Here is a 230,686-nt window from a genome sequence, read left to right as displayed (position 1 = left end):
GGCCTTGTCGACGTGCCCGCCGTACCGGCCCGCGAGAAGCGACCCACCGACGGCGGTCACGCTGAACACCGCCACCAGCGCCCAGTCCAGGCGCAGATGACCGAGGTAGGCGAAAAGCCCCGCCCCGGAGTTCACGGCGACGATCAACAGTGAGGTCCCCACCGCGACGGCCATCTGCACCCCGAGCAGCAGGACCAGGGCGGGGATGATGAGGAAACCACCGCCCACCCCGAACAGCCCGGTCAGAAAGCCGACACCGAGGCCCGCCGGGACGGAGCGGGACGTGCACCGGCGCCAGTCGATGGCCGAGGCGCCGTCCGCGCGGCAGGCGGTCCCGACGCTCTCGGTGCTCGACAGCATCCGGATCGCGGAGGCGATCATCACCACCGCGAACCCTCCCATCGTGACCGCGGGCGGCAGCAGCCGGTTCACCGCACTGCCCGCGAAGGCGGCCGCGACACCGGTGACCGCGAAGACCGCCATGACCCGCCACTGGATCTGCCCCGCCCGGATCTTCGGCACGGCCCCGAACAGCGAGGCGACGCCGATCACGAGCAGCGACATCGGCACCGCCTGCTCGAGCGGAATCCCGAGCCCGTACACCAGGCCCGGGACGGCAAGGATCGACCCACCGCCACCGAGGAGCCCGAGCAGGATCCCGATCACGGCCCCGAGCGTCAGGGCCAGCAGAATCGTCACCGGATCCCCCTCGGACCTCGGACCGGCATCTCGTGCGCTCGCCGCCGGTCGGTGCGGGGCGGGTTCGCCGGGGTCAGCGGCGGAAGAGGGAGCCGAAGAACCCGGACCGCGGCGCGGGCTCGGACACCGGCGCACACGAGCAGGACTCGGATGCCGGCACCGACTTCATGACGTCGTCGACATGCCGGCCGCAGCCGCCCCAGGTCGTTTTTCCGCACCGGCGGCACGCGACGGGATAACACATGATCAGTCCTCCTGGTAATCAAAGGTGTTGGTGTAACCCCGGCGGTGACCGGGGAAATTCTGTGCGGCGCAGCCGCTTCCGACACCGCGGCAGCCGCCGCCGGGTTCGGGCGCCGGGCACATCGGGTGTGCGGGAGAGCGGAGACGGTCAGGCCGGCATCGACTGGTCGGCCCAGGCGTTGTAGCCGCCGACGAGGTCGCTGACCTGCTCGATCCCCTGGGCGCGCAGCAGGGACGCGGCGACGCTCGACCGCCAGCCGCCGGCGCAGTGCACCACAATCGGCTTGTCGCCCGGCAGGTCGCCGACGCGGGAGCGCAGCTGCGGCAACGGGATCGGCACCGATCCCGGAATCACACCGAAGTCGCGTTCGCCGGGATTGCGGATGTCGATCAACGTGATCGCGCCGTCGGCCAGCAGGCTGTCGAGTTCGGTGACGGTGGTCCGCGGCGCTGTCCGGACGAGATCGGCCAGCCCACCCGGGAACGTCCCGTCGGCGGCGGTGTTGAAGTAGCCGATCACCGCGTCGGAGCCGATGCGGGCCAGCCGCATGGCCGCATCCTGCTCCTGCCCGGGGTAGGTGATCAGCACGATGTCCTCACCGATGTCGGCGACCATCCCACCGGTTTCGGCGAACCGGCCGTCGAACCCGACGTTCACCGATCCGCGCAGGTGCGCGGCGGTGAAATCGGCGACGCTGCGGGCATCAAGCACCCGGACCCCGGCCGTGAGCGCGGCACGCAGCTTGGCCGCGGTCACCGCGGGAACCCGGCGGTGCTGATCGAGGACCGGGCGGGCGACCTTGTTCAGGGCGGCATCGACCGCGAAGTACGCCGGCGCCGCCGGTTGGCCGTCGGTGATCAGGGCGACGAAATCCGCTTCGCTCATCGACTGCACCGACGGATTGGTGCGGCGCTGCTCCCCGATGGTCGAGGTCAGCTCCGCCGACAGATTCTTCCCGCAGGACGACCCGGCGCCGTGCGCGGGCAGCACCGTCACCGCATCCGGCAGCGGTAACAGCACCCGATGAATGGTGCGGTACATCGCCCGGGCCAGGTCGGTGGTGCTGCCGCCCCCGAGATTGGCCAGGTCCGGGCGGCCGACATCGCCGATGAACAGCGAATCCCCGGTCAGCACCGCGGTCGGGACCGCGCCCGGGGTCTCGCGCACCAGCAGGCTGATCGACTCCCAGGTATGCCCCGGGGTGGCCAGGACCTCGAGCTCGACCTCGCCCAGCGAAAGATGCCCGCCGTGCGCCAACCGGCGGATCGGATACTCGGTCTGCGCCGCCTCCCCGAAGCCGATCCAGCCGCCGGTCGCCTCCAGCAACTCCAGGTGGCCGGAGACGAAGTCCGCGTGGAAGTGGGTGTTGATCACGCCCTCGATGGTCAACCCGTACCGGCGCGCGTCGTCGAGGTACTCGGTGACGTCCCGGCGTGGATCGACCACGACCGCCCGACCCGTCGCTTCGTCGCCGATCAGGTACGACGCGTGCGAAAGGCATTCGATGTAGTACTGCTCGAGAATCATCCGGTCTCCTCCTGCCAGGGAATTTCACCTGCGATACGACCAGGTTGCCTGATACCCCCTGGGGTATGCAAGTACCCCGTGGGGTATCTAACAGGCGTGGGTGCCGCGGCGACTTCCGCGGCAGACTGGATAGGCAACCGCGGGCAAGGAGGTCGCCATGGCCGATCAGGGGCCGGTCGATCGTCCAGAGATCGCCGCCGATCTCGAACGCGCCCGGCGGTCGCTGCACGAACTCCTGGGCAGCGCCTCACCGGGGGATTTCGATCGCCGTTCGAACGGCACCCGCTGGACCAACGAACAGCTGCTGTTCCACATGGTGTTCGGCTACATGGTGGTGCGCCGGCTGCTGGTGCTGGTCCGGGTGTTCTCCCGGCTGCCCGACCGGGTCGGCCGCGGGTTCGCGCGCGTTCTGGACGCCGGGACACCGCTGTTCCATCAGGTCAACTACCTCGGCTCGTGCGCGGCGGCGACCGTGTTCAACCGCCGCCGGATGGGCCGCCAGTGTGACCGCGTCATCGCCGCGCTGCAACGCTCCCTGGCCCGCGAAACGGATGCGAACCTGCGGCGCAGCATGGCATTCCCGGTGCGCTGGGATCCGTTCTTCACCGAGACCATGACCCTCGAACAGGTGTACCGGTACCCGGGCAAACACTTCGACTTCCACCGCCACCAGCTCACCCTCGGCTGAGACGCCTCCTTCACCCCGGGGGTCAGGTGGTGAGCGTCCCGCCGAAGATCGTCGCCCCGAGCCGGGTGGCGTCTGCCAGGTCGACGACGATGCCGCCGACCTGCGGATGCTCGTCGGCCCACGACCGGGCGGTGGCGTGGTCGGTGAAGAAGTTCAAGCTGGTGCAGCAGGTCTCCGCGGAGGGGCCGTGGCCGGCCTCGGCGCCGACGAACACCACCACGGTGGCCGGGGTCGCCACGGCGCTCTCGCCGTGCACGGTCACGGTGATGCGCCCACCGGTCACCGGATCGGCCGATTCGATCACCACCCCTACGCCGAGCATCGCGGACATCCCCAGCGCATCCACCGCGCACATCGCGTACACGACCGCCCCGCCCCCGATGCGCACCCGGTGCGGCGTCGGCGAGGGGGAGAACGGATACGCCGAGGCGATCCGCCCGGCCGGATCGAGCCGGATCACGTCCGCAGCGTGCAACCGGTCCAGGACCCGCCGACCTGGCTCACCGAATTCAGCTGCCACCGAGTCCAGTTCAGCTTCCTCGGCCGCTTCGCCGCGATTGGCGAACGCCCGCAGAATGGCGTGATGGACCGCCCGCTCGGCCGGAGTCTGCGGCCGCGCCGCATCGCGCCACTCGCCCAACCCGGCCAGCGGCGATTCCGCCGCAGTACCCGCCGAGCAGCAGTTGCCTCGGCCATCGGCGGGCTCGTCCACCGTGTCGGCCGCCGCCGTGTGCAGCGCCTGCCGCAACGCCGCGACCGACGGGGCGCCCCCGACCCCGCCACCCTCGGCGGGATAGAGCCGACAGGACACACTCGGCACCAGCCCGGGTACTGCGAAGGGGTCCGCGCCGTCGACGAGCAGGGTGGGTGAGCCGGTCATGCCGGCGTCGGCGGCGTCCGCCGGGTCATCGATCACCCGATGCGAGATTCTTACCTCGAGCCGCCGATCGGCCAGAACATTCTCGAGCCGATGCTCGAGCAACGCCACGTGGGGGCAACCCGGAACCTGCAGGATTTCCAGCCTCATCGGTCCTCTCCTTCGGTGTGCAGGGTGTGCAGCAGGGGGCAGCACCGGTCGGTGCGTGGCCGCTCGCAGGTGGCGACGAGATCGGTGAGGGACCGCTGCATGCGCTGCAGGTCGGCGATCTTCTCGGCCAGCTGCACCAGCTTGGCCTCGGCGAGTTCTCGCGCCGTGTCGCAGTCCTCCGGTCCGCCCTCGGCCAGATGCAACAGGTCCTCGATCTCGTCGAGGCTGAACCCGTGCCCCTGAGCCCGTTTGACGAATCGGACCACCGCCACGGCGTCGGCCGGATACGCCCGATACCCGGCCGGCGACCGCGGCGGCGGCGCCAACAGGCCGCGGCGCTCGTAGTACCGCAGCGTCTGCACATTCACCCCGGTGACAGCGGCGACCTCACTGCTACGCATGCCGCCATTCTCAACCCCGTACCCCACTACCGAGTCAAGTCCGCACACAGGCCTGACGTCGGCCTCGCCGTTCACCGGATGTTCGTTTGCACCCTGATTTGAAGTCTGTCAATATCGACATATGTCGAAACAAGACGAGGCGGAGAGCGGTGCCTGCTGCTCACCCCTGGCACGCGAACCCCTGACCGAGGACTGGGCCGGGGATCTCGCCCGGATGTTCAAGGCACTCGGTGACCCGGTCCGCCTGCGCCTGCTGTCGCTGATCGCCTCCCACGCCGGCGGCGAGGCCTGCGTGTGCGACATCTCCGCCACGATCGACCTGTCCCAGCCGACGATCTCCCATCACCTGAAGGTGCTGCGTCAGGCCGGGCTGCTCGACTGCGAACGCCGCGGCACCTGGGTCTACTACTGGGTCATCCCGTCGGCGCTGCAACAACTGTCCGCCGTCCTCCTCGTCGAAGGCACCCCGACGCTGACCGCGAGCGCAGCCTGCGCCGAGACGGAGGTCCCGGCATGAGCGAGACCACCACCGAACACCCAGCGGTTGTCGGCAAGCTCTCCACCCTCGACCGGTTCCTGCCGGTGTGGATCGGCGTCGCCATGGTCGCCGGCCTGCTCCTCGGCCGGATGATCTCCGGGCTCGGCGACACCCTGTCCGCCGTCGAGATCGACGGCATCTCACTGCCGATCGCCCTCGGCCTGCTGATCATGATGTACCCGGTGCTGGCGAAGGTCCGCTACGACCGGCTCGACACCGTCACCGGTGATCGCACACTCCTCATCGGCTCACTGGTGTTGAACTGGGTGCTCGGTCCGGCGCTGATGTTCGCCCTGGCCTGGCTGCTGCTGCCGGATCTGCCCGAGTACCGCACCGGGCTGATCATCGTCGGCCTCGCCCGGTGCATCGCCATGGTGATCATCTGGAACGACCTCGCCTGCGGCGACCGGGAGGCCGCGGCCGTGCTGGTCGCGATCAACTCGGTGTTCCAGGTGATCATGTTCGCCGTCCTCGGCTGGTTCTACCTCTCGGTTCTGCCCGGGTGGCTCGGTCTCGAGCAGACCACGATCGACACCTCGCCGTGGCAGATCGCGAAGTCGGTGCTGATCTTCCTCGGCATCCCGCTGCTCGCCGGCTACCTGACTCGTCGCTTCGGCGAAAAGGCCAGGGGGCGCGCCTGGTACGAGACGAAGTTCATTCCCCGGATCGGGCCCTGGGCGCTCTATGGGCTGCTGTTCACCATCGTGATCCTGTTCGCGCTGCAGGGTGAGCAGATCACCTCCCGGCCGCTCGACGTTGTCCGCATCGCGATCCCGTTGCTGGCGTACTTCGCGATCATGTGGGGCGGCGGCTACCTCCTCGGCGCCGTCATGGGTCTGGGTTACGAGCGCACCACCACGTTGGCGTTCACCGCCGCGGGCAACAACTTCGAACTCGCCATCGCCGTCGCGATCGCTACCTACGGCGCCACGTCCGGGCAGGCGTTGGCCGGTGTCGTCGGCCCGCTGATCGAGGTCCCCGTCCTCGTCGGGCTGGTCTACGTGTCCCTGGCGCTGCGCACACGGTTCACCCATTCCGCTGGTTTCACTGACACCCCCGCATCCGCATCTGTGACGAAGGAGTCCTGATGTCCGAGAACCCGCTCGATGAGGAACTGCGCTCCCAGGTCCATCGGGCGCAGCCGGAACTGTTGATGCCGCAGGCGGTCCTGTCCCGCACCGCGGAGGAACTGGCCGGGAAGTACACCGGGGTGTTCTCCCCGCAGACGGTGGAGCGGTACGTCTTCGAGTCCTACACCGCGCTGCGGCGCACCGCGAGGGTGCACACGCACCTGACCACCTTGGCGGGCCGGTTCGCCGCCGACCGGCTCACCGCCCTGGCCCAATCCCGCGGTGCGGCACCGAAGGATGTGCCCGAGGTGCTGTTCGTCTGTGTCCACAACGCCGGCCGCTCCCAGATGGCCGCCGCCCTGCTCGATCACCACGCGCAGGGGCGGGTGCACGTCCGTTCCGCGGGCTCGGCGCCGATCCACGCGATCAACCCGACCGTGGCCGAGGCGATGACCGAGATTGGCCTGGACCTGGGCGCCGAGTACCCCAAGCCGCTGACCGACGACGTCGTCGCCGCCGCGGACGTGGTGGTGTCGATGGGCTGCGGCGACGCCTGCGCGGTCTACCCCGGCAAGCGGTACCTGGACTGGGCCCTCGACGACCCCGAAGGCCAACCGATCGAGGCGGTGCGGGTGATCCGCGACGATCTCGACGCCCGGGTGCGGGCGCTGCTGCGCGAGCTCACCACCGTCCCGGCCTGACCGAACCGGCCGGACCCCACCGCTTCCGTTCTCGTTCCCCCGAAAGGACCTCCGTTCATGTCCACCACCCTGAGCGTGTTGTTCGTCTGCGTCCATAACGCCGGCCGCTCCCAGATGGCCGCCGGATTCCTCACCCACCTCGCCGGTGATCGGATCGAGGTCCGCTCCGCCGGATCCGCCCCGGCCGATCAGGTGAACCCGGCCGCCGTCGAGGCGATGGCCGAGATCGGCATCGACATCAGCGCCGAGTCCCCGAAGATTCTCACCGTCGACGCGGTGCAGGCCTCCGACGTGGTCATCACCATGGGTTGCGGTGACACCTGCCCGGTCTTCCCCGGCAAGAGCTACCGGGATTGGGTCCTCGAGGATCCGGCCGGTCAGGGCGTCGACGCGGTGCGCCCGATCCGTGACGAGATCAAGGCCAAGGTCGAGGCGCTGATCGCCGAACTCGTCCCCGCCACCGCCTGAACCGGGTGACCACCATGAGTAAGCCCTCCGTGTTGTTCGTGTGCGTGAAGAACGGCGGCAAGTCCCAAATGGCCGCCGGGCTGATGCGCAAAGCAGCCGGCGAATCCGTCGATGTGTACTCCGCCGGCACCAAACCAGGCACCGCCGTCAACGCCCTCTCCGCCGAATCGCTGCTCGAGGTCGGGGTCGACATCACCGGGCAGACCCCGACGCTGATCGACCCGCAACTGGTCCGCGACGTCGACCTGGTGGTCACCCTCGGCCGCGAAGCGCACGTCGACCCGGTGGACGGCACCCGGTTCGAGAACTGGGACACCGATGAGCCGTCCGAGCGCGGCATCGACGGCATCGAGCGGATGCGGCTGGTCCGCGACGACATCGCCGCCCGCGTCACCCGGCTCGCCGACCAGCTGACCACCACCGAATCCTGAACCGCCCGAGGAGCAACCGTGTCCACCATTGAAGTTTTCGAACCCGCCCTGTGCTGCAACACCGGCGTCTGCGGTGACGACGTCGACCAGGCGTTGGTCACCTTCTCCGCCGACATGGACTGGGTCCGCGGTCAGGGCGGGGACATCGCCCGATTCAACCTGGCCAGCGAACCGCTCGCGTTCGCCGAGCGCGAACCGGTCACGGCGTTCCTTCAGGTCTCCGGATCCGAAGGCCTCCCGCTGGTGCTGGTGGACGGGGTGACCGCGCAGACCGGCCGTTACCCGGACCGCGCCCAGCTCGCCAAGTGGGCCGGACTTACCGAGGCCCCTGCCACAGTCGCACCGGCCGGGATCCAGATGCTCGGACTCACCGACACCACCGACGCCGGATCCTGCTGCACCCCCACCGACACCAGCGGCACCAGCTGCTGCTGAAAGGCTTTGCCTGTTATGAAGTTTCTTTTCGCCCCGCCCCGCTTCCTGTTCTTCACCGGTAAGGGCGGGGCCGGGAAGACCTCCATCGCCTGCGCCACCGCGATCCACCTCGCCCGCGCCGGGAGACAGGTGCTGCTGGTGAGCACCGACCCGGCCTCCAACGTCGGGCAGGTGTTCGGGCTGACCATCGGCAACACCATCACCGACGTCCTCACCGTTCCGGGCCTGTCGGCCTTGGAGATCGACCCCGAGCAGGCCGCCGACACCTACCGGGAACGGATCATCGGACCGGTGCGGGGGCTGTTGCCGGAGAAGGAACTGGCGTCGATCACCGAGCAGCTGTCCGGGTCCTGCACCACCGAGATCGCCTCGTTCAACGAGTTCACCGCCCTGCTCACCGACCACGACACCGTCGCCGGGTTCGACCACGTGCTCTTCGACACCGCCCCCACCGGGCACACCATCCGGCTGCTGCAACTGCCCGGATCGTGGACCGACTTCCTCAACGACGGCAAGGGCGACGCCTCCTGCCTGGGCCCGATGTCCGGGCTCGAGAAGCAGCGCAGCATCTACGCGGACGCGGTCGCGGCCCTCGCCGACCCGCAGCGGACCCGCCTGGTGCTGGTCGCTCGGGCGCAGCGGTCCCCGCTCGCCGAGATCGCCCGCACCCACACCGAACTCGCCGACATCGGGCTCACCCGCCAACACGTGGTGATCAACGGTGTCTTGCCCACCCCTGAGCCCGGGGACGAGCTGGCCGCCGCCATTTACCAGCGGGAGCAGGCCGCGCTCGCCGCCCTTCCCGCCGACCTGGCCGGGCTGCCGCTCGACCTGGTCGAGCTCAAGGCCACCAACATGGTCGGCATCGCCGCCCTCGACACCCTGCTCACCCCGAACAGCGCAGCCGCACCGACGGTTCCGGCTCCCGAGGTGACCGTGCCGGCGGCGCCGCTGTCCGCTCTGGTTGACGAACTCGCCGACGACGGGCACGGGTTGATCATGTGTATGGGTAAGGGTGGGGTCGGCAAGACCACCCTCGCCGCCGCGATCGCTGTCGCCCTCGCGAAGCGCGGGTATGAGGTGCATCTGACCACCACCGACCCCGCCGCCCACCTGACCGACACCCTCGACGGGCACCTCGCGGGCCTGCAGGTCTCGCGGATCGACCCGGCCGAGGCCACCGACGCGTACCGGCAGCGGGTGCTGGCCACCAAGGGCGCCGCCCTCGACGAGCAGGGCCGCGCCACCCTCGCCGAGGACCTGGCTTCCCCGTGCACCGAGGAGGTCGCCGTCTTCCAGGCGTTCTCCCGGATCATCCACGAATCACGGAGGAAGTTCGTGGTCGTCGACACCGCCCCCACCGGCCACACCCTGCTCCTCCTGGATGCCACCGGGTCGTATCACCGGGAGATCGCCCGGCAGATGGGCGACAGCACGAATTTCACGACTCCGTTGATGCGGTTGCAGAACCCGGAGGAGACGAAGGTTCTGCTGGTCACCCTCGCCGAAACCACCCCCCGCCTCGAAGCCGAAGGGTTGCAGGCCGATCTGCAGCGCGCCGGCATAGCGCCGTGGGCATGGGTAATCAACAATTCCCTCTCGGCTGCCCACCCGACCTCCGACCTGCTCCGTCAGCGGGCCGGTGCGGAGCAACCGGAAATCGACACCGTCATCGCCGCGCATCCGCGGGTCACGGTCGTTCCGATGCAGCCCACCGAGCCGGTCGGCGCAGCGGCGCTGACCGCGTTAGTCGATGCTGAGGAATTCTTGCCGACGGCGACCTGACCCGCCTGCGATGTCGGCCGACTCGTGCCGACACTCTTGTTGTCAGGCTGCCTCCTGATGACGCTCTTCACTATCCCCGCTACCGCGGCTACTGGGATTCCTGCTCTGGTGGGCCTTTCCTCGTGTCCGAGATCGATCGATATCTTCAGTCGCTGCGGCGGTGGCATCACTGACCTGGATATCTGCGTCATGGATTGTGTCCACGACCGGTCGAGTCCGGGGGTCGAGTGGAGGCTGTCCCGGCGGCTCACATGCGCCTCTCGCGCGCCGGGCCGCACGGCGAACAGCGCTGTGAGCCAAATTGATCCGTATCTGCAGATGGCGTGTCAGTTGTGAGACCAGGAAGTGTCAGTGGCATCGGTCGCGGCGTCTGCGTCGTGGATCTCGGTGACCGTAACCTGTCCACCACGCAGTATCCACCCGTGAATCGCCCCGTCGTCTACATGACGGATGGCGGGAGAGGGACTGAAGATATCGATCGTTACTGGGACGTCGGACTCGGAGACACCGTCAGGGGTGTGGTCAGAGTCGGCGCATACACCTGTTCGCCGTCGCTGAGAATGCAGATGGCGTCACGTTGATGATCTCCGGCGGACCGCAGAGGGCGTCCTGGCCCCGACACCGTCTTCGCCGCCGTCATGATCACCCTCAACGACATCGCCGGACGGGTGGCCGCCAGCACCTGCCTCCCGGAACACACGGAGCAGCCGTGACTTGACGTGTACGACTGTCGATCACGGCCTCCCACGGGTGCCCAGCCTTCAGGCACTTCAAAATGGGACTTCTTGTTGCTTCCGGGCGAGGCCTGATCCGTTGTCAGAGAACCGTTCTCCTCGTCATCCCATTCCGCTGCGATCTCCGGGAAGCTGGAGGGCCGCCCACCCACCAGCTGACCGACCAGGTCCGACCCTCATCGGCGGGCCGTCGGCGCCCCCACGCGCCGCACCTCGCGTGCACGCAACGCACCGTGCGCTCGGCCGCACGCGGTAGTGGGAGGGCGCGTGCACCCGAACCAACGCCGGTTCGGCCGGCGGACGGAAATACTCGACCGTACCTTCCCGCCGATGCACTGGCCGCCGGTGCCACTCGAGCCGCCGACCGACATCCGTGATGTGATTCGGTCGACGGTGCCGGCGATTTACGGCCCCGCCAGCACGCAATGGAGGACCGAGATGACCGAAGTCGACTACATCGACGTGGTCGGGGCGCAGTCCGTGCTCGGTGGCCGAAGTGGTCGCCGCGGTGCTCGGAGCCCGGATGGAGATGGGCGGCGAACCCGGCCGCATCGTCGTCACCGGAGCGCCCGATCTCGAACTTCGGGTGGCCATCGGGCTGTCGATCAACGACCGCGGGATACCCGAAAGGTGGACCAGGCGAATCACGATCACCCACGAACACAGTAGCGACGAACGCCGCCACTGGACACAGCACCTACACCGCGCCCTCACCGAACGCCGCGACTGAACACTCACCGTGATCCCCGGGGCCCACCGAATCCACACACCCCACCCTCGTCGAACGCCGGGAACATGATCCGCTCCGCGGAAGACACACGCAGGCACCCAGACGCCGCAGCCTCGCGCACTCAGGAAGCGAGCACGGCCAGGTGCAGGGCAGCCCACCGACGGATCGGGACATCGGGCGCTTCGGCGTGAGGTACACGTCGAGGTCGTTCAGATAGCCGAAGCGGCAGCACCCGCCAACATGGGCACACCGAGTCACAAGGATGTGTTGCGGCGCCCCGACTCTGGTTGAGTCTTCCATTCCACGGAAGGAAAGTCATGGTTGCACCGAAGAAGGTGGTGGCGGTACGCCGAGCCAGTACCGCGGCTCGGTGTCCCCGGACGAGTTGCAGGAACGGCGACGAGGACGGCGATCGAGTCGCGGCAGGACCCGGCAGCCAGTGCGCGATCAAGCGGATCGCCGACCAGTCGGACGTGCACCCCGAAGGGCAGCGCACTTGGATGCGCCAGGGGTGAGATCGACGACGGCCACGCCGCGGGGTGCGCACCGATGAGGCCGCGCGGATCGCTGCACTCAACCGAGAGAACCGCGAGCTACGCAGGGCCAAATCAATTTTGAAGAGCGCGTCGGCTTTCTTCGCGGCCGAAATCGACCGTCCACACCCGCGATCGTGGACCACATCGACAATCATAAGTCCCACTACGGTGACTAACCGATCATCGAGGTCCTCCGGCAGGCAGGCATCGCATGCTGGGTCTCGGGTACTACGCAGCGAAGAAACGGCCGCCGTCCCACCGCACGATCCGTGACGCCGAGCTCACCGAACGGATCGTCCGTACTCACCGCGACAACTACTGGGTCTACGGCGTTCGCAAGGTGCACGCGACCCCACAGCGAGAGGGTGTGCCGGTGGCTCGGTGCACCGTCGAACGGTTGATGCGCTCAGCTGGTCAGCGCGGGATCTCCCGCCGGCCGGGGCCTCTTAACACCCGGCTGGCACCGCCGCAGCACCAACCCGGCGACCTGGTCAGCCGATGTTCCGCGCCGATCGACCGAACAGGTCGTGGGTCGCCGACATCACGTACTGACGAACGCTCTCCGGGTTCGTTGATGCGGCCGGCGGCCGTGCTCGATGTGTTTTCTCGACGGGTCATCGGCTGGCAAATTCAAATTGCCGACGATGGGAATCTGGCCCCGCATCCACAGCTACCAGGATCTTTCGGCACTGGTGCACCATTGCGGAACGCGGGGCGCAAACCACGTTCAACCGGTCCTCGCGCCGCCCGGGCGCATTTCGCGGGGTGGTCTCGGTCGACATATCCGAATGAGATGGAACACACCACTTTCCGACTCTCAGGCGACCACAGAACTCGCGCACGTACGGCGCGCTGCCGGCGACCGCGGCCACGTGCGGGCGCCGAAGAGGTCGAGGTTCCGCATCTCTGCTGGCGGAGGCCGCGCGGTCACCCCCGATGCCCATGGTGGGGTAGAGCTGCAACGCGCACTCGAGCCCGCGGCGCGATACACACCCCGAACTCGACGGGGAAAGGCAGATCGGGCTCGCGCGGTGGGACCGGACGTAGGCGGCCAGGCCTCCCGGAACCGATCCGATCGGTGGCGCCGGCGCCCTCGGTGATCGCGACCTGCCACGGCTGGATGTTGCACCAGGACCGTGTCCACTGGGCGAGCTCGAGGATCGTTTCGATCACCGCGTGCGACACCAGCTCGGGCAGGAACACCGGCAGCTGCTTGCGGACCCTTGCAGCAGGCGCAGCGTCGGCTCCGCGGCGGGAAGGATCGTGTCGGTCGCGCGTCGGCTCCCGTTGTCACGGACCCGCAGGCCGGAACCGCATGCGGGACGCCGCCTGCCGTGCCCCGCATCGTATGGATCTGGCTACCGCCAGGACGAGTTCTAGTCGGCTCCCCAGGTCGCCGAGACGCCGCGGTCGCGCAGCCACTGACTCGGGTTGAGCTGGTTGCCGCCTGCGTCCGACACCTCGAAGTGCAGGTGCGGACCGGTCGACTGACCCCGGTTGCCGACGGTGGCGATCTGCTGACCCGCCGCGACCCGCTGGCCGACGTTGACGATGAACTCGTTGATGTGGCCGTAGACGCTGACGGCGCCGTCGTCGTGACGCACCCGCACCCACAGCCCGAACCCGGAGGCCGGGCCCGCGGAGATGACCTCACCGTCGGCCGCGGACTGGATCGGGGTGCCGATCGGGGCCGCGATGTCGATGCCGCCGTGGCGTGCGCCCCAGCGGGGGCCGTAGCCGGAGGACAGCGTGCCGGACACCGGCTGCACGGTGCGGGCCTTGAGCGGAGCGGGGGTGCCCGGGTTGACCGGCCCGGCGCCGGGCGCGGGCGGCGCGGCCGGCATGTCGGGCAGCTCGATCGCCGGCAGCTGAACACCGGCGGGCAGTAGGCCCGGCGGGATCTCGAGCGGGCGGGCGCCCGCGGTCGCGGCGCCGAACTGCGCGCCGCCGATCAGGATGGCCCCGGTTGCCGCGGCAACGGTCGCGATCTTCAGTCGGCCGGTGATGGAATGAGAACGATTTACCGTCCTGCGGTGTTTCGCCACAGTGTCTTACCTCGTCTGTGTTGGCTAGGCCCGCGCTCGTGAGATTCGCGGTGTCGGACCCCCGTCGAGAAGGAAAGTAACAAAACGGTATCGACTTCGCCATCGTGACCCAATCGATATACAAACATGATCTTGCTCGCATACGCCCACGTCAGGGGCCTAATACTCCAATACAGACAGGTAACGACGCCGGGATCACCGCCCCAGGCGGCCCATCGAGCGGCACCGCGCAAAGACCAAGGAAAGCGGCAGTGACCTCGTCATTTGCGGGGCCGGCGAGCGCGTGCGGGGGCCGACGCGACGACATCCCGCGACACGGCTCCGACCGCCTCACGGCCCGCCGCAAGCGGACGCGCCGCCGACCTCGGCGAATGTGACGGACGCCACAAACTTCTGTCCCGTCCAGCTGGATACTCGGACGGGAGAAAGCCCGGCGCGACGATCGGTCACCACGGCCCCGGCGCACCGCGCGTAGCCGCTGTTCAGCGCTGGTGACGGAAAACGAATTTCCGTCACGCCTCAGCCCTGGGCGCTGTTACCGGGGCGGGAGGGTCGTCGAGTTGCCGGGTGGGTAGGTAGCGCGGCGGCGTTCTCGAAAGCGTGCCCGGTGGTGCTCCATCACGACTTCGGATTCGGTGTGGATGCTACTCGGGTGGCGGGCGATCGCGTCTCGGAAGGCGGCGCTGCGTCGACGGAGGAAGGGGGCACGGACCGCCGCCGTGTCGTCGGCGGTCAGGTATGCCGCGGCACCGTCGCAGGCGCGGAGGAACTGCCCGTACGCCCGCCGCACCGGCACCTGCTCGTCGAAGATCACCGGCAGCACCACGTCGTCGACCAGGTGGAACGGGAAACGCACGAGCCGGTAGGCGGCCCGTATCAGCGTTCGCGCCACGGCGCCCGGTCCCATGGTCCGATCGTAACGCCGGCACGGGCCGTGGTGACGCTGTTCACGGGGCCCGGCCCCGAAGGGGCGGCCTCACCACGGTGGGAGCAGTGCCGAGGACCCGCAGCGGGTCCGGGCGCTCGGGTGGCGCCCGAGGCAGAGGCCCCTATTCGGGACTCGCGCCGCTGGCACGTGCCGCGTCAAGGATCCGGTCTCGCATCCACGTGTCGATAGGTTGGCCGGCCTTGGCGGCCGCGGCCACGCACAACGCATGTTCTGCGTCGGTCAACCTGACGGTGGTGACGTGTGTCGGCCCCAACCCCAGCTCTGCGGTGAGGCGGTGCTCGGTGACTTGCCGGAGGATGTGCTGACGCAGTTGGTCGAAGTCCACCGGTAGGACGTCGCCGAGCAACCGTGCGCCGGTGGATTCGCGGTCGTCGTCGATGAGGGCGAGGAGGATCTGTTCGGTGCCGATGCGCTCGTGGCCGAGCAGCGAAGTTTCGCGCATGCTCTGTTCGAGGATCTGCTTGGCGTGCCGGGTGAACGGGATGTGCCCGGATCGGGCTTGCGCGCCTTGACCGGTGGTGAGTCGGCCGCCGAGGACGGCCGCCGACACGCCGAACGATTCCAGTGATCTCGCCGCTGCGCCGTCACGTTCGCGGATCAGGCCCAGCAGGATGTGCTCGGTTCCGAGATGGTCGTGGTTGTGGGCCCGGGCCGCCTCGGAAGCCAGGACGACGGTGCGCCGCGCCTGGTCGGTAAACCTCTCGAACACCTTTGCTTCCATCGGGTTTGGCCGCAGCATGCGGTACCCCATGTACCCGTTGTCTACACCAACTGCAGGCTCGAGCGTGCCGGAACCCGAGGTGGGCAGGAGCAAATTCGAACCGGGTCTTTCGGCCTGAGGTCTTCGGCCCGGGAGTTGCAGGGAGTTGTCGGCACCGCGCGGAGCGTCGTGAAGTGGTTCAACGGCGAGAAGCGCTTCGGATTCATCAAGCCCGATGACGGCGGCGCCGACCTCTTCGTCCACTGGACACCCAGCCTCGTCGTCGGCTCTGTCGATGTCGACCATCTCGCAATCGTGGTGCACAGCCGCTCGCATCCTGAGGCCACGGACTACTGGGATGGAAACTGGGTTCGCTCGATCCTCAGGGTGCGCGCCGGCGGCTTCACGGCCCACGTCAACAGCGGAGCCGCGCACCGACGAGATCCACAGATTCGGTGAGGGATTGAAATTCATCGATGACAACCCTCTTCGGTGCAGCTGTCCTTCAGAGCATCGAGGACTGGATCACCTTGTCGATCAATGCAACCCGAACGGGGGACGCGCCGGTGGACGCCGATCAGTTAGTGGTGGGGATGACGAAGTGCCCTCCTGCGTCGTTGCATTGGCTGACCGGTCTTCCGCTCCCGCCGTTCGCCCCCCTCGCACCGGGCGGCTGTCAGCCCTCGTCTGTCTCGGCGCCGAGTCGGAAGCTGAAGATCCTCGAGCACGCCGGGCGATTTGGTTGATGGCGGGGCCATTTTTTTGCGGGTACTGCGGAGATGCACCCAGGCCGACGTAAGAGACGAACACAACCGCGCCCCGTAATATGAGGCGCGTCACGTTCCAGAACTTCCGTGGGCCTCTCCGGCCCTGAACAACCGTTCGGAAAGGGCAGCAGCATGTCTGTCGTAGTTCGTCACCACGCACCGGGTATGACCGCAGATCAGTACTCGGCGATCGCCGACGTCACCTTGGGTGATCTCCGATCAGCCAAGGGATTCATCGCGCACTACGCATTTCTCGAAGGAGACGGCCTCACCGTCTCCGAGATCTGGGAAACCCAGGCGGATCACGACGCCTTCTTCGACGAGAACATTCGTCCGAAGCTCCCTCAGGAGATACCCACGCCCGCGGTGTTCGAGGTCATCAACGCCACCACCTCGTAAATCGACCTCAACACCTCAAAGGGTGGCAACGCTCCGTCAGGAGTTGGCCGCTCGCAGTTCAGTTTGGCGGAGCTGCTGGGCTGACTTGGGGCGGTCCGCTGACGGCCGTTGGCGGGTGCGCCGAGTGGGACGGTGTCGGCGTCGGAAGCTGGCCGGGGACGTTGCCTTCGCCCCCGCCGGAAGTCGTCCGCGCTGCCCGGGCGCGCTTGTCACCGATTCGGCACCACGCCAGGCGGCCGCGGGAAGTAGCGCTCGAGGAGTTTCTTCACCACGGGCCCGGACGTCGCCGATCCGAACCCACCGCCACGGACCAACACCGACACCACAATCTCGGGCGCTTCGAAGGGCGCGATCGCGGAGAACCAGGCATTGAGACCCTCCCCGGGCGCCGACGGATCCTCCGCCGTGCCCGTCTTGGCGGCGGCGGGCACCGGCAGGTCGGCGAGTTGCCCGGCGGTGCCGGCCGAAGCGGACGCCCGCATCCCCGCGCGGACGGGGTCGAGTCGGTCCGCGAAGGGCAGCCGAAGCGGTTGTGCGGTGGGAATTGGGATCTCGGCCGTCGGCCCGTACGCCGCCGCGAGCTGGGGGGTGACCATCGCGCCGGTGGCGATACCCGCGGTCCAGCGCGCCACCTGCAGAGGGGTCGCGCTGACGGTGCCCTGCCCGATGCCCATCAGCAGGGTGGAGCCCGGATACCAGGTGGCCCCGATGCTTCCGACGTTCGCCGGGGTGCCCAGGAATCCCTCGGCCTCACCGGGCAGGTCGATCCCCGATCGTCGGCCGGCGCCGAGTTGGTCCGCGACGTCCGCCATCTTCTCCGGGCCCAGGAGTTCACCGAGCTTGTAGAAGTAGACGTTGTCGGACCGCTGGATCGCCTGGAGCAGATTGTGTGGTCCCATCGGCTGCCAGTTCCGGAAGGTGTGCCCACCGTAGGTGTAAGCCGCGCCGGTTTCGATCACTGCGTCCGGCGCCAGGACCGGATATTCGGCGTTCGCGGCGGCGACGACGATCTTGAAGGTCGACCCGGGCGGCACGGCGGTCTGGGTGACGTTGTTGACCAACGGACTCGGACCGGGTGTCTGGGCCTGCGCCGCCAGCGCGACGACGTCGGCCGGGGGCCCGTAGACGTTGTTGTCGGCTCCCGGGACACTGGCGAGGGCCAGCACCGCCCCGGTGCGCGCGTCCATCACGATCGCAGCGCCCAGGTCGCCCCGGCTGGTCCGGATCGCTTCGGTCAGCGCGGTGGTGGCCAGGTCTTGCAGGCCGATGTCGAGGTTCAACCGCAGGTCGTGGCCGCGCAGCGGGTCCACCCGCTCACCGGTGGCGACCAGACGTCCGGCCGGATCGACGTACAGGCACTGCTTGCCGTCGCTGCCCCGTAACAACGCGTCGTACTGCTTCTCGAGCCCCGCCTTACCGACGCGGGATCCCAGCGCCAGGTGCGGCCACCGTTCCATGTCCTGCTGGTCGGCGACCCCGACGTGGCCGAGCACCGACGCGAGCATCGCGCCGTACGGATAACTCCGGCGACCGGACGGAACGACGAGCATCCCGGGGAGCCGGGCATCCACGATCCGCCGAGCCTGGTCGGGCGTGACCCTGCCGACAGCGATCTGCGGCTCCCCCTCACCACGCCCACGCAACACCTCGGTCAGCTCGTCCGGTGAGCTACCCAGCAACGCGGCAAGTCGACCGCGCGAGGCCGCGTCGTTCTCGTCGAATATCCCGGACACCACCGCAACGGCGTACTCGGCGGCGTTCACCGCGAGCGGCACGCCGTTGCGGTCGAGGATGAGACCGCGCTCTGCGGGCAGCCGGATACAGCGCGTCATCTGTGCCTCGCCCATCGTGCGGAGCTCCGGGCCGCGGTCGTGCTGCAGCTGCCAGGTGACCACCGACATCACCATGAGTGAGGCGGTGACCGTCATGGCGCCGGCCGAGACTGCTCTGGGTCGGTGGTGACGGCGCCGTTTCGGCTCCGGAGCCCACAGCGGTCGCGCGACACCGTCACGACGCACCGCGAGCACCAGTCCGACACCGACGAACCCGGCGAGGGCGGCGGTACCCCCGTAGCTGAACAGCGGAATCGGCATCCCGGTATGCGGCAAGAGGGACAGACTCGCACCGACCGATACCAGAGCGTGAATCCCGAACAACCCGCCGATACCCGCCGCGACGAGGGCCGCCTCCCGGGTCCTGGCCGTGCGGGCGGCGAGAACCGCCCGCCACACGATCACCGAGGTGGCCACCACCACCGCCAGGCCGGCGAACAGCCCCCACCCGTAGACCAGGCTGGCAAACGCGAGATCGTGCTCCGCTTCGGGAAGGTAGTCGGCTCGCACGTCGTAGAGCGGGTCCCGTGCCAGACCCCACCACCCGCCGCTGCCGATCGCGATGTCCGCCTGCCGCGCCGCCCATCCCGCCCCGCTCGGGTCGGCACTGCTGGACAAGAACACCTGTACGCGTTCGAGTTGATAGGGGCGGAGGAAGAGAACGGCGAGGGGCAACGACGCGATACCCACCGCGAGCAACGGAAGCAGGGGCAGCAGCGGCACCCTGGCCAGGATGAGCATGACCATGACGGTCGCGACGAGTACCACGGCAGTCGACAGGTCCGGTTGCAGCGCGACCAGCGCGATCGGCACGCCCGCCGCCGCCAGGGCTGCCACGAACCGGCCGAAGGTGAATCCGCCGGCCAGGATGCCGGCCGGAACCAGGATCAGACCGAGCTTGGCGAGTTCGGACGGCTGGACGGTGAACACGCCGAAGTCCAACCAGCGCTGGGCGCCTTTGGTTGCGACCCCGGCGAGCGGCACCGCCGCCAACATCACGGTGGCCACCGTGAACACCACCCACCCGAAGGCGCGGAGGTCACCCATTCGCAGGCGAGAGACCCACCACATCAGGGCGAGACCGGCTGCCGCGAACAGCACGTGTCGAACGGCATTCGTCGTCATCCCGATAGCGAGCAAGTTGAGCACGCCGAGAACCACAAGAGTGATAGCCGCGGTGACGATCCACGGATCCGATTCCCGCCCACGTTCGGCCATGCGTTTCCCTCCCCGACGCCTCACCAGACCGCGTTCTGGACCGGCACCAACAGCGGCTCCGACTCGGGCGTCGCCGGGGAACCGGTGACCGCAGCGACGGCAAGTGCGGAAACGGGCGGCAGATCCGCCCGGCTGATGCCGTACACCTCTTTCCCGCCCGGCTGAAGAGGCAGCGAAGCGCCAATACCCGTACCGACTATTCGGACGACATCTGTTGCAGCGGACACTGATTCGGTCAACCGGCCGGCGCATGCCGAACAGGGACAGTTCGGCGCGCTACTGCGAAGCAGGCGCGCCACCGAGGCGGTGTCCTCGTGCCGGGGTGTCGCACTGCCGGTGCCCTCGATCGGGAACTGCGCGGTTTCGGAGACGGCCACACGGTCCTGGTCGCGGTATCGCCCCGCTAGCGGATCGGGTGACGGCCCTCGCTGCGCGCCCTGTCGAGCTGATCGATTCCCTCGGTGACGGGCAGCGCCGCCTGCGCTGGTGTCCACGTCGTCACCGTGAGCGGGCTCCGGAGCGTGACACCGCCGCCATCTGCCTCGGGCTCGACGCGTTCGGACGGGCCCGGTCGGGCCTCGACGCGCTCGCTTCTTCCTCGAGTGGAGCCCTGTCACTGCGTCGATCATCGCGCACCCGATACGCTATGCCGTCCGCGCGGGTCACGACTGGACCGGAGCGGGTGGCGGCGGACCCTGAGTTGGGCTTACTCGCTGTCGAAATCCACTACGCCTGCGACTTCATTTAACTCCGATCCGCGCTCCGCGGGAGCGGATCCGGGGTTACCAACACCGAACCGGCACGCAACACCGCACCCACCCGAGGAGCACGACGCACGTCCGAGAGACCCCAGTCGGTCCCCTCCGATCGGTTCCGAACCTCTTTTCGCACCCGACGACTCTGGAGCGGCGGATCCGCTGATCGAGCGTGGCGGCGAATACCGCACCCGCATTCGAAGGGGTCGGTGACCTGGCGCAAGATCTCGCGCACCAGACGGGCCGGAAGTCATCATCGATAACCCCGTATCGAGCGCCGGGCAGATCAACGGGTAGCGGGACATCCCGACCGCAGGACCTGGACGAATACTAGATCCCCGAGCCGGTTCGTCACGGGCTGCGTGCGGTCGTGGATCCTGCCGAGCAGACCGTGCACCGATCGGCTCGGGTGAGGACCACAAGATGTCCACCACCTCGGCGTCGAGACCACCGAGTCCCTTCATGGCTCTCCTCGTCACCTTCCGAAACCTCATCCGATTTCCTCAATCGAACGAGGTCATGCCCGCGCGCTTTCAGCCATACCATCGGATCCTGGATCCGTGAGAGCCCTTGCCGCGGAACCGCACCGAGCGGACGGCGTTGCCGAGCTCTGGTCGGGTCGTACCGCGGCCGCAGGCCACCATCTCCACAGTTGACTATTGACAGCTGAGTCAAGTCACAGCCAGAGCGCGATCGAAACTACCGAGAACAATCAGCTATCTCCGGCTCGAATGCTCCGTCCGCAACTCCTCGGCTCGCCGGGGAGCGGGTTGGTGGCGCGTTCGCGTCCGATGGCGCTGGTGCGATCCGCACCGGGTCGGGCCGAGCAGAAGGAGGCGGCCACGACTGATCCCAAACCGCCATCTGGACCTCAGGGGGTTTGGTCCGGCGCTCCGGCATCGGTTCCGGATCCACGCCCCCGCTGAGCGACCAACGGTATAGTTCCCCTGCTCTAGCTGTCCCACCGGGCGTGTTAGGTACGGCATGCCTTATAGACTCGGTCGGTGTCCAGCTCGTCCGTCCATGTAGAGCGCCCCGCGGTGGGCTTCGTGCGTGAGCTGGGAAGATTCGGTGACTTTCCGGCGCTGATTACTCCGGGCGAGACGGTGACCTACCGTGAACTGGCAGAACGCGTCGAGCGGGGCGCTTCACGGCTCGGCGGGACCCGACGTCTGGTGTTGGTCGCCGGCACCAACGAGATCGATCTGATCGTCACCTATCTCTCGGCCCTGTTCGCCGGGCATCCGGTGTTGCTGGCACCGGGCGACAATCCCGACAGTCTCGAGGCCCTGATCGCCGCGTACCGACCCGACGTCGTGGTGCGCAGCGCCGACGGGCGCACGGTGGTCGAGGAGGTCCGTGAGTGTTCCGCGCACCTGCTGCACCCCGACCTCGCGCTGCTGCTGAGCACCTCCGGATCAACCGGATCACCGAAACTCGTCCGCCTCTCGCACCGCAACGTGCAGGCCAACGCCGAGTCGATCGCGGAATACCTCGACATCCAGGGCACCGACCGTGCGGTGACGACGCTGCCCATGCACTACTGCTACGGGTTATCGGTCATCCACAGCCACCTCCTCCGCGGCGCCGCCCTGATCCTCACGCCCCACTCGGTCACCGACCCCGGGTTCTGGGACCTCTTCAAGGCCCACCGCGGCACCAGCTTCGCGGGTGTGCCCTACACCTTCGATCTCCTCGACCGGATCGGGTTCGACGAACTGGATCTGCCCGACCTGCGGTACATCACGCAGGCCGGCGGGCGGCTGGCACCGGACCGGGTGCGGGCCTTTGCGGATCTGGGTCGACGGCGGGGCTGGGATTTGTTCGTCATGTACGGGCAGACGGAGGCGACCGCCCGGATGGCGTACCTACCACCGGAACTCGCCGCCACCGACCCGCAGTCGATCGGCCGGCCGATTCCCGGCGGATCCTTCCGGCTCGAACCGGTCGCCGACGCCCCGGACGGCGCCGGTGAGCTGATCTACGCGGGCCCGAACGTGATGCTCGGCTACGCCCACACCCCCGACGACCTGCGCCTCGGTGACACCCTGGGCGGCGAACTGCGGACCGGTGACCTCGCCCGGCAGACGGGTGACGGGTTGTACGAGGTGGTCGGTCGCCGCAGCCGATTCGCCAAGGTCTTCGGACTGCGGATCGACCTGCAGCACGTCGAGTCGGCACTCGCGCAGCACGGGCTGACGGCCTGCTGCGCGGGCGGAACGGACGAGTTGATCGTGGCCGTCCAGAACTGCGGCGATGTGGACACGGTCCGGCACGCGACCGCCCGGGCCTCGGGTCTTCCCGCCGCAGCCATCCGGGTGTGCCCCGTCGACGAGCTTCCGCGGACCTCCACGGGCAAACCCGACCTCCGCGCCGTCGCCGAGCTGGCACACGCGTCCGAACCCCCGCCGGCCGCGCAATCGACCACAGACCCCGACACCGACGCCGTACGGGCGTTGTATGCCGACATCCTCCGCTGCACGCACGTCACCGACGACAGCACGTTCGTGAGCCTGGGCGGCGACTCGCTGTCCTACGTGCGGATGTCCCTGCGACTCGAGGAGATGCTCGGCTACCTCCCCGAGAACTGGCACACCACCCGTGTCGGGGACTTCGCACCGGCTCCGCGGCCGCGACGTCGGTGGCGGACTGTGGAAACCAACGTTCTGCTCCGCGCGGTGGCGATCGTGCTGATCGCGGGCTCGCACATTCACCTGTTCACGGTGCTCGGCGGAGCGCACGTGCTCCTCGGGATCGCGGGCTACAACTTCGCACGCTTCCACCTCGGCGCAGCCGAGCGGACCGACCGTGTCCGCCACACACTCGGGAGCGTCGCCCGGATCGCCGTTCCCAGCATGGTGTGGATCGGGTCCGTCATCGCCCTCACCGGGGACTACCGGATCACCAGTGCGTTCCTGCTCAACGGAATCCTCGGTCCGGACGGGTGGTCCGCCGAGTGGAGATACTGGTTCGTCGAAGCGATCGTGTACATCGTGCTCGCCGCCGCCGCGGTGCTCTCCATACCGCTCGTCGACCGCATCGAGCGCAGGCACCCGTTCTGGTTCGCGATGGGGTTCGTGGCCCTCGGCCTGCTCACCCGGTACGGGCTGGTCGATGTCGACGACAGCCGCAATCGCATCCTGAGCGCGTCGGTGGTCTTCTGGTTGTTCGCCCTCGGCTGGGCAGCCGCCAAGTCGACGACCATTTGGCATCGACTCTGCGTCACCGCGGTGGTCGTGGCCACGGTACCCGGGTTCTTCTTCGGCGAGACCCGGCGGGAAATCATCGTCGTCGGTGGGCTCTGCCTGCTGGTCTGGTTCCGGTCCGTCCCCTGCCCCACGATGCTGAGCCGAGTGGCAGGGGTGTTGGCGAGTGCGTCCCTCTACATCTACCTGACACATTTCCAGGTGTATCTGCCGCTGCGCGACGACCATCCCTGGTTGGCGCTGGTGCTGTCGATTCTCGTCGGCGTCCTCTACTGGCAAGCGGTGACATTCGTACTCGGCCTGCGCCGACGGCCCGGTGCCGTGCGGACGAAATCGGACCGGAACCCGATCGCATCGATGTTTGGTTCGAACCAGGCCGTCGCCGCAGGGAAACAATTGCCCGCCCGCCGACATACGCATTGATTACAGGCGTGTCGGAAGCGCGACGATCAGGGGACGATCCCATGGTCGGAACCGATCGTTGCCCACACACGCCGTATCCAGCACCTCTGGCCTCGAGGCCAAGTCCACACCATGCCCTCGATGAACTTCCGGGGTATGCCACGCCTGCCATCGGGCAAGCATGGATCCACACCGACCGGGCGCTGATTGGGTGACTCTCGCGGTGCACCGTCGACGGTCTATGCCGGGGTTCGGTTTCGGGCATTGATCGGCTGTCACGGTGTGGTGATCGCTCGACCCATTCCCACTTACACAGGGACGTCCACCAGCTCCGCATCCGGTCCTTCCTCCTCCCCACCCGGACGGGCCGACGCTTCCCGCCTGTTGCGCACCAGATTCCGGATGGTTAGGTTTGCCAATCCTGTGGGTAGCATCATTTTCCTAATGACGGCTGGGAGAGTTCCCGCTGCGAGGAGGACGGACGATGAGGATGCGGATCGGACTGATGTCGGGGGTGGCGCTCGCCACCGCCGCGGTGCTGACGGTGGCGGGGTGCTCGGATTCCGGTTCGGACAACGCGACCGACTCGGGCGCCGCCAACCAGATCACCGTGTACAACGCGCAGCACGAATCGTTGACCCAGGAGTGGGCCGACGCCTTCACCGCGGAGACCGGCATCGAGGTGGAACTGCGCAACGGCAGCGACACCGAACTCGGCAACCAGCTCGTGGCCGAGGGCGACCAGTCGCCGGCCGACGTGTTCCTCACCGAGAACTCCCCGGCCATGACGCTGGTGGAGAACGCCGGGCTCTTCACCGACGTGAACCAGGACGTCCTCGACCAGGTCCCGAGCCAGTACCGGCCGTCGAGCGGCAAGTGGACCGGCATCGCGGCCCGCTCCACCGTATTCGCGTACAACAAGGACCAGCTGCCCCAGGACCAGCTGCCGAAGTCGCTGCTCGACCTGCAGGATCCGGCCTGGAAGGACCGCTGGGCGGCGTCCCCGTCGGGCGCCGACTTCCAGGCCATCGTCAGTGCACTGCTCGAACTGAAGGGCGAGGACGCCACCCGGCAGTGGTTGGCCGGGATGAAGGACAACGTCCGCACCTACAAGGGCAACGGCGCCGTGATGAAGGCTGTCAACGCCGGTGAGATCCCGGGCGGTGTCATCTACCACTACTACTGGTTCGGTGATCAAGCCAAGACCGGTGAGAACAGCAACAATGTGGCGCTCCACTACTTCAAGAACGAGGACCCCGGTGCGTTCGTCAGCGTCTCCGGTGGTGGTGTCCTGAAGTCCAGCACGAAGCAGGATGCGGCGCAGCAGTTCCTGAAGTTCGTCACCGGCCAGAAGGGGCAGGACGTTCTGCAGACGGGGACGTCGTTCGAGTACACGGTGGGCAACGGCGTGCCCGCGAATCCGAAGCTGGTTCCCCTCGCTGAACTGCAGGCCCCGCAGGTCGACCCCGCGAAGCTCAACAGCCCGCAGGTCACCGAGCTCATGACGGAAGCCGGTTTGCTCTGAATCTCACACTGATCGGCCGAGCGCGGTCGGGAGACGCGGCCACGACGCGTCGCCCGACCGCCGGGCCGGGTCTGCCCCTGCCCCTGGCGGTCGCCGCGGTGATCGTGGTGGCCGCGTCGTTCATTCCGCTCGGCTACGTGATCGCGGCGAGCATCGCCACGGGCTGGGACACCGCGTCGGCGTTGCTGTTCCGGCCCCGGGTACGCCAATTGCTGTCGAATACCGTGCTGTTGGTCGTGGTCACGGTGCCGATCTGCGTCATCGTCGGCGTCCTCGCCGCCTGGCTCGTCGAGCGCACCCGGGCGCCGGGGGCGAAGGTGTGGGCGGTGCTTCTCGCGGCGCCGCTGGCTGTTCCGGCGTTCGTGAACAGTTATTCCTGGGTGACGGCGATTCCCTCCCTCGGCGGGCTGTCGGGCGGTGTCCTCATCGCGACCCTCTCGTACTTCCCCCTCGTCTACATTCCGGCGGCCGCGACACTGCGCCGGCTGGATCCGGCCGTCGAGGAATCGGCGCGAGCACTCGGACTCGGGCCGTGGGCGGTGTTCTTCCGCGTCGTGGTGCCGCAGCTGCGCCTGGCCATCGCCGGCGGGGCGCTGCTGGTGTCGCTGCACCTTCTCGCCGAATACGGCGCCTTCGTCTTCATCCGGTTCGACACGTTCACGACGGCGATCTTCGAGCAGTACCAGTCGACGTTCAACGGAACCGCGGCGACCATGCTCGCCGGTGTCCTGGTGCTGCTGTGCCTGACCCTGCTGGTGATCGAATCGGTCGTCCGCGGCAGCGCCCGGTACGCCCGGATCGGGTCGGGTGCGGCCCGCCGGGTCGTGCCCGCCGAACTCGGCTGGCGGTACTCGCCGATCGTGCTGGCGTTCCTCGGGGTGCTGATCGCGGCGTCCGTCGGTGTCCCGGTCGTCAGCGTCCTGCGGTGGCTCGTCATCGGCGGGAGCGCGGTCTGGGAATGGGACGCCGTCGCGTCCGCGCTCGTACAGACTCTCGGGTTCGGCATCGCCGGTGCCGTCGTGACATGTGTGCTCGCCTTCCCGATCGCCTGGATCTCGATCCGCCACACCGGTCGGTTCAGCCGCTTCCTCGAGGGCGGCACCTACATCTCGAGTTCGCTGCCCGGCATCGTGGTGGCACTGGCATTGGTCACCGTCTCCATCCGCTACCTCCACCCGCTCTATCAGAGCGTGGCCGTCGTGATCGCGGGCTACGCGCTGCTCTTCCTACCGCGTGCCCTGGTGAACCTCCGGGCCGGACTCGCGCAGGCGCCTGTCGGGCTCGAAGAGACGGCGCAGTCGCTGGGGCTCTCGCCGCTGTCGGCCTTCTTCCGGGTCACGCTGCGGCTGGCGGCCCCGGCCACGGCGGCGGGCGGGGCGCTGGTGTTCCTGGGGGTCGTCAACGAGCTGACCGCCACCCTCCTGCTCGCGCCCACCGGTACCCGCACCCTGTCCATGCGGTTCTGGTCGCTGAGCAGCGAGATCGACTACGCCGGCGCCGCACCGTACGCGCTGATCATGATCGTGTTGTCGTTGCCCATGACCTACGTGCTCTTCTCCCAGTCGAAAAAGGTAGCGGGACTATGACATACGCACTCGAAGTGGACGGACTCGACAAGTCGTTCGGCGCCGCGGCGATCCTCCGGCGCGTCGCGTTCGCCGTCGAGGCGGGATCCACCACGGCGATCGTGGGGCCATCGGGTTGCGGCAAGACCACGTTGCTCCGCCTGATCGCGGGCTTCGAGAAGCCCGATGCCGGCACCATCGCACTGGCCGGCCGGGTCGTCGCGGGCGGCGGTTGGACGCCCGCGCACCGGCGGTCGGTGGGGTACGTCGCCCAGGACGGCGCGCTGTTCCCGCACGCCACTGTCGGCGCGAATGTCGGGTTCGGTCTGCCCCGCCGGGCCCGCACCGCGTCGACGATCGCCGAGCTCCTCGAGATGGTGTCGCTGGACCCGTCGTACGCGGCCCGCCGACCCGACCAACTGTCGGGCGGGCAGCAACAGCGAGTGGCACTCGCGCGGGCGCTGGCCCGCGAACCCGAACTCATGCTGCTCGACGAGCCGTTCTCCGCACTGGACGCCGGGCTGCGGACGAACACCCGCAGGATCGTCGCCGACGTCCTCGCGAAGGCCGGGATCACCACCATCCTCGTCACCCACGACCAGCCCGAGGCGCTGTCGTTCGCCGACCGGGTCGCGGTGATGAGTGCCGGCCGGCTCGCCCAGATCGGCACCCCGCGCGAAATCTATTCCACCCCGATCGACGTCCCCACCGCACAGTTCATCGGTGACGCCGTCGTGTTGTCGGCGCACGTCGACGGCGGCCGGGCCCGCTGCGCCCTCGGCGACGTGGCCGTGGCCCCGAACGGCGTCCGCGGGAGCGCCCGAGTGATGTTGCGGCCGGAGCAAATCGAGGTGACCACGGACGGCGCCGGCGTAACCGGGACGGTCGTCGACGTCGAATACCTCGGGTCGGAAATGCTGCTCGGCATACGCCTCGACAACGCGGACGGCGTCGTCACCGAACGGGTCACCGTCCGCCGCTTCGGTGCCACCGCCCTCACCCCCGGCGACCGCGTCGGCATCCGCGTCCTCGGCAACGCCGTGGCATACGAACTGTGAGAATTTCCCCAAGAGTCACTTGTGCACCTTCGGATCTGCGGGCTGGAAACTCAGCATGGAATGCCAACCAAATTTGTGTGCGCCTCTGTGAACCGGGATCGAGCGCGAGGCCACTCACCGTCGGGGGTTCGGGCCCAGGTGTGCCGAAGTCCGCCGGGCGGCCGTGTGGCAAATGTTCCTCAAGTCCGACCGGGTGATCACACGCTGGCTGGTCGCAGGGCGCCGAAGAGCCCCTCGGTTCCGCCTGATCCTTGCTGTCTAACATTCCATGGCGGGTCCGTCCTGCCGCACCAGCTCTCCCGCGGGGTTCAGCTCGGTCCAGGCCGAGATCGACCGCTGTCGGTGGCGAAGATGAACCGGGCCTACCTGGTGAGCAGCTGCTCGGCGTCGTCGGTCTGGACGGGTTGGTTCCTGACCACGAAGACGTCTGAACGGATGTCGTTGTCGTTGAAGATGACTCCGGTGATCTTGCCGGATGCTCGCATCTGTGGTGTCGGCGTCCACCTCGGGGACCACGACCTCCTCGAGTGGGTCTTGGAACAACTTCTGCAGATCGGGGACGTCGGAGCGGGTGACGTCGCCGACGTATTCGTAGGACGCGTCCCACCGGCGCGCCCACCCAGAAGTGCCCACCCGCGCCGGAGGGACGGATTGCCAATCCCAGGCGTTAACGAAGTTCTGCTGGGTGAATTGGGCGATCCTGAGCCGTTGCCCTGACCGTCCGATCCCGCCCGCACATGACGGACCCACTGCGCAATCGGCGCGCCCGCCGAAAAGTCTCAACCTCAGATTGAATGTTGTGCGTGCTGTGACTAGTGTGATCAGAGTGATTAGGACCGGCGGTGCGTCGGTTACAGCGGGCGCGAGCTGACCGCTTCCGAAGAGGGTGTCGATCGGACATTGAGGTCCTTCGTCCAGCTTCACGTGAGCATCGCACGGTCCGATGTCCGGGAAACTGCAACTGAGGAGAGTCCCCCTTGCCGCACCGTCGACCGAAGCCCTCGATCGTCCTCGGGGCTGTCGCCGCTCTGGCTGTCGCAAGTCCCGTCGCGGTCTACGGCATCAGTAGCGCACCCTCCGACGTCAAATCCACGAACGAAACCTCCAACTCCGCAGTGTCCACCGAGATCGCGCAGGTCGTGCTGTCGCAGATCCCCGACATCGTGATCCCGCTGAAGGAACTGACCGGGCTGAACCTGCCCGACGTCAACATCGGCGACCTCCGGAACCTGAAGATCCCGCCGTACCTCCACATCCCCAGCAACGTGCAACTTCCCGGCGGAATCCAGATCCCGAACCTGCAGATCCCACTGAAGCTCCCCGCCCCGGGCGACGTCTCCGACCCCGCGATCCTGCCCCCGGCCGATCAGCAGCCCGGCACGATCGTCAAGGAACTGACCCGCGACACCCCGTTCAGCATGGTGGCACTCACCTCCGAGACCCTCGCATCCGCGGAGTCCAAGGTCCGCGCGCTGCAGGCCGACGGAACGTGGGGACAGTGGGTCTCCCCCGACATGATCGACACCCGTCGCACCGACAAGACCGCGTCCGACGGCAAGGTCGCCACCGAACCCGTCTACGTCGGGCTCACGAAAGCGATCCAGATCCTGACCCCCACCTCGGTGCCCGCACCCGCCGGCGCGCCCGCGCCCGAAGCGGCACCGGCACCCGTGCCGGCTCCGGCGGCCCCCGCTCCCGCACCGGCGCCCGCCGCGGACGGGGCCGCGCCGCTCGGCTACACCCCCGCCGCCGTCAACACACCGTTGCGTCAGCAGCCGGCACGCGCGGGCGCCGACGACGTCACGGCCGTCCTCATCGAACCGGGCAGCGGCCCCGGCGACGCGACGCTCGGCGACATCGCGAGCCCCCTCGACAGCGGCGGTCCCAAGGTCATCAGCCGCCAGCAGTGGGGTGCCGACGAGTCCATCCGGTGCCAGGACCCCGACTACGACGACTTCATCGGCGGTGCCACCGTGCACCACACCGCGGGAGCCAACGACTACTCGAAGGCCGAATCGGCCGAGATCGTCCGCGCGATCTACGCCTACCACGCGCAGACGCTGGGCTGGTGCGACATCGGATACAACGCACTGGTCGACAAGTACGGCCAGATCTTCGAGGGCCGCGCAGGCGGTCTCGACCGTCCGGTCCAGGGCGCGCACGCCGGCGGGTTCAACGAGAACACCACCGGAGTCGCGATGATGGGCGACTTCTCGTCCGAGGATCCGCCGCAGGCCACCCTCGACGCCGTCGGCAAGTTCCTCGGCTGGAAGCTCGGCAAGGCCGGACTCGACCCACTCGGTGAGACGACGATGTACTCCGAGGGCACCGAATTCACTCCCTACGCGGAGGGTGAGGCCGTCGATCTCCCGGTGATCTTCGCGCACCGCGACGTCGGCAACACATCCTGCCCGGGAGACGCGGCGTACTCACACATGGACGAGATCCGGCAGATCGCGGCCGCCAGCCTCGGCGGCGGCAACGCCTCGCTGGCCGCGGACGCACCCTCGGGTGAGGCTCCGGCGCCGTCCGGCGGTCCCGGCACGGACGCCAGCTCCAGCCTCGGCGCCGGGATCCCCGCCCTGGTCAACGAACTGCTGCGGCTCACCGACCCGTCGCCGGTCGCCCAGAAGTGGGTGGCGGAAGGCGGCGACACCGGCCGGCTCGGCCAGGCCATCACCGGACTGCTGCAGGCCAAGGCCGGGAACTCGGGCGCACAGTTCGCCAACGGCGCCATCTTCACCTCGCCCAACGGCGGTGTGTGGGCGGTCCTCGGCCAGATCTTCAAGACGTGGCAGAACCTCGGAGCCGACAACGGCGAACTGGGCCTGCCGACCAGTGACGAGTACCCGATCCCGGGCGGTCTGCGCACCGACTTCGAGAACGGTTCGCTGATCTTCAACGAGATCACCGGCATCGTCACCAAGGTCCTGAAGACCTACAACGACACCTACGCGGAGGCATACAAGAACGGTGCCCCGGTCGATGCCGCGGCGCCCGTCGCACCGCCCGCGGACCCGGCACAGGTTCCGCCGGCACCGGCCGAACCCGCACCGGCTCCCGCTCCGGCACCCGCTCCCGCGGGCTGACCAGCCGTTACCTCACCGGGACTGCGGGTCAGCGCAGCGTAAGCACCTCGACCAGGACGACACCGGCCTCCGCCAAGATCAGGACGGCGAACCACCGTTGCAAACGGGCCCTGTCGACGTATCCGCCGTACAGCGGCCCGCGACAAGCGATCCACCGACTGTGGTCACGGTGAAGGCCGCAACCAGCGCCCAGTCCAGGCTGAGATGGCCGAGGGTGGCGATAAGCCCGGACCCGGAGTTCACGGCGACGATCAGCAATGACGTGCCCACCGCGACGGCCATCTCCACCCCTGGTAGCAGGACGAGGGCGGGGATGATGAGGAAGGGGATGATGAGGAAACCGCCGCCCACTCCGAACAGCCCGGTCAAAATGCCGACACCGAGGCTCGCCGGGACGGAACGAGAGGTGCAGCGGCGCCAGGTCGATGGCCGAGGCGCCGTCCGCGCGGCAGGCGGTCCCGACGCTCTCGGTGCTCGACAGCATCCGGATCGCGGAGGCGATCATCGCCACCGCGAAACCGCACATCGTGACCGCCGGGAGGCAGCAGCCGATTGACCGCGCTGCCGGCGAACGCGGCCACGGACACCGGCGCCGTGCGCGGGCAGCACCGTCACCGCATCCGGCAGCGGGAGCAGCACCTGATGGAGGGTGCGGTACATCGCGCGGGCGTTGTGCAGAGGTCTTCGCCTCGACGAGCGTAGGACGACGGTGCCTGCGGTACTGGATGGACACGGGCGGTGCTGGGGTGCTCCGGCTTTGGTGTGGCGAATCAGCCCCTGGTCCTCTTGGATTCTTGCCGAGGGCTCGATCTGATCGCGCCGTCAGTGGCGGTGTTCGGTGGCGGGGCGCAGCAGTCGCACCCGTCGGCCTCGGCGTCTGTCGGCACGGCTGCGGCGAAAGGTGTCAGGTTCAACAGGTTCGGTCCGGCCGCCGTTGTGGGTGCAGGCGCAGCGGCGCCGCGGGTGGGGGCTGGTGCGCAGCACAGGTCGTCGGATGTGTGCTGTGAGGGTGCCACGCTCACATGCAGCGGTCCGGTGGTGGTGGGTGCGGATGTCAGCCCGGGCAGGGCGGTGGCCTTGGCGGCGCGGATGGCGTTGCCGATGACCAGGACCTCGGCGAATTCGTGGATGAACACCACGGTCGCCAGCCCGAGGATACCGGTCGCGGCCAGCGGGATCAGCACCCCGATGATGGCCAGGGACAGCCCGATGTTCTGCAGCATGATCGTGCGGGCGCGGCGGGCGTGCGCGAGGACCTGCGGCAAATGGCGCAGGTCCTCGCCCATCAGCGCCACGTCGGCGGTTTCGATGGCCACGTCGGTGCCCATGGCGCCCATTGCGATCCCGATGTCGGCGGTGGCCAGGGCGGGGGCGTCGTTGACGCCGTCGCCGACCATGGCGATCTTCCGGCCCCCGGAGAGACTGGGCAGCAGGGCGGCCTTGTCTTCGGGCAGCAGTTCGGCGTGCACCGCGGTGATCCCGGCCTGGTCGGCGAGTGCCTGCGCGGTGCGGCGATTATCGCCGGTCAGCATGGCCACGTCGATGCCCAGTCCGCGGAGCCGGTGAACCGCCTCGGGGGTCTCGGGGCGCAGTTCGTCGCGAACCGCGATCGCCGCGATGACGGCGGTGTCCCGTTCGACAAGCACCACGGTGGCGCCCTCCCCCTGCAGGCGCGCGACGTCGTCGGCGAGATCGCCCGGGTCGACCCAGCCGGGTTTACCGAGCCGCAGCGGGGTTCCGTCCACGGTGCCGTGCAGCCCGTGCCCGGGCACGGCGGTGACATCGTCGGCGGCGGTGACGTTGTCCCCGGCGGCGGCGAGAATGGCCTGCGCAAGCGGGTGCTCGCTGCGGGCCTCGAGCGCGGCCGCCGCGGCCAGGGCATCCCGCTCGGGCAGCCCGTTTCGGGTGATCACCGCGATGACCTGCGGGGTGTTGCGGGTCAGGGTGCCGGTCTTGTCCAGGGCGATGACCCGGATGCGGCCGAGTTCCTCGAGCGCGGCTCCGCCCTTGACGAGGGCGCCGTGCCGGCTGGAGGCCCCGATCGCGGCGACCACGGTCAGCGGCACCGCGATCGCCAACGCGCACGGGGAGGCGGCGACGAGCACCACCAGGGCCCGTTCGATCCATACCATCGGATCGCCGAACAGCGAGCCGAGGGCGGCGACCAGGGCGGCGAGGATCATGATCGCCGGTACCAGCGGTTTGGCGACCTTGTCGGCGAGGCGTTGGCCGGCGCCCTTGCGGTCCTGGGCTTCCTCGACGATGTGCACGATTCGGGCCAGTGAGCTGTCGGCGGCCGGCGCGGTGACCTGCACCTCGATGGCGCCGCCGCCGTTGATCGCCCCCGCGTAGACCTCGTCGTCGGGCCCGGCCTCGACGGGGACGGATTCGCCGGTGATCGCGGACAGGTCCAGGCTGGTGCGCCCGGAGAGGATCACCCCGTCGGTGGCGGCCCGCTCCCCGGGGCGCAGCACCATGACGTCCCCGAGGGCCAGTTCGTCCGGGGCCACGGTGATTTCGGTGCCGCCGCGCAGGACGGACGCGGTGGGCGGCACCAGCGAGAGCAGGGCGCGCAGCCCGCGGCGGGTGCGGGTGACCGCGTAATCTTCGAGGCCTTCGGCGATGGAGAACAAGATGCCGAGCATCGCCGCTTCGGGGATCTGCCCGAGTGCGACCGCGCCGATGGCGGCGATCGTCATCAGGGTGCCGACCCCGATCCGGCGGTGCCGCAGATTCCGCACCGCCCCCGGGACGAAGGAGACGGCGGCGACCACGGCGGCGAGCAGTTCGAGCAGTGTCGCCACCTGACCGGATCCGGCCGTACCGATCAGCCATCCGGCGCCGAGCAGGACCGCGGCGAGGGCCGCGTACTGCAGTTCGCGGACCTGCCACCACCGTTCCGGACCGTGATCGGGGGGGGTTTCGCCGTCGGGGTTCGACTTCGCGGGTGCGGGCCCGCAGCATGCGTCAGCCACGACCGACCTCCGAGATGTCGATGCTGCCCTCGGGCCGGGCGGTTGCCGAAGCGAGGCCGTCACCGAGGACCGCGCGGACCAGACCCCGGCCGCGGTCGGTCAGCGCATACATCACCAACCGACCCTGCCTCCTCGACGAGACGAGGTCGGCAATCTTCAGTTGCCGCAGATGGTGCGAGACCAGGTTCTGCGCCTGCCCGACCACCCACGCCATGTCGCACACGCACAGCTCCCCGCCGGAGTGCAGGGCGGTGGCGATGGTCAACCGGGTGGGATCGGCCAGCGCCCGGGCCGCAGCGGCGGCCGACTCGACCTGCCGCAGGTGCGGCAACGTGGCACGGATCTGCTCGGCGTGTGGAAGGTCCAGACACAGCAGGTCGCAGGTATCTACGCGTTCCTCAGTCATATCAATATACTAACGGATGTTGATATAGAAGGATGGCCCGCTCGGGCGGGTGATCTCAATGCTGGTCAGGCACGGCCGCGCCAATGTGTTTCGCCGCTTTCGTCCGCGTGCTCCGGTCACCGATCGGCGCGGGCCATCGCCTGCGCCAGATCCTCCGGTATCGGCATCGGCGTCATCAGTCCGGCCGCGGTGCGCCCGGTGTTGCCCTCCGGGTATCGAACGGCCAGTGATCCCGGAGCAGCGACCGCGATCCGGATCGCCTGCCCCAACGCCTCCCGCCGGTCCTGCTGGGCCAGAGCCAGAGTGAACATCGCGACGTGATTGCGGGTGTGCAACCACGGGTGCGGTTGCGAGACGATGTGTGCTCGCTCGAGATGCGCCCAGCGCAACTCCGTGTCGGGAGCCTTTCGCGCAGAGGTCATTTCGCGCTCGTAGAGGTCCCGCACGGCGGGGGTGAGCTTGTGCATGTCGGTCTCCTTCGATGTCGCGTCCGCAGCGATCAGCAGCAGTTGTCGACGTCGGCGTCCGGGCAGGTGGCCGGGTCGACCGCGAGAACCAGGCCGATCAAGTCGTCGAGGGCCTGGCCGATCCGCGGATCGGCCAGCTCGTACCTGGCCCGGCGGCCTTCGGGGACGGCGACGACGAGGCCGCAGCCACGCAGGCAGGACAGGTGGTTGGACAGGATCTGCCGGGATACTCCGATCTTCTCGGCCAGATCCGATGGGTACCCGGGACCGCTGCGCAGGCTCAGCAGGATCTGTGTACGGGTCGAATCCGACAACGCGTAGCCGAATCGGGAGAGTGCGTCGCTGTGCATAAGGGTGTCCACGAACCGATATTACAGAAAGTTCTGTATTCAGGTCAATATGTATGGTTGAGGGAAGGTCGGACCGAAAAGACGACGGGAGGCTTCCATGCGTCAACCCGGAAATGCGAAGGTCGAGAAAGTTTTCGATGCGATGTCGCGGCGCTATGACACGCAGATGGGATTCTTCGAGCGGTTCGTGCTCGGACGGGCACGGCAGTGGGCGGTCGCGCAGGCCAGCGGCCGAGTGCTCGAGATCGCGGTCGGCACAGGCCTCAATTTGCCCCTGTACGGGCCGCAGGTCGAGAAGGTGGTCGGTATCGACTTGTCCGAGGGAATGCTCGGTGTCGCGCGCCGACGCATCGCGCAGGAGCGCCTCGACCGGGTCGAGGTGCGCCGCGGCGATGTTCAGGAACTCGACCTGCCGGATGACTCGGTCGACACGGTGGTCTCGACATTCACGTTCTGCACGATCCCCAACCCGCTCGAGGCCAGCAAGCAAGCCCTGCGGGTACTGGTTCCCGGAGGGCGGATCGTCCTGGCGGAGCACGGGCCGGCGACCAACAAGGTCGGCCGGGCTCTGATGCGCGCGGTCGAACCGCTGTTCGTCCGGTTCGGCGCCGACCACCTGACCCGAGATCCTGCGCCCTATCTCGAACGGGCCGGGTTCACCATCGACACCGTGCACCGCAGCGGCCGGGGCGGCATCGGATTCCGCATCATCGCCCACAAACCTGCCTGACACTCAGGCCATCCGCGAGTACGTCGCCACGGCGCGAGGGACTGCGCGTACGCGCCGGTGAGCGCCCTTGCCATCACCGCACCAGCGCAGCTGGGTACCCGGGGGTCCCGCCGACTTCTCTGTTTCCGCCGCCGGTGATCCGTCGGGCGCATCCTCGTACCAGTGGCGAACGGCGGGGTGGTGTCGGTGACCATTCCGTCCCGCGCCGTCCGATCCCCCGCGGCTGCCTGGGGGTCAGCTGATCATCGGATGAAATAGATCGTGGCGAACAGGGCGATCCACACGATGTCGACGAAGTGCCAGTAGTACGAGACGACGATGGCGGCGGTGGCCTGGGCGGGCGTGAACTTGCTGACCTTGGTGCGGGCGATCAGGAAGACGAACGCGATGAGGCCGCCGATCACGTGCATGCCGTGGAAGCCGGTGGTCATGTAGAACACCGAGCCGTACACGCTGCTGGAGATGGTGGTGCCTTCTTCGACGAGACTGATGTACTCGTAGCCCTGTCCGAGGACGAAGAAGGTGCCCATCGCCAACGTCAGCAGGTACCACCGGCGGAGACCGAAGACGTCCCCGCGCTCGGCCGCGAACACACCCATCTGGCAGGTGAACGACGAGGCGATCAGCACCAGCGTCACCGGCACGGCGAGGAACAGATTCAGCTCGGTCGGCTCCGGCGGCCAGTTCCCATTCGCCTGAGCCCGCGCCACGAAGTACATGGCGAACAGCCCGGCGAAGAACATGAGCTCACTCGACAACCACACGATGGTGCCAACGCTGACCATGTTTGGTCGGTTCAGCGAGTGCACGCGTTGGGCTATTGCTGATCCTGAGGTCCCTACTGCGCTCGTCACAGCCACAAGTATGACGTCGTGCCGTAAGAGTTGACCACCCGCGAGCCCCAAGGCCGTCGGGTTCTGCGCCTTGACGTGCAATCCGTGGGTCGATTCCGGTGCAGTCGACGCATCGGCATGCCCTAGTCGGTCGAGTATGCGGAACTTCGGTGATGATCGCGCCGCTCAGCGCAGCAAGCCGACCGCGCGAGCCCGCGTCGTTCTCGTCGAACATCCCGGACACCGCAACAGCATCGTCGCAGTACCGCTCAGACCTGACCGCCCCGAACCTCTGTTAGCGTTCGGCCATGCCCTTGAAGGTCATCGTTTCCGGCGCGGGAGTCGCCGGTTTGTCGCTGGCTCATTGGCTGGCCCGCATCGGTGCGACGCCCATCGTTGTGGAGCGCGCACCGCATGTCCAGACGCTCGGCCATTACATCTCACTCAAAGGCAACGGCGTCGAGATGGTCCGTCGGATGGGGATATTCGACGCGTGCGAGGCTCGCTCAGCACAACTGGAAGAGGTGCGCCTCTACTGCGCAGCGAGTGGACGGTTACTGCGCAGCGAACATACCGCGACGCTGGCCAAAACGCTCGGCGGTTACATCCTGTTCCGCCGGGCGGATCTTCAGGCCGCACTCTATGACCTATCGGCCGAACACACCGACATCCGCTTCGGTGTCCAGATCGTCGAAGCCCACGCAGACACGGGCCACGTCGAGGTAACCCTCAGCGACGGCACCACCGAGCGAGCCGATCTTCTTGTCGGGGCGGACGGCATCCACTCCGCGGTCCGCGGCCTGGCCTTCGGCCCGGATTTCGAACGGCCGCTCGGCGGCTACTACATCACGATCACCCAAACACTGCACCACGGTCTGGCCCCAGTGGTGCACTCCTACCTGAGCACTGGGCGGATGGTGAATCTGTTACCGGTCACGCCCGACACGGCATCAGCTGTGGTGTATCTCGGCGCGGACGTGGACGCTCCGCCACGCAACGACGCTGTGGCGATGCGTGACTACCTGCTGGCAACCTGTGCGGATTTTCCCGACGACGTGCACAACGTTCTGGGCAGTGTGGGTGCCGACGACTTCGTCTTCTCCGACGCTATCGCCCAGATCGACATGCCGCGCATCACCCGGGGACGTGTCGCGCTCATCGGCGACGCCGCCCACTGCCCGACGTTTCTCTCGGGGATGGGCAGCTCGCTGGCTCTGCAGGACGCGCACATGCTAGCCGGCAGTATCGCCCGCAGTCCGGACGATCTGGACACCTCGCTCGCGCGTTACGAGGAGGTGATGGCGCCTATCGCCTGCCGCTACCGTGACAGCGGGGTCAGGGCGCACGCCGCATTTCTCACCTCCAGCCGCGTCAAGGCACGCATCCGTGATCTCGCGCTGCGCCTGACCCCCGAGCGCGTCTTCGAACGCGGCGTGCGTCGCTTCTTCGATTCCGAGCGCCCGCTGGCCGACCTTCCCAGCACGTGACCCAGTTCGCCCGCCACCGACAGTCAAATACTTGTACAACTGCCCCATACTCCGGCCCATGTCCAGTACCGGGCCGGTCGAGCCGATGTCGGCGGACATGAAAAACTGCCCATAGGCGGACACGAAAACGCCCACAGGCGGACATGAAACTGCCCACTGGCGGACACGGGTTTCTGCCCACTGGCGGACACGAAACTGCCCACCCGGGTCTGTCCGCCTGATACGGCACGTTCGATTTTCTTCCCGATCGCCTCCCCGGATCGGGGCCTCTCCTCGGGTTCGCTCGACGGTGCTACCACGCCGAGAATGCGAGCCACCGAGGAGAGGCCACCGTGAAGTCTGCCAAGGAAGTCATGGAAATTCTTGCTGCCTACGACCTGACGAAGTCCTACCGTGCCGCCGCCGCACTGGCGGGATGCTCACATCACACCGTCGCCCGCCTCGTCGCCGAACGCGACACCGCCGATGCGCCGACCCCACCGCGGGAGAAGAGACCGATGCTGATCGACGAGTACCTACCGAAAATCGAAGAATGGGTCGAACATTCGAAGGGCCGGGTCCGCGCCGACATCGCCCACGACAAACTGCTCGCCCTCGGATTCACCGGCACCGAACGCACCACCCGCCGCGCCGTCGCCCGGATCAAACGCGCCTACCGGCTCGGCCACACCAGGGTGCACAGGCCGTGGATCACCGAACCCGGCCTCTGGTTGCAGTACGACTTCGGCGACGGCCCGGTCGTCGACGGCACCAAGACGGTGCTGCTGTGCGCGTGGCTGGCCTGGTGCCGGCACCGGGTGGTGATCCCGTTGCGCGACCGCACCGCCCCGTCCGTCTATGCGGGCCTGGACCGGACCTTCCGCCGGATCGGCGGTGTCCCGACGTATCTGCTCACCGACAACGAGAAGATGGTCACCACCGAACACGTCGCCTCAGTCGCCGTCCGCAACCCCGGCGTGGTCTCCTTCGCCCGGTTCTACGGCCTGGTCGTCAAGACCTGCCTGCCCGCGGACCCGGCCACCAAGGGCGGGGTGGAGAACACCGTCAAGCTCGCCAAGGCCGACCTGGTGCCCACCGACCACAACCTCGCCGCCGAGTACGACAGTTTCGATGACCTCGAGGCCGCCTGCACCGCCTTCTGCGAGCAGGTCAACACCCGCATCCACCGCACCACCCGCCGCGTCCCGGCCGAGATGCTCGCCGAAGAACGCCTCCACCTGCATCCGGTCCCCGCCGCCGCACACACCGTCACCTGGGGAGTGACGCGCATCGTGCCCGACAACACACCGATGGTCGCGTTCGAGAACGGCCAGTACTCGGTGCCGCACACCCTGCGCGGGCAGACGGTGTTCGTCCGCGCACACGGCGCCGGAGCCTCCGAACGGGTCGTCTTCGTCCACCACGGCGACACCGGTCCGGTCGAGGTCGCCCGGCACCGGCGGGCCCGCCCCGGCTCCCCGCAGATCTGCGACGAGCACTTCCCGCCGCCCCCGGCCGGGGTGCTGGGCCGGCAGCCGATCCCGCGGACCGACGCCGAACACGCGTTCTGCGACATCGGTGCCGGTGCCCGGCTGTGGTTGTGTGAGGCCGCCGAGGCCGGCACCGGGAAGATCCGCGTGAAGATGGACCACGCGGTCACCCTGGCGAAGCTGCTCGGCGCCGAACGGGTCGACTGGGCGCTCGGGCACGCCGCCGCGTACGGGCGCTTCGCCGAGGGCGACCTCATGGCGATCCTCGATGCCCACCCCGCCGGCGTCGCCTCGGATCGCACCCACCGGGCCGACGAATCCCGGTCCCTGGCCCAGGGCACCAGCGGCTGGGCCGCCCTGGGTGACGGGGTTCCCGCCGACGAGGCCACCGAACTCTAGAGACACCACCCGCATGAACACGAAAAGCTCTGCACCACCAACTAATCGAGTTCACAGTCCGATTCAACCGGCACCCGAAGGAGACCCTCGTGACCACCGCACCACCGGCGGCGCCGCCGCTGCCGACCGACCTGGAAACCCTGCTGCACCGGCTGCGGCTGCCGCACATCCGCCGCGCCGCCCCCGACGTGCTGGCCACCGCCCGCGCCCAACGGTGGGAACCCGCCGAGGTCCTCAAGGCGCTGCTCACCGAGGAGGCCGCCGGGCGGGAACGCTCGGCACTGGCCACCCGCCGCGCCGCCGCCGCGTTTCCCACCGGCAAGACCTTCGACGCCTGGAAACCGGAACTGTCGTCCATCCCGGCGCCGACGCAGCAGGCGCTGCGCACCCTGGAATGGATCGAGCGGCGCGAGAACCTGGTGGTCTGCGGCCCGTCCGGCACGGGCAAGACATTCTTCCTCGAGGCCCTCGGCCAGCACGCCGTCGAACAGGGACGGAAGGTGTTGTGGTTCACCCTCGAAGACCTCGGCGCCCTGATCCGCCGGCACCGCGCCGACGACTCGGTCTCGGGGGCTCTGACCAAGCTGCTGCGCGCCGATCTCGTGGTCATTGATGACATCGGCCTGTTGCCGGTGGCCGCCGACGCCGCCGAGGGCCTCTACCGGCTGGTCGACGCCGCATATGAGAAACGCGCCCTGGCGCTGTCGTCGAATCTTCATCCGGCTGGATTCGACGAGCTGATGCCCAAGACCCTGGCCACCGCCACCGTCGATCGGCTCATGCACCACGCCCACCTGTGTCAGACCAGCGGTAAATCGATCCGGATGAGCCAAGCCCTCGCCGGCACCGGCGTCGACCCACTCACCTGACCACAACACAACACCGTGGGCAGTTTCGTGTCCGCCAGTGGGCAGAAACGGATGTCCGCCAGTGGGCAGAAACGTGTCCGCCTATGGGCAGGTTTCGTGTCCGCCAGTGGGCGGGAACGAATGTCCGTTGACAAGCCGATCCCGGCAGACCTGTTGCAGGAGGTCGCGAGTACGTTCGGGATGCTCTCCGTGAGGCATCGCCCGCCAGCTGCGCCCCGGCATGCTCTCTGCGTCGAAGGTTGGCGTCCGTCCGGATCGCGCTGGACAGGTCAGTCCCGGCGACGGCCAACACGGGCAACGATTGGCTCCGAACAGATCCATGCACATGATCGGCGGAATCGGCAGTGACGCACTCTGTCGTCCGGCACGCCGATCGGGGGCTGGATATACCGTGGTGTATGCCCCTGTCCCGTCGGCAGTTGTTGCGAGTAGGTGTGGCCGGATCGGCTGCGGTGCTCGTGGGGATGTCGGCGGTGAGCAGCGCGCGGTTGCCGTCGCCGCGGTGGCGAGGAGACGACCCGTTCGGCCTCGGTGTGGCATCGGGTGATCCGACACCCGATGGTGTCGTCCTCTGGACCCGCCTGGCACCGGATCCCCTGGCCCCCGGCGGGCGCGGCGGTATGGGGTGGGATCCGGTGACCGTCGAATACGAGGTCGCCCGCGACGAGAGCTTCCGGCAGGTGGTGACCCGCGGTACGGCTGTCGCGACCCGCGAACTCGCCCACAGTGTGCACCCGGAGATCCGGGGTTTGGAGCCCGCTCGCTGGTACTTCTACCGATTCCGTGCCGGCTCGGCGATCTCCCCGGTCGGCCGGACCCGCACCGCCCCGGCTCCAGGGCAGCCCACCACGCGGATGCGCTTCGCGTTCGCCTCCTGTCAATCGTGGAGTTCAGGCTTCTACACCGCCTACGAGCACATGAGCGACGAGGACCTCGATCTGGTCGTCCATCTGGGCGACTACATCTACGAGCGCGGGTGGCGGCGCGGCCGCGAGGGAGTGTCGATGGGAGTGGACCGCGGCGAAGCCGTCGATCTGCCCGGCTACCGGCTGCGCTACGCACAGTACAAAGCCGACCAGCCGCTGCGCGACGCACACGCGGCGTTTCCCTGGATCGTGACCATGGACGATCACGAGGTGGACAACAACTGGGCCGCCGATTCGCCGGGACTGGGCATCGACATCTACCGAATTCCCATGCTGTTCCGCCGCCGCCGAGCTTCGGCGTTCCAGGCGATGTACGAGCACCAGCCGCTGCGGATCGGGCAGCTGCCCTCCGGGCCCGATATGCGCCTGCACCGCCGCTATCGCTTCGGCGATCTCGCGGAGATCACCATGCTCGACACACGGCAATACCGGGACCCGCAGGCCTGCGGGGGTGACGTCACCGCGCACTGCGCCGAGCGGCTCGACACCGACCGCACGATCCTGGGTGCACAGCAACGGGACTGGCTGCTCGACGGATTCACCGACTCCCCCGCCCGCTGGCAGATCCTCGGCAACCAGGTGGCGATGAGCCAGACCGACAACGACCCCGGCCCAGACCTCGTCGTGTCCTCCGACTCGTGGGACGGATACGTCGCCGACCGCAACACCGTCCTCGGCGCCGCCGCGGACCGCGGTGTCCCCAATCTGGTGGTGATCACCGGCGATCGTCACCAGAACACCGCCGCCGACCTGCGCCGGGACTACGCCGACCCCGAATCGCCGGTCGTCGCGTCGGAATTCGCGGGAACGTCGATCACCTCGGCTGGCGACGGCACCGACATGAACGACACCGGGCGCCGCCTGCTGGCCGCCAATCCCGACATGAAGTTCTTCAACGCGCAGCGCGGGTACGTGCGCGTCGACCTGGACCATCAGTTGTGGCGCAACGACTTCCGCGTCGTACCCTATATCCGGCGCCCCGGCGCGCCGATCCACACCCGCGCCGGCTTCGTTGTCCAAGATCAGGTACCCGGGGTCACCGAGGCGTGGCGACCCGCCACCGCCACGGACACCGCGGCAAGCTCCGACACCATCCCGGGCCCACGCGCCGGTCCCCGCTGAGCGGTGGCGCCGGCCGCCGAGCCGCATCGTCCAGAGTGCGCCTGCAAGGAATACACTGCGCGCGATCATTCCCGCATCGACCACAATTCCGCGATGCTGAGGTAAGAGCCGCCTGTTCGCCGACGCGTAACCGATTGTGTCAGTGCCGCTCATCGAGAGGCATGCAGCGTGTGGCGGTGAAGCCGGCAGGCTGACCGTGGCAATGGAGCCGAGAACTTTATTGGCTGCCCGCACGTCGGTCTCGGAGCCGGCTGCGAGACGAACCCGGTTGCCGTAGGCGGCCAGCCGCCTGCCTACGCGGGGGCATGGCCGAATCGAGGTCGATGGCGTCCACGGTCGCGGCACCGAGACTGGCGCCGCAGCGGTGCCACGTAGAACCGTTGCAGCCCTGCGATCCTCCACGCCCGATACCAGACGGATGAGGAACCACTTCACCGAATTCGCGACCGAGTCCGCCGTCCTTCGCGGACAGAGGCTCCCAGTGGCTCGCGATCAGACACCTCCCCCTCATCTTCGGTCCCATCTTGTCTGGACGAAGCCCCGCCTCAGCACCGCGTCGGCGCGGGCTCCCCCCGGAATCGCGCCGCGATGAACTCGTACGCATCCGGGAAACCCACCACCGCAGTGGTCATGTGCTCGGAGATGTCGTACGGCACGAACGTCAGCTTCGCCCCCGCTGCGCAGTATCGACGCGCCACCTCCGCCACCGAATCGAATGGCGTGAGCCCATCGAGCGTGCCGTGCCACATGTACACCGGCGCCGTCGGCACCCCCTCGAAATACCGGAGACTGTTCTCCCGCAACACCTGCCGCGCCGCCGAACTCGCCATCAGACTGGTCGACGCCGCCAGCTGCCCGGCGTTGCGGAAAGCACCGTGGAACAGCAGGAACCGCCGGCACTCGTTGCTCATCCAGTCCCGCAACCACAGACCGGTCTCGTTGAGCTGCGAGGACACCGGCAACCGGGTCGGGTACTCACGCTCGAGCCCGATGGCCGCCGCGAAGGCGAGCCCGAATCCCGGGTGCGGGTTGAAACCCAACCCCTCGGCCATCTGCTCGAGATCCGCCGGAACCCCGCCCTGCACCACCGCGGCGAGCTTCAGCTCGGGGGCATAGGTCGGCGCGAGCGCCGCCGCCCAGGCGCTGGCCATCCCCCCACCGGAGTAACCCGCCAGGGCAACGGGACTATTCGCCAGGCCCAGTTCGGATGCCCGCTGCACCGCGCGAACACTGTCCAGCGTGATCATGCCGCCGAGCCTGGCCGCTCCGTACGCACCGGTCGGGCCGAGGTGATCGGGCACCGAGACGGCCCACCCCCGCTGCAATCCCAGATACATTCCGGGCGATTCCTGCATCTCCAGGTTGAACAACGCTCGTGAGGGCGCGCATTTGGTTCCCAACGAGTTGACGATCGCCTGATACGACACCAACGGTGGATTCGCGACGCCCCGGGGAAGGAGCACGGTCGTGACCGCCAGAATGGGATTGCCGGCCGAATTCGTCGACCGGAACGCGATCTGCCAACCGTCGGAGTTGGCGTACATCCAGGTGTCGATTCGCCGGGTACGGACCACATCGCCCGGCTGCTTGGCGCCGAGATCGGCGGGGGCAAGGTAGAACGGATCCGGATCGGGCCACGGATAGAGCGGTTCGGCGCTCGCCGGCACCGGAACCGTGATTGCGAGGAAGATGACGCCGAGCACCGCCGCCAGCAACCCCCTGAAGCGTCGCCGCATGAGCCCGCCCCCTCTGCGCCGTCTCGTCAGGACGCTGTGACTTTATCCGAGCGGACAGACGCTCCGTTACGGGTTCGATCCCGGCGAGATCATCCAACAGTCCCCGCGGGCGAACCCCCAGGGCGGCACCGGCGCGCGGGTGAGCGAATCACTGGAAAGTCTGCCCAGTGTGGCCGGGGAGTTCCTGGCCCCGGACTGCGCCGGCGATCAGACGGGCCGGCCCGACCCATGTCCGTGGCTCGTACAGCACATTCTCCGGTTCCTCGTCCGGGAGACCGCTTCCGGGTGCACCACCGGGGCTATGGGCCCAGCCGCCGACCTCGAGGTCTGACCATGTGTCGGCACGCAAGAGGTCCGTGCGACCAGGCCACGATGCCCAACCGTATGCGGGGGGGCACTCGAACCGGGAGAGATGTCTGCGTAGGGAAATGTCCTGCATACACGGTTGTTGTCCAATCCCCGTCCCAGTTGAAGGTGATCTCGTTCGCGACTGGTCGCCCCATCACCGAGTACAAGCATCTGGTCGCCCATCACCGAGGACAAAGCGTAAACGTAAACGTGAACTTCCCTGGCTCGATTTCGTCCGGGAGGCCGATGGTCGGCGACATTTCATCGCCTGCCTCGGCGATGGCACGCTTCAGCGCCGGTGTGCGGCAGTCGCTCGCCGTATCGTCGGACCACGTGTTATCTGACCTGCAAACACACCTCCATGCAGGAAAAGTCGAGTGCAGATGGTGGCGCCATCCGCCCCGCTGCACCCACTCATTCCAGGATGGCGCGGAAGAAGCGCTGGGGTGCCGAGGTTCGGGGTGGCGCTCACCCGCTGCGCCACCGTTTCGCCGCGACCCGTCAGCCTGGTGATTCCGTTACCGCCGCCGTCAGAAGTTCTCGGTGAGGATCATCTCGAGTATCCCGGTACCCGCGGGCACCGCGGTGCAGGGCGGCGCCGGCGGCATTGTGGGATCGAGGACACCCATCACGAGTTGGAGGGTGTACTCGTCGTAGGGCATTCGGAAATGGCCCGACTGGTTGATCGGACAGAGGTCCTGGATCATCAGGTTCGTCGCCGACCGATCGTGCAACGCGATGTTGGTCGCCGGTTGAATGACCTCGTCGAGCCGCGAGCCGATCGTCGTGTACCGGGTTCCCGGGACGGTGTCTGCCCCACCGTTGAGGTCGTCGAGGAACGGTGAGCCCTGGGCCTGCTGCTCCAACGCCGGCGAGACCAGTTCCGGGGGAAGCGCCGCGGTCGCCAACTCCATGCCGCCGGGAGTCTGCTCGAGGACCGGAACGAGGCCGAACATGGTGCCCCCATAGGTGGGTGAGGCGAGGCCGACCCACTGATCGACCGCCGCCGCACCACCGAGCCGGTTGACGTAATAGCGGGCCACCGTCGATCCTTGCGAGTAGCCGACGATGTCGACTTCATCCGCCCCGGTCGCGCCGCGGACCTCGGCCACGAACTGCGCCAGCTGGCCGGCGCTGACCGCCATGTCCTCGGTTCCGTAGTTGTCGCCTCCGGGTTTGCCGCCGTAGTTCAGCGCGAACACGCAGTACCCCGCCCCGGCCAGTCGCGGACCGAGCGCCGCCCAGTCCGAGTACGCGTTCGAGTCCGTGCCGTGCACCAGCACCACCGGCCGCGGGTGCCCGCCGGTCGGGGTGCAGGTGAAATCGTTGATACCCGGCGGCACCGATCCCGGGTGTTGCCGCGCGTACCGGGCGGCATCGGGATGCGCGGCCTGGGCGGGACCGCCACGGTCCGGGACCTGCCACACCGAGCTCACCCCGGGCACATCCGGAACCTCCTCCGCCGCCGCGACCGGTGCCAAAACAATGCTCGCGGCCAACCCCACCCCCGCTGCCGCGGCCACCCACCTCATCTGTCGATGTACCCGCATGCTGCCGCTCCCTGCCTACCTCCGCGGCCCGAACATTCGTGCCGACATCACAACGCCGAGCATCCCGGATCCGAGGCAGCTCCGGAGACAGTGTGGAATACATTGAGCGCACGCGCTATCCGGTCAATCGTCCAGCTACACAGGGCCGCCTACCATACGGGCCACCACTCGAACGGTACGACCGCCGGCGCATCCGACTGGGGTCATCCTGCGGGTTCGACCACTACCGCCCAGTAATATGATGGAGGACACAGCTCTTATCTCAGAGCAGCTTTACCCTGTACCAACGCCACCCAACCAACCCCCTCTTCTCCCCGCGTGAGATCGCGGCACGGCCGCGGTCGTGGCGCGCCTCCCCGGTCGCTGTTCGACGCGCTCCTCGCCGACTCCGACGACATGACCAGGCGCTACGAGATCGTCTGGGACTCGCTCGACGAGGCCGACTCACTCGAATCCGCCTGACAGTTCCCGCCACATCAGGGCAACCACGGCCCGCCGAGAACGGGAAGCCATGCTTGAGTCGGTCGTTTCCCCGGGTATGCATTCCCATTGAACTGGCGGTGCCGGGATCGATTCGGACGGGTATCCGTCGACAGTTGCGAGTGGCGTCGTTTGCTCATTCTGGATCCGGTCGGGGCGGCGAGCTGAGCGCCGTTATGCGGTCACCAGGGTCCCGTTTCGGCCATCCCTATACCGGCCCCATACCGGCACACCCGAGAACGGCGCTCCACGCCGAATGTCAATTTCAGAAGTCGACTGCACGGTTTCCTGGGAGTTTGCGGGGAGTGCTTTGCGGGGAGTGCCGAGGTCTTCTGATATCCCTGCGGTCAGAAATTCTATGCACAACGTCTGTCGCCCACCGTGTAGTGCAGCGCCTCACGCTACAGCGCAACATGATCGCGAGTTCTCGTCGAGTGCCGACAGTGGTTTCGGCTGATGGGCGCGCCAGGATCATCTGGATCGGGATGCACCCACCGGCCGGCGCCTCGGACCAGCTGATCAGCGCGGAGGGTGCCGCGTGACCGCGACGGCAACCGGAGGCAGAAGGAGAAGCGCATGCAAGACCTACTGATGAACCTGCAGACATGGTGGAATTGCCAGATGATGATGGCAAGCGGAATGTGCGACATGTGCGCAGGAATGATGTGCTGCTAGCTTAGCTAGACGCAGATCGGTCCGCCCGAAGACCCCGTCCCGCCGATCTGCGTGCGGAATCTGTTGATCGTGTGCGGACGGGTTCGGCCCGCCCAATGTACCGCCAAGCCTTCGTCGGAGCTGCATGTCGGGCGGGCTGCGTTCGTCTGGTAAGAAACCGGACATGACAGTCACGCCGGACAGTTCCCCCGCGACGAAGGAGCAGAAGAGGTGTCCGCCATGGTTGGTAACCCTGCTGGGATTGTTTGTTTTTCTCGCAACTCTCACGCTGCTGGGCGTTCTAATCAAATCTGAAGACAGCGGCGACCACATGAATTCGGGCGCTGCGGTCTCGTTCACGCACTTGCCGGAGACCGGCCCTTCGGCCTGGTAGAGCACTCTCAGCGAGGTCTCAGCCAGGTACGTCAAACTGGCCTGATGCCGGCCTGTCCTTCCCGCTCAATCGGATCTGCGCGCGATCGGGCTGTCCGCCGATGATGGTAGTGCATAAGGAATCACGCACGTCGCTGCGTGTGCGGGTGAATATGCTGACGGCCGCTCTGGCTGCGATCGCCGTTTTCGTGTCCGTGGTGGCGATCTATCTGGTCACCGAGCATTCCCTGCGTACTCAAGTCAACGATCGTCTCAGCCGCAAGGTCGACGTATTCGTTGCCAGCTCAGCATCCGGTGCACCCCTGTCATTCTTCGGGGTCGGCGGCGGACAGACCCTCAAAGTCGCGTTGATTACCCGGTCTGGTGACGTGATCGCGGCCGATCACAGCAACTCGCCCTTTGCCGAAGAGGACGCACTACGGGACGGGCCGGAGATGGACGTGGCCCAGGGCCGAGCGCCTGTGTCCGTCCGCGAACTCGGCGGATATCAGGTCCTTGCGAAACGGGCACCCACCGGCGAGACCATCGTCGTCGCCGAGTCCCTGCAGCCGACCAGAACTATGCTGAACAAGCTACTGCTGGCGTTGACATCTCTCGGCGCTCTCGTCATCGTGCTGTCGGTCCTGGCAGGATCCGTCGCGATCCGTACCGGGCTCAGACCGGTGCGCCGTCTCATGCTCTCGACCGAGAGCATTGCACAGACACAGGACCTGCAACCGATCCCGGTCCGAGGGGAGGACGAACTCGCCCAGTTCGCACGTCGTTTCAACGTGATGCTCGAGAGCCTGCGCCGCTCTCGCGATCATCAACGGGCTTTGATCGTCGATGCCGGCCGCGAACTCCTGACTCCCCTAACGGCGTTGCGCACCAATCTGGAGTTTCTGATCATGGTCAGCAATGGACTCGGGCCGAGTCTGAGCGATGCTGAACGCAATGCGCTGTCTACTGATGTCGTCGAGCAGATCGAAGAGATCTCCCGCCGAGTCGGCGCACTGGTAGACCGCGCGAGGGAGAGCGACGCCGCGGCGGCCACCTGACCACCTGACTACCGGTCGTGCTTCGAAACAGCGGGAATGCGCAGATCCCCGGGTCACGTGCACGGCGCCCCGTGGTGGTGGGTGCGGCGGTCAGACCCAGCAGTGATGGTTGCGGGCGGCGCCGACCGGCGTTGCCGATGACGAGAACTTCGGCGAGTGACGGTCGTGTCCCGTTCGACCACAACCACGGTAGCGCCCTTGCTGTAGGCGGGCGACGCGATCGGTAAGCGGGCCGGGGGCGTTGTCCGGGGGACGAGGGGCCTCGAATCGTTCGTCGCGTCGGGATGAGCGAGTGCCGCCTCCAGACCCCGCACCACGACCGCCAACTACTATGCGCAATAGTAGTTGGTGGTCGTGGTGCGACCGACCATTGAAGAAAGGGAAACAACACGTGCGGTCTGGGAGTCGATGGCTGATTTTTTTCCTGGCCGTGATCGTGGTGTTGATCGTGGCGATCTGGCCGCGTTCGGAGTCGGCTGACACGCCGTCCGCGAGGAGAGAGGGGGCGCGGGCCTCCGACTCTGCGATCGACGGGCCCGAGTTGGTTGAGGCTGCCGAGGGGGCGCGCCTGCGGCCGTGTCCGGAACCTGCAACCTCACCACCGACCGATGCGCAATTACTTGGCGTGATGGTGCGGTGTCTGGGTTCCACGGACACGGTCGACCTCGGGGCAGCGGTGAGTGGTGAACCAACCCTGGTCAATTTATGGGCGTCCTGGTGCGGGCCGTGCAGGGAGGAGATTCCCGTGCTCGACGCGTATGCAAACGAGCCCGGATCCATTCCTGTCGTGGGGATCAATGTGCAAGATGACCCCGCCGCTGCTCTGGGGTTTCTGGCCGAGGTGGGTGCCCATTACCCGTCATTCCAAGATTCCGGTGCAGCGCAGAAGGCATTGTCCGCGCCTCCCGTGCTGCCGTTGAATTTCGTTGTCAAGCAAGATGGTTCGGTCGAACGGATCACCACACCAGCGGTCTTCGGTGACCCGGCCGAGATTCGTTCCACGGTAAGTGAGGTGATCCGATGATGCGGCAGCGCGCGCGAGTGGGCGAGTCGTCCAATCGGCGGTCGCGAACGGTCGCAGTGCTCGCACTGTGCGCGGCGGTGGTGATCGCGTTGACCGGCTGCGCGTCCGGCTCCGACGCGGTGGCCCAGGGCGGAACCTTCGATTTCGTTTCCCCGGGCGGGCAAACCGACATCCTCTACGACCCACCGGAGGGCCGGGGGAAGATCGGTCCCCTCTCCGGCCCCGATCTGATGACCGATGACAAGTCGGTGTCGCTGGCGGATTACGCCGGACAGGTAGTGGTGATCAACCTCTGGGGTCAGTGGTGCGCGCCGTGCCGGTCCGAGGCCGACGATCTCGAACGCGCTTACGCCGCAACCAAAGACCTCGGGGTTCAGTTCCTCGGAATCAATGTTCGCGACCCTCAGCGGGACAAGGCCCAGGACTTCGTCATCGACAATCAAGTGACATACCCCTCGATCTACGACCCACCCATGCGCACCCTCATAGCCTTGGGCGGGAGTTATCCCACCAGCGTCATTCCCTCCACCTTGGTACTCGACCGGAACCATCGTGTGGCCGCGGTGTTCTTGCGGGCATTGTTGGCCGAAGACCTGCAGCCGGTGATCGAACGAGTGGCGGCCGAGCAATGACAATCCTGGCGGAGGGAATCGGGGCGAGCTTCCAGACCGCGGCCGCGACCGGACCGCTACTGCTCGCGTTCGCCGCCTGCGTGTTGGCAGGTCTGGTGTCCTTCGCCTCTCCGTGTGTCGTACCGCTGGTACCGGGATATCTGTCCTACCTCGCCGGGATTTCCGGCGCCGAGACCCCCGCGGTCACCGCAGGCGACGCCCGCACCCCAAGTGCGGACCGGTGGCGCATAGCCGGGGCCGCAGCACTGTTCGTGGCCGGATTCACCGTGGTGTTCGTCCTGGCGACCGCGTCGGTGTTCGGTGTGATCGGGGCCCTTCGGATCAACCAGGAACTGCTCCAACGCGGCGGCGGAGTGATCACCATCGTCATGGGACTGGCGTTCCTCGGGCTCATTCCCACCCTCCAGAAGGACACCCGATTCAGTCCGCGCCGCATCTCCTCGTTGGCCGGCGCACCGTTGCTGGGCGGGGTGTTCGCGTTGGGCTGGACACCGTGCCTCGGTCCTACCCTGGCCGGGGTGCTCTCGGTCGCCGCCGGAACCGAGGGTGCCACCGCCGCACGCGGGGTGGGATTGATCATCGCGTACTGCCTCGGCCTCGGATTGCCGTTCGTGGTGCTCGCATTCGGGTCCGCGAAGGCGCTGCGGGGAATCGGTTGGCTACGCCGCCATGCCCGCACGATCCAGATCGTCGGCGGCGTCCTGCTCGTCGCGGTAGGGCTGGCGTTGCTCAGCGGGGCGTGGGAGCTGTTCGTCGGCTGGCTGCGCAACGAATTCGTCACCGCCGTCGTGTTGCCGATATGACCGGCCTTCACACGACGGTCGATACGCCGGACCGAGAAGGCCGACCGTCGCCGATCCGGCGCAGCCTGGAGACCGGGCGCAACCTCTGGCGCCGGCTGACCTCGATGAGCACCGCCCTCGTGCTGCTGTTCCTCCTGGCACTGGCCGCTCTGCCGGGTGCGATGCTGCCTCAACGAAGCCTCAACGCGCAGAAGGTCGACCAATACATCGCCGACCGACCCACCCTTGGCCCCGTGATGGACAAGATCGAACTCTTCGACGTCTTCGCCAGCTTCTGGTTCACCGCTATCTACGTGCTGTTGTTCGTCTCCCTCATCGGCTGCCTGTTGCCGCGGCTCGCGGACCACCTCCGGGCGCTGCGCAGCGAACCCGTGCGGGCACCGCGCAACTTGTCCCGGCTACCGCACCACGACCTCGGAACACTGCACACCTCGATCGATCAGGCGACCGGGCAGGTGCGCGCCGCTCTGCGCGGGTGGCGTGTCGTCGTTCGACCCGAAAATGCTGCAACGGTGTCGATTTCCGCGGAGAAAGGCTATCTTCGGGAAGCCGGAAACCTGATCTTCCACTTCTCGCTCATCGGCTTGCTGGCAGCCGTTGCACTCGGACGACTGTTCGGATACGAGGGCTCGGTCATCGTGATTGCGGACGGTGGGCCCGGCTTCTGCAACACCTCCCCCGCGGTATACGACTCGTTTCGCGCCGGAAACTCCACGGATGGAACAGGACTCGAACCGTTTTGCGTCAAGGTCAACGACTTCACCGCGGACTACCTCGACAACGGTCAAGCGGAGATGTTCACCTCCAACATCTCGTACCAAACGGGCGAGCAGATCGGTGCGAGCGCCTGGCAGGACTACCGGTTGCGGGTCAACGAACCGCTCCGGGTCGGTAGCGCCCGGGTCTACCTCACCGGTCACGGGTACGCCCCGACCTTCACGGTGACCTTTCCGGACGGCCAGACCCGCACCGAGACGATGCAGTTCCGCCCCGATGACGCCACCACCTTCCTCAGCAGCGGTGCATTGCGATTCGACCCTCCCGGTGGCACGTATGCCGACCCGGAGGAGCGGCGCAAGAATCAGATCGCGATCGAGGGCCTCTTTGCTCCCACTGCCTATTTCAATGGCACCCTTTTGACCTCGGTGTTTCCCGATCTTCTGGATCCGGCTGTGGCGGTGGACATCTACCGAGGCGACAGCGGGCTCGACACGGGGATCCCCCAGTCGATCTTTTCCCTCAACTCCGAGTTGATCAACCAAGGTCGACTCGTCAAAGAGGACCGAGTCAACCTCCGGCCCGGGGAATCCACCGCCTTGCCGGACGGCACCCAGGTGCGGTTCGACGGCGCCGAGGAGTTCGCCAACCTCCAGGTCTCTCACGATCCCGCACAGCAATGGGTGCTGGTCTTCGCGATCACGATGATGATCGGATTGCTGATCTCGCTACTGATCAAGCGCCGCCGAATCTGGGTGCGGCTGCGCCCCGGCGCAACGGAACACGAGACCCGCATCGAACTCGGTGGCCTCGCCCGCACCGATCACGCCGGCTGGGGTGCGGAGTTCACCACCATCAGTGCGCGTCTGGTGACCGGCTCGCGCGATCGACCGACCCCGTGATGCCCCGGCGGACGTGTGACCGGCCTCCTGCGCGCAAGGATGTGATCCGGTGACCACTGACCAGGATGTTGCCGGGATACCGGGAGGTGACCTGCGCCGCCCACCCGGGCGCGAGGTCATCCGCCTCCGGCGCCTCACCACAGGGCACCGGATGGCCGGCGCCCTGTTCCGATGTGCTGCCGCCACCGGGTCCGGCGCATTGCTCTTCCTCAGCTTTCCCCCACTCACGATGTGGTTCCTGGCGCCGGTAGGTATTGCGGTGCTGACTCTGGTTCTTCGAGGTCGGTCGCTTCGCGCCGGATTCGGGTACGGCTACCTCGCCGGGCTTGCCTTCTTCGTGCCGCTGCTGCCCTGGGTGGGGGTGTACGTGGGCGCGGTCCCCTGGCTGATTCTCGCCGCGATCGAAGCGGTCGCGGTCGCGCTGTTCGGACTGATCACCGCTGCGGTCGGCCGGTTGCCGGGGGCGGCGATGTGGGTGTCCGGTGCGTGGGTCGTCACGGAAGCTATCCGGTCCCGAGTTCCGTTCGGCGGTTTCCCTTGGGGCCGAATCGCGTTCGGGCAAGCCGACGGTCCCCTGCTACCGCTGGCGGGGATCGTTGGGGCTCCTGGCCTGTCGTTCGCCGCCGCCTTGGTGGGTGCGGGACTCGCCGGGTGCGTGGTCGGGCTTCGTTCGCACCGTTGGCGCTCCGCCGTTGTCGCCGGCACCATTCCGGTCGGCGTCCCACTTCTCGTCGCCCTTGTCCTCTCGGCCGGGAGCAGCAGCACCGATGCCGGAACCACCGCCACTGCTGCGGTTGTGCAAGGAAATGTGCCGCGCCTGGGCCTCGACTTCAATGCACAGCGCCGGGCGGTGCTCGACAATCATCTCGCCCGCACCGAACAGCTCGCCGCGGATGTCGCCGCCGGGCGTGCACCAAGACCCAGTCTGGTCATCTGGCCGGAGAACGCCTCGGACATCGATCCCCTCCGCAATCGCGACGCCGCCGCCCGCCTCGACGCCGCCGCCCGATCGATGGGGACTCCCATCCTCGTTGGCGCCGTGCTCGTGGGAGAGGGCGGCACCACCGTCAACAGCGTGATGGTGTGGGATCCGGCCCGCGGCCCGGGTGAGCAGCACATCAAGCGTCAGCTCGTTCCGTTCGGCGAATACCTTCCGCTGCGCCCGGTGATGACCGCACTGTCCCCGTACGCGAAGCAAGCGGGGAACTTCGTGGCCGGGACCGGCGATGGCGTCGTCGATCTCAACGGCGTTCGTCTGGCCGTCGCCACCTGCTACGAGGTCGCCTTCGACGACCTGGTGACCGAGTCGGTACGGGCAGGCGCCCAGGTCATTACGGTGCCGACCAATAACGCCACCTTTGGGCGCACCGATATGACCTACCAGCAGCTGGCGATGTCACGTATTCGTGCCGTCGAACATGGGCGGAGTGTGCTCATCGCCGCCACCAGCGGTGTCAGTGCCATCATTGCCCCCGACGGGACGGTGCAGCAGCAAACCGCACTCTTCACCGCCGATGCACTCGTGGGCGAGATCGCGCTCGGTACGGATCTCACATGGGCTACCCGTCTCGGCTCCGTACCCGAAGTTGCCCTGTCCTTTCTGCTCGTCCCCGTCTTCGTCACGGGGCTGCGTAGGTCCGGGAGAGGAAGGCCCGGCGGTGGGCCGGTCACCTCGGTCACCGCTCGACAGCAACTACTATGATGCATAGTAATTGAGGGGTGTTCGGGGCAGGCAAGAAGGACGGTATCTGACAGATGACGAAAAACCGGGGCAACGGCGCCAAGTCCCGCTCCACCGCCGGCGGTGTTCCGGGGGGCGGTCTCCGCATCCCCTGGCTGTTGATCGGCGCGGTAGTGGTCATTGTGGGGTTGATCGGTGTCATCGCCTACAACATGGTGCCCCGGGCTCTCGAGAGGGCGGAGGCGCAGCGGTACGCGCCGAGCGCGGACAACCCGGACCCTTCGACGGGTATCGACGGGGTAGTCAAGGTCGAGTACCCGGCCGGCAACCATATCCAAGCACCTCAGCGGGTTGCCTACGACCAGAATCCGCCGTTCGGCGGCGCGCACGATCAGTACTGGGCGACCTGCACCGGGGTGGTCTATCCCGAACCGATCCGCACCGAAAACGCCGTACATTCCCTCGAACACGGCGCCGTCTGGGTTGCCTACAACCCGGACAGGCTGAGCTCGGACGACATCGCTACGCTGGCATCGAAGGTCGACGGCGAACCGTACACCCTGATGTCGCCCTACCCGGGCCTCGACTCCGCTGTGTCGCTGCAGTCGTGGGGTCGTCAGCTCAAACTCGACGGCGCCACGGACGAGCGGATCCCCCAGTTCGTTTCTGCGTTGAGCCAGAACCCGAATACGTATCCGGAGGCGGGGGCGAGTTGTTCGACGGTGCCCGGAGGTTTCGACCCGGCGGACCCGCCGCCGTTCGACTCCTCACCGCCGGGTCCGGATGCGGCCCCGATGACCGACGAGCAGACCGACCCGGCCCAGCCGGGTGGCGGCGGCGCCCCGGTACCGGCGGCGCCGGGCATGCCCACCGGGGGCGGCAATGGCTGAGCCGAATCCCGTTCAGGCTTCCACCGAACCCGGGCACGACGACCCCCGACGACGGTACCGAGCAGTGACGACCGGATTGATCGTCGTCATCGCACTGCTGGCCGGAATCCTCGCCGGGTTCTGGATCAAGGGGTGGCTCGACGGCGACAACCCGCCGCCACCGTCCGCCGATTCCGTCGACGTCGGGTTCGCGCAGGATATGTCGGTCCATCACAGTCAAGCGGTGGAAATGTCGGCGATGGCACTGGCCAACGCCGCCGATCCCGCCGTCCGCACCCTCGCGTACGACGTCGTCACCACCCAGCAAAGTCAGGTCGGCACCATGCAGGGCTGGTTGAACTTGTGGGACCGCCCCCCACTGGGGTCCGGTCCGTACATGCAGTGGATGCCCACCGACAGCGCAACCGGATCGATGCAACACTCGATGCCCGGCATGGAAGGTGACATGTCCACCACAGGCAGCGGTCCACGACAACCGATGCCGGGAATGGCAACGACGACCGAACTCGACGAGCTACGCAAGATGACCGGTCCGGCGTTCGACGTGCGCTACCTGCAACTGCTCTTGCGGCACCACCAAGGCGGAATCCCGATGGCGCAGTACGCCGCCGACAACGCCTCCGTCCCCGCCGTTGCCGCACTGGCACGGCAGATCGTCAACACTCAGGAGGCCGAGTCCACCGCGATTCGTCAGCTACTCGAAACCAAAGGTGCGCAACCACTTCCCATGAACTGATTCCAGAATCGAGGATTTTTCCACGTCGGGAAGGGGGTGAGCGCTCCTCATCGGCCGCGGATTGCAGCCCTTCTAGGTGTCCTCGTCGGCGGCACGGTCTGTTCCGGGGTCGCCTTCGTCGCCGACGGTCAGCGGCCCGTGCCTCTCCTCCTCGAGCACGGCGCTGGCCTGCCTGCCCCCGTGGCCCGGTCCGACGTGCGCCTCGGCCTTCATCCGCTCGACCATGTGCGGGTAGTGCAGCTCGAACGCGGGACGCTCGGAGCGGATGCGCGGCAGCTCGGTGAAGTTGTGCCGCGGCGGCGGGCAGCTCGTCGCCCACTCGAGCGAGTTGCCGAAACCCCACGGGTCATCGACGGTGACCACCTCGCCGTACCGGTAGCTCTTGAAGACGTTCCAGACGAACGGCAGCGTCGACGCGCCCAGGACGAACGCGAAGATCGTGGACACCGAGTTCAGGACCGTGAAGCCGTCCGACGGCAGATAGTCCGCGTAGCGGCGCGGCATACCCTCGGCGCCGAGCCAGTGCTGGACCAGGAACGTGCCGTGGAAGCCGATGAACGTGGTCCAGAAGTGCCACTTGCCCAGGCGCTCGTCCATCATCCGGCCGGTCATCTTCGGGAACCAGAAATAGATGCCGGCGTAGGTGGCGAACACGACGGTGCCGAAGACCACGTAGTGGAAGTGCGCGACCACGAAGTAGGAATCGGTGACCTGCCAGTCCAGCGGCGGGCTCGCGAGGATGACACCGGACAGACCGCCGAAGAGGAACGTGATCAGGAAGCCGATCGAGAACAGCATCGGCGACTCGAACGTCAGATGCCCCTTCCACATGGTGCCGATCCAGTTGAAGATCTTCACCCCCGTCGGGACGGCGATCAGGAACGTCATGAACGAGAAGTACGGCAGCAGCACCGCGCCGGTGGCGTACATGTGGTGCGCCCACACCGCGATCGACAGGGCCGCGATCGCCAGCGTCGCATAGATCAGGCCGCTGTAACCGAACACCGGCTTACGGGAGAAGACCGGGAAGATCTCCGAGACGATGCCGAAGAACGGCAGCGCGATGATGTACACCTCGGGGTGACCGAAGAACCAGAACAGGTGCTGCCACAAAAGGACACCGCCGGTGGCCGGGTCGAAGATGTGGGCGCCGAGCTGCCGGTCGGCGAGCAGCCCCATCAGCGCCGCGGTCAGCAGCGGGAACGCCAGCAGAATCAGGATGCTGGTGATGAAGATGTTCCACGTGAAGATCGGCATCCGAAACATCGTCATGCCCGGGGCGCGCAGGCAGATCACGGTGGTGATCATGTTGACCCCGCCGAGGATGGTGCCGAGGCCGGACAGTGCCAGGCCCGTGATCCACAGGTCCGCACCCATGCCCGGCGAATGCAGGGCGCTGGAGAGTGGGGTGTACGCGGTCCAGCCGAAGTCCGCGGCACCGCCCGGGGTGATGAACCCCGCGGTCGCGATGATCGCCCCGAACAGATACAGCCAGTAGCTGAACGCGTTGAGGCGGGGGAACGCCACGTCGGGGGCACCGATCTGCAGCGGCAGGATGTAGTTGGCGAACCCGAACACGATCGGCGTCGCGTACAGCAGCAGCATGATCGTGCCGTGCATGGTGAACAGCTGGTTGTACTGCTCGTTCGACAGGAACTGCATACCGGGCACCGCGAGTTCGCTGCGGATCAGCATGGCCATCAGGCCGCCGACGAGGAAGAACACGAACGAGGTCGTCAGGTACATGATCCCGAGCATCTTGGGGTCGGTGGTCGTGACCATTTTGTAGATGAACGAGCCTTTGAGTCCCCGACGCGGCGGGTACGGGCGGGCGGCAACGATCTCGGTGGTCTGCTCACCCGGTACTAGTGTCGCCACTGCTCCTCCTCCACGCTCCTGCAACGCCGTCACAGGCACATGTCGAATGCCGTTACTCCCCTACCGCCCCGTGCAAGTGGAGTTCACCCTTACTACTAAGCTGCATAGTATTTCGGACGCTACGCTCTTGCCTCGGGTATTGCTACAACTGGCTGGTGCATCACCGGGCGGAGCGGCACATCCGGGATGCAGCGATGAGAGGTAGCGGTGGAAAGATTTCTGTTCGTCGTCGGCTTTGTGGCGTTCTGGACGCTCGCGCTCATGCTCATGTACATAGGGTGGCGAGGCCGAGCACGCCGCCAGGCCCACCAGATCGGACAACTGCCCGCGACTCCCGTGGACCTCGGTGAGCAGATCGTTGCGCCGACCACCGGACTTTACGTGGGCAGCACGATCGCGCCCAGCTGGCAGGACCGTATCGCGGTCGGCGATCTAGGATTCCGAGCCACCGGCGAGCTGTCCCAATACGATGCGGGCATTCTCCTCGAGCGGGACGGGGCCTCGACGCTGTGGATTCCTCAAGAATCCGTACGGGCGGTCCGGACCGAACGCGGGCTCGCAGGGAAGGTCATGAGCAAGGATGGTGTCCTGGTGATCCGGTGGCGGCTGCCGTCGGGCACCGAGATCGACACCGGATTCCGCGGCGATGACAAGTCCGTCTACCCCGTCTGGGTGCAAGGGCTGGCTGACGCAACGAACGGTGGAGATTCACTGAATGCGGCGAGCTCTGGTGAGGTCGAGCGAGTTACAAAGAACGCCTGAGCGCCAACGAACCGCAGTCCAAGTCCCCGACGATCGAAAGTGCCATCCGCGCGTCGAGGAAGGAACTCTCGGTATCCATGCAGGTGAAAAGCCCCAAGCCCCAGGCCAACACGACAGATTCTGCCGGTCGCCCCACCACTGTCCCATTCCTGTGCTCGCCGCCGATCAGTCTCCAAACGACCGCGCGTGCGCGCTCGGCTGACTGACATCGGCGCGGCCAACTTCGGATACCGGAGCGACCGGCACGCACCTCTCGAACGGGGATTGCAGAACAGCGAAATGCCCCGTGCTGCTCGGGATGTGGGCGAACACAATGGATCCCTCAGCCACGGATTCTCGACAGTCTCCCAGGCGCGAGACCTCAACTCCTTGAGCTACTCGAAGCCCACGCATGTACTATGCATCATAGTATTAAAGTTTCAGCACGGGAGTTGGCGCATGTCAGAAGAACTGATGCAGATCACCCAGGACCTCGCCCACCATCTTGACGAGGTTGCCATGTCGCTGAGCGAACTCTTTCAGGCGTTGATCGCCTGACCGAACCTCCCCCGGAACAGCGGCTTCCCGATCGCCCGCAACACCTTCAGGTGCACTGACCCCGCAGCCCGACCAGCTGAAACACCGCAACGAGAAATGCAAGAAGACCGGACTGCGTAGGGACCGGTGCACGCACCAGGGCTGCATCGTGAGCGAGTGCGCAACGGCACAATCGGCTGCCCATGCCACGGCAGCCGCTTCTCCGCCGCGGACGGCTCCGGCAGAGATAGCGAACGGTCAGTTCAGACCGGCGTAGGAGTGCAGCCCGGACACAACCATGTTGACGATGAATAGATTGAACAGCATCGCGACAAATCCGGCAATATTGATCCAAGCGGCCTTGGTGTCGCGCCACCCTGTGGTGGCTCGGGCGTGGAGGTAGGCGGCGTAGATCACCCAGGCGATGAACGACATCGTCTCCTTGGGATCCCAGCCCCAGAACCGGCCCCAGGCTGCCTCCGCCCAGATCGCGCCGAGGATGACCCCGGTGCCAAAGAGTGGGAAGCCGATGATGACTGTTTTGTAAGCCAACCGGTCGAGTGTGTGGGCGTCGGGCAACCGGCGAGCCAGCGCGCCTACCGGCCCGGGGCGCTCGGCTCCGGCGGGCTGGCGGATCCGCAGTAGGAACGCGAGGCTGGCCACGCCGGAAACCAGGAAGATGCCGCTGCCGATGCTGACGATCGTGACGTGGATCGGAAGCCAGTAGGACTGCAGGGCCGGAACCACGGGTGCGGCGTCGGCGTAGAGCAGGGTTGCCGCAACGAACATGAGGATCAGGATCGGCGCCAGAAGAAACACCCACATCGGACGGTATGTCTGTCCGCGCAGGAACACGATGCCAGCCGCCGCTGCGGCCGCGGTGGCCATGGTGACGAACTCGTACATGTTGCCCAACGGGAAACGTCCGGTTGCGAGGCCCCGCAACACGATCGACCCAAGGTGCAGTCCCAGGCCGACGACGAGAACCGCGGCACCCATGTTGCCGAGTCGCTCGGACACTGGTTTCGGCGGAGCCGAAACGATCCGCCCCGGCGCTCCCGGCGACGGCGCAGAGACTCCCCCTGCCGCGGCCAGTTCCCGGTCCCCCAACTCGCGTCGGTGGACGTGCTCGGTGCGTGTCGCGGCGTAGTGCCAGATCAGCAGCACGAGGGCCAACAGATACACGGCGAATGCCGACTGGAACGACAGGTCACTCAGCCGGGCAATGGTTTGGTTGATCGGCACGACGGTTCTCTCCTGAGCCATCCGGATTCTCGGATCAGATGCGGCCGCACCCGTCCAGCGAGTTCTACTACTCGTACGTCGTTTCGTCGTACGTCGTTTCGTGGTCCCTTCAATACGTGCCGCAGGCTTCGGCGAAATTGCACAACTTACAAATCTTTCTGGTATGCGGCGGACCCGCAGTGGGCGTTGTTGCCCACCTCGGCGGCCCGCGCAACCGATCCGTCGTTCGGTCAGATCAGTGTGCTCCGTAGGTAAGTGAGCGCGGCACACACTAACTACTATGTCCGATAGTAGTTAGTGTTGGCGGGGCCCGGACGATCAGGTCGCGTGGAAAGGGCATCCATGCAGGCCGTGAGGGTTTCGTTGAACCGCCCGCCACAATACGAACTACTAAAATGCATAGTATTTCGGACTGCTACGCCGTCCGTGCCCATATGGTTTACGGATTCGGGCGATGTCTCCAGCCGGGTAGGTAACCGCGGCGCCAACCGACGGTGTTCCGACGCATCGCCCCGTTGCGGCCCGTTCTGCACGCGAGGACGCGAGGACGTGAGGACGCGAAATGAAAGAACCCGACGCTCGGCATCGCAGAACACCGTTCAGCGATATACCAGTGTCCGCACCAGCTGAAACCCCTCCCTGCCAGACAGCTTGGGAAGGTACGCTCGCGCGATGGCGCGGCCGATGCTCGGTAGTGCCGCAGGGTCGGCATAGGTCATGAACATCGGTTCGTACCGAGGTTGGAACTTCCCTTTGAACGCGAGCAATGAGCGAAAGCCATAGACCGGTTCCAACACCTGCGCAAGGACGTCGAGGAGTTTGCCGAGTGCAGCCGTCATGGCGCCGACGTCCTCGACAGGGTTGATCTTCGCCAGTGGCGCTCCGGAAAGGCTGAGGAACTGCGCCCCCTCTTCCTGCAGCAGCAGGGCTGCAGAGGCGATGAGGAACTCCATCGTCGGCCGAAACCCCTCAGATGATCGCCGACGCATGAAATCCAATGTCCATCCCACTATCTCGCCGTCACGATGGACCGGTAGCCAGGACGTCACTCCGTGTACGGTGCGGTGCTCGTCTACCGCGATCAGGCACCGAACTTCCGAGTCGTCGAGCTCGCCGAGACCTCCGAGGGTGAATCCCATCTCGGGCGCATCCTTGTCGGACACCCATTCCTGGGAGATGGCGGCAATCTGGTCGGTGATGACCCATGGCGCGCTCGGGTAGCTCATCCATTCGGCCGTGATGCCACACTTTCGGGCACGGTTCAATGCGGTGCGGACATCCTGGAAGGACTTGCCGGTGAAGGCCAGTTCACCCAACGGAAGCACGGATTCCTCTGCGACCTGAACACTGCCCCACCCGAGAGTGTCGGTCACCGCTCGCACCTCTGCGGTCACCGAATAGAAGCACGGTATCCAGCCGTTGTCGGTGCAGTACTCGGCGAAGGCGATCACCGTGTGGCGGAGACTTCCGGCGGGTCCAACTGGATCGCCGGTGGTCAACGCGACGCCCGAGATGACCCGGTAGGCGACGAAACTCTCGCCGTCCTCACCGAACCAATAGTGGTTGCCGCGCCAGGTGGTCATCCATGACAAGGAACTTCCACCGGTGCCGCGTACGAGCTCTCTGGCTCGCTCGGCGGCCCCGGGACGGCTTCCGACGGCCGATGTGACGAACACCTTCAGTAGCCCGACCCCCGCCGCAGCCCAGAACACGACCCCGGTCCATTCGAACAACAGTGTGGTGATCGTGTCAGTGGGGAGGAAGCCGGGATCGAGCCATTGGAGGTACACCGGGGGTACCAGCCGCTCGGGAACGTCCGCCAACAGAGCCGGCACGGTGGGAGTGCGGTCGAAACCCTGGCGCGCCGCGACCCCGAGAGCGACATATGCGATGGCCAGTCCTGTAGCGGTGGCGAGCACCGTGGTGGTGACGCGACGACAGGTGTCGACACATATCGACACGGTGAAGTGCCGGCGCATCGAGAGGAGGACGGCGACGATGGCGACGGGGAGCAGAAGCGGAACTACAGCTTCGTGCAGACCAGGCATCTCAGCCGACCCATAGAAGACCGAGCCGACGTCTGCGGCATGCACGTAGCGCAGGACGATGTTCAACACCGACACCACGATCAGCACCAGATAGGCCACGATCGCGGCGCACCACGCGGCCCTACGCCCTCGACGCAAACCCTCCGCGATGACAAGTAGCAGCAGTGTGGGCATGACGCTCAGGAGCGTGGGTCCGATTCCGGACAACCGCAGACGCAACAATCCCTGCCGGCACTCACGGGGATCGATCCCACTCGCGCAGATATCTCGAACCTGGGCGGCGGTCCACTCGGTACCGGCGAACAGATCACGTAACACCGCCAGCGGGCCGACGGCGTGAAGGTCCAGCGCGACAAACATCTGACCCAAGGCGCTCGCGGCGACAATCAGCGCAATCAGAACGCGCCCTTCTCGTCGCGTGCCGGTCAAACGGGCTCCGCCGGCGGATCTTCCGACCATCCACGGGCCCAACACCAAACCTGTCAGTGCCGCACCGAGCAGGACTACGTCCTGAGACAGCCCCCGGAACAGCGCCATCGTCACCAACAGAACCAGCACACCGACACGGATTCGGCGTCTCCACAGGGTGCGCATCGACGCGCTGCCCATCATCAGAACACCCAGAATCCACGCGTATCCCCCGATCACGCCACCGGTTCCGAGGCCGCCGTCCCACCCCAGTCCGAACGCACCAACCAAAGCCGCGAAGGACATCCCGAGGGCTACAGCGCTGACCTGAGCGGCGATCGCCCCTACAGCGAACCGGAGCGAACCGACTCGCCGCTCCACCGGTGCGCCCACCAGAAACACCAGCACGGTCGTGACGAGATAATTGGGGAGGTTGTAGGCGGCGCCATCGGTGAGGACACCGCTCAGCCAGATGGCGGCCAGGAGTAATACGCACACCGGCGCGGCAGACACCGACGGGGCGAGCTGGTTCGTCACCCTGACGACTCGGATACGCGTCCGCGTTCCCAGCCCTCTCATCCGAACCCACATCCTCACGACCTCATGAGTTTCACTCGACCGGCGCCGACATCATCCGAAAAGCATCTCCCTGGTTCGGTGGAGCTACATCCCCACCACCAACAACTATGTCGGATAGTAGTTAGCGGTCAAGGTCATACGACCGTGACCTGTTCCGCGATGTCCGGATCGTGTGCCGACAGGGTGCGCGCCGGGAATGGATGGGAGACGGTGACCGGGTGAGCTGTCGCCGCGCCTCAATGGCGGGGAAGGGATTTGAGGAATTCGTTGTAGGAGTCGAGTTCGCCGTCGCCTTCCCGTGTCGTCCGTTTGTCGGCAACAGCGTTGGCGCGCCCCTCGTCGCGATTCCAGCGCATCGCGAAGATCACCACCACGATGAGAGCTACAGGTTCGCCGTAGGACCAGGCCAGCCCGCCCGCGAGCTGCTGATCGCCCATCAGATCGACGCCCCAGGCGGCAGGGGGGTCGGTGAACGTCGACAGCAGAGGCGAGGTCGCCATCATCAAGATCACGCCGATGAAGACGTGCAGCGGCATCTCGACAAACAGGTCGAAGCACCGTCCCAGGTAGCTCTGCTTGACCGGCAGTGGCCCCGAGGACAGCACGGGGACGATGAACAACACCCCGGTGGCGAGGAAGACAAGCTCGAGTGCGGTGTGGCCGGCCCAGGACGATGCCACCAGGTCGAACACCGGTGACAGATAGATGCCGTAGTAACTGAACAAAAATAGTGGGATGGTGACACCCGGGTTCAGCAGAATGCGCGCCGACCGACTCCGTAGCGAACCCAGCGCTGCACGGAGAACCGGCTTCCCCCACCCCGAGTGAGGGGTCGAGCGCAACAGCAGGATCCCCGGGCAGCCCAGCACGAGCAGCGGCGGCACGGCCATCGACAACGTCAGGTGCTGGAACATCCACACACTGAACAGTTCGAACCCGTAGCCCTCGATGCCCAAGCCGGTGACGAGAATCAGCAGCAGGCAACCACCGAGGAAACTGGCCGTGCGCGACCACGGCCACACTCGGCCGCCCGCCCGTACCCGCCGTACCCCCCAGCAATACCAGGCGGCGAGGGCGAGCCCGAGCATCGGCAGGATCGGCAGCGGCTGCGGGTTCCACGACAGCATGGCACCGAATGAGGGAGGGGCTTCGGGAAGATCGACCCACTCCATCGCGATCACCATTTCGCTCCTCGATCCTCGACTTTCACCCCACATCGATCGTGGTACGGGTCAATCTTTCTTGCGGCGCTCACCGCGCAGGACGATCACGATTCCGAGGACGAACAGCAGCGCGACGATACCGCCGAGGATGGGCAAGACCATCGATGAACCCGTGCCGGCATCGTCGGAAGCATCGGCGGCGACGGGGACGATCGGTGTCGTCGATGCTGCGCCAGCGACCGGCGCAGGGGTTTCGGTCAGCGCCAGGGTAAAGGAAAAGGACCCGGTGATGGGGTGCCCGTCTTCGGAGATGACGCGATAGCCGACGGTGTACTGCCCGGAGGGGATTCCGTCCTGGATGGGTAGTAGTGCGCGTTCGCCCTCGACGGTCGGCTTGGGATCGCCGACCTGTGTCCCGTCAGGCGCTGTCACCGTCACGTTTGCGAACTGGTCTGAGATTTTCTGGTTGAACACCAACTCGACGCCGGCGGGTGCGTAGTCCATGACCGAATCCGCGGCCGGATTGGAGCTCTCCAGCTCGCTGTGCGCCTGCGCCGGGCTCATGCCCAGCAACAACAAGGCTCCCATGGCTACCACAATGGTGACGACTCGCCTCATGGCGCTTCCTCCTTCTGCCCTGCTGCCGACCCGCAACAGACTTCGACGTGTGTGCGCGGCCCGGGCCGCATCGGGCAGGGACTGGCTTATCTGCACGGCACGATACCCCTACTACTATGTTGCATAGTAGTAGGGCGGTCGGCGCCCGGACGTGGGCATCGCGAGCCCGCAACGAACTGGATGGACGGGTTTATGAAGTTGACGACCAACCTCAAGCTTTCGATCGGCCTGGTGGTGATGTTCGCTGTGGTGATCGCGACGGTGGTGCTGTCCAATCGAGGCGAGTCGTCGTCGGCACCGGTGACCGGTCCTGCGACGGCGGACGCGAGCGTGCTCAGGACCAACACCCACCTGCTGTCCACGGCGACGGACAACAAGGTCGAGCTCGTGGAGTTCCTCGACTTCGAATGCGAATCGTGCCTGGCGATGTATCCCATCATGGAACGCATCCGCGCCGAGTACGCCGACCGCATCACGTTCGGGGTGCGGTACTTCCCCATTCCCAGCCACACCAACAGCAAACTCGCGGCCCGGGTGGTCGAATCAGCTGCCCGGCAGGACAAATTCGTCGAGATGTATCAACGGATGTACGAGACACAGCAGCAGTGGGGTGAGTCGGGCCAGTCGCAGGAACCACTGTTCAGGTCGTTCGCCCAAGACCTCGGCTTGGACATGGGCCGGTTCGATAGTGACCTGGGCAATCCCGCCCTCGCGGAACGGGTGGATCAGGATTTCAATGAAGGGATCGAACTGGGGGTGCAGGGCACGCCGACGTTGTTCCTCAACGGCACGCAACTGCCGGCAATGCCGACGTACGAGGAGCTCACCTCGCGGATAGAGTGGGCCCTGGCTCAATGAGGACCGGGCATCCGGAATTGGGTTCCTCTTCCAGCCTTCTCCGGGCGCCTTCCGACGGGCAGTCGAGTGTTGCCCGTCACTGAAGATGCAGATGATCGCGTCGCTGTAAATGCAGACGGCTTCGGACTGTTTTCGAGGTTTTCGTCGGCATGGTGACGGCGTCGTCGTCACGTTGAAGGCGCGGTCTGCATATTGACGGCTGGATGCGGGCATGCGGATACCCCGCGGGACCGGTTTTCAGCCGCCGCGGGGTGGTGCGAGGAGCCGTCCACGGGTGTACATCCCCATCAGAGTCCATGGCGGGTCCTCGAACCCGAACCGTTCACGGGCGTGGAACGCCGCGGCGGCCAGCATTGTCAGTGTGTGATGCAGCGGATTGCGGGTGTTGCGGATGCGACTGAACGCGTCGGCCGCGTACGTGGCGAGGCGCTCACAGCCTTGGGTGTACATCCAGTGCAGGTGCTCGGGCGGGACTCGACGCAACCACCGGCGCACTGTCGATACAGGCCGGTCCAGACGTTCCGCGATGCGCCGGTACCCGAGCCCATTGGCCTTGTGCACCAATGCCGTTCCGATCACTTCGGTGGTGTCGGCACGGCGCACCTGCAGGGCGGTCGGCAACAGCACCTGAGTCTTGCTGCAGCCGGCGCAACGAACACGGGCGGGTCGCACGGTCACCCTGTCGGCGCCGAGCCCGCGCACCGTACGGGTACGGCCGAATCCCCATTTGCGCAGTCCGCCGCCGCATGCCGGGCACGCCATCGCACCCGAGGCCAGGTGCTCGGCGGCGCCCTCGGCGGACAGGATCACGATCACAGGCGGCGGCTCCACTCATAGCTGTTCAGTCTTGACTAGCACACGCCCGCCGCGCCAGGGGCCACCTGGTGTTGAACGGAGGGGCTTTCACCGCCGCCGTCACCCATCGATGCCAATGAACGACCGCACCGTCACTCTGCCGACCAACGATCCCGCGTCATCGTCGTCATCTCGGGCACCCGCCATCGTCGGCACGTTGGTGATGCAGACGAACGGCCCTCGACCCGGCCACTCATCCGCATCGGGAGTGACGATCACGGGCCCAGTGGTCGTCATTCGAAGCGACGCTCAACAGTCGAGGCCCCGGATCGGTGAACCGAGCGTGGTGGGGTGGATCCTCACCGTCGCGGGTGCCCTGGGTTTGTCCGCGTCGCTGGTCTTGACGATCGAGAAGTTCAGTCTGCTCGCCGACCCCTCGTATCAACCCTCCTGCAGCATCAACCCGGTCATCAGTTGCGGTTCCATCATGAGCTCACCGCAGGCCGAGGCCTTCGGATTCCCCAACCCCCTGCTGGGAGTTATCGGATTCAGCGTTGCCCTGACGACCGGGATCGTGTCGGTGGCCGGTGTCGTTCTTCCGCGGTGGTACTGGATGGGGCTCTGCGCCGGGCTGGGCGCGGCGACAGTGTTCGTGCATTGGCTGATCTTTCAGAGCCTCTATCGCATTCAGGCGCTGTGCCCGTACTGCATGTTGGTGTGGGTCGTCACGGTCGTCTCGCTGTGGTACGCGCTTCTTCATCTGGCGAGCCGTGACCTTCCGGCCCGTCAGCGCCGGCGCAGGTGGGCGGTGGCGGGACGCAATCACACCCTGGTATTGACTGTTTGGTTGCTCACCGTCGCCGCGCTGATCTTCGAGGCGTTCTGGGTGTACTGGCAGACGCTCGTCTGAGCATCCGCCGTCTCCTCGGTCGGTCGGCGGGGCCTTTCCGCGGGCGGAACACGGGTTGTGCCCGGGAGGGCTCGGCATTCTGCGTGCCGCGGCCACTCGCTTCTGCGTGTGGCTTCACACTCTTGCCTTCAATATTCGGCTGGGCTAACTTTAAGTGTGGCCATGCCAAACTATTTGATACGTACACCCTCCGCTTGTTGCGGGTGCACACTCACCGACGCCGTCGAGGACTATCTCAAAGCGGTCTTCTGCCTCACGGCGCGCGGCGAAGCCACCTCGACGTCGGCGCTCGCCCGCTACCTCGACGTGGCTGCCCCTACCGTCTCCGGGTTGCACAAGCGCCTGACCGGGTCCGGCCTGGCCAGACGATCCGGAATCCATCAGGTGACGTTGACGGCACACGGTGAACTCCATGCTCTGGACGTCATCCGCCGAAACCGGTTGGCGAAGGTGTTCCTGACCGAGTTCCTGAGCATGTCCTGGGACGAGAGCGCCGTCGAGGCGGATGTGCTCGAGCACGCGATCAGCCCGCGGCTCCAGTCCCGGCTGAGCGCCGCACTCGGCTACCCGACACACGACCCGTACGGCAATCCGATTCCGCCGGTAGCCGGCGAGTATGTCGAGGCGTGGCCGGGCACCCTGTGCGCGGCGGCCCCGTGCCGGAATTTCACGGTCGAACGGGTGACGGACCACGACAGCCACGCATTGCGCCTGCTCGCGGACCTCGAGATCTACCCCGGCCGGGTCATCGCACGGGTCGACGCAATCCCCGACGGGGGGCCGTTGCGGGTCGAAATCACGGGCCGCCGACACGAGATGCCGCTCGCGTTGGCTGACCAAATCTATGGCAGGGCAGCCTGATGGCCGAATCACGGCGGCAGTTCCTCCTCGGCTCCGCGCTGCTCGGCACCGCCGGCGCCGCCGCCCTCGGCGCCCGAGCGGCGAGCGCCGCTCCCTCCGCGGCGCCCCCAGCCACGGAAACCGGGGGCGTGCATTCCGGCGGGCACGGCGGCGGGGTCGCCGGGCCGACGTTCCGCAAGGGCGCCGTCGTCGACCACGCCGCGAACGGCTTCGACCCCACCGCCCTGCTGCGCGATTTCGACTACGGCCGGGTCTCCCGGCTGCCGGACGGGCGGGTGCTGCGGGAGTGGGTCGTCGCCGCCGCGGACCTCGACCTCGAGATCGCCCCCGGGGTCCGGTACCCGGCCTGGACGTTCAACGGCCGGATCCCCGGACCGACGCTGCGCTGCCAGGAAGGTGACCTGCTCCGGGTCCAGTTCGTCAACACCTCCGCGCACCCCCACACGATGCACTTCCACGGCATCCACCCCGCCGAGATGGACGGAATCCCCGACACGGGGCCCGGGGTGATCCCCTCCGGCGGCAGCTTCGTCTACGAGTTCGACGCGCAACCGTTCGGGGTGCACCTGTATCACTGCCACGTCGGCCCGCTCGCCGAGCACATCGCCCGCGGCCTGTACGGGACCTTCATCGTCGACCCACCCGCACCGCGTCCGCCCGCCGACGAGATGGTCATGGTGATGCACGGCTATAACACCACCTTCGACGGGGAGGGCAACCAGCTCTACGCCGTCAACGGCATCCCGTTCCACTACATGCATGAACCCGTTCGGGTGAAACGCGGCGAACTGGTGCGGATCTACCTGGTCAACGCCCTCGAATACGACCCGATCAACACCTTCCACCTGCACGGGAACTTCTTCGACTACTACCCCACCGGCACCCGGCTCGAGCCCTCCGAGTACACCGACACCATCATGCAGGCCCAGGGCCAGCGCGGGATCTGCGAAGTCCGCTTCCCCTACCCCGGCCGGTACATGTTCCACGCCCACAAGACCGAATTCGCCGAACTCGGCTGGATGGGATTCTTCGAGGTGACCGACTAGATGGACGGCCGAACAACCAGAAACCGCGCGTGGATGTCTGCGGTGGGCGCGACCCTGCTGCTCGGCGCCGCCCTGCTCCTGCTCGCCCTGGTCGGCGGAAAGACCCTGCCCGAACGAGCGGGGCCCCCGATCGAGCAGCTCGCCGTCGAACGCACCGAACTGGTCCCGGGATATATCGACGTCACCGTTCGCAACACCGGCCCCGATCCGGTTCAGGTCGCGCAGGTATTCGTCAACGACGCCTACGTCGATCTGACCGGCGGGGAGCAGCCGATCCCGCGCCTGGGCACGGCGATGCTGCGACTCGACTACCCGTGGCAGGAGGGGCAACCTTACCTGCTCTCGCTGCTCACCTCGACCGGCCTGGTGATCGAACACGAGATCCCGGTCGCCGCCACCACACCACAGGCAGATGCCGGCTTCTTCTCACTGATGGCACTGATCGGCACCTACGTCGGAATCATCCCCGTCGTGCTGGGAATGATGTTCCTACCGGTACTGCGCCGGATCGGTTCCCGCGGGATCCGGGTGCTGCTGGGGCTCACGGTCGGGTTGCTGGCATTCCTCGCAATCGACGCGAGCATCGAGGGCGTCGAAGTATCCGAAAGCGGCGGCGGCGCCTTCGGCGGCCCAGCCCTCGTCGTCCTCGGCGCGGTTCTGGCCTTCCTCGCCTTGACAGCACTCGATCGCTATCTCGGATCCCGCCGCACAGTCAACGACGCTCAGGGGTCGAGTGGCATCCGTCTCGCGGTGATGATCGCCATCGGGATCGGACTGCACAACCTCGGCGAGGGGCTGGCGATCGGTGCCGCCTACGCCGTCGGCGAACTCGCCCTCGGGACGGCGCTCGTCGTGGGGTTCACAATCCAGAACACCACGGAGGGGCTGGCAGTCGTGGCGCCACTGACCGAACGCCGTCCGCCGCTACTCCAACTGTTGGGACTGGGCCTACTCGCGGGGGCACCCGCCATCCTCGGCGCCCTCATCGGCGCCAGCGTGAACAACGCCGAACTCTCCGCCTTCCTCCTCGGCATCGGAGTCGGTGCGATCGCGCAGGTCATCATTCAGATCGCACCCTCCCTGCGCGACGGTGCCGAGAGATTCCTCAGCCCCGCCACCATCGGCGGGATCGCGGCCGGCCTGCTCACGATGTACGTGACCGGTTTACTGGTGACGGCCTGACGACCGGCCCGGCGCGTGAACGACGGTCTTTCCCGGCAAAGTCATCGCTGGTTTGGGGCCTGACTTCCTCAGCATCTGACGTGAGTTCGCGGATCTGTGCGGCCCGAGCGGCATCGGTCAGGATGCAGCCGACGATGAGGGTGGCGAGTGTCGATGTCACAAGCGGTGACCGGGTGTTCCGACCGATGATTCGCTCGATGCGGGTCGACTGGGCGAAGAGGCGTAACGAGCCGGAAGTCTTCCTCGGTGATACCGGCGGTAACGGAGATCTTGGTTCGTTCCCGGACCACGCACCTCACCACGAATTACTATGTTTGTTAGTAGCTCGAGCAGACACCCGGTTCAGTCCCGCCTGCCTGGAATCAGGCGCGCCGGAAGCGTCGCCCGCAAACCGACTCGCGGGTATCACTCGATACTCGAAAACTGAAGAGGGTCCACCGATCCCGTGCCCAAGGGTTACCATTCGCGTGTTCCCGGGAAGGGATTGTCCACGCGCGCAGCAGACATTCGACGCGCCCAGCGAACTCGATGTGCAATGACAAGAGGAAACGGGTCGGGCAGAGACGGATCGGCCGCTGGATCGGACTCTGCCGAACGGACCGTCGGAGCCCCGAACTCTGACCACGAGAGCAGCGAGACGGCGGTCGCGGCCGGACCGTCGACAGTGACGACTGAGCAAACGGCGACGGCCGAGCAGGCCGCGTCTGCTCCGACGATGCGGCCGGAGAATACGAGCACGGACAGTGCCACGGTGACGGCCCGGCAACCGGACACGCTCATCACCAGGCCGCCGAGCAACGCGGCTCTCGACGACGTGGAGGTCGGGCAGCAGGTCGACGATTTCGATCTGCTGATGGGTCTGGGCAGCGGCGCGTTCGGCCGCGTGTTCCTGGCGCGCCAGCGGTCGATGCAGCGGCTCGTCGCGGTGAAAATCTCGCACGACAAGGGCAACGAGCCGCAGACCCTCGCGCAGCTCGACCACAACTACATCGTGCGGGTGTTCGACCAGCGGTTGCTCGAGGACCGCCAGCTGCGCCTGCTCTACATGCAGTACCTGCCGGGCGGCACCCTGCTGCGGGTGCTGCGCCGCGTCCGCGTCACGCCGGAACGGGACCGCACGGGCAGCCTCCTGCTGGACGTGGTCGACGAGGAGATGCGGGAGAAGGGCGAGATCAGGCCCACCGACTCCAGCGTGCGGGACGAGATCGCATCGCTCACCTGGCCGGAGACGATCGCATGGTTGGGGCGTCGACTGGCCGACGCCCTCGACTACGCCGGCAAGCGCGGCGTCCTGCACCGCGACATCAAGCCTGCCAACATCCTGCTGACGGCGGAGGGTGTGCCGAAGCTGGCGGATTTCAACATCAGTTTCAGCGACAGCGTCACCGGGGCATCCCCGCTCGCCTACTTCGGCGGGTCTCTGGCCTACATGTCCCCCGAACAACTCGAGGCGTGCCACCGCGAAATGCCGGGGACGGCAGCGGACCTCGACACCCGGAGCGACATCTTCGCGCTGGGCGTGATGCTGTGGGAGCTGATGTGCGGGCGGCGCCCGTTCGAGGACGAGGAAGTCTCGAGCGAGTCGCTCGTGGCACTCGAAGCGATGATGGACCGTCGCAGCCGCGACATCGACCCGGAATTTCTCGACCAGTTGCCCCACGACTGTCCCCCGTCGCTGCGCCGGGTGCTCCTGACATGCTTGGCTCCGAAGCCTGAGGACCGGTGGTCGTCGGGTGCCGAACTGGCCCAGCAGTTCGACCTGTGCCTCAATCCCCGGGCCCGCGACCTCGTCGATCCGCCGCCGAACAGTTGGCGCATGCGGCTGCGGCGCTTCGCGCTCCCGATTCTGGTGGCATCGCGGTGCCGAATGCTCTCGCCGGTGCCTACAACTACCACCACAACAAGATGCTGATCATCAGCAACCTGACGCCGGAGGCCCAGCACTCGTTCGAGGGAATCCAGTTGGTGATCAATTCGATCGCGTTCCCGTTGGGCGCGATCATGCTGCTCTACTGGTGCCGATACCCGCTGCTCGTGCCGCGGGGTCTGCGGAAGGGGAAGTCGTACGACCGCCAGACTCTGGCCCGGGCCCGCACCGACACGTTGCTGCTCGGCGACCGGGTCGTGCTCGTGGTGTTCGGGTTGTGGGTCATCGCGGGCATCGCCTATCCGATTTCCCTGCAGCTCGCGGCGGGGAACGTGCCGCCGGGGGCGTACGTGCACTTCATCGCGTCACTCATCGTGTGCGGTGCCGTGTCGGTGGCGTACCCGTTCTTCGTGGTCGCGTTCTTCGCGGTGCGCTGCATCTACCCCACCCTGCTGCCGCAGGACATCGCCAGCAGCGCCGACGCGCACAAGCTGCGGGGTCTCGACCGCCGGAGCACGCTGTACCTGGCCGTGGCGGCGTCGGTTCCGCTGGCCGGTGTGGCCGGGGTGACGTTCCTGTCACCCGACGAGATCACGCTGGTGATCATCGCGGTCCGCATCCTGTGCGTCGGCGGCATCTTCGCGTTCGTCGGCGTGTACTGGCTGTTCCGGCAGTTGGAGCAGGACCTGCGGGCGCTGGAGCTCGCCGTGTCCCACTGATCCGACCCGCGCGAGACCGTCACCTCGACACCTGTTGTGGGCGAACCGCCGCGCCGCCAACAACAAAGACGTCGAGCTGATCAAAACGCAGAGACCCGGCACCGAGATCGCTCCGACCGCATTCCGTGCCGCGCGACCAGTCATTGTCCGCGTCCGGTCGCGGAAACGCCACATCATGAGCCGTTCCAGTGAGCGGCCCTACACAGATTCTCGAGTGACCCCGCGGGAGACGCAGGTACTATGCATCATAGTATTTTGTTTCCGGACGGGAGAGCGGACGCAGATCCGGGAGCTCACCCACCCTGCATAATCGCTGTACCGTCCGGGGTGCAACTGAGCTCCGGCGGACCAGTCGACGGCGCCGGCACGAAATCCACAAAGGAGACTGGACCACGTATGTACGCCAGCCGCAGGGTCCTCCCCGCATGAGCATCACCTCCGCGCAGGTGCCGCGCCGAGCCTTCCTCGCGACCGCCTGCGCGACCGGCTGCCTTGCCGCCGCCGGGTGCAGCGCCCAAGGTGCTACGACCCCCCGCCGCGACGACGACGGGCCGACCGAAGTGCCCGTCGCCGAGATTCCAGTGGGGGAGGCAATCATCCTCAGTGAGGCGCAAGTCGTCGTTACCCAGCCGGAACCCGGCGTATTTCGGGCGTTCTCGGCAGTCTGCACCCACCAGGGATGCATCGTGACAGACGTGAGCAATGGCACGGTCGGCTGCCCCTGCCACGGCAGCCGCTTCTCCACCGTCGACGGTTCCGTGGTTCGCAACCCGGCCCAACAGCCCCTCGCGCCGCGCAATGTCACTCGCAGCGGAGACACGCTCATCGTCGGCTGACCGGCACCGGGTGTGTGCTCCTCGCCGAGCGGCCAAGGAGCGCGGCCCGACCACGTCGGCATTGAGCGCGTTCAGGTTTCCCGAAGCGCATCAGGTTTCCCTTCCGGTCGGACGGGCACGGCATGAACTGTGTGTCGGAGCGTCACACCGTGCCCGTCCATCCCGGGACGGGGCCTATTCGGCCGGCACGGCGGCCGGGTCGAGCTCGGAGATCGTGGTGGTCGATACCGCGAGTACTCGTGCGGTGGGGATGTCGAAGAACAGGCCCGCGATGTGGATCCGTCCCTCCGCCATCGCCGCGCCGATCAGCGGATGCCGCTGCAGGGTCTGCAGTTGCAGGGCGACGTTGACCATGGCGAGTTGATCGGCCGCGCCGAAGCCCGACTCGGCCGCGGCGCGCGCCACCGGGTGCCCGGCTAGGTATGCACGCTTGCTGGGTTGGGCATGCTCGAGCCACTGCTGTAAGGCGATGCTGCCGCTGGACTGGGGATGTGGACGATCGGGGTCGGCCAGCAGAGCGTTCATGGCGCCGCACCCGGAGTGGCCGCACACGAGCACGGAGCTGACCCCGAGTTCATCGAGTGCGAAGGCCAGTGCCGCCTCGACGGAGTCGTCCCGCTGGCCGGCGGGAACCAGGTTGCCGATGTTGCGGACGGTGAACAGGTCCCCGGGGCCGCTGCTGGTGATGATGTTCGGGACGATCCGCGAATCCGAGCAGGTCAGAAACAGGGAGTCGGGTTTCTGACCGTCGTGCAGGTCGTCCATGTGTGGCCGCAGGTGCGGCGCGTGCGTGCGGTGGTAGTCGGAGATCCCGGCCAGCACCGATCGCAGGGCTCGCGGGTTCGGATGCTGCGCTTCGTCCTCGTGGTGGTGGTGGGGTAAGAACTTCTGCCACACCCGCCACGGAGCGAAGCCGCCACGTCGGCTGAGCTGCGCCGTGCCGTCGGTGGTGCGCGACGGCGGCCCGGCCGCGGCATCGGCCATCTCGGCCGTTCCGCGCTCGTCGATCAACACCGTTCCGCCGGTGCTCTCGTGCTGACGGGACCACTCCTCGATGACCTCGAAGGCGGCGTGGTCGAGGAAGTCGACCGTGAGCTCGACGGTGACATGACTTCCCGGCGGCACCGAGGCGAGGACCCCGGTGAGCCGCGGCAGAGCCAGGAAGCTGCACGAACCTTCCACCACCACCCGCCACTGCCGCGATTGCGGGGTGCCCATGGGCTCGGCATGGATCGACGCACGAACCACCCGCCACACCACCAGCGCGATCGCCAGGGCCAGCCCGATCAGCACACCCTCGAGCAAATTGAGGAACACCACCGCGGCAACGGTGACCCCGTACACCCACAGGTCCCCGGTGCGGTGCGCGATCCGCAGATGCGCAAGCTTGATGAGCTGGATACCGATCACGATCAGCAGCCCGGCGAGAACGGACTTCGGGATCTGCTGGACCAGACCGGCGAGCAGCGCCGAGAACACCAGCACCCAGACCCCGTGCAGGACCGCGGAGGCGCGGGTGCGGGCGCCGGCGGCGACGTTGGTGGAACTGCGGACGATGACCCCGGTGACCGGCAGGCCGCCGAGGATGCCGGAGGTGATGTTCGCGGCCCCTTGGCCGAGCAGTTCCCGGTTGAGGTCCGCACGCGGGCCGGTGTGCATCTTGTCCACCGACACCGCCGAGAGCAGGCTCTCGACGCTGGCGATCAATGCCACGGTGAGCACTGCGGTGGCGACCCCGAGCCATTGCCCGTCGGGCAGGGCGGGAAGGGCGATCGCGTCGAACAGCGACCCGTCGAGGACGATGCGTTCGACGTCGAGCGGGAAGACCAGCGACAGCGCGGTCGCGGCGACGACGGCCACCAGGGGTCCGGGTACCCGCCGCACGGTGGCGGGTAGGTACTTCCAGGACAACAGGATGGCGATCACGATGGCGCCGACGAGGACGTCGTCGAGGTGGGCGGTGCCGATCTGGGTGGGCAGTGCGGTGAGATTCTCGAATGCCGAGCTCTGAGAGCTGCCGCCGAGGAGGACGTGGACCTGCTGCAGGGCGATGGTGATGCCGATTCCCGCCAGCATGGCATGGACCACCATCGGGGAGATCGCCAGAGCGGCGCGCGCCACCCGGCTCAGCCCGAACAGGATCTGCAGAACACCTGCGGCCACGGTGATCGCACAGGTGACCTTCCACCCGAAGGTGTTGACCAACTCGGCGACCACCACGGTCAAACCCGCCGCCGGACCACTGACCTGCAGGGGTGACCCACCCAGCAAACCCGCGACGACCCCGCCGACCACCGCGGCGATCAGGCCGGCCATGATCGGGGCGCCCGAGGCGATCGCGATGCCCAACGACAAGGGCAACGCCACCAGGAACACCACCAACGACGCGGGCAGGTCGTGCCGGAGAATGCGAGATAGCGACGAATCTGGCTTCGGACCGTCACCGGCAATGGTTGGCGGATCGTCGGGCTCCGTGGTCCTGGTCGGTGGCATAGTGCTGCTCCTTCACCCCGGTCTTGTGCTGCCGGCGCTCTCGTGTTGGATGGCTTCCCTGCGCGGAGACGAAGACACTTGCCACGATGCATAAGCGTTGCGGTGCTCGTCATCTCGCCCGCTGGCCCGTCCGGGCCGGAGGGAACTGTGCTCGCTGTACGCTACTGACGAACCCTTAGAGCACGCTGAGATCCGGCGCCTCATGCGGCGAGGGTCACATTTTGAAAAGTCTTGTTAGCCAAGGTAATTAGATCCTCCAGGCGCGCGCCGACCGCGCGGCGGAAGTGCGGTTGCGTACCGTACCCGGATCCCCCATGCCCCGGCCGGACGCGAAAGCACATGCCGTCGTCGGCAAAAGCGTCGAAGTCGACTAAGTACTATGTGTCATAGTACTTCAGATATCGGCTCTGTCGAGGCCGATGCATGCGCACATCCAAGACACGTGATGAACTGTCTGAACACCGGTGGTATCCGAGCGAATAATCAAGCGCCGAAACATACTTCAGGTTCGGAACAGTCTCTGGAATCGCACGGGTTCGACGAACCCGCAGCGCCGGCATCGCCTCCGATCGGCATCGCCTCGTACGCCACCTTCGAGGGTGAACTCCCAATCTCCTACGACAGCCGGTCGGGCACGGGATCGGCAGCGGGCCCTGCCGTTATTCCTTGGCCGGAGTGTCCGGCGGAGCGAGGAGCAGCGATGCGATGAACAGAACGACTCCGCCCACGATGTAGGTGTCGGCCAGATTGAAGGTGGGCCACCATCCGGTGTGGAAGTAGTCGGTGACCCTGCCGTCGATGCTGCGGTCGATGACATTGGCCAGAGCCCCGGCGAAGATCCCGGCCAGTCCGACGACCGCGATCGGGGAGCTCTCCGGAAGTGTGCGCCACGCGTAGTACCCGACGGCGGCGGTTATCGCTGCGGTCACGGCCAGCACGAATTCCGCAGGAAGGCCGCCCCCCACGCTGAACGCGACTCCGCTGTTGAATGCCAACTTCAGCTGAAGAACGCCCAGGTCGATTGTGCGGCCGTCCAGTTCGCGGCGCGCGAGGGGATCGCCGACCAGCGCGGTGAGCGCCAGGACGCCGGCGAGGGCCACGAAGACTCGACGGACGTGGACGGTCCGTTTCGGTTGGCTGTCGAGACTCAGTAGTTCACTTCTTCCTCTTACGCGCTGCCCGGGCGGTGAACGACCAGAGGCATCGTTGTCAACAGGCGCACTTGATGTTCCTAAAAACTATGTCACATAGTAGTTGCTTCGTGCCATCATCGCCGCCCGGGCGACGGCAGCGCCGAATGCGATGCGGCCGCGGGCGTGCGGGGATGGACGGCTACTGCCTTTGTTGCGAGTGGTGCAACAGCTGTGTTCGAGCGTCATCGCGACGGCCCAATTTCCCGTTCAGGGGTTGCTTTTTGCGGAGCCGAAGCGCAAACATAGTCACATGCGCATATATGAATTGTATGCTCGGTCGGTCGGCGTCGATTCCGGGATGCGAGACCGCCTGCCCCTCCTTTTCGTCTGGGGAGTCGCGATGGCACGGCACCGGAGGGTCGTGCTGGCCGTCTGGGCGGCGCTGCTCGTCGGCTGCGCGGCGGCCTACCCGATGTTGGAGAACCGGCTTGGTGCACCGGATTTCAGAGTCAAGGGATCCGAATCGACCGAGGTGGACCGATTGCTCACTACCTATTTCCCACAATTCGGCGTGGAGCAAGATGTCATCGTGTTCCAGTCGCCGACACGAACAGCCGACAGCCCCGAGTTCAAGACGGTGGTCGACCGGACTCTCGAGGCTGCGCAGCAGGTACCGGGGGTGCGCCGTGTCATCGGCCCCTACACCGGAGACCCCGGTGCGCAGATCTCTGACGATCGCCGCGTAGCGATCGCTGTTGTCGGGTTGGACGGCGACACGCCTCAGCGGGCAACCGTGGCCGAGCAGTTGCAAAGCGTCGTTCAGGGCGGCAACACCGGGGACGTCGACGCCGCCGTCACTGGCTACTCCCCCGTCCAGAACGACGTGACCGAGATCCAGAACGCCGACGTGCAGGGCGCCGAGACGATCGGAATTCCGGTGGCGCTGGTGCTTCTCGTGCTGGCGCTGGGCGCGCTCGTTGCCGCGATCGTGCCGATCGGGGTGGCTGTCGCCGGCCTGCTTGTCGCGGTCGGAGTGATGCTCGCAATGTCAACGCTCACGACATTCGATTCGCTGGTCGTCTCGATGGCCACGATGATCGGCATTGGCGTCGGCATCGACTACGCCATGTTCATCGTCAGCCGCTTTCGCGAGGAGCTCGCGCGGGCCGGGGTCACCCGACGGGACAGTCGGCCAGAGATCGCGGACGCTGTCGGACGATCATTGATGACCACGGGAAAAACGATCATCGCGTCGGGGCTCATCGTGATGATTTCGCTGTGTTCACTGGTCGTCATGCAGGCTCCGATCTTTCGAGGGATTGCCCTCGCGGTGGCGACGGCCGTGGTAAGCACCCTGATCGTCAGCCTGACCCTGCTACCTGCACTCCTGGCTACACTCGGCCCGGCGGTCAACCGCGGCGCCCTACCGCAGCGGATGCGGGCGGCCGAGTCCACTCCCGCCGACCCGGGGAAGTCCGGCAGGTGGGCGCGGTGGGCGTACGCGATGATGGCGCGCCCGGTGATGTTCGGTGGGCTGGCAGTCGCTGTCCTGGTCCTCGCAGCGATGCCCATTTTCGGGATTCGATACGGCCTGGATATGGGTACCTCCGCTCTCGAAGACACACCCGCGGGGAGAGCGTCGACGGCTTTGACCGCGAACTTTCCACCAGGATCGCTGTCCCCCATCGAAATTGTCGCCACCGGCCCCGGTGAGACCCCCCTGACCGCCGAGGGCGTCGCACGCATCGATCAACTCGTCGGCGGTGTCGCACGCGATGACCGCGTCGATGCGGTCCTCCCGGCGCAGGAAGGTGCTGGGCGACTGCTCATCTCGGTCGTGCCGAGGGTGCCGTTCGATTCCATGGTCGCCGGTGAACTGGTACGCGATCTTCGTGCAGCGGCGGACAACTCGGCCCGCGACGGCGGACCGGTGATTCTGATCGGTGGCAGTACCGCCGAGTTCGTGGACATCTCCGACGAAATGACGACGAAGCTTCCGCTGGTCATTGCCCTGGTCCTCGGGTCGTCTCTCGTGTTCCTCATTGCCGCTTTCCGCAGCCTGGTGCTCCCGGTGAAGGCGATTGCGATGAACCTCCTGGCGACCGGTGCCGCCCTGGGCATCACCGTGGCCGTCTTCCAGTGGGGCATCGGCGAATCGTTGCTCGACTTCGTCAGCCCCGGATTCCTTCAGGTCTACCTGCCCACCGTCGTTTTCGTGATCCTGTTCGGGCTATCGATGGACTACGAGGTCTTCCTGATCGGTCGTATGCGCGAGTACTGGGAATCGAGTCACGACAACCAGTACTCAGTCGCCGCCGGCATCACACATACGGCACGGCCGATCACCGCGGCCGCCGCGATCATGGTCGTGGTCTTCGGCAGTTTCGTCACCGCGGATGTATTGGAACTCAAACAACTCGGCCTCGCACTGGCGGTGGCGGTGGCCATCGACGCGGTCATCGTGCGGCTGGTCCTGGTTCCGGCGCTGATGCGACTATTCGGCAAGTGGAACTGGTGGTTCCCGCATCGGCGAACACAGGTCTCGTCGTCCGCGACGACACCGCGCCGAACCCAGGTATCGGCGACCAGCGGCGACGGCACCGGTCCGGCAGGTGAAGGGCTCGGTCGCCACCGTGCTCACCTGGACGGCGCGCCGAACGAGGTGACCTCCTCGTGGCTGCGTGAGGAGGAATAGATGGACACCGACTGCGCTTCTCGCGATTCAGTGACCCCATCGCATGCAGGTGGGTAGCGACGGTGATAACCGTGTTGTAGGCGTGCTGCTCACGGCCACCGAGCCGGTCGAGTCGACCCCGTACCGACTACGGTTCCGTCGAGTCCCAACAAATTCATCGCGTCGGCAGCGAGACCCGAAGTCCCTTCATGCCCTTTTCTCACCGCGTCATCCGCGCACATCCGGAGATTGAAGCTGAACCCCCCGTGCGTTCAACCAGGCCAGGGGATCGGCCTTCCGACCGTCAGGCTGCCATACCTCGTAATGCAAATGCGGACCTGTCGATTGGCCGCGATTGCCAACCGTGGCGATCTGCTCCCCTGCGCGGACCTTCTGTCCTGCGGTTACCAAGGCTTCGTTGATGTGCCCGAAGACCCCGATGGTGCCGTCGTCCTGCAGGATACGAACCCACAATCCGAACCCGGAGGCCGGGCCGGCCTCGAGGACGGTGCCATCGGTCACCGACACAATCGGTGTGCCGATGGAGTTGGCGATGTCGAGCCCGTAGTGAGTCGTCCCCCACCGGGCCCCATAGTTCGAGGTCAAGGTTCCACTCACTGGCGCAATGGACATCGGCCGGCGGGCGGCGGCCTCACGCTCGGCACGTGCGGCTTCTCGCTCACGCGCCCGGGCCAGCTGGTCCGCGAAGTCGGAGAGTTCCGGGATCTGGGGAATCTGCAACACCTGAGGTACGGAGGAGAGAGCCTGGGCCACCGGGTCGGGGGTCGGTTGCGGCGCCACATCGACCCCGGGGGCGTCGGCGGCGGGGCTGCCGTGTGCGGTCGACGTCCCGGCGGCCAGGAGTGCGCCCGTGGCGATCGAAAGCACCATGATCCGTCCGCTGTGCCGCGACGGCACCGAACGCCTGTGGGATCCGGTTCGCCGCGGACGGGCGGTGGTGTCGGAGATCTTCGTAGCAGAGTCCGTCACGTAGCCGTCGTGGCCGAGGTTCATTTCCGCGCCGATCGTGGCGGTCGCATCGCCATCTGCGTCGGCAGCGTCACCCGCTTGCGGGGCAGCCTCCTGGGCTGCGTCGGAGTCGAGGTCCCAGCGCAGGAAGTCGAGATCGTCAGGTTCGGGCCTTCTGTGGCGTGCCAAGATCGGTTTCCTTGCGTGGTTCAAGATAACGAAATGATGACGGACACGGTCACAGTACTACTATCTTGCATAGTTTTTCATCTTGACCTTGACATTCACTTCGGGTACAGGGCGGCCCTTCCGTACCGAGCTCTATGTCGCGGCAGCCCGATCGGCACGTTCGCCCGTCCGAGGCAGGGTGCCGTTCTTCTGTTCCCTTATCCCCCGGCTCCCGGCTCCCGGCCACTGCCGCAGGCGGCTGTGGCTGTGGCTGCCACGCCAGCATCGTTCCCGGTGACGGCGAGTCCTGGGCAGGTCGATCAGTCCGGCGGCGAGAAGGATCGAGAACCTCATGGCCGTATCGGTCTCACGCGGTGCGCCCTCAGCCCTTCTTGCGGCGCTCACCGCGCAGCACCAAGACAATGCCGCCGACAAAGAGCAACACAACGATTCCGCCGAGGATCGGCAGCACCATCGGTGCGCCCTTCGATGTCTCCGTGGTCGTCATCCCGATGGCCGACGAGGCCGGGGTCGCCGCAGCCGCCTCTGTGGGGCCGGGTGTCGCGCCGGCGGGGCCGGGCGCCGCCGACACGGTAAACGGGTATGAACCGGTAATCGGGTGACCATCCTCGGAAACCACGCGGTAGCCCACCGTATACACCCCGGGAGGGATGCCCGCCTCGATGCCCGCGGTGAGGCGCTCACCGGCGACGACCGGGGTGGAGTTGCCCCATTGTTGCCCGTCGGTTCCGACGACTGTGACGGTGACGAAGGTGTTCTGAACCTTCTGGTTGAAGACCAATTCGACACTCTGAGGCGGGGTGTCGAGAACCGAATCCGCCGTCGGCGTCGAACTCACCAGTTCACTGTGGGCCTGGGCCGGAACGATCCCGAGCAGCAACCACACCGCGGCCACGGCCAGTACGGTGATGATTCGTTTCACTACTGTCCTCCTCATCATCTTTCTGCCCGCATCACCACGAGGCGGATGCTCGGATCGGGCGCAGGCCATGGTGCGGGACCCCGACGCGGCGTTCTCACTTGAGCTTCGGTCGGAACGCGCCGGAGCCGGGCGGAAGGTCGCCGCGCTGCTCGGCTTCGGCGGTCAGCCGTCGCCGCTCCTGCTCGGCGTCCATCTGGGCCACGGTGCGACCCCACACCACTTTGAGCCAGTGGAAGGTCAAGAAGATCACTGTTACCCACCCGAGAAGCAGCCCGGGGCCGACTCCGGCGACATCGAGGTTGGGCGAGACCGTCTGACGCGACCACACCGCGAGCATGCCGAACACGCTGCCCAGAGCGCAGCCGGCCAACGCAGCCCACGCCACCACCCACATCCGGGTGACGAGAGCGAGCATCGACATCACCGCACCGAACGCAACGGCGAGGGTGACGAAGATCCGCGAGGGCAGTGCGATTGCTTCGGCACCGGCATTGTCGCTGCTGACGAGCACGTCCCAGCCGTTGGCCACCCCGGAGTGTGGCAGGGAGAACGAGAGCAACAGCACCAGTACCGCCGCCGCGACGACCATCGCCCGGGCCCCGGGGTTGATCTCGGAGGCCATCTTTCGTTCGGCCTCCGCAGCGGTCACCTGCGCCGCAGAAGGGTCGGTGCTGCTCAGGAAACCGGACCGCCCCGGTGCTGCGGCCGCATCGTCTCGGTTCGGGTGGTCTGGTGATGGTGGGGTTTCGGCGTCGCCCGGGTCGTTCATGATCGGCGACCTGCCTTCCGGAACTGTGGGCTGGTGCGGGCCGCGCTCGCGGTTCGTTGAGCATCGAACGCCGCGATTGTGGCGTTGACCTTCTTGCGCTGTGCGGCGAACACGGCCAGGGAGAGGGGCATCGAGATCAGCACCGCGAACACCGCGGCGATGAGGAAGTCGACGTCGCGCCCGATCAGCGGGCCCACCGCCATGATCGCCGCCGCGACCACCGCCACCAGCAGCAGCCGGGCGATCGCGTAGACGCCGATGGCCTGCACCAGGTGTCGGGTGGTGACCGATCCCGGCTGCGGGGAACTGCCGGCGTCAGGGGCATGTGTGTGGCGCATCGCCGAGATTCCCATGGTCTATCGATGTCCTTCCGCGCAGCGAAGTCGTCGCCGCGCTGCTATAGCGGGCGTGGTCACCGCGCTCCCTTCAGCGAGATCTGCGCGCCCGGGTCGTGACGCCACAGATAGGTCAGCAGGGAACAGTACGAGGCCGTTGCCTGGGCCCGAACCTGTTCCGGGGTCATGGTGCCCCACCCGGAGCCGATGGGAATCGCGGCGAGCAGCAGCAGCCGGTTCGCCAGCGCGGCTACCGGGCTGCCGATGTCGGCGATGGTTCCACCGATATGCGCTGCGGCATCGAGGATCGCCTCGGGAATCGGTCGGAGTTCCTCGGCGAGGTCGAGCGGTGCCTCCCCCGTGTCCGCCATGACGGGTGGTCGCCGCAGCGCAGACTCGATCGAATCGATGACGCGAAGTACCTGCCGCTCGTGCCCACGGAGTCCGCGGGGGCGGGCGATGTGGCGACAGGTGATGGGAGCAAGTCCACACAGGTCGTCGGCGGCCGAAGCCATGCCCGCACCGTCGAGGACGGTGGGGACCAGGCTACGAATCAGCCAGTCGGCCAGGGCGGCGGTGGCCTCATCGGTTCCCGGTACGGTCAGTACCGGCATCGCGCTCGTTGTCATGGTTGCATTTCCGATCGATGTTTCGTGTCCGGTAGGTGCTACCGGGCCTGTTCGGGTGCCGCGGTTCCGCCGTCGCCGTCCACGATGGCTTCGGTGAGATGTTCGGACGGTGCGACGGACTTCCGGTGGCCCGATCCGACGTGCGCTTCGGCTTGCATCCGCGCGATCATGTGCGGGTAGTGCAGCTCGAACGCGGGACGTTCGGAGCGGATGCGCGGCAGCTCGGTGAAGTTGTGCCGCGGCGGCGGGCAGCTGGTGGCCCACTCGAGCGAGTTGCCGAAGCCCCACGGGTCATCGACGGTGACGACCTCGCCGTACCGGTAGCTCTTGAAGACGTTCCAGATGAACGGCAGCGTCGAGGCACCGAGGACGAACGCGAAGATCGTGGAGAACGAGTTCAGGAACGTGAAGCCGTCCGAGGGCAGGTAGTCGGCGTAGCGGCGGGGCATACCTTCGTTACCCAGCCAGTGCTGGACGAGGAAGGTGCCGTGGAAGCCGATGAACGTGGTCCAGAAGTGCCACTTGCCCAGGGGCTCGTCCATCATGCGGCCGGTCATCTTCGGGAACCAGAAGTAGATGCCGGCGTAGGTGGCGAACACGACGGTGCCGAAGACGACGTAGTGGAAGTGGGCGACCACGAAGTAGGTGTCCGTCACCTGGAAGTCGATCGGCGGGCTGGCGAGGAGCACACCGGACAGACCGCCGAAGAGGAACGTGACGAGGAAGCCGATCGAGAACAGCATCGGCGACTCGAACGTCAGGTGGCCCTTCCAGATGGTGCCGATCCAGTTGAAGATCTTCACCCCGGTCGGGACGGCGATCAGGAACGTCATGAACGAGAAGTACGGCAGCAGCACGGCGCCGGTGGCGTACATGTGGTGCGCCCACACCGCGATGGAGAGGGCGGCGATCGCCAGGGTCGCGTAGATCAGGCCGGTGTACCCGAAGATCGGCTTGCGGGAGAAGACCGGGAAGATCTCCGAGACGATGCCGAAGAACGGCAGCGCGATGATGTACACCTCGGGGTGTCCGAAGAACCAGAACAGGTGCTGCCACAACATCACACCGCCGGTGGCCGGGTCGAAGATGTGGGCGCCGAGTTGCCGGTCGGCGAGCAGCGCGAGCAGTGCCGCGGTCAGCAGCGGGAACGCCAGCAAAATCAGGATGCTGGTGATGAAGATGTTCCAGGTGAAGATCGGCATGCGGAACATCGTCATACCGGGGGCGCGCAGGCAGACCACGGTGGTGATCATGTTGACACCGCCCAGGATGGTGCCCAGGCCCGAGACCAGCAGACCGACGATCCACAGGTCCGCGCCGATACCGGGCGAACTTATTGCGGAGCTGAGTGGGGCGTAGGCGGTCCAGCCGAAGTCGGCGGCGCCGCCCGGGGTGATGAACCCGGCGGTCGCGATGAGCGCCCCGAACAGATACAGCCAGTAGCTGAACGCGTTGAGGCGGGGGAACGCCACGTCGGGGGCGCCGATCTGCAGCGGCAGGATGAAGTTGGCGAACCCGAACACTACGGGGGTCGCATAGAGCAGCAGCATGATGGTGCCGTGCATGGTGAACAGCTGGTTGTACTGCTCGTTCGACAGGAACTGCATGCCGGGCACAGCGAGCTCGGCGCGCATCATCAGCGCCATCAGGCCGCCGACGAGGAAGAACGCGAACGAGGTCACCAGGTACATGATCCCGAGCACCTTGGGATCGGTGGTGGTGATCATTTTGAAGAGAAACGACCCCTTGGGCGCCGTGCGGGCGGGATATGCCCGGGTGGCGACGGGTGGGGGTGCGATGGCAGTCATGAGATGCCCGCTTCCTGTCGAGACGCAATCAATAAGACGTTCGACAGCCTAACTCAACTACTATGCGGCATAGTATTTAGGTGGTGGAGTTCACGCCCCACCAACGAAAACCCTTCTAGGCCACCATGATGCACGCTGCGGTCGAGAACACCAGGACCACCACCAGCGCCGCGAAGGCGGGCAGCGTGATGGTCACGGCGGCGGCGGCGCAGCACGCCAACCTCGAATACCTGGTCTGTGGGGCCACTCGCAGACGCCACAGACGCAACGTGGTGTCGTTACCGAGGCCAAGCGTCCATGCCGGCTGGGGCAGAGCGGCGTCGGCGACCGCAGCGAGCGCGGAGCTGACCACTGCGGGACTGGTGGCCTTGGCGGCCTGTTGGTCGGCGGCCAGTTCGATGACCGTCTTGACCGCACCCGGCGCGCGGGCGAAGAGCGGCACGCGGGGGAAGACCTTGGCGAGGACGTCGCAGATGCTGACGATTCGGTGGTGGTGGCCGCTGAGGTGAGCGCGTTCGTGGGCGAGCACGGCGTCGCGTTCGACGCTGCTCAGGCTGGACGACAGACCTTCGGTGGCGACGACGAAGCCCGGCCGGCCGGAGACGGAATAGGCCATCGGGAGTGGGTGATCGAGCCACATCACATCGCCACGGTCCGGTTCTCGTCGGGCAACGATGGCGACCACGTCGCGGTGAAAGTCCTGCATCTGCGCCCGCGCAGTGGATTGGCGGCGGGCGAAGAAGACCACGCGCGCGGCCAGCGCCATGACCGTGACGATGCCGGCGACGGCGAGCGACTCCCCTATCCACGGCCGGGCGGTGTGCTGCACCGCAGAGAAGCACCGCACGATCGTGTCGATCATGCCCTCGGCCGGTGCGTGTTCCGGCCAGAAAAGAATCACGACCGCAGAGCACCCGAAGAACAACACACTGGCCATACTCGCCAGCCACGAGGCCAGCACCACGCTCGGGCGCATGGCCGACAATGTCATCCGCTCGAGGACCGACGGGGCGAGCACCGCCACCAGTGCCGCCCCGACCAGCAGGATGAGTGCGAGGGTCACTTGCCGCGACCCTTCTTCGACAGGCCACGGCGCAGTGCCTCGAGTTCGCTGTCAGAAACCGTGCGCGCGAAATGCAGCAGCACGGCCGCCGAATCACTACTGCTGTCGAGCAGCGCCCGCAGTGCCTGCGACGTCGCTTCCTCGCGGGTGCGGACCGGGAAGTAGTAGAAGGCACGGCTGCGCTTCTCCCGCTGGACCCACTCCTTCTCGTGCAGGTGCGTCACGACCGTCAGGATGGTGGTGTAGGCGTGCTGCTTGCGCTCGTTGAGTGTGTCGAGCAGATCGTGGACCGACATCGGCTCGTCCGAGGACCACAGGATGTCCATCACTTCGGCTTCGAGGCCACCGAGTCGCTTCATGGCTCTTCTCCTCACGTCCCGAAACTCCGTCAAACCCTCAATCGGATGATGTCATGTCGATCCCACGGTTACGCAACCACGCCGCCGGATCCGCCTTCACGCCGTCCGGCTGCCACACCTCGTAATGCAGGTGCGGACCTGTCGATTGGCCGCGGTTTCCGACCGTGGCGATCTGTTCGCCGGCCCGGACTTTCTGTCCGGCCGTCACCAGGGCTTCGTTGATGTGCCCGAAGACGCCGATGGTGCCGTCGTCCTGCTGGATCCGCACCCACAGGCCGAAACCCTGCGCCGGTCCGGCCTCGAGGACCGTGCCGTCGGTCACCGCGACGATCGGTGTTCCGATGTCGTTGGCGATATCGAGGCCGTAGTGGGTCGTGCCCCACCGTGCCCCGTAGTTCGAGGTGAGTGTTCCGCTGACCGGTGCGATTGAGGTTCCCGGCGGACGGAGAGACCCGACCTTTCCCGGTGCGGCGAGCTCTTGGGTGCGGGCCGCGGATTCCTGCGCGGCGCGTTCGGCCGCCGCCCGCTCGGTGCGTTCGGCCTCCCGCTCCCGCGCCTTCGCCAGCTGATCGGTGAACTTCGTCAGGTCCGGAATCTCCGGGATCTGCAACACCTGGGGCACGGACGCCAGGGCCTGGGTTACCGGGTCGGCGGGCGGTTGCGGGGCGATCTCCACCTGCGGGGCGGTCTCGGTCTGGGCGGCGTGTGCGGACGACGTTCCGGCGGCCAGCAGGGCGCCGGTGGCCACCGACAGGACCGCGACCCGCCCGCCGGGCCGACCCGGGGCGGGGCGACGGTGGGCTCCGCCGCGCCGGTGGCGTCGGGCAGCCTGCTCCTGAAGCGATTCGCCGGCCTGCGGCTCGACGAGATCATTCCCACCGGGTGCGCCGTCCCCGAATTCGCCCTCCGCCGGAAGCGTGCTTGCGGGGTGGGTTGCCGTCACCACCACCGGTGCCGGCGCCTGGGGGATGTCGCCGTCGCTGCTCCACGCGTCGAGATCGTCGGGTTCGGGCCTGCGGTGACGTGCCAAGATCGGGTTCCTTGCGTGGGTGAAGATAACGAAATGGTGACGGACACGGGCCACAGTACTACTATTTCGCATAGTTTTTCATCCGGGGGTTGACACCCTGGGGGCGGCGAAGTGCCGAAGCGAGCCCGCAGCGCGGGGCTATGGTGTGGCGTTCCGATCGACGTGCGCCTGCATCGAGGCGGAGGGGCGGCGTCGGCGCGCGTCCCGGATCCGGAGGGCCGCGACCGCGGCCGCGGCCACCAAGGGCAACGCCCCGGCCATCAGGCCCACCGCGGCGCCGAGCCGTTGATCGGCGGCGAGGTCGTCGAACCAGCCGCGCCGCAGGGTGGTGTAGTACTCGGCGGCGATCACCGTGCCGGAGTCGGCCACCACGATCAGGAAGCAGGCGTAGGCCGCGAGTGCGCCGACCACCACGAGCAGCCGAGTTCGCGGCGCCGTCCGGTGTGGGGCCGGATCGCTCCCGACACCAACCCAGAAGAACACGAACCCGGTCATCACGAAGTAGGCATTCGCCGCCACGTGCCAGAAATGCGAACCGCCGACGGAGTCGTAGAGCCCGCCCAGGTAGAACACGTAGAAACCGCCGATGAACAGCGTGAACGCGACGGCCGGGTGGGTGAGGAAGCGCACGGGGGCGCTGCGGTAGATCTGTTGCGACCACTCCCACATTCCCGGCACGCCGACCCGGCCGCGGCACACGGTGCGGGAGAAGAGGGTGAACGGCGCCCCCAGCACGAGAAGAAGCGGAGCGATGATCGCGAGCGCCGCGACGGCGCCCATGTGGACGCTGAACACGGCCGGGGCGAAGCGCCCCACGCCTGAGGATGTGGCGAGCAGCAGCGCGGCGCAGCCGAGCACCCAGCTCACGGTGCGCAGCACCGGCCAGTCCTGCTGGTCGCGGCGCAGTCGCCGAACACCGAGAAGATACGTGGCGGCGAGAAGTATCGCCGCGGCCCCGAAGATCAGATCGAAACGCCAGTCGATCATCAGACGCAGCGGTGACGGCGCACCGCCCAGGTCGTAGCCCAGGGTTTCCCCGAGCGGGGTCGGCTCGCGGCGCTCGCCCGCCGGTGGCGGGGTGCGGCCGAGCGCGACCGCGATGCCGATGGTCATCGAAAGCACCACCGACTCGACGACCGCGAGCCGGGTGAACTCCGTGCGGTCCTGCGGATCCTTCTCCAGGGCTGTCACCGCGACGGTGCGCTGACGCCAACCCGCGAGCCCCACCAGAACCAGGGCGGCGACTTTCGCCAGGATCAACACACCGTAGGTGCTGGTCACCAGCGCGGTCACCGGCACCCGTACCGCGGCGTTGACCACCCCGGAGACCGCCATGATCACGTAGGCGCCGACCGCAATGGCCGAGAACCGGCGGGCCGCGACATCGAGGTGCTGCCCGCGTCGGCGCACGTGCAGCACCAGCGCGACCAGCCCGCCCATCCACAGGGCGGCGGCGACGATATGGAAGACCAGGCTGTTGGTGGCGATGTCGTGGGAGCCGCCCGACGCCGAGTGACCCGACAGGGCACGCGGCATCAGACTCGCGACGGCCAATAGGAGCAGGGTCGGTGCCCACTTGTGGCGCAGCACCAGCCGGCACACGGCCGCGACGACCACAGCGATCAGGCAGGTCCACGCCCACGCTTTTGGGACCTCGAGGTCGGCGACAGCTTCAAAGAACGGTCCGGGGTCGGCGAAGACCGTGCCGAGACTCTGACCGGAACTGTCCGAGAGCGTCAGCGGTACCAACAGTGCCGCGCAGACCGCCCAAATGGCGGCAGCCACACTGGCGGTGCGCACCGCCAGATAGCCGTCCACATCGAGGACCCCGGAGGATTGCGGCGGCACCAGGACCGCCGCGAGCAGCAGCGAGCCGACCATGACGACGGCCGCCGTCTCACCGAACGCCATGACCGCCGGCACGCCGTAGGTGGTGATCGCCCCCGGGTCGGGCAGGCCCAGCAACCGCAGCACCTCCGAGGCCGACAGTTGCGCCAGCCCCGCGGCGACGATGCCCGCCAGCGCCGCCCATCCGAGCAGCTGCGGCAGGGCGCGCCTGCGTCCACGGTCGCCGGGTCGGGCGTCGACGTCGTCCACTGCACTCACGCGGAGAAGGCCTTCCTGGTTACTTCATCGAATTCCTGTCGGCCCGGCTCACCACACATGCGCACGGTCGCCGAAATACTATGGAGGATAGTAGTGGGCTGTCCGGATGCGAATTTCACCCTGAACGCACGCGAACCACTCGCGTATATACATGCGCATATGACAATATAAGGTTGAATCGACATCCGAACGGAAGGACGAACGCTCATGGGGCATGGCCACGGGCACGGGCACGGCATCTCGCCCGCCGACGCAACGAGCGCATCGGCCAAACATGTGTGGCGACTGTGGGTCGCGGTAGGGCTCGGACTGGTCACCTTCGTCACACAAGTCGTAGTCGGCCTGTCGACGTCGTCACTGGCGCTGCTGTCCGACTCCGCACACGTATTCACCGACGTCTTCGGCATTCTGATGGCACTGACCGCGATCCTGCTCGCACAACGCGCAGCGGCCCGGCCGGATCGCACGTTCGGCCTGTACCGGGCGGAAGTCTTTGCGGCCCTGTTCAACGCGATCCTGCTGTTCGGCGTGGCCGGGTGGGTGCTGTACGAGGCAGCCGGTCGGCTGTCCGATCCACCGGAGGTGCCGGGCCTGCCGGTCACCATCGTGGCCATTGTGGGCTTGGTGATGAACGTGGCCGCCTTCCTGCTCCTGCGGTCGGGGGCGAAGGAAAGCCTGAACGTGCGCGGCGCCTACCTCGAGGTCATGGCAGACATGCTCGGTTCGGTCGGCGTGCTGATCAGTGGCCTAGTGACCTTGCTGTTCGGGTGGCGCTACGCCGACCCGGTCATCGGTGTCGCCATCGGACTGTTCGTACTCCCCCGCGCATACAACCTCGGGCGACACGCGCTGCGGATCCTGCTCCAGCATGCCCCGTCGGGGCTCGACATCCCCGAGATCACCCGCGAGCTCAACGCACTGCCCGGGGTCCAGGACGCTCACGATCTGCACGTGTGGACACTCACCAGCGGCATGGAGGTGGCCTCGGCACATTTGACCACCGAATCCGACGCCGACCCCGCGTCGGTCCTTGCCTCGGCACAGACATTGCTGGCGGAGAAGTTCGACCTCCCACACGCCACCTTGCAGGTCGAACCCGCACAGGGACCGGGACGCTGCGAGGAGCTGCCCTGGTAGCCGTTCCCCCTGTCCCGGAAGCTCCGGTCGGCCCGCATGTCAGGTACCGGCCGGAGCTTCCACATGACACGCCCAAATCTCCTGCACCAGAGGAAACCGCCGGTCCGCGCGGTCCACCTCCTGTTCGTGATGACCGGGCGCTGCAGGGCCGAGCGCCGTGCGCCGACGCTCAGGTACGGCCGTCGAGCAAGCTGCTCCCGAGATAGTCCTCTACCGAGGTCACTCCCGGCGGAATCGCGTAGACCGCGGACCCGATCGGCGTGGTCCACTGGTTGAGCGCGTCGAACTCGGCCAGCCGCTGCTGGACGGGCCGGAACTGGGCGTCGACGTCACGCTGGTAGGCGGCGAAGATCAGCCCCGAGTTCGAGGTCTGCCCGGGCCCGGGTGCATCGTCGTAGTTGTAGGCGCGCCGATGGAAACGCTCGCGGTCGCCGAAGGGTTGGGCTCGCGCAATATGCGAGGACGGCGGGATGACCGGAATTCCGTATCGATCGGTCGCCGCGAAGTCCGGAGCGTCGTTCTCGCTGCTGCCGGTCAACGGCGCCCCGGTATCGAGCGTGCGACCGACGATCAGTTCCCTTCCGGAACGGTCGATTTCTTCCCAGGTGTCGAGTTCCATCCGGATCCGGCGCAGCACCAGCGAGGTGCCACCTGCAAGCCACGGCACACCCGCGCCGTCGTCCCAGACCAGTTCGTCGAAGTCCGTCGCAGGGTCGGGATTGACAGTGCCATCGACCTGCCCCATCAGGTTCCGCATCGTGGTGCCTTCGGGGTGGCTGCGGCGGGCGTGCCGGAACCCGTGCTGGGACCACCGCACCGTGACCAGTGAGCGCACATTCTTCAACAGAACACGCACCGCATGGGCGACTGCCATCTGATCGTCAGCACAGACTTGCAGCAGCAAATCCGTTTGCCCCCAACCGTCGTCAAGTTTGTCGATGGGAAACGCCGGCAGTGGCCGCAACCAGGGCGGCTGATCGCCGACCACGTCCGCGGCGGCGAATGCGCCGGACCCGAGCCCAATCGTGACAGTCAGCCGGGCCGGGGCGGCAGCCAGTTCGGGCTCGGTGTCGGCGAGCGCCGGTGCACCGTTCGCCAGTCTGGCGGCGTCGTCGGTCCACACCTTCAGGATGCCGATCAGGGTCGCCGCTCTGGCGCCCGGACGCAGATCCAGCCCGACGAACTGGGCGTGCGCCTGCACGGGGGTGGCGATCCCAGCCTGATGTGTCCCGAAGAACGGCTCGGTCAGCCCGCCGTCGATGGCCGCCGTGGGATCGACCCGCTCCGCGACCGCGTGTATTCCCCATCCGAGTCCGGTCGCCCCGAGCGCGGCGGCGCCTCCGCCGAGGAGACGCCGCCGGCTCACACCGCGACTCGAGGGGTTCTCGCACTCAGCCACCGTGATTGGAGGTGGTCGCGGACGCGCCCTCGGCGGGTTCGTCCTCAGTCGGCAGGTACTCCTCCTTGTTGCCGGAGAAGTCCCGGACAGCGGCATCGAAACTCGTGGTCGACCCATCTTCGAAGGTGAGGGTGAAAGTGGCGATGGTGCCGGGGGTCAACGGCGCGGTGATATCCATCAGCATCAGATGGTCGCCGCCGGGTGAAATGCTGTGCGTGCCGTTCGCCGGAACGACGACCCCGTCCGGCTTCTGCCGCATGGCCATCGACCCCCCTTCACCCGGGGCCATCTCGTGCAATTCCATCCGGGCCGAGGCCGGGCTGCTCGCCGACACGATGCGCACGTCGCCGCGGCCGGTGTTGGCCAGTTCCGCGAAGGCCGAGGTCATGCCGCTATCGGCGGCCTTGACCCACTGATCGGTCACCGTGACCGAGTCGGCTTGCGTCGCCGACGGCGTTTGTGGGGACGAGCTGCATCCGGCCACCAGTAGGCCGACGCATACTGCGCCGGCAGTCAGGGTGTAACCAAGGGACGATCTGGTCATCTTTGTGTCTTCTCCATCAATGCTGGACGCGCTGAATCGCGTCGCGTGGTCTCACAGCGCCGCTCGCCCGGCGCCACACGGGGGAAAGAGTGTTGCCCTGCACCGGGTTCGGCAGTTCTGCCGGTGACGCGGACTTCGATCAGAGCCGTTGTCCGCTGGCTTCGCGGCGGCTGCGTAGGCGAGCGCGGGCGCCGATGGTGGCATCGACAAGCACAAACGCGATCAGGCTCAGCCCCAGTAATGGGATGAACCATCCGATCGCGATCGCACCGGCAACCACAGCTACCGCGGCCGCGGGATGGACGCCGCGCAGGACGCCTCGCTTCGGCGGCGGGCCCCACCGGTGTTCGTGGGTCGGGCGGCGACGCCACCACAGGATGTAGCCGCGCACGATGACGGTCAGCAACGCCACCGCGAGCGCCGCCAACACCAGCTGGTTGAGTAGCCCGAACAACACACCCATATGCAGGGCGATGCCCCAGGAGGACAGCTTCGCCACCAGCGGCCACTGCGCGAACCGCGACAGGTCGGTGACCTGGCCGCTGACCCCGTCGACGGCGATCGAGTCGGTCGAGAACCGCCAGGGCTGGCGGGTCTGGGTGACGGTGAACGCGGTGGAAGCATCCGCGGGGATCGACACCTCGACGGCACCGTTGATGCCGCTTGCCTGCGCGACCTCGAGTACGGTGTCGACTTCGCCGACGATCATGTCGACCGGTGCCATCTGCTCGGGTGACGGCGGCATGGATGCTCCGCCGTGACCGTTATGACCGCCGGACGCCATGGCGCTGGGATCACTGGATCCGAGTGCGGTATCAAGTTCGGGGGTGGTCCAGCTCAGTGCGCTGCGCAAGTCGGTGATGTTCTGCCCGGCATACCGTGACCAGGTCAGCCCGGTCGCCGACAAGAACACCAGACCGACAGCGATCCAGATGCCGACCACGCCGTGCCAGTTCAAGGTACGGCGCCGTCCTCGACTTGCGCGGTCGAGTGCCCACAATCGGGCGGCCGCATCGCGCTGTCGGTGAGTGCGGTAACGCCGTACCCATAGGTACACCCCGCCGAGGGCGATGACCCACAGCCACGAGGCCGCAAGCTCGCTGTAGATGCGGCCCGGCTCACCCAGATGCAGGTGCCGGTGCAACTGCGAGAGCCAGGTGCGCACGGGCAGTGCGCCACTACTGCCGTAGACCACCAGCTCCCCCCGCGACTGCGCTGTGGCCGGGTCGATGAAGACTGCGCGTCGCTCCGACTCGCCCAGGCCCGGATCGGTGAACAGCACGCGGGTGGTGTCGCCGGGCTGCGCGGCGGGGCGCACCGCCGCGAGCTCGAGGTCGGGGCGGACTTGTTGTGCAGCGCGCACCTGGTCGGTGATCGGCAGCGCCGGTCCTGTCGGTTCGACGGCGAGGTAGTCGCGGTACACGAGCTGTTCGAGGGACGGTGCAAGAGCGTAGAGCCCGCCGCTGACAGCGGCCACGACCAGGAACGGTGCCACGAAAACGCCGGCATAGAAGTGCAGCCGCAGGATCATCGGGCGCAAACCGCGCGGTGGGGAAGGATCCCGTGCCGCTGACGGCTCGTCACGCGCGACATCGGCGTCGCGGTCGAGTTCGGGAACGGACATGACCATCTCGATTCGTGAGGTCAGGGCCGCACGCACACCATTGCAAGGTCCGCCTGTGGTGACGCGCGCGTCACCACAGGGAGTTCCCCGAGGTGCGGATGCAGCCCGAAAGGCGTGACCGACCACGGGCTCGCTCGTACGGCGAAGCCCGGGGGCCGTGATCTGGACACGCCTGACTACGCATACGCACGGCGTATGTGGTGGGCAGGCGGTTAAGGGAGATGCGGCCAGCGCGCCGACGAGTCGGCCGCCGCTATCGTGCACGGGCGGATCATCCGAGCCGGGCACGTCGACCGCTTAGATTAGGGCGGGTGGGGCGCGGGTTCCAGCGGTGGCGTTGACGAGCAGCCACAGGGCGAGTTTTGCGCGGTAGACCGGGGTCGCCGTCCACGTGCCGGTATCGACCGGACGCGGCGCCAACACGATCAAGACGATCCGCGACAACGCGGCCAGGGCGATCAGGCACGCTCGTTCGGCCGAACGGATCAACCCTGCCGCAACGATGGTGGCGACGACGTGAGCGGCGATCATCGATGCGGACAGTTGGAGGCCATGGGAGTGATGGGTAGCCACCGCCAACGATGCATGCCCGGCAACCTGTCCCGCCGCGAGCACCGCCACGACGAAGGCCGTGCGGTGACTGCTCACCCGGATCGCGGACACCATCGCTCCGACCGCGGCGCAGACCGCGATGAGCAGTACGACCGCGCTCTCGCTCGGTGGCATTCCTCCGCCGCCGATGCCGTGCGCGGCGATGCTGACCGCACCGGAGACTGAACCCACGAGGGCGCCGCGCATCCGCGCGACGACATCCGACCGTGAGTTCACCCCGAGAGGGTACCGCGGCTACTACTCCGCATAGTTTTAGGGCGGTCGGCGACGTCGGCCGGTGGGCGAGTTGCGCCGACACGACTGACTCTCCTCCTGCGGCTGATCGGCATCCACCGCGACGAGCCCGGTGACGATCGGCACCACCAGATAGGGTGGGGTCAGTCGAGACCGACAATCGCAGCTCCCCGCGCTGTCAGCCACTGCAGGGGATCGATCTCATCGCCGGTGGGTGACTCGACCTCGAAGTGCAGGTGCGGACCGGTCGAGTTCCCTCGGTTTCCGATCGTCGCGATCCGCTGACCCGCTTTGACCCGTTGCCCGACGGATACCAAATTGTCGTTGTTGTGCCCGTAGGTGGTCACCGTACCGTCGTCGTGCTTGATGCGCACCCACAACCCGAACCCCTGTGCCGGCCCGGCGCTGATGACCTCCCCATCGGCGACGGCGACGATCGGGGCGCCGAGCGTGTTCGCGATGTCAATCCCCCCGTGCTGACGCCCATCCCCCAGCGTCGAGGTGACATCGCCCGATGTGGGGGCCACGAACCCCCGTGCGCTCGGACGGTTCCACGTACGGGGGGCAGGTGTAGTTGGTACGTCCGTCGTGGTTGTCCCGCTGGCGCCGGACTCCGGGTCGTCCTGGGTCGCGCCGTCCGGTGGTGTTCCCGGCACGGGTGGATCGGACTCCTGGGCGGATCGGCTCGCGCCCTCCGGCATGATCTCCGGTTCCGATGCGTCGGACTCCGGCCCCGTACCTGACTCTGAGGGTGTTGTGGTTTCGGTGGTTTCTCCAGAGCTTTCCCCGGTGGCTGCGGCGGAATCCCCGGCCTCACCGGTCGGGTCGGCCGCCTCGGGTGTGCTTGCCTCGGGTGTGCTTGCCTCCAATGCGGGGTCGGCCTCCGGCGACAGAGCGTCCTGTTCGGCCTCCGGCGACAGAGCGTCCTGTTCAGCCTCCGGCGACAGAGCGTCCTGTTCAGCCTCCGGCGACGGAGCGTCCTGTTCGGCCGCGAGTGCGGTGAGAAGGCGTTGCGCGAGATTGATGTTCACGCTGATCAGTTCACCGGCGCATGCGCCGAGGGCGTCGTTCCCGTCGGGTCGTCCCTGAGCGGACCATGCCGTCAGGCACTCGGCGAGCCGAGACTGCGTGGTCGCGTCGGCGCCGCCGCTCTGCGAGACGTCCGTGAGGCTTGTCATCGTGATGTTCGCGACCGTCTGCCACAAGCTGGGATCCACCACGGTGACTGCGGGATCGGCTTGATCGGCTACCTCGGTCAGTGCGTCCGCGACCGCTGTGGCCAACGCCGAGGGCGTCGGGGACGTCTCCTGTGGGTCCGCGGCAGACGGTGGTGGTGCCCCGAACTGGACCGCCGCGAATACGGAGGTTGCGCCGACGAGCATCGGCGCAAACCGGCGGATCACGCCATGATCGTTCGTACTGCGCATCATCTCGCCTTCCTGCGGGCCCCGCGTCCGCCGTCGGGCCGCTGACGCGACCGGCAACGAAGGCGAGAATTAGGGGTTAGTCAAGTCGACACGCCGTAACGGTAGTGGACTTTCTCCTCTCCGGTAACAGGAATCCCGATATTCTCAGGATTCCCATTGGCACCAGGCAGCGAGCGACGCCCCCTCCGCGCGGAGCGCAGGTCGGGGGTTATTTCTTTGGGGGAATAGCCTTTTTGGCCGCGTCCGCCACCTTGCGAATCTGTCCGCTGTACTTGCGATTGGTCTTGCTGTCGGCCGCGATCGCTGCCTTGTCGATGGCGGACTGGATCTTGTCCGCGTTCTGCGACACCGCGTCCTTGCCCTTGCCGAATAAGTTCTTCCATGAACCGACGCTCATCGCGTACTCCTTCTCGTGTAGATGGTTTTGCGCGCCCGTCCGGCGGCCCTCCTTCGAAGACACGACACCATCGCCCCGCGTCACCGTCGGTCAATGGTGGGTGCAGGGCGAGCACTGGGGTCGATATCCGTTGAGCAGCAACGCCTTTCCGGTCGAAGGAGTACTGGTGCGGCACCAGAGTGAACCGCACCTTAACTACTATTCTACATAGTTTTTCTAAGGCGACCGGTACCCGCTCCGCGCGCTCAGCCCTGCGTGAGAGGTCGCGCACGGGCGACTCGCGGGATCCGGCGAGTTCATCGGCCTGGTTGGATGAGTGGTGGTCGCGCCGCGCGTTCGAGCTGCCGCCCCACATCAATTGGTATGGAGGACCCATGCAGTGTCACCGCTTCCGCAAACTCGCCCCACTCCTTGCCCTCGCGCTGTTCATCACGGTCTTAGCGGGATGCGCCGGATCAGAGCCGTCCACCGCCGACGGAAGCGCGGGGCCGACGGCCGGGCCCGCTATCACCGTGACGACTGTTGACGGCGCGAGCGGGGTCAACCCGGTGGCTCCAGTGTCGGTACAAACGAGCGACGGGGCACTCGAATCGGTCACGATGACCAACAACGAGGGCAAGGTCGTCGACGGAATCTTCACTCCCGACCGCCTCGTGTGGAAACCGGTTGGGCCGCTGGGTTATGGCAAGACCTACACGCTCGTGATCAGTGCGACGAACACCGACGGTAAACGCAGCGAACGGACCAGCACCTTTTCGACTGTGCAGCCCGACAATCTGACCCAACCATCGTTCGTCACCTCGGGCGGCAATCTCCTCACCGACGGTGGCACATTCGGGGTCGGCATCGTCGCCGTCACCCACTTCGATGAACCGATCACCGATCGTGCCGCCGCGGAGAGGGCGTTGAGCGTGGAGACCTCACCGAAGGTCGACGGTTCGTGGTACTGGGCCGACGATCAGAATGTGCACTGGCGCCCGCAGAACTACTACGCGCCCGGGACCCGGGTCACCGCCCGCGCGAATGTCTATGGCGTGCCCCTCGGGGAGGGATTGTTCGGGCAGGAAGACGCGAGCACCTCGTTCACCATCGGGGACGCCCACATCTCCGTCGCCGACGACACCACCAAACAGGTCACCGTCACCAACAACGGCGAGGTCGTCCGCACCATGCCGACGTCGATGGGAATGGGTGGTACCGAAGTGATCAACGGTCAGACTCTGTCGTTTTGGACTCAGCCGGGCATCTACACGGTCCTCGACAAGGCCAACCCGGTGGTGATGGATTCCTCGACTTACGGATTGCCGGTCAATTCCCGGCTCGGCTACAAAGAATCCATCAACTACGCCACTCGCATCAGTACCGACGGGATCTATCTGCACGAACTCGAGGACACCGTCTGGGCCCAGGGGAACACCAACGTCTCGCATGGATGCCTGAATCTCAGCCGCGTCAATGCGCAATGGTTCTACGACTTCTCCCTGCCCGGAGACGTGGTCGAGGTCCGCAATACCGGAGGTGAACCACTTCAGCTGTGGCAGAACGGCGACTGGAGCGTGCCATGGGATGCCTGGCAGGCCGGCAGTGCCCTGCGCTGAAGCGTCCGTATCGCCGCGAGCCCGGTCAGGCGCGGCCGCCATCTCCTGGTACATGGTGCTGCCGGGACCGGTGCCGCGGCTCGACGGTCCCGAGTAGTTACTTCTCTGCGATGCTTCCCGCCGCGCTACCCAGGCCGGCATCGAGGATTGGGCGGCCCCCTACAGCACCGGCGGCGCCGCGAGGCGGTACCGCGACGGCGAGCACGACGCGCACCGCCCCGACCCACATCAACGCCGCCCCGAATACATGCACGATGACCAGGCCTGCCGGAAGACCGGTCACACTCTGAACGATGCCGAACGCGACCTGCGTCAGCAGAGCGGCCACGAAGAACCCCACTCGCCTCCGCGCGGTTCTGGCACCACCGCCCTGCAGCGTTCGGAAGAGCAGCAGGCTCAAGACCAGGAGGAGCGCTGCAGCGAGACCGTGGACCACGGTGACACCCGTCCAGTTCAGCGGCATCCGGGGAACTTCGCTCGAATCGCCGGCATGCGGCCCCGATCCGGTTACCAGCGTCCCAAGCACGACCACGACCGCACTGACGAGCATCAACCACCGGCCCAACGTGCACGCTCTCGGCGGCACCGGTTCTCCATCCTCGCCGGCGCGCACCCACTCCCAGGTCACTGTCGCCGCGGTCAGCAGAAGCAGCGCCGCGAGGAAGTGCGCCGCCACGATGTAGGGATTGAGATTCATCCACACGGTGACGCCACCGAGCACGGCATTGAGAACCACGATCCAGAACTGCAACCACGCCGAGCGCAGGACCGCACGTTGAGGAGCCTCCTGCAGACGCGCCGAGAGGATGACCCATCCGACCGATGCGGAAAGTACCCACGTCAACAACCGATTGACGAACTCGATCGTCCCGTGCAGACCCGTCTCCGCCGTCGGCGCCACCGACTCGGTCGTGCACGCCGGCCACTCCGGACACCCCAACCCGGAGCCTGTCACCCGAACGACCGCTCCCCCGAGAACGATCAGCGTGCTCATCGCCAGCGCGCTCGACGTCGCCCACCGCAACGCCCTGGGTGAGAGCGAGAAGCGAAGTGCCAAAGCCTGAAACGGCGTACACATCCGAGAACGGGGCGGGATACCGGACATGCCCGAAATACTACATAGGGTAGTTTTTGGGTCGGCTGGAACCTCGGCGGACTCCTCATTGTGGATGACGTCGACTCAGGCTAGGTTTCCCTAATATTGGCTCGCCTTCTCTCCGATGAAGAGGAAACCCATGACGACGACATGTTCGGGTGCGGCGCGGGCGGCGGTGCTCACCCTCACGCTGTCGGTAGCGGTGGCGTGCTCGACGACCGACTCCACCGAGCCCGCCGACGCGATGTCGGGCAACCGCTACGTCCAGACCAACCTGGCTGCCAACTCGGACGAGTACGGCGCACCGTTCACCTTCCCGGCGATGGTCAATGCATGGGGAATCGCAAACCGCCCGAAGGGTGCCGGCGGACACTTCTGGGTCGGCGCCGGCGGCACATCGTTCCAGTTCGTCGGGGACGTGTCCGCCTCGCCCGACCCCGCAGTGCAGAAGCTGTCCCAGGACGGCCTGCGTGAAGTCACCGTCCCGGGCGCGGACTCGAATACCACCGACGCGAGCATCGGCAAGATAACGGGGGTGGTGTTCAACCCCGCACCGATCACGTCGAACGTGTTCACCGTCGGCGATCAACCGGTCACCGTGGACGGTCGGGAGCAAATGCTCACCGGATCGTCACGGTTCATCTTCGCCACCGACTCCGGCACCCTCTCGGCCTGGACCGAGCAAGCTCCGGACGGGCAGATCGTGCGGCGCGACGGCCCCGCCAAAGAGGTGTTCAACGGCGCCGATCAGGGAATGGCCTTCTTCGGCCTGGCGATCTCACCCGCCGGGGGTGAGACGCTGTGGGCGGCCGACTTCGGTAACTCGCCGCAGATCCGACAGTTCACCAAGGACTGGACACTCGTTCCCACACAAGGATTCACAAATCCATTCGCAACCGGTGCCCCCGTCGACCCGGCCGATCCGGCGAAGGGCAGGCAGACCCGCCCCGGCGATCCCGCCCCGTTCAACATCGCCACGGTCGGCGACCGCGTGTTCGTCACGTACGCGGTCACGAAGTCACCCGAGGACGGCGACCCGAACACCTTCGACGCCGGAGAGGAAGAATCTCTCGACAAGGACCAGGAGGCGGCGACGGCAGACACACCGGCGAAGGGCAAAATCGCCGAATTCGACGCGTCGGGAAACCTCGCGCGGGTCTTCGATGACGGTGGCCGGCTCAACGCACCATGGGGTGTCGCCGTCGCCCCGAACGACTTCGGTCCATTGAGCAGCACCGTGCTCGTCGCCAACTTCGCGGGGGCGGGACGCATCCTGGCCTTCGACGACGCCACCGGCGAATTCGTCGACTACATCCACGATACCGACGGCAATCCCATCGGCATCGAGGGGATCTGGGGCCTGCTCTTCGGCAACGGCGAAAGCCTCGGGGACAGCAACGCCCTGTACTTCACGGCCGGACCCAAGGACGAGGAGGACGGCCTGTTCGGCTCACTGCGCGCGCAGAACTGAGCGCTGGACCGGCGTCTTCCACCTCGGGCAGCGATCGCGGGGTCCACCTCCGTTGACCGCGTTCCACCACGATGGGTGACGGCCGACGCTGGTGCGGCGAGCCGAGAAGCGGCGCTCGATCCGGTCACTCGGACGGTTCTCAGGGGCAGCATCCACTGCTGGCGAGGGCGGCGTCTGTGAAACAGTGTGAGTGCGTCCATCGCGGGTCCGCCAGGAGCCGTGGGGCGCGCCCGGGTAGCAATGTGCGACGACACTGCGGAGTTGATGGCGTATGTACTCTGCGCAACGGGAGTTCTCGGCGTATGGCCCGTCGCACTGGGCTGTCATCGTCCTGTTCGTGATGGGTTCCGCGTTTCTGGTCTGGGTCGGACGCAGGCAGACCGAATCGCAAGCTCGGCGTTTCGGCCGCTTCCTCGGGGCGGTGACTGCCGCAATCTACGTTTCGGTGCTGATCTATTCACTGATCCCACCCAGCATCGGCGGATCGGTACCACTGAACCTGACCGACCTCGCGACCGTCGCTGGGGCCTACGCGTTGTGGTCGCAGCGACATTGGCCTTTCGCGCTCACGTACTACTGGGGTCTCGTGCTGAGTTCTCAAGCGTTGATCTCACCGGTTCTCAAGAGTCCGGATTTCCCTAACTACGTGTTTCTCGCCTTCTGGGGGATTCATCTGCTCGTCGTGTGGGCCGCGATCTATCTGACGTGGGGCCGGGGGATGCGGCCCCAGTGGCGCAGCTACCGGATCGCGGTCATGGTCACGGGGTTGTGGGCAACTGCCACCTTCATTTTCAACAGTATCGCCGGAACCAACTACGGATTTCTCAACGAAAAGCCCGCCACTGCATCCCTGCTGGACGTGATGGGTCCGTGGCCGGTGTACCTGCTGACAGGGGCCACGCTCATACTGATCGTGTGGGCCCTGCTGACCTGGCCCTGGGAGCGGGCACGGCGACACCCGCTGAAGAATTCGCAACTTGTCTGATCTTGCGGGCCTGGATCGGAATGCGCCGACCGGTGCCGGCTGCTTGGTCGCATCCGCGCGCCGCCGACACCCTCTACAGTCACGACTTCGTCCTGGGCCGATCAGGGTCCCGCACCCGCTCGGCGCCCGACCACATCCATCGGTATCGAACCCAGTCCCATCTCCGAGACCCTACTTCCTGAACTCAGTGTCTGACTCATGGTTGCGCGCACAGGACGATGGGATTGTCTGACATTCGCACAGTCGCCGGAAAGTCTGTCGGAGAAGGCATTCAATTCGAGACCTGGCAGGAGCCGCACCACTGCACCGTGACCTCTCAGGTCTGGGACTTGTACCGCCCGGATGGAACACAGCACGACGAAATCGGGTGGTCACGAAACGCATCGGAAGACCCAGTAGTCATCGGTGGGCGGTGCTACCTTTGGGAAGTGAGTGGTCTGCGCCCGTCCTTGCGGTTGCGCTATCTGCTGCTGATCATCACGGCCCTGGCCTCAATCGCAGGAATACTGCTCACCCAGCAGGTGGGCCACCCGCCAGCCGCGTATACGCACGCCGCGATCCCGGTTGTCGACGGGGTGGCCTCCGCGGATACAGCTAGTGTCGCCGATACGGCGTTACCTCCCGACGAGGAGGATCGGCAGATGCCGGCGGGCGGCGTCCATCTCCAGCTGTGCCTTGCTGCCCTCGCCGGGGCACTCGGGCTGTTGCTGAAGTTCGGGCCCCGGGGAAGGGCACCGTGGCCCGGTGACAGCGACACCGGACCCCCATCTCGTACCGGGATCCGGGCATCCACGTCGGCGAGGGCGCCGGCGCCCGTCCTGAGCCTCACATGTGTGCTGAGGGTGTGACAGGTCCACCCCGACCTGTCCCACGGTCGCCTTCGGGTCTGAATTCCGATCCACCCGGTGCGAGGTCGACATCGGGAGAACTTGGCACCTCCTCGCCCCCTTCTGCCCAGTGAGTGCCACCGGAGAGCTCCGGTGCAGTGAAGATTCGAATATGGGTTTCCCGACCGCACCGCGGCGACTCAACGGAGAACTGCAGTACTGGTTGGGCGGCCAGCTCTCCCGCCACTCGAACACACCTTCCGCCCCGCACATATGGAGAGGGCTACTGCCGATCCACTCATTCGTGTCACTTCTACGCGCCCACCGATCTCTTCGGTGTGGTCCACCACGATCATCTGCCCCTGGACCTCTGCCGGGGCCAAGTTCAAGTGAGGTTGTAACGTGTCGATCTCCAAGACTGTGTTGAAGCTGGCCGGATGCTCCGCCATCGGGGGCGTTCTGCTCGCCGGCGTGATGTTTCCACTGGCGGGCAGCCTCGGCTACGTGTCCAACCGTGCGTCCGACACCGTCGACAATTCGGCTGCCGAACTTGTCGAGGGCGTCGTGCCGGGCGTCACGACGATGACCGATGTGGCGGGCAATCCCATTGCGTGGTTGTACGAGCAGCGCCGGTTCGAGGTTCCCAGCGATCAGATTTCGAACGAGATGAAGTTGGCGATCGTCTCGATCGAGGACAAGCGGTTCGCGGAGCATCAGGGTGTGGACTGGCAGGGCACGATGCGCGCGTTCCTCACCAACACCACCACCGGTCAGGTCGAGCAGGGCGCGTCGACCATCAACCAGCAATACGTGAAGAACTACATGCTGCACGTCACCGCCAAGACCGACGCCGAACGCCGCGCCGCGATCGAGACCACACCGGCCCGGAAGATCCGCGAGATCCGGATGGCGCTCTCGCTCGATAAGCAGCTGACGAAGGACGAAATCCTCACCCGCTACCTGAATCTGGTGCCGTTCGGAAACGGCGCGTTCGGGATTCAGGACGCAGCACGAACCTACTTCGACGTCGACGCGAAGGACTTGAATCTGGCGCAGTCGGCGATGCTCGCCGGCATGGTGCAGTCCAGCTCCGCCCTGAATCCCTACACCAATCCGGAGGGAGTGCTCGAGCGCCGCAGCGTCGTGCTGGACACGTTGATTGCGAACATCCCGGACCGGGCCACCGAGATCCGGACCACCAGGGAAGCTCCGCTCGGCGTTCTCCCGGAGCCGAACCCGTTGCCCCGCGGCTGCATCGCGGCCGGTGATCGCGGATTCTTCTGCGACTACGCGCTGCGATACCTCGAGAACGCCGGGCTGTCCCGGGACCAGATCGACAAGGGCGGCTACCTGATCAAGACCACGCTGGATCCGGCGGTCCAGAACTCGGTGAAAGCGTCGGTCGTCTCCTATGCCGACCCCGCGCTGGAGGATGTGGCGAGTGTGATGAACGTCGTCCAGCCCGGTCAGGAGCAGCACCGGATTCTCGCGATGGCGAGCAGCCGCAACTACGGCCTCGACACCAATACTGACCAGACCATGCAACCTCTGCCCTACTCCCTCGCCGGTCACGGCGCGGGATCGATCTTCAAGATCTTCACCACCGCCGCGGCCATGGAAAAGGGTCTCAGCATCAACGCCATCCTCGACGTCCCCGGCAGGTACAACGCCAGAGGAATGGGCGACGGCGGCGCCCCCGGCTGCCCGCCGGCGACGTACTGCGTGCAGAACGCGGCCCCCTACCCGGCGTCCCTGTCGGTGACGGACGCGCTCGCACAATCGCCGAACACCGCCTTCGTCAAACTTCTCGAAGCCACCGGTGTCACCCCTACCGTCGACATGGCGGTGCGTCTCGGGATGCGTTCCTACACCCAGCCGAACACCTCGGGTTTCGGCGAGCAGAGCATGGCCGATCTGCAGAAGGACCAGAACCTGGGCTCCTTCACTCTGGGACCGACCTGGATCAATCCGCTGGAACTGTCGAACGTGGCCGCCACCCTGGCATCGCACGGCAAATGGTGCCCCCCGAGTCCGATCGACTCGATCGTCGACCGTGACGGCAAGCCGGTGTCCATCACGCAGCAGGCGTGCGAACAGGTCGTTGAGCCCGGTCTCGCTGACACTCTTGCCAATGCGTTGAGCAAGGACGACAAACCGGGCGGCACCGCGGCGGCGGCCGCGAGCAGCGCAGGCTGGACGCTGCCCATGTCCGGGAAGACGGGAACCACCGAATCGAATATGTCCTCCGGGTTCGTCGGGTTCACCAACAACCTGGCAGGCAGCGTCTACGTCTTCGGGGACTCGCCGACCCCCGGGCAGATCTGCACCAGCCCCCTGCGCCCCTGCGCGGACGGCAACCTCTTCGGCGGCACCGAGCCGGCGCGCACCTGGTTCAAGGCGATGATGCCGATCGTGAACAACTTCGGGCCTACGCAGCTACCGCCGATCGACCCGAAGTACGCCCGCGGAGCCCCAAACACCCCGCGTCCGCGGTGAGTGGTGCGGACTCCGTGGGAGCGCGGGCCTGGAGTGGGCCATTCGCTGGGGTCGAGGACTGAATTGGCGGCTCGGCGAGCTTGCTACCCGCACGAGTCCTCGTGACTGGGCGTCGATCCCGAGCGCCGTCCAGGTGGACTCTCGTCGGCCTTGTCGACCAACTCTATTCGGTGTCACCAGCGCCATACCCGAGGAGTTACGTCGTTCGCCTCCTTCCGATACGACTTCGGGTGCGGCCCGAGACGATTACGATGACGCGATGTCCGGACTGTCCCGCCGACGCCTATTGATCAGTGCTGCCGCGTTGGCGGGGGGTGTCGCAACCTTTGGTAGACCGTCGAGAGCCTTGGCTGTGCCCACGGTCGGTGAGCTGTCGAATCTCGAGGAGATCGGCCCCGGAGACCGGGACTACCTGGCGCTCACCCAGCGGGGATACAACCCTCGTTTCCTCGCTCGTCCTGAGAAGATATTCGTGCCGGCCAGCGCCGACGAGACGGTGGTCGCGGTGCAGCGGGCGGTCGATCAGGGTCTGCGTATTGCGCTTCGTTCGGGTGGTCACTGCTTCGAAGACCTGGTCGATCATCCTGAGACGAAGGCGATCATCGACCTGCGCCTGCAAGCCGAAGTGCGGTACGACCAAGCGCAGCGATCCTTTTCGGTCGGGGCCGGCGCCGGGCTTGGGGCTGTGTACGAGCAGCTATACCGGGGTTGGGGTGTGACGATTCCCGGCGGCAGCTGCCTGGGCGTCGGCATGGGGGGCCACGCCAGCGGCGGCGGTTTCGGGCCGCTGTCGAGGCTCTTCGGTTCCGTCGTGGACCACATCTATGGGGTCGAGGTCGTCGTGGTCGACGCCGCAGGTAAAGCCTCGGTCGTTCTAGCGACGCGCGACGGACAGAATGCCGATCTGTGGTGGGCGCATACGGGAGGCGGGGGTGGAAGCTTCGGAGTGGTGACCCGCTTTCTGCTGCGGTCGCACGACTCGGATGGGTCGGACGACCCTGCTCGATTGCTGCCGACGCCTCCGGCGAACCTGATGACAAGCCAGATCATCTTGCCGACTGCTAGCGAGGATTCCTTCGTCAGGTTCGTCGGGAACTACCTCGCGTTTTTCGAGGACAACAGCGAGCCCGGATCCCGGTTTGCGAGTCTGTATGCACCGATGTTTGTCAGCCCGCTGCTCGGTGGAGTCTGCCAGGTGACCCCCCGGCTCGATGCCGATCTCCCCGATGCTCGGGCTTTGCACGATGAGTTCGTTTCCGCAGTCCTCGACGGCGTATGGCCACCGCCGGTTGTCGTGCCTGCCACCGAAGGACCGTTTCTGGACATGTCGTCGCGGCTCTCCGCACCCAAAGGCCGGGCCCCGTCGAGCGGCAAATACAAGGGCGCGAACCTGCGCCGGGCGTATTCACCCGAGCAGTTGCGAACGCTGCACCGCTACCTGTCAGACCCCCGCTTCCAAGGCCTCGAATCGGGAGTGGAGTTCTTCCCGGTTGGCGGGGCGATCAACGCCCGCTCCTCCGACGCAACAGCGATGCCGACCCGCGACTCGTTCATGAAGGCGTTCTTTATCGCATCCTGGCGCAACCCCGCAGAAGAGAACGCGTATCTCGAGTGGTCCCGAAACATGTACCGCGACATCTACGTGGACACCGGCGGCGTCCCGGTGCCGAACCACGCCAACGGCGGCAGCTACATCAACTACCCAGACAACGATCTGCGCGACCCACAATGGAACACATCGGGCGTGCCCTGGCACACAGTCTATTTCGGCGACAACTACGAGCGGCTGCAGCAGGTCAAATCGAAATGGGATCCGCGCAACACCTTCCGCCATAGTCTTTCCATCGAGTTGCCGGACCAGTGATCCACGCCCCGCCGTGATAGACGGCGTCGACCGTCCTTGTGGCGGACTCCGACGCCGCAGTCAGCGCCGCCGTCGACACGACGGCTGAAGGCTAGTTGCCCGATGCGACGAACACGGCGACCCTGCCCTTCGACCGATCGAGCGCCCGAGGCGGCGAGGAGGAATCCGGTCCGCGGCCCGTGGAGTTGCAGGCAGGAGCACGGAACCAGCCCGTGACATCCGGTGCGCCGCTGCCCGAGTTCGAGGTCGTTCTCGACGTCGCGGCGGCGAACTCGAGCCGAGAGTCCGGCCGAGCGGACGGATTGACACGACGGCCCGCCGGGTGCACAAGTTCGCAGGACAAAGCGATGGTTCGGCAGGAATCCGTTGCAATCCCGGAGCGGTCGCGCCACTGTAAATCGGAGTAGTCCTTCACGGGAGCCACCTCGACAGCCAGACACTGCGGCGGCCATCGCCTGGATCTAGGGGACGCGAAATCCTAGGAGGAACCATGGCACTCGCCTACGCACCCGGCTCGTCGGTCGACACGACCCGACTCGCCGTCATCTCTTTCGCGAATATCGTTCTGTTCGCGATGCTCGCTCTCTACCTCGTGGGATTCGACCAGGGCGCGATTTCGCGCAGCGGGATGTACATGCACGAACTGATGCACGACGGGCGCCACCTGATGGGTCTGCCATGCCACTGACCGATTCCTTCGCCAAACTCATCATCCGCGGTCTGCTGGCCGGTCTGATCGCCGGCATCCTGGCCGGGGTGGTCGCCTTCGTACTCGGTGAACCACACATCGAGGCGGCCATCGCGATCGAGGAAGCCACAGTCGCGCAGGAAGCCCAGGACCACGCCGCTCAGGGCGGTGTGGAAGCAAGTAGCTCCCATGACGAGGGAGACGAACTGGTCAGCCGCAACGGACAGCGCTTCGGGCTGTTCCTCGCCACCTCCCTCGCGGGGCTGGCGCTGGGCGCGATCTTCGCTGTCGTCGCCCATTACGCGCGCAGGGTGACCAGCCTGTCGGGTCCGGTGCTCGGTCTGACGCTGGCGACTTTGGCCTGGTTGGCCATCGAGGCGGTGCCGTTCCTTCAAGTACCCCGCCAATCCGCCGGCGGTCGGCGATCCCGACACGATGACCCAGCGAACGTGGCTGTGGCTGGCAGCCGTCGTGCTGGGCCTGCTCGCGGTCATCGCATCGGTCTTCGCGTCGAAGGCCGTCGCGGCGCAGGAGTTCCTGTCGGTGCGGATCGCGGCACCCGTTGTCACCTTCCTCGTCGTGGTGACGATCGGATATCTCGTGATGCCGACCGTCAACAATGTGGGCGACGACTTCCCCGCAGTGTTGCTGTGGCAGTTCCGCCTGTCGTCGCTCGCGACGCAGGCGACGCTGTGGCTGGTGCTCGGACTGGCCTTCGCGTTCCTGACCGAGCGTGCATCGGGGGCCAAGAAACCCGCAACAGCGTCGGCTGCCTGACTCGAACCTGGGCGCACACCTGCCCGCGAAATTGATTGCCGATCACTGTCTCCCGCCCGGGCCGACGGCCCAGGTCGGAGTTAACGATACGGATTGCTGGCCCCGCAGAGCCGCCCACGGCAAAATGCGCTCCATGATCGGCTGGCGCTGGGTGTTCTGGAAGGCGGCGACGCGCCGCTTTCCGTCGCCTCGCGGGTCAGGGTGTAGGTCTATAGACCTTGGAGAGTTCCTCCGGCTGTTCGCGTCGCCGCGGCCGGTGATCACGGGCGATGTCGGGGCCGAGGAATCGGATGCCGAGGTAGGTGTTGACGAGGTGTCGCGCACCCCGGCATCGTCATACATGAAACGCACTTGCGCAGTTCATGCGCGGTGGCCACGGTGTGAGACAGTGCGTAGAGTCGCGGTCGGGAGTGCCGCCTCGCCGGGAGGAGTTGATTTCCGTGCCGTCGACACCGATAGCCGACAAGGCCCTCGCTTTCGAGGCCGCGTTCCCCGTGCACAGTCGACCGGCCGGTGGATTCGACTGGCGCTATTACGCAGGCGGTTCCGGAGACGTAGTCCTACTCCTGACCGGCGGAGTGGGGATCGGCATCGGCTGGCTAGACCTCGGCCTCGCGCTCGAAGGGCGCTATCGGGTCATCGCTGTCGACTATCCCCCGGCCTGCTCGTTTGCCGATTTGGCCGACGGTGTCACAGAACTGCTGGCCGCCGAGAATGTCGATCGGGCGCATGTGGTCGGGCAGTCGATGGGCGGAATGCTCGCCGAGGTACTGTCCCGGCGATCACCCACCATGGTGCGCTCGTTGGTGCTGACCGGCACCGGATTCTACGGCGAGGAGGACCGACCGCGGTTGGTAGACAAACGCACCCAGCTGGAAAAGAACCCGTGGGATGCGGTGCGTGAGCAGATACGGCAGGCCCTGCGCGACACCTGGAAAGGTAGCGACGACCTCGAGTTTTGGCTGGAGCGAGTCGACGCCGCCACCGACGGCGAAGCCGGGCGCGCGCGCACGATCGCCGGATATGACGCATTTCTCGACCTCATCGGGCGACTGCCGGCGATGCTCGAACAACCGGGATGGAAGGGGCCAACGCTCCTCATCCGGTCGGACGACGACCCGCTGATCACCGAACGACAGGTCGGGCGACTGCTACAGATGCATCCCGACGCCGAAGTGCGGCACTACGCGACGGGAGGCCATTCGCTGTTGGTTTCACGACCCGAGGACTACCTGCACGATGTCATGACATTCCTGACTGAACAGCCAGCCTGATCGTCGATGGGATCGATTTCGGTGCCCGCCGCGGCGGGCTATCCGCCGTCCGAGGCGCCGAATACCGGGCTGGAGTCGCCTGCTGATGAGCATGAGACCACCCAGATTCCCGCAACTTCAACACCAAACGCGTCGGCGGCGACGAACGTGCACGGCCCCCACCATCCCACAGCCAACTAGGGAACGTCTCGACCAAGGCCTCAATGCCCGTTTGCGCGGAAATATATTGCGCCCCTTTGAATAGATTGGCGCAACAGGCGAGGGCCGCCCTCAATGGTAAATGCACTTTACAGTGTGTCGATGCAGTGTTCGAGGCGCACTTGTTAGCACGATATGCCGACAAGACTGCGGTCACTACAGCACCGCATTGTAGAGTCGTGAACCAGAAACGCGCACAACCCGATTACTACTGCGGCGACCAACGATACGTGCCGGCCGGCCGGCCGTGGCTCCACTGTCTCGCCCTCACTGTCGACGAAATGGAGAACACCGCAGATGGCTAACCCGCACCGCCTCACCACCGATCAGGTCATCGATCTGATCAAGGAGGAGACCGGCACCGAGATGGCGATCGGTACTTTCCGCGGCTATGTCACCCGCGGCCACGCCCCCGCTCCGGTGGAGAAAATCGGCCGCACCCCACTGTGGAAGCGCTCCGAGATCATCGAATGGGCTCACAACAGACCAGGCCAAGGCGCGCGCACCGATATCCCCAAACGCAAACGCCGCACCGCGCAGTGACGGCCCCCTGGCGCGCCGCCCCACGTTGCGCGTCCTGAGATTCGCTATCTACACGTCCGGCGACCATGTGCTCCGCACATCGCAACGGGAGCCACGCACCCGCACGCCAGCAGGTCGCAGAAGGAACTTTCCACCGAAGTGGAGTGTAGTGCCCACCGTCACATCGCGCGAACTCAGGGAGGCCACGAACTCCTCATGTCCGCCCCAGCCAGTCACGCCGAAACCGCTGAGCGCAATGGCATTCCACATATGCCCCTGTCGAGGAGCCTGCACCGCCGTCGGCACTGACACGGCAACAAGGCCATCGGCACAGCGACAGATCGACCCACTTCGCCACCGCGCCAACCCGCCTCGCCGCCTCGATCACGAGCCCTGCCCGCTGGAGTAAGCACACAGGAGGAGAGACTGCATGGGAGTCGGATCGGTGCACGACACGCTCGTCGACTACGACGGCATGGACTACCGATGGGCGTTGGGCGCGCAGGTCACGACAGACGCGCCGCACGATTTCGGCATGCCGGCAGTGGTCACGCGATGAAGCCCGTCGAAATCGCCGATGGCGTGTTCTTCGTGCACTCCGAGATGGTCAACTGGGTGCTGCTCACCAACGGCGACGCGGTGACGGTGATCGACACCGGGTACCCGGGGCAGCGCGGTGACGTCGAGGACTCGATCCGAGCGATCGGACGCGACCCTCAGGGCATCGAGGCGGCGCTCATCACCCACGCGCATGTCGACCACATCGGCAGCGCACAGTATCTCGCCGACACCTACGGGGCACCGGTACTGGTGCACCCCAACGAGGTCGCGCACGCCCGCCGTGAATGCCACGAGGTCGCGACGCCCGGGGATGTGCTCAGCAATATCTGGCGACCCGGGGTCCTGCCGTGGGCGATCAAGCTGATCAGGCTTGGTGGCACGGCCAAATACGGCATCGACTCCCCCACCCCGATGCCCGTACCAGGTGCACTGACCTGCCCGGGTGCGCCTGTTCCCGTTCTCGCGCCCGGCCACACCTCCGGTCACACCATCTACCACCTTCCCGATTGCGGGGTGGTGATCTCCGGCGACGCCCTGATCACCGGGCACCCGACCTCACCGGTCTCCGGACCCCAATTGCTGCCGCAGTGGTTCGACCACGACCGCGGCGCGGCCGCCGAGTCATTGCGCATCATCGGAGAGTTGGCCGCCGACATCCTCCTGCCCGGACACTGGCCGATCCATCACGGCTCCGTCGCCGAGGCCGCCGCCACCGCACGAGAACGCCTCGCGCCCACCCGGTAAACGATTCGCAGTGTGCCGATCACGCGCATCCGGCGATGACCATTCGCTCACCCTGGACCCCACCCACGGTGAGATCACCGGGGCAGACATCCCTCATCGACGGAACCGAATCAGTCGGATCGGCGTGGACCTCGACAGCAGACCGGCAGCGACCGGGCGCGGGCAACACCCTTGCCCACCCGGGAAATTCAGCCGCTCCGGATGTGACGGCCTCATTGCTAGCAATGCGATCAATGCTAGTGGTGTGTCTCTGATTTAGCTGATCTTTTCGAGTGCGACGCGGCCGCGGGCGACCTTGGCGAGGATGGATTCGGCGGTCGCGGTCCATTCGTAGGGTCGGGGGTTTTCGTTGTGGGCGTCGAGGTATTCCTCGATCGAGGCGATGAGGTGCGGTACGGAGTGAAAGACCCCGCGTCGCAGAGCTTTATCGGTCAGCTCTCGGAACCAACGTTCGACGAGGTTGAGCCATGAGGAGGAGGTGGGAGTGAAGTGCAGGTGGAACCGTGGATGCTTGTCGAGCCAGGCCCGGACCTTCTCGTGTTTGTGGGTGGCGTAGTTGTCCAGGATCAGGTGGATTTCCAGGTCCTTGGGCACCTCACGGTCGATGGTGCGCAGAAATCGCAGGAACTCCTGATGGCGGTGGCGCGGCAGGCACTGGCCGATCACGGTGCCGGTGAGGACGTCGAGCGCGGCGAACAAGGTGGTGGTGCCGTGACGCTTGTAGTCGTGGGTCATCGTCTCGCCGCGGCCCTTGATCATCGGGAGCGAGGCCTGCGTCCGGTCGAGGGCCTGCACCGACGACTTCTCGTCCGCGCACAACATGATCGCCCGCTCGGGCGGGTTCAGATACAGACCGACGACGTCGACGAGCTTGTCCTCGAATCGCGGATCATTCGACAGCTTGAACGTCTCGACCCGGTGCGGCTTGAGTCCACGAGCGGACCACACGCGCTGGACCGTGTCCTTCGAGACTCCGACATACTCGGCCATCGTCCGGCAACTCCAATGAGTCTCGCCTTTCGGGCGGTAGTTCTGCGTCAGGTCCACGATCTCGTCGATCTTCTCCTGCGGGATCGAGGGCTTGCGACCTCGACCCTTGCGCACCTCGCCCAACCGCGCCATGCCATCCTCAGCGAACCGTGTCCGCCAGTTCGCCACCGATCCCGGCGATACCGACAACGCCTGCGCGATAGCCGTGTTGGCCACACCCTCGGACGCCATCAACAGCGCCTTGGCCCGCACCACCTCCCGGTGCGCACCCGTCTGCGACCGCGCCAACGACTCGAGCACAACACGCTGCCCATCGGAAATCTGCAAAGCGGGTACCGGATTCCTCATGCACGGATTCTATCGAATCAATCCAAATATATTTGCGAGACACACCACTAGCGGGTGCCCCACCACGGCAGGGGCCGGCAGGATCATCGACGGCAGAAGGCCGCGGTCGAGCACCATGAGAACCATTTTTGTCCGGTGGGGACATGTGGCCCGCATCCCGACGGGCGAATCGCCTCCCGATCACCCCCACCGGCTGCGAACAGCGCGAACCGTTCACCCTCAACCCTCGGTCACCACCACACCTCCTGGCGGTGACGCGGAGCCTGCCTGGGCGCCAGCTGTCCCACCATGGGATTGGTCATTCCAGGTCGAAACGCGGCCCGGATCGCCTCGGACAGGGCCACCTCCTGCGACGGAAAGAAGAACCCGAGACCACGCCCCAACGCCGACACCGCAATCGTGACTGACGATGTTGTCGCAACTGACCACCGAATCCTGCTCCAACCCGTTGGCCGGCCCCACCGGCACCTCGGTCAACAGCCCCCGCACGCACGGCGATTGTAGGAATTCATTTGATCCGTCACTCGTCCGACGCTTTCACCTGCGGGTTGACTGAATCCGGTGTTGCTCGAAATTTCATTTACCTGTCAAAATCCTCGGCGTCGGTCGGTGGTCCGCGCGCCTTCCTCTGCTCCGTGTTGTTGACGATCCGATTCCATTCCGGCGGCCGGTTGTTGGCCAACTACCGATGGAGGCACCCGCACTAGGGCGTGTCTCCCAATGATTTGGGGTGTTGTGCTGCAGACTCTTCGCTGTGGCAGACGTTGTTAATAGGTTTGAGGTGTTGACGGACAAGCAGTGGGAGTTGCTTGCGCTGCTGTTGCCCAGTTCGGATGGGCTGCGGGGGCGGAAGTTCCAGAACAGCCGGCTCGTGGTGGAGGGGATGCTCTACCGGCTGCGTACCGGGCTCCCGTGGCGGGATCTACCTGCGCATTTCGGCCCCTGGAAGACGGTGTGGAAACGGCACCGACGCTACGCCGGGGATGGAACGTGGGATCGGGTACTCATAGCCCTGGCGGCGATGGCCGATGCCGGTGGCGACCTGGATTGGGCGGTGTCGGTGGATTCCACCGTGGTGCGGGTGCACCAGCACGGCGCCAACGCCGCGCGTGACACAGGGGGATCTACCGAATTACACGAATCTGCTTGACGAACCGGTCGATCACGGCATCGGCCGGTCCCGCGGCGGGCTGACCTGCAAAGTCCACCTGGCGTGCGATGGCGACGGACGTCCCTTGTCGGTGCTGGTGGGTCCTGGCCAGGCCGGCGACAGCCCGATGTTCGGCCCGCTCCTGGAGGGCATCTGCGTGCCGCGCATCGGTGGCGGCGCACCCCGCACGCGCCCGGACGAGGTCCGTGCCGACAAGGCGTACACATCCAAGGCCAATCGAGAACTGCTACGCAGCAAGGGCATCAAGGCGGTCATTCCCGAGAAGTCCGATCAGGTGGCCAACCGCAAGAACAAGGGCAGCGCGGGCGGTCGGCCACCGAACTTCGATGCCGAGTCGTACAAGGGCCGCAACGTGGTGGAAAGGGCCTTCAACAAGGCAAAACAGTGGCGAGCGGTGGCAACCCGGTATGACAAGCTTGCCCTGACTTACCGGGCTGGATTCCTCCTCGCCGGCATCGTCGAATGGCTCAAACTATTGGGAGACATGCCCTAGTTCGCCAAGGAGAACATCCGAGAGGCGAACGTCGTCGAGACTCGTCGTCTGTCACCAGATCGCTGCAGCTCGTGCGGGTAACGAACCTGTGTCAGCCAACCAGCCCACACGCTCAGCCTGCATCTTTGACATGCACATGAAACTTTTGACACGCCGTTGACACGGTGATGAACAACTGACATCACTACTGAATTCCTACAATGCCGGTGATCGGTGCGTACGCGGGCAGACCGGGTGTCTTTCACTTCAACAATTCCCCGAATTTCGTCCTGCTCCCCACCCCAGTGGGGAGTATTTTTCTCCCATTCACCTGGCCTTTTCCTTGTGCTCCCCACGCTCCCCACTCAGTTGGCGCAGATCTCCCATACCGAACCTGGTGCGACGCCGAGCAGCTGTCGGTTCTCGGCCCGATATGGCGCGTTTCTCACATAGGTGGCGCGGCGTTGGGGCAGTTTCTAGCCTGGGTGGCGCATGATGCCTCGGTGCTGGTAGAGATTGCGCAGTTGAGCCGTGCCGATGACTCGAGTCCAGGCGGTGTTCGTCACCGGGTCCAGGGCGGAGCGTGTGGTTGCGAGTTCTCATCGAATGTGGCGAGGATGGCGAGCTACCCAGTAATCCCCCACTACTTCGAGTGAAGAAACGTTGACCAATGGACACACCCCGTCCCAACCCACCGCCACACCACAGGAGCGTCCATGTTCAAGTTCTTCCGTCGCCGAGCCCAACCCGCCGTCACACCGACCGGGACTCGACCGCCCCGTATCGGCGGGCGTATGGAGACGACATCACCGGCCGATCTCAAGCGCGCCACGCGGTTCGCGGCCGACTTCAAGGTCACGGGCCCGTTTGTCGAGCCGGACAGCGACGAGCACGAGCTGTGGAAGGCCGGCAAACTGGTGCCCCTCTACATCACCCATCTGCTCGATGCCGGCCGTCACGTCGGCCCCGGTGTCGATGCCGCCTGCCACGCGGAGGAACCCGCAGTCGACCGGTGGGAGGCGGGCAGCCACTATCCAAGTTGGGAACAGACCGTAGCCCTGGCCCGTCTGCTCGACGTGCCCGTCCGCGATCTGACTCACCCCGATGCCGGACCTTGTCACCATGAGTTCCGTCCCCGGCTCCGACTTCCTGGCCTTGCGATTCTGTCGTTCGAGCCGACCGCAGTCCAAGCATCCACACAGTCAGCAGGGGACGGCGCCGTCGTTTCCTGTGATGGGTGGGGTGATGCGACAGCACCCGATCATAGGGACACCTGAACGACTCAGCCATTCGTGCGCCACCCGCTACCAATAGCATCAAAAAACGTGCGAACTGTGGTGATGACCTGTCCGTACCTGAGCCAGGGCGCTCGCTTCACTCGAAGTGGCGGAACCGCAGGTCCACGTGATGCACCGCGCCGACGCGGTGCGTCTGTCCCCTCGGAAATCCGCAAGGAGTTGGTGAAGACATGACCGAGACATGTGGCGAACCGCAGCTCGTGACAGGGCACCACCGCCAGATCGCTTGAGAACCGACAGCAGCCGGGAGGACGTCGCCGACAAAATGCCGTTGACTCCCGCCGTCACTATCTCGGGCGACCCGCCCCGGAGGGTGCGGGACCCGATGTGTCCGGGCCGTCGGCCTCCGGCCCTCTCGGTGCCGGGGACTGCCGGCCGAACAGGTCGTAGACCGTCCAGCCGACCGTCAGTTCCCTCTATGCCCGTGCCGGACAACTCGGCGGCGAGACCTCCCTCACTCGGCCGGGCTCGACCCGTCGACGCCCATCGCGCGGAGGCCTCGGATCGCGGCGGAGATCACCGACGACCGTGACGCTCTCGCCGGTGTTCGGTACCGCCGATGTGGGCGGTGGGTGATCAGCCCGTCCGCTGCCCACCGTGCGCGGACACCCAGGGCCAACGGTGCGGGGCGAAGCCCATATCCGACGGTCCTGCCGTGAAATTCGGTCACGGTGGCCTCGGACATTGCCTAAATCCCTTTCGTTGTGAGGGGTTGCTACACAGCGGGAGTGCGGTGCAGCGCGGCCAACAGGGCGGTATTGGCGGCGTGCGCGGTCGAGGGCTCGGCGTAGGCGAGTACCTCGGCGCTCGCCTCATCGATGACGACGCTCATGTGGGCGCGGTGGCGGGAGAGCATCACGCAGGCGCGGCCCGGATCGAGGCTGAATGGCTCGGCGGTGCGGTATCCGGCCAGCGGATGCAACACCACCACAGCGGCACGCTCGAGCCCTTGCAGAGAGTTCGCCGTGCCGACCAGCACGTCCGGGTAATCGGACAGCAGGGCGCGGATCGCCGCCGCCTGCGTCACGTGGGGAACCACCACCGCGATATCGGCGGCGCTCATGGGTCGCTGATCCTCGGCGGTGACCAGCTCCGTGCCCGCCAGCTCCCGCGCCCGCTGTGCGCACGCGGTCACCAGCGCCGGATCGGACGGGCCACCGGAGACCGTGACGGAACGGTGCGCCAGCTCGGGCAGCACGACTCCGCCACCGTCGATCAGGTGCTCCGGTGGTCGGCGGGAGGTAAACGGCAGGTCGGGGTAGAACAACGGTTGAATCAGGGCGGTGGTGTCCGCTCCCAGTCGCCAGGTGTGGCGCAGCCGAACCACGCCCACCGCGTCGCCGTGAGCGGCTTGCAGCGCGATCGGTCCCGGCAGGTTCGGGGCGGTATCGCTTCCGTCCCATCGAGACACGTCGCCGGTCACCACCGGATCGATCTGACCGGGATCGCCCACACAGACCACCTGCCTGGCCATGGCGCCGAGTGCGCCCAGATCGGCGTAGGTGCATTGCCACGATTCGTCGACGATCAGCACGTCGGCGCCGACCCGGTCGGGGTCCGAGAACAGCCATCGGGCGGTCGTGCCGATCAGGATCGCGCCCACCTCACCGGGCCACCGCACCTTCTGCCCCGACACCGCTGGCGTCTGCCCGCTGTCGGGTTTCGGCGGTTTCGCTTTCCACATCAGAGCGGCGCGATCGGTGAGGGTGCCGAGGCGCCGCGCAATCTCCACTGCCTGTTCGCGGGTCTGGGCCGCGATGCCGACACGCAGATCCGCACGGTGTGCCAATGCTGCCGCGAGAAGGGCGACCAGTCGGGTCTTGCCCGCGCCGGGTGGCGACGGGACGACAACGGCGGGATCACCCGACCACACCGAGAACAGCACACGTGCGGTGATCGGATCGGACATGATCGGCGATCCCGGCCACTGCGTGAGTGACGGCGCGCTCGGCCTGGGTGCCGGGGCGCTCGAGGGGGCCGGGTTGAGGATATCGGGTCGGGGGGCGAGGATGCGCATGACGGTGCGACCTTTCACTAAAGGTGTTGTGAAACAGTATGTTTGGGTGGGGGTGCAGGCTGCCGGGGCTAGTCCTCTGCGCCCGCGATCAGCACGTCGAGGGGAACCTCACGCCGCGCAGCGACCGGTGTTTGGCCGGTGGAGAGCCAGGAACGGCGGGCACGGTAGAGCCGCCAGTATCGGCCCCGACCCGCGCGCATCGTCTGCGGGGACGGCGGCTGCGGCATCAAACACACCCTTGCTCCCGGTGCGGGAGCGTGTGCGCCGACCGAGCCGAGACCGAGGACCAACTTTCCCTCTACGACCTGCGCCGAGGTGACCTCGACACAGAACCGCTCGAAGGGCCTGTCCGCTGGGGTGCCCATCCAGCCGGTGACCTCGGAGCCGACGCGCAACCGTGAATCGAGCCGCTCACAGGTCACCGACAGCGATGCGTTGCGCCGACGCGATCCTTTCGGCGGCGGGGTCACCGATGCCACCCCGACCGCCACATGCCCGGTATGGACTGCGCGTTGCCGCCAGAGCGGATCATCGAGCAGGGCAGCAGCTTTCAAGTCGGCGGCATCGCATCGGCTGCGCAGTCCCATGGCGGCGCTGGCGGTGTTGTCCGGGCGCGACCAGTCATGCCCGGCCGTCGCTGCCGATAGCGCGCGGTCCCACGAATAACGGTCATCCTCGTGAATCGGCTCCAGTAGTGGCAGCAGCGGTCCGCCACTGATCTTCGCGGCCCACTCATGCAAGCCGATGACGCTGTCATCGCAGATGCCGAACCACTGCCGCCACGTGGTCGCCGACCGTTCGGCCTCCGGGGTGGTGCCGAGGACGAACCGCGCCGACGACGCGGCCACCAGATTCACCACCGCCGACGTGCCGGGATGGTCTGCCCGATCCGCCCACCACGCCACCATGGCCGCAGCACCGGCCACCTGCGGGTCCGGGTGGTGTGCGTGCGCCCGCGCCAGCGTCACCAGGGCAGGCAGGGTGCCGATGTCGTCGGTGAGCAACGGTGCCGGGTCGCAGCGCCCCACGATGGTTCCACCGTGTGCGGCTAACAGTCCCAGGGCATCCACGTCGCGGGCGCGTTCCTCGCGGCCCTCGAACCCGGCCACTGCCACAGTGACGCTGCCACCACGTGCCACCGCACGCACCGCCAGCGCCGCCGTGGACGGCACGAACGTGGTGTGCGTGAGCCGAGCGACCGGCGACCGGGTTTCGGCGGCATAGAGCCGCTGGGCGAGGTCGAACCATTCCACGCTCATGCCGCTCCCCGTCCCTCGTCGCTCCCCACATGCACCGGATTCGCGGCACAGCGCCAACCGGCGCGCAGCGCCGCCGCCGCCGCATCGGTCGCCGTACCTGCCACTACCGCCGCGACCTGGTGGGCGGTGATCCCAGTACCGGCCAACACTCGGTCGGCGTAGCGGACCAGGTCCCCGCTTCCTGCCGCGCTCATGCGCGAACTCCCGCACCGACCGGCACGTACACCGTCGACGCCCACGACGGTGTACGCCCCGCAGCCGCGTCACTGCCGATCACCGCGCACACCAGATGCGACCGCGACGGGCGATCCGGCCACGGCGTATCCCCGTCCGTCAGGACGATCACCAAATGCGGCTGCAGACGCGCAGCATTGGCCGCCTCGATACCCACCCGCATGTCGGTGCCGCCGCCGCCGATCAGTTTCACGTCCGCGATGGACCGAACCGGCTGCGCCGTTGTGCTCGACGCATCACAGGCCAGAATCCGCACCCGATCACGTGCCACACCGCCAGCCCGCAGCACCCCGGCAACCTCACTCATCGCCGCATCCAGATCGTCTGCCGACATCGATCCCGACGTGTCGACCACAATCGAGACCGTGATCGACGGGCCGCGCATCGCCGGAGCGACTATGCACGGGATCCCGCGCCGCGAGGGTCGCGAATACGTGTAGTTCGTCCGCCCCGCCTGATCCGCCAAGACGCGCCGGATCACCGCACGCAACAACCGATCCCATGCCACCGTCGGCGGTGCCAGTACCTCACCGGCCCACCGTGCCAATCCTGCCGGGGCGCTCCCCCGCCCCTTTCCCGCAGACTCACGAACGGCCTGCGCGACATACCGCCGCACCAGGTCAGCCTCCGCGCCGTCGAGACCCTCGGTGACCTCACTCCCCGCCGCACCCAACTCGCCGGGCACAGCAGGGCACCCCGCACCGGACCCGCACCCCGGATCACCATCGCCGTCTGCGTTCGGAGATGAAGGGGCAGACGGATCTACCAAGTTCGTGTAGTAGTCCTCCGCAATGCCTCCCGACGCGCACCCGAACGACTCCGGGGTGATCACCCCTTCGGGCAGTCCGACACCGGCCGCGAGAAGGTCATCGTTGATTTCCGCATCGGCGGCGTAGTTCCACGCCAAGTGCGCGACCGGCTTCGGCAAGAACTCCGCGCGCGCGGCATGTGCCCGCAGCAAGTGCCCAACCTCGTGCAACAGGACCGCACCCGCCACCGGGACCGGCCACGCGTTCGCACCGACCAGCAGCGCCGGATCGAGATACAACCGCCACTGCGCATCCACCGCGAACGTGCCCAACCCCGGCGCAGCCACCGGCTGCGCCGCGAACAACGCCCGCATGAAGTACGGCATCTGTTCGGCAGAGACCAACCGGGCCAACCGAAACGCGCGCAACTCGTCCGGTTCGAGTACCCGCACCGCGCTCACGCCGCCTCACCGACCAGACCCGCAGCCACCAACATCGGGGAGAACCGTTTCGCCGCAGCCGGAACCACAGCCTTGGCGGGCCGCGCCTTCGCCAGCGTCCGCGCCGCAGCGCCCGCCACATCAGGTGCACCCGCTTCCGCAGCCGCAATCAGCGGCCCCCACGCGCTGCGCCACGCCTCGACAGTGCCCCGCCCCGCAGCCCACGCCGTCACACCCGACAGAACTGCCCACACCAGGTCCGGACGAGACTGCCAGTCGAACGCCGTTTCCGGATTCTCGATCACCGCCACCGGGTCGGGCAGATCGGCATTCCTGCGCCATTCCAGGAACTCGACACCGGTCCCCTCACCGATCAGCCCGAACACCGCCGCATTGATCGCCGCGTTGTCGTCGTCACGCAGATGCGGCAACACCGCCGCCAACATCGCCCACGTGCGTCGCGACGGCCACGCTCCCCCGGTCTGCGCCGCCGACGACGGGAACGCGTCCAACGCTTCCGGGTTGCGCTGGACATACCCGGTGATCGAACTACGCACCAGCGCCACGCGCTGTTCGTCCGTCGCCACCGCACGCGAGGCGGGCGGCGTGGCCCACCCTGTCGCCATACCGTCCAACCACTCGTCAACAGACGGAGTGAACTCCACATGGCAGAACCGATTCGCCAATGGCGCTTCCAGTTCGTACCCACCGGCAGCACAATCGGGAGGATTCGCACCCGCAATCACCCGCGTTCCCTTCGGCAATTGCAGATCACCGACCTTCAGGTCCAACGCGACCGCGAGCATCGCCGCCTGCACCGCAGGCGGACTCGTCGTCAACTCGTCCAGAAACAGATAGCCACCACCGTCGGCGTGAATGCGCTTCGCCCAGTCCGGAGCCTCCAACGTCACCCCGTGCTCACGCACCACCGGCAGGCCAGCGAAGTCGGCCGGTTCCCGCAACGACCCGAGGACCGTCTCGCACAGCACCCCGTCCGACGCCGCCAACCCCCGCACCAGACTCGACTTACCCATACCCGGACCCGAGATCAACAACGACGGAACACCGGCCCGCCCATTCGCATCCAACACCGTCACAGCAGTCGCCAAATCAGCCACAGAAAATCCTCCAGAGTCGAGCGAGTTGGTCAGTCTCGCTACCGAATTAGACTCCTCGAGCATACGGCCTGACCTGCACAAATAGGGGTACTGTGCTCGTCCCGCGTCCCCGGCGCACCCTGTGCCGGGGACGCGGGACGACACCCACCCGGCGCCGCCGAAAGATCGTCTGCGGGCCGGCGGATATCCCAGGGGAATCAGCGGTCGCCGGCGCGCGGCTCGCAATCACTCACCGCGTCGGCGGTCACCCATAACCACAGATCCAGCCCGGTTCGTCCATCCCCCGATCGAGCCGGAACACAAACACAAGCCAGCCACTGGCCATCGGTCAATTTCACCCAGGCGAACAATTCCGCGTGCATGGTTCCCTCGACCCGCAGACCACCGGCAAGCACTCGCAGTGGCAGTCGATCGGGGCGTTGGGCATGTTTGGCAAGCGGGAGAGCACGATTCATCTCGACAATCACCGGACGAGGCGGGACGCAGCGGCGCAATGTCGGGGTGGCCGGCCACTGCTCGCACCAAGCTTCGAAATCAGGGAGCCCGCTCACAGCGCTTCCCGCAACGGCTGCAGAGAGGCGGCCAGCTCCTCGGTGTACTCACTCCACCCCACCACCCCCTTGCTGATCCCCAGGTCCAATCGGGAGCTCCTAGGGCGGAATCCCCGGCCACTTACCTCCACATCGAGGCGAACACCCTTCACGCGGCCATGCCCCTCGCCCAGGCCGTCATAGCCACACACCCGCGAGTCGATCCGGACGTCGGCACCGTCCCACCGTCCTTCGGTCACCACCAGCACCGACCCCTTACTGCGTGCACGCGCGACTACAGCCCGGGCGCGACTGGGGGACACTGCCATCCCACCGAGCCCAAGGACCACCAGGTCCATCCCGTCGAGCAGGACCGCCGCGACGTCGACCGAATCGGCACCGGACTCCGGAATCAACGCACACTTCGTCAGGTCAGCACCCATTTCCACAGCGGAAAGCAGACCAAATTGCGGTAGCCCGATAACCGCGGCGTGACCGCCGGACCCGGTTACTTCCGCGACCAAGCTCACCAAAACCGAGCGGGCACCAGTCACCGAGACAACCGAGCCGCGCGGAAGGCCACCTCTGGGCAACAGCTTCGCGAAGGCCGGAGCCACAGGAAGCAGACGGAGGATCGATTCCGCGCTCGCCGCCGCCGGTTTCGACGCGGGAACCGCCAAAGACATCGGGGTGGCCGGCTCAACAGACCGACCCGGGATCGCCGCCATCTGACGGCGCAGCTCCTCCACACGATCGGCCTTCGGCAACGTCCGCAATGTGAAATCAGTACTGGTGGAGGAGTGTGCCGTCATAGAACCGATCTCCTACCGCGTTGCACCTACCCCGACCCGGGTAGTCGAACATGTGTTCGATTCTATCACCGACGAAATCCGTCTACATGACCTCCGCGAGAAATGGACCATCTGCGCAGGTCAACGCGTCTGAAGTCTGGAATGCTCGAACAGCAAGGACCCTGCCCCGAGGACTCGTCGAAGTGTGACCGTGTTCCGTCAGGGCGCTGCGTCAGACCGGTCACCCTCTCCGACCCATAGTCCTCACTGGACCTCGCAGGGAGTTTCCTGATACTCCCAGTACTGTCATCTGGTCCGTACCGGAGAACTCAAGGAGTGGAAACCGTGGCACGCAAGGTCGTAGTAGAGCTGGTCGACGACATTGACGGCACCGTCTTCGGTGAGAACGGCGAAAGCATCAGCTACGCAGTCGACGGCGTCGAGTACGTGATCGACCTGAAGAACGAGCACGCGAAGGAACTCCGCGAGACCTTCGAGTACTACATCGCCCACTCCACACGAGTCGGCGGCCGCAAACACCGCGCCGACCGGCAGGTCAACCCCGTTGTCGCGAAGCGGCCGCGGGGAGAAACGAAGAAGATCCGCGACTGGGCGATCGAGCAGGGGTACGAACTGTCCTCCCGCGGCCGCATCCCCGCCGAGATCGCACAGGCCTTCCACGACGCCCATTGACGGCCTTACACAGCATCGGCGCGATCAGCCGCAGAGGCCCGGTTGTGCGCCCATTTCCGCCGCTTCGACGACCTTTGCCGGTTCGCCCAACCGAGGGTATGACTCGATCAGACGTCGCCGATCTGCTCGGCCACTCGGCGGCATGACACCCTGTTCCACGAGACTTCAGCCCGCCGACGTCGGAAGGATCCGCGCCACACCATGACAATCTGGATTCTCTGGCTCGGCGCCGTGCTGGTCGTCGCTGGCTCAGTCGCCCAGATCACACATCGGGCCTCGGCTGCCCGGGCCCTCTGGCTGCTCGCTGTGTTCGCCTTCGCGGTGGCTGTCGTCGGGGCGGTGATCGCGTCCGAGTTCTCACCGCCCCTGCTGCTGACCGTCGTTGTCGCGATCGTGGCGACTGTCGCCCTGACCGTGGCCACCGGTGAACCGAAGAAATCCATGACGTCGAGAAGGGGTGCGGAATGATCACAGCGGTCTGCGCCATGGTCCTCGGTGCACTGCTCGGGGGATCGGACCTGGCTGATCGGTGGCGCACAGTCCAGTCGGAGCGGGCGCGTGTCGCCGAGATCGCCGCCAGTCTCGACCGCTTCCAGTGGTTGGTCCTCGAGGACCTCGCCGAGGCGCGTCACCGGTTCCTGCACCGGGATCGCAGGCAGGGGAACGAGGAGGTCCGGGTGTTCATCGCGGCCCGCGAGCGCGCCACGAAGGTCGGTGTCCCTGACGAGTTGGCGGTGTACCGCCTGGCCGACCAGATCATCCGAGAACGGGACAAACAAGCCCATGCCCGCTGATCCCGGCAGCGTCCACGCCGACTCCGACCGCGCGCTGCCACACCTGGCCACCGATGACTTCCCGGCAGATTCGCACACCATCACGGCGGTGGCCCGCACCGGAACGGACATCAGGCTGCAGATCCACACGTCCATCGCATCGTTCGTAGCCCCGGCCGCGGCGTGGTTCCCCGCGGCTACCGGGTTCACTGTCACCGTCATCGTGCACACCGTCGACGCGCACACGGGCGAGCCCCGGCATCTGCCGGCCACCGAGCCCGCTGAATGGGCTCGGACGATCTTCTCAACCGTCGACGCCGCGCAAGGGTACTTTCTCGGCGCCGTCGACCCAGCCACCGGTGTCCACCGGGACGGTCAGCTCGCCTATCGCCTCTACCTCGACAGCAACCGGCGGGCGATTCTCGTGCCCCCTCAAATAGTCACCTGCCCGCACTACCCGCTCCCCGCCCTCGACGGCAGAGCCGAGGGAACCATCGATATCGATACCACCACCTGACCAGCTGAGCGCCGCCCACACAGGCGGCGCCGGGTGGACACAATATTTCCAATATGGGCGACGGGCAGTCCGGATGCTGAGCCCGACTATCACGCACAGCCAGAGAAGGTTTCAGAATGCCGCGCTTCTACACCGTCGATCGAAGAGGAACCCTTCACGAGGGACTGTCGCTCGAGCTCACCCGGTACGACGACGTATACCGACAGCGCTGCAACAGCACCTTGACGTCCTATTTCCCAATGGCGTTGCTGCGCACGGTGAAATCAACTTCGTCAACGCGGCCGCTCAGTTTCAAGTCACGGACCATCTGATCGAGCTGATCTGGGAAAACGTCCGTCGTGCACACTTTCCGACCGCACCCTCTCGTTTCGAATCCGCATTCGCAGTGGACACACTCGACGAAGCCCGTGCCTTCCGAACTGCCTTCGATCCGACTGAAGCAGCCAAGATCTGGCTCGTGGAGACCGATAGCGACGGATTCCGGGCCAACATGGAGCTGCTCCGCGCCCCCGGCACCGCTCTGATGACGTCGTATCACTCCCATTGCTATTGGTCCCAGCAAAGCCCGGACCACGAAGTACCCGTGACATGGGAGGTCCTCCTGACTCCACCCATCCGCGTTATTGGCCCTGCGGAGTAGACGCCAATTTGGCGGCTCGACGGCGAGCGGAGCGGACTATTCGGCAAAGAGATGCGCGGTCAGTCGCGAGGCGAGTTCTTCCCGTGTGTCCTCGTCGCCGGGGTGCGAGTAGACAGGGTTGATCGGGCGACCGGTGTCGATCAGGTCCTCACGGGCAGTCTTGACGGCCTCCGCACACTCGCGGAGGGCTTCGACGAACTCAGCCACGAACGAGGCGTCCGTGGATGGCGACGCGTCCATGGCGGCGTCGGAGAGGGCTTCGAGGTAGCGGACGGTCTGTTCGAGGAGATCACGCATGGGATGACCGTAGCGTAAACGGAATAGGCCGTGTCACCGATGAATTGGGTTGTTCAGTGCCAGCGGCGCCTCTGGCTCCGCTGAATCATAGCGAACTGATTCCGAATTGGGCGTGTCATGGCGTGTCGTGTCGGTCGGGACTGAGGAGCCGGACGGATTGCGCTCTGTGTGCGAAGTACACGGCCGTGGCGGTCATCGGCGGCGCTTCGGGTGGTACTTGCGGCGCTCGGCCGTGGTCAGTCCACCCCAGATCCCGAACCGCTCATCGTGGGCGAGCGCCTCGGCTAGGCAGGCCTCGCGAACTTCGCAGCCCGCGCACACCCGTTTCGCGGGGCGCCCGTTTTCGCCTGTCTCGGGGAAGAACGCTTCCGGATCGGTGACTCGGCACAGCGCGAAGTCGCGCCACCCCGGCGCGGCGGCCGTTGCTGCCGTTAGCAGCCGTGTATCGGTCTCGATTGTCATCTCACTCCTCGCTCTCTCGCAACTGGTGCCTGGTGCCTGGTGGAGCGAACGGTAGCGCCGGACCTGGACAGCTCCACACGAACTCGCACCGGGACCCACAAGGTTCCAGCGACGAATCCGAGACCAGTCCGATTGGGTCATCTGTCATATCCGTGGTGCCCTCTCCGACGAAATGCGGGTTGTTGTCACTGGGAGGAAGATCCGCGGCATACGTGGTGTGTGACATCGCGTAATTGAACGTGCTCGACAAACCCAACACTCATCAACAGGGTGGAGACGCCTGGACTGGCCTAGATCTCCGCCGGTTCACAGTCCATGTCAACCCATTCCGCGACGCCCACGACAGGACACCGGTCCCACACCGCTACGCTCAGGGGGCGTCGTCCGCGCCACAACCAGGACGCGCACATGGAGGCTGACCACCATCCTGTTCGCAGGGCGTCCGGTCAGCCAGGGGAGAAAAGGGGAAATGAACGATGGTCATCCGCCGAACCGCAATTGCGGCCGTGACTGCCTGCACCGCACTAGGACTGACCCTGTCCGGATGTGGCAGCGGCGACGAACAGGCCGCTCCCACTAGTCAGACCGCTACCTCCGCTGCAATGACCACCACCGGATCTACGACCACTACCGCGGCAACCAACCAGACTACGATCTCGTCGGATGGCTCGGACACCATCGGCGGAACCGCCCAGACCATTACCGCCGCCGACGTCACCGCCCGCATCGAGGTGAAAGAACCCCAGCTGATCGAAAAGACCTCCATGGGGGAGCCGCGGATACTGCTATTCCCGATTGTGCTCGACGTCGACTCCGGAACCCTGAACGCGACATCGACCAACTGGAAGGTCCGCACACTCAGCGGACAGACCATCACCGGCAGTGATTCCTGGGGCAACATTCCCACCGCGATCGGGAACAACGCCCTCGACGGCCACGCCGAAGGCCTCGTCCTGTTCCCCGGAATCGGAGACAAGCTGACCGACGACGTGTCGATCACCGAGGTCGCGCTCTATCCTCCGAACGAGTCGAAAACCCCACTCGCTCGCTGGATGCTGCCCGAACCAGTCGCTGTGCCCGACCTCGCGCGCTCCGAATAGGCGGCGAACCGCCGCACCACGCGGCGGCTCACCGAGGTAGGTGGAGTTGCCTCATTCGGGTCGGGTGTATGTACGGCGGCCGCAGGCCGGCCAACCCGAAGCCGGCCGATTCCGGTTCGAGTCGATCGGCCACGCAGGCCGGTGGTGTGGTGCGCCCGAGAGTGCCGTCGCTATGCAGGTGCGCCGCCGCCCACCGGTCGGCGGCGGGGCAGTGTTCGAACTCCCACCGCAGGACCCGGCCCTCACCATGGGCCCGCTTCTTGCCGATGACATCCAGGCCACCCAGGATCGTGGCGACGGCGTCGACATCTCCGACTCCGCGCCAGGTGACCGTGCGAGTGCTGGTAATCATCAGGGGCATGTAGCGGGCCCGGTAGCGGCCCTGCCGATCCGAGATCACCGCCGGCAGCGTGTGACTGAGTTGCTCGAGCCCGCGGTGATCGGCCCGCGACGCCCAGTGCCGCACCACCGGATCACCGGCCGGGTCCTCGGGGAACGAGCACGTCGCACACCAATGCCAGTCCTCGCCTGCGAGCTCGCACCGAGCCAGTGGCAGCTCGAGGTCGGGCGGGGCGCACTCGGGTGTCAGCGCCGGCACATACTCGCCTCGGTCGAGTGCCGCGGCCTTGTGATCGGCCCACAGCTCGGCGGCGAGGATCCCGTCGAGACTGATTCCCCACGGCGTCGCGTGCGCCAGTCCCGACGACAGGTGCGCCCGCACCAGGAACGGTGCCATCTCCTCCGTGCCCGTCATGTCAGCCAGCACAATGCTTCAATGACCTCATCGCGCAGTGGTGCGAGCTCGACGCGCCAGTCCACTGACTGCGGGTCCGGGCCGGCCAACACCATCCGATCCGTTTCGGCGCGGACCCGCCCGTGACCTATCGCGCTGCGCCCTCCGAGGAATCCGTCACGCGCGAATCTGCCCCACACATCGGTGAAGAACGAGATTTCGAGCGGGGTGGCCCGGTCCAGCCGCAAGAAGGTTTCGAAACGGGTTCCCGCAGGGAGTGTTTCGACCTCGAATCGCATCAGCATCGACGAGCCGGCATCTTTGCCGGCGGCGCCACCCGCGGAGGATTCGGGGAACGTCCGGGTGTCGGTGTCGTCGAATCGGCTGTAGCTCTCCAGGGAGACCAACTCGAACTGACTCATCAACCGGCCGTCATACGCCCGGGTCATGATTGTCTCGGTCTCACGCACCCGTGGGATGACCTTGCCCACCTTCAGGCAGCCATCGATCGGTGGCTGACCTCCGCCGTTGCCGCCGAACACCCCGATCGGGGGAACCAGCTCCCGCAGTCGCTGCCGCCGGCGACCGGTCAGACCGTCGCCGGTGACCTTCGTCAAAGAGCCACCGTTGCGCAGGGCGTGCGCCGCCGAGAGTGGGATCTGCTGTTCGTAGCCGATGACATCGCGGAACAGCTCCTCGGCGATCCTGCGCAACCCGCCGCGTAGAGAGTTCCCGGACACGATGGGCACCAGCACCGGCTTTCCGTCCGGCTGGATCACCGGCTCGCGCCGGAACAGTGTCGTCGTCGTTCCGGAGTCCTCCCCCTTCTGGGAGATCGAGGACAGCGCGGTCAGCTCGACATCCCAGCGCACCGTCGACCTCATCATTTCTTCCTTCCCGAAGTGCGAGCGGCGGCCACGGCTTCGGCGACGATCCGCGTGCGCAGCACGTACGACGTGGGACGCTCACGCAGCAACGTCAGCACCGGCTCGGACTCCTCACGCAGCAACGTCGCCAGTTCCAGCCGTTGGTCGGTGTTCGTCGGTTCCGATTCGAGGGACCGTGAGACCACCGACCACCACCGGTCGAGATCGCCGCCACCGATATAGGTGGCGACCCGAACACGGTTCGGCAGGTGTTGGGTCCAGTACGTTTCCCGCCGCCGGCCGACCCATCCCGAATCCCAGTCGATCCCGTAGTGCAGCAACAGCAGCAGGCGTTCTGCCGTCGACGCCGGACCCTCGAGCGGCGGCAGCCCCGCCGGTGCGGCCGCGAGCCATCGATCGGTCGGGCTGGTCATTTCGTTCCCTTCTCACTCGCCGACACGGTGGCTCGCAGTGCGAGCTCCCACCACTGCCCGATCTGGCGGTACGGGGCGAGTCGATCCCAGTCCGCGAAAACCGCCGGCCACCGCCTGGAGACGATCGTGGCGAGCACCGGATACGGGGCCGCAGGTTCGGCGAGCATCCGGGCACCGAACCCCCGCGCCCGCAGTCGGCGCATCGCTGTCACCGCCGCGACGTCACGCGTAGTCCAGGGCAGGCACGTGTCCTCGACCGCAATCCCGCCCCACCGTGCGTGCGGCAGGATGTGCTTTCGGCCGGGCCGCAAGGGCACCACCACGGCGGTATCCGGCTCGAGCGGCCGCGACAAGATCCGTTCGAGATCCGCCGCGGTCACTGCCCTCATTGCTGGTCGTGTGGTGACCACATGCATGCTTCTGCGCAGATCCGGGTGCCGGTAGGCCCAGGCGCAGGACGTGCACAGCCCACCCTCCGCGGGCGCTTTCCACGAATCGAAACCCGTGAACGTTCGGGAGACCACCTTGGCCACTGCCTCCACCGGAACCGGGGACGCTGCGCATCTCGCACACCGGCCCACCCTCGCCACCTCGACTACCTCGCGCGTCTTCCTCGACGCGAATGCCGCGGCGACCACGTCCTGCCGGCCGGCCACCTCGCACAGTTTCCCCACACCACACTCCTCACATGCCCAGGCGCGACTTCAAACCGCCCCTACGACTGGAGGAAGATCCGCACACCGGACACTGTGTGACAGAAACTGCGAGATCTCGATACCGACCGGACACCGTGAAGGAGGACGTGTGGCGGGCAAGCCCGAACCCGACGGCCTGGACCTGAACACTCTCCGGGCACTGCGCCGTCCCCGCCGCGACCTCGCAACCCTCACCGGCCGCATCGCCGGGCACCTCGAAGACCACGACGGATACCTCGCCTTCTCCGGCGGCAAGGACTCACTCGTCGCACTCCACCTCACCCTGCAGATCGAACCGAACATCCCCGTCGTGTTCTTCGACTCCGGCCTCGAGTACCCCGAGACCTACACCTACATCACCGCACTCGCCGACACCTGGAACCTCAACCTCGAACCCCACCGAGCCGACCCACCACTGCTGACAGTCCTCGCACAATCCGGCGAATGGGACCACCAACAGCCCACCCGGGCCACGAGCCAGAAACTGCGCGACATCCTCATCGGTGCACCCTCCCGCGCGGCACACGCAGCACACGGGCCAGGAGAAATCTGGGGCGTACGAGCCGACGAATCCCCGAAAGGGACCGGACGCTGGTCGCTGTACTACAACGCACTCAGCAGCCACGTCACACGCGACTGCGACGGCTGCTGCACCAACACCACAGAGCAACGCCGACACCACGGCGGCCTCATCGACCGAGCCGACGGAACACATGTCTTCGGGCCCATATGGGACTGGAGCATCGATGAGATCTGGGCATACATCGCCCACCACCAACTACCGGTGAACCCCGTCTACGACAAACTCCGCCAACTCGGCACCCCCGAACAACACCTGCGGGTCTCCCACATGCTCGACGGCGCCTTCCTCGAACACGGACGCATCACCCGGCTACGCCGCGGATGGCCGAACCTTTTCGAGGAACTCGCCCAAGTCCTCCCCCGAATCCGCGAGTTCGTCTGACGCCTCCGCTTTACATGCGGTGAGACTTCGATCGCTGCAGCGGCGACCGGGACGGGAAGCGTCGAGACAAGATCCGACAGAGAAGATGGCCAGGAAAATGTCGCTGTGGGATGTCGAGAACCCACGCGCGACTTCGTCCCCCGAGTGAAACAGCCACAATGGGCCGTACCGCACCAGAGGAGAACATGATGGCCAAGTACCTGCTGCTCAAGCACTACCGCGGCGCGCCGGCATCGGTCAACGACGTACCGATGGACCAGTGGACGCCGGAGGAGATCTCGGCCCACGTGCAGTACATGAACGACTTCGCCGCCCGGCTCGAGGGCACCGGCGAATTCGTCGACAGCCAGGCACTCTCCCCGGAGGGCACGTTCGTCCGCTACGACGGCGAGGGGCGACCGTCGGTCACCGACGGCCCGTTCGCGGAGACCAAGGACCTGATCGCCGGCTGGATGGTGATCGACGTCGAGACCTACGAGCGGGCACTCGAGCTGGCCGGCGAACTGTCCGCGGCCCCGGGTGCGGACGGGAAACCGATCCACGAGTGGCTCGAGGTGCGACCGTTCCTGGCCGCCTCTCCAACCGCTACGGAGTGCGGTTTTCACCACGGGTGATGACATCGGATCGCAGTGCCGGGGGCCGGCCGAGGGGCGGTAGAGAGCCTCTGCCTGCCGCGGAATCGAGGACAGAGCGGGCGCCCGGGATAGTGATCCCGGGCGCGCCCTGGTTGCCGACCTGGCCGACCCCCGAAATCCGCAGCGCTGCCCCAACCCCACCGTGCAGATCCGCCGCCGAGCCGTCCAGGACCGCGAGCAGAGAACGCGGCTACGACTCAGCGGGCACGGGCCGCGACAGTTTGCAGTGGAACGGGAAGCGGCCCGGCGCCCCCTCGTCGACGGACTCGATCAGCGCGTCCTCACCCTCGACGCTCACAATGACGAACACCGATGCGCCTTCGGCGTGCACCTTGACACGGTCACCCACCCGCAAACCCTCGCGGGTTCCCGAATTCTCGGTCATAAGACATGACTAACCCGTACGGGTTCGGTGTGCAAGCCGCCGATATTTGCCGAGTTCGATTCGATCTTGCTCCGACTGCCGCATCGGGCGCGCCAAGCGCTTGCCGATCGGCTACATGCAGGGTCGCTATCACCTCTCCTGTTGGATCGCTACTGTGCCAGGTGTGAGGGAACCGGTGCTGGATCGGCACGTCGACGTTGCACAGCTGTGGCAACTGGCCAGTGAGGCGGCCCGGAAGGGCGAGAAGTGGGGGCAGCGCAAGAAGTCGGTGAGCGACGCCATGGTGACCTACTACGCCCAGCTGCGACGTGACAGACGCGGCGCGAAACGGTGGGTCGCCGAGGTCGTTGATCTCCTAGGATATTTCGATCTGTCAGCGGACTGGCGCGCAGTTGAGAAAGGCCTGCAAATACTCGACCAAGCTGACGGTGACGTCACCGGTGCCGGTGCTGAGCTACAGCGGCTGGAGGTCGTGCCGGCTTCCTCGACGAAGAACTCCCTCTTCAAGAGCTCCTAGTAGGGCGGAGTCAGGCGAACCGCTCGCGTTCGCGATCCCTCGTCGAGGACGTCACGCATTATTGGAAGACCGACCAGATCGCCGCGACGGCGAGCGTGACGATGAGGGAGCCGGGGCTATAGCCTCGTTCGGCCTGGGTGCACCGGTCTATCTCCCCTGGATAGGTGTGCGCGACTTCGGGTTGTAATTGCGGCGGCTGCGCTCATGAACCCTTCAGGAACCTCAGATAGAACGCCGCGAACACCAGGACGATGCCGACGTTCACCAGCAGCCGCTCCCAGAAGTGGTGCCTGAAGAACAGTATGTCCACGCCAACCACGACGGCCACCAGCGCGAGCACGTAGAGCACGACGGCTGCCTGCCTTCCCATCTTCCCGTTCTACTCCGCGCGGTCGCAGCGAGAGGGAGAGCCGGTGCTCGATCGGAGGTGCCCCAGAAATGGTCGTTAGCGGGAGCTGGCCTCATGAGACACCGCAAGGGGATCCTCGATTGAGACGCAGGAAGGGCAGTTGCTGCTCAGCCGGCGCTGCCTCTGCGATAACGGATATGGGTGGTTAGCGGTGAGTGGAGCACCTCGACGGGCTCCAAGCCGAACGTCTCGACGCCATCGAACATGCGCTCGCCGCTGCCGAGTAGGACGGGTGCGATGTCGAGGGTGAGTTCATCGATCACGCCGGCGTTGAGTGCCTGTCGGACTGTCGAAGCGCCGCCGGCGATGTCCACGCCGTTGCCGTCGGCCGTTTCGAGCGCCTGCGCGTAGGCGGCGTCGAACCCCGCGGTGACGAAGTGGAAGGTGGTCCCGCCCTCCATCTCGATCGGTTCGCGTGCGTGGTGAGTGAGCACGAAGACCGGTGCGTGGTAGGGCGGCTCGGATCCCCACCATCCGTCCCACGCCTCGTTCCACTCACCGCGGATCGGCCCGAACATGTTGCGACCCATGACGTAGGCGCCGCGAGGGCGCATGAGCCATCCGTTGGCTGTCTTGTCGGCTTCGGTCGCGCGCGGGTCGCCGATATGCCAGCCGTGCAGCTCGCCGCCGCGCTTGCCCAGCGGATTGTCCCGGCTCTGCTCGGGTCCGGCGACGAAGCCGTCGAGCGAGATCGACATGTGGCAGGTGGTGTCGGGCATCAGCATCTCCCAGGAAGCAGTTGCGGGTTGCAGGTGGTAGGCGTCACCGTAACAAGTGGTGGGGGTCGCAAGTGCTATACACGGGACGGTGAGGCCGAAGGCTGGACAGCCGCGCTCGGGGTGCGCGATAACGCGGCCGTCGAGGTGATCGGCGACCGCTGGTCGCTTCTCTTTCAGCGCGATCGGATGAATCGCCGCAGGATCGACGGCAGGCGTGCTGTGCCCGCTGCACCGCAAGAGGAAAGGCGGATCCACACCTCCATCGCACCGTTCGAGGTCGCAGCCGAGGAGCGGTTCCCCGCGGCAGCCGGATTCGCCGTCACGATCGTCGTGCACCCCTTCGGCGCGGCGACGGGCCCGCCACGCTATCTGCCCCCGCGGAGCCCGCCGAGCGGGCGCGCACGATCTTCTCGACCGTCGACGGCCGCACCCCTGTAGCGAGATCACCCCTAGCCGCATGCAGAAAGGACACGAGCAATCGCCTCCTTCTCGGCTTGGGTGACCCAGAGTTGATATGCAGCCTTGACCTCGACCTGCTTTGCAACGTAAACACACCGGAAGCTCTTGTTGGCAGGCAGCCAGGTCGCGGCGTCGCCGTCGCTTTTTTGCTGGTTCGCCTGGCCGTCCGCGGCGAGGAGATTCCGGGGATCGTTGGCCAGGTTGCGGCGGGTGGTGTCGTCGAGCTGTTGGGCGCCTTTCTGCCAGGCGTCGGAGAGCGCGACGACGTGATCGATCTGCACCGAGCTCGAGGTGTCCTTGCCGCGGGTGAACGCGATGGTCTTGCCGGTATATGGGTCGTGCACTATGAAGCCGCATCCCCGTGTGTCAGGGTCCACGATGTCACCTCAGTGTCACTTTAACGAAGGACGGGCACGACTACGCCGAGGCGGATCTACCTCAGATCGATGGGGGTCGGAACCCGCGAATGTGTCAGGATTGTGATCGTGCCGTGCGGTCTCACAGGGGCTGGAACTTACTTGACGGATTCCGGGTCGTTCGAGCGTGCCCTCACCTAGCCGTCCGAATCTGGGCTGGCTGCATGGCCAGTCTTTCACGGAGTGCGCCTATGTGCTTGTTCTGCGCTTCGATGACAAGCGTCAATTCGGCGATCGTGTCGAGTAGTTCCTCGACCGCGCCGAGGGGGTCGATCTTGATTGGATCATCTGGCGTGTCGTCGGTGTTCGGCTCGGGGTTTGAAGGCTTCGCAGCTGCCTCCGCAATTCGCAGGGCGCGCGTGACCTCCGGGTAGTCGTTGACGATCCGGTAGAAGGTCTTGGCGGAGACACCGGCCGCAGCAATGATCCGGGCCTTCCGAGGCTTCGTTCCCTCGCACTCTCGGTAGACGAGTTCGATCGCGTTGAGAACTCGCTCGACGTTCTCCTCAAGCGCCATCAGCGTTGTCCTCTGTTCGTAGTTGGGCGTCGATCTGCCCGATGGCGCGCTCGAGAATCGCTGACTGGGTGGACGAGATGCCCGGAGTAGCCAACCACTGTCTCGTCTGTTCGCGGCGTGCTCGATAGACCGCTGAGTGTTCTGGTTCGAGGAGCACATTCGCGCACGTTTGCGGATGGCACATCCCGAGATTGGGCTCGGTGTTGTTGGTGCACTCCATCTGCTGGGTATAGCGAAGGCAGTGGCAGATCGTGCCTGGATGCAGAAGCACAGCTGTGGATCGAATGGCTGCGGCAAGCTCGGGAATCTGGACGACCTGGGTGGTGAACTGGTCGACCTGCGATTCTTCGCTGTGGGGGTCGTACTCGTCGAGCGGAAGATCGTCGAGGAGGTCGCGCACGGTGCGGGTCAACTCTCGCCCGGCATGACCAGCCAGTTCAGCTTCACCGGTCCAGACCCCCAGATGGAGGTCGAAGGCTTTGGCGCTTCGCTTGTCGGCCTCGGAGTCGAGGACCGTGTTGAGTATGTCGTTCCAGTTCCGTGTTCCCGAATTCGCCTGATACGAGTGGCTCATCGCGACTTTCGCGTGCTTTGCCTGCTGCTGGAAAGCTACGTCACCGAGTGCCACGAAGTTGCTGATGGATGCGAGCGTGAAGCGGAACCTGTGGGGACTGATTGTGGGCAGTTGGTCGTTCTTCTGCTGGTCCTTGTGCCCAGTCTTGCCCCACCCGGCGCGAACGGGGTTGAAGCCATGCAGCGAGGGATCGGTGTTCAACCGGCGCACGAATAGTTGGACACCGTCCCAGACAGCGCCGTCGATTTCCTTGCGTTTGCCCGGTTCGATGCCTTTCCTCACCCCTCGGTGGTCGAACAGGTAGTCACCTCGGGCGAGTTGCTCGAGGATCTCGCAGGCACGAATGACGGGCGGTGTGGCCCACCATTTCATCGGCTCACCCCACGCGTTTTTGACAAGCGGCGCGGTAATCGCGTCGGCGCCCATCCATGTTGTTCGCCAGCCGGAACGGGGAATCAGCTCCATCTCGGATACACGCATCGCCGTGAAGGCCATGATCACGATCTTGCAGGCGAAGCTCAGCGTCTGCGCCTCGATGTCGATTGAGTCCCAGCAAAACGGGTCTCGCCAAGGCCCGGATGTTCCGTCCGGGCGGTCGATGACCGCCACCGGCAGTGGTAGACCGCCGGGAACCAGTGGCGTGCCAGCGCGGAGTCTGGCGTCGATCAACGGTCGCGTGAAGTCCTGGCTGGCCCCACGGGACTTGGGATTGAGCCCGGCGGCAGCATGCAAGGTGCGTCGGCAGTATCCCCCGATGCCCCCGCCGCGCCCTGTGCTCGATGCGACTGTTGCCGTTGGGATTCCGCCGATTCGTTCGAGCGTGTCGTGCAGAATGAGGGCTCGTTGCGAGTTGACCTCGGGATGCTGCATCCGAACGGGGTGATCCAGCGCGAGTGCGCCGAGAGCCATGGTTGTGGGCGTGTAGGCGTCCTTCCAGCCGGCAGCTCTGAGGATGTCATCTGAGCATTTGTCGATATAGGTGAGGGCATTGCCGACGACTTGTTGAAAGACCTGCGGCTCCAGCGCTTTGGAGGTCCGGTCCCGGTTGATTGCGGTATCCCCGGACCATCGGGCTGTTCCCATCTCCAGTGTCGGATCATGGCTGAGCCCACCCAATGTGAGGACGTCCCGCATCTGATGCAGCACGCTGACGATGTTCCCGTAGTGGGCGTTTGGGACGTTGCCGCGGATGTAGTCGCGCAACATTTCAGTCTCGTTCGAGCCCCATCGTGACGGCAGCCCGATCCCGAGTGTCGCCGACATCTCGGCTACCCGACCGAGCATCATGCGCCAGGTGAAGATGGTTACAGCCTTGAACATGCGTTGCTGTGACCGCGGGGACCGGATGGTGAAGCGGTGCCGCGCCTTGTCGATGTTGGCTCGCCAGTAGATCACTTCACGGGCGATGAGACCCCATTCCGGGGTTAGATCTGTGAAGTCAATCCGCCACGTGGATCGAGTCTGGACGGGGTCGCGCCCAGTGAGGTTCCAGACGGCGTCGCCGAACCTCGGCTGTGGGTCTCGGCTGAACCACAGCCCGGTGAACACGGGTTCGTAGTCGGAGATGGATTCGCTCTTGAGCCATCCGCCAGGTGCGGCGATGAGCGGTCTGGTGGCGTCCTGACGCATAGGTGTCGTCATGCTGGTGACGCCTCAAGGCCCAGGTCGAGTACTCCCGGCGGGGCGATCGCCGTGGCCTCCCAGTTCGAGTCCATCTGCGGCATCACGTGGTTGATCCAGCGAACGGTGCGCCCCCAATGCAGAGCCCACTCGGGTGGAGACATCGCCGCAGCCGCGCTCTCTGCCAGCAGCAGGAATGCTTTCATGAATGGGATGTCATCCGGCGAAACAACACTGGCCGGGCAGAAATAGCAACCTCGGTTAGCGGACTTGCAGAGTCGTCCGCTGGATTCTCCGGGCAACGGTGAGTCGTAAGGGTCCCGACAGCTGCTCATACCTACGCGCCGTTCGCCACGTGTTACCGCCGCGACTTCATCGTCGTCGAGCTCGAGACCGCTGACGACAGCGCCGTCATTGTTGATTGCCGTCGGCCGGAGTCCACGAGCAACCTCCTCGGCCATCCCGGGGATGTCTTGCCAGGCTTCCGCGATATCACGCATGGCGACTTCGGAGTTGAGGTAGTGAGCAGACAGTGTCTCGATCGTGTTGTCGTCCACCAACTCCGACAGGAGCATACCTTTGCCTGTGGCAGTGAACCGCGCCCATTTGGCGGCCGGACGTATCGCCCGGTAGTGCAACGGATCCGGCGATTCTCCACGAGTGAACTTCGTCGGAATCGAGAAGTCCAGGCCCGGTTTACGCGGATGCTGGCACCATGCCAGAAACGTCATCTTATTCTTGCCCTCATCGAATACAGCGCTGACCTTTACTGCTCTCCTGCTCGCCGTTCGCGCGACGACCAGCCCAGACACTGCTCCCACGCCACGTGGGTCGATCACGTCGGTACATATCCAGGGATGGGCACGCCACTCGGTCGGCGCGACCGATCGTGTAGCTGATGTGGCAGCGCGCAGGCGTCGCAGCAGTGAACCTGCGCGCCATTGTTTGTCAGCGAGGAACGTTTGGACGCCTTGGCGGCCCCCTCTGTTCTTGAACCATCGGACATCCACTCGTGGATGGCCGTCGTGCCAATCGAGAACGGCGACAGGCTGACTGCTGTCGAAGGACAGCATCCGGATCACATCAGGAGACTGCCCCCACTCCATGCAGAGAAGCACGTAGAACGCAATAGTCTCGTGTCGACGGATGAACGCACCCAGGGGCGGCGGGGACTCACCGTCCCACGCTGCCTGTTCAATCCGGCGTTCGCACTGGGCGACATCGTGCATCGCCGCACGCAGAACATCCCGCAGCAAGGCTTGCGGAAGCGCCTCCGTGGGTACCACGCGCCGCTCGGCGACACGCGGATTGGACTGCACAAAGATGGCGACTTCCGCAGCCAACCGCCCATTGGTCGACATGCCGGGAAGGGACCGCAGGACATCCCAGATGAACCGAGCTTGGCCGCGCTTCGTGCACTGACCTTCAAGCTCCTCCAGCGCGGCGATTGTCACGTGATCCCAGCAAGTGATACTGCGGTGGCGAACGATCGCCGCCATCTTGTTGAAAGCAGTAAGCCCGAGCGACGCCGAACTCCAGCTTCCCTGATGGTGTTTCGCCTTCCATGCGTTCGCCACTTCTCGTCCCAGCGGTTCCGCTGGCCCCCACGTTGCGGGGTCGATCGTGAGCGCGATCAGATTCGGTCGCGACGTTCGCCTCACCATCGCGGTCACCGGCCCTATCTCCTGCCGGGATGGTTCCGGCTCCCGAACCCTGGTCGGGCTGCGGCGGCGGAGTTTGCCCGGCTGGCGTGCCGTCACGACGCGTCCGCGATGAACGACTCGATCCACGAATCGCCGGCCATGTATTGGACCTCCTCTTCACGACTGATGTAGTTGATATAGAGCAGTGTTGTGTCCAGGCTCCTGTGACCGAGTATCTCCTTGATTCTCAGCAAGGGGTTGATGTGGCGGCGCCGCAGCCGCATGGTGTCACTGTTCTGCATCGCGCGCGCAAAATCGGCGTCATCACACGCGATTCGCTTCAGCTCGGTAGAGAGCCACTCTGTGGCGAAAGAATGCCGAAGCATGTGCGGGGTGATACGCCGAGGCTCAGGACGACCTGCCACAGAAGACGCAATCGCTACGCGCTCGTTGGCCTCGCGAAACGTCATCGACCACGCCTCGGGCGCCAGCATGGGAGACCTCACACCCGGGAATACAGCAAGGGGTACCAGCCAATCGTCCGGTGTCGATTCCAACGAGCCGCCCATTCCACGTTCGCTACCGATCGTGCGCGCGACCTCTGCTGTACACACCAATCGGCGCCGCTGGCTCTTGCTGAGATTCAGCAGGTTGCGGGCACCATTGCGTCCATCGATCGTCAGCATTGTATTCAGACCGAACCTGTTGGAAAGCTTTGTGACCACGAGCAATTGGCCACGATGGCGCAATCGATGCAGATTTGGTTGTGCCTGTTCGACGAGCGCGAACCACTCGGTGTCGTGGTACATCGTGAGTCGCTGAGTCCATACCGCTCGTTCTTCGAGTTCGCGACCCGACCCCCATTTACAGATATTCGGCGGGAGGTAGCCGATGTTGACTGGTTTGCCGGCCCGTCGCTCGGGCAGGTCGAGCAGAGTCAGATGACAGGCTTCTGCTCGTCGTGCGCCGTGGAGCAGCAGGAAGTCTGCGAACAGGGCGTCACGAAGGGGCGTCCGCACGCTACCTGTTGCGGAGCCCGGTCGTCCCTGTAGCGTCATCGCCTGGAGCCCTACCGAGCGGAATCGCCTGTAGTCGTCCGATTCCACGACACTGGGCCATCGAACTGATGTGTCCCTCAGTCGTAAGGAGCGCCAATCCCGTTCTGGTACCGAATGCATCGCTCCAATCGACTCGGCAGTTTCTGCAAACCACTTCAGCGCGGACAGGTCACGGTTCCACGTTCTGTGCGATACCCCGTCGATATCGAACCGGACATCGTCACGGTATTCCAGCAGAGTGTCGTAACTCATCGCGAGGGGGTCCGCTCCTTGCGACGCGCAGGAATCGAGCCACATGCGGAGAATGCCAGGGTACTGGTCCCGGGTACTGTCCGCCTTGTCCATCAATCTGCGTAACCACACGTTGCCGGGATGGAACGGCATTCCGCGCGCGCCGAGCAGTACTCGATCCAACCTCGCGGCCACGGCCCGGCCGGTGAATTCATCAACCGGAGTCGAAGCGAGCGCCGCTTCTACCCGGTCCCGAAGCGGCTCAGGAATCATCTCCAGGTTGCGGACCCGCCCACGCTTCACCTTCCGCACGAGGGGAGAAACAACATACTCGCGATCAGATGACACAACCTCGACGGTATCTATAACCGCGACAGACAACGGCGCGACACGCGCAGTGCATCTTCAGGACACAAACGAGCCTGACACAGTTCTGCGGACTACATAACGTTGAGGGTGCCGGTGAGGATCACGCAGTTCTTGGTGCCGTCCTTGTAGGTTCGGTCGATGAGGTCGCGGCCAAGGATGTCGTTGCGGGTGTCGCACCCGTTGTGTCCGCCTGCGACGGTGACGTCGTCGGACCATGCCTGGCCGAATTCGTCTCGCGTGTAGCCGGTTTTGGGTGCGCGGCCTTTGACCGGCAGTGTTTCTAGGGTGGCGAGGGTCTGCGCGACGTCAGGGTTTGGGCTGGCAACCATGTCGGTGGTCGGGACTACTGGTGGGGTGCTTGGGCGGGTCTGCGCCTCGATAGCGGAGACGGTGCCGCAGCCGGTGAGAACTGCGGCCGCGGCGGCGGCGGCGAATAGCACTTTCGTCCGGCGGGTGGTCGTCTGGCTGAATGGCATGGAGGCTCCCTTGGTGGGCTAACGCGGAGAGTGGGATGTGGGGGTTGTCGGCACGGACGGGCCCTCGGCGATGCTGAGCAGGACGGTGCGGGCGGCCGCGGCGTCGCTGCGGGCGCGGTGTCCGCCATCGAGCCGAATGCTCTTCTCGGTGCCCTCTGCCTGCGATCGCATCCGCATGATGCATCCCCACATCTCTGGGTCGGCGAGGTGAGCGGGGTCGAGACTGTGCCGAGCACAGTCATGGAGAACGCGGCCCTGATCGAACTGACTGTTGTAGGAGAGGGTCACTCGGCCAGCGGTGACCGCAAGCAGCTGCTTGTGGACCGTAGACCAGCCGGGTGCGCCGATCAGATCGGCCGGGGCAATTCCATGCACGGCATAGGCGTCCGGGTGGATCGGAACGTCGCCGGGATCGACCAGGGTTTCGAGCAGTGGATTGCCGGTGGCGGCGTCCAAAACGCAGATCTCGATGATCGACCCGTCGAGGTCGGTCGACTCAATGTCCAGCACTGCTGCCCGGCTGGGGACGAGCATGCCCCGTGCCCACTGCTGCGGAGACGTCTGTGTACTGGTCATGCCACCTCCTTCTCGTGATCATCGTGACGGCACCCTCTGACGTGTGGTTGTGACTTCGGCACATATGCCGGCCCGGAGAAGTTCCTGGTAGCGCTCGGGCGCCGTCTTCCGACAAGGATCGGGAGGACGGCGCCCGAGAGGCTGGGGCCACGCCACCGGACTGCTTCCTAGCTGTAGGAATGCTCAGGTTCGCGCTCACTGGAGACCTGCCCGTCGGTGCTCGGCGGCTGATCTCCTTCCTGCGGTGCAGCAGTATCTGCGACGTCGGTCGTCTCAGTCGCGTCCTTGCTGGCGCCACCGCGCGCGGCCTTACTGGAGGCGTTCTTCCGCTTCTTCGGGGCGGTGTATCCCATGGCTGCGAGCTCTTTGGCCGTCCATCCGCCTTCGATCGCGTTCTCGTGGGCCATCCTGATTGCGTCTACAGCTGCCTCGCGTGCGGAATCGAGCGCGGCGAGCTCTTCCACTGCTTCACCGATGGCTCCGACAAGTGCGACTCGTGTTTCGATTGCCTTCTGCGCCAGTGCTTCCGCATTCTTTCGTGCGGTCTCGATTGCCTTCTTGTGGGCTGCTGGCGTAATCGTCATGTGTCACTGTCTCCTTCGTCTCTGCGGTCGTGCCGCACGTAGCGACACGACTTGTGACTGGTCTGGGTCTATAGTGGCGATCGTATTGTTCCGCTTCGGGATCAAGCTGTAGGTTCTCGTCCTTCTTGTCGTCCTGGTCGTGGCTGTCCTGGGCTGATGGTGTGGTTTCTCATGGGTTTGTCGCTCCTGGGTTCTCACTGTTCTGTCGCTTTCTTGGCGTGTTGAGTTCGCGGAGGGCAGCGCGCCGCCCGTCTGGGGTGAGTCGGTAGTAGGTGCGGCGTCGTCCTGGTCCGCATCCGGGTGGGGCGCCCGCGAGCCAGTCGGCCTCGTCTTCGTCGCGGCTGGTGAGCCATCCGGCTTGTTCGAGACTTCTCAGGAGTGGGTAGAGGGTGCCGTGTTGGATGCTGGTGCATTGATGCAGGCCGTGGCCATAGAACTCCTCGGCATCGGTTGTGGTGAGGTGGCGTAGCAGGGTGAGCGTGGTGCGGGTCATCCGCAGCCGACCGACGGGGATATCTCTGAAAGGTTTGAGGAGGCCAGGGTTTCGTGGCGGTGTCATTGCTTCGCGCACCGCGTGTGCGAGGGTCTTCGCGTCGGGCATTGCGAGGGCACTGCAGGCATGCAGGGCGGCGGTCATCAGTGGCTGAACGTGCTCGTTGTCGAGTTCGCGCAGCAGCGTCTGTCCGTGTGGGGTGGGCTTGTGCGCGGTGCCGCGACGGGATCGGTGGAACAGGGGTGCTCCGACGTGATGTTCGAGGAGTCGGAGTTGGTGGAGCAGGCTGTTCGACTTGATTCCGAGGTAGCCGGCGGCGGTGCCCAGGGAAGGGAACGCCATCGTGATCCGGAAGCGGTGCAGCCGAATCCAACCGTGCAGGGTGCCCTCGACAGATGCGCGGATGATCGGTGGGAGGTGGTCGAAGGTCATGATCATCTCGGTGCGGCTCGCGACGCCTTGCGGCCGAACCGGGATGCCGTGCTGATGCAGGGCATTGTTGACGCGCATCTGCTCGGTGCCGAGTTCGACGGCGATGTCGGCGGTCGAACGAAGCTGCGCGCAGTACTGCTCGCGCAGCCAGACCGGGTCGATGCGGAAGGGTGCACGGGCCCTGCGCAGGGAGATCCCGGCTTGTTTGGCGAATCGGGTGATGATGTGGCGGCCGATGCCGGTGTCGGCGGCGATGTCGTTCAGGCTGCGTCCGGCCTGGATGTATTCGCGATCGAAGAACTCGCGGGTGAACAGCCTGGCGGCGTGTTGTTCACGCAACCATGCGGCGGGTGCCGCATGGGGCGCCCACTGTCGTCGTGGTTGGTCGAGACGTTCCATCGCGATGCGGACGTGCTCGAGGTGGACGCCGAGAACCTCGGCGGCCTCCCTCGAGGAGCGGTGTTCGTCGACGACCAGGCGACTGACCTTGTCGGGGTCGAGGTCGCCGGTATCGATGCCCGGCAGGGCGAGCCCGTCGGCGAGGTCGGTTGGTGGCGACCAGGTCAGTGGTTCGTCGATGGCGAGGTTAACCAGTATGGATTCGGCGTGTTCGTTCAGGGCTCGGCGCAGCGGCGCTGCCATGGCGGTGGTGAACTCGACGAAGGTGCCGCGGTCATTGGGGCTGCGGAACGCCAGTGGGTGGCGGTGGTCGGCGAGGTCGGCACCGGACAGCAGTTGATGCAGGTGACGTTGGGCGTGCCGCAGCCGTCCTTGACGGTGCTTGCCGGGGTGCGCTCCGACCGAACAGGCGAGGTCACGCCACTGGTCCCAGGTGATGGTTTCGGCGGGGATCTGCTCACGTCTCCGCTGGTAGTCGATCGGTGTGCCGTGTTGGTCGAGGTGTTCGGTGATGCGGCAGAGAAGCACGAGGACATCGGTCAGCGCCGATCCGCTGGGAAGCTTGTCGAATCCTTGCAGGGTGATGCTCAGGTTGGCGGCGGTGACGCGTGGGTTCAACAACCCGGCGTGGGTGTCCATCCGCTGCGAGGGATCACCGGGGACGGTCAGCAGGACACTGAGAGCAGCTCGGAACAGGTCGGTGTGGAAGCCGCCCGCGACGGGCAGCAGACGGCCGGCCCAGTCGGGCCAGAACAGTTGCGGCAGCATCCGGATCCGCGCAGCCCCATCGGCGCGCGGTATTGCGGCCGAGGCAGTGATTGTCCGCATGCGCAGCCGGACGGCTCCGGGTAGATCGGCGTCGACGGCGCGCAGATAGCGGTTGGGAAATTGGCTCGGCATGACCACAAAGTGTCGCTTGGTGAACTCTGGTGGCGAGACCCGTTGTGGATTAGGATGGTTCGTCACCAGTGTGCGCAGCTCGTCGATCGCGCTAGCCTCGTCGTCCCCGAGAACAGTCCTGGCGCGAATCAGAAGCGCCGCGGTCAGTGCCGCATCGAGGTCGGGCGGGCTGCCGTTGCGCGGTTGCGGCGGAGTCGCGTGCCGACGCGGGTTGATCGCGCGGGCCGCAGCGATCGCGGCCGCGCGGTCCAGGCGCAGCAACCAGGCCACCACCAGATGCAGATCGGTCAGTGTCGCATGGGCCGGATCGGGGCCAGGTGCGCGGGCCGCGGCCATCAGTTGATCGATCCAGGACTGGGCATCGAGGACTTCGTCGGGGGCGGGTAGGTCCGCCGCGGCGAATAGCTCGCCGCCGCAACGCAGCCACGACCGACTAATGGGGCGGCTGCAGGTCGACGCCGGTGGTGCGGTGGCGCCGCCGACGATCTGCACTCGGGGCGTTGCTCGGCAGTCCGGTCCCGGGCAGGTGTCGTGCAGCAGCAGCCGGTGCCGACCGCAGACCATCGCCCAACTCGACCGCCACGACAGTTGCCAACGCCCGTCGGCCTCGGCCAAACAGCGCGGGCAGAACCGTGAACAATGCATCGATAGCCGTTCGATCCCGGGGACGGCGGGACCGGTCGCGGCGTCGAGACGACGGGCCGGCAGCCCGGTAGCGGCTTCGATGCGGCGCAGCTCCGTGGAATCAAGTTCATCGACCAGCTGGCGGATCGATAGACCGAGGTGATCGGTGCCCAAGGCGCGCAGCACTTCCCGCGGGGAGGTGTCGTTGCGGCGGGCCAGCGCGTCGATCCAGGAATCCAGGCTCTCGCCGGCGGTGATCGGTGTTCGCAACGGCAGAGTGGTGATCGTGGTCATCGCCTCACCTGCTTGCGCTCGACTCTCGTGCGGGTCGCGGCTTCGAGCCGGTGGCGTGCCTTTTCGGAGGCTTCGTCGATGCGGACGGTGTCGAGCAGCTCCTGTGACATCGCCTCGGCTCCGGTGCGGATCGCTTTGAAGCAGCCGCGGTTGATCAGCGTCATCAGCGACCCGATGTGCCCGCCGGTGCGGGCGAACAGGTAGTCGGCCAGGCCGGTGAGCTGTCCGGGCTGCCAGCAGGTGAGCACCAACTGTTTGTCGACCGCCTTGACCAGGGATTTCCAGTGACGGTCGTGGGCGAAGGTGCCGACTTCGAGGCGGGTCCAGCGCCGGGCGCTTTGCGCCAACGCGGCCGAGGACCCGGACAGGCCCTCCTCGAAGAACCGGCGTTCTCCGAGACCGACTCCGGCGTAGATGAACGTCACCGGCAGCTCATTGGCCAGCCATTTCAGGTGATTGCTGACGGCGAGCCCGTCTCGGCTGTTCTGGTCGATGAAGTGAATATCATCGATGATCCCGACCCGCGAATCACACGAGAGGACGCAGTCCAGGGCGTAGGTGGCCAACTGGGCGGCGCTGCCGCGATCGGCGCCGGGATGCCCGTAGAACTGGCAGATCATCTTGTTCAACGTCCGCAGCGTGGTGTTCGAGGTCAGACCGACCCGGAACACCGGAATGTGCTCATCACCGGACTCGGTGACCGGGCCGCGGCGACGCAGGGCCTGGCGGTGATAGTCGCGGCCGAACAGGTTGACGATGGTCGTCTTGCCCAGACCGGGGAACCCGTCGATGACCGCCGCGCCCCGAACACGATCGGGATCTTGACGATTCGAGGCGACGATCAACTCCAATTCGTCGCGCACCGCCTTCAGCTGCGGGGTGGCGATGGTGCCGAAGTTGGCGTGCCAGTCGTGGCGGGCGTCGTCATAGTCCTCGCGGGCGTCACTCCCCAAGGCGGACAACGCCGTAGCGGTAAGGGTGTCGGGCCGGGTGCGGGGCGCGGTGTCGACGAACCGGCGCCACCCGTCCTTGCGGGAGAGGCTGTAGGCGCTGCTCACTCGAGCACCTCCAGCGCGTCGGCGTAGAAGTCGTCGACGTCGTCGAGGATCTCGCTGTCGTCATCGTCGTCGCCAACCACCGGCGGGCCCGAGCTGGTGGTGGCGGCGCTCAGCGCCGGAACAGGGTCGGCGGCCAGTTCGAGCTCGGCTGCCGCGGCCAGGCCGCTGCGCTCGGCCGCCAGCCGGGCGGCCATGCGCCGTTCGCGCCGGTCGAGAACCTCACCCGCATCCCACCGGCTCAGCAATGTGGCCAGCGTCTCGGCGGGGTCGGTGAAACGGTCGGTGCGGCGGGCGAGGATGCGGGCGTAGCGGGCGGCCTCGTCGGAGAAGGGAGTGCCCAGCATCGGCGCGTGTTCCCAGTCGAGCTGATGCCACTGCCCATCGCCCGGGTCTTGAAAGTAGATGTGGCGGACATCGTCGTCGTTGACGCGAAACGGCCATTTCCCGGCGTCGAGGCCGCCGTAGGGGCTGGTCGCGTTGCGGTAGCCGTCCAGTGCAGGACCGTTGTAGCGGCGGCCGTCGATCTCGACGCCGTAATGCTGGATGGTGCGTTTGACCACCCGCAGGAACTCCAAGGCGAGCTCCGGGGCGGCCGGGATCCGCAACACTCCCGCCTTGGCGATGCCCAGGGCGAACATGTCATTCGGCGACATCGCCAGATTCGGCCACTCGGCGACCGCGATCCCGTCATGGTCACTCGGGTGGTAGACCGTCACGATCCAGTCGCGGATCACATCCTCGAGCTCGTGCAGGAACAAAAACGCCTGCTCCTCGAGACCTTCTCCGCGGCTGTGCAGGTCCGGGCCCTTGTAGGCCGGAAGATGTTGTATCAGACCCTCTCTCAACGAACGAAAGAACCTCTCGACCGTGGGCTTGTCGGTGGGCTTGCGCGGTTGGGCCGGCTGGATCGAGATCCCCAATCGGGCGCAGACCCCGATCACATGCGCCGACAGGAACGCCTTGCCGTGATCGATCACCAGGGTCTCGGGCGGGCACCAGATCTCGGCGTCGGCGCCGGTGTTCTCCTCGGTGAACACCAGATGCTTCGGCAACCCGTGCACCGGCCCCAACGCTGGGCGCCCCGCGCTGCGGCCTGTGACCGACTCGAACAACACACTGGCGACATCAACCGATTTCGTGGACACCGGGGTCACCTTCAACCCCAGGATCTGCCGGTCGAAGAGATCCTGCGCGACCGTCAGCTGCGCCCGCACCCACCGACAGGTCACCGGCTCCATCGCGAACACATCCAGATCCTGGGTATCCAGAATCAGATACTCACCCGGACGCGTGGCGCGCAGCCGGCCGTAAACCCCCTTCGGGCGTTGGGCGATCGAACGCCGCGCCTTCGCCGACCCACTCACCGCGTTCGTGCCCTTAACCAGCTCTGCCAGCCGCCGATAGGCGGTCGCCTGCGACGGCAGCGCCACCACTCCCACCCCGTGGTCGCGCTCGAGCCGCTCGGCGGCTCGCATCAGCACCGCCGAGCGGGTCGGTGTCGACGCCGACACCCCCGCCGCCAGCTCCGCGGCCACCGCCGCCTCCCAGCGCGGATCCACCGTCGAGCCGCGGCCACGGCCGCGCCGGTCATCGACCAGCCCCGCCTCACCGGCATCCCGGTAGGCGGCCACCCACCGCTCGACAGTGCGCGACGCCACCCCCAACTCCGCGGCCTTGGCCTCGCAGCGTGCCTTCAGCCCCACCGCCGGCGCATAGCCGGGGCGGGGCTCATCTGTGCGCGCGGCCTCGGCGTAACCGGACCTGTAGCCGGTCAACACCTCCCGGACATGCTCGCCTCGCGCTGCGGCCTGCTCCCGCTCGGCCGGTGACAGCCCCGCCAGCACCAGCCCCGGATCCAGACCTTCCTCGACCGGCTCCAAACCACGTGCCCGCGAGACGAACTCCGCCAAAGCGAAGCTTCCGTAGCGGCCGTCCGCGTACTCAACGACCACCTTACGGCCGTCGAACTCCACGACCCGCGCCGCGTCGCCGTCGACCATCAGCCCCGCCCCGACCGCGACCGTCACCGTGCGCGCGTTCACGCCACCACCTCCGCCGACACCAGCGTGTCGCCGCCGAGAACCCGCGACAGATCCGCCACCAGCCACGATCGCCACAACAGGTGCAGGATCACCGGTCGCACCAGCCACTGCGGCACCGACAGGCCCAGCCGCCGTTCCAAAGCGGAGATCGCCACCGGCACGACCGCCGCATCGATCACCGCCGGCACCAGTTCGGTCGCGATCGTGGCAGGCCGCCGATACCCGGCCAGAAAGCGCAAGTTCTCCACCAGCACCGCATCGGCACCCGTCCATACCTCGAACCCGAAACCGTGTCGCTCACACACCGCCCTCGTCCACGCGAACTGAGCCGCAACCTTCGGATCGGCAACGCGGGCAGCTGCCTTCACGTCCACCACCGTCAGCGTTCCATCCTTGTGCGCCAGCAGCAGATCCGGCACATGCCGTCGTTTCCGATCGCCATCGACACCTTCGAGCAGGAACGGTTGCGCCGCGATCGCCACCACGGTCGGGTCCTGGTCCGCTAGAAGGATTCTCGCCAGTTCCAGACGGCTCTCGTAGACCACATGACCACCCGTGGTAGCCGACCAGTACCAACCCGAATAGTGCCGCCGCCCCTGCCACGACCGGAACTCCCGCACCGGACGGCCCGCCAGCACCTCCTCCACCGGTAACCGCCGCAACGTCGTATCGACGAACGCTCCGTCGTCTCCCCGGAACCGCACGGCCACTTCCGACCCCGGCACAACTCCCGCCAAACCAGCCCACATCAGGCTGCCCTCATTAGTCATGGCGGACACCCAACCGCCCAAGCCCAGGATCAGGCCGCAGACACGCCGAGATCGATTCTCACTAAAATGTCGGAAGCGACATCTGGGCGACAGATCGATGAGAAAAGCGACATCAATCATGAGAACCTACACAAGCGCAGGGCACTGTCCCCGATGGTCACAGGAAGCGGGCGGGGATCATGTCCGGGCGGACGGCGCTGATCTGGATGAGCTGGCCGGTCTGCGGTGCTTCGAGCATTTTTCCGCCGCCGAGGTAGATCGCGACGTGGTTGGCTCCGTCTGCCTGCCAGTTCCCGAACAGCAGGTCACCGGGCTGGGCTTGGGACATGGTGATCCGCTGGCCTGCGCGGAACTGTTCCTGTGAGGTGCGGGGCAAGACCTTCGTGCCTCCGGTGCCGATGTAGTAGGCGAAGCGAGTGAGCCCTGAGCAGTCGTAGCCGGCGGTAGCTCCGCCGGTGCCGTCGCCCATCGACGGTCCGGTGAGAAGGCCTCCGCCCCATTGGTAGGGCAATCCGATCGCACGCATCGCCGCTTCGATGACCGCGCGCGCGAACTTGAGGTTGCGGGGAAAGCGGGGATCGAAGGTCAGATCGCTGACTGCGGTCGGGGCGAGCAGTCCTGTCAGGGAGGGGATGCCGGCAGCAGTGGTGGGTGCGCCGCTGACGGCAGGAGGAAGGACTAACGGATTCGTCTCCTGCGGCGGAGTTGAGAACGGTGCCTGAGCTGCGGGTCCTGCGGGGTTGGTGACACCGCCGGCGGGTCCGGGTTCCGGGCTAGGGGCGGGCAGGACGACCTCGGGAATCAGGCCCTGGGCCTCGGGCGGGAGCTGTTCCCTGGCGCCTGCAGCCCCATCCTGGACTTCCGGTGGAATGGCGTTTTCGATCTCGGCTTGCCACTCGGCGGGCAACTGCTCCTGCGCCTGCTGCACTGCCCGGGCCGCATCGTCGAGGTAGGGCTGCGGGTCCGGAACATACTGGGCGAGAGCTGGTGCCTGTTCCTGTGCGACCGCCGTGACGCTGTCGGTGATCGCGGGGTCCACTCCGCCGCCCTGGGCAGCTGATGCGCCGGCCACTGCGACGCCGACGATGATCGATGCGAAATCCATGATGTCTCCTAGCCGAGGGTGTGGCGGCCAAGGGCGGAAGTACTGTCTCGATGACCGCGAGGGTGTCGTGCGATCAGGACAGTAGAGATGGACCTGTACAACTCGACCGAACTCACAACCGGGGCAACCCAGTCGGGCATCCACATCGGCCAATAGGGCGTAGAGAATTGGACCGGATGCGGAAGATCAAATAGGGTGTGGGTACTGAGAATGCACTGGGTGAGTCGGAGGCACACCATCTTGTAGGTGGCCTCCGACTTTTCTTTCTGCTCACAGCCCCTTGCCATCTCGTCGTCCGGTATGAGCGCCGGAGCCCTCTTTCCCTTGCGTTGTGTCCGCGGTCGGATCCGCATCGTCGTGTGGCGCGGCTTTCACCACTCTGAATTGCGCGGGCGCAGCGAAGATATCGGGATGAAAGGTCAGGTCGGGGCGCCGGTGGCGCGGCTTGTCCGCAGTCATGACTGTGTGTTCCTTCCGGTGGGTTGAATCTGTCTCGAACGCCCCGCCTCGACTTGTCATGGCGTCTCGTGATCGACGAGTTGGACGACCAGGCGCTCCCCTGGTGGCTGTCCGGGTCGCTCGTACGGCACAAAATGAGCCCCCACCACCTGTAGCTGCATTCCTCGCGGCAGTAAGTGGTGCGAGTTGTCTACGCGGGAAGATTGCCCGTAGTACATGCCCCGGTCGGTCTGGATCTCGAAGACGACATCGGTGGGCCGGGCGGTCGAGTCCAGCTCGTGCAGCGAATGGGTTGCTGCAGTGAACCGGTCGAAGGACAGGACCGTCCCCGGCGATAGCGTCGAGGGCAGATCTGACGGGTTCACGACCGCGTTGGGGATGCTCACCGAGGTGTACACGAGATGACCTCGTCCGGATTCGCGTTCGTATCGTTGGATGGCCCTGTCCACTCGTTGGACCTGCTTGCGGCGAGCATCGTCGAGCTCGACAGCGTCGCCGGCCACAGCGGAGAGGGCGCTGTTCGTCTCCCGCCAGGTCTTCGGGTCCGACGTCAACGACGCCAGCGCCGTGTACTGGGCTTTCGGCATGGCGTCGAGGACCCGGCGCTTCGCCGCGGATCGAGTGTTCCGTTGTCGTGCCGACAGTGTGCGACGGAGTTCGATCGCCGGTGGCAGCTGGGGGCGTAGCCGAGAGTTTCCGATTGCCGCCGGCGTGGGCCGTGGATAGGCACGGTTGAGGTCCCGTTGCGCCCGGGTCAATCCGGGTAGGTTCTCGGTAGCGGTGTCGAGTTCTCGTGCTCCGCTGCGGAGATCGGCGCGGGTGTCGTAGGCGTGCTGCGAGATCAGGGCGCCTTCCTTGCGGGTGGCGACGTCGCTGTCGCCCCGGTCGGGATCGAACACACCGTTGCCGCGGTCTGGGCTGATCCGGTCATGGCTGCGGCCCATCAGCTGCACCGATCGAATCCGGTGACGTCGCCGCGCAGCTGGGCCAGCGCCTTTTCCCGCGCCTGATGTAGATCGGCCAGGTCGGTGGCCAGGTCACCGATCGCCGACGCTGCGAGGTCATCATTCGCCGAGTTGACCAGCAGTTCCCCGAGCGCCGGTGCGTGAGCGTCGATGCGACCGAGAGCCGCAGTACCGTCGATGGAGTCCTGAAGCATCAGTAGGTCTTGGTGATATGTCCACAACGCTGCGACCCGCCTGATCAGTGATTCTTTGACCTGGTCGAACCACCGTCGCTGCTCGTGGTGGGCAGTCCGAGCCGCGTCAGCCTCGGCACTGACCCCTGACGCGGGTTCGCCGACGCTGGCCCGGAAAGTTGCCAGCTCACCGCAGTGGCAGAGAATCACTCGGAGTTGGTCCACGATATCGAGCCGGATGCGGTGGATGTCGAGGCCCTCGTGACTCCATGCCGGCACTTCACGAATATCGTCGACGATCGCGAACGCAGTCATGGCCAGACGAAGTTCGAAGAAGTCGCCGCCGGCCCAGACGTAGGCATCGAGCTTGGCAATGCTGCCGCGGATCATCTGCTTGTCCGCCGCGGTCAGCCTGAGGGGATCGCGGCGGATCCACCACCACATCGCGAGGACCTCCACACCTGCAGCCACGGAGATGAATACCGCCAGATCCGTGATCGGAGACTGAAACAGCGGATTCATGTTGAGTAGGACAGGAATCATGCCGATCAGAACAGGCGCGATCACGACGAGGGGAATCTCGACAACGACACCGCCGTTCGTCCGCCCGAACGGGACCTGCGTACGCCACATAGTCCGTCGGGGATAGGTATTCACGTCGTAGGCGGTAAAACCCACCTCCGCTCGCCTTGCGACGATCATGGCCACCCTCGGCGAGAGGAGTTGTAAATGGATACGGTCGAGCGCCGTCAGAAACTGGTCGCTCTCAGGGTCGATCCCGACGCGATCGATCATGTCCAGAACAGCGCGAGCCGCGGGGTCGCCCGCTTCTGCCGGAATCACCGCCGTAGCTCGCTTCGCCCGATGGGCCGCTGCTCGCTGACCTGCCGCGATTCGGTGTCATTCTTTCCGGGATAGGTCCGTGGATCCGGCCGGCCCGAGGGGTGATGAGGGAAACCCTCGAATGCTTCGACGGCGGTGTCGAACTGCGCATGCTCGCCGGCCCACCGGATGTGACCGCAGCGGCAATAGGTGGCGTCTTGCCACGGGTTGTAGGTCTTCGGTTCGTGATGCAGATCGATGCACCGGTGCCGCGCCCCGACCTGCACACCATACGCTGCCACCCGGTTCAGAACATGGCGTGTGTACGACCTCGCGCCGCGGTGAACGAGCTTGTCCGTCCGGTGGTGCGCCGGACCGGATGACAGGTCAACGTCCTGGTGAATACTCAACACTTCTCCCCATCAGTGGTTGTCTCGTCAGGTCTCAGGCACGCGCAGATCTCACGCCCCGACGAGGTCGGATTTGGACCTGCGGGTGGTGTCCTGTTCGCGGCGCCCTACCGCGCGGCCGAGCAGTCGATCGAGACTCTCGCTCACCACGTCAGGGCGCTCGAGGCCGACCATGTGCCGCGCTCCGCTCACCGGGATCAGTTCGGCGAGGGGAAGAGCCGCCGCGAGTCGCTGTGAGTGCCCAATCGGGGTCACCCTGTCCCGGGTTCCACAGATGATCGACGCCGGCATCTTCGCGAGCACGTCGAGCGCCGGGGAAGCGTCGTAGATCCGCAGATCCCGCAGGAAGGCGGCCACGGTGGCGATCGGCGTCGCGTGGACCATCCCGTAGGACGTGGCGGCGGCACGGACACTTGCACTCGGAGCAAGCGGGCAAGTTGCGCCGACCACCGGCGACAAGATGCGACGTGAGAGATTCCAGCTGCGCCCGACGAGCCCTGGGGCGTGAGCTGATGCCGACCGCAATATCGTCACCGCCGGCGTATTCAGAGCGCGCCCGATGCCGGCGCCGGCGACATTGTCGACGGCGGTCGAGATCAACCCGACTCCCACGACTTGCGCGGCCGCGGCCTCTTGGTGATGGGCGACGTAGGACATCACGGCCATCCCGCCCATCGAGTGCCCGACGAGGACAATCGGCCCCTTTGGCGCCACCGTGCGAATCACCGCATCCAGGTCCCGTCCAAGCTGGCTGATCGTGTAACTGTCGGTGTCAGCCGCGTCGGATCCACCATGGCCGCGGTGATCGAAAAAGACCAACCGGGCGCGCCCACGCCATGCCTTAGCCAGGTAGTCCCGTTGCGGTGCCCAGGCGTCCATGTGGAGACAGAATCCGTGCGCGAAAATCACAGTGACCGGCGCCATCCGGGATCCGATCTCACGCACCGCAAGAGAGGTGCCGTCGGCGGTGAGGACGAGGCGTGTGCGATCCCCGGGGGCCCTCATCGCTGGCCATCCAGACCTCGAGCCAACCATCCGCATCCATACTGGTCCGCGCGGTGACGCCCGGTGAGCGACTCTGAATGAAGGTGGCGGCGGATTTTCTTCGCATCCGTCGGGTGGATACGGCGAACCTCAACATTCATCGGTACCACTCCTTAGTCCTCACGACAGCAATTGCGAGGACCATAGGTCCGGACCTTGACTACCCCACCTGGACCGCGAGCGATCGGCAACTCCGCCACAACAGACGCACCTCCGTCGTAGGAAGTGCCACCACTCCCAATCATCTGGAGGAAGATCCACACAACCGGGGTTGTGTGACATGTCTTTGGACAGAACCGATGGGTCTCCATCCACACAGGCCGACATCGCTCAGCATGATGTCCGCGCCCGGAACACCGTTGGGGCGGCGGCCGTCCTATTTGAAGGCCAGTCTGCCGGTCAACGACACGGTGGCTCCGCGCCTATCGACGGATCACCGGCCACTCCCCATCGACCGTCCTTCCCAGAGGGATCTCGGTACACACGATGTCCTTGACTGAGTAGGCGATCGCCCCGCACCGAGGGCACTGCCCGGGCAGCTGTTGGTGTCGGATCATTGCCCAGTGCTCGTCACACAGGAGGTAGTCCACGCGAGCGTCGAAGTGGCAGCAATCCTTGACGACCACCGCCCAGCGGGCCGCACGCACGAAGCCGACGGGGTCACCGGGGAAGTACTGAGGATGCTCCGCGCAGAACTCACACGGCAGTTCCGTCTGAACGATCGACGACATCGGGGCGGATTGGTCCGCATCGTCCATACCGAAAACACCTCCCAATCTCGAAACCCGTCACCCGGCCCTCGACACCTCAGCCGAAGAACACGTTCGATCGCGCGCCGATCACGGCATCACCACCCCGCTCAGACACTCAATTTCGGATCGGGGGTCGCCGATACACTTTCCGAAACCTGCTCGCCGCCGTTTCGTACTCATCCATCCACGCGCCCAAACTTGTTCCCTCCTCGTACGGAACCGAAGCGAGAATCAACAACCCCTGATCGATGGTCGCAAGCAACTCGTCCACCTCCTCCGCTGGAACGGGGGCTGGTTTTCCCCTCAGAAGGAACCACGCCACCAAGTTAATCGTCAACGGATAGACATCCCCGAAAACTAGACGCAACCCATTGACGGCCTCCCACAGCCGCTCGCCGCAATCTCGTTGTGAGTCCGAACCCTCGGTAGCAGCAGCAAGTTCGAGCACCAACTCGCGAATGCTGATCAGCTGCGCAGGCAGTGTCGGATCGGTCAACCGCGTCGCCCTATGTCCACGACGCCGAGCCGCATCAAGCTCCCTCACAGCTAATACACAGGCGACCGAAAAAATGAAGACGGTCACTCCAGCAACCGCCGCCCACATCCCCGTCGATGAGGGCGCGATCGACTCCCCGTGCGATAGACGCAAAGTCGCGATGACGCCCAAGCTCACGACAGTCGCGTAATGCCCAACGAGGAACCTGATGCAGTCGATGTTATTCGGGGAATAAGCTAGGAAGATTGGGAGCGTCAACCCAAGATAGCCGACCCAACAACCGCCCCCTACCCACCACCCGGTTGCCCCACCCTGAACGTCGACAACCATGAGCGCCCACAACGCCACACCGACAGCACACGCCAACGAGACACTTCCCACAGCAACAAGACGAAGAACCTCGTCACGATAGAAAATCGGCCTTACCCGAATATCACTCACTCCCCTCCCCTCCCCTTTCCTTCCCTTGTGTTTGGGAACACCCCCGGGACGTTCATCCGCATCGCACCTCCGCGCGGTTGAACTTGGCCACCACCACCAGGCAAAACCTAGGACTCCTTGCGGCGTTTAGATCCAGACGATCCACCACATCGGGGGGACCGCGATCGCCAGCGCAGTTCCGAAGACGAGGAAGGGGGCGAAACCGAACTCCCCCAAATCCTTCCGTCGTCCGATAAGTTTCACCCACAGCATCACCACGAGCGCGAGGACGTTCGGTAGCAACATCCCTGAGAGCACATTCATCCATCCGACCCATCCCAGGGCAGCACCCAGAATGAAACTCAAACGCACGTCGGCGAGCCCGGGGTAGCCGCGGGTGACGATCGCGAAGACAAGGTTGAACGCGAACACCAGCATGCCGGCGAGAAGAGCGCGCCCACCTGCCGCAGGATCTTGATCCACCGCCACAGCGAATGCCCCCAACATCAGGCCCACTGCAGTGGTCAACCGGATCAACGTCAACGGAAACCGCAGCGTGAAGTGATCGATCCACCCTGCCCACACGCACAGCAGGCTCAGTGCAAGCCAGGCCGTCAAGATCGCGTCGCCGCCGGTGAGCAGCGCGGCGCCAAACCACGTTCCCGCGGTCGTAGCCGCAGGAACGATCCGCCGGCCGGTTGCCTCTGATGGAATATCGACCGCCTTACACAACCGGGCCATCATCGGCGCTATTGCCGCAGTCAACGCCGCACCACCTGCAGCGCAGGCGCTTGCAGCCCACCACAGCCCTGTTGTGCCGTATTCGACATCAAGCCACCGAACCGCGAACCACACCACCACACTCGCGACGACGACAATCCCAGCAGGCGCGTACACCGTCGCCGACAGATGATCACTGCGTTGCCCTGCCGCATCTTCAGCACCGACGGCCGGCGATTGTGGCTCCTCGCTGGGACCACTGCCCGCCAGCTCGGACGTCGGTTCGGTCATCTTAGGCACTCCTCCGCAACTGTGCGACAGACATAAGGGATAGATCGACACTAGCCGTCCACCTGGACAGTCTCAGCACCACCGAACCGATGCGGGAGCCCGCCCACTGGAAGGGCCCTTCGAGAAACCGCAGCTTGGACCCGCTGGTGCGGCGGTGGTCGCGCCGGGCGTCGTTTTGTCCAGGTCATCACATATCACTGGGCTCGACATTGCGTCCTCCCTGTCGGACTGGAATAGAAGCGAGTACTCGTGAATCGACGAACCACCACGGAAATTGCTGCACTGTCCCTCATCACGGCCGCCATCCTCACCGGGTGCAGCAGCACAGAAGCCGAGACCGTATCCCCGTCAGCCGAACCAGCTGGTGCTGCCACACACGTCGAGTGGTCGACGAACCCCACCGTTGATCAAGGTCAGCCCGGCGTGACCGACGCTCAGACCCGGATATCCGAGACACAGCCGGCGACGACTGCTACGCAGGCCACCGCTGCCGCCGCATTGCCGCCCACGAGCGCTCAGTGCGGAATCGTCACGAACAACCTGAACGGTGCGACTGCACCTGTGATCATCATCGCCGGAACTCCGAGCTGCCCAGCAGCACTGAGCATCAGTGATCGCTACCTCAACGACCGCACGGTCGCCGCACATGGACAAGGGCGATTCGCTGTCATCGACGGTTGGAACTGCAGCTGGCCCTACCTTCCGGACCGATCACACGCCGACTCCTATCTGCAATGCGTCGACCCGACCGGGAATGCCGTCAAGATCGGCGACTGACACAGAACACCGCGGCACACCGAACCTCGTGTAGCCCACGCGCGACGCGCCGACATCGGCGCTCGCACGAACGACACCAGACGAAGGCAGTATTGACTCATGGGGGCACCAGTGAAGAAATCCACGCGCAACTCACGTCGGCCGCGGCGTGGCCGCTCCGCATCGCCGGTCCGCAGCTATGCGGAATACACCAAGCGCCTCGCCGCTGGAGCGAAAAGCGTCGTCATCGACGCCGACCCGGAGAACTGGCTGGACCTTGGTCACGTCCCCAGCGAAGTCGAGGTCAAAATTATCGGACAAACCTGCGCGGGAATCGCCGGCGGCTCCATCGCAGCCGCCGGCCGGTGCTTCGTCCAAGCGTCCAACCACGCCAGGGTCACTGCCTACGAACATGCTCACATCGAAGCGTTCGACGACAGCACCGTCGATGCCCGCGGTAAGAGCCATATCGTCGGCACCGACAACGCCAGGATCCGCGCAGAAGACAGCGCCATCGTTTTCGCGCACAGTCATTGCCACGTCCAAGCCCACGGTCAAGCTCTGATCGCCGCCACCGACACCACCACGGTCCGCATCGATGGCGAGGCCCACGTCCGAGTGAGCGGTGGCGTGCGCATCATCGGGCCCGGTCGACCCGCGAATGTCGAAACCCATCCGATCAGCCGTCTCGCACGCCACCTGAATTTCTGAGCGAGACGATCCCCGCTGTCCGGATGCGCCGCGGGGCAGAACTGTCGAGCTGGGCAGCTCATCCACGCCCCACGCTGCACTCATCAGCCGGTGATCGCATGCCTGCGGTCCAACTCGCAGCAGACGTATCACCGCACAAACGCAGTCGCTGGAAAGGTAGCTCTCGTTGTCCAACGACAAGCCCCGAACATCAACGGGTGACCTGCTCGTAGCAAGTACAAATCCACGACGGCCCGCCACGCTCAAGACCGGCTTCCCGAGATTGTGCTTGGCAGTCTTGCTGTGGGTATTCCTCATCTTTTTTGCGGGCGTACCGACCATATCCGCTCAAGAAGGGAACGCGGTCGGACTCGGCCTTCTTGTTCTTGCCATCATCTGGGGCGTGTTCCTGCTCTGCATGCTTGCTCTGTTGGGTTCCTCCCATGGCGCCCGTGCCACGGTCGCCCGGGCCCGCTGGGCAGCACGCAGCATCGGCCGCACACTTCCACAGCCTCGGACTATCGTGATGCTCCTTGCTGTCACAATCGTCACCCCGGCAGTGACGGCACTGCTGAGAGGCCCGATTCTCGACCTCGTGGTCGCGACAGCAGGAACGGACCAATCACCTGCGCAACGTGCCGCGGACGCTGATAGGTCCACCTGGTCAACGTCGGGCTGGGCCGGCCACATCCCTGGTCCGACGCTGATGTCCGGGGTCGTCTTTGAAGAACTCATGTTCCGAGGACCACTTGTCGCTGCGGTCGTCTTTGCCCGCAGATGCATTCGCAGCGGCTGGCCCAAATGGGCAGCTCGCATCCTGATCGCCGTTCTTTGGATTTTCCTTGGCTATGAATTCGGCATCGGACACGACACCTTCTCCGCCTTGAACGCAGCACTCATGGTGGTCGCCGGCCTTCTCTGGGGAGTCCTCGCCATCTGGACAAAGTCGCTGCTCCCCTCAATCGCGAGCCATGCGCTCTACAACCTCTTCGCAGACTGGTGACCACCACCCTCGTGTGGGCACGAAAGCCGGCCACCGAACGCAGCATTCTTGCGAGGGTTTCCAATCATGGGAGCACCGCAGGTGACTTAGCGTCGGGAACAGAAGGTTGTCCGCGGTGATCAGTCGGGCTGCGTATGGCGTCGCGCCTGGCGGCGAGCGTGCCTGGCCATGAGGTGCTTCCGGTTCTTCTCGCTACGGAAGACCTCGTTGTTCACTGCTTGTTCGATCTTTCCGGGTTCCTCGAGCACCCGTCTCGCGGCAAGGCGCATCAGCTCAGCGCGATCGGACCCGACCCGTGCAGCCAACCCGTCGAGCTTGTCGCGCAGAGGCTCGTCGAAGTGCACATTCGCCCTGGCGTAGATTTCGGGCCTGAGATCGCGCAGCGGCGCGATGGTTTCCAGGTCTCCGGCGAGGTCACCGGGCACCTCGAGCAGTCGTCGTAGTGCGACCCGGAGCAAGGACGTGTTGAGCTTGTCCCCGTATCGGCCGGCGAGTCGCCAGATCTGCTGCTTGCTGGACGGGTTGACCATCACGTCGACCCAGTCGGACAAACCTGTCCGCTCGGCCTCGCGGCGCATCGGATGCTTATAGCGGCCAGGCGCTTCCAGGAATCGGTGCAGCGCGATCCTCATCAGCGCGCTGACCGTGGTGTCATACGCGGCGGCCAGCGCCGCGAACTCCTGGGCTGTGTCCGGCTCCAGCTTAATCTTGAGCATGACCAGCGGGATTGCCCGCAGCGCTTCCGAAAGCCGTCGCTGTTCGGCGAGGCCAGTGCCGACAGCTTTGGGCTGGGTGACCAGTCGTCGGCAGGCAACACGAATCAACGCCCCGAATCGACGTGGGCCGATCCCCTCGGCCATGTCCTCGAGCTTGCGCTTGGTCTCTGGATCGAACCGCAGTGCAATGGGATCGCCCACCGGGATCCGCCCTGGCCTCGTCTCCGTCACCCTCGATCCGTCCTCACTGCAATGAATGTGCCCCGGCATCGGGGGACGCCGGGGCACAAGGGGGTGTTCTGGGAACAAAATTGGGGGGATGGTCACCAGAACACCAATAACTCTAGCGGTTCGTCGATCGCTCGACGCACGCCCGCCACCATAAAGACTGGTGGCGGGCGTCTTCGGCACTCACCAGCGCGGGTGGTTACGTACTCCCCAAGTTGAAGGCCTGTGGAAGTGCCGCGGGGCAGCCTGCCGTATGACTACCTACTTGATCCCCGCCGCGTCGAGAATGGATTGGGGGCTGCCGCAGACATCCGAGTTGTCGACTGCGCTGCCCTCTCCGTCGTGTCCGGCATAATCCAGCACACCTTGGATCTGCGATGTAGACAGGCCTGCCTGATGTTGCCGAAGAACAAAATCTGAGTACGGCAGGCAGATCGCCTGTCGAACAACTCGTGGGTCGTCTACATCTGTCAGGTTCGAGATCGTTCGATCAACGCCCTCCGCCGCGGCGAAGACCATGACCCCAAGGAGAAAGCCGCCAAACACGATCAACAAGGCGATCGCGACGGCCGCGCCTGCCGTGACCTTCTGCGCAAGGGTGCTCACCGGCTTGGTTGCGGAAGTGGTCGTAACCGCCTGCTCTACGGTCATGCTTGTTCTCCGTTCTGTTAATTTCCGCAGGAGACGACAACTCGCCTCCTCGTAAGCGAGCCAGAACGTAGCAGTGGGCTTCTCCATCACGCCCTCACTCGATCTGGCAACCAAACTCCAGCAGCAGCAACACTTCCTGATCTGAGCTACTTCGCGGACTCATTGCACAGGTCGCGACGTCGACACCGCAGTGGCGCGAGGGCATCGATCCGGGGACTCAGTCCTGCGCGTCCAGCGCCACTGAGTTTCTGACCGGACCGACGCCGCACCAACATCGAACGGAGTCCACGTCGAATCAATTGGGCGTAACCAGCACCTGCAGCTCACCGATTCGCTGTTGGTAGTTGGAGGTCAACGGAACAGGCACGACTCCACCTGCTCCGCCACCTGGCCATACTGCTGTCCAGTTCACAATCCACGCCGACGACGCCGATACGTTGTTCACGCCGCCGGGCTGCGTAATCGATGTCTTCTCGATGTGGTGACCGCATGTCGGGGATGGCAATCCACTCGGTGGGGTCAGCGGACTGGCGTCGATCAGGTCGTTGTACGGGGTGAACGGCAGAAGCGCGCCCGGGCAGATTGTCGGGAGGGACCCGTCTCCCCAGTTGATCGTGACACTCGAGTTGACAGCTGTGGCGGTCACCACGACGCCTCCCGGACCAGGGACGACACGTGTCACGGGGCCGACGGTGCTCTCCCGGATCTGATCCGGGCAAACCCACGCCCACGCGTTCTTTCCGACCAAACCGGTTCTCCCACCAGGGAAGTTGGCAGGTTCAGGGGTCCAGCACATCGGCGGCTCCTCAAGCTGCATACCGGTCACGGCTGTTCCCACCACATTCATGACCTGCGTCATGCTCACCGGAGTGGCCGGCATACCCACATCCGGACTCAGCGGAACGCAGTCCGTGAATCGGCCGCACGCCTTCAACTGCTCCCGAACCGGAGGTTCCTTAGGAGCGGCCACGACGTCACCACCACCACCGTATCCAGACCCACCGCCGCCCGTCCCCACTGCACTCGCCCCTGAGGAGCCGCCGGAGCCAGGCGACGCCGAAGGTACCTGGACGTAGCTGCCTTGAACGACAATGTTCGCACCCAGATTTCCGGAACCTGGAGCGACGTCTATTCCTCCAGAACCGAAGCCGGGTTGTCCAAGCGCTGAGTGTGGCGACGCAACCAGGCTCCCCAGAACGAGCGCGCCGATCACGGCCGCATGAAAACGACGACGATTTGGCATGTGTTCTCCTTGGTTATGGTGCATCGCACGGCGCGTATCGGGCTGCTGCATCGCTGGTGACTCGCCAGCCGTTTGCATCGGGCCACTCCGCATTCCGGACGGTCAACTGGGCGAGCACAAACTGCGGCCGGTTGACGTCGTAGGCGGGACTACCGTCTGATTTCGTCCAGGTCATACCGGAGATGTCGGTGCAGGCGCGCACGTGGACCCAGGCGGGCCCGGAGATAGCCTTGCCGTCGTCGCCTACAGGTATGCCGGCGTCGGTGATCTTCGCATCGACAACCTTGACGTCGCCCGCTCCGACCACGTTCTGCGATCGACGCAGGGTGATATCTCCCCGCCAGCTATCCAGCACGGGACCACCGGCAACGGTGTCGAGCTGCTCAATCGGCGCAGCGGCATCGCCATCAAGCTTGCCCACGACAGCGTAAAAGTCATTGACCTTCGCAAGCGCCTGTTCCCGTGCCAACTCGTCAGGAGTCTTGTTCGACGTGTCCGCCCCGTCGGGACCCTCGAACGCCGGGTCACCGGTGACAGTGAGCTCTACCGCCGGATCCGCCGCGTCGTTGTCGGAGCAGGCGGTCACGCCGACCAATAGGGTCGTCGCAGCCAAGGCAGCGACGGCGGTTCGGCGGATGGTGGTGTGTGCCATAGTCGTATCTCCTAGAAGAGTCCGGCATTGCAGGGCGTACCGGGCAGTGTGTAGTCGGCTGTGACTCTCCATCCTGCTGGGTCGGGCCAAGCGGTGTTCGTCAGGATCGGCTTCCCGAGCTCGAGAACGTCGGTAGCGCGGGCGAGGCAGACGTCCATCTCGATGGTCGCGGTGCCGGGCGTAGGGATGCCGTTTTCGTCGATCGGGATGTTGTGGCGGGTGATGGTGTTCTTGAGAACCTTGACCTCGCCTGCGTCCGCCTCGATGCGATGCGCGGTGATGTCCCGCTTCGTCGATTGGAGGAAGTTGCCGGCCGCGACATTGTCGAGATCTGCGGGGTTGGCGGCGGGATCGGCACTCAGACGCGCGAGCACCGTGTAGTACTCGTTGACCTTCACCAGTCCGGCTTCACCGGCCTGTTGCTCGGGGGACTTTCCGGAGCCGGGCGGCCCGGTGAACGTGGGTCCGGCGTTGGTTTCGAGGGTGACCGGTTCTGGGGTCAGTATGCTGCAGCTGGCTGTCAGGCACATAGCAGCAGTGAGTGTCGCCAGTGCGGCGATGCGGCGCGTCATGATGCTGCTCCGATCCGGTAGTGGCTCCCGTAAGTGGAGTCGAGCTGACTCAAAAGCATCTTGGTTTCGTGTTCGGGCTCTTCTTCAAGGGCGTCGAGCTCGGTGATCATGCGATCGATCAACCTTTGGGTGGTCTCGGTGTCACCCGAGAAGTGGGTGGCGATGATCACCGCACGCCAGCACCCTTCGTGGACGATGTCGACCTCGAGGCCCGTCTCCGCGGCGACGTGTGCAGCCGCGAGGTCCTGGGGAACTTGTTGGCCGCGGATGTAGCGGGTGGCGAGCTCCTCGGCGACGTCGGCAACGGCGGAGATCATGTCTTGCTTGGTGTGGTCGGCCCACCCGTAGGCGGTGGGGTCATCGCTACTGAAAGGTTGACCGGTGACCAGAGCTAGTGCGGCGGATAACCGGGCGGTGTCGACGTCAGCGGGATGGGAATTGACGAGTTCCTGCCAGTAGTCCCAGTCGGTCGTGACGGCGTCGTGGAGCCGTTGCGGGGTCCGGCCGGTTCGATCTCCGGACTTGATGAGGGCGGGTTCACCGGTCTCGGTGTCACCGAGCCACTTACGCAGGCGAGAGAGCGCTTCGTTGCGGCGCCGGCGGAGCCGGGCCTTCGCTTCTTTCTCCTGCTCGGCTGTGCCGGTTCTGGCGGCTTCGACGTCATGGGGCCAGATTTTGCTGTCGATGTCCGCGGCGAGGACTCCGCCATCAGTGGTGATGAGAAGCGCGGCGATTTCGGTCAGGCTCTTCTCTCGGCCTTCGGCCGGCCCTGGTGACGGGGGTGTGACGGCGGGTTCGCCGAGCAGCCTGATCCAGATGTGATCCGCCTCCGGCAGCTCGCCTTCTGCGGTGACCTCATCCGAATCGGACGGCTCTGGTCGGTCGACGGCATGGTCGAGGTCCTCGTTCCCGACCACGCTGAAGGTTGCGGGATCGGAGCTGGTTATGAACTCGTCGGTCGAGATGTCGTTGTCGAGACGGGCTGCTTCCCATCGAATGTCAGGGTTATCGCCCTTGTGGGCAACGCGAGGTTCGCGTGAGGTGGTGGTCAGTAGGTCTAGGACAGACGCGTAGCTCTCCTCATCGAGGGTGGTCACTGTGATGCCGGCCGACGCGATTCCTGGACGAGCAAGGACGGCCGAGCCGTTGTCGTCGACCTCGAGGGTCCATTTGGCGTTGGTATGTGCGCTCTCGGTGGTCACTGCGGCGAACGCGATTCGGGGTGCGTGCCGTGCGATGTCGGCGAGTAGCCCGGCCTGTGCCTCGGTCACCGGATCGGCGATCAGAACGATCTCGGGTGCGGTCAGCTCGCTGGTGGTGTACGCCGTGCGTGCCTGCGCGATTGACTCGAAGTCGTTGTCCGCGAGGATTTCGGAGTCGAGTTCGACGTGATTGGCGAGTGTCGTCAGTACCGTGTCGGCGTCCTCGGAGTGGGTGATGCGGCCGTTGTCGATTGCCTCCGGCAGGTCGGCGCAGTATCCGACGAGGTTGAGGTGGAGGCTGTCGGCGACGGGCGAGACTGCGAGCTCGACGGCGAGCGCACGCAGTACCCCGGCTGTTGCAGTCGGGGTGCCGCTGATGGCGAGGTGGCCGATCTGTTCGAAGTTGAGCAAGAGGTCGCGACCGTCGTCGCTGGTTCCGACTGCCGTCAGCGCCGGGTACGGACTGATCTCGGCCTCGGGAACGCTGCGCGGAAACGCTCTCGGATCTACTGACCAGGTGGTGTCGTCGATCTGTGTCCAAGGCGCGGGGAGTGAGACCTGTTCGACGAGTCCGAGCTCGATGTCGTTGTCACCGACGAAGACCGCCAGCAGGCCCGGCAGAGCGATTCCCGTGGACCTGCAGTGGTGCGCGAGGTGTCGCAATGCGATGTCGACGTGGGTGGTGGTGAGCGGATCAGCGGCGGCCGTGAGTGCTTGCTCTGCCTGGATCGCGGTTTCGGCGGGAAGGGCGATGCGCTCGCCGCGGCGGCGGCGATGTTGTTGCTTGCGGCGACGAAGAGCGAGATGCCCGGTGAGTCCAGCTGCAGCAACCGCTGAGATTCCGAGACCGATGAACACGACGTCGGATGAGCCGTCCTCGGTATCGGTCTCTGCCGGCGCGTCATTGGTGACGAGGTCGGCAGGCATTTGAGGCTCGACGGGGTCGAGTTGCCAGTTGGGGGCGACATCCACAGGCGCGGGCGCCGGAGCGGGAGCCGGAACAGCTTCCGGAGCCGGAGCGGGAGCCGGAGCCGGAGCCGGAGCAGCATCAGCCGGCGGCACCAAGGCCGGCGCCGGCGTAGCGTCAGCCGCCGCGGAGGCGGCGGTGGGCATGATCAATTGCTGGCCGACCGTGATCAGCTCGCCAGCCGGGGTGCCGTCTGGAGTCGTGATCTCCATGAAACGCAATGGATCGCCGAGCTCGCGCTCGGCGATATCCCACAGGGTGTCGCCCTGCTTGACCGTATAGGCGCCGCGTACCACCTCGGGCTGGGATGCGGGCAGCTGTAGGGTCAGCCCTTCGGCCAGAAACCCTGGCTCGGGGACAGCAGTCCGGTTGAGGTCCAGTATCTCGGCGTAGCGGCGGCCCTCTCCGAGATGCTGCTGGGCTAATCCCCACAGGGTGTCTCCCCGCACGGTCGTCACTGTCGGCCCCGCCGGTTGTACCGCCACCCGGGTAGCCCGCGGATCCACCTGTGTCTGCGGTGACGCGCTCGGATCGTCCTGCTGCGAGTGCGGCGCGTACGGAGACGTGCTTCCCACGTCCGCAGGCTGGGTCAGGACGGGTGCGGCGGTGGCGGTTCCGGCGGTCAGGAGCAAGAGGGCGCCGCTGACGAGGAACGTCGCCGTCCGCTGTTGTGAGCGAAGAAGGCGCAGCTTCGGCGCTTTGACGCCACGCAGTGTCGCCGCGAGTTCGAGCAGAATCGGGACGGTGAAGGTGGCCCAAGCAGCCCAGCCAACAAGGGGAAGAAGGGCGATGAGAAGACTGCCGTCATCTGGACTCGCGAGCAAACCTTCGAAATCCGACCACGGTATGTCGAGCGGATTGCCGCGCAGCGCCCAGAGCGCGGCCGGGATCCCGGCGACAAGCATCACCAGGATCAGGAGGTAGCCGAGTCCGGCAAGGCGGGACCTCGCGGCGTTTGCGCTCACGGAATGTACACCTCCCCGGCGTTGGTGCGGTTGAGATTCACAGCGGCCGTACCGACGAGCAGTTTCGTTCTGGGGTATGGCAGAAGTTTCGAGTTGTAGACGATGCGGGTCGTGATCAGGAGGGTGCGCGGGCCGGTGGGGATCACGTCGCCGTCGACGCCGGCCTCGAACAGGTATCTCTTGGCGGCTGCCGTCGCGCGGACCGGGTCGACGACCGTGTCGATGCCGCGGGCGCTCACCGATCCGATGATCTGCTGACCGGCTGCTCGGGCAGCGTCCTCGGCGACGTTGTCGGCTCGCTGGTCGGCGGTGAGCATGCCGCCACCGTCGACGATCAGTCCCCAGACGAAAAAGATCAGGACGGGGGCGAAGACCACCGTCATCAGGGTGACGGCACCCTTGTCGCGGTGCTCCTCCGGCAGGCGGGAGGCGAGTCGCTTACGCAGGGCGTTGGTCATCGTGTGCGCTCCCGGTAGGTATCGATCGGCGAGATTGCGGTAGCGGTGACGGTGCGGGCACCATTGACTCCGGGCCATCCAAGAGCGTCGAAGGAGACCTGGCAGGTCACGGTGACCTCGACCGTGGCGGGGACACCAGGTCTGGTGCGGAATCCGCTGGTATCGGCGTTGACGTTCATGGTGGCGCACTTGAGACCTTGTCCGTCCATGCTGCCGGCCGCTGCTTGGTACGCCAGCGGAGTGGCCGTGGCGATGGTGCGGGCGAGTGAGGCTGCACGGGCGCCCTCGGTGGCGGCGTGTTCAACCTTCTGGTGCGCCTGTCGGTTGACGCCGTACGCATACATCCAGCCCAGGAGCAAGATCAGGATGACGACTGCGAGGCACAGCTCGATCGTGACGTCGCCCCGGTCATCTCGGCGGGCGCGGGATATCCATCGGGTGAGTCTCATCCGATTCCTCCCGGGTTGGTGACGCGTTCAGTCGGCTTGGTGTGGTTGACGACGATGGGGAATTCGAGACCCGGGACGAGGGAAGGGGCCTTTCCGGTGATGTTGACGGTTGTTTCGCGGATGTTCTTGCTGACGAGGACAACCGGGATCTGCAGGTCACCGGTGCCTGCCTGGGTGATGCAGGCGTAAGCGGCAGCTGTTCCGAGCGCTTGGTTGCCGTACTGGGATCTCGTGTTCTTCAGTGCCTTTTCGGCGCAGCTGTTGGCGACGTCGCGGCCGTGGAAGAACAGAGCGGTTTGCAGCAGGACCGAAAAGATCAGAAGGAATGCGACCATCGCGATGACCGTCACGAGCGTCGCCGGGCCTCGGTCATCGCGGCGCCATCGGTCGATCAACTGTTCCAGTGTGACCATGGTCTGCTTTCCGATAGTTGTTGGACGGCTGGCTTTTCAGGACGGAATAGGGATATACGGCCACGGCCAGGAATCGATTCCGAGCTGCACAAGCACCGCAGCGACCGCCACCATCGCAGCGGCCTGGAAGACCCTCACGAGGTATGTCACGTACTCACCGTCTCTCCAATCGATGCAGCGCTGTCTGATTTCAGTCGGGGATCGCGTTTGCGCGGGACATGATCTTGCGGACGACGATCGCACCGGCTGCGGCGGCGGCGCCGACAACCAGGACGGCCAGGAAGACGTACTCGAGGGTGGAGGGTCCGCGGTCTGAGTCTTTGCCGCCGGCGCGGTGGAGGAGGGTGCCGGCCAGTGCGGCGACGAACATCATCGTGAGGGTGATGTAGGAGGTCACGGCCTCGCGGGCGGTGCGCCGGGTGGCGGTAGCGACGGTGGTGATGCTCATGGTGGGCTCCTTGTGTTTGGTCGATGTGTAGCAGGTGAGCTGGACTGGATGATCGTGACCGGCCAGGCTCGGCGGTCTGGGCGTCTCGCTCCTTTCGCGGCGGCGGCGGCGCACCATCGAATCGGACTAGCCGGTGATGATGGTCAGTGCCGGGATGAGCAGCAGCATGATGAACAAGCCGGCGAGTCCGGCCAGCGGCATAGCCAGCTTTTCGGTGGCCTCCGCTGCCGCACCTTGTTCTGCGCTGGCCTGAGCGGATCGCAGGCCCGCGGCCTTTGCCCGCAGTGATGCGTAGACGGATGCGCCTTTGTCTCCGGTCATGTTCATGATGTCGGCCAGGTCGCCCAGCTCGGTCAGGCCGAGCTCATGGGAGACGCGTGTCAGGGCATTCCACGGGGCTTCGCCGGAGCGCCCGGCTTCGTACAGTTCCTCGTCGAGGCGCAGGAACACCCATGAATCTCCCACCTGCGCAGCGCGCTCGAGGCTCTGGGTGGTGCCGATGCCACCGCGTCGGCACAGCGCGACGAGATCGATGTAGGAGCTCAGCGCCTGCGCGAATTCGGCTCGTGCCGCGGTTGCCCGGCGTCGGATCTCGATGTCGGGGATGAGGAAGAGCAGGAAGGCGGTCGCAATCGACAGGATGGCCGGGATGGACCATCCCAGGCCGACCCCGAATGCAGTCAGGACGAGGTTGAGGAAGGGGAAGATGAGCAGTCCGAGCAGTGCTGCGACGAGCTTTTCCCCGAGTACGTGGGCGGGATCTCGGTGCAGCAGGGCGAGATCGGCGTTGGGGAGCGTGAAGAATTTACTGTCCTGTAGGTAGGGGTGGACCCGGATGCCGAGTTTGTTCGCCATCCCGTCGATCAGGGAGGTTCCGGCTGTCGACGTGCGCTCCGGGGCCGGTCCGGACAGGCGCGACATGGCATCGCTGAGTGCGGGTTGTGCGCGCATGAAGTAGAGGGCGACCAGGTAGATGCCGATTGTTCCAACGCTCGTGTAGAGGATGACCGTCATCTGAATGCTCATCGCTGCGCTCCTACGAGGTCGGTGCGGTTGACGCGATCATTGGTGCCGATAATGCGGGGGTAGGTCGGCGGTTTGGTGGCCTGCTTCATCCAGTACAGGTCGGCCGCGAACAGGGTCAGCAGGATCAGTAGCACGATCTGCATTCCGCCCGACTTGTACGGTTCCATGAAGTTGGTGAACAGGAACGCTGCCGCGAGTGTTGTGATCGCGATGATGGTGACCCATTTCGCCTGTGTACGGCTGGATTTGCGGTCGGCCTCGGTGCGGCGTCGGCGCGCGACCATGTCACCGACGTCTTCGGCGAGGCCTTCGAGCACGGCTGCAAGTCCCACGCCACGCAGTTGCATGCTCAGTAGCAAGGCGCCGCAGATCTTGTCGCCGACGCTGTCGTTGAGGTCCGATGCGAAACGTGTGATCGCATCCACCGGAGGGACGTTGTTGCGCAGGCGGCTGATGAACGCCGTGATCTCCTCCCGTAGTGCGTCCGGGATCGGAGTGGAGATGATGGTGTGCTCGATTCCCGAACCAGCCTTCATGCTGCTGGACAGGTTGCGGGCCCACTCGTCCATGGCCGCCAGCCGACTGATCTGCTGTTCTGCTTCGGGGCGGCCGAGCAGGTATGGCAAGCCGACCAGTAGCGCCGGGACCAGAAAGAGGGTGAAGAGCCAACCCGAGAGGGACGACACGACGATGCCGGCGGCGAAGCCCACGACGAGCAGGATCTGGGTGCTACGCGGGATCTTCGACGAGCTGCGGCGCCGGCGCTGACGCGTGGGCGCGGTGGGATCGCGGCGGTCTTTCCATCCCATGACGATGCAGGCGACCCCGGCGCACAGCAGCAGTACCAGGAAGATGCCGATTTGCTGATACATCACGCCACCTCTTCATCGTCGTAGAGGTCGCGTTCTTCGTCGAAGTGGCGAAGGCTGTCGCTGGGGAGGTTGATTCGCTTGAATCCGCCGGCGAGCAGCTTGCGGAGCAGAGGTTGTGGAATGGATCCGAATTCTCCTGTGCCGTCCGAGTATCCCCGGTAGATCGTGGAGAAGGACGGCTTCTTGTCGTCGCCGGGCTCGACGTAGACGACTTCGTCGACGTAGCGGACCGAGGTGCGCGACCCTTCGCCATCGACGCGGACCTTCGTGCCGAGTTGGACGATCAGGTCGATGTGCTCTGCGAGCTGGCGTTCGACGTAGTCCACCGTCGCGTTCATCGGGGGTTCGGTGGCCAGGTTCACCAGACGGTCGACTACACCGCGAGCGGTGTACGCGTGCGTAGTGGATAGCCCTCCTCTGGCCGTCTGCAGTGCCTTGAGAAGAGCGAGGATCTCGTGACCGGCGACCTCACCGACGATCATGTAGTCGAGCTGCTGTCGCACGAACTCGTACAGGATGTCCGAGAGGGTGTAGCTGCCGGCGAGCTCACCGTCTACACCGCGTTCTCCGCCGCCCAGGATTGTCTCGGCGTCGACCACGAAATCCTCGCGGCCTGGCAGTTCGTCGATGAAGAGTTCCCGTTCGGTTTCCGCGATTCCGATTCGCGTCTGCAGAGGAAGCGCATTGGCCAGTGCACGCGTGAAGGTCGTTTTTCCGAAGCCCATTCCGCCGCCGGTGACCACCGAGGCACCGCCACGGACTGCGCACGAGAGGATGGTCGCGAGCTCGATCGGCATCATCCGATGTTCGACGGCGAGCTGATCGAGGGCGATGTTCTTGAGGCGGTGGATGCGAATTGCCACCGAGGGCCGTTTGACCGAGTAGCCCATCACCGACAGTCGGTGGCCTCCGCGCATTGTCAGACGCAGTGACGGATTGAGCCGGGAGAATGGCCGGCCGCCGTTGTCGGCGCGTGAGGCCAGCAGTCCCATCCACTCGAGGAGTTCCTCGGGGGTGTCGACCACTGGGTCGCGGTGTTCATAGTGTCCGTCGGGAAACTTGACGTAGACGGCCGCGCCGTTGAGGAAGATGTCGGTGACGTGCGGCTCTTCGACGAGTTCCTGCAGCGGGCCCAGGTTGAACTGCGCGTCGAAGATGGCCTTGATCAGGGCTTCTTCTTCGACGATTGTGAAGGCTTCGCCGCCGGAGTTGATGGTCTTCTGGACGTGGTTCTTGACCAGGCCGGTGATCGTCTCACGGCCGAACTCGCGTTCTTCCTCCTCGGTGAACGGGGCGAAGTATTTGCCGGCGTTCTTCGGGTCGTGGCGCTCGCGGTCACGCGCTGACCGGTAGTCACGCAACAGTTCCGCAGCTTCTTTCTGCAGAGCGCGGACCAGGGCGCGATCGACCTTGGCCTTCGCGGCCGGCGGCACGGACCGTCGCGCAGTGCCGCTGTGCCCATTGGTGCTGGCCGGTGGCAGTTCGTGTAGGCGAAGCGATCGAAACGGATCGGTATCGGGGAGCGTGATTTCCGATACCGAACTGCGGCCCCCACCTGCGAGGTCGGCGTCCGGGATCGGGGCTGAGAAGAAGGGAAGTTCCGTGATCTTGTTCTGCGGAGGCTGAGTCGCGTCTTCGGAGTTCATCGACGTTCTCCTGTCAGTGTCGGCAGCGCAGCATTGAGCGCAGGACCGGACTTCCAGTCCGCCTGATGGCTCACCGCGAATTTGGTGATCTTCGGCCAGGTACTGCGGTGGAGGGTGTGCAGGTAGATCGAACGGCGACGGCGCCATTTGCTGATGGACAACCCATCCGAGAAGACCTTGGCGTCATCGGAGTCGGGCAGGACCGCGATCACGTCAAGACCGGTGACTTTCGTGACTTCCTCTGCGTTATAGGGGGACTCACCGATCAGGATCAACCCCAGACTTGCCCGTGATTGCACCGCGGAGAGCTGCTGTCGCAGGGCGTTCTGCGAGGCGCGTAACGCTGCGATTGCCGTTCGCTCAGTGCGGGTGACGATTGCGATCGTTGTCGCGTTGACGATCAGTTCGACCGGAGCGCCTCGTTGCCCGATCCGGCCGGCGTCGACGATCACGTTGGTGTCGTCGACGCTCAATCCGGCCAGGTGGACACCCAACGGTCCCCACACGGGCCGCATCGCATCTGCCTGGGCGGAGTGGACCAGCCCCGGGAGCAATGACACCGACGATTCCGGGACCTGGATGAGTTGCTCGGTCAGAGCAGCCTTGAGGCGCCCGTGACGATTCGCGTCGACGAGATTGATCAAGGAACGATCGTGATAGTGGTTTCCGAGCATGTATCCGGCCAGGACCGGCGAGGACCCGATGGCATCCGCTTCGACGAGCAGAGTCCGGTCGGTCGGTGAGTTCAGGGCCAGGGCGAGCGCCGTAGTGCTCACACCGGGTGAGCGTGAGGCGGATGTCAGTGCGAGAAACATCGCCGATCACCGCACTCGGTTGTCGAGGACGATCGCGACACGCTTGGTTGCGCCGCGGGCGGCGACCCAGTTGGCCTCTGCCTCGGGCACGAGCAGGTTGAGCGTTGTCTCGCCGGCTTCGGGGATCTCCTTGGTGGAGTACACCTGCGCCTTCGTGTTGATCGGGCCCTGTACGGGCGGGTCGTCCTGGTCGCGTGGTGTATCCACGACACGGACCATGTCACCGGGGACGATCGGCTCGGAGGGGAGGTGGCTGTAGCTCACCGTGATGCCGACCATCGTGAGGCCTTCCCCGGGAACAACCTGATCGGTGATCGCGGACGGGAGCAGGACGGTGCCGGCCGGCAACCGGGTGCTGGCACTCATTCCTACGACGCGGCCGCGTTCGCTGGCGGGCAGCGCCCCGAGATCGGCATCGACGTTGACCGATTTGGCGGCCAAGTCCTTGGACTCGATGGTCTCGCCTTGCTGCACCTCGTTCGTCAGGACGAGCACATCGGTGGTTGCGCGCATCGCGTTGACCGCGGTGAGCATGCCGATCACTGCCACCACGACGAGTGCGACACCGATCGCCAGGTAAATGGGGCGTCGACGGACGCGCGCGCGGGTATTCAGATCGGGTGGGTCGTCCTGATCTGCGCCGTTGTGCGCCGGGGGCAGGTCATCCCCGGACGAGCGGAGCTTGTCGATTTTCTTGGTCAGCAGGGATGCCATGTGGTGGTCCTTCACAGTGGACGTGTGGAGATATCGGACACTTTCGTACGGCGAACAGTAGAGAGCGACCTGGACAAGTTCGCGCAAAGCTCCGACGGACTGGTGACGCCATCCGGTGCGACTGGTCCGGTGCGTGTGAGGGCGCCGCTGGGCGCGTGAACCAGCTGCGTTGCGTGGCGGATTTCGGTGGGGCGGCGACCGTGTTGCTTGTCATGGCAGTAGTGCACGCCGCTACGTTTTCGCCGGAATGTACATGGAAATCTTTGCGTCCAGCGATATCCCGACCTAGGGTGCCCGAAGCGACGGTTCCGACCATCCGGTGTTGGGCAAACTGCGCGGCATGCCGTTGACCGACTACTTCCATTGCCCCGTATAGACAGTCAGGTTCGAAATCGTCTTTGTAAACATTCCTGCGGTCCGTTTCGGGAGTCTCTGTTTGGGCCGACCATCGCCTCAGCACGACTAGCGATCCGTGCCGCGCGACGTCGAGCACGAGTAGCCGAATGCCAAGCACCGTCCCCGTCGATCGCACACGTGAACCCCATTGTGCTGCACGTGGCATAAACGCTTTCCCCTCCGCAACCCGCCTGGGCCCTCCCCCTCGGCGCGACTGTCGACCCGCACTCGTCTGCCTGCCACGCAGCTGTGAGTCTTCTGGGAAAACATTCCATCAGGTCCGGAACTGCGTTGTCCAGCAGGGGGGTAACACTCAAGAGTGTTACCTACAAGGCTTGACATTCCCCGGGAGTAGGGTAAGGCCGCTGTATTCGCTATCGGAAAGGCCAAGCAATGGACTCGATCAGTCCGCCGAGTCTCGGTGATTTCATTCGTGCTCGGCGCACCCGGGCAACGCCGAAGCACCCGGATGGTATGACTCGGGCCCAACTGGGCGAAGAAATCTATTTGAGTGTCAGCTACATCGCGCGGCTGGAAGGAAACGTTAAGGACGCGAGTCCTTCTCCACAGGTTCTCGACGCCACCGCCAACGCACTCTGTCTCGATGATGCAGAACGTCGGCACCTTTTCAATCTGGCACGGCGAACACAGACCGAGCGTGAGGACACCACGACACCCTGGACGATCGCCGACTATCGGACACTGATTACCCCGGACATGAAGACCGCCATCGCGGCGCTGAACCCGCACCTGGTGGCGTACCTCGACGAACGCTGGAACGTCATCGACTGTAACTCGGCGTACGACAAGGCGTTCCCTGGACTGGTCGACGAGGGAAACGTGTTGCGCTGGTTCTTCTCGACTCCGGCATCAATGAAGGTCATGGTGGAGTGGGAGGCGGAAGCCGCCTTGACCGTCAGCTGGTTCCGCGCGCTGATGGGTCGCTACTACAACCCCGACTGGGCGGTGGAAACCCTCGAAGAGTTGAGCGCGTTCCCTCTCTTCCGCGAACTGTGGTCACGCGAAGAAATCCGGTTCGGCCGGCACCAGCCGTTCATGCACCTCCGCGACGCCGAGACTGGTGAGCATTACAGCGTGCACGTGCAGGTCCACGCGGAGATGCGGGGCAAGTATCCGCTGCAGATGTACCTCGGAGTGCGCCTCCCCGCCTCCTGAACTAGCGGAGCGCCTTGACGAACGCAGTGATCGCCGCGTTGACCGGCTCGGGGTGTGTCCAGTTTGCGGCATGGCCGGCGACCGGGATCGTGACAACTGGCGCAGCACCAGGAAGACCTGCTTTGAGCTCGTCCGCCTTCTCTGCGGGCGCTGACAGGTCATTTTCCCCACGGATGATCAACGCCGGAACATCAATGTCGGAGAGTCGGTCCACGACGTCGTCGCGTTCGATAAGGCACTCCGCGGCTGGCCGGACAGCCATGCGATCGCTGCTGTTCCATTTGCTGATCCACGACGTCCAATCCGCAGGTTCTCCACCGATCAGTTGGGGGGCAAGTGCGCTGGTGAGCGGTTCGAGTGGCTCTGTGCTGCACCATTGATCGAACAGGACGCGGTATCCGGACTTCTGCTCGGGCGTACAGGCTGAGGCTTCCGTGTCGAGCAAGATCAGAGCCGTCGTGCGCTCCGGTGCGAGGAGTGCTGTGCGCAGCGCGGTATAGCCGCCCTGGGACATGCCCCCGATGATTGCCTTCTCGACGCCGAGGTCGTCGAGGACGGCGAGGGCGTCGCGTGCGAGGTCCCAGTATGTGAACGGCATACCCGCATCGGTAGTCTTTCCGTGGCGGCGCGCATCCCAGGTCACAACCCGGAGGTCCGGGGATAGATCGCGCACCTGGGGCGTGAACATGGATGAGTCCATGAAGAACCCGTGCCCGAGTAGAAGTACGGGCCCCTCTCCCCCACTGTCGGTGTAAAAAATGTCGGCGTCGGGCGTTGTCACTGTCGGCACGTAGCCGATCCTAGGGTGAGGTGACTATCCCCGGTCCAGGCGAGTCTCAAGGAGCGCTGTTGCCAGTGCCCCTTTCAGAGGTTGCCGCTCACTCTCAACAAGACCCTCTCGCCACAACCTGCGGAGACTATCGACGCGTTCTGCCGAGTGTCCGTGATCGGTGGGGCTTCTCCCGTTCGAGGGCCGCCCGCGACTGGGTGCGTTCGGTTCGTCCACTCGGTCAGAGCGCGGGCGATCCAGCATCGCGCTACCGCGGAGTCCGCCGCACAGGCGGCGAGGGACTCGAATGCCAGCGCTATCGCGACTGTGAACTCGGGGTGCGTTTCGTCGATGCATTCGAGTGCGATGTCGTTCGCCGCCGAAAGTGCCAGATAGGTTGCCTCTGAACTGGTTACGGCCGAGCTGTGGGCCAATCTCTCCGTGGCCTCGTACGCCGCCCGCCACGCGTCGGGGCTGAGCGCCTTCGTTTCCGATGTTCGGCACATACCGGCGACGCGCTCAAGTGCGTGGAGTACATCGTCGCCGGCGGCCGGGAGCCTGCCGGTCAAGCCCCAGTTTGAGTCGAGCACGTCGGCGAACCAGCACCAGCGAGCGAACTCGGGCGCGTCTTCGAGCGCGAGTTCAACGGTTCCGGACGCCAGCTGCATCACTGCATCGGCGACCGACATCTCGTTGAGAGCGGAAGAAAATAACTCATGCATGATCGTTTCCCGTCTCCGTGTCCCGCGAGTGGGACGTGAGGGTCAAGCGCAGGGTTGAAACCTGTTGTGGTAATTGCCAAACGCCGCGCTGTGCACAACCGAGCCCGACCAAGGTCAGAGCGTTGTCAACCAGCACTCGACGGCGCGCCTGGCAGCGTCGGTTGGATCGGCGAGGTCGACCACAGTGGTGGCATCGACCCCCTCGGTGCGCTCCCAGCTGCCGTCGTCTCGTTGGTGGTCGACGATGGACCAGATTTCGACCGTGGCTCCATGCTCACCGCGGGTGATGAGCCGAAGAGCTGGGGAAAATCCAGGGCAGAGGTTGCTGAGGGCGATGTATGTGCGGTCCTCGTCAATGGCGAGGTCGAGGTCGTGGTGATCGTTCGCGTCGTGAGCGGCCGCAATGAACGCCGTGTGGAAGTCCTCGGGGATTTCTATCAGGGCCATTGGGTCTGGTCTCCTTCAAAAGGGTCGAGATCGGGGGTGCAGAGCAATGCCTCACACGGTCGCCGGCGTCAACAGGTATCAGCGAACTGGAACAAAGCCTGCCTAGTTCCTAGTCGGGGTGCCGATGCCTGTTCGGCGAGGCGATGCCATCGTTGACGCGAAGGGGTGCCACCCCGACGACAGCCGCCATCGCTCATCTGAGTCAGGCCAGTTCTGCTCGGCACCTACGGCTCTCGTTGAACCCGACCGGCAGGCCGGCCGCCATAGCTTCGAGCGCTGGGATAGCGGCCAGCTCCCTGGCACCCCACCTTCCGGCGCTGAACGAGCACAGTCGATCGTTGCCTCGTGGAACTGTGCGCTTGCCGTGAAGGCGCCGGTCCAGCGGCGCCTGATCGCACTCACTCGGTTGGCGGAAGCCCGCGCAGGCGCGTTCACCCTGGAGCCGGCGGGCGACTGTGACTCGGCGGCATCCGACGTAGCTGCTGTTTCTCGCGGAGAGTCAGAATCGGGTGCGTCTGTCAGATCGGCCGCGGCAGCGACTGCGGCAGTCTCGCCCTTTCCACGCTCCCCCGTAGGCGCGTCGGTCGGGGTCGACGTCTTCGCCGTGGAATCGGAACCGGCGACGTCCCTCTGGACGAGAGCTCGGCGGTACCGGCTCAGCTCCGTCACGGCCGAGTCGTACTTGATTGCGAGCTTGTCCGCGAGGAGGCTCGGTGACCAGCGCTGCTCGTAGGCCATCCGAATGATTTCTCGTCGTTCGCAGTTGCGCATGGGGACTTGTTCGCCGCTCAAGCGACGAACGATGACGACCTCGTCGGCCGCGACCGCTCCCGTGGCCCGCTCGCGCTCGTGACTACGCGCCTTAGGATTGTCGATCTCGTCGTCGTCCCATCCCAGGGGCGGCACCAGCCCTTCTGCGCGTGCTTGTTCACGGAGGTCGGCGTCGGGTCCGGGGCGCATGGAAAGCTCGTCGTAGATCTCGTCGACCGCTTCCCACAGCTCGCTCGGGATGAGACCTTTTTCCGGCATCGAGGTGACGACGTCAACCTCGACGTTCAACCGGTGAGCGAGGCTCGGATCGCCGTAGCCCATGGCGTTGAGTGCGCGCAGTCGGCGGCGAGCCCCCACTGCTGGGGTCAGATCACGCCCACGGCTCGGGTGAAAAGTTATCGAGAGGATCGCGTCCGCGATGGCGGAGGTGGTCGTGCGCGTCGAAGTGCTCCTCAGCGACCGGATTGTCGCGACCGGCACAGAGGCCAGGTCAGCGATCAGAGCGGTCGTCATGCCGGCGCACATCAGGGCGTTGATGTGGTAGCGCACATCAACCGTGTCGACAGATGTATCGACGTGACGGGCAGGTGTCCAAGCCTGCCCGTCACGTCCCCCTAAACCCGACTGTCGCGATGTCTGGAACCACCCGTCGTCGCGACTGGGCAAAGCAGACCGGGCGGGGAATCCGGCTGCATTCAGTCTAGCTAGCTGAGTGGCGCATACGGACGAGCGTGCGTCGCGTCGATGCGCAGAAGTCTGGGACAAGGGTGGGGCAGCTGAAACGGTAATCGTCATCGGATGCTCTTTTCCGTTTAGCGGCTGGTCAGGCCGCATGTACGTGGGAACTGTTCGTACTCGAGCGCACCGGGTTCGAGTACAGCGAGTGATCGTCGGCGCTGCACCGCATCGCATTTACCACTGGCATTTAAACCCGGTATGCAACGATGGTATCTACATCTTCAATAGGATGTCCAGCGATGAACGGAAAATCGCAGTGAGAGCGCCCCTGAACGGCTTCAAGCCCCAGGCCCTCGAAGACGCGCGCACTACTGCCGGAATCTCGCGCGGCGACCTGTCCCGCGCAATAGGTGTCGACCCGACCACCGTCCACAACTGGGAAACCTCGCGAACGCACCCTCAGCCCGACCATCTCGCCCGGGCCGCCGAGAAGCTGGGAATACCCCTCGACCGTCTCGTCGTCGTCCCGGAGGACAGTCGGACCATCGCCGACCTGCGGAATCTCGCGGGATTGACGCAGAAGCACGTCGCAAACCGAACCGGACTCAGCACCACCACCATCGGCCGAATCGAACGGGGTGAAGGAAGCCTGTCCGATCGACACGCCACAGCACTCGCTGAGGCTCTGCACCTGGAAGAACGCACAATCCGTGACGCATTCATCCGCGCACGAAATCGACCGCTTCCTACTCGATAGCTCTGCAACAATCACCGCCGTGCTCATACACTGTCCCCGCGGCGCAACCGCTGCTGGCGGCGACGATCGATGGAGCGCCGCGCTCCGCTGAGAGCCAGAGTCGCAGCGAGCGCGAGAACTGCCACGACGATGATCAGCCGCCGAAGATCGAGGCCGGCACATTCCGTGCCAGGGATAGTCACCAACGGTGATGCCGACGCCGCAACGATGAGATCGTGAGCGAGCAGCCACGCAGTTGCCTTGGTCGACATCGCTGGAAGAGCCGCAACAAGGAGGCCCAGAATCAATGGGGCCGCCATCAACAGCGACAGTTGGTCCTCGTCGGACAGGCCTCCACTCTCTGCGGGTTGGATGGGCCGCTGAGGTTGGTTGGGGTGCATGGGATCTCCTCCTGATTGGGCTTCTATCTGGAGGAAGATCCGTTCGAAGAGGCTTGTGTGACAGACTGCGGCGTTCCTTTTGAACAAGTCCTGTGCCCACTCATCCGACACGGCGCCGGGCGCTGCCACGATGTCGCCGCGCCGCGGAGTGCAGGCCCGTCAGCCCGGAGACTGGAAGCGGTTCGGTGAACCGGTGCACCAACAGTTCGCCGACATCCAGGTCGTCGGCCGAGTCGATTCCGGTATGGACGCCGTCGACCACTCGGGGAACGTCACTGCCACGTTTAGCCTGCCCGTCAATACCTAACTAAATGGCGGCTGGCTGGCAGCGCAGATCGTGCTCGGCGCCGCGAAGCAAAACACTTACCTCACGTAAGAGGGAGTCTGTACGCGAGCGTTCGCGCACCGGGAGTGTCTCGCTCCCGGCGGAGGGAAGTCAGACTCGAGTACTGCCTTTCGGTGAGAACGGAAGCAAATTCTGCCTGCTGACCGTGATCGGCTGAAGATCCCTCTGTCGACGGGGTAGATCAACGCGTACGAGGTTGACTGGCCGAAAGCCAGGGGTGGCGGAATCCCAGCCTTCATCCAAAGCCTGACGGGTGAAGTTCACTCTCACTTCCGAGATGGATCCATCGCTGCCCTTCTTCGGCAGCTCAAATGAAATCGTCCGGACTATGTTGAGAGAGTTCTGCACTGGCCCGTAGACCGAATCTAGAATCATCGCCGGGGAGAACACGCTGATGCTGCCCGACTGTCCGGTGTACCGACGGCGCGCGACATCCCATAGGGAGGACACCGCGCGTTGGATCAACAGAGCCACACCCAAGTCCTGATCCGGGAGAGTGCCGGTGGCGCTGACAAACCATTCTGGGCCCGACCGTGACCCGGGCCGCTCGGGTTTGTGCAGATACGTCAGCATCGATCCCGACGAAATCGGAATACGATCTCCACCACCCGGAGGTTCAACCTCGAAGCGGGTGCTCGGGTCGAGGTGGACCGTGCTCAAGCCGTGCTTCGCAGCGTTGTAGATGAAGGACTCCGACAAGAATCGCTCAGCGCAAAAGAGAATAAGGCTGGTCAGCGCCCCCACCGACGCCTCGAACTGGTCGTCGGTAAGGCGTACTGCGGCATCCCTCGGATCGGTGCCGCCCATGAAGACTGTAGCGACCGTGTCCCGATTCACACCGTGATGTGCGACCTCGAGGCACTTGTCCTTGAACTCACCCGGCGTCCGAGACGACGCGATACCCAACCAGGGACAATGAGGGTAATCGACGTGCGCGAAGTACATCCTCAGGAGTGTTTCCGCGGAGTGATGCAGGATCACAACAGCTTCGGACCTGACGTAGCGGACTCGCGCCTCCTCGTCCGGCGGCGGCATCGCGCCGAATTCCGCAATGCCCACACGGCGGGCAGAGCCGAACGCAGGCGCTAGGGCCGAGTCGTCACACACCATCAGTGACAACGACTCGATACGCATGCGCAAGTACTCAGCGGGATCCCCGGTATAGAAGGTTGCGTTCAGCTCAGAGAACTGTTCAGAGGCCAGCCCTGCGCGTGGTTGTTGTGCAGCGCCATTCTTTCGACTGCGCCGGGACTTTCCCAAGATTCCTTACCGCCTCTGCCCTGCCTCAAAAAGCCATTAGTGGAGTCACGATATCGGAGCACGCCGGAGTCCACGTCGTCGCACGTCTAATCGATTCCTCGCAGCACCTCTACCGTTCGAAGCTGCAACCGCCCGCTGCGCGAGCTAAAGGTCAGCGGCCAGGTCACGCGGTATCCCGAAGCCGCGATCGTCCCCTCGCTGCAGAGCTGCAAGCAGTTTGTCCAAGCAGATCATCCTGCAAGCAGTACGTTTGATTCTGCGCGAGGCATCCTCACCCCAGCCGCCCCCTTGGCGTAAAGTGCATCGACCTCCACAACAAGGTTGGACGGGGCCACATATACCGCGCGAGGATGACGCTAGTCCTGCTCTTCTTCCGCCTCCGCACCATGTGAGTCCATCAAAGCGGGGGGCCAGATATCCGGCAAAACATTCTGCGGCTTTCTTTTTCTCATCTCGTATGGAATTTGGGCACTCCAGTCAAATTCTACGTTCGCCCACACTTCCGGTCGTTCAAACGATGCGGGTCCGTTGAAGATGGCCCACCCGAAATCTATTCGTCCGCCAATGAATCTCGCCTCATGAAACGTGGTTCCCCTCACGCTATTGAACTCCGTACCACCAAACTTTGCCCTTGTGTCACCGAACGTCGACTTATCAAACGAAGTTTGATCTCCATTGAACTTCGCAGGCCCGAAGCGCGTAATTTCTGCACGAAACTCGGCGGCATTGAAAGAAGTGAGGCCGCCGGAAAATTCTGCACGATGGAACGTCGTATTCTGTCCTCGAAATTGAGCCTGGTCAAAGGAGACCGCTTCTCCATGGAACGTTGATCGATCGAACGACGTCGCGCTCTCGAAGGTGGCTTCGTTGAACCATGTCCGAATGCTGCGCAGCTTAGCGCCGGTGAACAGCGTGTTTCCACTCTCGAACCGAGCGCTATCGAAGGCTGTATCCTCACCCTCGAACTCGCAATCCGTGAAGTTTGTGATGCCGCCCGTGAACTTGACTCGATCGAATCTGTTGTACCTGCTTCCGAACTTTGCTCGATAGAATTTGTTATTGGGACCGTGAAACTTAACGTCTTCAAATATTGTGAGGACACTATAGAATCGAGCTTCACTGAAATCTGCTGAAGCCGTGAAAGTTGCCTGCACAAATCGGGCAGATGATCCAAAGAACTGTGCGCGTTCGAAGCGAGCAGGTTTGTTAAAAATTGCGTGCGAAAAATCCGCGTTGTCGAGGTGCGCGCCGGTGAAGTCGAAGTCGAGATCGCTCCAGTTGCCCTTACCATCAACTTTTAAGTGAGCAGCGATCGTACGAATGATACTCTGACGTACTTCTCGGTCGTCCTGACGATATTCGTAGTGCTCTTCGACAACGCGGTCTGTAAGACTGGTGCGGATTATTCTGTTCGTCTGATTCTGACCGCGCCCCTGCGGTGGTGCGTAGGGCGTGCGAACGTAGCTGCACAGGACGTTGATGCAAGCTTGCGCCTCGGACTTATCCCCGCGTGCCAGCCAGTCGTTGGCAAGAGCTTCCATTGCGTAGACGCCAGCAGTACGAACGGCAGAGGCCGGGTCCGCGAGTTGGCCGGCGATGGTGGTAAATCTGTCACGCAGACTGCGGGTGACTTCGAGGTCATGAGAAGTTCCGAAGTGTGTCTCGGCTTGTTTTCGTGTTTTATTTCCGTTCCGATATACGAGATATCCGGATCCGAGGACAGCAAGGCTCGCGAACAGGGTCGCCCATGGTTGAGTCAGCCATCCGGGTGTCGAAGATGCCGCTTCCAGGAAGCTCTTCAAGTCTTCGAGTGTGACGGGGATCGCCGGGGACGATGGAATCTCAGCAGGTGGCAGAGGTTCAGCCGGAATCTCCAGCGGAGCTGGAGGTTCGGTCGGCTGCAACTGGGTGAGCAGAATGGGCGGCACAGTTCATTCTCGCCTGGCGCTTCGCCTTACACGTGGAGGCTGAGAGAGTGTCCAGCCTGACCCGAGTGCGGTACACGCAGCCGTCCTCGTTGCCAGCTCAGCCCGATACCTGGATGGGTTTGCGAATCGATACGTAGGAACTATCAGGTAAGGCGAAGTCGCCGAACTCGTCGGTGTCGCTGCGCCAGGTCAGTGACAGCAATGAGTCTTCGATGATGTCCGGTTCGGGATCGGTGTCTACGACGACCCATTCGTCGGTGTCCTCCATCAGCAACAGGTCCCCGAGTGCGACATCGGCCGCGCGAACATCGCGGACTGGCCCGTACTGGTCGTCGTAGGTGTCAGGTGAATCGTCCGGTAGGTCGAAGACCTCGGCTCCACCCGCCGGTATCTCTGGTTCGGTTGCTGCCGGTTCTTTGACCAGGGCTAGTCGAGCGCGTGAGGACTCCGCCCGAGCGGCGGAGGATTCACCGAGTTGTGGAGCAGAGAGCTGATCGAGGAACGAGGCGGCATCGGTTGCGCCGGCGGCCGTCGGGGTGCGGTAGTCGTCGAGCTCTACCGCTGCTTCGTTGGTGGGCTCGGCGCGGCCCCCGAGTAGCCCGAGGAGCGCCGTCGGTGACGCGAGACGCCGATCGGTTTCGTGGGTCATCTTCGCTCTTCTGAGTACCGGATCGAGGTCGGGTCGGTCGCTGGCCAGTACCCATTCGGCCTCGATGTAGTCGAAGTACGTCAGCGGCGCCGGTTCTGACGTGTCGTCGGCGTCGATGTCCGGAAGTTCGTCCGGCGGGACGATCAGCAATCGTGGATGGCGTGTTATTTGGGGTCGGAGGGTGTCGAGCAGGTCGTACTCGAAGGTGCCGGCGCGCGTCTTGCGTGGGTCGGGTACGCGGTAGCACTGGATCTCGATGGGCTGATAGTTGTCAGTGACGGTGGTGCCGCGGCCGCGGCACTTGCGGGGCACGCTGGTTCCGATCGTCGGTGATTGCCACATCATGAGCGCCCCTTGTGGGGAGAGCCGGCCCATGGAGATGCGCATCGCGAAGTTGTCACGCATGTCGCCGAGGAAGTACTGCGCGTCGGGACGCTGGGTTCCGAAGACTAGATGTACTCGCGAGGTTCGGGCTTTGCGTGCCATCGACGCGAGCATGTTGAGCACCGGTGGCTGTCGGGCGCCGCCTTTCGGTTTGACCCTGGAGTACCAGTCTTCGACGTTGCCGCGGAACTCGGCCCATTCGTCGAGAAAGACGAGTACTGGTTCGAAGTCCGCTTCTGTCGCCTCGCCGGTAACGATCTTCTGGTAGCGGAACTCCATGAGATCGCGGGCGCGGTGGACCAACGCCACTTGCTGCTCGATGGTTGTAGCGACGACTTGTACGTTGGGCCAGTCCTGGAATCCCAGGAATTCGACGTACTTGCCGTCGAGGACCCAGATCGGCCATCCACGTCGCGAGAAGTTGACCAACAGATTGTGTGCGGTCACGGTCTTTCCGCTTCCGGGTGGGCCGATCAGCATCAGGTTCGGGTCGATCGCCGGCCGCCATACAACCTCGTTGCCGTCTTCGTCGATTCCGTACGGAATTTCCACCGAGTCGTAACTGGCCAGGAGATCGGCACCGGGGTCGAGGTCCGGTGCCGGCAACCAGACACTGTCCGGGAACGCTGTGCGTTGCTCGAATCGAACCCAATCCGTTTCAAGGTTCCACCGTGCTCGCCAGCGACCGGGCAACGTCGCGCTCATTCCTCGTTCGACGCGGGTCCGGTAGCCATCCGATTCCAGTTTCGGACCAAGTTCGTGACGTACTTCCATTGAGGTCACTTCGCCGGTTTCGGCGGCGACGTCGATTGCGGTTACGGTCGCGGTCGGGCCCAACAGTTGGGCGATGATCCGCTTCGCGCGCACAACCTGGTCGCTGTCGGAGACTTCTCGTTCCGGCTCGGCAGCGGGCGTGAAGATCAGGCGCCGGCGGGCGGGGTCGTGCTTGTCGAGTTCGAAGAAACCCCACCCTTGATCTTCGAAGACCCCGCAGATATCAGCGAGCCACGTCTCGTCATTCAGTGCCTGTGTCGAGTCGTAGTGCACGGTGAGTTTCCCCGGAAGTCCCGGCCATCCACGACTCCATTTCGACGTCGACAGCACCGCCCGGGTGGCCTCCGGCAGTCCCACGATCGGGCACAGCCTTTCGATCACCTCGTCGACGTCGACATCGCGAAGCTGCTTACGTTTGCCGGCTACTCCGGCGTAGACGGCAGCGATCGACAAGCCCGCCGCGGCGGGCATCGCGAGGGCGCTGTATCCGAACAGCGGAGCGGCGGCGCTGGCACCGACCGCGGTGGTACCCAAACAGAAGCTGTCGCGAAGCCAGGTGTGCGGCCGCGGGGGCAAGGAACTGATTCGGGGAGAGCGTGCGAACCGCGCACCACTTTGCTGCGGAGGTGTGGTTGTCATCGCCAGGCCTCGCCTTCACCAGTCGCCGAGGAGAGCACGGGCGTGCCGGCACCGCGATTGCCTTCCTCTCGCCGATTCGTACTTCCTGACTCCGCGTATCCAACTTCCGATCCGTGCCGCGGCCACCTTGCGTTCGCAGTTCGCATTTCCACGCTGCTCCCTCCCGCGCGAGCGAGCACACCACCTCGCCGCTGATTGATCTCTCCTACTCGGAGGAAGATCCCGGTAAGGGAGCTTGTGTGACACGCGCTGGCCAAGTTTTCTGGTCCGTGCTCGCTCCACAGCGCTCATCGCCTCATGTTGGAGTCCTCTGGGAGGCGTCCCATCCTCATCCCATTGACCCGACCTTGCGACACCGCCATGCCGGTACGGCAATCCCCGTGTCCTGGCTCAATGAATCTGATGCCGGCGACCTGCGGTGCATCAGATTGTCTGAGTCGCAATGTTGGACTTCGACTCATTGAATCTGATGCGCGTGGAATCTGCTGGCGTGCCGCCCGTCCAATGCCACTCGGTCGGCAGGTCCGACGCACGAGGGCGTCGGGCCGTGACCTGGGTGACCTCGAATCAGATTCGCTGAGCCAGGCATCAGATCGACCGTCGGGCGCATCAGATCTGCTGTCCTGTGCCAGCGAATCGTCCTTGAGGCCGGCGCCTGGACCTGGGGTGAGGAATCTTGAGTGGCGAACTGGCACTGGGCAAGGCTGCTGGTGGACCGGAGATCCGGAGGATTTCGCCACTGGATCTTGCTTGATTTCGGGTGAGTGCTGCGGTTGAGGATCTGCGCAGCGCGGACGACGGCGTTGGGGTAGATGGCTGCGTGCGTGTAGATGTTGTGGTCGGTTCGGCCGCCACCGCAGTGGTGGTTGGTGGTCTGCAGTGTGAGCAGTCGGTGTCTCCAGTGGAATGGGATGGCGGCCGATGCGGCTGAACAGCGGAGGGATGGCTCTGATCGAGGTCGGGTCGAGCAAACCAGAGTGGCAGAACGAGCCGCATGAGCAAGATTCAGTGACAAAGAGGACGATTCGCTGACACAGGACATCTGCTGAGTCGGCATCAGACATACCGAGCCTGGACACCCCGTGTCCTGGCTCAGTGGATCTGGCGAGATCGCAGCGGCCGTACCTGCTGTTCGCCAGGTCTATTGAGTCGCCGCGGCGACTTCGGAGTTAAAGAACGTGGCGAGCATGGAACTCGGTGCCTCGATTCATTCCCGATCGCGGGTGACCACCTCGGATTCGCCAGGTTCGCTGAGTGTCGGCGGACATGAAAAACTGCCCATAGGCGGACACGAAAACGCCCACAGGCGGACATGAAACTGCCCACTGGCGGACACGGGTTTCTGCCCACTGGCGGACACGAAACTGCCCACCCGGGTCTGTCCGCCTGATACGGCACGTTCGATTTTCTTCCCGATCGCCTCCCCGGATCGGGGCCTCTCCTCGGGTTCGCTCGACGGTGCTACCACGCCGAGAATGCGAGCCACCGAGGAGAGGCCACCGTGAAGTCTGCCAAGGAAGTCATGGAAATTCTTGCTGCCTACGACCTGACGAAGTCCTACCGTGCCGCCGCCGCACTGGCGGGATGCTCACATCACACCGTCGCCCGCCTCGTCGCCGAACGCGACACCGCCGATGCGCCGACCCCACCGCGGGAGAAGAGACCGATGCTGATCGACGAGTACCTACCGAAAATCGAAGAATGGGTCGAACATTCGAAGGGCCGGGTCCGCGCCGACATCGCCCACGACAAACTGCTCGCCCTCGGATTCACCGGCACCGAACGCACCACCCGCCGCGCCGTCGCCCGGATCAAACGCGCCTACCGGCTCGGCCACACCAGGGTGCACAGGCCGTGGATCACCGAACCCGGCCTCTGGTTGCAGTACGACTTCGGCGACGGCCCGGTCGTCGACGGCACCAAGACGGTGCTGCTGTGCGCGTGGCTGGCCTGGTGCCGGCACCGGGTGGTGATCCCGTTGCGCGACCGCACCGCCCCGTCCGTCTATGCGGGCCTGGACCGGACCTTCCGCCGGATCGGCGGTGTCCCGACGTATCTGCTCACCGACAACGAGAAGATGGTCACCACCGAACACGTCGCCTCAGTCGCCGTCCGCAACCCCGGCGTGGTCTCCTTCGCCCGGTTCTACGGCCTGGTCGTCAAGACCTGCCTGCCCGCGGACCCGGCCACCAAGGGCGGGGTGGAGAACACCGTCAAGCTCGCCAAGGCCGACCTGGTGCCCACCGACCACAACCTCGCCGCCGAGTACGACAGTTTCGATGACCTCGAGGCCGCCTGCACCGCCTTCTGCGAGCAGGTCAACACCCGCATCCACCGCACCACCCGCCGCGTCCCGGCCGAGATGCTCGCCGAAGAACGCCTCCACCTGCATCCGGTCCCCGCCGCCGCACACACCGTCACCTGGGGAGTGACGCGCATCGTGCCCGACAACACACCGATGGTCGCGTTCGAGAACGGCCAGTACTCGGTGCCGCACACCCTGCGCGGGCAGACGGTGTTCGTCCGCGCACACGGCGCCGGAGCCTCCGAACGGGTCGTCTTCGTCCACCACGGCGACACCGGTCCGGTCGAGGTCGCCCGGCACCGGCGGGCCCGCCCCGGCTCCCCGCAGATCTGCGACGAGCACTTCCCGCCGCCCCCGGCCGGGGTGCTGGGCCGGCAGCCGATCCCGCGGACCGACGCCGAACACGCGTTCTGCGACATCGGTGCCGGTGCCCGGCTGTGGTTGTGTGAGGCCGCCGAGGCCGGCACCGGGAAGATCCGCGTGAAGATGGACCACGCGGTCACCCTGGCGAAGCTGCTCGGCGCCGAACGGGTCGACTGGGCGCTCGGGCACGCCGCCGCGTACGGGCGCTTCGCCGAGGGCGACCTCATGGCGATCCTCGATGCCCACCCCGCCGGCGTCGCCTCGGATCGCACCCACCGGGCCGACGAATCCCGGTCCCTGGCCCAGGGCACCAGCGGCTGGGCCGCCCTGGGTGACGGGGTTCCCGCCGACGAGGCCACCGAACTCTAGAGACACCACCCGCATGAACACGAAAAGCTCTGCACCACCAACTAATCGAGTTCACAGTCCGATTCAACCGGCACCCGAAGGAGACCCTCGTGACCACCGCACCACCGGCGGCGCCGCCGCTGCCGACCGACCTGGAAACCCTGCTGCACCGGCTGCGGCTGCCGCACATCCGCCGCGCCGCCCCCGACGTGCTGGCCACCGCCCGCGCCCAACGGTGGGAACCCGCCGAGGTCCTCAAGGCGCTGCTCACCGAGGAGGCCGCCGGGCGGGAACGCTCGGCACTGGCCACCCGCCGCGCCGCCGCCGCGTTTCCCACCGGCAAGACCTTCGACGCCTGGAAACCGGAACTGTCGTCCATCCCGGCGCCGACGCAGCAGGCGCTGCGCACCCTGGAATGGATCGAGCGGCGCGAGAACCTGGTGGTCTGCGGCCCGTCCGGCACGGGCAAGACATTCTTCCTCGAGGCCCTCGGCCAGCACGCCGTCGAACAGGGACGGAAGGTGTTGTGGTTCACCCTCGAAGACCTCGGCGCCCTGATCCGCCGGCACCGCGCCGACGACTCGGTCTCGGGGGCTCTGACCAAGCTGCTGCGCGCCGATCTCGTGGTCATTGATGACATCGGCCTGTTGCCGGTGGCCGCCGACGCCGCCGAGGGCCTCTACCGGCTGGTCGACGCCGCATATGAGAAACGCGCCCTGGCGCTGTCGTCGAATCTTCATCCGGCTGGATTCGACGAGCTGATGCCCAAGACCCTGGCCACCGCCACCGTCGATCGGCTCATGCACCACGCCCACCTGTGTCAGACCAGCGGTAAATCGATCCGGATGAGCCAAGCCCTCGCCGGCACCGGCGTCGACCCACTCACCTGACCACAACACAACACCGTGGGCAGTTTCGTGTCCGCCAGTGGGCAGAAACGGATGTCCGCCAGTGGGCAGAAACGTGTCCGCCTATGGGCAGGTTTCGTGTCCGCCAGTGGGCGGGAACGAATGTCCGTTGACAGCTGAGCCGTCCGCCAGATAGACCGCAGCACTCGCCAGATTCACTGAGTCGTCGCCAACTTCACTGAGTCAGGACACCCCGGTTTACACCCACCACCCCCTTGACACGTGGGTTACGCTCCGATCAGCGCAACGAAGAGAGCATGGATCGGAGCGAAGCCCCCGCGTAAGGGTATATTCCCGCTCAGGCAACAACCCATCTCACGCGTGTTGATCGTTCCTTGAGCCTCGCTTGCGTACCTGTCCTTGGCGCCATGCCACTGATCTCGCTGGTCTCGCACACCGATCGCGAACCCGTCCCAACGCCGTCCCGCCACCGTCGGCATCCGGTACGGGTTCAGCCGACAGTGCTCCTCTGAACGAACAGCTCGGCGTTGCCGCTCGCTCGCGGCAGGGGCGGAAGAAATGGTTGCTCCTCCAGTCCGAGTAACACTGCTGGCCCGGCACCAGTCAGTTACCCTGGGCCTGGGATGCAGTACGAGTTTCATGAGTTTCAGAAAGCGCCAACTTTCGACACTCACCTCAGAGAAAAGTGACGGCCCGGCCAAGGCCATAAGCGGAGGACCTGCCAAGTCCTCCTCGCGAAAACACACCCGCTAGGGGGTTTTTCGTGTCTCTGAACGTCTGCGCTGATCCCGAGTCGGGACCACTTACCCCTTATTGCCAAGGGGTCGGACTTCACCCGGGACGGGCATGAATTCGCCTCACCCTGCCCGAGTGCGCACTTCCACTACTACCGAGCGGTGGGTGGGTGGCCGGCCCTGTGCCGGGCGCCGGGCAATAACGTCCGAGCGAGTGTCAGGCCGCCAACTTCTTCATGTGCTCACGCACGGCCGGCACGTATGCCTGGGTCTGGCCGAATGGCGGAATCCCGCCGTAGGTGACGACGGCACCCTCCCCGCCGTTGTAGGCGGCGATGATCAGATCGGTGAAGTCGCCCTTGACGGCTCCACTGTCGTGATGCGGTCGAAGGTAGTCGGCGATGTGGCAGAGATAGCGCCCTTCCGAGGCGATCGCGTCGTACGGATTGAACGGGTCGGCAGCGTTCGGTGGTTCCGCTTTTCCGTTTCGATCTAGACCGGAATCCGTACCGAATGCCTTCCAGGTCTCCGGCATGAACTGACTCATTCCTTCGGCGCCGCCCTGGTTTACGCCATCGCCCTTGCTGACGGCCTTTTCGTTGAACCCGGACTCTTGTTGAACGATGCCGGCAACCAGAACCGGGCTCACCTCTGGGCACAGAGACCCAGCGGCCGAGACTGCGTTGGTGTATTGCGGCGGGATGCTGCCAGGGGCGAACTTGGTATGATCACCGCCCTCTGGCGGGCACGGCTCCATGGTGGTCGTACCGCCCGGAGCGCTGCCGTAGCGGGAGTCGGCGGTCGGCATCCCACCGCCCTCGAGTGTCACGTGTACGTGGTCGAAGTGGTTTGCCGTGTAGCCGTGACGGTCCTCCATCAGTGACCAGTCACCGGTGCCATCCCAGTAACGCTGTTGCCAGATCAAGTACTCGACGTCGAGTGCCACCTTGTTCTGTTGGAGGTACAGGGCGATCTTGTCGCCGAGCGCCTTCCCTTGGGCGCTCGCGGAGTCGGGAATCATGATGTCGACCGCGCGGCCGTCGGGGTGATCCTGGGCGACGTCGTCCGTGGGGCGCCATCCGCCGATGGTGGTGATCTCGGGGAAGGCCGCCGCGATTGTGCGCATGACGCGGATGGAGTCGACCTGCATGTGCGCTTCGCTGCCTTCGTCGGCGGGCAGCGGTGGTAGGTCTCCACCGGTGGAATCGGGATGTGCGACCAGCTCTGCTGGTCCTCCATTGGGCGAGATGGTTCCGTGTTGTGTGAGCCACGCAATGGGATCTACTCCGCCGCCCAGTGACCAGCCTCCGGGGTAGATGCCGAAGTGAAGATGCGGTCCGCTCGACTGTCCTTCGCTGCCCACCTTGCCGATCAGTTGGCCCGCTGTGACCTTGTCTCCGGTGTGGACGAGGACCCCGGACGCCTGCATGTGCCCGTATAGGGATTCGACGATCTGGCCCTCGATGGTGTGCCGGATCCGGATCCAGTGTCCGTAGCCGGCGGCGGGCTCGGCGGCGATGACTTCGCCGTCACCGGCGGCGTAGAACGGGGTGTCCAGTGGTGCTGCGTAGTCCTGGCCGTCGTGCATGCCTGTCTCGCGCATACCGAAGGGTGAGCTGATTGTGTAGGTGCCTTCGGCCATCGGGACCGCGAGGGATCCGGGTTTGATTCCCATGAGGCTGCCGCCCCCGGCGTCTGGCACAGGTCGACCGCAGTTCGTGTCACTGCCGGTCGTCGCGAGGATGACCAGTATCGGAGCCATCATGATGACCATGGCGAAGGCGGATATTCCGGCGGGCAGCCACCACCACATTTTCGAGTTGCCTTCCTGTGTGTCCGGGGTCGACGGTGGTGTGTCGAGGAGCGTCATCAGCGAGCTCGGTGGGCCAGTGCGCTTGGCTTGACTACCGGCGCGGATCCGGACTGCGCTGCGGCAGCGAGCAGCTGAGCAGTCTTCGACCCTGAACCGTTGGGGATCCCTGTTTCAGCAGAGGCGGGTCTGGCTGGTCGCGGGATGCGGCTCGGTGTAGTCGGCAACATCACCGGCGCCCCAGATGTGGTGGTGAATTCGCGGAATCGGCGACCGTCAGGGCTACTGGTCGTCGTGGCCGAGGCGCGGACCTGGCCAGGGTCGGGGACCGGCAATGACGGGGCGACCCCGATGGGGTGCTTGATGCCGGCCTTGTCCGACACGGCCGTTTTCGACAGTCGACTCCGGACAGCGTCGGCAGCAGCGTTCGTACCGGCGGTTCCACGACCGGTCTGGGCACCGACCGTGCCTGAGGTGGACTTCGGGTAGCTGTCGGGATCGGCGATCGAGTCGACCTTGTTCTTCGCTCGCTTCGCCGTCGAGGAGAGGACCCGTCCGGCAACCAGCACTGCAGCTGCCCCGCCGGTTGCGGCGGTCGACGTGGCTCCGGCGGCGACTTTTCCGGTCGTTGCCGCGGCAGTGCCGGACTTCTTCGCTAGTGCTCCTGCCCCCTTCACCACGGCCTTTCCACCCTGGTACATGTGGCGTCCGTTGGCGGCCATCGCAGCGATGTCGCGCGCTGTGGTGGGCGTTGAGCGACTGATGGCGGTCGGTGCGGCGTTGGGCCGTTTAGCCAGAATTGTTGCCAGGTTGTCCGACATTCGCTTCATTCCCTTGACCGCTCGGCGGAAGAGGAGAAGTGCGGTGACCAGGAAGATGTCGACGAAGAACACCGTGCGGATCAGGTTCGATTCGTCTGCAGCGAAGAGATCCTCGACGACCATGACGTATCCCACGAGGAAGACGATGGCGAAGATCATCTGCAGCAACGCCATTGCGACGTTGGCAATGGTCCGCCAGAACTGCCCGCGCATCGAGGGTGCGATGGCGAGGACGACTCCTGGTATCGATTTGATGGCATTGCCGATCGAGACACCTGCGGCGATGATCAATCGGCCAGCGAGGTAGATCGCGAAGGCCATGAGGAGTGCGCCGGCGAAGATCAGGAAAAACAGGCCCATTGCTTGTCCGGGACCGGGGTTGTCGGCATAGGCCTTCATCGGCCCGTCCTCCCCCTCACATTTGGCGATGGCATCTTTGACGCGGTCTTCCGGTTTCGCGTCGGGATTGATCAGGTCAAGGGCTACGCCTGCCCCAGGGGCGATCTCGGAGACGACGTCCTGCGCTTTGTCCGCGAGTCCAGGCTCCTTGGGTTTCGCGAGGTACGCGGCGTCGAACTCTTTGACGCATTTCCCGTTGTTTTCCGGGGCATCGAGAACGACTCCGAAGTTGATCAGTTGGGTCGGTTGGCGGATGAACGTATCGATGAGTTTCGATTCGATCGTCTCGATCTCGGTCTGCGGGTTTCCGCTGGTATCACCACCGTTCGCCAGCCCTGAGGCAACTTCCAGGCCCGCATCTCGCGCCGACAGCACCAGCCCGTCGTCCCCGAGGACCCGATCGACCGGGTTCGAGAGAACGCCCACGGCCGCGGCCGCGATGACGCAGGACATGAGGAGCTCGTAGATTCCGGTGGAGAATCGGCCGCGGATAATCCAGATGGCGACGCTGAGTCCGGCGACTGTGAGCATCAGCGGGGTCAGCGCGAACTGGTCGGTGATGGAGGTGACCGAGTCGGCGATGGTGCGCACGGGTGTGAGGATCAGCTCGAGCCATTCGAACGAGAGCACCCAGGTGATGAACCAGATGGCCGTTGCCATCAGGAAGCGGAAGACCTCGTACTCGAGGGTGATGATGTACGCCCAGATCATGCGCCAGCCGCCGCCCACCGAGGCGTTGCCTTTGTCGATGGACAGGAAGTAGCCCCACGCGTCGATGCCGTGCGAATCTTTCAGGTTCATCCAGGCGAAGAACGGGCTCGCACCGCCGCCGCCGGCGGGATCGGCGAGAGCCGGGGTGGCCACGACCATCAAGATGGCGCCGACCGCGTGCCAGCCGGCGATGAGGCGGATGAGTAGCCGGCTCCACCAGCGTGCCCACAGCCAGTGGGTTACTGGACGGGTCAGGTGTATCAGTGCGGTCAGCCAGGATTGCGGAATCCATGCGGTGACAAGCCACAGCAGTGAGTATTTGGCCGCGGCGCGGACACTGAAATACTCCCGGGGTTCGGGGGCGCCGACCACCTCCCGTTCACGGGAGGACGCCGCGGCCGCGGTCATGCTTTCACCAGCTTGTTGTCCTTCGGAGTGGTCGACACTGCAATTCGGCGAGACTCGGTTGCCGGCAGCAGCGTCTTGATACGACCGACGTTTCCGCTGCCATCGCGCATGTAACCTTCACCGCGGCGGTGCGGTTCGACGTACTTGTCTTTTCCGGTTACCGGAGCTGTCTGCTCCATGTATTGCTTGACCAGTCCGTAGTCGTCCGGGTCGAGGCCGAGCCATTCAACGGCGCGCTTGGCGAGGGTTTCGTCTGTATGCCGGTGCGCGATGCGGGTCTTGATCAGACCGCGCAGCTTCGGGGTGCCGAACGCGCAGTCCTGGTCGCCGAGTCCCACCGCGGCCGAGGACTTGCGGCCCTGCAGCACGAAGTCCTCGACGATGTCGACTCCGTCGTCGGCGCCCAGGAGGTGGTGGGCCTCGTCGACGAGGAACAACGCCATCTGGTCGGGGTCGGCGAAGCACTGTCCGCGGGCGACCTTCGCTATCAGGGTGTACACCGCGTGACCGAACCGCTTCTCCAGCGGCAGGTTCTCGTAGAGGTGCTGCTTCTCGGTCTGCAGCTGGGTCGGCAAGTCGACCTTGTGGGTGCGGAAAATGATGCCGGGAGCAGTAATGGGCAGCGGGGGTAGATCTTTGCCGAACAGTGCCGCCGCGTAGGTGCGGCGGGCGTAGACGTTCATCGCTTCGCCGAGATCTTGGGCGTGGGCGATCGGGCAAGCACCGGACAGGAGGTGTTCGGTCAGCTCGCCCAAACCCTGGTAGGGGTGCTCTGCGCGGTACTCGGGCGCGAGCACCTTCGCCAATGCGATGCCCAGGTCTGAGGAAGGCTGGATCCGGAGCAGTGTCAACAACACGGACTGGGCCATTTCTGCTGCGACCCCGGCCTCGAAGATCCTCAGTGGATCCATGCTGTATTCGGGTTCGACGAGGTCGACCACGACTGCCTCGGTGACGGCCCTGGCCCAATTGGCGTACTCGCCGAGATCGCTTTGGTCGATACCGATGACCTGCCCCCCGCAGTCGACGACCTGGCCGGCGATCACCTTCATGGTGACCGACTTGCCCGATCCGAGCTCACCGGTGACCGCAAAGGATCCGGACTGGTCGCGCAGGGACTTTCCGGCGACGTCGTGGTGAACCACACCGATCCGAGAGGTGGTGATGTTCAGTGCCAACAGCGGACCACTGCCATCGCCGAGATCGTTGCGAATGAACGGCATGTACGCCGCGAAATGCGTCGACGTGGTGATCTGCGCGAACTCGCGGACGATCTTCGAGGTGGAAACGCCAGGCAACATCGCCCACCACAGGTCTTCCTGGTAGCCGACCGGCGCGACCACCTTGTATTCCTGCTGTTCGAACGCTTTCACCAATGCCTTCGCATCAGCGAGTGCACGCTCCTCGGAATCAGCTCCTACCGCGAACAACGCCGTCCAGGCAACCTCGACCTCATCGCGGTTCGTCTCGAGCAACGAGGTGTATTCGGTCAACGCGGCGGCAGCGAGGTCGAGAACACCTTGGCCGCCGGCCAACTCTCCTTCCCGCTGTTCGTACTGCTCCTTCAGGTTCTCGAGCGCGCGCTTGTTCGCTCGCATGACATCGGCACCGGCGGTGACCTTGAGCCGTACGGCAAAATCGACATCGATATCGCCGAAGTCGTCAGCGAGGGTGAAGAACTCCGAGCCGGGGAAATAGACGCCACCGGCGGGGGTGTCAGCGAGCGCGAGGAGCACTTGGTAGGAGGCAGGGTGGTCGACGAATTCGTATGGCTGGTCCACTTTCAGGACCCGACTGAACGTCGGGACCTTGCCTCGCCAACCCGGCGCCTTCTCTCGATCCGATTGGGCGCCCTCGTCGATCCGGCATGCGGACAGTGCGGCACCTGACTTTGCTCCTGGCGTCACGGCTGCGTCGGGCAGGTCAGGGTCGATATGCAGTCCGCGCGTCATCGCGTGCTGCCACAGCCACATCATCTGAGCCGGAGTGGCCGGTTGCGCATCGAAGACACCGGGGATGTCGGCCATGATCCGGTTGGCCTGCCGGACACGGGCCCGGATCTCGTCATCGTTAATTGCGGTCCGCGGCAGCCCGATGTAGTCGGAGAGTGTGGTCCAGGCCGAATGAGCCGCGGCCTTGACCTGATCGACGACCTTGGGTGTGGTCAGCGGAATGCTCAGCCAGTAGATCCTCTGCCCCGGGCGGTATAGCTCGATCGAGTCGAGAGTCGCTTCGCATTCGGTTGCCCAGTCCGGGTGTGCATCGAGATCGACGCCTTCGGTCATTCGGGAAACGATGGCTTCGGCGCTCAACGATGCTGCGATGCCCATCAACAGTGACTCGCCCGGAAGGGCGCGGACGAGCATCGTGTGCAGGGTACGAGCAGTGCGCTTGTCCACGTCGGGGCGGTAACCGTAGTCGATACCGGTGAGCACGTAGTCCGCCCAGACAACGCCGGACTTCGTCCACCGGATGTTCGCGGCCATTGACAGTGTTGGCTGTTCCATAGTGGCGGTGCTTTCTACTCGGAGGTGCCTGCAGCAGCCAGAGCGAGGAGTTCCTTGACGCTCGATCGGCCGGCGCGATGGGTGGGTCCGCTTGCCGGTGTGGGCATCGGAGCGGAGGTCTGCGGTCGTGGTGCGACAGGTTCCACCGATGCGGTTTCAGTGACCTCGGCGGTGGCGATGTGCGCGGCCTGCGGGACGACCGTGGCTCTGAGTTCGGCGGCCGTGGGGTCGGCAGTGATGTAGCCACTCGGACGCACGAGGTGGGGTGGCCGGATGGTCACCCGGCGGCCGTTGATCTGAATCTTGGCACCGGCCGGCGCGAAGGCTGCGGCGCAGATCCCCTGTGCCACTGAGGCGGGGCTCCGGCCGGCAAACCGGAGTTTGCCGACGACAAAGACGGTGCCCAGTGACCAGAAGGCGAAGAATCCGACGTTCCAGGAAATGCTGTCCCGAAGCCACAGTGGATGCAGGAGCCACAGGAGCCCACCGACGATTGCGCCGCTGACGGCCTGCGGAACGGTATAGGGACCGAACGGCAGTTTCTGTCCGTCAGGTGTACGCCCGATCAGCTGCGGCACCTTGCGAGCGCGGGTGAAGTTCTTGATGACTTCCCCGGTGGTGCGCTCGTCGCTCATCGCAGCACCGGCCCACTCATGACTTCATGCCGGCGAAGCCGCGAACCCGCTTCCGCAGTGCTAGCTACATCGAACATTGGAGCCCTCCTTGTAGAGGTCCGTCGCGCAATGAGGTCATTGCCGACAAGGCGTCTTTCAGCCGGTGCGAACGAGCGGAGATCACACGGGAAGGTCTAAGCCGGAACTCGGCTCGGCCACGAGGTGCACCGCGGCGGGAGCGCTCTCCAACTCCTCACCTGTCGAGTCCTTGAGGACGTCCATGTTGAAGACGACCCACAGTGCTGCACCGCCGATGAGCGCGGAAATGATGAGTCGGGCAACTGTGAAAGAGGCCATCAGATTCTTGAGAAGGAAGAACAAAACGAGGCAGCCGGCGGCCGACTGGAGGAGCATCTTGCCGTCGCTGGTGAACTCCTGCGCCTTGTCGAAAAGCCCTACGGCGAGGACCGCGTTGTTGGGATCGGTGGCTGCGAGCGCAATGGACATGATGGGTTACCTTCCGGATGAATGAGGATCGGTTCCTGACGGGGAAAACAACGGCACGTCGCCGGCAGTCGGCACTGAAAGTGCGGGGGTCTGCCCTGATTCAGACGATGCGGGAACCGGACCTGAATCAGACGATGCAGACTCCGGGGCACCCGCACTTGGTGTGGTCGAGCTCGGTGCGGTCGTTGACGAGGATGGTGTTCGGGGTGCCGCCGGCGGGTACAACGGCGTTGCGTCAATTGCGCTGACCTCCCACCGGCCGCCGCGGGAGGTCATCGTCAGCGCGTACTGCCCACTAACCGAATCGACCTCGGTGACTTTCTGCGCTGCCGTCACCAGGAGGCGCACCACATCACCGTCAGGCAGCGGTGCCGATGCACTGGCAGCACTCAGGTCTTCCGACGAATAGACATCGGTGATTGCCACGCTGCGATACGGCGCCGGGACAATCGGGGCGATCGAAACCCCCGGCGTGAGATAGCGGGCTACTTCCCCGTTGCCGGTCAACATCGCGGACAGGAACTCGTGCGCGGACGTGGCGATGGGATGGTTGGCGACCCGGTACTTGTAGCCGAGTCTGACGTCGATCGAGGTCGACGGTTCAGCTACTTCGGCGGGGAGTGCGGCGGCCCTCACGCCTGCTTCGGTGACCACAACCGGCACCTGAAAGTAGCGACGAACTGTGGCCGCATTCGCGTCCGAGGCGGCTCGAACTGACACCGAGACCGTCACCGCGTATGTCCGTGACTTCTGCTCGTAGTCGATCGACGCGACGGCCGGATCAGTCGCGGCAAACAACGGCGCGGTCGGAAGGCTGGGGTTTCCCGAGACGAAATGATCGAGTTCTTGTTCATTCCCACGCGATGCCTGGAGCCAGGCAACGACGAACTGGCGAGCAAGATCTTCGGCTTTCGCTTGACCGATTGTGTCGCCGTCCGCGGTGTCTTCGGTGGCGTTGTCGGTGAGGTTCGGGGTGGGCGAGGATCCGAAGACGACGAGGATCAGGGCAACTATTCCGGCGCCGAGTGCGGCGAGGATTCCTGCCTTGAGAAGTCGGGTGGTCCACACCTGCCGAAGGCCCCACTGTGCACGCTCCGCGCGGGCCAACTCCTCGGCTTCGTCGACAGCGGAGTCGACGCTAGTTCCAGTCGCAGGGTCGGTCTTGCTCTTGGGGCTGCGGCCGAAGTTGTTGATTTTCGCGAGGTCGATTTTCATAGGATGCCGGCTTCTGTCGTCGGGTCGGACGTTCTGCAATCGGGGACGGAATCCGCGATGTCGAATGCGGACGCCCGCGACAGCGCGGCGCGCGCGGCTGGCGTTTCGACGAACACCAACAGCCACAGCGAAGTGCTCGCCTCTTCATCGAGAGGGTTCACCGCCAGGGCTGCCGCGACTCGGCGGATCTCCTCGGTGACGGCGTGCACGTAGCCGAGATCGTGCAGCTGGGCTTGCAGCGAGTTGTCGAGCTCGTGCATCCGGTCCTCCTGGCGACTGGGGTGTGGAAGAGCGCCACACAGAAAAAGTGGGCTTCTACTTGGAGGAAGATCCGGGTCCGGGGGCTTGAGTGACATCGCTCGCGAAACTTTCTTGAAGTCTTTTCTGCAGTCACCAAGGGGTTATTGCCTCAGCCGAAAGAGCGCACGTGAGGGGCACTCCCTGCCCACCGCCGCATAGCCGGAACCTTCACGGCAACAAGCCTTGGCAATAACAACACCGCCTTCGGCAACAACAAACACGCAGGTCAGAGGCAATATCCGGTTGCTGTACTGGGCGCGAGACCACCTCGCCCGCGCCCAGAGGAGACCGATCGTGGAAACGTCCACCCACGCACCCACCGCCACCACAGCTTCATCGGCAACGCCGGTTCGCAGCACCGCGCAAAGCAATCTGTACAGCCGCTTGAACACCGAGTGGATGTACCTCTGCGCTCGCCCCGCAGCCGCCGCCGAAGTCTTGACGTGGTCGGTGAGCCAGGACGCTCTCAGTGAGGTCGCGGATCTCAACGATCTCGCCGCGGCGCACCGCCGAGATCGTGATGGTGTGCTTCTGGCGCTGCTGACACTGCATCAGGAAGGAAGCTCCCTTGCCGGGCGAGCGCTACTGCAGCTGATGCTCGGCAAGCTCATCTCCCTGACGCGCCACGCACGGGTCAGTGGGCACGATCGGTATCACGCGTGCGATGAGAGAGCGGCCTCCACTGTGGCCACGTTCATGTCACTGATCGCCACCTACAGGCCGTCCGGTGAGAACGTCTACGCGGCACTCTTCCTGCACACGCTGAAGAAGATCACGCGCGAGGAAACCTTCGCCCAGGAGATCCCCGCCTCCGATGTCATGGACGAGTCCGACAGTGCAGAGAACGAGCCGGAAGCGGATATCTCTGCTCCGGCTCTGCTCTCCTGGGCGGTCGAAAAGAAGGTCATCAACGACCTCGATCGCACCCTGATTCAGCGGGCATACCTCGAGCAGACCGATTGCGACCTGGCCGTGATTGCCGCGGAGGTTGGGATGACTCCGGCAGCGCTTCGCCAGCGGCTCTACCGCGCGGTCACACGCATTCGTAAAAGTGTCGTCGCCTCCAACCAGCCGACTCCTCGACCCCGGTTTGCACGTGGTCGTCGTCGGACTGCAACGACTACTGCGGCGATCTGATGACCCGCAATCTCGCGCCTCTGTTCACCGTCATGGTCTTCATCGCGGCGGTGTTTCTTCTGACCGAAACGTCCTTGCTCCTCGAAGCGACGCGTGGATTCGATGCTGCACTCACCCACCCCACAATCGCTCGTCCCGGACTGCTCTCCGAGTCCTCGCATGTGATGAGCAGAGTCGCTCTCACTGTCGCTGACTTTCTCCCCCGCGAAATCACCACTCATATCGACAGCGGTCGGGTCATCGTGCCGGCGCTGTATCGCTGACGAAGAGAGAACAATCATGACGAACCTTCACGCCCCAACTTCCGCGGACGGTCGCGCCAACTACAGCGCCCGGGTGCCCCTACTCGTCGCCTCCCTGCTCGCTGCACTCCTCGCCTCCCTCATCGCGGTTGTGTCGCCAATTCAGGCCGAGGCGGCGCCGGCATCATCGGGCTGCCCGGCAGTGGAAGTGGTGATGATGCCGGGAACGTTCGAAACGGACTCAACCGCTAATCCTGACGTCGCAAAGGGTCTGCTCAAGCAGGTCACCGATCCTCTTTCCCAGCTGTTCGGCAGCTCCATCAAGATCACCTATCCGGCGTACGAAGCGTCCGCCTTCAACAAGGGCAAGACCTATGGCACCAGTAAGGCCTCTGGCATCGCGGCCGGCGCGCGCGTGATGCAGACCCGTGCAACGCAATGCCCGAACACTCTGTTCGCACTCGGCGGCTACAGCCAAGGTGCGGACGTGGCCGGCGACTTGGCATGGTTGATCGGACACGACAAGGGACCGATCCCGGCAGAGAAGTTGATCGCTGTCGGTCTTGTTGCCGACCCACGGCAGAGTTCGAATGGCGACAACACTCTCGTCGGTCCGCCCGTCGACGGCATTGGAATCGCGGGGGCCAGGCCGGGCGGCTTCGGAAAGACCGCTGCAGTCACGCGTTCGTACTGCGCCCCCGACGACCTCTACTGCTCGACCAACGCCGGCAAGGATGGATTGCTCGCAGGACTTGGGCGAGTGCTTGCCCAGCCTCCGACTGCTTCCGGTCCGCAGCAGAGCGATGGATCTCAAACCACCACCGCGGGTCTGCAGAACGCCTTGATCTCCGACTACTCGAAGGTCAATCTTCCGGGATTGGCCGGCAACATCGAGACCCTGCAGCAGCAGCTGCAGTCCGGCGCTCCGGACCTGGAGAGCATGGAATCGGCGGCGACAGACGTTGCCAACACCCTTGTTCCGGTGGCCGATACGACCAGCTGGGTTACCCAGAATCCGGCAGTGGAACAGACGCTCAAGACCGCGGACGCTTCGACTCCCGAATACGCCGCCAGCCAGATCGTCGACAAGGTCAAAGGCATCGACTTGAGGAGTGCATTTCAGGCCGCGGACACCATCGCCCGGACGGTTCAGAATGCCTCCACGCCGGACCAGGTGCAGCAGCTGCAGACATCGGTGGACACCTTGGCCACTCAGGTCTCCCCCTTGGCCGCCACTCCGGCGGATGGTCTGTCACTCGCGGCGGACGCACTCTCGATCATCAAGCCGAGCGTGCTCATCAACCAGGTCACGCACATCGGGACGAACGCATTCGACCTCGCCAACAACATCCCTGCAGTCCTCGACATCTTGTTCAACCGGATCCCGCACATTGTTCTCGATCCCGGTCTCGACCCAATGGCCAAAGTTAAGGCTGTCCACGCCGAATTCGACCGCATCAACGTCCTGTTCGAGCCACTCATCAAGCTCGCCGCCGGGCTCGACTACAAGACGGCTGCGGCCCTGATCGCGATGATTCCCGACCCATCCGGTGCCGCGCAGACCATCTCGATGATCATCGGACTCGTCGGGAATCTCGACATCATCGGTCTGGCGAACACCGCCGGCGAACTCCAAAAGCAGCTCTGGCACGCCATCGAGACCGGCGACATCATCGGAGCCGGTCTCGGCGCACTCCCCCATATCCTCGACTTCGCGAAGATCGCGGTGGGCACACTCAGCGGTGGCCAGAAGACCGAGGCGTCCAAGCTCGGTTCGGTGTCTGCGTCCACGACGACCGGACAGCAGATCACTCAGCAGTCACAGGCTAGGGACCTTGGAGGGCTCGCCTCGAGCCTCACCGCGTTGGCAGGCTCTGACGGTGCAGACGCCCTGTCCCAGATCGGTGCTGAAGGGCTCAAGTTCGCCTCATTCATCGGGTCCGGAACTCATCAGAACTACGGGGAGCTCGTCGTCGATGCATCAGGCACTACGGCCCTGCAGGACATGACCAACCACTTCCGCGATCCGATCGCCAAGGCGGTGGCGTAATCAGTCGTACCGAATCCGAATGGCCAGAGGAGGGTTAAAGCTGGTGTATCGGTAGCCGAACACACTGCACTGGACGCGTCGACCAACTCCACCGAACGCGCTAACGATTCATCCCTCGCGGACGCTTGCGAGGCCGTCGGCTGGCAGGACTTGATACGCCCGGCGATGCCTCCGAAATCTAGAACCCGCGCCGAAACCTCGTCTCGAGGGAGAGCACACGACCAGGGACACGAGCGATGAGAAGGCAAGGTGTCGCAGACTGGCGTTCATGTCTGCGACACCTCTGTCTGCCTCTCAGGTAGTTCCTCTGATTGGTTCTCGCGTCAGTCTCTCCTTGATCTGCGTCGGTAGGACCCGGTGCTCCCAGAACACCTTCGCGGCGGCCTCCCGCAGTGTCTCGCCTTCCACCCCGGGAGCGACCCCCCGCAGTTCCTTCCACGCACGGACAACGTCATGGGCGAGGCTGAGTACCAATTCCGAGCTCACCAAATACAGATGTGGCCGGGCGATATTGACAGCATCCGGATCTACCACTCGGCGAGGCGAAACGATTAGAGAAACGCTGCCCGGTGGTGCCCCGTCTTCACCGCGGTCCGCGATAACCGAATCCATTTGAGTGTCGGCTTTCCGCACATACTCCATGCTGAGCAAACCCTCTTCGTCGGATTCGCTCTTTGCCTCCACCGTCATCCAGGCTGATTCCCAGATCCACACGGCGTCTGCACGACCCTGGCCCGCCGGTTTGAAGGATTCGGACGCACCAAGGAAGACGCCGAGCTCCACCAACGCCTGCTCGTATGGTGGTGCCTTCTTTTGAGAGAGATCCGCAAGCATTGTGGAGGATCGCTTGCTGAACTTGGTGGGCGAGGCAAGCGAACCACTGGTCAACTTGCTCATGATGTTTTCGATACCTTCGGCGTCCACCGGGTCGTCATCGATCGGCGCCGATGGGAGGGGCTGAACTTCTTTGAGCCAGGTCGTTCCCTCTGCCTCCTTGTGGGCCGTTCGAAGGAGCTGAGAGGCTCTGTCAACGGAGGCGGCGTCGTCCCCGTTCTCTGCGGCAGCAAGAGCTGACCACGCGCTACCCAAGTAGGCCCAGAAGGCCCTGTACGGGCGCATCTTGACGGGTGGAAGGTTGTCCAAGACGTCGACAGCAGCCCGAGCAGCGGCCTCCCATTCCTGCTTCCATACAAGTGTCCATGCCCGTACCTCGCGGCGTGCGCTGGCAGCTAACACTTCGATGTTCTCTGCGGGTTTTCTGGTTGCATCCTTCCGTCGCTGGGCAAGATCGGGCTCTGCATCCGTTTGCCAAATGTCATCCTGCTCCAGTGCGCTCTCAGCTAGAAGGACCAGGTCGTCGGCGGGTACTTCGCTGACTTCGATTCCGAAGGCAATTTCCGCTTGTAGTTCCACGGGCAGGGATTCCACGACTTCTCGCCGCGACAGAAAATTGAGAAGATCTTGACCTTGGACGACTACGACGGCCCAGTCATTCGGTCCGCGGGTACACCGGCCAGCTCCTTGGAGTACGCGCGTTCGAATGCGCTCATGGAGAACCTCACCGGCTCGAAGCTTGCTTTCAAGAAATCGGTCTTGAAGATGCGAGGTGTCGACCGTCACGTAATTCCCCAGGGGTGTCCGTCACGTAATTCCCCATGCTCGGGCGTGCTGAGTCGAGGGTAACCCGAGCGGGCGGGGTGCGGGTCAGGTTGCGCCGGCGGTGCGGTGTCCGGGTCGTTTGCGGGGTCGGTAGGACGGTCCGTCCATCAGGGTTTGATGGCTGGTGTTGATGAGCCGGTCGAGGAGCGACTCGGCGACGACCGGGTTCGGGAACAGCGGGTACCAGTCCTTCGGGGCGCGGTTGCTCGTCAGAATCAGCGGTTTGCCGGCGATGGCGCGATCGGAAACCAGATCGTAGAGGTCATCGGACTGGGTGGTGGTGTGCTCACGCATCGCAAAATCATCGATAATCAACACCAGCGGCCGGGTGTATTCGCGCATCCGCTGACCGATGGTGCGGTCGGCATGGCCGCCGGCGAGGTCGGCGAGCATGCGGGAGCACTTGACGAACCGCACGTCCCCGCCGCGGCGGGCGACGTGATGCCCAAGCGCTTGTGCCACATGGGTTTTGCCTACTCCAACGGGACCGTAGAGGATCACCGACTCGCCGGCATCGAGCCAGCGCAGGGCGGCCAGGTCCCGCAGCATCGCCGCCGGAAGTTTCGGATTCGCGGTGAAATCGAAGTCCTCGAACGTGGCCGGTTGCTCGAACCGCGCTCGTCGCAGCCGACGGGCCAGCGCCGCGGTTTCCCGGCGGGCGATCTCATCCTCGCACAGCACTTGCAGGAACTCGAGGTGTCCGAGCTGCCCGTCCCGGGTCTGAGCGAGCCGGGCGTCGAGCGTGTCGAGCATCCCGGTCAACTTCAACGTCTTCAGCGCAGCCCGCAGGCTGGGGTCGTGAATGGTCATGACGATTCCTAGTGGTCTGATGAAAGTAATTGGTGTGCAGCATGCGTCGGTGCAGCGTTCAACACTTCAGGCGGTGCGTTCGGTGTCGAAGGCGTCGGGTCCGCGCAGGAACGCCGGCGCCGGCGTAGGGGCCGGTGCGGGCTGTCCGTCGTGTTCGGTGCCGGCGGCGAGGATGCCCTTGACGGTGCGGTAGCTGGGGTCACCGACCTCGAGGGCGCGGGCGCAGGCCGCGTCCAGGCGGGCGTCGTCGTAGCGGTCCCGCAGCCGGACGATGCCCTGGATCGCCCGCAGCCGGTGCAGCGCGTTGACCTGCGACAACTCGGCAACGACCGCGACGGCGCCGGGACCGATCTGCTCGGCCTGCGCCCGACACCAGACCACGGTCTGCAGCGTGTAGGCGATCTTGTGCGGCGGGTAGTGCTCGGGGTTCGTCGACCGCCCCGACAGGTGCAGCACATGCGTGGCGGCACCTGCTCGGTGTGGAAGATCTGCACCACGTCGCCGCAGGTGCGGACCAGCACCTGCTGGCCGATCAGCCGCCAGGGCACCGAATACAGGGCCTTGCCGGCCTTGACGTGACAGTCCGGGGCGACCTTCCCGACCTGATAGAGGACCAGCTCGAACGGTTTCGGAGGAAGTGCTGTGAGAGTGCGCCTTTCGATGGCGTCGAACACCGCCGCGGGTTGCGCACCGTCGAGACCACGGTGATTGTGGAGCCCGTAGACGTCGGTGCACCAGGCCAGGGCGGCGTCCTGCATCTGCGCCAGTGAGGTGAACTCGCGGCCCTTGAAGTACGAGTCGCGGATATAGGGCATCGGGCGCTCGATCCTGGGTTTATCCTTGGGTTTTCCGGCGCGGGCGGGGTCGATCAACACCCGGTAGTAGGCGGCGAGTTCGGCGTAGGCGCGGTTGATCTTCGGGTCATACAGGTCAGGCCGGTCGACCCCGGTTTTGAGGTTGTCGCACACGATCCGGGCTGGCGTGCCGCCGAAGAACTCGAACGCCGCCACGTGCGAGGCGCACCACGAAGACTGATCCATCCGCAGCACCGGCTGCACGAACAGCATCCGTGAGCAGGACAGGATAATCGCGAACGCCCACACCGCCACCCGCCGGTCGGTGGCCGGGTTGCGCCACATGCCGAGCTTGCCGTAGTCGACCTGGGCCTCCTATGAGGAGCCCGAGAATATGCGGCGTCCGCCCGGTCGCGTCGACGCGGGCCTGGTCGGCGGGGATCTGATATTGGTTTGAGTCCGCATATTCAGAGGCTTTCGAGGAAGGCGAGGAGCGCATCGGGTGGGTGGTAGCGCCCTGTTGGCGTGCCTGGCGGGGCGGTCCGGGCGAGCGCCTTCTCTTTGAGGTCGAGGTCGGCGTGCATATAGACGCTGTAGGTGGTGCGGATGTCTTCGTGTCCGAGCCAGAGGGCGATAGTGGCGGCATCGACGCCGTGCCGTCGGAGGGTCATGGCGCAGCTGTGTCGCAGGGTGTGGGGGCTGACTGTCTTTCCTGTCAGCGATGGGCAGGAGGACGCTGCAGCGGCCGCGACGTGACGGTCGACGAGGCGCCGGATTGCGTCGCGGCTGAGCGGTCTGCCGGAGGGGCCTGGGAACAGTGGATCGTCGGGCGCCCCGGCTCGCTCGATTAGCCAGGCTTGCAGTAGCAGTCGGGTCTGCCGGCGCAGTGGCGTGATCCGCTCCTTGCGGCCTTTGCCGAGGCAGCGCACGTGTGCGCCTGCGCCGAGATGGACGGCGCCGCAGGTCAGGGCGGTGAGTTCGCTGACCCGCAGCCCGGTTTCGAGGGCGAGCAGCAACAGTGCGTGATCACGTCGCCCGATCCTGGTCAAGCGGTCCGGCGCCGCGAGTAGCGCTTGCATCTCGGCGTCGGTGAGGTAGGTGATCAGGGCCCGGTTGGTGCGCTTGGGCGGGATCGCAAGCACGCGTTGGATCACCGCGGCGGATTCGGGGTGGCGGTAGGCGGCGAAACGGAACAGCGACCGAACGGCGGTGAGTCTGGCATTGCGGGTGCGGACGCTGGCGCCGCGTTCGGTCTGCAGGTGGCTCAGGAACGCGCCGATCAGCGGTGCGTCGAGGTCGTCGATGTCCAACTGGTGTGGTGCTTTGCCGGTGCGGCGCTGCGCGAACCGCAACAGGAGGCAGATCGCGTCGCGATAGGAGGCCACGGTATGCGGGCTGGCATCGCGCTGACCGATCAAGTGTTCGGTGAAGAACGCCTGCAGCAGTGGGGCGAGCGTGCTCATGGCTGCACCTCGATCGCGTCGAGCCGGTCGGCGATGAGTTCGAGCAACTCGGGGACCGCCGTCATGTACCAGTAGGTGGATTTCGGTGCGACGTGGCCCAGGTAGGTGGACAGCAGCGGCAGCCGTTGCTCGACGTCCAGGCCTTGCCGGTACCAGCGGATCAAGGTGTTCACGGCGAAGCTGTGTCGCAGGTCGTGCAACCGGGGAGGGCGATGATGGCCAGAACCGGCCAGCCCTGACTCGCGCACCAGGCGCGGGAACACGGTGCTGACGTTGTCGCGCAGCAGCCTTGTTCCTGTTGTGGAGGTGAAAAAGCTTGTGCTGCTTGGTGGGTGGTGATGCTGTCTTCCGTCGTGGCGGTATCGTCGTGCGTCGCGGCGGTGGGCGTAGCCGGCGAGCGCCTCGACGGTGCTCGGGTGCACGGGGATTTGGCGGGACTTGCCGTACTTGCTGTTGCGGATGGTCAGCAGCCCCTGCTGGAGGTCCACATCGTCGCGATCGAGGCGGACCGCCTCCCCCTCTCTGATGCCGGTGACGGCGACGAGCCCGATCAAGGTCTGATAGGTGTCCGCGCGATGCACGGTGGGCAGGCGACCTGCCGCCGTGAGGAGCTCGGCGATGTCGTCGTCGGTGTAGATGTAGGGCACGATCCGGTGACTGGGCGCGGGGATCAGACCAGCAGGGGGAATCTCGGTGGCCGGATCAAACGCGCTGAGGTAGCGGGCGAAGGCTCGGACGGTGCTCAGCCTGACCGCCCACCACGTGCGCTTCGCACTCGATGGTTGCTTGGCCCAGTCCACGGCATGGTTGATCGTCAGGTGCTCGGCGCCGACGGTGTCCAGGTAGGCCACGAACTGTGCGAGCATCTGGCCTTGGTAGACGAGTTTGTAGCCCATGGCGCGGCGGGTGGCCAGGTAGTCCGCCGCCGCGCTGCGATAGTCGGTCATCGGGCACCACCCGGCCAGGGTGTGGCGAGGTCGCGCAGAGCCAGATGATCGACCTTGGCGTAGATCGCCGTGGTCGCGATGGTGTGGTGGCGCAACACTTCCGCCACCTCGGGAAGCGAGGCGCCCGCCTGCAGCAGCTGCGTCCCGGCCGTGTGGCGAAGGCGGTGGGAGCCGAAGCTGCCCAGCCCGGCACGTTCGCTCGCGGCCCGCGCTACCTCGCTCACCCCGTCCGGGGTCAGCCCACGGAGCGGGGCGCACGCGCGGAGGAACACTTCTCGCTCGGGCCGGCGTGGGCGCCCCCGGCGCAGGTATGCGGCGATGGCCGCTCCCACGTCCGGCGGCAGCGGCAGGCGTTCCTCGGTGCGGCCCTTGCCGCGCACGACGATCTCGCCGGTCCGCCAGTCGATGTCGTCCAGGCGAAGCGCGGACACCTCGGCGGCGCGTAGCCCGAGCCGCACGAGCAGCAGCAAGATCGCGTAGTCGCGCCGCCCGAGCGGGCGCCGCCGGTCGCAGCTGGACAGCAACGCCGCGACCTGCGTCGAGGTCAGGCCGCGGGGCAGCGTGGCGCCGCTCCACCGCGCCACCGATGGGACCGCGCCAACCAGCGACACGCTGATCAACCCCTCGACCAGGGCGAAGCCAAGGAACGACCGCAGCCCGGTAGCGAGGCGTTCGGCTCCTCGGGTGCTGACCTGCCGGCACTGCGAGGTCATGAATTCGCTCACGTCGGCAGCGCTCAGCTCGTGCAGTTCGCGGACCGGGTGGGCTGCCAGGAACAGCGTCACGACCGGCACGTAGTTGGCTGCCGTGTCCGGCACCAGACCGCGCTCCACCGTGAGGTAGTCCCGGTAACGCTCGATCAACACCTGCTGCTCAGACCGCACCGGCAGAGCAGCCGGCGCGGTAGCCACGCCGATGTCGCTCAGGTAGTCAACGAGCCAGGACAACGATCTCGCTGTGGGCCGCCGCGAGCGGTTCTTCGCTCGACGCGCGGCAGCGAATTGCTCGATCAACTCCTGACTCAGGTCGCTCGCGGTCAGGCCGCGCCGGTGCAGGAACTTGCTCAACCCGCCGGCCAGCTGCAGATGCCGCTCAACCAATCGGGGCGTGTAACCCAGCCTCGTCAACCACTCCGCCATCCCCGGCGCCCACGGCGCCAGCGGACCTGTCATAGCCATCGTTAACTCCTCTCGAAACTTCCTGAGAGGCGAAGCCTGCCCGCCGCAGCGCGCCGTGACTATGCGGATCGATCCGCTCAATGCTGACGCCTGACCAGGCCCGCGTCGACGCGACCGGGCGGACGCCGCATATTGTCGGGCTCCTCATAGGAAACTTTATGTGGAACTCCACATAAGGCCTCGTCGCCAGGCGGGACCGCGCCACGGGCCACAGTCACCTTCGACTCCGCCACCTTCTCGGCGAATTGTGCTGCCACATACCGTCGTACGGTCGATTCCGACACCGCGACGCCGTGGTCGTCGCGCAGGCGTTGCGCAATCGTCGCTACCGTCACCGACGCCGTCAGCTGCCCGTCGATCCAGTCGTGGTGCGCGGCGATCGCCGGCCATGTCACCGCCCGCGCCGCCGGGTCGCCGACCTCCGGGAACCATCCGGTGATCAGCTCCCACCAGAGCGGCTCGTCGAACGTCCCTCCCTCGCCCGGTGTCAACCCCGCCGCCACGGCGGGAGCCAGGTATTTCCGGATGGTTTTTCGGTCGATATCCAAGGCCTCCGCGATCTGCACCTGGGACCGGCCGGCATGCCAATGCCGGAACAACTCCATCAGATCGATCATCGTCCACGTTCTCCTCGCCACCGTCAGGCCCCTTCCCGGGCCCCGTTGTCGGTGACCCAGTCAGGAGCGAACCTGCAGCAGCACCCGAACCCCCGGCCGACACGCCCCAGGGGTGGGGAATTACGTGACGGCGGGGTGGGGAATTATGTGACGGACAAACCCCTCAATCTGGGGAATTACATGACCGCTGACAGCGAGGCGATCGGAAGGCCTGCCATCAGCATCAATCGACACGTCTCCGCGGAGAGATCCATCCCGTCGTAGCGGTTCGGTGCCAGAAGCGTTCCACTCTCGGCCTTGAGGAACGGGGCGAGTCCAGAGTCGGTCTTGGCGGTGAAGCGTTCTGCCTGCGGTACTTGGAGACGATTAGCGATTTCGTCGGCACTCTTGTCGTCGGGAGTGAGGATCAGCCTCTTCTTCGCGAGATTGAGCAACGCTGCAGTAACGCCCTCTAGCGTGACGGAATCGTCAGAGATGGCCGACTGCTCGGAGTTGGCGGGCTCTGTGGCGGCGGGCGCCGGTGAAACAACCATTCCCTTCGGGTCAGTCGGCGCCTCTGCAAGTTCCGGGAAGACGAAGAACCTGCGGCCACTGCCGGTCCGATCCCATGCCGGAGGGACAGGCACGCGGTCGATTGGGACACGTCCGAACGCCCGCTCGAGCTCGCCGGCATCACCGAGGCTGGCTGACAGATAGACGCGCTGCGTCGGACCGGTAAAGGCATCATGCGCGAACGTCGGCGGGATCAGGGGACGGATGTAGACACCACTGCGAGCCACGTAGAACAGACATGACGCAAGGTTCGGCTGCAACATACCGAATGCGTACTTTCTGTTGTCGCTGATCGTCCTCAAGACGTCGTCAATGCTTTCGAGGTTGCTGGCGATGGCTCCTATGGGCAGGAGGCGTACCTCCGCGCTATCCGCTGCGGTATCGGCGGCCATCCTGTTGAGGAAGCTGGAATCAACGACTGGACGAAATGCGTCGAGCAATGCTGTGTACTGCGGATCGTCACGTTTAACGCTCACCGACCACGCTTCAGCAACATAGCCCTCTGCTGCATGCGCATCGTCGAACAAAAGCGTCTGAGCATCTCCTAGATGTGAGTTGCTGTTGAAGATTGAGCTGTAGGTAGTGATTGCGATCGCGGCACCACTGGTGTAACGAGCTACGTCGCTCCGCGGCCAATTCCAATGAGAACCAATTAGCAGAACAGGCTGGATGCCTTGTTGCTTTGCCTTTTCCAGCACCTGTCTTGCCAGTTGCTTTGTCGGGCACGCGTAGACCACTCTTTCGCGCAACGCACGGCGTCGCCACTCAGCGATGAGCAATCCGACCAACGTCTTGCCAGATCCCGTTGGGAGCTCAAGTGCAACGTCGGGGGATTTCTGGTGCTTCTTGGAGTAGGTCCGGAGTTGGTCTGCTTGGTGGGACCAAAGTGCGCCAACACCATGCGGTGTGCGTGGCAGATCACCGAATAGGCTCTCCGGATCAGCTGAGGCGGCCGCCGGCTCTTGTCTCTTTTTGAACCGAGGTCTAGGCCGGCTCACAGGATCGGGTGACGTCATGGATGTAGTTTCCCCCGGCGGGACGAGAATTAGGTACGGAGTGGCCCACAACGAGTTTCATCGATGGTCGGATATGTATCGTCTCCCAAGCGGCAGGTCACACCCGACCGAGAGTTCATTCCACAGGTACGGGTTGGGAACCAGCTGGATGGCAACCCTGGCTAGTGCCCATAGTTCTCTGGTGGAACTCCTGGCACTGACCCACTTTTTAACGCCCCCACCCAGCGGGGCGGGGGCGTTCCTGTCGCAGGCGGGCGGGAGGACTCCTGTCGCGTCTAACCGGTGACGTTGATGATGTTGATCTTAAATTCCGGAACGGTGTTGCTGCCACCGATCTTGGTGTCATAGGTGTACGAACCCGACACCTCGACGTGCATGGTCACAAAGTCGTCCTCGACGATGTTCGCGATAATGCTCGGGTCTTGAGTAGTGATCAGGGTGGTTTGGTCGTAGTTGTACGACGCGCCCATGGGCTCCGCGGCGGTCCGCGCAAGGAACTGCTTGTTGCCGGTCGCGGCGTCGGCCTGCATCACGACGCCGTACACGGTGATCTTCCGGCCAACAAAGCTGTCGGGGTTCTTGGCGAGGAGTGCGAAATCGCGCTCGCCGAGAGTTTCATAGGTGTTCGGGTCAAGCCGTGCCGCCTCTGCCTGACGTCTCTTCTCCGCCTCTGCCGCGGCCGCGGCCGCGGCTGCGGCCGTACGGGATGACGAGGCGGCCTGCGATGCAGACACCTCGGCAGCGGACTTAGTGGTTGTCTCCGCGGCAGCCGGCGTCTTCGTGGTGGTCACCTCGGCCGCGCTGGCCGTGTCGTCCTCCGAGTCGCCGCCGAAAATGCCGAACGCAACGAAGGCGAGGACGATCACGCCAAGCACGCCTGCGGCAATCTTGTTGCCGCGCTTACGCGCCGCGGGGTCGACAGTTGGAGTCGTCGGCCCACCGCCGGGGCCTGGGCGGTTTGGAATTGCCTTCGTAGCAGATGTCCACTGCTTGCCATCCCACCAGCGAAGCTGAGGTCGACCCTCCGGGTCGGGATGCCAGCCTGCTGAGGGTGTCGGTGTCGTCACGTCCGCATCAAACCAGACGAACCGGACGTACGGTATAGGTCGTTTGAATGTATCGGCAGGTACCGCAAAGCGGCTTCAAATGCCGGTACACGTCGTACGCCCCATTCCGAGGGTTTCCGCCCCATGTCGACGGTGATCTCAGCTACCACGTGGCGGCATGGTGTTCGCTGGTTGGGTGTGCAACGTCCATTGTGTGCCGTCGTGCCACCGGACAAGGCTCGCGTCTTGCTGGTCCGGGTACCAACCAGCAGTGAGACCCGGCGCCGGCGCGACGACAACGTGCACGGGGGTAGGACGTCTGTCGCCGAGTCTGACGAGAGCGCGGACCACGAGAACTGCGAGTGCGGCGATGCCGAGCACGAAGACCCAGAAGATGACCTGAATTCCCGAGAGGTCAACGCCGACTCCGGATGCCAAGAGGATGATGGCTGCAATGCTGCCGAGGAACCATAGAATCCCGCGCATGCGTCTGCCTTGTGCATCGGTCATGGTGTGCCGTCTGGGTCCGCCGATGCTGGGCGCCGCTTCCGGACTCGCAATCTGGTGGGCCGGCGGGATGGTACGAGTTTGCTCCGTCCACTCGGTGCCGCTGTACCAGCGGGCGAGGCGTGGGTTCGCCGGATCCGGATACCAGCCTGGCGAAGTTGGAGTCGTCACCCGCGCATCACATCAGACGAAATGGTTGTGCGGTATCCATTGCGCGAATGTATTCGCCGGTGCGAAGAACTCGTTTGAGCTGCGCTCGGTTTATCATCGAGCCGCCAACGGACTTCTCAGTGTGCACAGGGCGCAGCTGAGGCGCGGGAGCCCAGCAATATTTGGTGCGGCTCCCGGGCGATGCACTTCTTACGCGAAGCAGTCCAGGACCGCACTTACCCTGCACGCCATGGCTCCCCCTTCACCGTTTGAATACCATGGTCGCGATCTGTTCGTCGTACACGTGACGACGTCAGTCGGTGACGGTATTCCCCAGGTAAGGGACATCGCTGCCATCGACACGAGCACCGGAAGGTACTGGAACATCACCTCTCCGAGTCACAGCGAGCTCACAGAGGACGCAACTGCGGTACTCGGTCTCCGGACTCTCGCGAGGAGCATGGAGGGGCACATCGCCGGCGGATTCCACCCCGACGAGCATGCGCTACTGTTCGCCGAGGTCAACCTCTCCCCCACCTGGTATCAGAGCGCTGATATCAGGCAATTGACAGCTGGCGCTCTAGGGATACCACCGACTCACACACCCACTGCCGAACAGACGTGCAACCTCTGGGGCGTTTCGGTCAGGAACGCCCGCCACAGCGCCGCTCAGATGGCAAAGGCGGCCGCCGCTTGCTTCGACGCGCTCGAACATTTCGCAGCTGGGGGTCGGAGTGCCAGTGTCGACCCGATGACGAACTGAGAGCCAGATGCTACGCGATCTCCAGATCCCACCGCGAATCCTCGGAATCTTCCGGCGCCTTCGCGGCCGTCATATTGCAGGGTTGTGGGTTCTTGCGGCCCTTCTAGTCAGTGCGATCGATGGTGTCGCCGCACCCGGGACGACCGTCCACTCACTTCTGGCCGTCCCCGTCGCTGTTGCGCCGATGATTGTCCTTGCGCTCTGGGTAGTCGCGAACAAGAAGTAGGGCTCGTCGGCGCTACTCTGCCGCCTGTGTGCGTTCGTCGTCCCCGAAGAAGTACCCCGTCAGGGCCGCTGTGATCAGATGCGACCGCGACTTCGCGGCAAGATCGATGACAAGTTGATCGATGACATCGAAGTCCGCTTTGAACAGGCGGTATGTCACTTGCGTCTCGGAATCGTCACGTGACGTTTTGGCGCGAATACCTCGGGGTGCGAATAGCCCTCCCCCGATTCGGCCGCCGGGATACAACAACTCGGGCAGACGGTCGTGCGTCGCCTCGATCGCGACAATGAAGATCTGACCGTTGGTCATTCCTGTCTGCTCGCGAAGTTGCTCGAGTTTCGCGTGGCACTTTGCCGGCACTCGAACGCTGGACGACTTCCCTCCGCTGTCCGGATCCGTCACCACGGGCCCTCGTTCGGGTGGCGCTTCTCGAGACGGCTCGTCAACTCCCGAATCCTCCCCACCCTCAATGAACTGGGATGCGATGTGTTCGACCGATCGAGCAGCCGGTGACCGAAAGGTCGAAGCTAACGGACGGTGTCCCCCGGTGGCTTGAGGTTGACCATGTTCCTGCGTCACGACGATGTACTCCGATGCTGAACAGGGAGCGAGGCGCGCTCGCTCGAACCCAAATGATCTTGATGTGCTTTATACAGCCCGCCCTGGACTACTTCGACCAACAGTGCATACGACCAACAGTGCATGAAGGGCGCGCTTTCAACGTTAAACGTGACGTTGTAAGAAGAACATAGACCAACACTGACATACGCCGAAGAGAGTAGCGCAACTTCGCATGAGCGGTATCGACTAGCGCAGCGCAATCGGCCTCAAACTCATCCCAGACGCGTCCCATAACCGTCCCAGTTTTGTATTTAATTGGTTTTGTTAGAGCTATGGGATGACTGACAGTCACGTCGGCTTGTACTAATAATCGAGTGTGGGACGCTGTTGGTATGCTATTTGGACGCTTCAGGGAGGCACATGTTGCACTAGCTGCGCGTTTTTCTAGATGCTTTGATTTCATGCTCGGTATCTATGTGTTGTGCGCTAGAGCTACGCCTTAGAAACGTTTGGGACGATTGCATAACTATGGATGACACACCTATCGCCCGATGTCATCATGTTCGTATGACGGTGCCAAACGGTGAGGGCCTCGAGCTTGGCCGTCCGTGGATCGAAGATCTGCGCTGGCACCGCGATCAATACAGACAGTCTCGCTTTCAATGGAGTGGCAGTGAGGCGCTCCTCGCGGCTACAGAATTCACGCACGGGCGCCAGGACTTCACCTCACTGATGGATCTGCGCGAGCTGAATCTGGGCCGGCGTGCTGCCACTGAGTACGCCGCAGTCTGCCAACGCGCGTTCGGAGAGGCTGCAAGGCAGGCGCGTCGGTCCATCTGCCCAACTTCCTGGGTCGCTGTCGCCATCGAACTGGACTCGACAGTCGACGACTGTTCGGCCAGCTCTCACTTCGCGACCTGGTCGAGCCCTGCAGATAGAACAAACACCCAGGTGGATCGGGTTCAACGGATTGTCGACGGCCTCTACTTCTCGAACCCTTTGATCCGGGCCTGGGAGCTCAAGCAACTCTGGGACCTGTACACGGCCGCCGAGAACATTCTCGAGGACACCTTGATCGACCTCGTTGTCGAGCTCGACGGACATCGTCGAGCTCAGGACATTGCCGATGCGATCGGCGTCTTCACTGTGGCGGGCCTCAGTCATCGGGTAGACCTCCAACGAAGCCAGCGCGGCGGCGTCGGCGATCCCCGCAGAACACCGCATCAGTACAGGTAGAGCGCAAGTCTGTACCTCTTCACGCATGTGTTCACGCAACGGCTTCCCCATACGTTCACGCGCGTAGACCCATCCCAACGAGGCATTTGCCCTGTGCCGCACTCGACGTTCGATCCGCAGAGTTTTCCGCTCGGGCGCCAGTGTGCTCTCACGCACTGTGCCTAGCACCGAATTACGGCACCCCATCACGCATCTGATTCAGTTCACCCCCTCGTGCTCGAACCAGCAGCGGCGCACGGAACTGCTCACGTATTACAACCAGTGGTGTTGCCCGCATTGACGACAGGGTCAAGTTCACGCGCGCGTACCGGCATCGCCTCCCGTGTCTGATCACTTACTCCAACACGTGTGGTTACCGGCATGCAATCACGTGCAATCCATCGCGGTTAATCACGCCTACGTCCACGTAGGTTGTCCCGCTCAGCATCCTGCATGACACCATGCGTGGCTTCACGCAAATCTTCACGCATGATGTCACGTAGCTATCCATGCCGCATTACACGCGTTAACCACCGCATTATGTCCCGTCGCAGTTGCCGCTTGTCGCCAGGCGAATTCACACGCATGAATACCCGCGTTGCTACCTGCAGCTAGATCCGCGTGTTTTCCCACTGGCCTACACGCCTGTTCTCACGCTTGTTCTCACGCTGTCTGCCATGCCTATAAGCACGTCAGACATCACGCTTTAGTCCACGCTTGACCACCCGCCTTACCTCATACGGTTGACCCCGTCGCATCTCACGCGTTTGCTCACGCAGATCTACCTACGGTTCACCCCGCGTGGCATACAGCAAGTTGTCCAGGAATCCTGCTAGCTTCACTGGGAACCACTCGTCACAACCAAAGTCCAATGGGAGAACTGCCATGTCCATGCATGTCGTCGAGACCTCAACTGCGGAGCAGCAGGAACTGCCGGTGTCGTTCGGATTCTTCAACGGCAAGGGGGGAGTGGGAAAGACAAGCTGTGCCGCCAACTGCGGCGGACTCCTTGCCGCCGCCGGATACCGAGTTCTGATCGGTGACTTCGACCCCCAGGGGAACCTGTGCCGCGATCTGGGCTACGACAAGCGAGACGGATCTGAACTGTTCACCGCGCTCCTGCAAGGGTCCGCGCCTCCGATCGTCCACAATGTCGGGGGCCGCGAGAATCTCGACGTGGTGCCGGGTGGTCCCGCGATGTTCGACCTGGCGGCCGTCATGGTTTCCCGGCAGCAGCGTCAGGGTGGTAAGCGGCTCGGACAGCTCGTTCGCGCCATGCTCCTGCAGGTTGCGCACAACTATGACGTGATCATCTTCGACACTCCGCCCGGTGATTTGACCATCATGGAGGCACTGATGGAGGTCGTCCAGGCTGTGGTCATCCCGGTCAGGGCGGACGACGCAAGCCTCGACGGGTTGGAAACTATTGCCGGCCAGTTCTCGGCGACACGGGATGGTGATCCAGACCGTAATCTGCCAGCTGTCAACCCGCGGCTGCAGTTGGCAGGTATTTGCTTGTTCGGTGTGGGCTCGCGCTCAACCAAGCTCACGGCGAAGATCCGTCAATCCGTCAACGAGATGATCGGGGATGCCGCCCCGATCTTCGAATCCCGGATCCGGACGATGGAATCTACTGCCTATGATGCCCGCCGGGAGGGCTTGTTGGTCCATGAGCTGGAACAGCAGACCGAAGTCGCCAAAGTCGCACGTTTCGCCGCTTTGAAGAAGGGCGCCAAACCGACGGATCAGATACTTTCGCGCAATGCGTCCGGGTTGGCCGAGGACTACGCAGAACTGACACGCGAAATCCTCGTGCGCCTGTCGACCATCAGCGAGGAGGTGGCTTCGGCATGACCGAAACCAGCACTCCTCGCCGCAAGAGCCTTGCCAGTGCTTTCGCTCCGAAAGGTAACCGAGCGGAGGGTTTGGCCGGCCTCCTTCCGACTGCTGGCAGCCCCACCCAGCCGCGGCGCTCTACCCCGGTCACCGAGGTAGAACCAGCCGCGGAGGAGTCGCGGCCTGTCGAGAAGGCGCCTGCAGCGCAGGAGCCGCCACAAGCTCTGGCCGAATCACCCGCGCCTACTTCTACGGTGCCCGTGCCCGTTCGCTCCGAGCCGGTCAGTAAGCCAGAACCAACCCCACCACCCACACCCACACCGACCGAGAAGCAGGCTCCCATTTATGAGCCGGCCCCGGACCCGACCCCGGTCACCGACGATGATGTCGAACCTCCGACGGAAATTGGGAAGGTGACCGTGACGGCTTACCTGGATCGCGCCACGCGTGATGCACTGCAGAGCCGCGCGGCCGAGCGTAGATGTGATCACGCTGATGTCGTTATCGAGGCCTTCGATTCTGTGGGGATCGCGGGCCTTCGTAGCCTGTTCCAGCCGGTGGCCGGGCGATCCGCGGCCGGGATCCCCGTGCATCAGGAGCCATTTGCGGTCAAGGGTCCCGTTGAGACGTGGTTCCGGTTCACGACGGCTCAGCGGGACTGGCTTGATGCTCAGGTGAAGGTGGTCGGGTCGAAGTCCCGGAGCCGGCTTCTTGCTGGTGTCTTGTCGCTACATCTTCGGACGGTGTCTCGCTAGTGACGATGGGGTAGGGCGACGGGGGAGTAGAACCTCGCCGCCTACCTCTCAGTCGATTCCCGACAGCTCATCGGTGGTGCACGCGAAGGCACTTCGGGTGTCTTTGAACCCGCTCCCCACCCCACTCCCCACCCCACTCCCCACCGCCGTGGGGAGTGGGTTTTACCGTTTGATCAGGCATTTCTTCCCACTCCCCCCACTCCCCACCGATTGGCCCCGCAGGTCACACGTAGGGGTAGTTGTTCATCTGAAACCGCGGTCGGGCGAGTTTGGTGAAACAGTCCATGCTCCGCGGCATGATGCGGCGACGAAGATCTTGTTTCCCATCTGTCACACAGCGTTGGGCCGAAGGATCTTCCTCTAACCAGAAGCGGATTTTTGGTGAAGGTGAGGGGATGCACGATGAACGGCGACACACCGACAACACGACCTTCGACGTTTCCGAAGCAGTTTCTGTTTAGGCTCATCGCATGGGACGGCCACACAAGGGAACGCGCAAGTGCATATCAGTTCGTGCACCCCTTCAACAGCACAGCTTCTACGAAGCACGCGCCGAAGAGCTCGGACTTGAGCTGGGCGACTACGCCCTGCTCGTCATGGCCCGTGCGTACAACCTGGATGTCCCCGACTACATCCTTAAGAAGTTGGACCCGGAAAAACTACGGGCCCACGACGAGCGCTACGCGGTCTGCGATTCGTCCGACAATGAACTTTCAATCTCGGCATGACCTGGCCATAAATAGCGAAAGACCCCCACTGCTTGGCGGCCTGCGGGGGTCCTTCGATCCGTTGATTACGAACTGAGTCCTGGAGGGGACCTTGTTCATAAATACGAGTCCTGGAGGGGACCTGTGCCCATACTAACCCGGGCCGCACCGCGCTTGCCAGATCTCCTGGCGCGTGTGTCTGAGGCGGCTTCGTGACTGCTATCACTGCTGGAGCTATTGAGAACGGCCGGATGTCGTCATTCGACCGGGTTCGTGCTGCTGCCGAACGCAATGGCGGGGTGACCGAACGCGGCTCTACCCAACTGATGGCACGGTGCCCAATACATGGCGACCGTCACGCGTCGATGTCAGTGACCTGGGTCGATGGGCATCGGGGAGGAATGGTGCTGCTTCACTGCCACGGCTGTGAAGCTCCCGTCTCGGAGATCGCCGACGGCCTTGGGTTGTCGATGACCGATCTCTTCGACGAACCGCTGTTTGGTCGCGACGCGCTCACACGCGTAGGCCGATCTCCGCACCAACGTGGTGCTGGGCGGCGTAGGCCGAAGGGAGGACGACTGCCCGCCCGAATCGCGTTCCCAGACGTAACACCGGACGCGCAACACCGGTGGGATCGGGTCAAGGTCTACCCGTACGTATCAGCCGACGGTGCCTTGGTGCAGGAGGTGATCCGAGAGGAATGCACGAGCTGTGAAGCTGGCCGGCACAAGCAGTTCCGACAGGTTTTCGTGGATGCCGCAGGGACCCGGCGCAAGCGTAAGCCGGAGGGTTTTGAACCGGTCTTGTATCGACTGCCGGAACTGCTGTCGGCAATCTCGAGCCATTCGCCTGTGTGGTTACTCGAGGGGGAGAAGGATGTCGAGACAGCCGAGTCGCTTGGACTGGTTGCCACGACCAATGCTCAAGGCGGACTGAACTTCCCTCTCTCGTGTGCTGACCTTTTCGAAGGCGCTGAGGTTCGCGTAGTGCTTGATCGCGACTCCGTCGGATGGAAGCGGGGTATCGAACTCGCATCTCTATTGGGTGGCAGTGGTGCCCAGGTCCAGCTCTTGCTGTCCGCACCGGCGGCACCTAAATCTGATTTCACTGACCACGTCGATGGCGGTCAATGGTTGACCGACTCGAGGTGGGGTGGTCTGATCCCTGTTCGGCCTGGGGAGGTCGCTGCCCACGGCTTTGCTGCCGACGTAATCGAGAAGCAAGCACTAATCGAACTTGCGCTGGCAGAGGCGACCGCCAGAGCTGATCGTGCAGATGGGCGGGACGGAGACGAAGAGTTCCGACGCGCACAACGTTGGGCGCTCGAATCGGAGCGACGTTTCGAAGATCTGACTGAACTTCTGGACAAAGTTCGACAGCAGGCCGCGGCTGAAGGCACCGATTGGGCGGGAGAAGCGGTCGAGAATGCCATGACCGCATGGCGTGCTGCGCGTGTTGCAGCGCGAGCGGCACACGATGTCGCGCGAGTTCCCATTCCGCCGATTCTGCAAGATCCCGAGCTTGAGCCCGTACCGGGTGCGGTTCAGGAGTCGCTCAGCCCAGTTGATTCACAGTCGGTCCGGTCTGGCTCGGAAAGCCTCGTTACGCCGCTGAACACGATCCGGGGGCGAAATGTTATCGCTCCGGTGTATCGGATCATTGACGGGAACTTGGTCGAAATCGTCACGACCAAGAGCGGTGATCAACAGGCGAAACTCGTACTGGACCTCGATGCCCGGATCGTTGAGATGGAGTATCTCGAAATTGCCGAGGCGGGTATTGACGTCGACGAGCCGGAGTTGATGGGCCGAGCGGCGATGGCCGGTCAGAGTGAAGTCAACCCCGCCGCACCTCAAGAACTCACCGCAGTGGTTATCGGCTACACCCATCCGGAGAGCCGAGAGTTTCTGCGGATTCGGATCCCGGCGAAGGAGTACCGGGATTGCGGCTGGGTCGATACCTTGCCAGGTCCGCCTGCGTACGACTCTCGCCCCAGCGGTGTGGCGAAGCTGCGAGATGCACTCAAGGGCGCAGGTGGGCGCGAAATCCAACGGGTGGTGCGTTACCGCTCCACCGGGTGGCGCCGCGATGATCAGGGAAAGTGGTTCTTCGTTCATGCTGGGGGAGCCATCGACGAGAACGGCGGACGGGTAGCCCCCGTTCTGCTGACCGGCCCCCTGAAGATGTATGACCTTCCCGCACCGACGCCCGACCCAGTAAGGATCCGAGAAGCATTCCTTCTTCATTCCGGCTCGATGCTCGAACGCACCCCGACGCGGGTTTCGGCCGCTCTACTTGGGCAGGTATTTAGGTCCGCATTGGGTCCGACCCCGTGGGTTCTTACGTTGGTCGGATCGCCTAACAGCTACAAGACATCACTCGCGTCATTGGCGATGCACCACTGGGGAGAGAAATGGGATCGCCGGCGACCGGCGACATCGATGTCGGGCAACGGCGACACATTGAATGCATTGCGTATCAAGCTTAACGCCGCAAAAGACGCTCTGTACTGGGCGGACGATGTCGCACCAACTCGAGATTTCGGGACTGCGCAGAAGGCGCTCGAAGAGTTCGCTCGCATGGTGCACAACGGTGAGCAACGCTCGAGAAGCACACGTGATGGTCTCGGTGTTCTGGACGGAACCCCGCCACGCGCGTCTGCGTTGGTTACCTCCGAGATCATGCCGCGGCCAGGATCTGCAGCTCAGCGGATGCTCGTGGTGCCGTTGCAGGCGCGGGAAATCGAACTGGATGTTTTGAAGGAACTCGATACTGCGCATTCCCGTCATGGCCGTGCCTTGTTGATGGCCACGTACCTGCAGTGGTTATGTCCTCGGTTGGATAGTGTCCGCGCTGAGGCGTTTGCCGAAGGTGAGCGGTATAGCGAGCGTTTGCGCACGAGTGGTGAAAGTGTTCGTCAGGCAGACGCTTTGGGGTCTCTGTGGGCGGGCTGGCATGCGATGTCACGTTTCCTTGTTGATGTCGGAGCGTTAACAGAGAACGAAGTCGCGCAGGTCGGGGACCTGGTCACGATGGGCTTGTCTGATGCCGCTGCTGCGGCGACTGACCCAGATCTGCCCATGCGGACCGGTGCGCGAGTACGGGAGTTGTTGGTACACGCACTGAGAAATGGTCACGCCTACGTGGAAGACGTCGACACGGGGCAAGCTCCAGCGGATTGGTCGATGGCTGCATGTCTTGGATGGCGGCGCAGTGTGGTGGGTGAAACATCCGACGGCACCCCTCGATGGCGTGCGGAAGGTCGAGGCGTTCGGTTGGGATATGTCGTCGCTAACCCGCGGCCGTGCGATGGTCAACCACAAGTCTTGTTGGACCCGATGGCCCTCGAACAGGTGTTGAAGGCCACTGGTCAGACGATGACCGATACCTTGCAGATCGATCGTGGTACCGCCTTGAGGGCTCTCTATGACGAGGGCGTGCTGATCGCGGAGGAACGGAAAGGCCGGATGCCGCGGTACACGGTGCAGCGGATGGTCAAGTGCGAAAACCGCAGGCAGCGCATGGTTGCACTGCGGCTACACAAGTTACTCGGTAGCGATGATCCGGAAGACCAAGTAACCAGCGATGCAGGATCAAGTGACCCGACACCCGGCGGCGATTCCAGCGACTCGTCCACGCCTGATGTACCCAGCGGTCCGGCTCTGTTCGACGGTTGGCTCGCCGATCTGAACAGTCCAGCGCCCGGCGTAGCTTCGGGTGATTCGTCCAACGAAATCATGAGCCTGACCAGCTCTCATTCCGAACAGGAGCCTGAGATGGCTATCGAGACCGATGCCGAGGGGCATTTCGCTGATGGAGTGCAGATTTCACCGGTTTCCACCTGCGCCCTGTGCGGCGGCGAGGACGCCGGATGGCAGATCGACGGCTTGGTGATGCACCTTCCCTGCTGGTGGCAGAGCACCGCCGCCACCCGATCTGCAGCTGCAGCAACCGGCGACACAGTCGGACAGGATTCGCCAATGGTTGTGGACGAGCTGGAGTCGGCTCCCGTCGAAACGACGTCTCCTGACACTGCTGCAGCAACGCCGGCCATCGTCGCGACGGCGGAGACCACGCAGCAGCCGACCACGACAACCCCGGCGCCGAATCCTGCAGCAGGAGAAGCACCGACCACCTTCACCGCACCCGCGGCAGTACTCGACGTCGATGGCGCATGGCTACCCGATGGCACCCGTCACGACCTTGCCGCGCCGATCACCCATGTCGGCGATGTCGCGGAACTCGTAGCGACGTTGAACCTCGGCACGTGGACGTCAGACAAATGGTCGGTGCCTGGGCAGATCTGGATCACCGACGCGATGGCGCAGCACGTGGGAATCGACACCAGCAGTTTGGGCAAGCGCAACCGAAACGACCGGATCAAGGAACTGACCGCACAATCTCCGTTCGTCACAGAGGCTCTCTCCGAGGGCTGGCAGCTCGGCGGCAAGGAGGGGGACCGGCTCGGCACTTGGACCCGCGTGTGGAAGGGCGAGACGCGTGGTGTCTGGGTGGCACTGGTCTCCGGCATGAGCCAAGACCCCAAGGAGATGCCCATTCTTGGTGACTCGCCGGCACCCGCCGTTCTGGCGCGGCGCCTGTCACTGCTTGCAGGTGCTCTGCGTTTCCCCTGGGCTGTGAGCCCGGCATCGACGGGCATCGACCTGATGATCGCCGCTCGGCCGAAGGAGTGGAAGCGCGTATTCGCATCCTCCGATGCCGAGTTCGCCAAGAAGTTCCAGATCTTCGAAGCGGATATCGACTGGTCACGGACCTTGTCTGACGACGAAGCGAAGTGCCGTTACGTCCATGCCTTCGACCGCGGCGGGTCGTACGCGGCAGGAATCGCCGGCCTCGAACTTCCAATCGGCGAACCTGTGCATCATTCGAACGGACTACCGTTCGATCGCAAGCTCCCCGGGTACTGGCTCGTGGAGATCCCCGACTGCGCGGACTGGCGGCTCCCGAATCCACTCAACCCGATGGGCTTGTCAATTTCTGAGCCAAAGTGGGTGACTACACCCACCCTCGAACGCGCCAGCAGTCTCGGGTACGAACCAGAGATTCTGGAGGCCTACGTGTGGCCTGACCACGGACGGGTCCTCGTCCCGTGGTACGAACGGATCCGGGATGCGCGCACCGCCTTGGACGTCAAGGACGATCTCGACGCGCAGTTGGCTCGCGAACAGAACAAAGTCATCTATACGCACACGATCGGCATTCTCAATTCCGATCTGCACTTGGCAGGACGCCCAGGATATTCACCAGAGCGTCACCACCACATCGTCGCCAAGTCGCGGGCCAACATCATGTACCGGATAGCTCAGATCGGCGAAGACACCGGACAATGGCCCGTCGCAGTCACCAAGGACACCGTGCTCTACGTGTCGGATGAATCCGATCCCCAGCGGGCGTGGCCTGGAGGACCGAAGCAATTCGGACGTGGTTTCGGCCAGTACAAGCCGGAAGGATCCGCACTCCTCGCCGAACATCAGCAGTACCTGGACAGCAAGGGCTACCGGGGCAAGTCGGATCTGATCGCACCGGCTGAGTGGATGTCCGCCAACATCAGCGCTGGAAGTGACTCGTGATGGCACGGAAACCCCTCAACCGCACTGCCTATTCGCGGATCGCCGACAGTCTGGCGGACTACGGCTCTGTGGTGGACAACCAGATCAATGTCGCAAGAGCCGCCAAGGAACTTCGTGTTACCCAGACAGCGGTGCGTGAAGTGCTGCGCGCTGAGCGCGGAAAGCAACAATCGGAATTCTTCGGCAAGCTGACCGGACGCCGAGGCGCCGACACTTCCGGTCGACCTGGATCCGCCAACCTCAAGGCTCAGCTGCTTGCCGCTTACGGGCCCGGCAAACGGAGCGAGATCAACACTGCCGCCGCAGCACGCGATCTTGGGGTCTCTCGACGCACCGTGGAACGCTGGCTGGCCCCGGAAGGTCGGCAGCGAATCGCCAAACCACGAGCCGAGACCCTCAAAGCCCTAGCCCACAAGGCCAAACGCGCGCCATCTACGCAGAGCGCACGTCGCGCGGCGATGTCGACTATGCGAAGCAGCAAACAAGGTAAGGCGCTGGCCAAATACGGCGGCAAGATCAGGATCGATGCTGTTCAGGGTCCGGGACCGCGGGAGTATGCCCGCGATCGGCTGATCACCTTGACGCTGACGCCCGACCAGGTCGAGGCGATGTGGAGTGCGTATGAACGCGGTGGCGACAAGGGAATGACCGACTGGATGAACACGCGAGCGCAGGACTACGTCGGTGGGTGGGAGTTCTTTCAAATTAACAGCTTCGACCTGGAACGGTAGTTGTGGTCGTACATCGAGGACCTCGCTGGACGCGCAAACGTCTCGAGGCGATGCTCCGGACCTGTTACGGCGAAACGGCGCGTGGAAGTGTTGACGCGCAGGCGGTCGCGGACGCTATGCATATCTCGTCGCGCACCGTTAGGCGATGGTTGGCCGGCTCCAACCGACAGTTGGCGGCCGTCCCACATCGTCGACTCGAGCAGCTGCGTCTGCCGGCCGCCGAGTCTGAGTTGCGGGGCCGGCAGCAGGCCGACTACGCCCGCGAGGCGATCGCCCAGATCGCTCTCCCGAAGGACAAAGGAGTTTTGCCTGTTTGGCGTGAGCGGGGTTGGCTCGAGCCACACGTCGTGGCGATTCTTGACATCACTGGCAAGCCCTGGAAGCAGGTTGTGATCAGCAACGGTTCGGCCCGCTCGATGAACGAGTGCCGGCGCCGGGGCTCCATTGTCGATGTCACGACGGTGCCGACGCGTTTCCATGGTGTGGTGCTTGCTCAGGAAGTGCTCGATGAGATCGAGCCGTGGAGGTTGCACCCGCTACCGGAGTTGCTTCCTGTTGGTCGTACACATGTGTGGTCGAACGACGCGCCGGCGGTCGATCTGTCGGTGTTAGCTGTGTCGAAGGAGTTGAGATGACAAACGAGAAGGGTATGAACATGGACAACGAAGCCAGCTTCGTCGAGCAACGAGCCAAGGCGCTGCTTTCGGAGTTCGTGCTCGATGATCACGCCGAGAGCTCGCACCGTCGTAAGGTCGATCTTTCGTGGTCATCGTCGGGCCGCTCACTGCCGTGATCGATTCGGTGGGGCCGCGCCCATGGTTGCGCGTGAAAGATCCGCAGCCGTTGCCCGAGGCATCGAAGCCAGCACTCTTGGCGCGTCAGCTGCGTGAGCTGGACGAGAACAGCCTCGGCCGGCTGATACGCGACCACCTTGTGCCGCTCAGTTCGGACCACAGTTACCGCACGCGGTGGAACGGATTCTGGTCATCGCTCGGGTTCGACCCGGTGCTGCGTGACCGCGCGACGGGGATCATCAATGGATTTCTCGATCTCGCTGAGGGAGCGCTCGAAGCCAACGATCAGGATGACAATCAGACTAAGCGCACCGAGAAGTTCTTCGACCGGTGTGAGGGTGCGCTCGACCGGATCCTGAAGCGCGAGGACGAACCGCTCGCCTGGGCGGGTGCGGCAGCAATGACGTTCAATCCGCCGGCTCGGGCAGTGATTGACGAGCTCGTGTCGGCCATCGAGAAGCACCGAAGCGATCTGGACAACGAAGCGCTGTGGGCGACACTCGACAGCGTCCGGAAGCAGTCCTTGGGCGGATCTGGACCGCGGAAACGCCGATCTCAACGCTGAGATAGTCAGTCGGTTACAGCGTCAGTCAGTCGCTAGAGCTAGACACAAACGTCCCCGGCACCGGGTGCCGGGGACGTTTTCACTGTTCAGGGACTGTTTTTGACGGTGCGTGGGGTAGATTCGGTGTTGTCCTGTTGAAGGGCGGACTGACATCTGCCCCTTGTTTTGAGTTGTTCTGGCATGGTGACGATTTCACATAGTGCGGCGAAGGGACCTTGATAGAGGGGACGTCGCGCGGCGATGGTACGAACGAGGCGTTGAAAGCAATGGGGTGGCGGTGGTTTCGTTCGCTCGGGACCTGGGGTATCCGCGGGAGCCGGGATCGGGCGCCGAAGTTGCACTTGATCGAGAGCACTGCGGCGGCGTTGCGCGCTGCTGGGTTCGAGGTACGGATTGAGATCGATGCCACGGCGCGGCCAACTGCCGAGGTCGAGGTCGATCGGATTGAGCGTCAGGCCGGCCGCGTCG

The 230,686-nt window shown here is 65.2% G+C and carries 203 protein-coding genes and 11 pseudogenes (1 of these 214 cut by a window edge); 88 read left to right on the top strand and 126 right to left on the bottom strand.

What is annotated here, in order from left to right; genetic code table 11:
• Both JWS13_RS03290 and JWS13_RS03285 read right to left on the bottom strand, forming a co-directional pair.
• Positions 1-699 carry the 5' portion of a sulfite exporter TauE/SafE family protein gene (locus JWS13_RS03290; RefSeq protein WP_206004463.1) on the bottom strand. The gene continues 78 nt to the left of window position 1, outside the view, so 699 of the gene's 777 nt are visible here — the first part of the coding sequence; its start codon is at positions 697-699; its stop codon lies off the left edge, out of view.
• Between the two features lie 391 nt (positions 700-1,090).
• Positions 1,091-2,470: an MBL fold metallo-hydrolase gene (locus JWS13_RS03285; protein ID WP_206004462.1), complete on the bottom strand. Its 1,380-nt coding sequence runs from the start codon at positions 2,468-2,470 to the stop codon at positions 1,091-1,093.
• 157 nt (positions 2,471-2,627) lie between these two features.
• Here JWS13_RS03285 and JWS13_RS03280 point away from each other — a divergent pair, with 157 nt between their 5' ends.
• The gene (locus JWS13_RS03280; RefSeq protein ID WP_206004461.1) at positions 2,628-3,158 is read left to right on the top strand and encodes a DinB family protein; all 531 of its coding nucleotides are present in this window, start codon (positions 2,628-2,630) and stop codon (positions 3,156-3,158) included.
• Between the two features lie 22 nt (positions 3,159-3,180).
• Here JWS13_RS03280 and JWS13_RS03275 read toward each other — a convergent pair whose 3' ends face one another.
• Positions 3,181-4,185 carry an alkylmercury lyase family protein gene (locus tag JWS13_RS03275; RefSeq protein ID WP_206004460.1) on the bottom strand — a complete coding sequence of 335 codons (1,005 nt, stop codon included), beginning with the start codon at positions 4,183-4,185 and terminating at the stop codon, positions 3,181-3,183.
• The gene (locus JWS13_RS03270) at positions 4,182-4,586 is read right to left on the bottom strand and encodes a MerR family transcriptional regulator (protein ID WP_206004459.1); all 405 of its coding nucleotides are present in this window, start codon (positions 4,584-4,586) and stop codon (positions 4,182-4,184) included. Before JWS13_RS03270 ends, JWS13_RS03275 begins: the two co-directional genes overlap by 4 nt.
• A gap of 121 nt (positions 4,587-4,707) precedes the next feature.
• On the opposite strand from JWS13_RS03270, the gene JWS13_RS03265 reads away from it, so the two are divergent.
• The 10 genes from JWS13_RS03265 to JWS13_RS46355 all read left to right on the top strand — a co-directional run bounded on the left by JWS13_RS03265 (position 4,708) and on the right by JWS13_RS46355 (position 13,449).
• On the top strand, positions 4,708-5,103 hold the full coding sequence (locus JWS13_RS03265; protein WP_206004458.1) for an ArsR/SmtB family transcription factor: 396 nt from the start codon (positions 4,708-4,710) through the stop codon (positions 5,101-5,103).
• The gene (gene arsB, locus JWS13_RS03260; protein ID WP_206004457.1) at positions 5,100-6,212 is read left to right on the top strand and encodes an ACR3 family arsenite efflux transporter; all 1,113 of its coding nucleotides are present in this window, start codon (positions 5,100-5,102) and stop codon (positions 6,210-6,212) included. The genes JWS13_RS03265 and arsB overlap by 4 nt, the downstream gene beginning before the upstream one ends.
• Positions 6,212-6,895 carry an arsenate reductase ArsC gene (locus tag JWS13_RS03255; RefSeq protein WP_206004456.1) on the top strand — a complete coding sequence of 228 codons (684 nt, stop codon included), beginning with the start codon at positions 6,212-6,214 and terminating at the stop codon, positions 6,893-6,895. The genes arsB and JWS13_RS03255 overlap by 1 nt, the downstream gene beginning before the upstream one ends.
• A 57-nt stretch (positions 6,896-6,952) precedes the next feature.
• Complete coding sequence (locus JWS13_RS03250; RefSeq protein ID WP_206004455.1) at positions 6,953-7,363, top strand: arsenate reductase ArsC; 411 nt, start codon at positions 6,953-6,955, stop codon at positions 7,361-7,363.
• A gap of 14 nt (positions 7,364-7,377) precedes the next feature.
• Positions 7,378-7,794 (top strand): arsenate-mycothiol transferase ArsC, encoded by a 417-nt coding sequence (locus JWS13_RS03245; protein WP_206004454.1) that lies wholly within the window; start codon positions 7,378-7,380, stop codon positions 7,792-7,794.
• 18 nt (positions 7,795-7,812) lie between these two features.
• Positions 7,813-8,229: an arsenite efflux transporter metallochaperone ArsD gene (gene arsD, locus JWS13_RS03240; RefSeq protein WP_206004453.1), complete on the top strand. Its 417-nt coding sequence runs from the start codon at positions 7,813-7,815 to the stop codon at positions 8,227-8,229.
• Between the two features lie 15 nt (positions 8,230-8,244).
• Entirely contained in the window at positions 8,245-10,014 is a 1,770-nt protein-coding gene (arsA, locus tag JWS13_RS03235) for an arsenical pump-driving ATPase (protein ID WP_206004452.1), read from the top strand.
• Between the two features lie 1,221 nt (positions 10,015-11,235).
• Positions 11,236-11,478, top strand: coding sequence for a hypothetical protein (locus tag JWS13_RS03230; RefSeq protein ID WP_241032045.1), 243 nt, complete (start codon positions 11,236-11,238; stop codon positions 11,476-11,478).
• Positions 11,479-11,795: 317 nt separating this feature from the next.
• Positions 11,796-11,993 carry a hypothetical protein gene (locus tag JWS13_RS03225; RefSeq protein ID WP_206004451.1) on the top strand — a complete coding sequence of 66 codons (198 nt, stop codon included), beginning with the start codon at positions 11,796-11,798 and terminating at the stop codon, positions 11,991-11,993.
• 232 nt (positions 11,994-12,225) lie between these two features.
• Complete coding sequence (locus tag JWS13_RS46355) at positions 12,226-13,449, top strand: IS3 family transposase (RefSeq protein ID WP_420854986.1); 1,224 nt, start codon at positions 12,226-12,228, stop codon at positions 13,447-13,449.
• Here JWS13_RS46355 and JWS13_RS03210 read toward each other — a convergent pair.
• From JWS13_RS03210 to JWS13_RS03200, 3 genes are all read right to left on the bottom strand, one after another.
• Positions 13,391-14,059, bottom strand: a complete 669-nt coding sequence (locus JWS13_RS03210; RefSeq protein ID WP_206004450.1) for a M23 family metallopeptidase — start codon at positions 14,057-14,059, stop codon at positions 13,391-13,393. The two genes, JWS13_RS46355 and JWS13_RS03210, sit on opposite strands and share 59 nt — an antisense overlap.
• Before the next feature lie 535 nt (positions 14,060-14,594).
• On the bottom strand, positions 14,595-14,966 hold the full coding sequence (locus JWS13_RS03205; protein WP_206004449.1) for a hypothetical protein: 372 nt from the start codon (positions 14,964-14,966) through the stop codon (positions 14,595-14,597).
• A 142-nt stretch (positions 14,967-15,108) separates the two neighbouring features.
• Complete coding sequence (locus tag JWS13_RS03200; protein ID WP_241032044.1) at positions 15,109-15,717, bottom strand: Clp protease N-terminal domain-containing protein; 609 nt, start codon at positions 15,715-15,717, stop codon at positions 15,109-15,111.
• Positions 15,718-15,897: 180 nt separating this feature from the next.
• Here JWS13_RS03200 and JWS13_RS46350 point away from each other — a divergent pair, with 180 nt between their 5' ends.
• On the top strand, positions 15,898-16,167 hold the full coding sequence (locus JWS13_RS46350; protein WP_206004447.1) for a cold shock domain-containing protein: 270 nt from the start codon (positions 15,898-15,900) through the stop codon (positions 16,165-16,167).
• Between the two features lie 473 nt (positions 16,168-16,640).
• Positions 16,641-16,874 (top strand): hypothetical protein, encoded by a 234-nt coding sequence (locus JWS13_RS03190; RefSeq protein ID WP_225929749.1) that lies wholly within the window; start codon positions 16,641-16,643, stop codon positions 16,872-16,874.
• A gap of 209 nt (positions 16,875-17,083) precedes the next feature.
• Here the strand turns inward: JWS13_RS03190 and JWS13_RS03185 are convergent, their stop codons facing one another.
• Together JWS13_RS03185 and JWS13_RS03180 are read right to left on the bottom strand one after the other, a co-directional pair.
• Positions 17,084-19,924, bottom strand: a complete 2,841-nt coding sequence (locus JWS13_RS03185) for an FtsW/RodA/SpoVE family cell cycle protein (RefSeq protein ID WP_206004446.1) — start codon at positions 19,922-19,924, stop codon at positions 17,084-17,086.
• A gap of 20 nt (positions 19,925-19,944) precedes the next feature.
• Positions 19,945-20,301, bottom strand: coding sequence for a hypothetical protein (locus JWS13_RS03180; RefSeq protein ID WP_206004445.1), 357 nt, complete (start codon positions 20,299-20,301; stop codon positions 19,945-19,947).
• 1,382 nt (positions 20,302-21,683) lie between these two features.
• Between JWS13_RS03180 and JWS13_RS03175 the strand changes: the two genes are divergently transcribed.
• From JWS13_RS03175 to JWS13_RS03160, 4 genes are all read left to right on the top strand, one after another.
• A complete protein-coding gene (locus JWS13_RS03175; RefSeq protein ID WP_206004444.1) occupies positions 21,684-24,308 on the top strand; it encodes an AMP-binding protein in 2,625 nt (874 codons plus the stop codon).
• 463 nt (positions 24,309-24,771) lie between these two features.
• Positions 24,772-25,812: an iron ABC transporter substrate-binding protein gene (locus tag JWS13_RS03170; protein WP_206004443.1), complete on the top strand. Its 1,041-nt coding sequence runs from the start codon at positions 24,772-24,774 to the stop codon at positions 25,810-25,812.
• Between the two features lie 71 nt (positions 25,813-25,883).
• Positions 25,884-27,398 carry an ABC transporter permease gene (locus tag JWS13_RS03165; protein WP_206004547.1) on the top strand — a complete coding sequence of 505 codons (1,515 nt, stop codon included), beginning with the start codon at positions 25,884-25,886 and terminating at the stop codon, positions 27,396-27,398.
• Entirely contained in the window at positions 27,395-28,435 is a 1,041-nt protein-coding gene (locus tag JWS13_RS03160; RefSeq protein WP_206004442.1) for an ABC transporter ATP-binding protein, read from the top strand. The genes JWS13_RS03165 and JWS13_RS03160 overlap by 4 nt, the downstream gene beginning before the upstream one ends.
• Positions 28,436-28,797: 362 nt before the next feature.
• Here the strand turns inward: JWS13_RS03160 and JWS13_RS45930 are convergent, their stop codons facing one another.
• On the bottom strand, positions 28,798-28,920 hold the full coding sequence (locus JWS13_RS45930) for a hypothetical protein (RefSeq protein ID WP_259375206.1): 123 nt from the start codon (positions 28,918-28,920) through the stop codon (positions 28,798-28,800).
• A gap of 492 nt (positions 28,921-29,412) precedes the next feature.
• Between JWS13_RS45930 and JWS13_RS03155 the strand changes: the two genes are divergently transcribed.
• Positions 29,413-31,524, top strand: coding sequence for an N-acetylmuramoyl-L-alanine amidase (locus JWS13_RS03155; protein WP_206004441.1), 2,112 nt, complete (start codon positions 29,413-29,415; stop codon positions 31,522-31,524).
• Positions 31,525-31,602: 78 nt separating this feature from the next.
• Here JWS13_RS03155 and JWS13_RS03150 read toward each other — a convergent pair whose 3' ends face one another.
• The 5 genes from JWS13_RS03150 to JWS13_RS03130 form a co-directional block, all read right to left on the bottom strand.
• A complete protein-coding gene (locus JWS13_RS03150) occupies positions 31,603-31,893 on the bottom strand; it encodes a TSUP family transporter (protein ID WP_241032043.1) in 291 nt (96 codons plus the stop codon).
• A 401-nt stretch (positions 31,894-32,294) separates the two neighbouring features.
• Positions 32,295-34,499 carry a heavy metal translocating P-type ATPase gene (locus tag JWS13_RS03145; protein ID WP_206004440.1) on the bottom strand — a complete coding sequence of 735 codons (2,205 nt, stop codon included), beginning with the start codon at positions 34,497-34,499 and terminating at the stop codon, positions 32,295-32,297.
• Positions 34,492-34,905 carry an ArsR/SmtB family transcription factor gene (locus tag JWS13_RS03140; RefSeq protein WP_206004439.1) on the bottom strand — a complete coding sequence of 138 codons (414 nt, stop codon included), beginning with the start codon at positions 34,903-34,905 and terminating at the stop codon, positions 34,492-34,494. Before JWS13_RS03140 ends, JWS13_RS03145 begins: the two co-directional genes overlap by 8 nt.
• 116 nt (positions 34,906-35,021) lie before the next feature.
• Positions 35,022-35,372, bottom strand: a complete 351-nt coding sequence (locus JWS13_RS03135) for a DUF3703 domain-containing protein (RefSeq protein WP_206004438.1) — start codon at positions 35,370-35,372, stop codon at positions 35,022-35,024.
• A gap of 32 nt (positions 35,373-35,404) precedes the next feature.
• Positions 35,405-35,722 (bottom strand): ArsR/SmtB family transcription factor, encoded by a 318-nt coding sequence (locus JWS13_RS03130; protein WP_420854990.1) that lies wholly within the window; start codon positions 35,720-35,722, stop codon positions 35,405-35,407.
• Positions 35,723-35,819: 97 nt separating this feature from the next.
• On the opposite strand from JWS13_RS03130, the gene JWS13_RS03125 reads away from it, so the two are divergent.
• Complete coding sequence (locus tag JWS13_RS03125; RefSeq protein ID WP_206004436.1) at positions 35,820-36,452, top strand: class I SAM-dependent methyltransferase; 633 nt, start codon at positions 35,820-35,822, stop codon at positions 36,450-36,452.
• Positions 36,453-36,694: 242 nt separating this feature from the next.
• Here JWS13_RS03125 and ctaE read toward each other — a convergent pair whose 3' ends face one another.
• Positions 36,695-37,306 carry an aa3-type cytochrome oxidase subunit III gene (gene ctaE, locus JWS13_RS03120; protein ID WP_206004435.1) on the bottom strand — a complete coding sequence of 204 codons (612 nt, stop codon included), beginning with the start codon at positions 37,304-37,306 and terminating at the stop codon, positions 36,695-36,697.
• 287 nt (positions 37,307-37,593) lie between these two features.
• On the opposite strand from ctaE, the gene JWS13_RS03115 reads away from it, so the two are divergent.
• From JWS13_RS03115 to JWS13_RS03100, 4 genes are all read left to right on the top strand, one after another.
• A complete protein-coding gene (locus JWS13_RS03115; RefSeq protein WP_206004434.1) occupies positions 37,594-38,772 on the top strand; it encodes an FAD-dependent monooxygenase in 1,179 nt (392 codons plus the stop codon).
• Positions 38,773-39,104: 332 nt separating this feature from the next.
• Complete coding sequence (gene istA, locus JWS13_RS03110) at positions 39,105-40,640, top strand: IS21 family transposase (RefSeq protein ID WP_206004322.1); 1,536 nt, start codon at positions 39,105-39,107, stop codon at positions 40,638-40,640.
• A gap of 89 nt (positions 40,641-40,729) precedes the next feature.
• Positions 40,730-41,509 (top strand): IS21-like element helper ATPase IstB, encoded by a 780-nt coding sequence (istB, locus tag JWS13_RS03105; protein WP_141466918.1) that lies wholly within the window; start codon positions 40,730-40,732, stop codon positions 41,507-41,509.
• A gap of 398 nt (positions 41,510-41,907) precedes the next feature.
• Entirely contained in the window at positions 41,908-43,557 is a 1,650-nt protein-coding gene (locus JWS13_RS03100; protein ID WP_206004433.1) for an alkaline phosphatase D family protein, read from the top strand.
• Between the two features lie 545 nt (positions 43,558-44,102).
• Here the strand turns inward: JWS13_RS03100 and JWS13_RS03095 are convergent.
• Entirely contained in the window at positions 44,103-45,293 is a 1,191-nt protein-coding gene (locus JWS13_RS03095; protein ID WP_206004432.1) for a lipase family protein, read from the bottom strand.
• Between the two features lie 139 nt (positions 45,294-45,432).
• On the opposite strand from JWS13_RS03095, the gene JWS13_RS03090 reads away from it, so the two are divergent.
• Positions 45,433-45,624: a hypothetical protein gene (locus JWS13_RS03090; RefSeq protein WP_206004431.1), complete on the top strand. Its 192-nt coding sequence runs from the start codon at positions 45,433-45,435 to the stop codon at positions 45,622-45,624.
• A 547-nt stretch (positions 45,625-46,171) separates the two neighbouring features.
• Here JWS13_RS03090 and JWS13_RS03085 read toward each other — a convergent pair.
• The gene (locus tag JWS13_RS03085) at positions 46,172-47,191 is read right to left on the bottom strand and encodes an esterase/lipase family protein (RefSeq protein WP_206004430.1); all 1,020 of its coding nucleotides are present in this window, start codon (positions 47,189-47,191) and stop codon (positions 46,172-46,174) included.
• Positions 47,192-47,509: 318 nt separating this feature from the next.
• On the opposite strand from JWS13_RS03085, the gene JWS13_RS03080 reads away from it, so the two are divergent.
• The 10 genes from JWS13_RS03080 to JWS13_RS03035 all read left to right on the top strand — a co-directional run bounded on the left by JWS13_RS03080 (position 47,510) and on the right by JWS13_RS03035 (position 57,140).
• Positions 47,510-47,653 (top strand): hypothetical protein, encoded by a 144-nt coding sequence (locus JWS13_RS03080; protein WP_206004559.1) that lies wholly within the window; start codon positions 47,510-47,512, stop codon positions 47,651-47,653.
• Positions 47,654-48,509: 856 nt separating this feature from the next.
• Positions 48,510-48,719, top strand: a complete 210-nt coding sequence (locus JWS13_RS03075; protein WP_206004429.1) for a hypothetical protein — start codon at positions 48,510-48,512, stop codon at positions 48,717-48,719.
• 196 nt (positions 48,720-48,915) lie between these two features.
• Positions 48,916-49,755: a HAMP domain-containing protein gene (locus JWS13_RS03070; protein WP_206004428.1), complete on the top strand. Its 840-nt coding sequence runs from the start codon at positions 48,916-48,918 to the stop codon at positions 49,753-49,755.
• 331 nt (positions 49,756-50,086) lie between these two features.
• A complete protein-coding gene (locus tag JWS13_RS03065; protein ID WP_206004427.1) occupies positions 50,087-50,779 on the top strand; it encodes a TlpA family protein disulfide reductase in 693 nt (230 codons plus the stop codon).
• Entirely contained in the window at positions 50,779-51,411 is a 633-nt protein-coding gene (locus JWS13_RS03060) for a TlpA disulfide reductase family protein (RefSeq protein ID WP_206004546.1), read from the top strand. The genes JWS13_RS03065 and JWS13_RS03060 overlap by 1 nt, the downstream gene beginning before the upstream one ends.
• On the top strand, positions 51,408-52,214 hold the full coding sequence (locus JWS13_RS03055) for a cytochrome c biogenesis CcdA family protein (protein WP_206004426.1): 807 nt from the start codon (positions 51,408-51,410) through the stop codon (positions 52,212-52,214). The genes JWS13_RS03060 and JWS13_RS03055 overlap by 4 nt, the downstream gene beginning before the upstream one ends.
• Positions 52,211-53,833, top strand: coding sequence for a cytochrome c biogenesis protein ResB (gene resB / locus JWS13_RS03050; RefSeq protein WP_206004425.1), 1,623 nt, complete (start codon positions 52,211-52,213; stop codon positions 53,831-53,833). The genes JWS13_RS03055 and resB overlap by 4 nt, the downstream gene beginning before the upstream one ends.
• Before the next feature lie 151 nt (positions 53,834-53,984).
• Entirely contained in the window at positions 53,985-55,535 is a 1,551-nt protein-coding gene (gene lnt, locus JWS13_RS03045; RefSeq protein ID WP_206004545.1) for an apolipoprotein N-acyltransferase, read from the top strand.
• Between the two features lie 53 nt (positions 55,536-55,588).
• On the top strand, positions 55,589-56,404 hold the full coding sequence (locus tag JWS13_RS03040) for a DUF3105 domain-containing protein (RefSeq protein ID WP_206004424.1): 816 nt from the start codon (positions 55,589-55,591) through the stop codon (positions 56,402-56,404).
• Complete coding sequence (locus tag JWS13_RS03035; RefSeq protein WP_206004423.1) at positions 56,397-57,140, top strand: DUF305 domain-containing protein; 744 nt, start codon at positions 56,397-56,399, stop codon at positions 57,138-57,140. Before JWS13_RS03040 ends, JWS13_RS03035 begins: the two co-directional genes overlap by 8 nt.
• Positions 57,141-57,212: 72 nt before the next feature.
• On the opposite strand, the gene ctaD (JWS13_RS03030) is transcribed toward JWS13_RS03035, so the two are convergent.
• Positions 57,213-58,982: an aa3-type cytochrome oxidase subunit I gene (gene ctaD, locus JWS13_RS03030; protein WP_206004544.1), complete on the bottom strand. Its 1,770-nt coding sequence runs from the start codon at positions 58,980-58,982 to the stop codon at positions 57,213-57,215.
• A gap of 243 nt (positions 58,983-59,225) precedes the next feature.
• Here ctaD (JWS13_RS03030) and JWS13_RS03025 point away from each other — a divergent pair, with 243 nt between their 5' ends.
• Both JWS13_RS03025 and JWS13_RS45345 read left to right on the top strand, forming a co-directional pair.
• Positions 59,226-59,780, top strand: a complete 555-nt coding sequence (locus JWS13_RS03025; RefSeq protein WP_241032041.1) for a PH-like domain-containing protein — start codon at positions 59,226-59,228, stop codon at positions 59,778-59,780.
• A gap of 664 nt (positions 59,781-60,444) precedes the next feature.
• Positions 60,445-60,536: pseudogene (locus JWS13_RS45345) on the top strand (Rieske 2Fe-2S domain-containing protein); the annotation flags it as partial.
• 18 nt (positions 60,537-60,554) lie between these two features.
• Here the strand turns inward: JWS13_RS45345 and ccsB are convergent.
• From ccsB to JWS13_RS03005, 4 genes are all read right to left on the bottom strand, one after another.
• Entirely contained in the window at positions 60,555-61,541 is a 987-nt protein-coding gene (ccsB, locus tag JWS13_RS03020; RefSeq protein ID WP_206004422.1) for a c-type cytochrome biogenesis protein CcsB, read from the bottom strand.
• A gap of 599 nt (positions 61,542-62,140) precedes the next feature.
• On the bottom strand, positions 62,141-64,588 hold the full coding sequence (locus JWS13_RS03015) for a bifunctional lysylphosphatidylglycerol flippase/synthetase MprF (protein WP_206004421.1): 2,448 nt from the start codon (positions 64,586-64,588) through the stop codon (positions 62,141-62,143).
• 224 nt (positions 64,589-64,812) lie between these two features.
• On the bottom strand, positions 64,813-65,760 hold the full coding sequence (locus JWS13_RS03010) for a cytochrome c oxidase assembly protein (protein WP_206004420.1): 948 nt from the start codon (positions 65,758-65,760) through the stop codon (positions 64,813-64,815).
• Between the two features lie 48 nt (positions 65,761-65,808).
• Positions 65,809-66,357, bottom strand: coding sequence for a copper resistance CopC family protein (locus JWS13_RS03005; RefSeq protein ID WP_206004419.1), 549 nt, complete (start codon positions 66,355-66,357; stop codon positions 65,809-65,811).
• Positions 66,358-66,549: 192 nt separating this feature from the next.
• Between JWS13_RS03005 and JWS13_RS03000 the strand changes: the two genes are divergently transcribed.
• Positions 66,550-67,215 (top strand): DsbA family protein, encoded by a 666-nt coding sequence (locus tag JWS13_RS03000; protein WP_206004418.1) that lies wholly within the window; start codon positions 66,550-66,552, stop codon positions 67,213-67,215.
• Between the two features lie 237 nt (positions 67,216-67,452).
• On the opposite strand, the gene JWS13_RS02995 is transcribed toward JWS13_RS03000, so the two are convergent.
• Entirely contained in the window at positions 67,453-68,031 is a 579-nt protein-coding gene (locus JWS13_RS02995) for a helix-turn-helix domain-containing protein (protein ID WP_201453179.1), read from the bottom strand.
• A 202-nt stretch (positions 68,032-68,233) separates the two neighbouring features.
• On the opposite strand from JWS13_RS02995, the gene JWS13_RS02990 reads away from it, so the two are divergent.
• The 6 genes and pseudogenes from JWS13_RS02990 (at position 68,234) to JWS13_RS02965 (ending at position 75,431) form a co-directional block, all read left to right on the top strand.
• Complete coding sequence (locus tag JWS13_RS02990) at positions 68,234-68,920, top strand: vitamin K epoxide reductase family protein (RefSeq protein ID WP_206004542.1); 687 nt, start codon at positions 68,234-68,236, stop codon at positions 68,918-68,920.
• Positions 68,921-69,082: 162 nt separating this feature from the next.
• Positions 69,083-69,781, top strand: coding sequence for a metal-dependent transcriptional regulator (locus JWS13_RS02985; RefSeq protein ID WP_206004417.1), 699 nt, complete (start codon positions 69,083-69,085; stop codon positions 69,779-69,781).
• Complete coding sequence (locus tag JWS13_RS02980) at positions 69,781-70,827, top strand: multicopper oxidase domain-containing protein (protein ID WP_206004416.1); 1,047 nt, start codon at positions 69,781-69,783, stop codon at positions 70,825-70,827. The genes JWS13_RS02985 and JWS13_RS02980 overlap by 1 nt, the downstream gene beginning before the upstream one ends.
• Entirely contained in the window at positions 70,828-72,009 is a 1,182-nt protein-coding gene (locus tag JWS13_RS02975) for a ZIP family metal transporter (protein ID WP_206004415.1), read from the top strand.
• A gap of 535 nt (positions 72,010-72,544) precedes the next feature.
• A pseudogene (locus tag JWS13_RS02970) lies at positions 72,545-74,595 on the top strand (serine/threonine-protein kinase).
• 425 nt (positions 74,596-75,020) lie between these two features.
• A complete protein-coding gene (locus JWS13_RS02965; RefSeq protein WP_128643918.1) occupies positions 75,021-75,431 on the top strand; it encodes a QcrA and Rieske domain-containing protein in 411 nt (136 codons plus the stop codon).
• A 174-nt stretch (positions 75,432-75,605) separates the two neighbouring features.
• Here JWS13_RS02965 and JWS13_RS02960 read toward each other — a convergent pair whose 3' ends face one another.
• Both JWS13_RS02960 and JWS13_RS02955 read right to left on the bottom strand, forming a co-directional pair.
• Positions 75,606-77,924, bottom strand: coding sequence for a SulP family inorganic anion transporter (locus JWS13_RS02960; RefSeq protein WP_206004414.1), 2,319 nt, complete (start codon positions 77,922-77,924; stop codon positions 75,606-75,608).
• A 659-nt stretch (positions 77,925-78,583) separates the two neighbouring features.
• Positions 78,584-79,024, bottom strand: coding sequence for a signal peptidase II (locus tag JWS13_RS02955; protein WP_241032040.1), 441 nt, complete (start codon positions 79,022-79,024; stop codon positions 78,584-78,586).
• Between the two features lie 433 nt (positions 79,025-79,457).
• Here JWS13_RS02955 and JWS13_RS02950 point away from each other — a divergent pair, with 433 nt between their 5' ends.
• Positions 79,458-81,752 (top strand): MMPL family transporter, encoded by a 2,295-nt coding sequence (locus JWS13_RS02950; RefSeq protein ID WP_206004413.1) that lies wholly within the window; start codon positions 79,458-79,460, stop codon positions 81,750-81,752.
• A gap of 207 nt (positions 81,753-81,959) precedes the next feature.
• Here JWS13_RS02950 and JWS13_RS02945 read toward each other — a convergent pair whose 3' ends face one another.
• The 10 genes from JWS13_RS02945 to JWS13_RS02900 all read right to left on the bottom strand — a co-directional run bounded on the left by JWS13_RS02945 (position 81,960) and on the right by JWS13_RS02900 (position 91,910).
• Entirely contained in the window at positions 81,960-82,889 is a 930-nt protein-coding gene (locus JWS13_RS02945) for a M23 family metallopeptidase (RefSeq protein WP_241032039.1), read from the bottom strand.
• A gap of 361 nt (positions 82,890-83,250) precedes the next feature.
• Complete coding sequence (locus JWS13_RS02940; RefSeq protein ID WP_206004412.1) at positions 83,251-83,811, bottom strand: copper resistance CopC family protein; 561 nt, start codon at positions 83,809-83,811, stop codon at positions 83,251-83,253.
• A 94-nt stretch (positions 83,812-83,905) separates the two neighbouring features.
• Positions 83,906-84,580, bottom strand: a complete 675-nt coding sequence (locus JWS13_RS02935; protein ID WP_206004411.1) for an Rv2732c family membrane protein — start codon at positions 84,578-84,580, stop codon at positions 83,906-83,908.
• Positions 84,577-84,933, bottom strand: a complete 357-nt coding sequence (locus JWS13_RS02930; RefSeq protein ID WP_128643907.1) for a DUF4229 domain-containing protein — start codon at positions 84,931-84,933, stop codon at positions 84,577-84,579. Before JWS13_RS02930 ends, JWS13_RS02935 begins: the two co-directional genes overlap by 4 nt.
• A 59-nt stretch (positions 84,934-84,992) precedes the next feature.
• On the bottom strand, positions 84,993-85,544 hold the full coding sequence (locus tag JWS13_RS02925) for a hypothetical protein (RefSeq protein ID WP_128643905.1): 552 nt from the start codon (positions 85,542-85,544) through the stop codon (positions 84,993-84,995).
• Between the two features lie 38 nt (positions 85,545-85,582).
• Positions 85,583-87,352, bottom strand: coding sequence for an aa3-type cytochrome oxidase subunit I (gene ctaD, locus JWS13_RS02920; RefSeq protein WP_206004410.1), 1,770 nt, complete (start codon positions 87,350-87,352; stop codon positions 85,583-85,585).
• Positions 87,353-87,467: 115 nt separating this feature from the next.
• Positions 87,468-88,415, bottom strand: a complete 948-nt coding sequence (locus JWS13_RS02915) for a M56 family metallopeptidase (protein ID WP_206004409.1) — start codon at positions 88,413-88,415, stop codon at positions 87,468-87,470.
• Entirely contained in the window at positions 88,412-88,774 is a 363-nt protein-coding gene (locus JWS13_RS02910) for a BlaI/MecI/CopY family transcriptional regulator (protein WP_206004408.1), read from the bottom strand. The genes JWS13_RS02915 and JWS13_RS02910 overlap by 4 nt, the downstream gene beginning before the upstream one ends.
• A gap of 37 nt (positions 88,775-88,811) precedes the next feature.
• A complete protein-coding gene (locus tag JWS13_RS02905) occupies positions 88,812-89,804 on the bottom strand; it encodes a M23 family metallopeptidase (RefSeq protein WP_420854985.1) in 993 nt (330 codons plus the stop codon).
• 138 nt (positions 89,805-89,942) lie between these two features.
• Positions 89,943-91,910, bottom strand: a complete 1,968-nt coding sequence (locus tag JWS13_RS02900; RefSeq protein ID WP_206004407.1) for a bifunctional copper resistance protein CopD/cytochrome c oxidase assembly protein — start codon at positions 91,908-91,910, stop codon at positions 89,943-89,945.
• A 207-nt stretch (positions 91,911-92,117) separates the two neighbouring features.
• On the opposite strand from JWS13_RS02900, the gene JWS13_RS02895 reads away from it, so the two are divergent.
• The gene (locus tag JWS13_RS02895; RefSeq protein WP_206004406.1) at positions 92,118-93,047 is read left to right on the top strand and encodes a cation diffusion facilitator family transporter; all 930 of its coding nucleotides are present in this window, start codon (positions 92,118-92,120) and stop codon (positions 93,045-93,047) included.
• A 169-nt stretch (positions 93,048-93,216) separates the two neighbouring features.
• Here JWS13_RS02895 and JWS13_RS02890 read toward each other — a convergent pair whose 3' ends face one another.
• From JWS13_RS02890 to JWS13_RS02865, 6 genes are all read right to left on the bottom strand, one after another.
• Complete coding sequence (locus tag JWS13_RS02890; protein WP_241032038.1) at positions 93,217-94,446, bottom strand: Dyp-type peroxidase; 1,230 nt, start codon at positions 94,444-94,446, stop codon at positions 93,217-93,219.
• Positions 94,439-94,990: a copper chaperone PCu(A)C gene (locus JWS13_RS02885; RefSeq protein WP_206004404.1), complete on the bottom strand. Its 552-nt coding sequence runs from the start codon at positions 94,988-94,990 to the stop codon at positions 94,439-94,441. Before JWS13_RS02885 ends, JWS13_RS02890 begins: the two co-directional genes overlap by 8 nt.
• Positions 94,991-95,129: 139 nt before the next feature.
• Positions 95,130-96,614 (bottom strand): PepSY-associated TM helix domain-containing protein, encoded by a 1,485-nt coding sequence (locus JWS13_RS02880; protein ID WP_128644120.1) that lies wholly within the window; start codon positions 96,612-96,614, stop codon positions 95,130-95,132.
• A 297-nt stretch (positions 96,615-96,911) separates the two neighbouring features.
• On the bottom strand, positions 96,912-97,442 hold the full coding sequence (locus JWS13_RS02875; RefSeq protein ID WP_241032037.1) for a hypothetical protein: 531 nt from the start codon (positions 97,440-97,442) through the stop codon (positions 96,912-96,914).
• Positions 97,443-97,603: 161 nt separating this feature from the next.
• Positions 97,604-98,491: a M23 family metallopeptidase gene (locus JWS13_RS02870; protein WP_420854989.1), complete on the bottom strand. Its 888-nt coding sequence runs from the start codon at positions 98,489-98,491 to the stop codon at positions 97,604-97,606.
• Between the two features lie 604 nt (positions 98,492-99,095).
• On the bottom strand, positions 99,096-99,284 hold the full coding sequence (locus tag JWS13_RS02865) for an antitoxin (RefSeq protein ID WP_128643887.1): 189 nt from the start codon (positions 99,282-99,284) through the stop codon (positions 99,096-99,098).
• Between the two features lie 374 nt (positions 99,285-99,658).
• On the opposite strand from JWS13_RS02865, the gene JWS13_RS02860 reads away from it, so the two are divergent.
• Positions 99,659-100,882, top strand: coding sequence for a L,D-transpeptidase (locus JWS13_RS02860; RefSeq protein WP_206004536.1), 1,224 nt, complete (start codon positions 99,659-99,661; stop codon positions 100,880-100,882).
• A gap of 97 nt (positions 100,883-100,979) precedes the next feature.
• Here the strand turns inward: JWS13_RS02860 and JWS13_RS02855 are convergent, their stop codons facing one another.
• Positions 100,980-101,876, bottom strand: coding sequence for a COX15/CtaA family protein (locus tag JWS13_RS02855; protein ID WP_235214933.1), 897 nt, complete (start codon positions 101,874-101,876; stop codon positions 100,980-100,982).
• A 241-nt stretch (positions 101,877-102,117) separates the two neighbouring features.
• On the opposite strand from JWS13_RS02855, the gene JWS13_RS02850 reads away from it, so the two are divergent.
• The 11 genes and pseudogenes from JWS13_RS02850 to JWS13_RS02805 all read left to right on the top strand — a co-directional run bounded on the left by JWS13_RS02850 (position 102,118) and on the right by JWS13_RS02805 (position 114,385).
• Complete coding sequence (locus JWS13_RS02850; RefSeq protein ID WP_206004403.1) at positions 102,118-103,449, top strand: TIGR03118 family protein; 1,332 nt, start codon at positions 102,118-102,120, stop codon at positions 103,447-103,449.
• A gap of 271 nt (positions 103,450-103,720) precedes the next feature.
• A complete protein-coding gene (locus JWS13_RS02845; protein ID WP_128643879.1) occupies positions 103,721-104,434 on the top strand; it encodes a YwaF family protein in 714 nt (237 codons plus the stop codon).
• Positions 104,435-104,862: 428 nt separating this feature from the next.
• The gene (locus JWS13_RS02840; RefSeq protein WP_128970245.1) at positions 104,863-105,282 is read left to right on the top strand and encodes a hypothetical protein; all 420 of its coding nucleotides are present in this window, start codon (positions 104,863-104,865) and stop codon (positions 105,280-105,282) included.
• Between the two features lie 399 nt (positions 105,283-105,681).
• Positions 105,682-107,757, top strand: coding sequence for a transglycosylase domain-containing protein (locus JWS13_RS02835; protein ID WP_206004535.1), 2,076 nt, complete (start codon positions 105,682-105,684; stop codon positions 107,755-107,757).
• Between the two features lie 352 nt (positions 107,758-108,109).
• Positions 108,110-109,621, top strand: a complete 1,512-nt coding sequence (locus JWS13_RS02830) for an FAD-binding oxidoreductase (protein WP_241032058.1) — start codon at positions 108,110-108,112, stop codon at positions 109,619-109,621.
• Between the two features lie 490 nt (positions 109,622-110,111).
• Entirely contained in the window at positions 110,112-110,309 is a 198-nt protein-coding gene (locus tag JWS13_RS02825; protein WP_206004401.1) for a CbtB domain-containing protein, read from the top strand.
• Positions 110,300-111,086, top strand: a pseudogene (locus JWS13_RS02820) (CbtA family protein). The gene JWS13_RS02825 and the pseudogene JWS13_RS02820 overlap by 10 nt, the downstream one beginning before the upstream one ends.
• A 362-nt stretch (positions 111,087-111,448) precedes the next feature.
• Positions 111,449-112,360, top strand: a complete 912-nt coding sequence (locus JWS13_RS02815; RefSeq protein WP_259375205.1) for an alpha/beta fold hydrolase — start codon at positions 111,449-111,451, stop codon at positions 112,358-112,360.
• 495 nt (positions 112,361-112,855) lie between these two features.
• Complete coding sequence (locus JWS13_RS02810; RefSeq protein WP_206004399.1) at positions 112,856-113,101, top strand: transcriptional regulator; 246 nt, start codon at positions 112,856-112,858, stop codon at positions 113,099-113,101.
• 409 nt (positions 113,102-113,510) lie between these two features.
• Positions 113,511-113,639, top strand: a complete 129-nt coding sequence (locus JWS13_RS45925; protein ID WP_259375204.1) for a hypothetical protein — start codon at positions 113,511-113,513, stop codon at positions 113,637-113,639.
• Positions 113,636-114,385 carry an MBL fold metallo-hydrolase gene (locus JWS13_RS02805; protein ID WP_206004398.1) on the top strand — a complete coding sequence of 250 codons (750 nt, stop codon included), beginning with the start codon at positions 113,636-113,638 and terminating at the stop codon, positions 114,383-114,385. The genes JWS13_RS45925 and JWS13_RS02805 overlap by 4 nt, the downstream gene beginning before the upstream one ends.
• Before the next feature lie 255 nt (positions 114,386-114,640).
• Here the strand turns inward: JWS13_RS02805 and JWS13_RS02800 are convergent, their stop codons facing one another.
• Together JWS13_RS02800 and JWS13_RS45340 are read right to left on the bottom strand one after the other, a co-directional pair.
• Positions 114,641-115,723, bottom strand: a complete 1,083-nt coding sequence (locus tag JWS13_RS02800; protein WP_206004397.1) for an IS630 family transposase — start codon at positions 115,721-115,723, stop codon at positions 114,641-114,643.
• A 311-nt stretch (positions 115,724-116,034) separates the two neighbouring features.
• Positions 116,035-116,212, bottom strand: a pseudogene (locus JWS13_RS45340) (type II toxin-antitoxin system PemK/MazF family toxin); the annotation flags it as partial.
• A gap of 265 nt (positions 116,213-116,477) precedes the next feature.
• Here JWS13_RS45340 and JWS13_RS02795 point away from each other — a divergent pair.
• A protein-coding gene (locus JWS13_RS02795) for an IS5 family transposase (RefSeq protein ID WP_255284983.1) occupies positions 116,478-117,387 on the top strand; the annotation gives its coding sequence in 2 pieces (ribosomal slippage) (positions 116,478-116,828 and positions 116,830-117,387; 909 coding nt in all).
• A gap of 695 nt (positions 117,388-118,082) precedes the next feature.
• On the top strand, positions 118,083-118,643 hold the full coding sequence (locus JWS13_RS02790) for a hypothetical protein (RefSeq protein WP_206004396.1): 561 nt from the start codon (positions 118,083-118,085) through the stop codon (positions 118,641-118,643).
• A gap of 475 nt (positions 118,644-119,118) precedes the next feature.
• Here JWS13_RS02790 and JWS13_RS02785 read toward each other — a convergent pair whose 3' ends face one another.
• The 7 genes from JWS13_RS02785 to JWS13_RS02755 all read right to left on the bottom strand — a co-directional run bounded on the left by JWS13_RS02785 (position 119,119) and on the right by JWS13_RS02755 (position 125,823).
• Positions 119,119-119,349, bottom strand: a complete 231-nt coding sequence (locus tag JWS13_RS02785; protein ID WP_206004395.1) for a hypothetical protein — start codon at positions 119,347-119,349, stop codon at positions 119,119-119,121.
• A gap of 30 nt (positions 119,350-119,379) precedes the next feature.
• A complete protein-coding gene (locus JWS13_RS02780; RefSeq protein WP_206004394.1) occupies positions 119,380-120,681 on the bottom strand; it encodes an AAA family ATPase in 1,302 nt (433 codons plus the stop codon).
• A 68-nt stretch (positions 120,682-120,749) separates the two neighbouring features.
• A complete protein-coding gene (locus tag JWS13_RS02775; RefSeq protein ID WP_206004393.1) occupies positions 120,750-121,940 on the bottom strand; it encodes a hypothetical protein in 1,191 nt (396 codons plus the stop codon).
• Entirely contained in the window at positions 121,937-122,134 is a 198-nt protein-coding gene (locus tag JWS13_RS02770; protein WP_005261712.1) for a hypothetical protein, read from the bottom strand. Before JWS13_RS02770 ends, JWS13_RS02775 begins: the two co-directional genes overlap by 4 nt.
• On the bottom strand, positions 122,131-123,384 hold the full coding sequence (locus tag JWS13_RS02765; RefSeq protein ID WP_206004392.1) for a vWA domain-containing protein: 1,254 nt from the start codon (positions 123,382-123,384) through the stop codon (positions 122,131-122,133). The genes JWS13_RS02770 and JWS13_RS02765 overlap by 4 nt, the downstream gene beginning before the upstream one ends.
• Positions 123,381-124,481, bottom strand: coding sequence for an ATP-binding protein (locus JWS13_RS02760; protein WP_206004391.1), 1,101 nt, complete (start codon positions 124,479-124,481; stop codon positions 123,381-123,383). The genes JWS13_RS02765 and JWS13_RS02760 overlap by 4 nt, the downstream gene beginning before the upstream one ends.
• Positions 124,482-125,028: 547 nt before the next feature.
• Positions 125,029-125,823 (bottom strand): hypothetical protein, encoded by a 795-nt coding sequence (locus JWS13_RS02755; protein ID WP_241032036.1) that lies wholly within the window; start codon positions 125,821-125,823, stop codon positions 125,029-125,031.
• A 324-nt stretch (positions 125,824-126,147) separates the two neighbouring features.
• On the opposite strand from JWS13_RS02755, the gene JWS13_RS02750 reads away from it, so the two are divergent.
• The 4 genes from JWS13_RS02750 to JWS13_RS02735 all read left to right on the top strand — a co-directional run bounded on the left by JWS13_RS02750 (position 126,148) and on the right by JWS13_RS02735 (position 127,785).
• Complete coding sequence (locus JWS13_RS02750) at positions 126,148-126,495, top strand: histone-like nucleoid-structuring protein Lsr2 (RefSeq protein WP_043791394.1); 348 nt, start codon at positions 126,148-126,150, stop codon at positions 126,493-126,495.
• Positions 126,496-126,696: 201 nt separating this feature from the next.
• Positions 126,697-126,963, top strand: coding sequence for a hypothetical protein (locus tag JWS13_RS02745; RefSeq protein ID WP_206004390.1), 267 nt, complete (start codon positions 126,697-126,699; stop codon positions 126,961-126,963).
• Positions 126,960-127,289, top strand: a complete 330-nt coding sequence (locus JWS13_RS02740) for a hypothetical protein (RefSeq protein ID WP_043791389.1) — start codon at positions 126,960-126,962, stop codon at positions 127,287-127,289. The genes JWS13_RS02745 and JWS13_RS02740 overlap by 4 nt, the downstream gene beginning before the upstream one ends.
• Entirely contained in the window at positions 127,279-127,785 is a 507-nt protein-coding gene (locus JWS13_RS02735) for an N-formylglutamate amidohydrolase (RefSeq protein WP_206004389.1), read from the top strand. The genes JWS13_RS02740 and JWS13_RS02735 overlap by 11 nt, the downstream gene beginning before the upstream one ends.
• A gap of 676 nt (positions 127,786-128,461) precedes the next feature.
• Here JWS13_RS02735 and JWS13_RS02725 read toward each other — a convergent pair.
• Together JWS13_RS02725 and JWS13_RS02720 are read right to left on the bottom strand one after the other, a co-directional pair.
• On the bottom strand, positions 128,462-128,722 hold the full coding sequence (locus JWS13_RS02725; protein ID WP_054248686.1) for a hypothetical protein: 261 nt from the start codon (positions 128,720-128,722) through the stop codon (positions 128,462-128,464).
• A gap of 192 nt (positions 128,723-128,914) precedes the next feature.
• Positions 128,915-129,184, bottom strand: a complete 270-nt coding sequence (locus JWS13_RS02720; protein ID WP_206004388.1) for a WhiB family transcriptional regulator — start codon at positions 129,182-129,184, stop codon at positions 128,915-128,917.
• 602 nt (positions 129,185-129,786) lie between these two features.
• On the opposite strand from JWS13_RS02720, the gene JWS13_RS02715 reads away from it, so the two are divergent.
• Positions 129,787-130,284 carry a hypothetical protein gene (locus tag JWS13_RS02715; protein WP_241032034.1) on the top strand — a complete coding sequence of 166 codons (498 nt, stop codon included), beginning with the start codon at positions 129,787-129,789 and terminating at the stop codon, positions 130,282-130,284.
• Positions 130,285-130,312: 28 nt separating this feature from the next.
• Here the strand turns inward: JWS13_RS02715 and JWS13_RS02710 are convergent, their stop codons facing one another.
• Genes JWS13_RS02710 through JWS13_RS02695 form a run of 4 tightly spaced genes read right to left on the bottom strand, consistent with a single transcriptional unit; the run spans position 130,313 to position 132,991 of the window.
• A complete protein-coding gene (locus tag JWS13_RS02710) occupies positions 130,313-131,038 on the bottom strand; it encodes a hypothetical protein (RefSeq protein ID WP_206004386.1) in 726 nt (241 codons plus the stop codon).
• Positions 131,035-131,904: an RAMP superfamily CRISPR-associated protein gene (locus JWS13_RS02705; protein ID WP_206004385.1), complete on the bottom strand. Its 870-nt coding sequence runs from the start codon at positions 131,902-131,904 to the stop codon at positions 131,035-131,037. The genes JWS13_RS02710 and JWS13_RS02705 overlap by 4 nt, the downstream gene beginning before the upstream one ends.
• Positions 131,901-132,317: a hypothetical protein gene (locus JWS13_RS02700; protein ID WP_054248682.1), complete on the bottom strand. Its 417-nt coding sequence runs from the start codon at positions 132,315-132,317 to the stop codon at positions 131,901-131,903. Before JWS13_RS02700 ends, JWS13_RS02705 begins: the two co-directional genes overlap by 4 nt.
• Entirely contained in the window at positions 132,314-132,991 is a 678-nt protein-coding gene (locus JWS13_RS02695) for a hypothetical protein (protein WP_206004384.1), read from the bottom strand. The genes JWS13_RS02700 and JWS13_RS02695 overlap by 4 nt, the downstream gene beginning before the upstream one ends.
• A gap of 130 nt (positions 132,992-133,121) precedes the next feature.
• On the opposite strand from JWS13_RS02695, the gene JWS13_RS02690 reads away from it, so the two are divergent.
• Both JWS13_RS02690 and JWS13_RS02685 read left to right on the top strand, forming a co-directional pair.
• The gene (locus JWS13_RS02690; protein WP_206004383.1) at positions 133,122-133,976 is read left to right on the top strand and encodes a phosphoadenosine phosphosulfate reductase domain-containing protein; all 855 of its coding nucleotides are present in this window, start codon (positions 133,122-133,124) and stop codon (positions 133,974-133,976) included.
• A 158-nt stretch (positions 133,977-134,134) separates the two neighbouring features.
• A complete protein-coding gene (locus JWS13_RS02685) occupies positions 134,135-134,590 on the top strand; it encodes a YciI family protein (protein WP_241032033.1) in 456 nt (151 codons plus the stop codon).
• A gap of 211 nt (positions 134,591-134,801) precedes the next feature.
• Here the strand turns inward: JWS13_RS02685 and JWS13_RS02680 are convergent, their stop codons facing one another.
• Entirely contained in the window at positions 134,802-134,996 is a 195-nt protein-coding gene (locus tag JWS13_RS02680) for a hypothetical protein (protein WP_206004382.1), read from the bottom strand.
• Between the two features lie 163 nt (positions 134,997-135,159).
• Between JWS13_RS02680 and JWS13_RS02675 the strand changes: the two genes are divergently transcribed.
• Positions 135,160-135,513, top strand: coding sequence for a hypothetical protein (locus JWS13_RS02675; RefSeq protein ID WP_005562459.1), 354 nt, complete (start codon positions 135,160-135,162; stop codon positions 135,511-135,513).
• Between the two features lie 202 nt (positions 135,514-135,715).
• Here the strand turns inward: JWS13_RS02675 and JWS13_RS02670 are convergent, their stop codons facing one another.
• Complete coding sequence (locus tag JWS13_RS02670; protein WP_206004381.1) at positions 135,716-135,883, bottom strand: hypothetical protein; 168 nt, start codon at positions 135,881-135,883, stop codon at positions 135,716-135,718.
• 146 nt (positions 135,884-136,029) lie between these two features.
• Positions 136,030-136,641, bottom strand: coding sequence for a dihydrofolate reductase family protein (locus tag JWS13_RS02665; RefSeq protein ID WP_206004532.1), 612 nt, complete (start codon positions 136,639-136,641; stop codon positions 136,030-136,032).
• A gap of 186 nt (positions 136,642-136,827) precedes the next feature.
• Between JWS13_RS02665 and JWS13_RS45335 the strand changes: the two are divergent.
• A pseudogene (locus JWS13_RS45335) lies at positions 136,828-137,063 on the top strand (hypothetical protein); the annotation flags it as partial.
• A 30-nt stretch (positions 137,064-137,093) separates the two neighbouring features.
• Here the strand turns inward: JWS13_RS45335 and JWS13_RS02660 are convergent.
• The 21 genes and pseudogenes from JWS13_RS02660 to JWS13_RS02560 all read right to left on the bottom strand — a co-directional run.
• Positions 137,094-137,471 (bottom strand): annotated as a pseudogene (locus JWS13_RS02660) (HNH endonuclease family protein); the annotation flags it as partial.
• Between the two features lie 178 nt (positions 137,472-137,649).
• Positions 137,650-138,033: a hypothetical protein gene (locus tag JWS13_RS02655; RefSeq protein WP_206004380.1), complete on the bottom strand. Its 384-nt coding sequence runs from the start codon at positions 138,031-138,033 to the stop codon at positions 137,650-137,652.
• Positions 138,023-140,248, bottom strand: a complete 2,226-nt coding sequence (locus JWS13_RS02650) for a hypothetical protein (RefSeq protein WP_206004379.1) — start codon at positions 140,246-140,248, stop codon at positions 138,023-138,025. Before JWS13_RS02650 ends, JWS13_RS02655 begins: the two co-directional genes overlap by 11 nt.
• On the bottom strand, positions 140,245-141,900 hold the full coding sequence (locus JWS13_RS02645; RefSeq protein WP_206004378.1) for a hypothetical protein: 1,656 nt from the start codon (positions 141,898-141,900) through the stop codon (positions 140,245-140,247). The genes JWS13_RS02650 and JWS13_RS02645 overlap by 4 nt, the downstream gene beginning before the upstream one ends.
• Before the next feature lie 83 nt (positions 141,901-141,983).
• A complete protein-coding gene (locus tag JWS13_RS02640) occupies positions 141,984-143,507 on the bottom strand; it encodes a site-specific integrase (protein WP_206004377.1) in 1,524 nt (507 codons plus the stop codon).
• A 92-nt stretch (positions 143,508-143,599) separates the two neighbouring features.
• Positions 143,600-144,004, bottom strand: a complete 405-nt coding sequence (locus tag JWS13_RS02635; protein ID WP_420854984.1) for a hypothetical protein — start codon at positions 144,002-144,004, stop codon at positions 143,600-143,602.
• A gap of 18 nt (positions 144,005-144,022) precedes the next feature.
• Positions 144,023-144,580, bottom strand: a complete 558-nt coding sequence (locus tag JWS13_RS02630) for a 3'-5' exonuclease (RefSeq protein ID WP_206004376.1) — start codon at positions 144,578-144,580, stop codon at positions 144,023-144,025.
• Positions 144,581-144,747: 167 nt separating this feature from the next.
• Complete coding sequence (locus JWS13_RS02625) at positions 144,748-145,164, bottom strand: hypothetical protein (RefSeq protein ID WP_206004375.1); 417 nt, start codon at positions 145,162-145,164, stop codon at positions 144,748-144,750.
• 169 nt (positions 145,165-145,333) lie between these two features.
• Entirely contained in the window at positions 145,334-148,306 is a 2,973-nt protein-coding gene (locus JWS13_RS02620) for a TniQ family protein (RefSeq protein ID WP_206004374.1), read from the bottom strand.
• Complete coding sequence (locus JWS13_RS02615) at positions 148,303-149,364, bottom strand: AAA family ATPase (protein WP_206004373.1); 1,062 nt, start codon at positions 149,362-149,364, stop codon at positions 148,303-148,305. The genes JWS13_RS02620 and JWS13_RS02615 overlap by 4 nt, the downstream gene beginning before the upstream one ends.
• A complete protein-coding gene (locus JWS13_RS02610; RefSeq protein ID WP_206004372.1) occupies positions 149,361-151,406 on the bottom strand; it encodes a helix-turn-helix domain-containing protein in 2,046 nt (681 codons plus the stop codon). Before JWS13_RS02610 ends, JWS13_RS02615 begins: the two co-directional genes overlap by 4 nt.
• Positions 151,403-152,296, bottom strand: coding sequence for a TnsA-like heteromeric transposase endonuclease subunit (locus tag JWS13_RS02605; protein WP_241032032.1), 894 nt, complete (start codon positions 152,294-152,296; stop codon positions 151,403-151,405). Before JWS13_RS02605 ends, JWS13_RS02610 begins: the two co-directional genes overlap by 4 nt.
• A 37-nt stretch (positions 152,297-152,333) precedes the next feature.
• Positions 152,334-153,281: a C40 family peptidase gene (locus JWS13_RS02600; RefSeq protein WP_206004371.1), complete on the bottom strand. Its 948-nt coding sequence runs from the start codon at positions 153,279-153,281 to the stop codon at positions 152,334-152,336.
• Between the two features lie 270 nt (positions 153,282-153,551).
• Positions 153,552-153,740 carry a hypothetical protein gene (locus JWS13_RS02595; RefSeq protein WP_206004370.1) on the bottom strand — a complete coding sequence of 63 codons (189 nt, stop codon included), beginning with the start codon at positions 153,738-153,740 and terminating at the stop codon, positions 153,552-153,554.
• Positions 153,741-153,796: 56 nt separating this feature from the next.
• Positions 153,797-154,684 carry a hypothetical protein gene (locus JWS13_RS02590; RefSeq protein ID WP_206004369.1) on the bottom strand — a complete coding sequence of 296 codons (888 nt, stop codon included), beginning with the start codon at positions 154,682-154,684 and terminating at the stop codon, positions 153,797-153,799.
• Positions 154,684-155,673 (bottom strand): hypothetical protein, encoded by a 990-nt coding sequence (locus JWS13_RS02585; protein ID WP_241032031.1) that lies wholly within the window; start codon positions 155,671-155,673, stop codon positions 154,684-154,686. Before JWS13_RS02585 ends, JWS13_RS02590 begins: the two co-directional genes overlap by 1 nt.
• A 44-nt stretch (positions 155,674-155,717) precedes the next feature.
• The gene (locus JWS13_RS02580) at positions 155,718-156,002 is read right to left on the bottom strand and encodes a hypothetical protein (RefSeq protein ID WP_241032030.1); all 285 of its coding nucleotides are present in this window, start codon (positions 156,000-156,002) and stop codon (positions 155,718-155,720) included.
• A gap of 159 nt (positions 156,003-156,161) precedes the next feature.
• Entirely contained in the window at positions 156,162-157,115 is a 954-nt protein-coding gene (locus tag JWS13_RS02575; RefSeq protein WP_206004366.1) for an alpha/beta fold hydrolase, read from the bottom strand.
• Between the two features lie 461 nt (positions 157,116-157,576).
• Positions 157,577-157,912 (bottom strand): hypothetical protein, encoded by a 336-nt coding sequence (locus JWS13_RS02570; protein ID WP_206004365.1) that lies wholly within the window; start codon positions 157,910-157,912, stop codon positions 157,577-157,579.
• Between the two features lie 109 nt (positions 157,913-158,021).
• Positions 158,022-158,489: a hypothetical protein gene (locus JWS13_RS02565; RefSeq protein ID WP_206004364.1), complete on the bottom strand. Its 468-nt coding sequence runs from the start codon at positions 158,487-158,489 to the stop codon at positions 158,022-158,024.
• 480 nt (positions 158,490-158,969) lie between these two features.
• Entirely contained in the window at positions 158,970-159,833 is an 864-nt protein-coding gene (locus JWS13_RS02560) for an A24 family peptidase (RefSeq protein ID WP_206004363.1), read from the bottom strand.
• 423 nt (positions 159,834-160,256) lie between these two features.
• On the opposite strand from JWS13_RS02560, the gene JWS13_RS02555 reads away from it, so the two are divergent.
• The 3 genes from JWS13_RS02555 to JWS13_RS02545 all read left to right on the top strand — a co-directional run bounded on the left by JWS13_RS02555 (position 160,257) and on the right by JWS13_RS02545 (position 162,282).
• On the top strand, positions 160,257-160,610 hold the full coding sequence (locus tag JWS13_RS02555; protein ID WP_241032029.1) for a hypothetical protein: 354 nt from the start codon (positions 160,257-160,259) through the stop codon (positions 160,608-160,610).
• Positions 160,611-160,709: 99 nt separating this feature from the next.
• Positions 160,710-161,300, top strand: coding sequence for a hypothetical protein (locus JWS13_RS02550; RefSeq protein ID WP_206004360.1), 591 nt, complete (start codon positions 160,710-160,712; stop codon positions 161,298-161,300).
• Between the two features lie 166 nt (positions 161,301-161,466).
• On the top strand, positions 161,467-162,282 hold the full coding sequence (locus JWS13_RS02545) for a CPBP family intramembrane glutamic endopeptidase (protein ID WP_206004358.1): 816 nt from the start codon (positions 161,467-161,469) through the stop codon (positions 162,280-162,282).
• A 119-nt stretch (positions 162,283-162,401) separates the two neighbouring features.
• Here the strand turns inward: JWS13_RS02545 and JWS13_RS02540 are convergent, their stop codons facing one another.
• From JWS13_RS02540 to JWS13_RS02470, 15 genes are all read right to left on the bottom strand, one after another.
• Positions 162,402-163,268 carry a ribbon-helix-helix domain-containing protein gene (locus JWS13_RS02540; RefSeq protein WP_206004356.1) on the bottom strand — a complete coding sequence of 289 codons (867 nt, stop codon included), beginning with the start codon at positions 163,266-163,268 and terminating at the stop codon, positions 162,402-162,404.
• A 219-nt stretch (positions 163,269-163,487) separates the two neighbouring features.
• Positions 163,488-163,877 carry a hypothetical protein gene (locus tag JWS13_RS02535; RefSeq protein WP_206004354.1) on the bottom strand — a complete coding sequence of 130 codons (390 nt, stop codon included), beginning with the start codon at positions 163,875-163,877 and terminating at the stop codon, positions 163,488-163,490.
• Between the two features lie 295 nt (positions 163,878-164,172).
• Positions 164,173-164,736: a hypothetical protein gene (locus JWS13_RS45330; protein ID WP_241032027.1), complete on the bottom strand. Its 564-nt coding sequence runs from the start codon at positions 164,734-164,736 to the stop codon at positions 164,173-164,175.
• A 397-nt stretch (positions 164,737-165,133) separates the two neighbouring features.
• The gene (locus tag JWS13_RS02525) at positions 165,134-165,772 is read right to left on the bottom strand and encodes a hypothetical protein (RefSeq protein ID WP_206004350.1); all 639 of its coding nucleotides are present in this window, start codon (positions 165,770-165,772) and stop codon (positions 165,134-165,136) included.
• An 11-nt stretch (positions 165,773-165,783) separates the two neighbouring features.
• A complete protein-coding gene (locus tag JWS13_RS02520; protein ID WP_206004348.1) occupies positions 165,784-166,344 on the bottom strand; it encodes a hypothetical protein in 561 nt (186 codons plus the stop codon).
• A complete protein-coding gene (locus JWS13_RS02515; RefSeq protein ID WP_206004346.1) occupies positions 166,341-169,478 on the bottom strand; it encodes a LysM peptidoglycan-binding domain-containing protein in 3,138 nt (1,045 codons plus the stop codon). The genes JWS13_RS02520 and JWS13_RS02515 overlap by 4 nt, the downstream gene beginning before the upstream one ends.
• Positions 169,475-169,936 (bottom strand): TadE/TadG family type IV pilus assembly protein, encoded by a 462-nt coding sequence (locus JWS13_RS02510; protein ID WP_005560298.1) that lies wholly within the window; start codon positions 169,934-169,936, stop codon positions 169,475-169,477. Before JWS13_RS02510 ends, JWS13_RS02515 begins: the two co-directional genes overlap by 4 nt.
• Entirely contained in the window at positions 169,933-170,385 is a 453-nt protein-coding gene (locus JWS13_RS02505) for a hypothetical protein (RefSeq protein WP_072948901.1), read from the bottom strand. The genes JWS13_RS02510 and JWS13_RS02505 overlap by 4 nt, the downstream gene beginning before the upstream one ends.
• Entirely contained in the window at positions 170,382-170,798 is a 417-nt protein-coding gene (locus JWS13_RS02500; RefSeq protein ID WP_109336317.1) for a hypothetical protein, read from the bottom strand. Before JWS13_RS02500 ends, JWS13_RS02505 begins: the two co-directional genes overlap by 4 nt.
• Positions 170,799-170,988: 190 nt before the next feature.
• Positions 170,989-171,246: a hypothetical protein gene (locus tag JWS13_RS02495; RefSeq protein WP_005560295.1), complete on the bottom strand. Its 258-nt coding sequence runs from the start codon at positions 171,244-171,246 to the stop codon at positions 170,989-170,991.
• A 126-nt stretch (positions 171,247-171,372) separates the two neighbouring features.
• Positions 171,373-172,272 (bottom strand): type II secretion system F family protein, encoded by a 900-nt coding sequence (locus tag JWS13_RS02490; RefSeq protein WP_007299973.1) that lies wholly within the window; start codon positions 172,270-172,272, stop codon positions 171,373-171,375.
• A complete protein-coding gene (locus JWS13_RS02485) occupies positions 172,269-173,144 on the bottom strand; it encodes a type II secretion system F family protein (protein ID WP_206004344.1) in 876 nt (291 codons plus the stop codon). The genes JWS13_RS02490 and JWS13_RS02485 overlap by 4 nt, the downstream gene beginning before the upstream one ends.
• Positions 173,144-174,790: a TadA family conjugal transfer-associated ATPase gene (locus JWS13_RS02480; RefSeq protein WP_206004342.1), complete on the bottom strand. Its 1,647-nt coding sequence runs from the start codon at positions 174,788-174,790 to the stop codon at positions 173,144-173,146. The genes JWS13_RS02485 and JWS13_RS02480 overlap by 1 nt, the downstream gene beginning before the upstream one ends.
• Positions 174,787-175,566 carry a hypothetical protein gene (locus tag JWS13_RS02475; RefSeq protein WP_241032026.1) on the bottom strand — a complete coding sequence of 260 codons (780 nt, stop codon included), beginning with the start codon at positions 175,564-175,566 and terminating at the stop codon, positions 174,787-174,789. The genes JWS13_RS02480 and JWS13_RS02475 overlap by 4 nt, the downstream gene beginning before the upstream one ends.
• 45 nt (positions 175,567-175,611) lie before the next feature.
• On the bottom strand, positions 175,612-176,319 hold the full coding sequence (locus JWS13_RS02470) for an SAF domain-containing protein (protein ID WP_109336322.1): 708 nt from the start codon (positions 176,317-176,319) through the stop codon (positions 175,612-175,614).
• A 789-nt stretch (positions 176,320-177,108) separates the two neighbouring features.
• On the opposite strand from JWS13_RS02470, the pseudogene JWS13_RS45920 reads away from it, so the two are divergent.
• Both JWS13_RS45920 and JWS13_RS45320 read left to right on the top strand, forming a co-directional pair.
• Positions 177,109-177,330, top strand: a pseudogene (locus JWS13_RS45920) (helix-turn-helix domain-containing protein); the annotation flags it as partial.
• Between the two features lie 102 nt (positions 177,331-177,432).
• Positions 177,433-177,891 (top strand): MmyB family transcriptional regulator, encoded by a 459-nt coding sequence (locus JWS13_RS45320; RefSeq protein WP_241032057.1) that lies wholly within the window; start codon positions 177,433-177,435, stop codon positions 177,889-177,891.
• Between the two features lies 1 nt (position 177,892).
• Here JWS13_RS45320 and JWS13_RS02460 read toward each other — a convergent pair whose 3' ends face one another.
• The 4 genes from JWS13_RS02460 to JWS13_RS02445 form a co-directional block, all read right to left on the bottom strand.
• Complete coding sequence (locus JWS13_RS02460) at positions 177,893-178,672, bottom strand: alpha/beta fold hydrolase (RefSeq protein WP_420854988.1); 780 nt, start codon at positions 178,670-178,672, stop codon at positions 177,893-177,895.
• A gap of 83 nt (positions 178,673-178,755) precedes the next feature.
• Positions 178,756-179,382 (bottom strand): hypothetical protein, encoded by a 627-nt coding sequence (locus JWS13_RS02455; RefSeq protein ID WP_206004334.1) that lies wholly within the window; start codon positions 179,380-179,382, stop codon positions 178,756-178,758.
• 114 nt (positions 179,383-179,496) lie between these two features.
• Positions 179,497-179,829, bottom strand: a complete 333-nt coding sequence (locus tag JWS13_RS02450) for a hypothetical protein (protein WP_206004332.1) — start codon at positions 179,827-179,829, stop codon at positions 179,497-179,499.
• A gap of 102 nt (positions 179,830-179,931) precedes the next feature.
• The gene (locus JWS13_RS02445) at positions 179,932-181,113 is read right to left on the bottom strand and encodes a hypothetical protein (RefSeq protein WP_241032025.1); all 1,182 of its coding nucleotides are present in this window, start codon (positions 181,111-181,113) and stop codon (positions 179,932-179,934) included.
• Between the two features lie 319 nt (positions 181,114-181,432).
• On the opposite strand from JWS13_RS02445, the gene JWS13_RS02440 reads away from it, so the two are divergent.
• A complete protein-coding gene (locus JWS13_RS02440) occupies positions 181,433-182,035 on the top strand; it encodes a helix-turn-helix domain-containing protein (RefSeq protein ID WP_338050641.1) in 603 nt (200 codons plus the stop codon).
• A gap of 23 nt (positions 182,036-182,058) precedes the next feature.
• On the opposite strand, the gene JWS13_RS02435 is transcribed toward JWS13_RS02440, so the two are convergent.
• The 4 genes from JWS13_RS02435 to JWS13_RS02420 all read right to left on the bottom strand — a co-directional run bounded on the left by JWS13_RS02435 (position 182,059) and on the right by JWS13_RS02420 (position 188,395).
• Positions 182,059-182,415 carry a hypothetical protein gene (locus tag JWS13_RS02435; protein WP_206004330.1) on the bottom strand — a complete coding sequence of 119 codons (357 nt, stop codon included), beginning with the start codon at positions 182,413-182,415 and terminating at the stop codon, positions 182,059-182,061.
• Between the two features lie 436 nt (positions 182,416-182,851).
• The gene (locus JWS13_RS02430) at positions 182,852-184,021 is read right to left on the bottom strand and encodes a hypothetical protein (RefSeq protein WP_206004328.1); all 1,170 of its coding nucleotides are present in this window, start codon (positions 184,019-184,021) and stop codon (positions 182,852-182,854) included.
• Positions 184,022-184,377: 356 nt separating this feature from the next.
• Entirely contained in the window at positions 184,378-185,949 is a 1,572-nt protein-coding gene (locus JWS13_RS02425; protein ID WP_206004326.1) for a pentapeptide repeat-containing protein, read from the bottom strand.
• A gap of 97 nt (positions 185,950-186,046) precedes the next feature.
• Complete coding sequence (locus tag JWS13_RS02420) at positions 186,047-188,395, bottom strand: FtsK/SpoIIIE domain-containing protein (RefSeq protein WP_206004324.1); 2,349 nt, start codon at positions 188,393-188,395, stop codon at positions 186,047-186,049.
• A gap of 1,501 nt (positions 188,396-189,896) precedes the next feature.
• Here JWS13_RS02420 and istA (JWS13_RS02415) point away from each other — a divergent pair.
• Positions 189,897-191,432, top strand: a complete 1,536-nt coding sequence (istA, locus tag JWS13_RS02415) for an IS21 family transposase (RefSeq protein WP_206004322.1) — start codon at positions 189,897-189,899, stop codon at positions 191,430-191,432.
• A gap of 89 nt (positions 191,433-191,521) precedes the next feature.
• Positions 191,522-192,301 carry an IS21-like element helper ATPase IstB gene (gene istB, locus JWS13_RS02410; RefSeq protein ID WP_141466918.1) on the top strand — a complete coding sequence of 260 codons (780 nt, stop codon included), beginning with the start codon at positions 191,522-191,524 and terminating at the stop codon, positions 192,299-192,301.
• 930 nt (positions 192,302-193,231) lie between these two features.
• Here the strand turns inward: istB (JWS13_RS02410) and JWS13_RS02405 are convergent.
• The 7 genes from JWS13_RS02405 to JWS13_RS02375 all read right to left on the bottom strand — a co-directional run bounded on the left by JWS13_RS02405 (position 193,232) and on the right by JWS13_RS02375 (position 202,266).
• The gene (locus JWS13_RS02405; RefSeq protein WP_206004320.1) at positions 193,232-194,884 is read right to left on the bottom strand and encodes a M23 family metallopeptidase; all 1,653 of its coding nucleotides are present in this window, start codon (positions 194,882-194,884) and stop codon (positions 193,232-193,234) included.
• Positions 194,884-197,163, bottom strand: a complete 2,280-nt coding sequence (locus JWS13_RS02400) for a hypothetical protein (protein WP_206004319.1) — start codon at positions 197,161-197,163, stop codon at positions 194,884-194,886. Before JWS13_RS02400 ends, JWS13_RS02405 begins: the two co-directional genes overlap by 1 nt.
• Positions 197,160-199,670: an ATP-binding protein gene (locus JWS13_RS02395; protein WP_206004317.1), complete on the bottom strand. Its 2,511-nt coding sequence runs from the start codon at positions 199,668-199,670 to the stop codon at positions 197,160-197,162. Before JWS13_RS02395 ends, JWS13_RS02400 begins: the two co-directional genes overlap by 4 nt.
• Positions 199,671-199,684: 14 nt before the next feature.
• A complete protein-coding gene (locus JWS13_RS02390) occupies positions 199,685-200,305 on the bottom strand; it encodes a hypothetical protein (protein WP_206004315.1) in 621 nt (206 codons plus the stop codon).
• 159 nt (positions 200,306-200,464) lie between these two features.
• Positions 200,465-200,791, bottom strand: coding sequence for a hypothetical protein (locus JWS13_RS02385; protein WP_206004314.1), 327 nt, complete (start codon positions 200,789-200,791; stop codon positions 200,465-200,467).
• 6 nt (positions 200,792-200,797) lie between these two features.
• Positions 200,798-202,006 (bottom strand): conjugal transfer protein, encoded by a 1,209-nt coding sequence (locus JWS13_RS02380; protein WP_206004312.1) that lies wholly within the window; start codon positions 202,004-202,006, stop codon positions 200,798-200,800.
• Complete coding sequence (locus JWS13_RS02375) at positions 202,003-202,266, bottom strand: hypothetical protein (RefSeq protein ID WP_206004311.1); 264 nt, start codon at positions 202,264-202,266, stop codon at positions 202,003-202,005. Before JWS13_RS02375 ends, JWS13_RS02380 begins: the two co-directional genes overlap by 4 nt.
• Before the next feature lie 334 nt (positions 202,267-202,600).
• Here JWS13_RS02375 and JWS13_RS02370 point away from each other — a divergent pair, with 334 nt between their 5' ends.
• From JWS13_RS02370 to JWS13_RS02360, 3 genes are read left to right on the top strand one after another with little or no spacing between them, the layout of a single operon-like run.
• A complete protein-coding gene (locus JWS13_RS02370; protein ID WP_206004309.1) occupies positions 202,601-203,443 on the top strand; it encodes a sigma-70 family RNA polymerase sigma factor in 843 nt (280 codons plus the stop codon).
• Positions 203,443-203,706: a hypothetical protein gene (locus JWS13_RS02365; RefSeq protein WP_206004307.1), complete on the top strand. Its 264-nt coding sequence runs from the start codon at positions 203,443-203,445 to the stop codon at positions 203,704-203,706. The genes JWS13_RS02370 and JWS13_RS02365 overlap by 1 nt, the downstream gene beginning before the upstream one ends.
• A 16-nt stretch (positions 203,707-203,722) precedes the next feature.
• Positions 203,723-205,735, top strand: a complete 2,013-nt coding sequence (locus tag JWS13_RS02360) for a cutinase family protein (RefSeq protein ID WP_206004305.1) — start codon at positions 203,723-203,725, stop codon at positions 205,733-205,735.
• A 294-nt stretch (positions 205,736-206,029) separates the two neighbouring features.
• Here the strand turns inward: JWS13_RS02360 and JWS13_RS02355 are convergent, their stop codons facing one another.
• The 12 genes and pseudogenes from JWS13_RS02355 to JWS13_RS45310 all read right to left on the bottom strand — a co-directional run.
• Positions 206,030-207,355 (bottom strand): hypothetical protein, encoded by a 1,326-nt coding sequence (locus tag JWS13_RS02355; protein WP_206004303.1) that lies wholly within the window; start codon positions 207,353-207,355, stop codon positions 206,030-206,032.
• An 84-nt stretch (positions 207,356-207,439) separates the two neighbouring features.
• Positions 207,440-208,204, bottom strand: coding sequence for an IS21-like element helper ATPase IstB (gene istB, locus JWS13_RS02350; protein WP_005242901.1), 765 nt, complete (start codon positions 208,202-208,204; stop codon positions 207,440-207,442).
• Positions 208,205-208,270: 66 nt separating this feature from the next.
• Positions 208,271-209,373, bottom strand: a pseudogene (locus JWS13_RS02345) (IS21/IS408/IS1162 family transposase); the annotation flags it as partial.
• Between the two features lie 92 nt (positions 209,374-209,465).
• The gene (locus tag JWS13_RS02340) at positions 209,466-210,461 is read right to left on the bottom strand and encodes a tyrosine-type recombinase/integrase (protein WP_206004301.1); all 996 of its coding nucleotides are present in this window, start codon (positions 210,459-210,461) and stop codon (positions 209,466-209,468) included.
• Entirely contained in the window at positions 210,458-211,408 is a 951-nt protein-coding gene (locus JWS13_RS02335) for a tyrosine-type recombinase/integrase (protein WP_005242909.1), read from the bottom strand. The genes JWS13_RS02340 and JWS13_RS02335 overlap by 4 nt, the downstream gene beginning before the upstream one ends.
• Positions 211,405-212,586 (bottom strand): tyrosine-type recombinase/integrase, encoded by a 1,182-nt coding sequence (locus JWS13_RS02330; protein WP_005242907.1) that lies wholly within the window; start codon positions 212,584-212,586, stop codon positions 211,405-211,407. The genes JWS13_RS02335 and JWS13_RS02330 overlap by 4 nt, the downstream gene beginning before the upstream one ends.
• 122 nt (positions 212,587-212,708) lie before the next feature.
• A pseudogene (locus tag JWS13_RS02325) lies at positions 212,709-213,203 on the bottom strand (IS21 family transposase); the annotation flags it as partial.
• A 176-nt stretch (positions 213,204-213,379) separates the two neighbouring features.
• Positions 213,380-214,771, bottom strand: coding sequence for a DEAD/DEAH box helicase (locus JWS13_RS02320; protein ID WP_206004299.1), 1,392 nt, complete (start codon positions 214,769-214,771; stop codon positions 213,380-213,382).
• A 275-nt stretch (positions 214,772-215,046) separates the two neighbouring features.
• On the bottom strand, positions 215,047-215,637 hold the full coding sequence (locus JWS13_RS02315) for a DUF2510 domain-containing protein (RefSeq protein ID WP_241032068.1): 591 nt from the start codon (positions 215,635-215,637) through the stop codon (positions 215,047-215,049).
• 96 nt (positions 215,638-215,733) lie between these two features.
• Positions 215,734-215,838: pseudogene (locus tag JWS13_RS45315) on the bottom strand (DUF2510 domain-containing protein); the annotation flags it as partial.
• A 138-nt stretch (positions 215,839-215,976) separates the two neighbouring features.
• Complete coding sequence (locus JWS13_RS02310) at positions 215,977-216,327, bottom strand: DUF2510 domain-containing protein (protein ID WP_241032056.1); 351 nt, start codon at positions 216,325-216,327, stop codon at positions 215,977-215,979.
• 69 nt (positions 216,328-216,396) lie between these two features.
• Positions 216,397-216,495: pseudogene (locus tag JWS13_RS45310) on the bottom strand (DUF2510 domain-containing protein); the annotation flags it as partial.
• Positions 216,496-216,778: 283 nt separating this feature from the next.
• On the opposite strand from JWS13_RS45310, the gene JWS13_RS02305 reads away from it, so the two are divergent.
• Positions 216,779-217,237 carry a hypothetical protein gene (locus tag JWS13_RS02305; protein ID WP_241032022.1) on the top strand — a complete coding sequence of 153 codons (459 nt, stop codon included), beginning with the start codon at positions 216,779-216,781 and terminating at the stop codon, positions 217,235-217,237.
• A 238-nt stretch (positions 217,238-217,475) separates the two neighbouring features.
• On the opposite strand, the gene JWS13_RS02300 is transcribed toward JWS13_RS02305, so the two are convergent.
• A complete protein-coding gene (locus JWS13_RS02300) occupies positions 217,476-218,042 on the bottom strand; it encodes a hypothetical protein (protein WP_241032021.1) in 567 nt (188 codons plus the stop codon).
• 549 nt (positions 218,043-218,591) lie between these two features.
• Here JWS13_RS02300 and JWS13_RS02295 point away from each other — a divergent pair.
• The 8 genes from JWS13_RS02295 (at position 218,592) to JWS13_RS02260 (ending at position 230,218) form a co-directional block, all read left to right on the top strand.
• Positions 218,592-219,260, top strand: a complete 669-nt coding sequence (locus JWS13_RS02295) for a hypothetical protein (RefSeq protein ID WP_206004294.1) — start codon at positions 218,592-218,594, stop codon at positions 219,258-219,260.
• A gap of 864 nt (positions 219,261-220,124) precedes the next feature.
• Positions 220,125-221,093, top strand: coding sequence for a ParA family protein (locus JWS13_RS02290; protein ID WP_005574273.1), 969 nt, complete (start codon positions 220,125-220,127; stop codon positions 221,091-221,093).
• A 1,207-nt stretch (positions 221,094-222,300) separates the two neighbouring features.
• Positions 222,301-222,558 carry a hypothetical protein gene (locus JWS13_RS02285; RefSeq protein ID WP_011599879.1) on the top strand — a complete coding sequence of 86 codons (258 nt, stop codon included), beginning with the start codon at positions 222,301-222,303 and terminating at the stop codon, positions 222,556-222,558.
• A 191-nt stretch (positions 222,559-222,749) separates the two neighbouring features.
• Positions 222,750-228,128: a telomere-binding protein gene (locus JWS13_RS02280; protein WP_206004292.1), complete on the top strand. Its 5,379-nt coding sequence runs from the start codon at positions 222,750-222,752 to the stop codon at positions 228,126-228,128.
• Complete coding sequence (locus tag JWS13_RS02275; protein WP_206004290.1) at positions 228,128-228,859, top strand: terminal protein; 732 nt, start codon at positions 228,128-228,130, stop codon at positions 228,857-228,859. Before JWS13_RS02280 ends, JWS13_RS02275 begins: the two co-directional genes overlap by 1 nt.
• Before the next feature lie 149 nt (positions 228,860-229,008).
• Complete coding sequence (locus tag JWS13_RS02270) at positions 229,009-229,494, top strand: hypothetical protein (protein ID WP_235214911.1); 486 nt, start codon at positions 229,009-229,011, stop codon at positions 229,492-229,494.
• Complete coding sequence (locus tag JWS13_RS02265; protein WP_155756151.1) at positions 229,491-229,652, top strand: hypothetical protein; 162 nt, start codon at positions 229,491-229,493, stop codon at positions 229,650-229,652. The genes JWS13_RS02270 and JWS13_RS02265 overlap by 4 nt, the downstream gene beginning before the upstream one ends.
• Complete coding sequence (locus JWS13_RS02260) at positions 229,622-230,218, top strand: hypothetical protein (RefSeq protein ID WP_206004287.1); 597 nt, start codon at positions 229,622-229,624, stop codon at positions 230,216-230,218. The genes JWS13_RS02265 and JWS13_RS02260 overlap by 31 nt, the downstream gene beginning before the upstream one ends.
• Before the next feature lie 86 nt (positions 230,219-230,304).
• Here JWS13_RS02260 and JWS13_RS02255 read toward each other — a convergent pair.
• Positions 230,305-230,686 (bottom strand): hypothetical protein (locus JWS13_RS02255; RefSeq protein ID WP_206004285.1); only part of this gene is annotated, 382 nt, incomplete at its 5' end.

The organism is Rhodococcus pseudokoreensis (assembly GCF_017068395.1).
Lineage (GTDB): Bacteria > Actinomycetota > Actinomycetes > Mycobacteriales > Mycobacteriaceae > Rhodococcus_F > Rhodococcus_F pseudokoreensis.
Note: the sequence above shows the minus strand (reverse complement) of the source record. Positions and strands in the feature narration are given on the sequence as shown.

Excerpts from the sequence above, each read along its gene's own strand:
- JWS13_RS02935 (WP_206004411.1), bottom strand. The coding sequence starts at position 84,580 with ATGAACGACCCGGGCGACGCCGAAACCCCACCATCACCAGACCACCCG.
- JWS13_RS02720 (WP_206004388.1), bottom strand. The coding sequence starts at position 129,184 with ATGACAATCGAGACCGATACACGGCTGCTAACGGCAGCAACGGCCGCC.
- JWS13_RS02285 (WP_011599879.1), top strand. The coding sequence starts at position 222,301 with ATGGGACGGCCACACAAGGGAACGCGCAAGTGCATATCAGTTCGTGCA.
- JWS13_RS02375 (WP_206004311.1), bottom strand. The coding sequence starts at position 202,266 with ATGCACGAGCTCGACAACTCGCTGCAAGCCCAGCTGCACGATCTCGGC.
- istB (WP_005242901.1), bottom strand. The coding sequence starts at position 208,204 with ATGACCATTCACGACCCCAGCCTGCGGGCTGCGCTGAAGACGTTGAAG.
- JWS13_RS02400 (WP_206004319.1), bottom strand. The coding sequence starts at position 197,163 with ATGACCGCGGCCGCGGCGTCCTCCCGTGAACGGGAGGTGGTCGGCGCC.
- JWS13_RS02850 (WP_206004403.1), top strand. The coding sequence starts at position 102,118 with ATGACGACGACATGTTCGGGTGCGGCGCGGGCGGCGGTGCTCACCCTC.
- arsA (WP_206004452.1), top strand. The coding sequence starts at position 8,245 with ATGAAGTTTCTTTTCGCCCCGCCCCGCTTCCTGTTCTTCACCGGTAAG.
- JWS13_RS03040 (WP_206004424.1), top strand. The coding sequence starts at position 55,589 with ATGACGAAAAACCGGGGCAACGGCGCCAAGTCCCGCTCCACCGCCGGC.
- JWS13_RS02505 (WP_072948901.1), bottom strand. The coding sequence starts at position 170,385 with ATGAGACTCACCCGATGGATATCCCGCGCCCGCCGAGATGACCGGGGC.
- JWS13_RS02490 (WP_007299973.1), bottom strand. The coding sequence starts at position 172,272 with ATGAGCATTCAGATGACGGTCATCCTCTACACGAGCGTTGGAACAATC.
- JWS13_RS02420 (WP_206004324.1), bottom strand. The coding sequence starts at position 188,395 with ATGACAACCACACCTCCGCAGCAAAGTGGTGCGCGGTTCGCACGCTCT.
- JWS13_RS03225 (WP_206004451.1), top strand. The coding sequence starts at position 11,796 with ATGGTTGCACCGAAGAAGGTGGTGGCGGTACGCCGAGCCAGTACCGCG.
- JWS13_RS02320 (WP_206004299.1), bottom strand. The coding sequence starts at position 214,771 with ATGACGTCACCCGATCCTGTGAGCCGGCCTAGACCTCGGTTCAAAAAG.
- JWS13_RS02630 (WP_206004376.1), bottom strand. The coding sequence starts at position 144,580 with ATGACCAGTACACAGACGTCTCCGCAGCAGTGGGCACGGGGCATGCTC.
- JWS13_RS03125 (WP_206004436.1), top strand. The coding sequence starts at position 35,820 with ATGCGTCAACCCGGAAATGCGAAGGTCGAGAAAGTTTTCGATGCGATG.
- JWS13_RS02385 (WP_206004314.1), bottom strand. The coding sequence starts at position 200,791 with ATGTCCATTGCGCTCGCAGCCACCGATCCCAACAACGCGGTCCTCGCC.
- JWS13_RS02805 (WP_206004398.1), top strand. The coding sequence starts at position 113,636 with ATGAAGCCCGTCGAAATCGCCGATGGCGTGTTCTTCGTGCACTCCGAG.
- JWS13_RS03035 (WP_206004423.1), top strand. The coding sequence starts at position 56,397 with ATGGCTGAGCCGAATCCCGTTCAGGCTTCCACCGAACCCGGGCACGAC.
- JWS13_RS02665 (WP_206004532.1), bottom strand. The coding sequence starts at position 136,641 with ATGCCCGACACCACCTGCCACATGTCGATCTCGCTCGACGGCTTCGTC.
- JWS13_RS02895 (WP_206004406.1), top strand. The coding sequence starts at position 92,118 with ATGGGGCATGGCCACGGGCACGGGCACGGCATCTCGCCCGCCGACGCA.
- JWS13_RS02495 (WP_005560295.1), bottom strand. The coding sequence starts at position 171,246 with ATGAGCATCACCACCGTCGCTACCGCCACCCGGCGCACCGCCCGCGAG.
- JWS13_RS02290 (WP_005574273.1), top strand. The coding sequence starts at position 220,125 with ATGTCCATGCATGTCGTCGAGACCTCAACTGCGGAGCAGCAGGAACTG.
- JWS13_RS02295 (WP_206004294.1), top strand. The coding sequence starts at position 218,592 with ATGACGGTGCCAAACGGTGAGGGCCTCGAGCTTGGCCGTCCGTGGATC.
- JWS13_RS02880 (WP_128644120.1), bottom strand. The coding sequence starts at position 96,614 with ATGTCCGTTCCCGAACTCGACCGCGACGCCGATGTCGCGCGTGACGAG.
- JWS13_RS02990 (WP_206004542.1), top strand. The coding sequence starts at position 68,234 with ATGCAGACGAACGGCCCTCGACCCGGCCACTCATCCGCATCGGGAGTG.
- JWS13_RS02590 (WP_206004369.1), bottom strand. The coding sequence starts at position 154,684 with ATGGGCCGCAGCCATGACCGGATCAGCCCAGACCGCGGCAACGGTGTG.
- JWS13_RS02335 (WP_005242909.1), bottom strand. The coding sequence starts at position 211,408 with ATGACCGACTATCGCAGCGCGGCGGCGGACTACCTGGCCACCCGCCGC.
- JWS13_RS02700 (WP_054248682.1), bottom strand. The coding sequence starts at position 132,317 with ATGACCAGCCCGACCGATCGATGGCTCGCGGCCGCACCGGCGGGGCTG.
- JWS13_RS02685 (WP_241032033.1), top strand. The coding sequence starts at position 134,135 with ATGGGCCGTACCGCACCAGAGGAGAACATGATGGCCAAGTACCTGCTG.
- JWS13_RS02570 (WP_206004365.1), bottom strand. The coding sequence starts at position 157,912 with ATGGACGATGCGGACCAATCCGCCCCGATGTCGTCGATCGTTCAGACG.
- JWS13_RS03055 (WP_206004426.1), top strand. The coding sequence starts at position 51,408 with ATGACAATCCTGGCGGAGGGAATCGGGGCGAGCTTCCAGACCGCGGCC.
- JWS13_RS02825 (WP_206004401.1), top strand. The coding sequence starts at position 110,112 with ATGGCACTCGCCTACGCACCCGGCTCGTCGGTCGACACGACCCGACTC.
- JWS13_RS02680 (WP_206004382.1), bottom strand. The coding sequence starts at position 134,996 with ATGACCGAGAATTCGGGAACCCGCGAGGGTTTGCGGGTGGGTGACCGT.
- JWS13_RS03275 (WP_206004460.1), bottom strand. The coding sequence starts at position 4,185 with ATGAGGCTGGAAATCCTGCAGGTTCCGGGTTGCCCCCACGTGGCGTTG.
- JWS13_RS03160 (WP_206004442.1), top strand. The coding sequence starts at position 27,395 with ATGACATACGCACTCGAAGTGGACGGACTCGACAAGTCGTTCGGCGCC.
- JWS13_RS02340 (WP_206004301.1), bottom strand. The coding sequence starts at position 210,461 with ATGAGCACGCTCGCCCCACTGCTGCAGGCGTTCTTCACCGAACACTTG.
- JWS13_RS02885 (WP_206004404.1), bottom strand. The coding sequence starts at position 94,990 with ATGACCAGATCGTCCCTTGGTTACACCCTGACTGCCGGCGCAGTATGC.
- JWS13_RS02440 (WP_338050641.1), top strand. The coding sequence starts at position 181,433 with ATGTACGTGGGAACTGTTCGTACTCGAGCGCACCGGGTTCGAGTACAG.
- JWS13_RS02405 (WP_206004320.1), bottom strand. The coding sequence starts at position 194,884 with ATGACGCTCCTCGACACACCACCGTCGACCCCGGACACACAGGAAGGC.
- JWS13_RS03010 (WP_206004420.1), bottom strand. The coding sequence starts at position 65,760 with ATGGTGATCGCGATGGAGTGGGTCGATCTTCCCGAAGCCCCTCCCTCA.
- JWS13_RS03005 (WP_206004419.1), bottom strand. The coding sequence starts at position 66,357 with ATGAGGCGAGTCGTCACCATTGTGGTAGCCATGGGAGCCTTGTTGTTG.
- JWS13_RS02470 (WP_109336322.1), bottom strand. The coding sequence starts at position 176,319 with ATGGCATCCCTGCTGACCAAGAAAATCGACAAGCTCCGCTCGTCCGGG.
- JWS13_RS02780 (WP_206004394.1), bottom strand. The coding sequence starts at position 120,681 with ATGCGCATCCTCGCCCCCCGACCCGATATCCTCAACCCGGCCCCCTCG.
- JWS13_RS02860 (WP_206004536.1), top strand. The coding sequence starts at position 99,659 with ATGCAGTGTCACCGCTTCCGCAAACTCGCCCCACTCCTTGCCCTCGCG.
- ctaD (WP_206004410.1), bottom strand. The coding sequence starts at position 87,352 with ATGACTGCCATCGCACCCCCACCCGTCGCCACCCGGGCATATCCCGCC.
- JWS13_RS03065 (WP_206004427.1), top strand. The coding sequence starts at position 50,087 with ATGCGCAATAGTAGTTGGTGGTCGTGGTGCGACCGACCATTGAAGAAA.
- JWS13_RS02485 (WP_206004344.1), bottom strand. The coding sequence starts at position 173,144 with ATGTATCAGCAAATCGGCATCTTCCTGGTACTGCTGCTGTGCGCCGGG.
- JWS13_RS02380 (WP_206004312.1), bottom strand. The coding sequence starts at position 202,006 with ATGAAAATCGACCTCGCGAAAATCAACAACTTCGGCCGCAGCCCCAAG.
- JWS13_RS02950 (WP_206004413.1), top strand. The coding sequence starts at position 79,458 with ATGGCACGGCACCGGAGGGTCGTGCTGGCCGTCTGGGCGGCGCTGCTC.
- JWS13_RS02390 (WP_206004315.1), bottom strand. The coding sequence starts at position 200,305 with ATGAGCGACGAGCGCACCACCGGGGAAGTCATCAAGAACTTCACCCGC.
- JWS13_RS02740 (WP_043791389.1), top strand. The coding sequence starts at position 126,960 with ATGATCACAGCGGTCTGCGCCATGGTCCTCGGTGCACTGCTCGGGGGA.
- JWS13_RS02525 (WP_206004350.1), bottom strand. The coding sequence starts at position 165,772 with ATGGCACACACCACCATCCGCCGAACCGCCGTCGCTGCCTTGGCTGCG.
- JWS13_RS03185 (WP_206004446.1), bottom strand. The coding sequence starts at position 19,924 with ATGGCCGAACGTGGGCGGGAATCGGATCCGTGGATCGTCACCGCGGCT.
- JWS13_RS02770 (WP_005261712.1), bottom strand. The coding sequence starts at position 122,134 with ATGAGCGCGGCAGGAAGCGGGGACCTGGTCCGCTACGCCGACCGAGTG.
- JWS13_RS03205 (WP_206004449.1), bottom strand. The coding sequence starts at position 14,966 with ATGGGACCGGGCGCCGTGGCGCGAACGCTGATACGGGCCGCCTACCGG.
- JWS13_RS02755 (WP_241032036.1), bottom strand. The coding sequence starts at position 125,823 with ATGACGGCACACTCCTCCACCAGTACTGATTTCACATTGCGGACGTTG.
- JWS13_RS03100 (WP_206004433.1), top strand. The coding sequence starts at position 41,908 with ATGCCCCTGTCCCGTCGGCAGTTGTTGCGAGTAGGTGTGGCCGGATCG.
- JWS13_RS02365 (WP_206004307.1), top strand. The coding sequence starts at position 203,443 with ATGACCCGCAATCTCGCGCCTCTGTTCACCGTCATGGTCTTCATCGCG.
- JWS13_RS46355 (WP_420854986.1), top strand. The coding sequence starts at position 12,226 with ATGCTGGGTCTCGGGTACTACGCAGCGAAGAAACGGCCGCCGTCCCAC.
- JWS13_RS03115 (WP_206004434.1), top strand. The coding sequence starts at position 37,594 with ATGCCCTTGAAGGTCATCGTTTCCGGCGCGGGAGTCGCCGGTTTGTCG.
- JWS13_RS02705 (WP_206004385.1), bottom strand. The coding sequence starts at position 131,904 with ATGATGAGGTCGACGGTGCGCTGGGATGTCGAGCTGACCGCGCTGTCC.
- JWS13_RS02310 (WP_241032056.1), bottom strand. The coding sequence starts at position 216,327 with ATGACCGATGCACAAGGCAGACGCATGCGCGGGATTCTATGGTTCCTC.
- JWS13_RS02655 (WP_206004380.1), bottom strand. The coding sequence starts at position 138,033 with ATGGCGCTTGAGGAGAACGTCGAGCGAGTTCTCAACGCGATCGAACTC.
- JWS13_RS02450 (WP_206004332.1), bottom strand. The coding sequence starts at position 179,829 with ATGGCCCTGATAGAAATCCCCGAGGACTTCCACACGGCGTTCATTGCG.
- JWS13_RS02960 (WP_206004414.1), bottom strand. The coding sequence starts at position 77,924 with ATGCCACCGACCAGGACCACGGAGCCCGACGATCCGCCAACCATTGCC.
- JWS13_RS02930 (WP_128643907.1), bottom strand. The coding sequence starts at position 84,933 with ATGGGAATCTCGGCGATGCGCCACACACATGCCCCTGACGCCGGCAGT.
- JWS13_RS02445 (WP_241032025.1), bottom strand. The coding sequence starts at position 181,113 with ATGACGACCGCTCTGATCGCTGACCTGGCCTCTGTGCCGGTCGCGACA.
- JWS13_RS03015 (WP_206004421.1), bottom strand. The coding sequence starts at position 64,588 with ATGTGGGTTCGGATGAGAGGGCTGGGAACGCGGACGCGTATCCGAGTC.
- JWS13_RS02455 (WP_206004334.1), bottom strand. The coding sequence starts at position 179,382 with ATGCATGAGTTATTTTCTTCCGCTCTCAACGAGATGTCGGTCGCCGAT.
- JWS13_RS03255 (WP_206004456.1), top strand. The coding sequence starts at position 6,212 with ATGTCCGAGAACCCGCTCGATGAGGAACTGCGCTCCCAGGTCCATCGG.
- JWS13_RS02540 (WP_206004356.1), bottom strand. The coding sequence starts at position 163,268 with ATGCCGGGGCACATTCATTGCAGTGAGGACGGATCGAGGGTGACGGAG.
- JWS13_RS02435 (WP_206004330.1), bottom strand. The coding sequence starts at position 182,415 with ATGCACCCCAACCAACCTCAGCGGCCCATCCAACCCGCAGAGAGTGGA.
- JWS13_RS03285 (WP_206004462.1), bottom strand. The coding sequence starts at position 2,470 with ATGATTCTCGAGCAGTACTACATCGAATGCCTTTCGCACGCGTCGTAC.
- JWS13_RS02975 (WP_206004415.1), top strand. The coding sequence starts at position 70,828 with ATGGACGGCCGAACAACCAGAAACCGCGCGTGGATGTCTGCGGTGGGC.
- JWS13_RS02585 (WP_241032031.1), bottom strand. The coding sequence starts at position 155,673 with ATGATCGATCGCGTCGGGATCGACCCTGAGAGCGACCAGTTTCTGACG.
- JWS13_RS02625 (WP_206004375.1), bottom strand. The coding sequence starts at position 145,164 with ATGACGATTACGCCAGCAGCCCACAAGAAGGCAATCGAGACCGCACGA.
- JWS13_RS03245 (WP_206004454.1), top strand. The coding sequence starts at position 7,378 with ATGAGTAAGCCCTCCGTGTTGTTCGTGTGCGTGAAGAACGGCGGCAAG.
- JWS13_RS02775 (WP_206004393.1), bottom strand. The coding sequence starts at position 121,940 with ATGAGCGTGGAATGGTTCGACCTCGCCCAGCGGCTCTATGCCGCCGAA.
- JWS13_RS45925 (WP_259375204.1), top strand. The coding sequence starts at position 113,511 with ATGGGAGTCGGATCGGTGCACGACACGCTCGTCGACTACGACGGCATG.
- JWS13_RS02785 (WP_206004395.1), bottom strand. The coding sequence starts at position 119,349 with ATGTCCGAGGCCACCGTGACCGAATTTCACGGCAGGACCGTCGGATAT.
- arsB (WP_206004457.1), top strand. The coding sequence starts at position 5,100 with ATGAGCGAGACCACCACCGAACACCCAGCGGTTGTCGGCAAGCTCTCC.
- JWS13_RS02600 (WP_206004371.1), bottom strand. The coding sequence starts at position 153,281 with ATGGATTTCGCATCGATCATCGTCGGCGTCGCAGTGGCCGGCGCATCA.
- JWS13_RS02360 (WP_206004305.1), top strand. The coding sequence starts at position 203,723 with ATGACGAACCTTCACGCCCCAACTTCCGCGGACGGTCGCGCCAACTAC.
- JWS13_RS02480 (WP_206004342.1), bottom strand. The coding sequence starts at position 174,790 with ATGAACTCCGAAGACGCGACTCAGCCTCCGCAGAACAAGATCACGGAA.
- JWS13_RS02910 (WP_206004408.1), bottom strand. The coding sequence starts at position 88,774 with ATGAAGCGACTCGGTGGCCTCGAAGCCGAAGTGATGGACATCCTGTGG.
- JWS13_RS03280 (WP_206004461.1), top strand. The coding sequence starts at position 2,628 with ATGGCCGATCAGGGGCCGGTCGATCGTCCAGAGATCGCCGCCGATCTC.
- JWS13_RS02595 (WP_206004370.1), bottom strand. The coding sequence starts at position 153,740 with ATGACTGCGGACAAGCCGCGCCACCGGCGCCCCGACCTGACCTTTCAT.
- JWS13_RS03075 (WP_206004429.1), top strand. The coding sequence starts at position 48,510 with ATGACAGTCACGCCGGACAGTTCCCCCGCGACGAAGGAGCAGAAGAGG.
- JWS13_RS02845 (WP_128643879.1), top strand. The coding sequence starts at position 103,721 with ATGTACTCTGCGCAACGGGAGTTCTCGGCGTATGGCCCGTCGCACTGG.
- JWS13_RS02265 (WP_155756151.1), top strand. The coding sequence starts at position 229,491 with ATGACAAACGAGAAGGGTATGAACATGGACAACGAAGCCAGCTTCGTC.
- JWS13_RS02395 (WP_206004317.1), bottom strand. The coding sequence starts at position 199,670 with ATGGAACAGCCAACACTGTCAATGGCCGCGAACATCCGGTGGACGAAG.
- JWS13_RS03270 (WP_206004459.1), bottom strand. The coding sequence starts at position 4,586 with ATGCGTAGCAGTGAGGTCGCCGCTGTCACCGGGGTGAATGTGCAGACG.
- JWS13_RS03000 (WP_206004418.1), top strand. The coding sequence starts at position 66,550 with ATGAAGTTGACGACCAACCTCAAGCTTTCGATCGGCCTGGTGGTGATG.
- JWS13_RS02965 (WP_128643918.1), top strand. The coding sequence starts at position 75,021 with ATGAGCATCACCTCCGCGCAGGTGCCGCGCCGAGCCTTCCTCGCGACC.
- JWS13_RS02560 (WP_206004363.1), bottom strand. The coding sequence starts at position 159,833 with ATGACCGAACCGACGTCCGAGCTGGCGGGCAGTGGTCCCAGCGAGGAG.
- JWS13_RS45930 (WP_259375206.1), bottom strand. The coding sequence starts at position 28,920 with ATGCGAGCATCCGGCAAGATCACCGGAGTCATCTTCAACGACAACGAC.
- JWS13_RS03130 (WP_420854990.1), bottom strand. The coding sequence starts at position 35,722 with ATGCACAGCGACGCACTCTCCCGATTCGGCTACGCGTTGTCGGATTCG.
- JWS13_RS02635 (WP_420854984.1), bottom strand. The coding sequence starts at position 144,004 with ATGCCATTCAGCCAGACGACCACCCGCCGGACGAAAGTGCTATTCGCC.
- JWS13_RS02510 (WP_005560298.1), bottom strand. The coding sequence starts at position 169,936 with ATGACCAACGCCCTGCGTAAGCGACTCGCCTCCCGCCTGCCGGAGGAG.
- JWS13_RS02735 (WP_206004389.1), top strand. The coding sequence starts at position 127,279 with ATGCCCGCTGATCCCGGCAGCGTCCACGCCGACTCCGACCGCGCGCTG.
- JWS13_RS02500 (WP_109336317.1), bottom strand. The coding sequence starts at position 170,798 with ATGGTCACACTGGAACAGTTGATCGACCGATGGCGCCGCGATGACCGA.
- JWS13_RS03265 (WP_206004458.1), top strand. The coding sequence starts at position 4,708 with ATGTCGAAACAAGACGAGGCGGAGAGCGGTGCCTGCTGCTCACCCCTG.
- JWS13_RS02535 (WP_206004354.1), bottom strand. The coding sequence starts at position 163,877 with ATGACCGTAGAGCAGGCGGTTACGACCACTTCCGCAACCAAGCCGGTG.
- JWS13_RS03190 (WP_225929749.1), top strand. The coding sequence starts at position 16,641 with ATGACCGCAGATCAGTACTCGGCGATCGCCGACGTCACCTTGGGTGAT.
- JWS13_RS02985 (WP_206004417.1), top strand. The coding sequence starts at position 69,083 with ATGCCAAACTATTTGATACGTACACCCTCCGCTTGTTGCGGGTGCACA.
- JWS13_RS02575 (WP_206004366.1), bottom strand. The coding sequence starts at position 157,115 with ATGAGGGCCCCCGGGGATCGCACACGCCTCGTCCTCACCGCCGACGGC.
- JWS13_RS02925 (WP_128643905.1), bottom strand. The coding sequence starts at position 85,544 with ATGACAACGAGCGCGATGCCGGTACTGACCGTACCGGGAACCGATGAG.
- JWS13_RS02520 (WP_206004348.1), bottom strand. The coding sequence starts at position 166,344 with ATGACGCGCCGCATCGCCGCACTGGCGACACTCACTGCTGCTATGTGC.
- JWS13_RS02275 (WP_206004290.1), top strand. The coding sequence starts at position 228,128 with ATGGCACGGAAACCCCTCAACCGCACTGCCTATTCGCGGATCGCCGAC.
- lnt (WP_206004545.1), top strand. The coding sequence starts at position 53,985 with ATGGCCGGCGCCCTGTTCCGATGTGCTGCCGCCACCGGGTCCGGCGCA.
- JWS13_RS02815 (WP_259375205.1), top strand. The coding sequence starts at position 111,449 with ATGCGCGGTGGCCACGGTGTGAGACAGTGCGTAGAGTCGCGGTCGGGA.
- JWS13_RS03140 (WP_206004439.1), bottom strand. The coding sequence starts at position 34,905 with ATGACTGAGGAACGCGTAGATACCTGCGACCTGCTGTGTCTGGACCTT.
- JWS13_RS02790 (WP_206004396.1), top strand. The coding sequence starts at position 118,083 with ATGTTCAAGTTCTTCCGTCGCCGAGCCCAACCCGCCGTCACACCGACC.
- JWS13_RS02330 (WP_005242907.1), bottom strand. The coding sequence starts at position 212,586 with ATGGCTATGACAGGTCCGCTGGCGCCGTGGGCGCCGGGGATGGCGGAG.
- JWS13_RS02650 (WP_206004379.1), bottom strand. The coding sequence starts at position 140,248 with ATGACGACACCTATGCGTCAGGACGCCACCAGACCGCTCATCGCCGCA.
- JWS13_RS03095 (WP_206004432.1), bottom strand. The coding sequence starts at position 45,293 with ATGCGGCGACGCTTCAGGGGGTTGCTGGCGGCGGTGCTCGGCGTCATC.
- JWS13_RS02810 (WP_206004399.1), top strand. The coding sequence starts at position 112,856 with ATGGCTAACCCGCACCGCCTCACCACCGATCAGGTCATCGATCTGATC.
- JWS13_RS03170 (WP_206004443.1), top strand. The coding sequence starts at position 24,772 with ATGAGGATGCGGATCGGACTGATGTCGGGGGTGGCGCTCGCCACCGCC.
- JWS13_RS02710 (WP_206004386.1), bottom strand. The coding sequence starts at position 131,038 with ATGACGGGCACGGAGGAGATGGCACCGTTCCTGGTGCGGGCGCACCTG.
- JWS13_RS02800 (WP_206004397.1), bottom strand. The coding sequence starts at position 115,723 with ATGAGGAATCCGGTACCCGCTTTGCAGATTTCCGATGGGCAGCGTGTT.
- JWS13_RS02605 (WP_241032032.1), bottom strand. The coding sequence starts at position 152,296 with ATGATTGATGTCGCTTTTCTCATCGATCTGTCGCCCAGATGTCGCTTC.
- JWS13_RS02715 (WP_241032034.1), top strand. The coding sequence starts at position 129,787 with ATGACCACCACCGGATCTACGACCACTACCGCGGCAACCAACCAGACT.
- JWS13_RS02980 (WP_206004416.1), top strand. The coding sequence starts at position 69,781 with ATGGCCGAATCACGGCGGCAGTTCCTCCTCGGCTCCGCGCTGCTCGGC.
- JWS13_RS02725 (WP_054248686.1), bottom strand. The coding sequence starts at position 128,722 with ATGCGTGATCTCCTCGAACAGACCGTCCGCTACCTCGAAGCCCTCTCC.
- JWS13_RS02855 (WP_235214933.1), bottom strand. The coding sequence starts at position 101,876 with ATGAGCACGCTGATCGTTCTCGGGGGAGCGGTCGTTCGGGTGACAGGC.
- JWS13_RS02865 (WP_128643887.1), bottom strand. The coding sequence starts at position 99,284 with ATGAGCGTCGGTTCATGGAAGAACTTATTCGGCAAGGGCAAGGACGCG.
- JWS13_RS45320 (WP_241032057.1), top strand. The coding sequence starts at position 177,433 with ATGAAGACCGCCATCGCGGCGCTGAACCCGCACCTGGTGGCGTACCTC.
- JWS13_RS03085 (WP_206004430.1), bottom strand. The coding sequence starts at position 47,191 with ATGCGGGTACATCGACAGATGAGGTGGGTGGCCGCGGCAGCGGGGGTG.
- JWS13_RS03135 (WP_206004438.1), bottom strand. The coding sequence starts at position 35,372 with ATGCACAAGCTCACCCCCGCCGTGCGGGACCTCTACGAGCGCGAAATG.
- JWS13_RS02620 (WP_206004374.1), bottom strand. The coding sequence starts at position 148,306 with ATGACCACGATCACCACTCTGCCGTTGCGAACACCGATCACCGCCGGC.
- JWS13_RS03060 (WP_206004546.1), top strand. The coding sequence starts at position 50,779 with ATGCGGCAGCGCGCGCGAGTGGGCGAGTCGTCCAATCGGCGGTCGCGA.
- JWS13_RS03250 (WP_206004455.1), top strand. The coding sequence starts at position 6,953 with ATGTCCACCACCCTGAGCGTGTTGTTCGTCTGCGTCCATAACGCCGGC.
- JWS13_RS02745 (WP_206004390.1), top strand. The coding sequence starts at position 126,697 with ATGACAATCTGGATTCTCTGGCTCGGCGCCGTGCTGGTCGTCGCTGGC.
- resB (WP_206004425.1), top strand. The coding sequence starts at position 52,211 with ATGACCGGCCTTCACACGACGGTCGATACGCCGGACCGAGAAGGCCGA.
- JWS13_RS02670 (WP_206004381.1), bottom strand. The coding sequence starts at position 135,883 with ATGGGAAGGCAGGCAGCCGTCGTGCTCTACGTGCTCGCGCTGGTGGCC.
- JWS13_RS45330 (WP_241032027.1), bottom strand. The coding sequence starts at position 164,736 with ATGACGCAGGTCATGAATGTGGTGGGAACAGCCGTGACCGGTATGCAG.
- JWS13_RS02550 (WP_206004360.1), top strand. The coding sequence starts at position 160,710 with ATGGGGGCACCAGTGAAGAAATCCACGCGCAACTCACGTCGGCCGCGG.